This window comes from Patescibacteria group bacterium (assembly GCA_020148145.1).
Lineage (GTDB): Bacteria > Patescibacteriota > Minisyncoccia > Minisyncoccales > JAHCRE01 > JAHCRE01.
Genome location: JAHCRE010000016.1, coordinates 115,344 through 281,340, shown reverse-complemented (window position 1 = coordinate 281,340; position 165,997 = coordinate 115,344). Strand labels below are relative to the sequence as shown.

The window sequence follows — 165,997 nt, the reverse complement described above, 5'->3', positions numbered from 1 at the left end:
GGCGACCCTACGGCAAACCGAAGTTAAAAATTTTCTATCGCCGGAAAGGCGATTTCTTGGTAGAATAAGAAAGTATGAAAATTGCAATCTGTGTCAGTTTAGATTTCACCAATCAAATAAGAGATATAGCAAATAATCTTACCGAGCAGGGTCACGAGGTAATTCTACCCCAAACTGTTGAAATGATTCTGAATGGTGAAGTAGCCTTTGAGCAGATTATGAAAGAGAAAGAAAACGGTGAAATCTCAAAGAGAGCAATAAAACAAAACTCTCTTAAATATTACTTTGAAAGAATTAAAGGAGTCGATGCTATTTTAGTTTTAAATTTCGAGAAAAATGGAATTAGGGGTTATATCGGTGGTAATGTCTTTCTTGAAATGGGATTTGCCTATGTTTTTGGCAAGAAAATCTTTTTGCTAAACGAAATTCCCGATATGCTTTATGAAGATGAAATTAAAGCAATGCAACCGATAATTCTTAATGGTGATTTGGCTAAAATTAGATAAAATTTTTAAAATCTATGAAAATATACTTTTCCGCTCACGCAACAAGTAAGGATAACGAAGAGGGATTATCTTCTGGTTGGAAAGATGTAGAGCTTTCTGGGTTAGGAGTTGAACAATCCAAAGAATTAGGAGAGAGATTCAAAGATATAAAAATAGATTTAATTTGTTGCTCTGATTTAAAAAGAGCAGTTGATACAGTTAAAATAGCATTTGGAGATAAAATACCCACCATCGTTGATAAAAGATTAAGAGAGGTAAATTACGGAGATTACAATGGTAAACCAAGCAATATAGTAAGTCCAATGGAAAAAGAGCATATTAAAGAACCTTTTCCGAATGGTGAGAGTTATGAACAGGCAATGGCGAGAGTTCACGATTTTTACAAAGAATTAAAAGAAAAATATCCAACCAAAATAGTTTTAGTTGTTGGTCATCGTGCTACTCAATATGGTTTGGATACACTTGTCGGTGGCAAAACTCTTGAAGAATGTTTAAGCGAACCTTTTAAGTGGCAACCCTATTGGGAATATAATTTTTGAAATTTAAACAAAAATTTAGGCCGTCCTTCGCTAAAGCTCCGGACGGCGAGCCGAAATTGAGGGAAATTTAATTTGAGTTGATTTATACGAAAATTTTACATGAAGATAATAGATGTCTCTACTTTAGAATTAATAAAAGGAATTTGGACTTATACCATAAAACCGCTTTGGTGGTTATGGACTATAGTCTTAATTGTTGGATTGCTTCCGGTTGGATTCAATTATTTATTTAAATGGTTAAAGAAGAAAATATCTAAAAAATAAACTGTCCATCGCTGGACAATTTTTTATCGCCGGAAAGGCGATTTTTTGGTAGAATGAGGTAATATGGAAAATATTTCACCGACAATTGCTGGTTGGATTGGAATGGCGTTTATTCTTATTGCTTATTATCTTGTTTCAACAAAAAAAGTCACTGGCGAGTCTCAGTCTTATCAACTTCTAAATTTGTTTGGAGCCATTGGTATTGTTTGGAATACTTTTGTTCAAAAAGCTTGGCCAGCAATGGCTTTAAATATAGTTTGGGCGATAATCGCTCTTAAGACTCTCTTATTAACGAGAAAAAACGGGCCCTAATATCCTTCACTAATCCCGAAGTAGAGCGCTTCGCGCTCACTACGGGACAAAAATTTAGACCGAATTTGAAAATTTTCTATCGCCGGAAAGGCGATTTCTTGATAGGATTAAAGTATGAAGAAAATACGCCTAAAAGGTTCATGGATTATTAAAGCGCCGCGTGAAGAAATTTACAAAATAATGACTGATTTTGAAAACATGCCAAAGAATTTTCCGGCTGTTGCCCAATCGCTCCGTATAGTTAAAAGAGAAGGCAATAATCTTACAATAGAAGCTAAAGCTAAAACATTCGGTCGGGTTATTCCAGTGCATATGGAAACGCAGCTTCGTCCGCCAGCTGGCTATGTGTCAGATAATAAAAGTGCTATCGGCACTGCCGGGCATGAAGAGTTTCTGATGGAAGAAGTACCAGAGGGCACAAAAATTAACTATACTTATGATGTTGAATTAAAAAATCCATTTTTTCGCATTTTCGGTAGGGTTCTGATAGAATGGTATGCGATGCGTTTCTGGAAGCGTGCTGTTATAGATAAGTTAAAAGAGATGCTAGAGAAATGATATTATAACCAAGCCAACTTCTAAAATTGCCCACGGTTCAGAGCCAAGAGAAATCGCCCTTTGGGCGATTTCTATTCTTAGGATTTTGACAATTATTGGAATCTGTGATAGTTTGATTTTGGAGGTAAAACACTGCATGAGGATATTTACATGGAGCGAAAGACAGATCTTTGTAAAATGGCTGAAAGTATGGCTTTCGTTGATAGCGTGTATGGTAACAATTGAATACTTTGTCTTTTCATGCCCTAACGAAAAAATAGGGGCAATACTAATCTTTACAGTAATCCCAAGCGTCACAATAGCACTACTAGGCTCTTTCACTGTTGCAAAGTTATGGGAAGATTTGTGCACCAAGGGCTCAATAATCACAATCCTAGTGGCTGTTGCCTTGTTCGGTCTTTTCACTTTTATAACCGGTGTAATTTTTGGAACAAATATCTATCCCCTCTCATAACGTAGCTACAAAAAAATAACGGGTCACGCATCCGTTTTTTTATTTTTCTCTACCCCGCCGAGAATTTTTCTTTGGAGGTTACCAAGAAATCGCCTGAAAGGCGATTTCTTGGTAGAATGAAAGAATGAATAAAGAAAAATTATTAAAAACTGTTCAATCTTGGAATATAAACCAAAAGCCAGAATATAGAGGTTTTCACTGTGCTAACTGCCAAAGATATATGCGTAAAGCTTGGCACATCTGGTTTGATTATAAGGGATTTAAATGTGAAATTCATTTATGTAAAAAGTGTTTTAAAGAATATAGGAGAGACTAATACTCTCTTTTTTATTTCCGCCCGCCCCGCCGCATCGCCAAGAGGGCGGTTTTTTGGTAAAATAAAAATATGAAGAATAAAAACATACTTGTGATTGGTATTTCTGGCTCAGGAAAAACATACATTGTAAAAAAACTAAAAAATAAATATCCATTTATCTATGATTCTGATGAAATTCAAGATCTTTCTGATTGGTTCGGCTGGGATAAAAAGCCTGTTGAATTTCCAAAGAACGCTGATAAGAAATGGTTGGACGAACATGAGTTTCTTTGGGATCGAGAGGTGTTGCAAAAATTCATTAAAGAAAATGAACCAGCTATAATCTTTGGGTTTTCAGGAAATTGTTTTAGTATGCTAGATTTATTCGACGAGGTTTATTATTTAGATATTAGCCCCGCAGAGATAAAAAAGCGTCTCAAAAACCAAAGCAGATTAAACCCAATGGGAAAAACAAAAGAACAAACAGATTTAGTGATTAAATACATGGAAACTATACGTCGGCAGGCAGCAGAGTTGAAAATGCCTTTTATTGGCGCAAACCAATCACCAGAGCAAATAATAAACCAAATTATGGGATAAAACGGGTCCTAACATCGTCAAAAAAATCACCAAAATTTAGGGCGAAGTTGAGAGAAATTTAATTGAAAAAAGATAAAAATTGCATGGCAAAAGTAAAAATATGTTAAAATAACTATATGATTGAATTTCTTTGGATTTTATTTTCTTATCTTTTTGCCTCCATTCCCAATGGTTATTTGATTACAAAGTGGATGAGTGGAAAGGATATTCGAAAATTGGGTTATCAAAAGCTTAGCGGTTCAAATATTATCCAGAATGTGGGAATGCTGCCGGGATTACTTTCGGGAGTGCTTGATGTTTTTAAAGGAGTGCTGGCTGTTTTTGGAGCCCAGACACTGGGCCTTTCAATAGCTTTTCAGGCTTTAGCTGGTGTCTTTGCTCTTTGTGGTCAGATGTGGCCACTTTTTTTGAATTTTTGGGGAGGAAGAGGAGGATCAGTGTTGATTGGAGTGCTTTCAATATTATCTTGGAAAATTCTTCTCATTTCAGCTGCTTTGTGGCTCCTTTGCAAAATTATCTCCCGGGACAAAGGATCATCAATAGGAATGCTTCTTTTTCCAATCTCGGCAATAATATTAGGATTTTATTTTGAAATTGAATCGGTTTATATATTTTCTATTCCAGCTCTATTCTTAGTCCTCTTGCAACGGGTTTTGGGAAAGCCAGGAAGCCTATGGAAGATAAAAGATAAAAAAATAATTTTATATCGATTCTTTCTAGATAGAGACACCCTAAAAAGACGAGGCCATTTATTAAAAAACAGAGGACGGACCTCTGACGGTTAATCGACAAAATTTAGGCCGTCCTTCGCTAAAGCTCCGGACGGCGAGCCGAAGTTGAGCCCTTCGACAAGCTCAGGGCAAGGGAAATTTAAACCAAAAGCCCGTCGCTGGGCAATTTTTATTTTTTACCCTCGCCGTGCTATGCGCGGCGGGGTTCTTATCGAAGCTTTAATTTGGTATAATCCGTTAAAGGTTAAAGACAAAAAATATGAAAGCTAATCATCGAAGAAGTATTATAAAATCAATAAGCTGGAGATTTCTCGCAACGTTGACAACGATGATAATAGTATTTATTTTTACAGGAGAGATTCTGCTTTCTTTTGGAGTTGGTTTCTTTGAAGTAATTTTAAAACTAATTCTTTACTATATTCACGAGCGGTTATGGAATAGGACTAGTTGGGGACGACTCCGAGTTTAAAATACTGACATTTTCCAACTAAAGAAAGATATTTAGGGCGGAGTTAAAGGGAATTTAAAAAAGCCCGTCGCTGGGGCCCCGCACCGTACGGTGCGGGGCTGGGCAATTTTTATTTTTCGCCCTCGCCGCGCATAGCGCGGCGAGGGTTTTTCTCGGGGGTTTTGATTGACCAACGCTTGACAAGTCTTAAATTAAACCCTATACTGCTACTAGTACAAAGGAGGTAAAGAGAGTGGACCCTCAGTATTGCGTCCCAGCCCTGATAGAGGTTATTTATGAAACAAAAGGTACAAGTAGTACAGAGAGAGATTTTCTTGGTTTGGTACTCCTCAGAACAGTACCCAACCCCCGAGGACTTTAAAGAGCGACTCGACGAAAAACTTAGTAAATTTGTAGTAAGAAGTGGGCTTAATCCAAGAAGATTCACAGTTGCTATTAAGACTAAAGATGTCGTAGGACACTTTCTAGCTTCGGCTGGATTCCCAGGTTTAGGTTTAATAGCTGGGGCCAAGAACTTTATCATAAAATTTGTCTCTCGAGAATAGAGGTTGTAAAAACAAAATAACCTACAACCTATGCCGGGTTTTTAACGCCTGGCTTTTTTATTTCCGCCCGCCCCGCCGCCAATCGCCCTTCGGGCGATTTTTTGGTAGAATAATAAAAAGCGAAACTAATGGAAATAAAATATGGAACTACAACTATACGGTTTAATTATTGATTTTTCAGGGGTGGTAACTCTACTATTATTTTCAGATCCGGCAATGATGAATGAAAAAATTCATGACAAGAAAGGAACTTCAAGAGCAAAGATTATTAGAAGCTACCGGATAAAAAGATATTTTGCTTTAATTCTTATTGCTTTTGGTTTTATTATCCAAGTTATATCCCTATTGCGTTAGCTCTATTTTTAATTAACTCTTAGTCGGAGGTGAAACAAAAAATATGGAAAAAGAGATTCTTACAGAAGAAATTGCTAAAAAGTTAATGGAGATTAAGGGCGAAACAAGGGGGGTAGTTTTTGAAATTGACCGGGAATATATTTTAAAAGAGGAGGGTGAGGAGGGGCTAAAAAAATTGGAAGATGAACTAGAAAGATTAGGTTATCCTATAAAATACAAAGAAATGAAGGCTATGGGCTTTCATCCAATAGGTCTAAGAGCCATCTCTCTATTAGCTATTAAGAAAGTTTTCAATTTTGATGACGAAAAGATTAAGGAATTAGGGACTTTCGGATCTAAGGTTTCCTTTATTCTTAAACTTTTTATAAGATATTTTCTTTCTGCTCAAAGAGTTTTTTTTGAAGAAGCCCCAAAAATCTGGAAAAAGCACTACGCTATAGGCGAACTGGTTCCAGTTGAACTTAGCGAAGAGAAAAAATATGCCATTTTAAGATTGGAAAATTTCAATCTCCATCCTATTTTCTGTTGTTTTTTGGGAGGTTATTTTTGTGGAGTTGTGCAAATGTTAGTAAGGTCTTCTCAAATAACTTTTGAAGAAACTAAATGTACTTTCCGAGGAGATGAATATCACGAATATTTATTAAAATGGGAGTAAAGGAAGCTCCAATTTAAAAATGTGAAAAAGGCGACTTTGTGTTTATTAGTTAAAGAAAATCAAGGGAGCAAGGAAATACTTTTAGCTATGAAAAAGAAGGGTTTTGGGGCTGGGAAATGGAATGGGGTTGGAGGAAAATTAAACCCCAAAAAAGGAGATGAAAATATCTTTGATGCTGCTATTCGAGAAACTAAAGAAGAAATTGGGGTCAAAATAAAGGAATTAGAAAAAGTAGCTATTTTAAATTTTTATTTCCCCAATATTGCCAAAGAGCAAAGGTGGGATCAAGAAGTCCATGTGTTCTTAGTTAAAAATTGGGAAGGAAAACCTGTCGAGACTAAAGAAATGACCCCAAAATGGTTTAAAGAATCAGAAATTCCATTTAACGAGATGTGGTCAGATGATAAATTCTGGCTCCTCCATATTTTGAAGGGTAAGAAATTAAAAGCAGACTTTATTTTTGACAGAGAAGAAGTTGTAGAAAAACACAATATTAAATTCGTGAAAAATATTTAAAAAGTTATTTTCACCCTTGCCGCGCATAGCGCGGCGAGGGTTTTTCTCGGGGTTGACTTTTTTAGAGAGTTTGATAGAATAGTAATAGTTCTTTGAGGAGTGATGGAAAATGAAAGAAAAATTTGGCGAGATGGCAGTATGGACGGTTCCTGAACTCAAAAAGACAGTCGTATTTGTCTGTGAAAGCAAAGTTGGCGAAGTAGAGTCAAATGTATTTTTGAGAAGCATCTTAAAACGATTTTTCAATTCTGCTGGCATTGAACCGCAACCTCGTGTCATTTATGACACGGTAATAGTGAGAAGAATGGCAGTAGACACGGTTTCTTCAGAGCTATCTGGTGCAGATGTAGTCTGTTTCGAAAGAAATGGAAAGATACTTTTCGTAAGCCAAGGTGAACGTCCCGAGCTGGTGAAGGCTGGTCTAAAGGATTTAGTACTGGGTTAGAGATACTCCGTATATTCAATAACTCCAGAAATCTTTTTAGGGCATATTCAAATGCCCTTTTTTTATTTCCGCCCGCCCGAGAGTTTAGGGGCCCGCCGAAGGCGGGAGGGTGGTGGGTGGGTTGTAGTCTCGTGGGTTTAATTTTTAGAATATTTTTGCTAAAATAGTAATATAGTATTTTTATTAGGAAAAATTATGGAACAAATAGTTTCAAAAGAAGAAATTAATGAATTGATGAAGATAAAAGGAGAGATAAGTGGGAGAATAATTAAGGCTGCAAGAGAATATCTTGTCAAAGAAAAGGGGGAAGAGGGAATGAAAAAAGTAAGAGATGCAATGACAAAGCTTGGTTACCCAATCAATTATAGAAAAATAAAATCAACGGATTATTATCCTTTGCACCTTACTACTCTTACTCTATTAATTAGTAAAAGACTTTTTAACTTTGATGATAAAAAGTTTCAGGAAATGGGAGAATTTGAATCTAAGTCTTCTATAATTATTAGAATCTTTCTGAAATATTTTGTTTCTCTGGAGAAATTACTTAAAGAAGCTCCAAAGATGTGGCGGAAGTATTTTTCTATCGGAGATCTTAAAATAGTAGAGCGCAATCAAGAAAAAAATCTGTGACTTTAAGGATTGAAAATTTTAAGACTTATCCAATTATATGTCACACTATCATAGGATTTCTTTCTAGCACTTTCTAGGTGGCAATAGGAAAGCCAGTAATCTGTGAAGAGATAAAATGTGTTCACCGAGACAACGAATATCATGAATTTTTGGTAAAGTGGTAATTCAAATAGTGATTATCCTAAAAAGCAGCATCCAATCGTCGTATAAGGGGAGTCCCCATCCTGAGAGTTTTTCCCGAGACTCGGTTGCTTAAAAAATTTTTTGGTGATAATATAAAAATGACAGGTCGTTAAGGAAAAAATAACAAATATAGATTATGAATTTTAAATACGTCTTAAGTTTAGTGATTTTAATTCTCCTTATTGTTGGAGGGATTTTATTTTTGCAGTGGTGGATGGCGAATAGAAGAACTCCTTATATCCCGCCTCCAGTAGCCGGAGAAATTAATGGAATTCCTGTTTATCAAGTATCGGAACCAGGTGTCCAGATTTATCCAACACAATTCATGGATATCCCGGCCACATATTTAATCTCACTAGAAGAGAATGAAACTATGTGGGTAGAAGGCGCTTATTGGGGTAAAAGCATTAGGTGGCCACAGAATAGTATTTGTTTTAAAGAAAAAATAGATGTTCCTGAAGATTCAGTAATTGAGGCAAAAGCTAAAATAATCAAGGTAAAAGAAGATACTTGTAGTGACGCAGAAATACTTGGACATGAAATTATATATGAAGGAAAAGAAATAAAAGATATTGCAGGCCAGCTTTCTTCTGTTTGTCCAAAAATAGAGGATTTTATTAATAAAGAAAGAGAAGGAGAACCAATCAAATTAACAGCGTGTTTAGGTTTTTATGGAGAAAAATTCACCAGATTTAGCTATGAGTGGATTCCTTTTAGACCTAAACTTGTAGTAGCGATACATGGGAGCGGGGTTGAAAGCTGGGAGAAGCTTGGTTCAATATGCCTTAATATCTTTCAAGGAGCTATAATCATTGATCCAATTAAAAATAAAATAGATGGAATTTTTTTAGATGAGATAGAGGAGTCCTGTGCTGGATAGGAAGGTTAATTTTATGAAATTTTCAACTAAATCCTTTTTGATTTTTGATTTCTGGAGTAAGTAATTCTATTAAACTAGCTCTAACATTATCCACTAGGGCGAGTTATTCCCGCCTGAGAGTTTTTCTCGGGTTTTTTATTTCGCAATTATGGAGTATAATTAAATAAAGGCTTCATCTAATCATCTTTAGTTTTTAGAATTCTAATATCAAATATCTAAATATTTAGAAAAATATTCTTATGGATAAAAAAATAGATCAATTAAATAAAAAGATAAAAGAACTTGAAGAACAACTTGCCAAACAAAAAGATATAGAGAAAAAGCTCAAGGAATCACAGGAGCTACTTAAGATATTATTTGAAAACGCACCAGACGGCTATTTTCTGAACGATCTAAAGGGAAACTTTATTGACAGTAATAAAGCCGCAGAAAAAATAATTGGCTACAAAAAGGAAGAATTAATTGGAAAGAATATGTTGAGGGCAAAAATTCTACCTAAGGATCAGATCCCGAAAGTAGCTAAGCGTTTAGTTCAACATGCCTTGGGTAAATCTGTGGGAGCTGAGGAGATAGAACTAATTAGGAAAGACGGCAGTCGAGTTCTAACAGAGGTCACTGGAAATATAGTAAGATTTAAGGGCCGAATTTTAGTTTTAGGAAGTGCCCGTGACATCACCGAGCGCAAGAGGGTCGAAGAAGAATTAAGAAAGAAAAACGAAGAACTTGAAAGATTTCATAAATTAGCGGTGGGGAGGGAACTGAAGATGATTGAATTAAAAAAGAAGATTGAGGAACTAGAAAAAAAATCAGAGAAAGGCTAAATAGGTTCTCTTCCTTCATTAAGATTACGGAGGACAGGTAATATCATCCACGCCGCCCCGAGGGTTTTTCTCGGGGTTTTGTTTTAGCGGTAAATAAGTTAAAATAAATATTAAAGATCGATAAAGTTTTTTTAATATTAAAAAAGAAATTAAAAACGGTGGCAAAAGATATTGTAATAGTTATTTTAATTCTGGTATTGATTATTTTGGCAGTTTTCACTTATAATTTATACTCTGGTGCAATGGAATGCAAGGCAACAGCAACAGATTTAGGAGCTAAATTGAAAGAGTGCGGAGCGGGATTAGATCAGTATAAGGCTGGATTAGATGAGTGCACGGCTGTAGCTCAAGCATGCCAAGATGCGTTAACCGCCCTTAGCCAAGTGCCAGCTTGCGCGCCTTATATTCCTACACAGTAATTAAATTAAAGAAAGATTCTACTAAAGAGAGATTCTAATATCCTCCAGCCCCCAGATCTACTACCCGAGAGTTTAGGGATCCACCTACGGGAAAGAGGTGGGTGGATTGTAGTCTCGGGCTTTTTATATTATAGATACCACTTTACCGATTTGCTGAAATTTGAGATTAAACAAGGGTTTAGTATAATTAACCAATATGAGATTTTCAATTAGCACAAAAGGATTTAATGATATTATTGATATTACTGACCAGGTTTCTGAAATTCTGGAAAAGTCTAAGGTAAAAGATGGGGCTTGTCTGATTTCTTGTCCTGGTTCGACTTGTGGTTTAACAACGATTGAATATGAAAGTGGTTTAATCAAAGATTTAAAAAAAGTTTTAGAAAGAATAGCTCCGATGAAAGATAGTTATGAGCATTGTAAAAAATGGGGAGATTGCAATGCTTACGCTCATATTAGATCGGCTTTATTAAAACCATTTTTAGCAGTTCCGGTTGAAGGAGGAAAATTAGCTTTAGGAACCTGGCAGCAGATTGTTTTTTTAGATTTTGATAATAGACCAAGAAATAGAGAAATTATTGTGAAATGTATATCTGCTCAATAGAGGAATAATTTATGTCTAAACCTGTTAACAAAGTTATAAAAATTTTAATAGCCAGTGATCTTGCCTTGAATAGCGCCTGGGGCTTGCTTGGGCCTATTTTTGCCATATTTATTGTTCAGAAAATTGCGGCTGGAAACGCTGTCGAAGGTGCTAAAATAGCTGGTTTTGCTTCACTGATTTATTGGATTGTAAAATCTAGTCTTCAAATCCCGATTGGTAGATACCTTGATAAAAATCACGGGGAGAAAGATGATTTCTGGTCTATGGTTTTAGGGACATTTTTGGCTGGGCTCGCTCCGTTTGGATACCTAATTGCTTCTCAGCCCCTGCACATTTATGGTTTCCAAATCATACATGCTATTGGTATGGCAATGGTTATTCCTTCCTGGTCAGCTATTTTTACGAGACATATTGATAAAGGAAAAGAAGCTTTTGAATGGGGACTTGATAGTACTTTTTTAGGATTTGGTGCTGGAATTGCCGGAGCTATTGGCGGAATTTTTGTTGCTGTTTTCGGTTTCAAGGTTATTTTTATTTTAGTGGGAATTTTCACAATAATTTCAGCCGGCCTTCTTCTGTTGATTCACAAAGAAATTGCTCCTAGAGATCACCTTTTCCCCCGGTTCCCTCCATTTAGAACGCCATTCTAATTTTATGAAAAATAGGGAAATTGCAAAAATCTTTTATGAAATTGCTGATTATCTTGAAATGGAAAGGATATCTTTTAAACCTTATGCCTATCAGAAGGCAGCCATTGCCTTGGAAACTTTAGAAGAAGATGTTGGGGAAATTTATAAAAAAGGAGGAATTAAGGCTCTTAAAAAAATTCCAGGAATAGGAGTAAGCATTGCTTTGAAAATTGAAGAATACTTAAAGACCGGAAAAATTAAATATTACGAAAAATTCAAAAAGAAAATTCCAATTGATTTAAGTGAAATAATTTCTATTGAAGGAATGGGGCCAAGGAAAGCAAAAGTTCTTTATGAGAAGCTGAGAATTAAAACCTTAAAAGATTTAGAAAAAAAAGCTAAGGGTGGAAAGATTGCCCCCCTTTTTGGTTTTGGAGAGAAAACCGAAAAAAATATTTTAGAGGGAATCAAATTTTTTAAAAGATCAAGGGGGAGATTTCTATTGGGAGAGATAATACCGGTAGTAAAAGAAGTTTATCAAAAATTAAAAGGCTTAAAAGAAGTTAAGAAAATTAATGTAGCCGGCTCGGTCAGAAGAATGAAAGAAACGATTGGGGATGTTGACTTTTTAGTTATTAGCAAAGAATCCAAAAAGTCTGCCTCCGCTAAAGCTTCGGCGGATAAAATAATGGATTTTTTTGTTTCTTTACCCGGAGTTGTAAAAATCTGGGGAAAGGGAACAACTAAGTCTTCAGTTAGAATGAATCAGGGCTTTGATATGGATTTGAGAGTTTTACCAAAAAAATCATATGGTTCAGCCTTACAATATTTTACTGGCTCAAAAGAGCATAATATTAATTTAAGAAAAATTGCTATTAATAAAGGGTTAAAACTTTCAGAATATGGCTTATTTAAGGGCTCAAGAATGATTGCTGGAAAAACTGAAAAAGAAATTTACAAAACTCTTGGGATGCAATGGGTTCCACCTGAATTGAGAGAAAACCAAGGAGAGATTGAGGTTGCCCTTGTTAAAAAATTGCCAAAATTGATTGATTACAATGACATTAAAGGTGATTTACATTGTCATTCAAAGTGGAATGGGGGAGTAAACACAATCGAAGAAATGGCTCAAGCGGCAATTAAAATGGGATATGAATATTTAGGGATTTCTGATCATACAAAATTTTTAAGAATCGAGCATGGGTTAAATGAAAAGCAATTGGTTTTACAAAGAAAAGAAATAGATAAATTAAATGAAAAATTTAAAAGAAAAAAAATAAAATTTAGACTTTTACAAGGAGCAGAAACTAATATTTTAAACGATGGCTCAATTGATATAAATGACGAGGCTCTGAAAAAATTAGATTATGCCATTGCTGGGATTCATTCTAGTTTTAAAATGCCAAAAGAAAAAATGACCCAAAGAATAATTAAAGCAATGAAAAATCCTTATATTAAAATTATTTCTCACCCAACAGGAAGAATTTTGAAAAGAAGGGATGAATATCAAATTGATTTTGACAGAATTTTAAGAGCGGCAAAAGAATTCCAAGTGATTTTAGAAATTAATTCTTATCCTGAAAGATTAGATTTAAATGATCAAAATATCAGGAGGGCAAAGGGAGCTGGAGTAAAAATGGCAATTAATACAGATTCCCATCGCAAAGACCAACTGAGATTTATTGAATTTGGAATTGCTCAAGCGCGGAGGGGTTGGGCCGAGAAAAAAGATATAATCAATACGCATTCTCTCAAGAGGTTATTAAAATTTTTTAAGTAAATTATGCCATTTGAGAAATCAGCCGGAGCAGTAATTTTCCGCCAAGAAAGAAATAAAACCTATTATCTTTTATTAGAATCTCAAGCTGGGTGGAGTTTCCCCAAAGGGGTTATTAACAGAGATGAAAAACCCCAAGATACAGCTAGGCGTGAGATTAAAGAAGAAACTGGAATTGAAGATATCGAATTTACTCCTGGATTTAAAGAAAATATAAAATATTTTTTTAAATTAAAAGACAAAACAATTTTTAAGATTGTTACATTTTATTTAGCAGAAACAAAAACAAAAGAGGTTAGAACATCTTTTGAGCATATTGGATACAAGTGGCTACCTTATGAGGAAGCTTTAGAGCAGCTTACTTTTAAAAATGCAAAAGAAGTTTTAGAAAAAGCAAATAATTTTTTAAAAAATTTATGAAAAAATGCCTTTTGCTTTTTTCTGGAGGATTGGATTCTATTTTAGCTGCAAAAATTTTATTGGAGCAGAAAATTAAAGTTACCCCAATTTGTTTTAGAAGTTATTTTTTTGATTGTAGTTTAGCTAAAAAATCGGCTAAAAAATTAAAATTGAAATTAAAAATTATCGATTTCAGTAAAGAGCATTTGAAAATTTTAAAAAATCCCGGCTTCGGTTATGGAAAAGGCTTTAATCCCTGTATTGATTGTCATTTATTAATGATTAAAGAAGCAAAAAAAATAATGAAAAAAGGGAAATTTGATATTTTGGCAACTGGTGAAGTTTTAGGGGAAAGACCTTTTTCCCAAAATAAAAGCACATTTAAATTAATTGAAAAAGAGGCCAATCTCATAAATCAAATTTTAAGACCACTTTCTACTAAATTATTGCCAGAAACAATTTATGAAAAAAAAGATTTTGTAAATAGAGAAAAGTTATTTTCAATTCGAGGAAAATCAAGAAAACCTCAAATTAAATTAGCCAAAAAATTTAAAATTAAAAAATTCCCTAGTCCGGCTGGGGGTTGTATTTTAACAGACCCACAATATTCAAAAAGATTAAAAATTCTTTTTAAAGAATTTCCAGATTTTGATGGAAATGATGCCCAGATTTTGAGAAAAGGAAGGGTTTTTTGGCTCGTCCGCCGAAGCCTTGCCGAAGGCGGAGAAAATAAATTTTTAATTTTAGTAGGAAGAAATGAAAAAGAAAATAAAGAATTAAGAAAATCTGAGAAAAGAGGAGATTTAATATTAGAACCTGAAAATTTTCCAGGGCCAACAGTTTTGATTAGAGACTTTGGGACTCCAACCCACCCACCACCCTCCCGCCTTCGGCGGGCCCCTAAAATAAAAAAAGAAATAATTATTAGGGCCACTGAGCTTTTATTAAATTATTCCAAAAAGATACCCGAGGAAATAATAATTGAGGTAAAATGAGGTTTGAGAAAAAAGTTTTCAAAGTTGTTAAGAAGATTCCAAAAGGAAAAGTTATGACCTATGCCGAAGTTGCTAAAACAGCAGGTTCGCCAAGGGCCTGGAGAGCGGTCGGAAACATTTTAAATAAAAACAAAAATCTTAAAATTCCCTGCCACCGAGTAATAAAATCGAATGGAAAGGTAGGTGGCTATAATCTTGGTAAAAGGAAAAAGATAATTTTACTTAAAAGAGAAGGAATTAAAATAAAAAAGGGTAAAATTTTACCCCTTTGATGTAATTTTAATATAAAATTTTAAAATTAACTTTTAACTTCTTCTACAATTTTTTCAAAAATTTTGGGATGATTTTTTCCCAATTCAGCTAAGATTTTTCGGTCGAGTTCGACCTTTTTTTGTTTTAGGCCATGGATAAATTTATTATAAGATAGGCCATGCTGGCGGCAGGCGGCATTAATTTGAATTTGCCAGAGCGCTCGTCTTTCTCTCTTTTTTCTTTTTCTATCTTGATAAGCGTGTGTCCAGGCATGATATATTGCTACCTTTGCTGCTCGGTATTTTGACTTTCTTCCCCAACGAAAACCTTTCGTATATTTCAATAAATGCTTTCTTCTTTTATGGGCAATTTTTCCTCTTTTCACTCTAACCATACAATAGTTTTTTTATTTTTTTAGCTTCGGCCTTTGAAAGTTTAATCCATTTTCGACTTTTTCTTATTTTTTTTCCTGATTTCTTTGCTCGATAATGATCAAGGCCGGTCGACCTTCTTAAAATTTTTCCAGTTCTGGTAATTTTGAATCTTTTTAAGATAGATTTCCTTGTTTTCATTTTTTTGAAATAATTATTGTAAAGCCTCTTGGCGCTCTTTTTAATTCCCTCTCAATCTTTATCGGAACTGATTCTCTTAACATTTCAAGAAATTTACCTATTTTTTCTTTAGCAAAATTTGGAAGGGCTTTTTCTCTTCCTCTTAATTTCATCTCTACTCTAACTTTATTTCCTTTTTTTAAGAATTTCTCTGCTAAATGAACTCTAGTCTCCATATCATGTAAAGAGATTTTAAAAGAGAGTCTTATTCCTTTGATTTGGCCGGTTCTCTTCGCTTTGGTTTGTTTTTCTTTCTTTTGAAGCGAGTAGAGATATTTGCCATAATCCATTATTTTACAAACTGGTGGTTCAATCCTCTTAGTAACCTGAATTAAATCTAAATTGCGCTCCCTGGTTATCTGGAGCGCTTCTTTTAAAGTCATAACTCCCAACTGCTTTCCGGTTTCATCAATTACCCTAACCTGAGAAGCCCTTATTCTGTTGTTGACTAATGGTTTTCTGAGGATATTTTTAAAAATTTCTTAGTGGAGGTGGCGAGAATTGGACTCGCATCCAGAAATTCTTCTAAAGATAGATCTACAGGCTTAGCCCAATTTGAAGAAAAGTAGAAAGTTAAAATTGAGCAAAATCTCTCTACCTTTGACCCTTTTTGATTCAATAGCCTTTTCGGATCTAAAAAGAGCTACCTATCTCAATAATATGACACCAACTTTAGTTATCGAGAATGGCTAAAGTTAGCGCTGCTTTAAACGTAAACTAAAGCAGGTTTTCTGAATAAATTGGCGTTTATTCTTTTTCTGAAAGTTTAACGAGTTTTCAGAATACTCGGCTTGCCTACCTTAGTTAAATTTCTGTCGATTCCTTTCACCCCCTTAGTTGCCTCGCTCACTGCGTTCGCTCGTTTCGCTCTTTTGATTCCTTAATATTTTTTTAAGGCCTTTCTTATTTCTCTTTCTACTTCTCTTTTTTTGATTAATTCTCTTTTATCAACTTTTCTTCTTCCTTTAGCAATAGCAAACTCAATCTTTATTTTACCTCTTCTAGTATAAACTTTTAAAGGTATTAATGTCAAGCCTTTTTGTTTCGCTTTCCCGATCAAATATTTGATTTCTGATTTTTTTAAAAGAAGCTTTCGAGAACGTTCTGGATTGTAATCAGGAGAAATATTTTTTGGCTGGTAGGGAGGAATATGACAGCCAATTAAATAAACTTCTTTATCTTTTAAAACGACATAAGACCCGGCTAAATTTATTCTTCCTGACTTTATTGATTTTACCTCCTGGCCTATTAAAATCATTCCTGCCTCAAATTTTTCCAGGATTTGGTAAATAAAGAAAGCTTTTTTGTTTTCAGCTAAGACTTTCATCACTTTTAGTTTAACATTAAATCCTTTAATTTTTAAGCGAAATAAGATAAACTAAAAGTAATGATAAGACAAGAAATAGCTAATTTAATAAAAGACTCAATAAAAGAACTTCAAAAGGAAAAAGTTTTTCCTAAATTTAAAATTCCTGAAATTCAAATTGAGCATTCAGAAGAAAAAATACACGGTGACTATTCAACCAATATCGCTTTCCAGATTGCAAAAGAAGTAAAAAAGAAACCAGTGGAAATAGCAAAGATAATAAGATTAAAGCTCAAAGATCAAAAATCAAAAATGTTTGAAAAGGTTGAAATTGCCAAGCCGGGATTTGTTAATTTTTTTCTTTCAAAGGAATATTTACAAAAAGAGCTTTTAGAGATTTTAAAGAGCGGAGAAAAATTTGGAGAATTAAATCTTGGCAAAGGTAAAAAAATTCAAGTTGAATTTATCTCAGCCAATCCAACAGGGCCCTTAACTGTTGGTAATGCCAGAGGAGGTCCACTTGGTGATGTTTTAGGTAACATTCTTAAAAGGGCCGGTTTTAAAGTGGAAAAAGCTTATTATATTAATGACTATGGGATGCAGGTTTTAACCTTAGGCCATTCTGTTTTAAAAGATAGTGAGGCAAAATACAAAGGTAAATACATCGATTATTTAAATAAAAAAATTAAAGAAAAAGATCCCTACAAGGCAGGTGAGCGGGCGGCCCAAGTTATTGTTAAAGAGATGATTAAGAAAACGACCGATAGAATAGGTATTAAATATGATGAATGGATTTCAGAAACAAGCCTCCATCGATCTGGTGCCGTCGATCAAGCTTTAGAATTATTAAAAAAAGAAGGCTTAATCTGCCAAAAAGAAGGTGCTTTGTGGTTTAAGTCCTCAAAATTTGGCGATGAGCGAGACAGGGTGGTTGTTAAAAAAGATGACTGGAAAACTTATTTAGCTGGAGATATCGCGCTTCACAGATATAAATTTGAGAAGAAAAAATTTGATAAAGTGATTGATATCTGGGGAGCTGATCATGCAGGAGATGTTGCTGGGTTACAGGCTGGAGTTCAGGCTCTCGGTCATAAGGGTAAACTTGACATTATTCTTCTGCAATTTGTTACTATTTTTGAAAAAGGAGAAAAACTAAAGATGTCAAAAAGAGCAGGTATTTATGTGGCTATGGATGAGTTACTTGATAAAGTAGGTTCTGATGTTACTAGATTCTTTTTCTTACAAAAATCAACTAATACTCACCTGAATTTTAATCTTTCTTTAGCCAGAGAGCAGTCTGAGAAGAACCCTGTTTATTATGTCCAATATGCCCATGCTAGAATTTGTAGTATTTTTAAAAAGGCAAAAATCAAGAGTAAGAAGGTGAAAAATTTAGAATTGCTTACTCATCCCAGCGAATTAACTTTAATTAAACAACTTATTAGATTTCCAGAGATTATTGAGGATACTACTAAGGATTATCAGGTTCAGAGAATTCCCCAATATGCAATAGATTTAGCTACTGCATTTCATCAATTTTATCGAGACTGTAAAGTCCTGAGCGAAGTCAAAGGATTGCGTGAGGCCCGTTTAGGATTAATTCTGGCCACCAAAACAGTAATTAAAAATACTTTAAATTTAATGGGAATTTCAGCTCCCGAAAGAATGTAGTTAACGTTTCTCAAAAAATATGTTAAGAAGAAAAATAAGGTGAAAGAATGAGCCCGGATATTGGTGAAAGAATACCTGAATTAACTCTCAAAGAAAAACAATCAGAAGAAAAACAATTTATAGCTCTTTTAAAAGACGAAAAAATACTTAAACTTCCCCTAAGAGAACAATTAATAGTCCTTTTAAAAGGAGTGGGTATAAAAGTGACGATATTCAGCGCAGAAAAAGAAAAAAGCAATATGGCAGAAAATCAAAACTCTGCCTTTTTATTTGAAAAAAACCGGCTAAAATGATATTTTAAATAATATGGAGATAGGTTTTCCAAAAATTGAAGAAAAGATTTTGAGGTTTTGGAAAAAGAATAAGATTTTCGAAAAATCAATTTTGCAGCGAAAAAAGGCCAAGAATTTCGTATTTTACGATGGTCCAATCACAGTTAACGCTCTCCCCGGAATCCACCATGCTTTATCCCGGATTTTCAAAGATATAATTCCCCGATTTAAAACCATGCGGGGATTTCGTGTTGAAAGGAAAAATGGTTGGGATACCCATGGACTCCCGGTTGAATTGGAGGTAGAGAAAGAATTGGGTTTTAAAACCAAAAAGGATATTAAAAAATACGGAATAGCTGGCTTTAACCGGGCTTGCAAAAAGAATGTTCAAAAATATATTCCTTTGTTCAAGGATTTTACCGAGAAAATCGGTTATTGGGTTGATATGGAAGACCCCTATATCACTTACGAGACAGATTATATCGAAACCATCTGGTGGATTATAAAACAAATTTACAAAAAAGGATTATTATACAAAGATTACAAAGTTGTTCCTTATTGCCCAAGATGTGGAACAAGTTTATCTAGCCATGAGGTAGCTTTGGGATATAAGAAAATTAAAGAACCAGCCCTGTATGTAAAACTCCCCGTTAAAAATCAAAAAAATACTTATTTACTGATTTGGACAACTACTCCCTGGACATTACCAGGTAATGTGGCAATAGCTGTGAACCCAAATTTCACTTATATTAAAGCAAGGGTAGGTAGAGAAGATTTAATTTTAGCTAAAGGAAGATTAAAGGTTTTGGGCCGAGATTACAAAATTCTTAGGAAAATTAAAGGCAAAGAACTACTTAATTTGCAATACAAACCTCTCTTTAGATTTATAAAACCAGAGAAAAAGGCCTACTTTGTTATTGCCGGTGGTTTCGTTTCATTAGAAGAAGGGACCGGTTTGGTCCATATTGCTCCGGCTTTTGGAGTAGAGGATATGATTGTAGGAAAAGAAAATAACTTACCAATTTTATTAACCGTTGATGAAGAAGGAAAGTTTAAACCGGAGGTAAAAAAATGGGCAGGAATGTTTGTTAAGGACGCTGATCCTGAAATTTCTGAAGATCTTAAAAAAAGAAATCTCGTTTTTAAGGAAGAACAATATGAGCATGATTATCCTTTTTGCTGGCGATGTAAATCTCCCCTTCTGTATTACGCCAAAGAGAGCTGGTTTATAAATATGCAGAAGATTAAAAAAGATTTGATTAAAAACAATCAGAAAATAAATTGGATTCCAGCTCATATAAAAAAAGGGAGATTTGGCGAATGGTTAAAAGAAGTTAAAGATTGGGCACTCTCTCGGGAAAGGTATTGGGGTACTCCTTTGCCCATTTGGCAATGCAAAAGATGTGGAAATTTAGAAGTCATTAGTTCAAAAAAAGATTTGATTTCTCAAAAATTTAGTGAAAATAAATATTTTATTTTAAGACACGGCGAAACGTTTCATCAAACAAAAAAGAAAGGGATAATATATGATTGGCCAGGATTTTCTTCTTATCCTCTGACTAAAAAAGGAAAAAAAGAGATAGAATCTTTAGCTAAAAAATTAAGGAAAGGAGAAATCGATCTAATTTATTCTTCAGATTCTTTAAGAGCTCGTCAAACCGCTAAAATTGTGGCTAAAGAACTCGGCCTTAAAATAAATTTTAGCTCAAAGCTTAGGGATATGAACTTCGGAATTTATCAAGGATGTAAAATAGAAGAATTTTATAAAATTTTTATAGATATAAAAGAGAGGTTTTACAAAAGACCGAAAAATGGAGAGAGTTGGTCAGATTGTAGAAAAAGGATGATTAGTCTTATAAAAAAGATTGATAGAAGACACAAAGGGAAAACTATTTTAATTATTAGCCACGGAGATCCTTTGTGGCTTTTGGAAGGAATATTAAAAGGGTTATCTAATGAAAATTTGATAAGGCAAAAACTTCAGGGAAAAATAATAGAAACAGGGGAATTGAGAAAAATAAAATTCAGTTCAGTGCCTTTAAATGAGAAAGGAGAATTAGATTTCCACCGACCTTATATTGATGAGGTTAAATTTTTCTGCCCCAAATGCCGGGGTTTAATGAAAAGAGTTCTAGAAGTTATTGATTGTTGGTTTGATGCCGGGTCAATGCCTCTTGCTCAATATCATTATCCTTTTGAAAATAAAAAATTAATCGATCAAAAAAAACAGTTCCCAGCAGATTATATTGCCGAAGCCATCGATCAAACCAGAGGGTGGTTTTATACTTTGTTGGCAATTTCAACTTTACTTGGGCTTGGCCCTTCTTATAAAAATGTTATATCTTTGGGCCTTGTTTTAGATGAAAAAGGGGAGAAAATGTCAAAATCAAAAGGGAATATGGTTGATCCTTGGCAAATTTTTAAAAAGTACGGTTCAGATACTCTCCGTTGGTACTTTTTCACTGTTAATCAACCAGGGGAAGCAAAATGTTTTTCTGAAAGAGAAATCCAAGATTCTCTAAAAAGATTTATTATGACTTTTTGGAACTGCTCTGTTTTTTTCAACACTTATGGTGGGCTGCGATTCTCACGATCGTGGGAATTGTGGTCCAGGAGAAGTAGAAATGTTTTAGATAGATGGGCTATTTTAAGATTAAATGAATTAATTCAAGTAGTTACCAAGAATTTAGAAGATTTTGACGTAACCTCAGCTGCCAGAAATATAGAAAAGTTTGTTATTGAAGATTTTTCTCAGTGGTATATCAGAAGGTCGCGAAAAAGATTTCATCATCCAGAAAAAAAAGAGGAACTAAAAGAAGCTTCAGCCACCCTGGGTTATTTACTCTTAACCTTAACTAAATTAACCGCTCCCTTTATTCCTTTTTTAAGTGAAGAAATTTATCAAAAGATTAAAAGCATGCCCCGTACCGAAACAAAGTTTCTGGTACGGGATCAAAAGTCCTCGAAGGAAAGCCTCCGGCTTCCTATGGGGCAGGCAAAACTCCAAAGCGTTCATCTTTCCGACTGGCCAAAAGGAGATAAAAGATTGATTGATAAAACTTTAAATAAAAAAATGGATCAGGTCCGAAAAATTGTTAGTCTAGGGCTCAGATCCCGGATGAGGGCTAAAATAAAAGTAAGACAGCCTTTAACAAAGTTGAAGATTCAAAAACCAAAATTAAAAATTGATAAAAAATTACTAAACTTGATAAAGGAAGAATTGAATATTAGAGAAATTAAAATTGTAAGGAATATTAAAAAAGAGAAAAATTGGATTTTAGAAAGCGAAGGTAAAATAAAAATTGCTTTAAATATTAAAATTTCACCAAAACTTAGAGAAAAGGGGATGGTCAGAGAAGTTATTCGAAACTTACAGGAAATGAGAAAAAAGGCTGGCTTAAAACCAAAAGACAGGATCTTAGTTTATTTTTTAGGATATCCTAATTTAAATAAAATTTTGGTTGAAAATAAAGATTTTATTTTGAAAAAAACTAAGGCAAAAGGACTTCAATTTGGCAAAAAGTCTAAATTAACTTTTGATATTGAAGAAAATCCCAAAATCAATCGAGAAAAATTATGGTTGGCAATTAAAAAATTAAAATAAATTAAATTTATATGCCATTATTTAAAAAAGAACAACAAATTTCAAGAAAAGAATTTAGAGAGATTTTAAGAAAATCTAATCCTATTGTCCCTGGTACTAGTCGCAAGATGTTTGGCCTACCAGAAAGAGTTGAAATGGAAAAGAAATTATTCGGGAAAAAACTTGATGCGTTTACTTCTAAAGAAAAATATAAAAAACTCATTCGGGAAATTGGAAAGGCTAAATATAAAAAACATCCTGGCCCAGAGAGGGAAGTAATAAGTAAAAAAATGAGATTTTTAAAAAAATTAGGAGGAATATAAAAGTTAACAATATTTTATGAAGAAAAAACCAAAAGAAAATTTTTTTGGGAAAAGAGGATATCTTAGTAGAAGAAAATTTAGAGAAAGATTGAGAAGAGCTTCGCCTTTTATTCCCGGTTCTGGTGGCAAGCTATTTAGAAAAAAAGAAAGAGTGGCGATGGAAAAAGAAATTTTTAGGAAATACGGTCACTACATTGAGAAAAAAGAATACAAAAAAGCCCTTAAGGACTTAAAAGAGGCAAAGCAAAAGACAAAAACCTTTAATGAAAAGTTAAAGATTGATCGAAAAATTAGATTTTTGAAGAAACTAGGAGAAATTTAAAATGGCAATTCACTATCGGACCCAAGGTATTATTCTAAAAAAAGAAGATTTAAGAGAAGCTGATCGTGTTTTTACTTTCTTCACAAGGGATTTTGGTAAATTAGAACTTTTAGCTAGGGGAGAAAGGAAGATTAAATCAAAACTAAGAGCTGGTCTTGAACTTTTTTATTTAACAGATATTGAGTTTATTCAAGGGAAAACTTACAAAACCTTAACCGATACTTCCTTAATTGATAATTTTAAAAATATAAGAAAGAATTTAGAAAGATTAAAAATTGCTAACCTGATTGCTGAAATTCTAAACGATTTTTTAAAAGGTGAGGAAAAAGATGAAAATTTGTGGGAATTATTAAATGATATTTTTTTGAAGTTAAATAATCTGGTAAGTAAAAATCTTTTGTCACTGCTATATTATTATTTCTTTTGGAATTTTTTTTCTATTTTAGGATACGAACCCCAACTTTATAATTGCACTCTTTGTCAAAAAAAAATAAAGCCAGAAACTCTCTATTTTAGCCCAGAAGAAGGAGGAATAATTTGCCCCCATTGTTTTAAAAAGGAAAAAAAAATTAAAAAAATTGACTTAAATATTGTTAAAATTTTAAGACTAATTTTAAAAAAAGACTGGAATACTCTAAAAAGAATTAAAATTGAAAGACCTTTTAAAAAGGAATTAAAAGATGTTTCTGAAAATTACCTCTCTCTTATAAAATCGTCTTTTTAGTATTTTTCAATCTATTTGATATAATAAAATTGTAATTAAAATGAAAAGGAGATTCACTTTTTTTGTTGTAATTTTGGCTCTGGCTATTGGAATTGCCGGTTTTTGGTATTACCAAAAACAAATTTTCTCAAAAGAGGTTTTAAAATTGGAAATTTTGGGGCCAACAGAAATAGAATTAACTGATGAAGTTGAATATTTGGTGAAATATAAAAACAATGGTGATGTCAGATTAGAGGAAGCAAAACTTATTTTTGAATATCCAGAACATTCAATAGTGCCAGAAAACGGATTGAGGCAGGAAATATCCCTGGGTGATATTTATCCGGGAGAAGAAAAAATCCTCAATTTTAAAACCAGATTATTTGGAAGAGAAGATGAGGCTAAAATAGCTAAGGCCTGGTTGAGTTATCGGCCAAAGAATTTAAAAGCTCGTTATGAGTCAGAGACTTCCCTAACTACTTTAATAAAGGAGGTTCCTTTGACTTTCGAATTCGATCTTCCTTCAAAAATTTTGCCGGGAAAAGAAATTCGATTTAGGTTAAATTATTTTTCCAATCTAAATTATCCTCTTTCCGATTTATGGATAAAAATTGAATATCCTTTTGGTTTTGAATTTTTGGAATCCAAACCTCAGGGCTTAGAAAAAACCGAATGGGAAATTGGTCTTTTAAATAGAGCTGAGGGAGGAAGAATTGAAATTTTGGGTAAAATACAGGGAGAAATTGGAGAATTAAAAGTTTTTCGGGCTGAAATTGGTAGCTGGCGAGATGGAGAATTTGTTTTATTAAAAGAAGTTTTACGAGGAATAGAGATTGTTAAACCCTCTTTATATATTTTCCAGCAGATTAATAAAAACCCTCAATATATTGCTAATCCCGGAGACCTCTTGGATTATGAAATCTCTTTTAAAAATATTGGGGAGAGAACTTCCGAAAATTTATTACTAGTTGTTAAATTAGAAAGCGAAGCCTTAGATTACGATACCCTTAAGGTTGGATTTGGCCGATTTGAAAAAGAAGAAAAAACTATTGTTTGGGATTATACCAAAATTTCTGAACTCAAAAAATTATTACCAATGGAAGAAGGAAGAATTGAATTTTGGGTAAAAGTGAAAGATGACTTCCCTTTTATTCAAAATCCGGAAATTAAAAACTCGATTAGTTTAGACGGAATAGAGGAAAAGTTTGTGACTAAGATCAATTCGAAATTGGAGATTCTACAAAAAGGATATTTTCAAGATGAAATTTTTGGAAATTCAGGCCCTCTTCCTCCCAGAGTTGGAGAGACTACAACCTATACAATAATGTGGCAGGTTAAAAATTTTTACAATGGTTTAAAAAATGTCAAGGTCAGAGCAATTTTGCCAGATTGGGTAAGATTAACCGGGGAGATTTTTCCTGAAGAGACAAAAATTACCTTTGATTCTGAGTCAGGGGAAATGGTTTGGGAAGTTGGAGATTTGGAGGCTGGTCAGGGAGTTTCAGGCCCTGGACCAAATGTTGCCTTCCAGGTTGCCTTTACTCCAATTTCTGATCAAAAGGGTCAAATAGTAACTTTAATTAATGAAGCGAAAATTTCAGGCGAAGACCAGTGGACAGAATCAACATTAGAAACGAGAGCCGGAGCAGTGGATACCACTTTGCCAGATGATCCAACGGTAAGCGAGGAAAATGGTAAAGTGCAATAACATAAATTTGAAAATATGCAAGATTTAACGGCAAAAATTGTATCTTTAGCTAAAAGAAGAGGATTTATTTTTCCCTCTTCAGAAATTTACGGTGGCTTTGAATCAGGTTATGATTTTGGACCCTTAGGGGTTGAGATGAAGCAAAATCTTAAGCGAGCCTGGTGGTTGGAGATGATAAAAAATCATGAGAATGTTGTTGGCTTAGATGCAGCGATTTTGATGTCGCCTAAAGTCTGGCAGGCATCGGGGCACTTAACTGCTGGCTTTGCTGATACATTGATGGAATGTAAGAAGTGTCATAAAAGATTTAAAAAAGATGAGATAAAAAAGAGTGGTTGTCCAGAATGTGGGGGAGAATTAACCAAACCTAAAAAATTTAATTTAATGATGAAAGCCTTTGTTGGTCCGGTAGAAGAAGAAGCCGCAGCTACTTATTTAAGAGCTGAGACATGTCAGGGAATCTATATGAATTTCGAAAATGTCTTAAAATCAATGAGACTCAAGCTTCCTTTTGGTATTGCTCAGATTGGTAAAGCTTTTCGTAATGAAATTAATCCCAAAAATTTTATTTTTCGAACCCGGGAATTTGAACAAATGGAAATGCAATGGTTTTGTCATCCTAAAGAAGCTGATAGATGGTTTGAATTCTGGAAAAAGGAAAGAATAAAATGGTACAAAAACCTCGGGATTAAAAAAGAAAATTTGAGAGCTGAAGAGATTCCGGCTAAAGAAAGGGCTCATTATGCAAGAAGGCAGGTAGACCTTGAATATCGCTTTCCTTTTGGTTGGGGGGAGATTGAGGGAATTCACAACCGGGGAGATTGGGATTTATCAAATCACGCAAAATATTCAGGGGAAGATTTAAGATATTATGATGAGGAAACTAAAGAAAAATATTTCCCCCATATTGTTGAGACCTCGGTAGGGGTAGAGAGATCCCTCTTTGCTTTTTTATGCGATGCTTATCAAGAAATAAAAGGAGGAAGGACAAAAACAACAGAATCAACAAAGGAAATAGAAGTCTTATTAAAATTAGATAAAAAATTAGCTCCAATTAAAGTAGCAGTTTTACCTTTAGTTAGAAATAAACCAGAAATTGTTAAAAAAGCTAAAGAAGTTTATCAATTGTTAAAACCTCATTTTATTTGCCAATATGACGAACTTAACTCAATTGGCCGGCGTTATCGCCGCCAGGATGAGATAGGTACGCCTTTTGCCTTAACTATTGACTTTGAGACCTTAAAAAAACAAGATGTAACAATTAGAGATCGCGACACAATGAAACAAGAAAGAGTGAAAATTAAAGATTTAATTGAGGTCTTAAAAGAAAAATTGTCTCTTTAAAATGGAAAATAAAAACTGGATAATTTTTTCTTTAGGAGGTTCATTGGTTTTCCCTGATGAAATTGATGTAGTTTTTTTAAAAAGATTTAGAAAGTTTATTTTAAAATGGCTAAAGAGAGGAAAAAAATTTGTAATTTTTGTTGGGGGAGGAAAATTGGCAAGAAATTTTCAAAAAACTGCTAAAAAATTAAAGATTAAAAATAAAGATATTTTAGATTGGCTCGGAATTTATGCAACTTATTTAAATGCTTTTTTAATTAAATCTCTCTTTGATAAATTAGTTTCAGAAGACATTATCAAAGATCCGACTAAAAAAATAAGGAAAAATAAGAAAATAATTGTTGGGGGTGGTTGGAGGCCTGGCCGGTCTACAGATTATGACTCTGTAATTTTTGCCAAAAAAAACAAAATAAAAGAGATTATCAATTTGACAAATGTAGATTATGTTTACGATAAAGATCCGAAGAAATTCAAGGATGCAAAAGTTTTCTTTAATATTTCTTTTTCTGATTTCTCGAAAATAGGAAAGCAGAAATGGGAAGCTGGTTTAAATTTCCCCTTTGACCCTTTAGCCACAAGATTGGCTCAAAAAGAAAAAATGAGAGTAATTGTTGTTAATGGGAAAAATTTTAAAAATCTTGATAATTTACTGAGAGGAAAAAAGTTTAAGGGAACAATTATATTTTAATAAGTAGTCTGAGAACAACTTTTGAACTATTCAATCTCGTTTATTTTGACGAGATTTTTTATGTGCCGCGTCTGACGTGGCGCTTTTTATTCTAAAGATTTTAAACTATAATTAAATTAATCATGTTCAAAAAAGCTACATTTAAAAATGGCTTAAGGATTATTACTTTTCCAATGAAAAACACCCAGGCATTGACCCTTTTGGTTTTGGTCGGTACTGGCTCAAAATATGAAAAAAAAGAAATCAATGGAATTTCTCATTTATTAGAGCACATGGCCTTTAAGGGAACAAAAAAGAGGCCTAAAACCCAAGATATAGCCAAAGAGCTAGACATGGTCGGTGGTATCTTCAATGCCTTCACTGATAAAGAATTGATAGGATTTTGGGTAAAGGTTAATGCAACACATTTTAATTTAGCCACCGATGTCCTATCAGATATGATTTTTAACTCTTTATTTAAAGAAGGAGAAATTAAAAAGGGAAAAAGGGTAATCCTTGAAGAAATCAATATGATGAAAGATAATCCTTCAGGATATATTTTAGAACTGTGGGAAAAACTATTATATGGTGACCAGCCGGCTGGCTGGATGATTGCTGGGGAAAAAGAAACTCTAAAAAAAATTTCCAGAAAAGATATTTTAAGTTATTTTAAAAATCAATTTGCGCCAACTAATGTTGTTATTTCTTTGGCTGGAGATTTCAGAGAAAAAGAGGCTGTCTCAAAAATTAAACATTTTTTTGGAAAGTTTAAAAAAACAAAACCTTTTTCTAAAAAAACGACAATTGAACGCCAAAAAATACCTCAAGTTTTACTTAATTTTAAAAAAACTGACCAGACCCACCTTTGTCTAGGAGTGAGAACATATAATCTTTTTAGACCAGAAAGATATCTTCTGGCAGTAATTGCGGTTTTGTTAGGGGGGATTATGAGCTCTCGGCTTTTTATTCAGGTCCGGGAAAAAAGAGGTCTGGCCTATTATATTAGAACTTCCTCCAAACATTATACTGACACCGGTTATTTAGTAACCCATGCCGGAATAGATAACAAAAAAGTTAAAGACGCTATAAAAATTATTTTAAAAGAATATAAAAATCTTAAAACAAAAAAAATTTCTAAAGAAGAACTTAAAAAAGCTAAAGATAATATTAAGGGTCGTCTTTATTTAGGACTGGAAACTTCTGATGCCTGGGCCAGTTACCTTGGAGGGCAGGAAATTTTAAGAAGAAAAATTTTAACTCCTGAAAAAGAATGCGCTAAGATTGATAAAATTTCCCAAAATGATATTTTAAAAGTAGCAAAAGAAATCTTTCAACCTCAAAAATTAAATTTAGCTTTAATAGGGCCATTTAAGGAAAAAGAAAAATTTAAAAAAATACTAAAATTATGAATCAAGAAAAAATCTTAGATGTTTCCTGGGAAACAATTTTTAAAATCTCTCTTGCCATTATCTGCCTTTACCTTCTCTATTTGCTCAAAAATATTTTAGTTTGGTTTCTTTTCGCTATAATAATTTCAGTTTTATTTGAACCTCTGATTGATTTTTTACAAAAACGAAGAATTCCTAGATTAATTTCGGTTGTCCTTATCTATTTTATTGTCTTTGGCCTGATTTCCCTTTTAATTTATTTAACCTTTCCTTTATTTGCTTCTGAAATTCAAGAATTCTCAAAAAACTTACCTCAATATTTTGAAAAAATTTCTCCGCCCCTGAAAGCACTTGGCCTTCAGGCCTTTGAGAGTATCGAAGAGTTTATGAGTTTATTAAGCAAAAGTTTGGAGCAAATGGCAGCCACTATTTTTAATGCCATAGCTGCCATTTTTGGAGGAATTCTGGCCACCTTTTCCATTTTTTCTATTTCCCTTTTTCTTTCTTTAGAAGAAAAACCAATTGAGAGAACTTTAAGTCTCGTTTTTCCAAAAAAATATGAAGCTTTCTTATTAGATCTCTGGTCAAGATGTAGAATTAGAGTTTCAGGTTGGTTTTTATCAAGGGTTTTGGGTTGTCTTTTTGTTGGCCTTCTTTCTTATTTTTCTTTTTTGCTCTTTAATACAAAATATCCCTTTTCGTTGGCGCTCCTATCTGGCACTCTTAACTTCCTCCCAATAATAGGCCCGGTTATAACTGGAATTATTATTTTTATAATAGTTGTCTTAGAGAATTTTTGGCGAGCAGTTTTTGTCTTAATTACTTTTATTTTAATCCAGCAGATTGAAAACAATATTCTCTTGCCAGTTTTGACAAAAAAAATTGTGGGCTTACCACCTGTTGTAGTCTTATTAGCCTTAACAGTCGGAGGGATTTTATGGGGATTTTGGGGGGCAATTTTAGCCATTCCTTTTTTCGGGATTTTATTTGAATTTTTAAAAGAGTTTTTAGAAAAAAGAAGAACCTCAATCCTTTAGGATTTTTAAATGGCTATTTTATATGTCGTTGCGACCCCAATTGGGAATTTAGAGGATTTTTCATTTCGTGCCCTCCGAATTTTAAAGGAGGTCGATTTAATTTTGGCTGAAGATACAAGAGTGACTAAGAAATTATTAGATTATTACAATGTAAAAACTAAAACTCTAAGTTATCATGAGCATAGCCGTTTAAAAAAAGTAAATTATATTTTAGAACTTTTAAAAAAGGGCAAAATTTTAGCCTTGGTTACAGATAGCGGAACTCCGGGAATTTCTGACCCAGGAAATAAATTGATAGAAAAAGTGGTGGATGAGTTGAATGATCAAGTAAAAATAGTTCCTATACCTGGCCCTTCAGCAGTTATTTCTGCAGCCTCAGCTTCTGGATTTCCGATGGGTAAGTTTTTATTTTTTGGTTTTCCTCCAAAAAAGAGGAAAAGAAAAAAGTTTTTTAAAGAAGTGATAGAATCAAAATACCCAGTAGTTTTTTATGAATCACCTTATCGGATTTTGAAAACTTTAAATGAATTGAAAGGCATGAATCATGAATTAAGAATAGTTGTAGCTAGAGAATTAACAAAAAAATTTGAGACAATTTATAGAGGAAAAATTAATGAGGTAATAAAAGAAATTGAGAAAGGTAAAATCAAAGGTGAGTTTGTTATAGCTGTAAATAGGTCAATAAAATAAGATATATCAATGGAAAAATTTTATTTTTCGAAGAAAAACAAAGTTCTTGAGTCAAAGACGAAAGGTTTTTATATTACAACTAGTATAGTTTATACTAATACTCCTCCCCATATAGGGTTTGCCTTAGAGTCTATTCAGGCCGATGTTTTGGCCAGATACCATCGACTTTTGGGCAAAGACGTTTATTTTTTAACTGGAACAGATGAGCATGGGGCAAAGGTTGCCAGGGCCGCAGAGGAAGAAAGGAAAAATCCAAAAGAATTTGTAGATGAAATTTCAAAAAAAGTTAGAGCCTTAAAAGAAATTTTAAATTTATCTAATAATGATTTTATAAGGACTACTGATAAAAGAAGACATTGGCCGGCAGTTGAAAAAGTTTGGCTAAAACTAAAAGAGAATGGTGATATTTATAAAAAGAAATATAGAGGACTCTATTGTTTAGGTTGTGAGGCATTTATAACAAAAAAAGATTCAAGGAATGGAAAATGTGTTATCCACCAGAAAAAGCCGGAGATAATCGAAGAGGAGAATTATTTTTTTAGACTTTCAAAATATTCAAAAGAAATTAAAAAACTAATTGAAAAAAACAAAATTAAAATAATCCCGAAAAGCCGAAAAAATGAAATTTTAAATTTCATTAAACAGGGGTTAGGAGATATTAGTTTTTCTCGATTAAGAAAGAATTTAAAATGGGGAATTCCAGTTCCAGATGACGAAAACCAGACTATATATGTCTGGAGCGATGCTCTGGCAAATTATATTTCTGCCCTTGGTTATGCTAAAAACGGGAAGAAAATGAAAAAATATTGGCCCACTGACATCCATTTTATCGGGAAAGATATTTTAAAATTCCATTGTGTAATTTGGCCAGGAATGCTTTTATCTTTAAAATTACCATTGCCTAAAACTATTTTTGTGCACGGCTTTATTACTTCTGGTGGTCAAAAAATGTCAAAGAGTTTAAGAAATGTTATTGACCCTTTTGAATTAGTTAAAAAATATGGAACAGATGCTGTTCGTTATTTTCTTTTAAGGGAAATTCCTCCTACTGAGGACGGAGATTTTACCTACGAAAAATTTAAAAAGAGATATAACTCAGATTTAGCGGCTGGGCTTGGGAATTTGGTGGCTAGAGTAATAACTTTGGCGAAAAAGCAAAAATTAAAAGTAAAAAATGGAATTCAAAACCAAGAATTTAAAAAAATTATTGATGTCACTTGGAAAAAATATAGAAAAGATTTAAATGACTTTAAATTTAATGAAGTCCTAATTTCAATTTGGAATTTAATTAGTTTTTGCGATAAATATATCGAGAAAAAGCGCCCCTGGGAGTTGTTAAAAAGTCAAAAAATAAAGCCTATACTAAATAATTTATTATTTACCCTATCCAATATTGCTCAAATGCTTCAGCCTTTTTTACCAGAAACATCAGGAAAAATATTTAAACAAATTAAAGAAAAAGAGGCCGAAACTTTATTTCCGAAAATAAAAAATGTTAATTGATACCCATGCCCATTTAAATTTCACCGCTTTTGATAAAGACAGAGAAGGAGTTATAAAAAGATGCTTGAAACACAATTCCTGGATAATAAACATTGGGACAAATTATCAAACAAGTAAAAAAGCCCTGGAGATTGCCGAGAGATATAAAAAAGGAATCTATGCTGCTATTGGGCTTCATCCAATAAATTTAGATACTGGCCTAATAAAATTAAAAGTTGACCCCGCAGAATTTTCAGAGAAAACTCACGGGGCAAGTGAAAGAGAGGGGGTTCATTTTGAAAAAGAATTTGATTATGAAAAATACAAGGAATTAGTAAAGTCACCTAAAGTAATTGCCATTGGCGAAATTGGCTTGGATTATTATTGGAAACCCAAAACTACTAGAAAAAAAGAGTTATTTTTTCAAAAACAAAAAGACTTACTTTTAAAACAATTGCAGCTAGCAAAAGAATTTAACTTGCCAGTAATTTTTCATTGCCGAATGGCCCACCATGATTTAATAGAAATCTTAATCAATCAGGACCGCGATTTCTACGATCGTAGAAATCGCGGTCAGGTCTCGGGAGTGGTTCATTGTTTTACCGGAAATTGGAAACAGGCTCAAAAATTTTTAGAAATAGGACTTTACCTTGGTTTTAATGGAATAATTTTTAAATTAGATCTCGATGAAATAATTAAAAAAACTCCTTTAGAGAAAATTTTGATTGAAACCGACTGTCCTTATCTTTCGCCTCCTCAATTTAAAGATCAAAGAAATGAACCTTTATATGTGAAATATATTGCCCAAGAAATTGCCAAAATAAAAAATATAAATTTTAAAAAAGTAGCTAAGATAACAACCAAAAATGCTAAAGAATTATTTAAAATAAATTAAAGTGAGCCTTTTAATCAAAAATATTATTTTAAAAGGAAAAAAACAGGATATTTATATTGAGGGAAAAAAAATCAAAAAGATTGGCAAAAATTTGAATTTTAAGGCAAAAGACTACAACCCACCCACCGCATCCTCCCGTTCCTCGCTTTGCTCGGAACGGGCCTCTATAATTGATGGAAAAGGAGAAAAGGCGGTAATTCCTGGTTTAATTAATTGTCATACTCATGCTGCTATGACTCTTTTTCGGGGATATGGTGATGATTTGCCTTTAAAAGATTGGTTGGAAAAGAAAATCTGGCCTTTGGAAAAAAAACTGAATGAAGAAGACATTTATTGGGGAACAAAATTAGCCTGCCTCGAGATGATAAAAACCGGAACAACTTTTTTTAATGATATGTATTGGTATTCAGAAGTAGTAATTGAGGCCACAAAAGAAATAGGTATAAGAGCAGTGGTTGGTCCCTTAATTATCGATTTTGATGAAAGAGGAAGTTTGAAAAACTTTGAAAGAATATATCGAAATTTTAAGTCAGAAAAATCAGATTTAATTAAATTGGCTGTTACCCCCCATTCAATTTATACTGTTTCTAAAGAAAATTTAATTTGGGTAAAAAATTTTGCTAAAAAAAATAATCTAATTTTACATATCCATCTTTCAGAAACTGAAAAAGAAATAAAAGATTGTTTGAAAAAATATCATCTAAGGCCAGTTGAATATTTGGAAAAAATTGGCTTTTTAGGAAAAAATTGTGTTTTAGTCCATTCAGTTTGGTTAAACGATAAAGAGATTGAAATTTTAAAAAAGAGAAAATGTAGTGTCGTTTATAACCCTTGTTCTAATTTAAAATTGGCAGTAGGTCAAATTTTCCCTTATAAAAAATTTAAAGAAAATAAAGTCAATGTTTGTTTGGGAACAGATGGACCAGCCTCAAATAATAGTTTGGATATGTTTTTAGAAATGAAAACTGCTAGTCTTTTGCAGAAGCACCAAGAAAAAAATCCGACAGTTTTGCCGGCAAAAGAGGTAATAAAAATAGCGACTCAAAATGGAGCAAAAGCTTTAAAAATAAATACTGGAAAAATTAAAGAAGGGAAGTTAGCTGACCTTATTTTAATTGATTTGAATCAAGTTAGTTTGAAGCCAGGTCACAATTTTATTTCAGATATTGTTTATTCCGCCTCTGGAAATTGTGTCTCTGATATGATTTGCAATGGAAAAGCAATTATGAGGGAAAGAAAAATCGAAAGAGAAAAAGAAATTATTAAAAAAGCAACCAAAAGGGCCAAAGAATTGATAGAACGTTGACAAAATTTTTAAAATTTGATAAAGAAAAATATAAGGAGGAACTACAAAATGGGTAAGGGAGAACGCGATCATTATTGGGTGCTTGCAGGACCTCAGGCTGTAGGACATCAAACTCAGATTAAGGTCCGATGCATAAAATGCAGGCAGAAGGGATTAGCACACCTTATATAGCTCTTTAAATGTCTATTTTTAAAAAAGCCAGCTTAGCTGGCATTTTTTATTGAAAACACTTCCAATATTTTTTAAGAATTTCTTTTAATTCCTTAACTACTTCTTTCGTTTCCTCTAGTTTTGAATCTTTTAGTGGAACTAATTTTTCTTTTGGCTCTTTTAATTTAATATCTATATCCAATAGACCGGTAATTATTGCTGTCCAGGCCAATGGCAAAATTTCTTGATTGTAGCCAGAGGCAATAAGATCAATTTCTTTTCCTTGGCAGACTGTATCAGCTAATTTTCTAACATTTTCTCCAATCATTTTAAATCCGGCTAAAGTTAAACCAAGATTTGTTAGTCCATCGTCAAAATAAGGATCAGAGCCACCATTTCTGATTATTATCTCTGGCTTAAATTCTTCAGTTATTGGGAAAACTATTTTTTCAAAAACATATTGATAGGCAGAATCTCCAGCCTCAGGGGGTAGAGGAATATTTATTGTAAGACCTTCTCCTTTTTCTTGACCTGTTTCATGTATAAAACCTGTTCCAGGATATAAAGTTCTTGGATCTTGGTGTAAATCAATAAATAAAACCTGATTTTCTTCATAAAAGGCCTCTGAGGTTCCGTTGCCAGCATGGGCATCAGTATCTAAGATTAAAATTTTCTTTAAACCCTGATTAAGTAAATTTTTGGCACAAATGGCAATGTCGTTATAAATACAAAATCCTTCTCCTCTTTCTCTTTTGGCATGATGTAAACCACCGCCAATAGCTATTGCCTTTTTAAATTTTCCTTGAAGAACCAATTCTCCAGCCAATAAAGAAGTGCCGACAATAATTCTGGCTGCCCCTTCAATTCCTCTTGGTAAATAACCAGTTAGAGGGTCTAAATTATCAATAGTGGCATACTGAAAAATATTTGGAAAAATAACTCCCTTTGAAGCCTTAATCATTACTTCAATATATTTTTGGCCATGGAATAGTTTTAAGCCTTTTTCAGTAGCTGAATTTGGCTTAATTTCTTCAAAATAATCTCTAAACCTTGGTAGTTTCTTTTTTAGAAAATTGACAAAAATCTCAAATCTTTCCCCCAAAAAAGGGTGAGCTTTGCCAAAATTATAATCTTTAACTTTTGGATTATAAACTAAGGCAGTTTTCATTCATTTATTATAACGCCTTAAGCGCGATATATCGAGCGAAGCTCGCTATAACATTATTTTGAAACTGATTTTTATGTTAAAATATTAATATGCCAAGAGAAAAAGTAATTCTTGTTGATGAAAAAGACAGAGAGATTGGGTTTGAGGAAAAATTGAAGGCCCATCAGAAAGGGGGAAAATTGCACAGATGCGTTTCCATATTTATTTTTAACTCAAAAGGAGAATTATTAATTCAAAAAAGAGCTGAAAAAAAATATCATTCCGGTGATCTTTGGACTAATACTTGCTGTGGTCATCCCAAACCAGGGGAAATATTAAAAGAAGCTGCCCAGAGAAGATTAAAAGAAGAGATGGGCCTTGATTCTAATTTAAAAGAAAAGTTTAGTTTTATTTATAAGGCTGAATTTGAAAATGGGCTTTGTGAATGGGAATTTGACCACATATTTTTTGGAAAATCTGACCAAAAGCCAAAGCCGGCAGAAGAAGAGGTAAGTGAATGGAAATGGATTGATATTGAAAAATTAAAAAAAGATATAAAAGAAAATCCAAAAAAATATACATTCTGGTTTAAAATTGCTCTAAAAAGAGTTTCAAAATATACTTAGAAAATGGCATATAATTCGCACAAAATTGAAAAGAAATGGCGGAGAATCTGGAAAAAATTTGGAATTTTTAAGGCCATTGATTTTTCAAAAAAATCAAAATTTTATTGTCTTGATATGTTTCCTTACCCTTCGGCTGAAGGTTTGCATGTTGGCCACCCCCGAGGTTATGTTGCTACTGACATTATCTCTCATTTGATGAGAAGAAAAGGCTTTAATGTTTTGCATCCGATGGGTTGGGATGCTTTTGGTTTGCCAACCGAAAACTATGCCATAAAAACTGGAGTTCACCCGGTAATTTCAACTGAAAGGAATATCAAAAAGATTAAAAAACAAATCCAGTTAATTGACCTTTCTTATGATTGGTCAAGAGAGATAAATACAACTGATCCTCAATATTACAAATGGACTCAATGGATTTTTCTTTTACTTTATAAAATGGGTTTAGCTTATGAGGCAGTTTTACCAATCAACTGGTGTCCTTCCTGTAAGACAGGTTTGGCCAATGAAGAAGTTATTGAAGGGAGATGTGAAAGGTGTGGCGCTGAGGTAACAAAAAAAGAACTCAGGCAATGGGTTTTAAAAATTACTGCCTATGCCGAAAGGTTATTGGAAGATTTAGATTTACTTGATTGGCCAGAAGAGATAAAGGAAATGCAAAGAAATTGGATAGGAAAATCAGAAGGCTGGGAGATCGAATTTAAAATAGTAACAAGCGCCAAGCAACCAGTAACAAACATTAAGGTTTTTACAACTCGGACTGATACTCTTTCGGGTTGTACTTATTTGGTATTGGCACCAGAGCACCCAATAATTTCAAACCTCAAAGATCAAATTTTAAATTTCCAATCAATTAAAAAATATATTGAAAAAGCAAGGAAAAAAACCGAAAGAGAGAGAATTTCAGAAATAAAAGCAAAAACCGGAATAGAAATTTTGGGAATAAAAGCAATTAATCCGGTAAATGGAAGGGAAATTTCTATTTTTGTAGCCGACTATGCTCTAATCCATTACGGAACCGGTGCCATTATGGCTGTTCCTGCTCATGATCAAAGAGATTTTGACTTTGCCAGAAAATACAATTTACCAGTAATTGAGGTGATTAAACCTTCTTTTAAAAAGAAAGAATTACCAAAAAGAGCGCCAATAGTTGTTTCTGATGGAAGATTTGAAAAGGCTTTTGAGGGAGAAGGAATTTTAATTAATTCTGGTCGTTTTAATGGAATGAAATCTGAGATAGCCAAAGAAAGAATTGGTCAATTTTTAGCTAAAAAAGATTTAGCTAAAAAAGCTATCCATTATAAACTTAGAGATTGGATTTTTTCCCGTCAGAGATATTGGGGAGAGCCCATCCCAATAGTTAATTGTAAATCATGCGGAATTGTTCCTTTAAAAGAAAAAGATTTACCCTTGAAACTCCCGAAAGTTAAAAAATATCAACCAACTGGAACTGGAGAGTCGCCTTTAGCTGCCATTAAAAAATGGGTTAATACCAAATGTCCAAAATGCAAAGGTCCAGCCAAAAGAGAAACAAATACCATGCCTCAATGGGCCGGTTCTTGTTGGTATTTTTTAAGATATGTTGATTCAGAAAATAAAAAGAAGATTTTTGATAGAAAAAAAGTGAATTATTGGTTGCCAGTAGATTTATATGTTGGGGGAGCTGAGCATGCTGTTTTGCATTTACTTTATGCCAGATTCTGGACAAAAGTTTTATATGATGCTGGTTTAATAAAATTTAAAGAGCCCTTTTTAAAATTAAGAAATCAGGGTTTGATTTTGGCTCCTGATGGTCAAAAAATGTCAAAATCAAGAGGTAATGTAATTTCCCCTGATGAATTTTTAGAGAAATATGGTGCCGACACTTTTAGATTATATGAAATGTTTATGGGGCCTTTTAAAGAAGCAATTAGCTGGAATATTAAAGGGATAATTGGGATAAGAAGATTTTTAGAAAGAGTTTGGAAATTAGTTGAAAACCAAAAATCAATTGTCTTGGCTAAAGAGGATAAAGAATTGGAAAAATTAATTCACAAAACAATCAAGAAAGTAACCGAGGACATTGAGAATTTCAGATTTAATACAGCAATTTCTAGCTTAATGATTTTGGTAAATAATCTCCAAGGGAAAAATTATGGCATTTGGCATTTAAAATCTTTGTTTTTACTTTTAGCCCCTTTTGCTCCTCACATAACTGAGGAAATTTGGCAGAAACTTAACCCTAAACCCTATACCCTAAACGTTAGCATTCATAACCAACCCTGGCCAAAGTATGATCCAAAATTAGTTAAAGAAAAGATTGTCACCTTAGTTATCCAGGTTAATGGTAAAGTTAGAGATAAAGTCAAAGTTGGAGCCGATATATCTGAAAAAAAAGCAAAGAAATTAGCAATTTCCCGTGAAAAAATCAAAAAATGGATAAAAGGCAAAAAAATTAAAAAGGTCGTATTTGTCCCCGGAAAATTAATTAACATAGTAGTTTAAAGAGGAAAAATGAAAAATGTTTAAAATTGGATTTTAAAACACAAAACAACTAGAGGCGGTGGCCTTGCCACCGCCTCTTTTCTTTTTTTGAAACAAATGATAGTATAAAAAGTAATTTTGTTAAATGAAAGATAATATAATTTTATGAAAATAATTATTAAAAAAACTTACGAAGATTTAAGTAAAGAAGCTGCTAAGATAATTAGCGAAGGGATACGAAAAAAGCCAAACCTTGTTTTAGGATTAGCTACTGGAAGCACTCCGCTCGGTACTTATCAGGAACTAATTCGGATGCATAAAGAAGAGGGGTTAGATTTCTCAAAGATAATTACTTTTAACTTAGACGAATATCTTGGTTTATCAAGAGATCATAAGCAAAGCTATAGTTTTTATTTATATGAAAATCTTCTTAATCACATTAATATTAATCCTCAAAATATATATCCTGTAGAGGGAAAACCAAAAGATGTTAAGATTTTCTGTCAAGAATATGAACAGAAAATTCAGAAGATGGGAGGAATTGACCTTCAAATTTTAGGTATAGGTTCAGATGGCCATATTGGTTTTAATGAACCCGGAACTTTGCTTACCTCGAGAACTCATTTGGCCAAGCTGGCAGAATCGACTATTAAAGATAACTCTAGATTTTTTGAGCGAGAAGAAGATGTACCAAGGTTTGCTATGACTATGGGGTTAGGCACGATTTTTGAAACAAAGATGATTCTTCTTTTGGCTTCAGGTCCAAAGAAAGCTGAAGCCTGCGCAAGATTTATTGAAGAGCCAATCACTCCTCAAGTCCCTGCTTCAATTTTGCAAAGACATCCAAATACTGTTATCATTTTAGATATAGAAGCTGCTTCAAAATTAAAAACAAAATATTAATTTTATGATTGATCTTCTTTCAAAAAAAATCGGTAAAAAAATAATTGTTTTGGGTAACGAAGGAATTATTAGGGGAGCCCTGGAATCAGGGGTTAATTTTGTTTCTACTTACCCAGGCACACCAGCCTCAGAAATCGGAAACGTCTTTTCCAAAATTGCCAAAAAAGCTGGGGTCTACTTTGAATTTTCAACTAATGAAAAAGTGGCTTTGGAGGCAGGAACTGGAGCCAGCTTTTCTGGTTTAAAAACCCTGGTTTCTATGAAGCATTTTGGATTAAATGTTGCTTCAGATGCTCTAATGCCTCTTTGTTATATTGGAACTAAAGGAGAAATGGTTATTTCAGTTGCCGATGATCCAAATTGTTGGAGCTCTGCTCAGTCAGAAGAAAGTTCAAGGGCTTACTCCTATTTAGCTCATATTCCGACCCTGGAGCCTTCTGATGCCCAAGAATGTAAAGACTTTACAAAGCTGGCCTTTAAAATCTCAAAGAAATTTAAAATTCCAGTGATGATTAGAACAACTACCAGAGCAAGTCATCAGAAATCTCCGATTTTATTAGGAAAAATTCCCAAAATTAAAAAAATCAAAGGAAAATTCATTAAAAATCCAAAAAGATTTTCAACCATGCCTCCAAGAGTTTTGGAAATGAAAAAGGAACTTTTGGCAAAAATTAAAAAAATAAAAGAATTTTCCGAGAAATCCAAAATAAACTTTATTATGCGAGGCTTAGCCTCGCACAATTTTGCTGGCATTGTTACTTCAGGAGTTTCTTATTTATATGTAAGGGAGGCCCTAGAAGAACTAAATTTAAATTTACCAGTTTTGAAATTAGGATTTTTTTATCCTTTACCAGAAAGAAAAATTAAAAAATTTATTAAAAATTTAAAAAAGGTTTTAATTGTTGAAGAATTAGAAGGATATTTGGAAAAAGAAATTTTAGCCTTGGCCAAAGATACAAATCCAAAACTTAGGGTTTTTGGCAAGAATTTAATTTCTGAGGTAGGGGAGTTGCATCCTGAAGATGTAATTTTAGCCCTGGCAAAATTTACTGGCAGAAAAACTAAGGCTTTAAAAACCCCTTTGGTTTCTAAAAAGAGATTGCCTCGGCTCTGCCCAGGTTGTCCTTATTGGTTAGTTCTCTCAGCTGTTAAAAAAGTGGTCAATCCCAAAAAAGTAATTTTTGGGGGTGGTATTGGCTGTTATATGCTCTTTCGCCATCCGCCAATTAAAATGCAAGATTATTTATCTTGTATGGGATCTTCTATAGGAATTGCTCATGGGATTAAAAAGGCAACCAATCAAAAATTGATTGCTTTTGTCGGCGATTCTAGTTTTTTCCATGCTGGAATTCCAGCTTTGATTAATACAGTCTTTAATAAATCTAACCCCCTGATTATAATTTTAGATAATCGAACAACAGCAATGACTGGTCATCAACCTCATCCCGGAGTTGGTAAGACTGGAATGGGCGAGAAAACTCGGGCAATAAAGATTGAGGAAATCGTTCAAGCCTGTGGAGTTAAAAATTTTAAAGTTATTGATCCAATAAATCAGAAAGAATTCGAAAAAACAGTTAAAGATTTCTTAAATAAAAAAGAGGCCTCAGTAATTATTGCTAAAAGGCCTTGTAAATTTTTTAAAGAATAAACTCAATATGAAAAAACAATTTAATCTTGTCATTGTTGGAGTAGGTGGTCAGGGAGTGCTTACTCTTTTGGAGACTATTGCCCAGGCCTCTCTAATGGAAGGTCATGATATTAAAACTTCTGAACTTCATGGGCTTTCCCAAAGAGGGGGTTCGGTGGAAGTCCATGCTAGATTTGGTAAAAAGATTTTTTCTCCCTTGGTCAGACAGGGAAATGCTGATTTAATAATTTCCTTGGAAGCTCAAGAGGCCTTAAGGGCTTGTTCTTTCGCTTCAAAAGAAAGTATTTTTTTAGTTAATGATTTTTTAGTATCGATTCCTGGTCAAGTTTCTCCCAAAATTAAGGAAATTTCAAAAATTCTTAAAAAATTTTCAAAAAAAATAATTTTAATCCCTGCCTCAGATATCTGCCAAAAAGAAATTGGGAAGGCTGTTACTGCTGGAATTTTTCTTTTAAGCTATGCCAGTTTCAAAAATTTAATACCGCTAAAATCTGATTCACTTTTAAAGGCCATCAAAAAAGTAATTCCCAAAAAATATTTAGATTTAAATATAAGAACTTTTCGCCTCGCTCAAGAACCTTGATTTCTCGCTTCACTCGAAATTAAAAACCTTTAATTTAGCTAAGTTATTTAAGGTATGAAAAAAATTGTTTGTCTTGGTGGAGGAAATGCCATGCCAAAGGCAGTCTTACAATGGCTTAAAAAATGTCCGGTTAAAATATCGGCAATTTGTGCAATGTTAGATTCTGGAGGTTCATCCGGTAGATTGAGAAAAGATTATAAGATTTTATCTCCAGGTGATATCCGGAGGTCATTTTTCGCCCTTGCTAATACTTCTCCAATAATCCAAAACCTTTTTAATTACCGTTTTCAAGTAGGTGAATTAAAAGGTCATAATTTTGCCAATCTCTTAATTACTGCCTTAGAACTTACCACCAAAGATTATGAAAAAACCATTAAAGAGATAAAAAAGCTTTTAAGAATTCCCCACCAGGTTTTGCCTGTCACCCTCGATAAGGCAAACCTTTATGCTGTTTTAGAAAATGGAAAAATAATTTCAGGTGAGACAAATATTGATAGACCCAAACATAATGGAAATTTAAAAATTAAAAAAGTTTATTTAAAACCAAAAGTTAAAGCCTACCCTAAGGCTAAAGAGGCAATAGATAAAGCTGATTTAATAGTTATAGGGCCAGGTGATTTATATTCTACCCTTTCTCAAATTTTATTAACTCAGGGAATACCAGGAGCCATCAAAAAAAGTAAAGCCAAAAAAGTTTATCTCTGCAATTTGATGACAAAGCATGGTGAAACTAATAACTTTACTGTTTTAGATTTTACAAATAAAATCGAAAAATATATTGGATGTGAATTAAATTATGTAATTTATAATAATTTTTTTCCTCCCAAAAGAAAAGTAGAAAATTACAAAAAAAAGCACCCTGAATTATTAGAATTAGTTAGAATTAATAAAAATCTCCCAAAAGGGAAATTCATTGGCAAAAATTTATTATTAAAAAAGGGGCCGATTGAACACGATTCTAAAAAAGTAGTCAAAATATTAATAAATCTATGAAGGCTATAATTTTAGCTGCCGGCTTATCTTCAAGACTCTGGCCATTAAATTATTGTCACAAAAGCCTTATTAAAATAATGGGAAAGCCTTTGATTTGGTACACTTTAGATAGTTTAAAAAAGACAGGAATTAAAGAGGTAATAATTGTTCAAAATTTAAGAAAAGACGTGGAAAAGGAATTGGGAAATCAGAAATTTCCAGGATTGAAAATAAAATATCTAATCCAAAAAAAACCAAGAGGAATGGGAAATGCGGTATTTCAGGCAAGAAAATTTCTCAAAGGCCCATTTTTTGTTTTGAATGCAGAAAGAATTGATGCCGGAGAATTAATTAAATTGGCTATTAAAAAAAAGCAAAAGACAAGATGTCAAGGTGTGTTGATTGGTCAAAAAACTGAAATCCCAGAGCTTTATGGAATAATGAAACTTAAAGGAGATAAAGTTTTAAAAATTGTTGAGAAGCCGAAAAAAGGGAAAGAACCTTCTAACATTAAAGTAATTGGTATTTATTTATTAACGCCTAAATTTTTTGAAATTTATCAGAAAGTAAAAAAGGAACACTATGATTTCGAAAAAGCCCTCTCTGTTTACATGAAAAAAAATGATGTCAGAGCTACCCTGTTTAAAAAAGAAAAAAAGGATACTCCCTCTTTAAAATATCCTTGGCATTTGTTTGAAATCTGTAAATACTTATTCAAAAAACATTTAAATTCAAAAATAAGCAAAACCGCCAAGATTTCAAAAAAAGCAACTATTCAAGGTAAAGTTTTTATTGGAGGTTATACAAAAATTTTTGAGGGAGTAACAATTAAAGGACCCTGTTATATTGGCAGAAATTGTATTATTGGAAATAATACTTTAATTCGAGAATATACTAATGTAGAAGATAATGTCTTAATTGGGGCAATGGCTGAGATTACCAGATCTGTTTTTCAAGAAGATTGTCATGCTCATTCAGGTTATTTTGGCGATTCAATTTTTGGTAGAGATTGTAAGATTGGAGCAGGAACAATTTGTGCCAATATTAGGATTGATAGGGGTGAGATAATGGTAAAAGTTAAAAGAAAAAAGATTCCTACTGGACTTAATTCTTTGGGGGTAATTGTTGGGAAAAATACAAAAATGGGAATAAATGTTTCTTTAATGCCTGGAGTTTTAATAGGATCTGATTGCCAAATCGGTCCTGTTTCTTTAGTATCTGAGAACATCAAAGACAATACCATTTTTTTCACATAAGATGTAAAAAGGATAAAAAATTAATATTTTATCCAAAATCTTCTCCCTAGGGGAGAATTTATTTTTGGAAAATTGACTTTTCCACTTGACTCAATAATTTAATTTGCTAAAATTAAAGTATCGGTGGAGAATTCACCGACTATAGCTATGCATGGATGCATGCGCTGAAGCGAAGGAAGAAGGGAAAAGACGACTTGACTGAAAAAAAGATGAGGAATGATGGACGACTGAAGATAGCGTTGACAAAAGAAGGGGCAAAAGAGAACTTTGATTTATTTACACCAGAACTCAAGAGACAAGTGTTAGCAGAGCTAACTGAGTCCGACAGGATTGAACTACTCTCACGGCATTAAGAGAGACAAAAGAACAAACCAACCCCCCCCTTTTTTCTCTTTCAAAAAAATAGTTCTTTTCAAATTCATCTTTATTAGAGATAAGGCGTTAAATGAATTGGTTTAACGCCTATTTTTTTGCTAAAATTAATCTAATGAAAGACAAAAGCAAAAATTATGTAATTGGCATAGATGGGGGAGGGACAAAAACAGAAGCTGCTTTAGCCGATTTAACTGGAAAAATTTTAAGATTAGCAAAAACTGGTCCTTCTAGTTTTATAAAGGTAGGGGTTAAAGAGACTGTTTTTAATATTACTAAGGCGATTGAGAAACTTCTGAGAAAAAATAAAAGAGATAAAATTTTCTCAACCTTCATTGGCTTAGCGGCTATGGAAGAAAATAAAGAAATGAGAGGAGTTATAATGAAGAGTCTTTTAAGGCAGCCGCAGATTTCCAGAATTTTTCAAGGCAAAGTCACAATCGGAAGCGACCAACTCAGTGGCTTCAGAAGCGGAACTGATAAAAAAGATGGGGTTGTTTTAATCTCTGGTACGGGTTCTGCCGCTCACGGATGGCGAAAAGAAAAAGAAGCTCACGCAGGTGGCTGGGGGTGGTTAAATGATGAAGGTTCAGCTTTTTGGGTAGGCCAGAAAGCTTATCAGGCAGTTCTAAAAGACTTGGATGGTCGTGGACCAAAAACCTTGATGAGCCATTTATTTTTAAAAAAATTTAAGGCTAAAAAAGCTGGGGATTTAAAAAGAAAAATTTTTCTTAGGAGTAATCTTATAGAAACAGTTGCCTCTTTAGCTTTACTAGTTGATAAAATTGTTCAAAAAAAGGATAAAACTGCTCAAAGTTTATTTATTGAGGCTGGTGATGAATTGTTTTTAGCAGCTAAAACAGTTATTCAAGATCTCAACTTTCAGAAAAAGCGATTCCCTCTGGTTTTAATCGGAGGCATGTTTAAATCAGAACTTATTTTAGAAACGGTTACGTCTCGAATTAAAAAATTTGCTCCTGAAGTAAAATTTATTCGCCCAAAAGTTGAACCAGTAATAGGGGCAATAAAATTGGCTATTGAAAATTTACCCAGTAGAGCAACTTCGACTTTCTCCTCCCAATAATCCTTGAATTCTTAGTAATACTTTGTGTTTTTCTTTCAGAAAAACACCTGTCGAAGTTGTCGTCCTGGGTTTAAAATAAAAAATGGAAATACTAAAAGTCTCTCCAAAGAATTCTAAAGCGGTAGCAAGAATAGTAATAAAATTGATTAAAGAGGGTAAGGTTTTAGTTTTTCCAACAGATACAGTTTATGGGTTATTAACTGATGCTAGAAATGAGAGGGCAGTAAAGAGAATTTTTGAAATTAAAAAACGGTCAAAGAGAAAACCAATTCCAATTTTTGTCAGAGATATAAAAATGGCAAAAAATTTGGCTTTTATTAATAAACCTCAAGAGAAATTTTTGCAAAAAATTTGGCCAGGAAAAGTTACCGCAGTTTTAAAACGTCGAGGAAATTGTGGCCTTCCGGCAACCCTTTTTGGCAGAATCCAAACAGTCGGTTTAAGAATTCCTAATTACAAATTACTCAATGATTTACTTGAGAAATTAAATTCTCCTTTAACTGGAACTTCAGCTAATATCTCAGGTCAACCTCCTTCAACCAAAATTAAGAAAGTAATAAATCAATTTAACCCCCCACCAAAGAATGTTGGGGGGCAACCTGATTTAATCTTAGACACTGGCAATTTAAACCCCTCTTTGCCTTCAACAGTAATTGATTTAACTAACAAGAAACCTAAAATTTTGAGAGAAGGAGCAGGGAAAATAAGAGTTAAAAAACTGATTAGATTAGAAAACCTCTAAATTTTTTAGATGAAAAACTGGCCTTGATTTTTAGCCAGTTTTTTCTTGATGCCGCGGGTGGGAGTTGAACCCACATGAGGTTGCCCTCATGCGATTTTGAGTCGCACGCGTAATCCATTCCGCCACCGCGGCTCAATTTTAATTTATCGAAAAATATTTATTTTGTCAATTTAAAATCGCAGTCTTTATTTGAACACTTTATTTGACCTCTTTTTGTTTTGACTAAAAGGGCTTTGCATTCCGGACATTTTTCACCGGTTGGTTTGTTCCATAAAGCAAAATCACATTCTGGCCATTTGTTACAGCCATAAAATATTTTTTTCTTTCTAGTCCGTTTTTCGATTATTTCCCCTTCCTTACATTTTGGACACTTAATTCCCAAAGTTTTTTCTTCAAGGGGTTCAGTATATTTGCACTTAGGGAACTTGGGGCAGGCATAGAATCTTCCAAATTTTCCAAGTCTTATTATCAATCGTGAGCCGCACTTAGGACAGATTTTTTCAGTTTTTTCAATTAAGTCTTTTTTTGAAACCTCTTTATCCTTTTGTTTTAGATTTTCTTCAAAAGGATTATAAAATTCTCTTAAGACCTTGACCCATTTTTCTTTTCCCCGGGCAATTTTATCTAAATTTTCTTCCATCCCAGCGGTGAAGCCAATATCGACAATTGTTGGAAAGTGCTTAACTAAAAGATCATTTACTACTGTTCCGATTTCAGTCGGTCTAAATTTCTTTTTTTCATTTTTTTCAATGTAATTTCTTTCTTGAATTGTAGATAGTATTGGGGCATAGGTTGAGGGGCGGCCAATTCCATTTTCTTCCAAAGCCTTAATTAAACTAGCTTCGGTATATCTTGGGGGAGGTTGGGTAAAATGCTGGGAAGGTATTAGTTTTTTAAGTTTCAAAATTTCACTAATCTCTAAAGGGGGAAGCTCGGCCTCCTCGATTCTCAGAGGATAAACCTTTAAAAAGCCGTCAAATTTTAGAATTTGACCTTTAGCCCGAAAAGTATAGTTTTTAGCTGAAATATCAACAGTTGTTGAATCAAAAATGGCCTGGCTCATTTGGCAGGCAATAAATCTTCGCCAGATAAGATCGTAAAGTTTAACCGTCGAAGCCTTGGTGAAGGCGGTCTCGTCCTCCTTCGTTAAAGCTACGGAGGACGGATCCTTGAAGGGATCCGTTGGTCTTATTGCTTCGTGAGCTTCTTGAACCCTGCCTTTGGATTTGTACTTTCTCAAAAATCCTGCCCAATAATTTTTGCCATAATTTTTGGTAATAAATTTTTTGGTAGCAAATAAAGATTGATCTGAAAGATTTAAGGAATCTGTTCGGTGATAAGTAATTAATCCTTTTTCATATAAGTTTTGGGCAATTCGCATTGTGAATTTAGCAGGAAATCTAAATCTTCGCCAGGCTTCTTGTTGCAAGGTAGAGGTGGTGAAAGGAGGCAGGGGATTTCTTTTTGTTTCTTTTTTCTCAACGTTTTTTACTTTATATAAAGCCCCTTTTAAGTCTTTAATAATTTTATCTGCCTCCTTTTTTGTTTTAATTCCTAATTTTGGAATAGTTTTTCCCGCTTTTTTAATTAAAACCGCTTCGAATTCATTTTCTTTTTTCTTTTTCCCCACCTCCTTTTTCTTAAGTAAAGCGACGATTGCCCAATATTCTTGAGGAACAAAATTTTCAATTTCGTTTTCCCTTTCCACCACCAATCTGACTGCTATCGATTGAACCCTTCCGGCTGATAATCCCCGAGCCACCTTTTTCCACAAAAAGGGGGATAATTTGTAGCCAACAACTCTATCCAAAACTCTTCTTGCCTGCTGGGCATTAACCAAATTCAGATCGATTTTTCTTGGATTTAAAAGAGCTTCTTTGATTGCTGATTTTGTAATCTCGTGAAAGACAATCCTTTGATAAGGATTTTTTCCATTCAAATTTAAAATCTGAATTAGATGCCAGGCGATAGCCTCTCCTTCTCTATCTTCATCTGTTGCTAAAATTATTAATTTAGCTTTTTTAGCCTCTTTTTTCAAAAATTGAATGGTTTTTTTTGCCTTGGGAATGATGATATATTTTGGTTTAAAATCACGCTCAGTATCCACACTAAGCTTATTCTTAGGCAAATCCCTAACATGACCATAACAAGAAAAAACCCTGTATTTTTGGCCTAAAAATTTTTGGATAGTTTTTGATTTAGTAGGAGATTCAACGAGAACTAATTGCATATATGTTTCCTCCTAAATTTCTTACTTTACCCTTTATTTCCAAAATAGCAAGGGTGCTTGCCACTGTAGCTGTTGATAATTTTGTTTTTTGAGTAATTTTATCTATATATAAAGACTCCTTTTTTAAAACTTCTAAAATTAGATTTTCTTCCGGGGTTTCACCTTTCAATTCTTCACCTTTTTTCTTTAAAGGTAAATTCAATTCTTTCAGAATATCGTTAGCTGATTCAACTAATTTCGCCCCCTTTTTGATTAAAAAATGACAACCTTTTGAATTTGAGGAATGAATTGGTCCGGGAATGGCAAAGATCTTTCTCCCTTGCATCATTGCCCAATTGGCCGTAATTAAAGCCCCACTTCTCTTTTTGGCCTCAACTACTAATATTCCTAAAGAAATTCCAGAAATTATTCGATTTCTTTGAGGGAAAGTGAACTCAGAACCATGAGTCCCTGGCGGGTACTCAGAAATTAAGGTTCCCCCTAGTTCTAAAATTTTTTTAACTAATTTTAAATTTGATTTGGGATAAATACTTTTTTCATCAAGGCCGGTACCCAAAATAGCAATTGTCCTTTTTCTTCTTTCTACCACTGCCTGATGGGCAAAGGTATCAATACCTGGAGCAAATCCAGAAACAATTGTCAATCCGGCTTCAGCTAAATCCCCAGCAATTTCCAAGGCAACCCGCTTTCCATAAATAGAACATCTCCTTGTTCCAACAATTGCAAAACAAGACTCATCTCGCTCTTCTGAGCGAGGTTCGCCCGAATGGGCGACAGCTTTCATCTCACCTAAATAATAGAGGATTTTTGGCGGGTCTTTAATTTCTTTAAGGAGTTTGGAATAATTTTTATCCTCAATTGAAATAGTTTTTATCTCTAGCATTGAAATAAGTTTACCCCGCTAGACAGACTTTGTCTAACGGGGTTTACCACCAAATTTCAAATTTACAAATTTTTAAAAACTTGACTTTTTATTTAAAAATATTATTTTAGAAATAGTATCTTTTAAAAACAGGAGAGAAAAAATTGGAAAGATTAAAAAAATGGTTGATTGGTTCAGTGAGTCTCTATATATCTTTAGGGATCTTCGACGTTCTTTTTAGAGGGTGCTCTTTAATCAAAATGGCAAGACTAACAGGAATAGGCGTAGCAGTGATGTTCGGGATGGATATTCTCGGTATAATCAGTGTAATTCTTAATAGAAATTTATTGAAATCAAAACCTTCGACTGCTGTCGAAAAAGGAGATCGCCTTGGTGAAATGCTAAAAAGTAAAGAATGGGCCTTAAAGCTATCACAGCAACATTAATGGAAGAACTACTATTCCGAGGGCCTCTATATATTATGGTGTTTCTGAGATTCCCTTGGCTAATTTTGATTCTTGCAACAATTGTCGATGGAGTACTCTTTGGATACACACATTTTCGTGAAACACTCTCTCTTCGTGACTTTTGTTTCAAGTTAGGAGTTGGAGTTTTTCTAAGCTGGTTAGTGATAGAAAGCGGCTCGCTTATTCCCTCAATTTCTTGTCATCTTTTTCCGAACCTAATTTGGATGACCCTGTTTCGCTGGGCTGATAAAAATAGCTCCTGAAAACGATAATAATTTTCAGGGGTTTTTTATTTTGATTTTAATTTTTCGATGGCTTCGCTTAACATTTGACAATAGAGATTCAGCCCTACCTGATTTATATTTCCAGATTGTTCTTTGCCCAGAATATTTCCTGCTCCTCGGATTTCCAAATCTTTTAAGGCAATCTTATATCCTGACCCCAAAGCCTCTGCCTCTTTTAAAGAAGTTAGCCTCATTTTCGCCCGATCTCTTAAATTTTGACCATAGAGAAAATAGGCAAAGGCCTGTTGATGAGACCTCCCAACTCTACCTCTTATTTGATAAGCCTCAGCTAAACCTAATCTCGTTCCATCAGCAACAATTAAAGTATTAACATTGGGAAAATCTAAACCATTTTCAATTATAGTTGTTGCTATTAAAACATCAATGATTTTATTTTGAAATTCAGTCATTACTTTCACTAAATCTTTTTCTTTTAACCTCCCATGGGCAATACCAATTTTTGCTTCAGGAACAAGTTTTTCCAAAAGATTTTTGACTGCCCTAATTGTTTCAATTCTATTGTGTAAATAATATACCTGACCTCCCCTTGAAATTTCCTTTTTTATTGCTTCTTTAATAGTTTTCTCTGACCATGGCAAAATAAAGGTTTTAACTGGTAACCTTCCAACCGGGGGAGTCTGAATTAGACTGATTGATTTTAGAGTGGATAAAGCTAAATATAAGGTTCTGGGAATAGGGGTGGCAGAAAGAGATAAGATATCTAAAGAAGCTCTCAGTTTTTTCAATTTTTCCTTTTGCAAAACTCCAAATCTCTGCTCGTCATCAATAATTAATAATCCAAGGTTTTTTCCGCCGTAGCCTTCGGCGGAGGTGGAAAATTCAACGTCTTTTGAAAGAAGCCTATGAGTACCAATTACAATATCAATCTTACCTTCTTTTAAACCTTTAATTACTTCTTTCTGTTCTTTCTTGGATTGCAGCCGAGACAGTGAGCCAATTTTAATCGGAAGATTTTTCAATCTTTTTTTGAAATTTTGAAAATGTTGGTTGGCTAAAATTGTGGTTGGACAAATCATTGCCACCTGATAGCCAGAATTTACTGCGGAAACAGCCGTTCTTAAAGCTACCTCAGTTTTTCCAAAACCAACATCACCACAGATTAATTTGTCCATTGGCTTTTCCTTTTCTAAATCTTTTTTTATTTCTTCAATTGCCTGAATTTGATCTGGAGTCTCAATATATTGGAAACCGGAGGCTAACTGGAAATCTATTTCATCAACTGGCAGATAAGGAGGCCGAGTGGCGATTTTTCTCTTAGCATAAATTTCCAGGAGCTCTTTAGCTAGTTTAATTGCCTCCTCTCTTACTTTTCTTTTTGTCCTTTGCCAGAGGGGGCTACCCAATCTTGAAATTTTTGGCTGCAAAAACCCAATATACCTAGAAAGTTTTCTCTCTAGGCCGAAGGGCACATATAATCTGTCACCAGCTGCATATTCAAGGAGATAATATTTTCTCTTATCATAAATTATTTTTTGTTTGTAAATTCCTATTCCGTGATCGAGATGGACTAAAAAATCACCTGGTTTTAAGTGGCTCAATTGAGAATAGATTTTTTGATATTTGAGTTTTCTTTTTAATCTTTTTTTAACCTCTTTTTCATCACTGATTTCAACTGGTAATTTTTCAATATTTTCAATTTGATTCCCATAGAAATCAATTCTTAAAGCGGAATTTAAATTTATAGGAAAAATATCGATTATTCCTCCTTGCTGGGAAAATTCTCCTGGTTCTGAAATTTTTTGGACTTTCTCATAGCCCATTTCATCCAATTTTCTTAAAAATTGAGAAAAATTATAAATTTGGTTTTTTTGAAAATACAAGGTATTGTCTTCAAAAAAAGACTGAGTTTTCTTGGCCTCTAAAATTTTTTTTAAATTTTTCTCAAACCAAAAATTTGGCTTATCAATAAAATAAGGCAAAATACTAACGATTAAAATTTTATCAATTTTATCTTGAATAAGAGTTTTTCCCATAATTTAATAAGCCAAATTTTCAGAAAAGGGGTCGGGAAAACTGGGCGAGGGGCCCGCTTGCGGGAGGGCGGCGGGCGAAGGTGGGGGCCCGTGTAGGAAAACAGGAAGCGAAGCGGCCGCCAGAAACCGAGAGGTGTCTGGGGAGCGGAGCGAAGCTCCGAAGGAGCGCTCGAGCTGAAGGCGAGAGGAAGCGGAGCGACAAATTATCCCTTTCCAAAAAGTAGGGGATAACACTGACAATCAGGGCCGAGTTTAGATTTTCTTCTTTTTTTCTTTTGGCATCTTGACCTACCTTGGCCTACTTTGACCTACTTACTATCAGATAAATTAAGCGTAGAACTTGACAAATTAATTTTAATAAACTATAATATAAAGTTGCAGAGAGTTTTTAAATTTTTGGGAAACAAAAATTCAGAAAGAGCGATGGGGAAACTGGGTATTTCCCCAGGGTGGAAAGATTAAAACCGCAAGGTTTTAAGGAGCGAGGCGAAGCAAAGCCGAAGGCTGAGCGCTCGAGCCGAAGGCGAGACTACAACCCTCCCGCCACCCTCCCGCAGGCGGGCCCCTCGAGAGCGGAGCGACCTTCCAGCCTATCTGCGAGTGGCTCCACCTATTAAAATTTTCTTAAAATTTTAATAGGTGAAAACTAGGTAATCCCTCCTTAAACCTAATGAGCCAAAAGTTCTATGGTTGTGAAGTAATCTTTATTAATCATAGTGCTCGCAGATAGACTGGAGGGCAAAACGCTCTCTTAAAATCGAAAAAGGAGTGATGGAAAATGCCTGAGGAAAAAAGATCAATACATAGAGTTGCAATTGAATTATTAAAAGAGGACCCTAAACGTCATTTAGAGACTTTGGCAGAATTATGCAGTAGAGCGGATGTTCCGAGAGAATGGAATTTAAGATTAAGACAAGCATTTTATGAAGCAGGAATAGTAGTGACTGAAGAAGCGAAGAAAAAAAGCCAAGAGGTTATAAATAATCTTAAACGAAATGCATAGGGGATCAAAATGCGATAAAACCTCCATTTCTCCCATTTTTTTGTCGAGTGAGAAAAATCTTACTCGACTTTTTTATTTACCCCGTCAGACGGGGTTTATTAAATTCATTCATTGCTTTTCCTACTCCTTCTTTCAAGGCTACTTCAATTGCTTCAACTGTTTTTTTAATAACTTTTCTTAAAATTCTTTCCTCTTTTTTATTAAATTTTTTAAGAACAAAACTCTCTAGGGTTTTAGGGGTTAGGGTATAGGGTTTAGGTTTTATTCCGATTCGGAAACGAACAAAATTTTTACTACCTAATTCGTCAATTATCGACTGAACTCCTTTATGGCCGGCTGAGCCTCGGCCAATTGAAATTTTAGTTTCTCCTAAGGGCAAATCGATGTCATCGTGCACTACAAAAAGATTTCTAGTTTTCAATTTTAAATTTTTAATTAAAAATTTTACTGCTTTTCCTGATTTATTCATGAAAGTCTGGGGTTTAACCAAAATAATTTTTTTCTTATTAAATTTACCCCTTGAAATTAGAGAATTAATTTTTTTTGAAAATTTAAAACTGGAAAATTTTTTTCTCATTCTAAATTTATCAACAATTCGAAAACCAAGACTATGTCGAGTCTTAGCGTATTTCTCCCCGGGGTTACCGAGGCCGATAATTAAAGTCATTCCTTAATTATATAAAAAGATTGCCAAAATAAAAAATTTTGCTATAATTAATGCTATAATTAAAAAATATGAAAAAGTTGAAAAATTTTCTTATTTTTCTTTGGGAAATTGTCAAAATTGTTATTATCGCCTTGTTAATCGTTGTTCCTATTCGTTATTTTTTATTTCAACCCTTTTTAGTTAAAGGACAATCAATGGAACCAAATTTTGAAAATGGCGATTACTTAATTATTGATGAAATTTCTTATCGATTTAGAACACCTGAAAGAGGAGAGGTGATAGTTTTTAAATCTCCTAATAGTCCCTCCCAGCGCTTTATCAAAAGAGTCATTGGGCTTCCCGGAGAGACGGTAGAGATAAAAGAGGGAAAGGTTAAAATATCGAAAAATGGTATAACCGAGATATTAGATGAATCGAGTTATCTTCCCAAATTTTTAAAAACTAAAGGAAATGCTCAAATTTCTTTAGCCAAAGGAGAATTCTTTGTTTTAGGGGATAATCGAGATGTTTCTTCTGATTCAAGGAGTTGGGGGGCCTTACCAAAGAAAAATATTGTTGGTCTAGTATTCTTTCGGGCCTGGCCATTTACTGCCTTGGCTAAGATTGAAACGCCAGTCTATGAAACCCCCTAAATTTAATTATGGAAAAAAATCCAAAAAAACCTAGAAAACCAAAATTTAAGGCTCCAACCGGAATGCATGACATTTTATTAACTGAGCAGAGATATTTTCGAAAGATTTATAGTGTAGTTGAAAATATTGCTAATTTCTATAGATTTGAAAAAATAGATACTCCAATTCTTGAAGAGAGAGAACTTTTTTCAAAAGGAGTAGGCATCTCCACTGATATTGTCCAGAAGCAAATGTATACTTTGAGAACTAGAGGGGGAGACTATTTGGCTTTGAGACCAGAAGGAACAGCCCCGGTAGTCCGAGCCTATATTGAACAGGGAATGCAAAATCTTCCCCAACCAGTGAAGCTCTGGTATTTTGGTCCCTTTTTTCGCTATGAAAAACCACAAGCTGGGAGGCTTCGGCAGTTTCATTCATTTGGCTTTGAGGTTTTGGGTGAAGAAAATCCAGTAATTGATGCCCAGATTATTCAAATTTTCTATAATATTTTAAAAAATCTTAAATTCAAAAATTTAATAGTTGAAGTAAATAGTATTGGAGATTCTCAATGTCGACCTTATTATAAAAAACTTTTGGTAAGCTATCTGAGATCAAGAGAAGTCAGTTTATGTTCTAACTGCCGACGCCGTCTCAGGGAGAGTCCTCTGAGAATTTTAGATTGTAAGGAAGAAAAGTGTCAGCCAATTAAATCTCAAGCCCCTCAAATAATCGATCATCTCTGTAATGAATGCCATTCCCATTTTAGAGAAGTTTTGGAGTTTTTAGATGAGTTGGGATTACCTTATCAATTAAACCCTTATTTAGTTCGAGGCCTTGATTATTATACTAAAACTGTTTTTGAAATTTCTGAAAATAGTGAAGAAGGCAGAATCCAAGGAGCATTAATTGGGGGTGGGAGATATGATGCTTTAGTTAAGATTTTGGGCGGAAAGGAGGCTCCTGCCTGTGGGGGAGCGGCTGGAGTTGAAAGAATTATAAATTTAATGAAGATAAAAAAGACGAAACTTCCTTTATCTTCTAAACCTAAAATCTTTTTGGCCCAATTAGGCCTTTTAGCCAAAAGAAAGAGTTTAAAGATTTTTGAAGATTTTAGAAAGGCTAAAGTTGAAGTTACTGAATCTTTTGGTAGAGATTCTTTAAAAGCCCAACTATCCAGGGCTGATAAAATGGGAGTAAAATACACTTTGATTCTTGGCCAAAAAGAGGCTCTGGAAGGAACAATTATTATAAGAACAATGGAAACAGGTAGGCAAGAATTAGTAAAATTAGAAAAAGTGGTGGAAAAAATGAAAAAGAAACTCAAAAAGTAGTATGGAGTGTCTTTTTTGTAAAATTATTAATAAAAAAGTACCGTCTGAGATTCTCTATGAAAATGAGAAAGTTATAGCCCTTAAAGACATTCATCCAAAGGCTCCTTTTCATCTTTTGATTTTGCCAAAAAAACATATTCCTTCAGTAGATCACTTGAAATTTGGAGATAAAGAATTAATTGGAGAAATTTTTTTAGTTGCTCGAAAAATAGCCAAGGAGAAAAATTTAGATGGATATAAATTAATAATTAATGTTGGCAAAAAAGGGGGACAATTAATAGATCATCTTCATTTACACTTACTAGCTGGATGGAAAACTGCTAAAGAGAGGGATATCCCAGGAATGCCATAAAATAATATAACAACCCAAATCGGAGAGGGGTCGGTCAAGACGCGAGGCTTCTCCGCGAAACCTGCGAAGCGGGTTGAGTCGGAAAGCCCCGTCTGGAGAACCTTCCGGTTTCCCCGTGTAGGAAAATATTAAAAACCGAAGGGACGCGAGAGTTCTTAGCTCTGCGGAAACTCCCGTCCCAGGGTTTTTAAAAAGCGGAACGACTTCGCTTTGCATCACCACTATGCCTTTAGAAGCAAGAAAAAAAAAGAGAGAAACTTCTATCAGTTTAATTCGCCGCTTTTCGAGAAGAGTGAAAAAAAGCGGGATTTTGCGTCAGGCAAGAAAAGTAAGATTTAAGAAAAGGGAAAAATCTGAGCAGGCTAAAAAAAGAGCAGCCTTAAGAAAAGAGGAATTAAAAAAAGAATATAAAAGATTAAAAAAGCTGGGTAAATTAAAAAAGTAAACTGTATGAATTTGAGAGAAAAAATTCAAATTGATTTAAAAAAGACTCTAAAAGAGAAAAGAAATATAACGGTTGGGACATTGAGAATGTTAAATGCGGCGATAATTAATAGAGAAAAAGAAAAGAGATATAAGCTGACAAAAGAAGAAAAAGAATTAACTGAAGAAGAATTGATTGAAGAAAGCAAATTAACCAATGAGGAGATAATTGAGGTGATTTCTTCTGAAATCAAAAAAAGAAAAGAAGCGATTTTTGAATTTGAAAAAGGAAAAAGGTCAGATTTGGTAGAGAAAGAAAAAAAAGAGATTGGGGTTTTGCAAAAATATTTACCAGAACAACTATCAGAGAAAGAGATTAAAAATATGGCAGGGAAGATTATTGCCGCCCTACAGGCGAGCCTCTCGCCTCGCTCAACGCAAGGCGAAGCGGGCGCTCCTTCGGAGCGGGAAAAAGTTGGCATTAGAGATATGGGAAAAGTGATGGGAGTTTTAATGCCAAAGATTAAAGGAAGAGCAGAGGGAAGCAAAGTTTCTAAAATTGTTAAAGAATTGTTAGAAAAATGGAAAGAGACTTGACAAGAGTTTTTGGTAAGTTATTATTAACTTAGAGGAAGAATTGAATAAAGAATTTTGGAAAATGATAAAGAAAATAAAGAAAATCGATCTTCTAAACTATTTAACCAGCTGGATCTCAGGTGGGAGGATTTTTTCCATTACCACTACAAAAAAAGAATTGGCTGGGAGGTTTAGTAGTAAAAAAAGAAGAGATTAAAGATTAAAAAAATATTAGCAAACCACTGAACCTCCCGACCCGGGAGGTTCTTGCCTTAAATAGAATATGGAAGAAAAAAATTTCTATCTAACTAAAGAGGGATTGAAAAAATTAGAAAAAGAATATCGAGACTTGAAAAAACTTAGACTTTTAAAAATTAAAGGGGAATCTCCGAAATTTTTAAAATCTGAGGATTTTAACCCTGAATATTTTTCTTTTTGGGAAAATTTAAGTTTTTTAGAGTCCAGAATAGTTGAATTAGAAAACATTTTCAAAAATTTTAAGTTAATTAAAACTCCTCCAAAAGGAAAGCAAGGCGTTGTTAATTTAGGGGCAACGGTTTTAGTTGAAGTAGATGGCCGGACCGATAAATTCAAAATTGTTGGCCCCCTAGAAGCCAATCCTTCTCTTGGAAAAATTAGCAATGAGTCTCCAGTTGGTAGGACACTTTTGGGTCATAGAGTGGGGGAGGAGGTTATTGTTTCTTCACCAATAAAGATAGTTTATAAAATTAAAAAAATAACATACCTTTCTTAAAACGAATTGAAGTTTTTTAAAGATTTCGTTACTAAAAACCAGGCTTTAGCCTGGTTTTTAGTTTTTTGTCGGTTTAATATTAAATCATTTCAAAATAAGCCCAAAAAGCAGAAAAGAATTTACCAATCCTGAAAAATGTGCTAAATTAAATAAATTGAGACATGATTGAGATTAATAATTTAACTTTAACTCCGATTAACAAAAATTTTTTAAAGAAAGTCACCAAAAAAGTTTTAGAAACTGAAGGTCAGAAAAATTATTATTTATCGATTGCCTTAGTTGGTCAGGGAAGAATAAAAAAAATAAATCAGGAATATCGAGGGGAAAATCGAACAACAGATGTCCTATCTTTTCCTGAGAAAAAATTAAAAAAGAAATTCATTCAACCAATTGCAAATCCGTTAGGAGAGATAATTATTTGTCTTAAAGAAGTTAAAAAAAATGCTAAAAGATTTGGCTCAAATTTTAAAAAGGAATTATCTACCTGTTTAATCCATGGAATTTTACATCTTTTAGGGTATAATCATGAAAAGAGTAAAAAAGAAGCTGAGAAAACGGAAAAGAAGCAAAAGTACTATCTTAAACTTTTGAAAATTTATTAAATTTTAATTTAATTGAGCCACGCCTGACGCGGCGAAGGAATATGCCAAAGACATATCTTCTAACTGGCTTAGATATTGGGACAGGAAAAATAAAAACCTTAGTTGCCCAAAAGAAATCTGGAGAAGAAAATCTTGAGGTTTTAGGAAAGGCCGAGGAAATTTCGGCTGGAGTTAGAAAAGGAGTGGTGATTGGTATTGAAAAGGTGGCGAGAATTATCCCTTTGGTTTTTAAAAAAGTTGAGGAGATTTCTAATAAAAAAATAAATTCAGTCTATGCCAATATTGGGGGAAGCCATATTTCTCTTACTTCTTCCCATGGTCTTGTTTCTGTCTCTCGGGCTGATCAAAAAATTTCCCAAGAGGACATTGAAAGAGTAATTCAAGCTGCCCAGACCCTTTCCTTGCCTTCGAATCGAGAAATTTTAGACGTTTTTCCTAAAGGATTTATTATTAATGGAGAAAAAGGAATAAAAGAACCTTTGGGAATGGAAGGGGTAAGACTGGAGACCGAGGTTTTAGTTCTTTGTGGCTTCTCTCCTTATCTAAAAAATTTAACCAAGGCAGTTTTAAATTCTGGTTTTCAAATCGATGATTTAGTTTTGTCTCCCTTAGCTAGCGCCAGAGCAGTCCTGACTTCTCGAGAAAAAGAATTAGGGGTGGCTCTTTTGGATATTGGAGCGGGAACAACTGGGCTGGCTGTATTTGAAGAAGGAGATTTAATTCATACCACCATTCTTCCAATTGGATCTGCTCATATTACCAATGATATTGCTATTGGTTTAAAAACCGATATCGATACAGCCGAAGGAATAAAGTTAGAATTTGGCTCCTGTCTTTTAAAAAAAACTACTAAAAAAACCTTTCCTCGGAGAAAAGAAAAGATTGAAGTAATATCAGAAAAGGAGCCGTTAATCTTTTCCAAAAAAATGCTTGTAGGAATTATTGAAGCTAGAGTTTCTGAAATTTTTGGAGAAATTAACAAAGAATTAAAGAAAATTGCTCGTAAAGAACTTCTTCCCGGAGGGGTGGTTTTAACCGGTGGAGGGGCGAAATTGCCAAAAATTGTTGATTTGGCCAAAAAAGAATTAAAATTACCTGCTCGGATTGGGACACCCCAGGGATTTTTTCCTTCCCAAGAGGACCCCGCATTATCTGTTGTCTGTGGTTTAGTTCTTCTGGGAGCTGATCTGGAAAGCGAAGGGCCTTCTTTTAGTTTCGGAAAAGGTATCATTTCTAAATTAAAGAAAATATTTAAAATTTTTATACCATGAAAAAAAGTCTTACAAAAATAAAAGTTATAGGGGTAGGTGGCTCAGGCTCAAATGCCATATCCCGAATGATGAAGTGTAAAATTCGGGGAGTAGATTTAATTGCTATAAATACTGATGCCCAGGATCTTAGAAAAACTCGAGCCCACTTTAAACTTCGAATTGGTAAAGATTTGACCAGAGGGCTAGGTGCAGGGATGAATCCAGAGATTGGTAGAGCGGCGGCTGAGGAACAAAAAGAGGAGATTTCTAAAATTTTAAAAGATTCAGACATGGTTTTTGTTACCGGGGGTCTGGGCGGTGGAACTTGTACAGGCGCTTCCCCGATTGTTGCCAAAATAGCAAAGGATCTTGGAGCCTTGACAGTGGCCATAGTGACCAAACCATTTTCTTTTGAAGGGAAAGTGAGACAGAAGATTGCCGAGCAAGGAGTTCTGATACTAAAAGAAAAAGTCGATAGCTTAATTTCCATTTCTAATGATAAACTACTTTCAATTTTAGACCCCGAAATACCTCTAGTCTCAGCTTTTTGGACTTGCGATGAGATTTTAAGACAAGCTGTTCAGGCAATTTCTGATTTAATTTTACTTCCCGGAATTATTAATGTTGATTTCGCCGATGTTAAAGAAATCATGGAAAATTCTGGCTCCGCCCTCTTCGGAATAGGAAGGGCTCGGGGGAAAAAACGGGCTCAAGAGGCAGTTTTGAGAGCCATTAATTCTCCTTTACTTGATAAATCTTGTAAAGGAGCAAAGGGAATTTTATTTAATGTCTCAGGGGGTCGAGATATTAGCCTTTCTGAGATAGACGAAGTGGCCAAGATCATTACCCAGGAAATTTCCCCTGGGGCTAAAGTAATTTTTGGAGCAGTTCAGAATGAAAAACTAAGAAAAGGAGAAGTAAAAGTAACAGTTATTGCTACTGGGTTCTAAAAAATACCCAGTTATCCGACTGGGCATCGGGTCATTCGACCCGATGAGTTTTCCACAGATTTTAGCCTTAGCTTTTGATTGACGAGCTTTTTTTATTAGCATAAAATGAAATAATCTTTTAAAACAAAGATTTTTTATCATATAAATGTACTGAAAAATAAGAACCTTGCCTCTAGCAAGAACCTTGATTTCTCACCATGTTCGGAAATAAGATTACAAAAGTTCAAAGGAGGGATGGGACAACTGTTGATTTTAATGAGACACGGATTATTGATGTCCTTTTCAAGGCTTTAACGGCTACCGGTAAAGGCGATGGAAAAAGAGCAAAAAAACTTTCCAATAAAGTAGTTAAAATTTTAAATCGGAGATTTAAAAAAGAGGAAATTCCTCATGTTGAGCAAATCCAGGATATTGTTGAAGAGGTTTTAATTTTAGAAGGCCTGGTAGAAACTGCCAAGGCCTTTATTTTATATCGAGAGCAAAGAAGAAGGATAAGAGAGGCAGTGACGATAACTGAGGAGACAGTAGAAAGACTCGATCAATATATTGGGGAAATAGATTGGCAGGTTCATGAAAACGCTAATATGGCCTATTCTTTGCAAGGCCTGAATCATTATGGGGTTTCGATGATTATTAAAAAATATTGGCTAAACAAAATTTATCCAGAAGAAATCAGGAAGGCATTAGAGTCGGGCGATTTTCATATTCATAACTTAGATACTTTGGCAACCTACTGCAACGGTTGGGATCTTTATGATTTATTATTAAAAGGTTTTAGTGGAGTACCAACTAAAGTAGAAGCAAGGCCTCCCAAACATTTTGGAACAGCCTTAGGGCAGCTGGTAAATTTCTTTTATACTTTACAAGGCGAATCAGCAGGTGCCCAAGCTGTAAGTGAATTCTCTACATTGCTTGCTCCTTTTATCCGATATGATAGATTAAACTACCGTCAGGTGAAGCAAAAGCTTCAGGAGTTTTTATATAACTGTGCCATTCCCACCCGGGTGGGTTTTCAATGTCCTTTTACTAATATAACTGTTGACGTTAAGCCTTCAGCAAATTTTGCTAAACAGCCGGTCATTATTGGTGGAAAACCTCAGGAAGAAACTTACGGTGAATTTCAAGAAGAAATAGATATGCTAAATCAGGCCCTTTACGAATGTATGATGGAGGGTGATGCTAAGGGAAGACCCTTCCATTTCCCAATTCCAACTGTCAATATCACCAGAGATTTCGATTGGGATAATCCGGCCTTGGATTCTCTTTTTGAAGCCTCGGCGAAATATGGAATAAATTATTTCGCAAATTATATTAATTCTGAAATGAAACCAGAGGACACTCGCTCAATGTGTTGCCGACTTCGTCTCGACAAACGTGAACTTTATAACCGGGGCGGAGGAGGACTATTTGGAAGTGGGGCTTTAACCGGCAGTATTGGGGTAGTGACTATTAATCTTTCTAGAATAGGTTATTTATCCAAGACCAAAAAGGAATTTTTTGAGAGATTAACAAAAATTATGGATTTAGCCAAAGAAAGTTTGGAAATCAAAAGAAAGACCTTGGAAAACTTTATGGAAAAAGGTCTTTATCCTTACTCCCGTTATTACCTGCAATCTACTAAAAAAATGAGGAATCAATATTATGGAAACCACTTTTCAACTATCGGCTTAGTTGGAATGAATGAGGCTCTTTTGAATTTTATTGGGGAAAATACTGGTTCTCGCCGAGGAAGAAGATTTGCAATTGAAGTTTTAGATTTTATGAGAAAAAGACTGGTTAAATATCAAAAAGAAACTGAAAATTTATATAACTTAGAGGCTACTCCGGCAGAATCAACTGCCTATCGTTTAGCCTTAAAAGATAAAGAAAAATATCCAGATATAATTACTGCTGGAGTAAAAAAAACTCCATATTATACTAATAGTTCCCAGTTACCAGTTAACTACACCAATGACATTTTCGAGGCTTTGAAACTTCAAAATGAATTACAATGTAAGTACAGTGGGGGCACGGTTTTACACCTCTTTTTGGGTGAAAGGGTCTCTGACATTCAAACGGTTAAAAACTTGATTAAAAAAATATTTGAAAAATTTCAATTACCCTATATTACTTTAACTCCTACTTTTTCCATTTGTCCTGTCCATGGCTATTTAGAAGGAGAGAAATTTTTCTGTCCAAGGTGTACAATTAAGCAACCCTGTGAGGTTTATTCAAGAGTCGTTGGTTATTTAAGGCCAGTCCAGCAATGGAACCTTGGCAAAAAACAAGAATTTAAACAAAGAAAGAAATTTAAATTATCAAAAGCAGTAGTAGTAAAATAATTTTATGGAAATAGGTGGTCTTCAAAAGCTAACTTTGATAGACTATCCGGGCAAAATTTCTTGCACCGTTTTTTTAACCGGATGTGATTTTAAATGTCCCTGGTGCTATTCCTCGGAATTGGTTTTGCCAGAGAAAATTAAAAAACAACCGGGAATTTCTCAAAAAGAATTTTTTAAATTTTTGAAAGAGAGAAAAAGCTTACTTGAAGGGGTTGTTATTTGTGGTGGTGAGCCGACCATTAATAAAGAATTACCAAACTTTATAAAAAAAATAAAAAAGTTAGGTTATCTTGTTAAACTTGATACTAATGGTTCAAATCCCAGAATATTGAAAAACCTAATAAATAAAGGGTTGATTGATTATGTGGCTATGGATGTTAAGGCCCCAAAAGAAAAGTACAATAAAGTTGCTGGAGGGAAAGTGAATATTAAAAATATTGAAAAAAGCATTGAGATTTTAAAAGAAGGAAAAGTAGATTATGAATTTAGAACAACAGTAGTTCCTGCTCTCCATAAAAAAGAAGATATCTTAAAAATTTTTAAATGGATTAAACCAGCCAGAAAATATTTTTTGCAAAATTTTAGACCAGAAAAGACCATCGACCCGAAATTCGAGAAAATAAAGCCCTACTCTCAAGAAAAAATAATTAAGATTTGCAATACCATAGCCCCCTTTTTTGAAGTTTGCCAAGTAAGGTAAGATTTTGTTATGACAAAATCTAAGATACTTCTTTATTTTTGTTTATCTTCTATTGGGGGGATTTTTCTTAATTCAATCTTATTTATACCTCAGCTAATTTTGCTGAGCCTTTTAATTTTGGGAATTTTATTAATTTCAGTCTTTTGGAAATATAAAAGACTGGTAGTTTTAGGCTTTTGTATTTTATTCTTTGTTTTTGGAATTTGGCGACACCAAGGAGTTTTATCAAAAATTGAGAATTCACCAATTAAAAATTTTATTGGGAAAGAAGTTACCTTAATTGGTTTAATTGAAAAAGAACCTGATACAAGAGAAAAAAGCACAAAATTAACAATCAAAATAGAAAAAACAATAGCGGAGAACAGTTCTCCGCCAGATATAGGTAAGGTCTTAGTAACTGCTGGAAAATATCCAGAATATCAATACGGAGACAAAATTAAAATTAGAGGTTTATTAAAAGCCCCGGCAGTATTTGAAAGTTTTAACTACAGAGACTATTTAGCCAAAGATGGTATTTTGGCAGTAATTTATTTCCCAGAAATTGAATTAATTGCCAAAAATCAGGGAAATTTTTTACAAAAGTCTTTAATTTCTTTCAAAAATAAATTGAAAGAGAGTTTAAATAAAGTAATGCCGGAGCCTCAATCTGCAATTTTTGAGGCCTTATTTTTTGGCGACGAAGGAAACATTTCTGAAGATTGGAAAGAAAAATTAAATTCAACTGGTACTCGCCACATTACAGCAGTTTCAGGAATGAACATTACGATAATTTCAGCTATTTTATTAAATTTTCTTTTAGTAATCGGCCTTTGGAGATCGCAGGCTTTTTATTTTTCAATAATTTTAATAATTCTTTATATTTTAATGATTGGTGCTCCTTCTTCAGTAGTTAGGGCAGGAATTATGGCCGGTCTTTTATTAATAGCCCAACATTTTGGAAGATTATCTTCAGCTTCTCGGGCAATAGTGATAGCAGCAACAATTATGTTAGTTCAAAACCCCCTGCTTTTAAGGTTAGACGTTGGATTTCAGTTATCTTTTTTGGCAATAATGGGCTTAATTTATCTTCAACCAATTTTCTTAGATTTTTTTAAAAAAATTCCGAATTTCCTCCAATTAAGAAATAATTTAGCTGCAACCCTATCCGCCCAACTTTTTACCTTACCAATTTTGATTTACAGTTTTGGTAAAATTCCAATAACTTCCCCCTTATCAAATATTTTAATTTTACCTTTAATACCTCAAATTACTGTTTTGGGATTTATTTTTTCTTTTTTTGGGATCTTCTGGCAGAAATTTGCTCAAGTTCTTTCCTGGCCAGCCTGGCTTCTGGTAACTTACATTTTAAAAATAATAGATTGGTTTTCCAAAATTCCTTGGACCTCTTTGACTTTAGAAAATGTCCACTGGATTTTTGTTCTTATTTCTTATTTGATTTTAGGCTATTTTGCCTTCAGATTGAATCAGAAACAAAAACTAAAGTTTTTAAATTATTGAATGTGGTATTATAGATACAATGACAGAGATTCTAAAATTCCCCCAAAATTTTCTCTGGGCAACAGCCACTTCTGCCTATCAAGTTGAAGGTGGAATTGAAAATAGTGATTGGTCAAAAGATTTTCCGGCAGGCCGAGCCTGCGATCATTATAATCTTTACGAAAAAGATTTTGATTTGATAAAAAAATTAAATCAGAATGCCTATCGTTTTTCAATTGAGTGGTCAAGAGTTGAACCGAGAGAAGGGAAATTTAATAAAAAAGAAATTGAACATTACAAAAAAGTTTTGTTCGCCTTGAGAGAAAGGAATATCAAGACAATGGTAACTTTACATCATTTTACCAATCCCCTGTGGCTTGCAAGGATTGGAGGCTGGACTAACTCAAAAATCATTTTTCATTTCTCAAGATTTGCCAAAAGAGTCTTTGATGAGTACCGTGATTTAGTTGATTTTTGGATAACAATTAATGAACCCTTAGTTTATACTTCTCTTTCTTATTGGGAGGGAAGGTGGCCACCTTTTGGCTTACTGCCAAAAGGCGAGCCTCGCCCTAAGGGCGGGCCCCCGAAGAAAAAAAATCCAATATTGTTTTTAAAAGTAGTGAGGAATCAAATTGCCTGCCATAAGAAAGTTTATGAAGTTTTTCATAAATCAAAAAGGAATATTCGGATGGGGATAGCTAAAAATAATAATTATTTCCAACCATTTAATCCTAAATCTCCTTTAGACATATTCAACGCTATAATTTATCGTTATTTTTGGAGTTATTTTTTCTTGAATAGAATCAAAAACCATTTAGATTTTATTGGTTTAAATTATTATTCTCGGGAAAGAGTCGGAATTTCATTTCCAAACAAGTCTAGAGGTGAAATAAAACTGAGTGACATTGGTTGGCAGATTTATCCTCAAGGAATTTATCATGTTCTAAAAGAATTGAAAAAATACAATCTCCCGATTTATATTACTGAAAATGGCTTAGCCGATGCTGAAGATAGATTAAGGAAAGATTTTATTAGGGATCATTTATATTGGATTCATAGAGCGATTTCTGAAGGGATTGATGTTCGGGGCTATTTTCACTGGTCTTTAATGGATAATTTTGAGTGGGAAAAAGGTTTTGAACCAAAATTTGGCTTAATTGAAATCGATTACAGGACCCTGGAACGTAAGCCTCGTCCCTCAGCTTTCTATTACGCCCAAATCTGTAAACAAAACACCTTAATCCTTAATAATTAATTTTATGTTGTGGATTTTTATTGCTATTTTAGGTTATCTTTTTTCGGCCATCGCTACTGTAATGGATAAGTATCTTTTAGCAGGGCCTATTCCAAATCCCAAAGTTTATTCATTTTATACAGGAGTTTTAGGAATTCTGGCCTTATTGTTTTTTCCTTTGGGTTTCTTAGTTCCTAATTTCTCGCAAATCCTAGTAAGCCTTTTAGCGGGGGCAATTTTTATTTGGGCTCTTCTTTGGTTTTGTAAAGCCCTGACTCTTTTTGAGGCATCCCGGGTAGTACCAGCAATTGGTGGGTTGAGCCCCTTGTTTGTTTTTGTTTTAAACTATCTTTTTTCTGGAAAAGGATTTCCAGGTTTTTGGGAACTTCTGTCTTTTATCCTGCTCATTTTAGGAAGCGTAATTATCACTCGGGAAAAGAGAAAAACTGCTTCTTTGGAAAGTTTTAAAATTTCTGCTGTGTCTGCCTTTTTATTTTCTTTAGCCTTTGTTCTAACTAAACGCGTTTATCTACAACAACCATTTTGGTCAGGATTTATCTGGATGAGGATTGGAGGGTTTTTGGCGGCCTTAGTTTTTCTTTTCTCAAAGGACGTAAGGGAGGAACTGTTTCAGAAGCAAACTAGTTTTAAACTAAAGACTGCTGAGATTTTTCTTACTAGCCAGGGCGCTGGAGCTTTAGCTTTTGCTTTACAAAATTGGGCGATTGCTTTAGTTCCCGTAGGGCTCCTTGCTTTTATTAATGCCTTAGAAGGAACAAAATATATATTTTTGTTAATATTTACTATTTTAATCTCCTTAAAATTCCCTCAGATCTTGAAAGAAGAGGTCTCAAGAAAAATTCTTTTCCAAAAAATCCTAGCAATTTTATTTATTGGAATTGGTCTGGCAATTTTAGCTAAATTCTGAAGGGACCGCGATTTCTACGATCGTAGAAATCGCGGTCCATAGGTAATATGGGGCTAGATTTTAAAAAAGTTTTAAAAAGAATTTTATTAATTTTACTATTTTTACTTTTGATTTTTTTTGGCTATTTTTTTATTGGTACAGCCCCGGTGGCAGAAGAAATAACCTGGGGAGTTAATTTTTCCCAAAAGCACGCTAAAAATTTAGGTTTAGATTGGAAAGAAACTTATTCAGCCCTAATTGATGATTTGGGCACTAAAGACTTGAAAGTGGCTGCTCACTGGGATTTAATTGAACCAGAAGATGGGAAATTTTATTTCGAAGATTTAGATTGGCAAATTAAAGAGGCAGAAAAAAGAGAAGTTAGAATTCTTTTAGTAATTGGTATGAAAACCCCTCGCTGGCCAGAATGTCATATCCCTGAATGGGCAGTAAATTTAGGTAAAGAAAAGCAACAAGAGAAGATTTTGAGAATGCTTAAAAAAGCTGTTTTGAGATACAAAGATTCAGAGGCAATTTGGGCTTGGCAGATAGAAAATGAACCTTTTTTTCCCTTTGGAAACTGCCCCTGGGTTGATAAAAAATTTTTGAAAAAAGAAATAAATCTGGTAAAATCAATTGATTCAAAAAATCGACCAATTGTTATTACAGATAGTGGTGAAGGCTCTTTTTGGATTCAGGCAGCCATATTTGGCGATATTGTTGGTACAACCATGTATGAAAAAGTCTGGTTTCGCCAAGTTGGTATCTATATTCGCTATCCCTTCCCACCAGTTTTTTATTGGAGAAAGGCTCAGATTATTAAAAAATTATTCAAAAAAGATGTAATTTGTATTGAACTTCAGGCTGAACCCTGGGGGCCAGCTTTACTTTATGACTCACCAATTTCAGAGCAAGAAAAGACAATGAATTTAGAACAATTTAAAAAGAATATTGAATTTGCTAAAAAAACCGGTTTAAAAAAGTTTTATTTATGGGGAGGAGAATGGTGGCACTGGATGAAAGTAAAACAAAGCCGACCAGAGATTTGGAACGAAGCCAAAAAATTATTTATTCAATAAAATATGCTTTCAATTATCATTCCAACTTTAAATGAAGAAAAATTTCTTCCCTTGTTGCTTGAGTCTATTAAAGACCAAAATTTTAAAAACCTAGAGATAATCATTGCCGATGCTCAATCTAAAGATAAAACAGTAGAGATTGCTAAAGCTTATGGTTGTAAAATTATTAAAGGTGGACTGTCCGCTATTGGAAGAAATAAAGGAGCAAAAATTGCCCGGGGAGATTTACTTTTATTTTTAGATGCCGATGTTGTTTTACCGAAAAAGTTTATTGAAAGGGTATTAAAAGAATTCAGAGAAAGAAATTTAGACATAGCCTCCCTCTGTTTAGACTCTCAATCTAAAAGAAAGACTCAGAAATTTTTATTTAATATTTTTTATAACTGGCCAATCTTAATTTTTGAAAAGAATCTAGCTCACGCCAGTCAAGCAATCTTAGTCAAAAAAGATGTTTACCAGAAATTAGGAGGATTTGATGAAAAAATAAAGTTTGCTGAAGACCACAATTTCGTCAGAAGGGCAAAAAAAATTGGAAAATTTGGAATTTTAAGATCGACAAAAATTTTTAGTTCTTTGCGGAGATTTGAAGAAGATGGCTGGGTAAAAACTTATTTAAAATATGTTTTAGCCGAGCTCTATATGATAATTTTTGGTGATATAAAAAAAGATATTTTTAAATATGAGTTCGGGCATTATGAAAATTTTAGATTTCAAAAAATTATTAAATAGCCTAGAAACAGCTTTTTTGGGATTGAAATTAGCTCTCAAGGAACAAACCTTTAAAATGATGGTTTTTATTGCTTCTTTTATCATATTCTTAATGTTTTATTTTAAAGTCACTTTGATTGAAAAAGAAATTTTAATTTCTCTGATTGCTTTAGTTTTAGCCTTAGAACTTATTAATACTCAGATAGAAAAAGTTTTAAATATTTTAATGCCTCATTACAATCCAAAAATAAAAGAAATTAAAGATATTTCAGCTGGCGCCGTTTTATTGGCTTGTCTAGGAGCTTTAATAATTGGGATTTTAATTTTTTTACCATATTTTTGAGATTCTTTACCTTTTTTTAAATAAATTATATTAAAAAAGCGAGAGAAACAATTCACATTAAATGTTAAATTCTGAATCTTCAAAATTTTTAGGCCCTAAGGAGGAGAAAAAAACCCTGAGTGAACCTCAGCCAAAGGCCTTGGGAGCGAAGCGAATTTTCTGGCTCTTGATTTTGATTATTTTTATCTCCTCCCTTTTTGGTTTTTTGGCCGGTATCTTCTCTCTTGGCCATTTTTACCTTGAGATAAAGAATTTTTTCCAAAAATTAAACGTTGAATTACCTGAACCAAAAATAATCGAAAGGGAAATTGTTAAAGAAAAGGAATATCTTCCTCAGACAAACCAAGAACAGGCTATTATCGGGGTGGTAAAAGAGGTTTCCTCGGCAGTAGTCAGTATAGTTATTACTAAGAATCTTCCCGTAATTGAAAAATATTATATTAAACCTTTTGAAGAAGAACCCTTTCAGATTCCTCAGTATCGTCAAAGAATTGAGAAAAAAGAAATCGGCGGAGGGAGCGGTTTTATTGTTTCTGAAGAGGGAATGATTTTGACAAACCGACATGTGGTTGAAGATAAAGAAGCAGAATATACTGTTTTGACTAATGATGGAAGGTCTTTTGAAGCTAAGGTTTTAGCCAGAGATCCTGGACAGGATTTGGCTATAATTAAAATTGAGGGAGGAGATTTCTCGACGGTTGGCCTTGATGATTCTTCAAATTTACAAATTGGCCAAACGGTCATTGCTATTGGTAATGCCTTAGGAGAATTTAAAAATACTGTTTCAGTAGGAGTAATCTCTGGATTAGGAAGAACAGTTACGGCTTCGGGTGGGGGATTGGTTGAGATTTTAGAAGATGTAATTCAGACTGATGCCGCTATTAATAAAGGAAATTCAGGGGGACCACTCTTGAATTTAAAAGGAGAGGTAATTGGAATAAATACGGCTATGGCCTTAGGAGCAGAAAATATTGGCTTTGCCGTTCCAATAAATAAGGCAAAAAGGGCAATTGAACAGGTAAAAACTTTGGGAAAAATTGTCTATCCATTTTTGGGAATAAGATACATTTTAATTACCGATGGAATCCAGAGAGAAAATGATTTACCAGTAAATTATGGAGTTTGGATTAAAAAAGGGGAAAGGGGAGAGCCAGCTATTTTCCCTGGTTCAGCAGCTGAAGAAGTTGGCTTAAAAGAAAATGATATTCTTTTAGAATTCAACAATGAAAAAATTACTCCTGAAAATTCTCTAGCCAAAATCATTATGAAATATAATCCTGGAGATAAAGTGATTTTGAAGATTTTAAGGAATGGTGAAGAAAAAACCATTGAGGCAACTTTGGGTGAGAGAAGCGAATAGAACATCGTTCGGTAGACTGCTTCCAAGGCACGCAGTCAGTCGTCCCACCGAGACGACTGCTGCTCGTCTCTTGGCCTCGCTCTCTGCCTTCGGCAGAACCATGGCCGCTTGGCCTCCGAGGCGTCCTTGTCAGCAGCTACCTCACTTAATTTTATCCTAAAAATTACTTTTCTCGCTTAAGGATTTTTCCGAGGTGAAGCCTCGGTTTTTTTTGTCGTACTTGACAAAGATAAATTTGTTTGCTATACTTAAGATAGAAAGAAAAAAGGAGGTGAATTTCTTGGATGAGAAAAGAAAAGGCGAGATTGCCTTAATTCTCCTGAAGTACCGGATGGCTCGCTCAAATCTCCGACTGGGCCCGGACTTTAAGAGAGAACTGGGTAATGTAGCCAAAGCTACCGGAATTTCTCTTGATGAGTTGAAGGAATTCGGAAGAATCATCATTGAAGAGCTTCTTGACGAAACCTTCGGCAAGTAAGAGGAAAACAGGGAAAAAGGCAAGGTCGAGACTGAGTCTCCTAAAGAGGTAATTGTACCTCCTTTACAAAAATTAAAGATAAGGAAAGTAAGGGCAGAACAAGAACTCTTACCTCCCTTTTCCCTCCATCTCCCCTTTTTTCTGATCTTAAGTTAAATCGTGGCTTAACTTCGAGCAAAAGCCCGAAGTAGCTCGATCCTTCATGGAGAGTGAGGAAAAATCTATTGAAAGATTTCTTCCTTCCTCTCCTTTTTTATTTAGCTTGACACTTGTTTTTTTTAAAATCTTATAGTAAAAAGAAATTGACAAATAATATGATTACAGGCGGTAATTTTACTCACAAAGCTCAAGGAGCAATACTTCAGGCCCAAAGGATTGCTCAGGAAAAAGGACAGCAACAAATTGATGCCTTGCATCTTCTTTACGCCTTACTTTCTCAGGAAGGAAGCGTGGTTTTAACTATGTTGGAGAAATTGGGGGCAGATATTGAAAGTCTGAAGCGGAAAACAAAGTTAGCTTTAGATAAAATTCCGGCAATAATCTCTCCTCAGGTTCTTGGTCAGTTTTATTTAACCCAGGATATGGCCAGAGTCTTGGAAAGAGCAAGAAAAGAATCAATGAAAATGGGTGATGAGTTTATTTCAGTTGAGCATTTATTTTTAGCTCTTCTTAATATTGAAACTAAGGCAAAAGAGATTTTAGATAAAGCCACCTTTTTACGACCTAGTGGAGGCCCGTCCACTTTGGAATTTGGTAAATTAAATTACGAGACTGTCTTAAAAACTTTGGCTAAAATCCGGGGAGGCCAGAGGATTACTGACCCTCATCCTGAATCAAAATATCAGGTAATTGAAAAATATGCCCGCAATTTGACTTCTCTAGCCAGGCAGGGGAAATTAGATCCGGTTATTGGTCGGGAAAATGAAATTAGAAGATTGATGCAGGTCTTATCTCGCAGGACAAAAAATAATCCTGTTTTGATTGGTGAGGCTGGGGTTGGTAAAACAGCTATTGTTGAAGGTCTGGCCCAGAGAATCGTCAGAGGAGATGTTCCCGAAAGCATAAAAGAAAAAGAAATTATTGGTTTAGATTTGGGAGCCCTAGTAGCGGGGACAAAATATCGAGGAGAATTTGAAAACAGAGTTAAAGCCCTGCTTAAAGAAATCAATCGGGCAGCTGGTAAATATATTGTATTTATCGATGAACTCCATACTTTAGTAGGGGCAGGAGCAGCTGAAGGAGCAATTGATGCCTCAAATTTATTGAAACCAGCTTTAGCTAGAGGAGAATTAAAGGCAATTGGAGCAACAACTTTGAAAGAATATCAAAAATATATTGAAAGAGATCCCGCTCTAGAGAGAAGATTTCAGCCAATTTATGTTCAAGAACCGACAATCGAGGATACAATTGCTATTTTGCGCGGAATTAAAGAAAAATACGAACTTCATCACGGGGTAAAAATTAGAGATTCAGCCTTGGTGGCAGCAGCTGAGTTGGCTGCTCGTTATATTACCGATAGATTTTTACCTGATAAGGCAGTTGATTTAATGGATGAAGCTATGTCGGCTTTGAGATTAGAAATTGAGTCAGAGCCTAGCCAACTCGATGATTTAAAAAGGGAAATTCAAAAATTAGAGATTGAAAGAGAGGCCCTTAAAAAAGAAGGAGTAAAGGGTTCTCAAAAGAGGTTAAGAGTAATTTCTCGTCAACTGGCTGATTTAAAAGAAAAAGCCCAGGCCCTCGAAGCCAGATGGAAGTCAGAAAAGGAAATTATTACCAAAATTAAAAATCTCAAAAAAAAGATTGAGGAGTTGAAATACCAGGCAGAAAAGGCTGGTCAGGAAGCTAATTTACAAAAAGTGGCCGAGATAAAATATGGAGAAATACCCCGTCTTTTAAAAGAACTTAAAACAACCGAGAAAAAATTAGCCAGATTCCAAAAAACTCGGCCAATTCTAAAAGAAGAAGTATTAGAAGAAGATGTTGCTCAGGTTGTCTCCCGTTGGACAGGAATTCCAATAACCCGGCTTTTAGAAGAGGAAGTTAAAAAATTGAAAAAAATGGAAGAGATTCTTTCAAAAAGAGTTATAGGCCAGAGAGAAGCAATTTCAGCAATTTCCAATGCTATTCGAAGATCAAGAGTTGGTATCTCTGAAGAAAAAAGGCCTCTGGGTTCATTCATGTTTTTGGGGCCAACCGGAGTAGGAAAAACTGAGACAGCTAGGGCTTTAGCTGAATTTTTATTCAATGATGAAAATGCCTTGGTTAGATTAGATATGTCAGAATATATGGAAAAGCATACAGTTTCTAAAATGATTGGATCGCCTCCCGGCTATATTGGTTATGAAGAGGGAGGGCAACTAACTGAAAAAATTCGAAGAAGACCTTATAGCGTAATCTTACTCGATGAGATTGAAAAAGCCCATCCCGAAGTTTTTAATATTTTACTTCAGATTTTCGAGGATGGTAGGTTAACTGATGCCAAGGGTAGGATAGCCTCTTTTAAAAATGCAATTTTGATTATGACTTCAAATATTGGATCTGAACACATTGCTAAGATGGGATCTCTTGGATTTTTGGGAGAAAAAGAGGAAGAGGCAAAACTTTCTTTAAAGGAAAAAGTAATGGAAGCCCTAAAGGATAATTTTAGGCCAGAATTTTTAAATAGGGTTGATGAAATTATTATCTTTAATTATCTTGGTAAATCGGAAATTAAAAAAATTGTTGAGTTAGAGTTAGAAAAAGTTAGAAAAAGATTAGAAAATAAAAAAATCAAAATTAAATTTGAAAATTCAGCTAAAGAATTTTTAGCCAAAAAAGGTTTTGACCCAAATTTGGGAGCCAGACCTTTAAAAAGAGTCATTCAGAGATTAATTTTAGATCCCCTTTCTTTAAAAATTGTCTCAGGTTTAGTTAAAAAAGGAGAGAAAGTTATTGTTGACGTAGAGGAGGAAAAGATTGTTTTTAGAACACCTAGTGACTTAGTTAAAATCTCAAAACAAAGAAAATTAGAAAAAGCTCAGGTGTGATAATGGTCAAAAATATTCTTAAAATATTAGCCATTTTTATAATTGGAACAGTCGGAGGAATCTTTGCTGATCAAATTTTATGGCCTTATTTTATCGAAAGGCCACTTTTTTATCAATATCGACTTGAGCAATCACCAGTTTATGTCACCGAAAGAAAAGAAATCATAATTCAGGAAAATGTTGCCTTAATTAATGCTATTGAAAAAGTAGAAAAGGTGGTGGCCGGAGTAAAAACAAAGACAAAGGCAGGAGAAATTTTAGAAGGCTCTGGCCTAATTGTTACTTCTGATGGTCTCTTGGTTACTTTAGCTAATTTAGTTCCCAGTAGTTCTACTTTTAGTTTTTTTGTTGATGGAGAAATAGTCCATTTTCAAGTTTTAAAAAGAGACTTAAAGGAGAATTTAGCTTTAGTAAAAATTGAGAAAACTAATTTACCCACTGTGGGCTTTGCCGATTTAGAAAAAATAAAGTTAGGAGAGAGAATTTTTTTGTTAGGTGTAATCTTTGAACAAGGAATCCCAAAAAAAATAGTAAACGAGGGTATTATTAAAACCTTTGATGAAAATTCCGTTCGAACTAATATTTCTGAAAAAAAGATTCTTGAAGGAAGTCCATTATTCAATATTGAAGGTCAGGTAGTTGGATTAAATCAAATTGACAGAGAGGGAAAAGTTTCAGCCATTTCCATCAAAAAAATCAGGGAATTCCTCGGCTTCTAAGATTTTTGTTGTTTGGGTTCGAGTCCTGCCGCCGGAGCCAGCTTGAGCTCGGTTCGAGAGACCGATTCCCACTTAATTTTGGAAAAAATTCGAGAAACAATCGCCGTACCCTGACTGGACATCGAACTTTCACGAACAAAAAAATCGCTTTCGTCCACTAAGGGAAAAGCGTTTTTTGTTTTTTATCTTGAACTTTCTCAAAAAAGAGGTTATTTTGAAAGTAGATAAATCTTATCCATAAAAAGACTAATTAAATGTTTTGGCATAAACTTACAGCTTATATAAGGGCATTTCCCTATAAATTTAAGAAAACGAAGGTAAAGGCAGTTCATGAGAGTGACTTATTAAAACTATTAAGTTCTCTGGGAGTTTTAGAACAACTTAAAGATGGCGACTACCGGTGTTTAAATTGTAGTACGGTTATTGATCTTGATAATCTCGGAGCAATTTTAGTTAAGGATGGAAAAATTAAAATAATTTGTTCGAATCCGAACTGTATCACGGGAATATGAGCTTTCCATTAATAGAAAAATTTTCAATAAAAGATATTTTAGCCATAATTGGAGGCTTAACAGTTATTTTTGGATTTTTTGATTTACTCCTCAAAGTCGATAGGAGAATAAGCCCTCAAAGATATAAATCAAAGAAGAAAAAGATTTAGTTAAATTAATAAATTGAAATTAACATGGCGAAAAAACAATCAAAGAAAGAAGAATTTAATTTAAAACAGAGAGGATTTTTATATTTCTACAAATCTAAACAATATCTTAATAATAAATGGCATTTTTTGGGAGAGAAAATAAAAAAATTTATTGACTCTATCTTTTTTTATTTTATATTTTTTGGTGTTTTCGTATTTTTTTTACACAAGATTTTAATTTACTTAAATTTAACTATCTCAGAGGGTAATTTATATAGTTTTGCATTTGCTACTGCCGGAATTATTGGAGCGTCAATTGCTATTATATTTTCTTTTTCAACCTTTATTTTACAGAGCACGGCTGATTTATTTTCTACTCAGTATTTAAATAAATTCATTAAGGACCCTAAGGAAAAAATATTCTTTTGGTCGTTGGTGTTTTTGACGATAGTGTCTTTTTTTACACCTATTTTGCTTAAAAAATATGTATTAGAAATATTGGTCATTACTTTATTTGTCGCGTTTTACTTTATTTATAGTCTCTATAAAGAATTAAGAAAAAGAATAAATCCAGAAACAACTTTAACAAAAATTAAAACAGACGCCATAAAGCAATTAGAAAGAATAAATAAAGAATTAAAAAAACATGCGTATATTCAAAATAAAATTTTTGAATACAAAAAAGAAAATAAAGATTTTTCTTTAGATGTGCAATATAAAATAAATCGTAATTGGCATTTAATTACATTAGAAAACGTCAAATATCTATTTGAGATAGGCCTAAGATTATTAGCAAAAAATGAGATAAATTCTTTTAATTTAACTGTAAAATACATTCACGACATATATTTAAAGCATTTAAACTTGAGAAACGGATATTTTATTAGAATGCCCGCATCTTTTTGGGGAACTTATTCTTTTGATGACGAGGGATTTACAGCCAAAATACTTGAATACTTGCAATCAATGGGCAATAGGATTATTCAGGAAAAAAGAAAAGAAAACATTTATTTTTTACTAGAAGCTTACGAAAGCATTTTAAGTTATTCATTAAATATAAAATATGCCGATAAAAATTTAGGCGCTTATAAAGAAAATCCATTATTAAATTTAATATCAGCATATTATATAGGATTTATTGAAAAGTTATTGGAGTCAAAAGAGAACGACTGGGTTTGGGAATCTATCAAATCTGTATCTAATGTATCAAATTTTATATTACAGAAAACCGACAATTATTTTATATATAGTCAAATAAATCAAGTGATAAATAAAATTTCTATATTTTGTCTTGCAGACAATAAAGAAACATTTTTAAAAGAACTCATAAATATTTACCTCAATCAGATCCGGATTGCTTGGAATAGGTATGAACACAATGATATTTTTTGGGAAAATTTGTTTAAAGAATTAAAGAAAAAAATTTTATTATTATCTATGACAAGCAGACTTAGTTTGTCAATTAGTGATTTATTCATTAATTTTCATACGTGGCAAGTAAATATTATAAATTGGCTCATTAAAATAAAGGAGAAAAAAGAAAAGAAAGAAAATTTAGATAAATTTATACAATTATTAAAAAGATGGAGTGATTTCCTTCTTGATTTTGCAAGGGATATAGGGTTGGAAAATAAACAAATTGGGTTATCAATTATTCAATCGGTAGATAATAATTTAAGGATTATTTATGGAATTAGAAGTAAATTTAGCGATACAGATTTGGAAAAAATATACAAAACCCAGTTTCATACGCTGAGTTGGTATTTTCAAAAAACAGATAAAATAAAAAGTAGTTTCTTATTTAATCTTGAGCAAGTTTTAGAAATTTTATTAAGAGAGATTAGTTATAATTTTAAGAATAAGATTTTTGACGTAGAGCATTTGATAGATTTATATATTAGGTTAATAGAACAACATTTTGAGAAGGTGGACCTTGGATATGGATATAATCATCCCAGGGTAATAGAGAAGTTAGTTTATTTAGGGTTATTTTTACACAAATACAAAAGAACCGACCAGGAAAAAGGTATTGTTGCTAAAATAGATAAACTAAATAAAAAATATCTGGAACTTAACAAAGAATATTTTAAATTAAAGCGAAAAGTAAAAAATTTAATGGGGCCCGATAAATTTCAATTATGCAAAGAAATTCATGATTTAGAAAATGATTTATTTTCATATAATAATAGTCCTTTAATGGATATAAAACATATTTTGAAAAAAGAAATAACAAAAGATGAATGGAGTAGTTTTTTAAAGAAAATAAAACATTGCAAAAATATTAAATACGAGACCAAGCGCATATTTTGATTCTTAACCCACCTATCGTCTAGCATTTAGCCCCACTAAAAATTGGTTGGTCCCAAGCAAAGTATAGTGAGAAAATCATTCAAAACGAGACACTAAAAATACCCTAAAGTAGTGTCTCATTTGTCTCATTTTAGCTTTAAAACACCCCGACCGAGACGCATTGTGGGACACCCTCAAAAAGCCCTAATTTTCCCCTTAAACCGTAGGTTCGAGACCAACTAGGGGAGCATGAGACCGAGGGGCCCTAGGCGTCAGGGCGACCGAGTGGCCACATGCAAAAATCGCCTCAGAGGCGGTTTTTTGGTAGAATAAAAGATATGAAACTATGTAGTGCTTGTTTATTAGGGATAGAGTGTCGATATGATAGCAAGAGTAAGCCAAACGATAAAGTTATTGAATTATCAAAGAAAGAAACCTTAATTCCTATTTGTCCAGAGCAATTGGGTGGTTTACCAACTCCAAGAGAGCCCTCAGAACAGAAAGGAGATAAGGTTGTAACGAAATCCGGAAAGGATGTCACCGAGAATTTTACAAGAGGAGCAGAACAAGTTTTACACTTGGCGAGACTACTTAATATAAAAGAAGCAATCCTTAAACAAAAAAGTCCATCTTGCGGATGCGGGAAAATTTATGACGGGACTTTTTCCGATAGATTGATTGAGGGGGATGGAGTGACAGTTGCTTTATTGAAAAAAAATGGAATAAAAGTAATTACTGAAGAAGATTTGTAATTTATTTCTTTATACTCTTTCCTTCGTCTCATTTTTCGAAAAAACGCCCCGACCGAGGGGCGTTATTTGGAACTCTCAAAATCGCCTAATTTCCCCTTTAAATCTGGGTTCCAGACCGACCTGGGGAGCCGCCCGCCCCGAGAGTTTTTCTCGGGGCTTGACTTTTTGAATGAAATGATATAATTTTAGAAGTAGCGCATTAACAACTTGTAGAAAGGTGACGAATAGAATGTTTCCTATTACCCTAATTGGTTCCTTGCCCCACAAGGATATAAAAGAAGCTGTTAAATACAGCGTAGAAAGCGATATTATTCCATTTTTGCCAGAGCTTCCAGCATTAGGAGATGCTATGTTAGATTACATCAAAAAACCAGGCAAATTAAGTTGTTTGAAGGAATTTACGAAACACGACTTTACGATAGTAAAAATCCAGTGCGTTGGTCCCGCAACATTAGTTTACAATGGATACGATGAGAAAGAAGCTATCCAAAGAGCCCATACCCATCTTCTTGGCATTACAAAGGGTCTGCACGCAGAAGAAATTATACTTTTCTTAGATGAGCCAGTGTTAGAGATGGTCAGCTTTGACAAGAGTAGATTCAGGCTAAGTGAATCTGCTTTGAGAAAACGGGGGCTATTGAGCGTGGATTACAGAAAATTATGGAAGAGATTGTTCACAGCTCTTGAGGCAAAACCAGGCCTACATAATGTCACACTCGGCATTCATACTTGCGGGAATATGGACTGGAATCAATTGTTCGCCTTGGATATCATTAAGATTATAAGTTTTGATGCCTCTAAATATGGTCGTCGTTTCATTCAATCTAGCGGATATCGTAGTGACAAAAGAATTGCGTGGGGCATAGATGAAAGGAGTGATGTGATAGATTTTCAAGAAGGAGATTTGTTAACTCCACCGTGCGGGATGAATCCTCCAGGATACTCTGTCAAAGATTGTGAGATTAAGCTCAGACAATTGAAAGAAACCTTCAGGGCACTATAAAGAGGCGTGTTCAAATGCGTCTCTTTTTTATTTAAATTCCTACCAAAATAGGCTCTAATTTTCTAAGATTCTTTTTAATTTCTCTCCAATCAATAGTTCTGAACGCGTCCAATAGGGGGAGCAGGCTAGTGCTCGGTTCGAGTGACCGAGCCCCATCTTATTTTCAGAAAAAGTTCGAGACAATATCGTCCTACCCCGCTAGGAAATCGAACTTTTCCGAACAAAGAAAAAATCGTCATCGCGACGATTTTTTGATAAAATAGAGAAAAATGTATTTAGTAGATTATCACGTTCATACAAATTGCACTCGAGATGCTACTGGCACCGTAGATGATTATTGTAAAAGAGCCCAAGAATTGGGATTGAAAGAGATTGCTTTCACCAACCATTTAATTCTTCCAAAATTTGAAAGCATACCTGGATTTGAAAAATCAGAAATACCCAACATATCTATTAAGTTAGATGAAATATCAGAATATTACCAAAAGATAGGAAAAGCCAGAAAACAATTTGATATTCAAATAAAGTTTGGAATGGAGATTGATTATTTTGAGGATTACGAAAAAGAAATTGAGAAGATAATAAATAGTTATCCTTTTGATTTTATTCTGGGCTCAGCTCATTTCATAGAAGGATATGTTATAGGAGACCCAAATGGCGCCCATGAATTTTTTAAAGGAAGAGATATTTTCCAGACATATAGACAATACTTTTTAAAATTAAAAAGAGCCATAGAAAGTCGTTTGTTTGATGTAATGGCTCATCCTGATATTATTAGAAAATATGCGGTTCAGTATGCCGATATTCCTTTCAAGAGATATAGGGACCAAGTGGAAGAGGTGGTTAAGGCGTTAGTAAAAAACAAAGTCGGGATAGAGCTAAATACATATGGTTATATTCATCCTGTTCACGATTCCTACCCAAGTATAGAATTCCTTAAGATTTGTAAAGATTTTGGAGTAAAAATGGTAACTATTGGCTCGGATGCCCATTCTCCTTCTAACCTAGGCTTAGAGTTAGAGAAAGGGATTAAAAAACTAAAAAGTGCTGGATATGACAAGATTACCTTATTTAATCAGCGAGAAGCAAGAGAATTATCAATAATATAATTGAGAACTATAAAAATATGAAAAAGAAAGTTTCTCTCCCAATTTCTTTTTTTGGAGTTAAGAGTCCTTGGGATATAAGGTGGGCGCATGCGGTAAATAATCTCGAAAGATTAGAACAATATTGTAAATCTCCAAAGACCATGATGATCGAAGGAGATATTTCTTCAAGAGGAGAAAATATTGTAATGGCGCATGATCCGAATCAGAAAGCTGATATAACTTTCGATATTTGGATCGAAAAAATAGCCACTTCAAAGAAAGGAGCAAAACTAGATTTTAAAGACCCATTAGCTATTTCATATTGCCTTAAAAAATTACAGAAACTAGGTTTAGAAAATCCCATTTTTCTCAATGCAGATATTTTGCAAGGTCCTGGTGGGCGAATTCCTAAATTTGAACCAATTGAATTTATTGAGCTTTGCAAAAAATATTATCCGAAAGGAATCCTTTCTATTGGTTGGACAACCGGATATTTGCCAAACGCAAAATATACAAAACATATGATTCATGAAATGTTTGAAATTGTTAAAGATTTTGATTATCTAATTACCTTTCCAATCAGAGCATGCTACACCAGATCTTCTTATTCGGAATTACAAATGCTTCTTCAAAAACTAAATCACACACTTACTATTTGGAATAGTGAGCCAGTTTCCGATGACTTAAAAAGGTGGATAAAGGATAATTTCGACCATTGCAGGGCCTTTTACGATCTAATAGATGAAAAAGGCAATCCTATATATTTATAAAATGACGAATTATTTCTGTTTCGTTATCACTACATAAAAATAAATTTAAGAGATCGAGACGCCTATCCTGACAGGGCGACCGAGAGGGGTTCGAGTCCTGCCCCCGGAGCAGGCTAGTGAGACCTTTCGGGAGACCGAAAGGCCTCATATTTTTGAAAGGTTCGAGAAAAAATATCCCCATACCCCGCTAGGATATCGAACCATGTTCGGGGCTGAGTTACCATAATTAATCGCCATTTCGGCGGTTTTTTAGTAGAATGGAAGTGATGAAAACTAAAATCTTAATTGCTTTAATAATTTTAATTGGTTTCGGTATAGGAGGGTTTTTTGTTTGGAAAAATATTTCCCTCCCCGAAGCTGAAAAAGAAAAAATCGAGGAGGAAAAAGAAGCTCCGGAAGAGCAAGTGGAAGAGCAGGCGGTTTTACCTGAAGAAGAGGAGGAAGAAGAGGTAGCTTTTGAAGAAGAAGTGTCTAAAGAAAAATTAGAGTGTCCTTTTGGGTGTTGTTTTGATGAGCAATATAAGAGTAAGAGTTGTCCTTCAGGTTACGAGTGTAAAGAAAATAAATGCGTTGAAGTTGTAGAAGTAGAAAAAGAAAAACTCCCTTCTGTCTGGACAATAGAGGGAGTGGTGATCCCTGGTGGTTACTGCGATGCGGAAGTTGTAAAATTACCTGATGGTAGATATAGGATGTATTACGGTTTAGACCCACGAACCTATCCTGAAAACATAAATATCGTTAGTGCTATTTCCTCGGATGGACTAAATTGGACTTCTGAGCCAGGAACTCGCCTACCTGAAGGATTCAACTATGCTATGCCTTCAGTAATTGAGTTGCCGGATGGTCGCTTTCGAATGTATTATAATTCAGGTGGCATACAGTCCGCTATTTCTAATGATGGACTCAATTTTCAAGTCGAGGGTCTTCGGCTAGTAACTGATCTTGTGGGTCCTACTGTAATTAGGCTAGATGATGGGAGATATAGAATGTATTTGCAGGATTGTGATGAACCTGCTCCTCCTACTCCGCCCGTGTGTCGAATAAAAAGCGCAATATCATCTGACGGATTGAGCTGGGGAATAGAACCAGGAATCAGAATAGATGGTACAAAACCATTATTTTATGGCATGTTTGCTAATATGATTGGTACTTCAGATATAGTAAAACTTTCTGATGGTAGTTTCCGGCTTTATTTTTTGGCAGGAAGCCAAGAAATGGATGAAGAGGGGATGGAGGGGATTTACAGCGCCGATTCAGCCGATGGCCTAAGTTTTTCAAACATAACTTTTCTTTTTGGAAAATACATTGATGAAGAAGGAAGGGAGGTAGGTACCGCCGATCCTTGTGTGGTCGAAATAGAAGAAGGGTGGAGAGTGTATTTTGCTTCTGATTGTGGGCCCTTTAGCACTGGGATTTCTAGCGCAATAATTGCTGACTTACTACCTTAAATGAAAACTAAAATTTTAATTATTTTAAAATTGCCGAAGGGGTGTGAATAACTAAGCTTGGACTTCCGGGAAATATTCGATATAATAAATATGATGACGGTTAATAAAAAAATATTATTGATTGTTGTGATTTTGGCCTTGGTGGTTGGAGGCGCTTTTTATTTTTTAAAAAAGGGCCCCCCAGAAAAAGAAGAGGCAAAAACTTTTGGTGAAAAAATTTATGAAATGGTTCAGAACCCGGCAGAAAAAATTCCCCAGACCAATCCTTTTAAGAAAATTAATCCTTTTGAAGGATTGAGAATCAATCCCTTTGAGTAATTTATGCAAAAAACATTTTTATTAGTTATTTTTATTCTCGGACTATTAGCAGGAGTTTTTGTTTTTGCTCAAATTAGTTTTCCGGTCAAAGAATTGGGAAATTGTCAGAATGAAGAAGAATGTAAGGCTTATTGTGATAATTGGGAAAACATTGAAGAGTGCGTATCTTTTGCTGAAGCCCACAACTTATTGTCGCCGGAAGAATTAGCAGAAGCTAAAAAAATGATGAAAGCCTTGGCTGAGGGGGCAGTGCCGCCCGGCGGATGCTCAAACCCGACTCAATGTGAGGCTTATTGCGAAGAGCCGACCAAAATAGAAGAATGTATAGATTTTGCTGAGAAAGCCGGACTTATACCTCCATTCGAAGCAGCAGAAGCGAGGCTGGTAAGAAAGGCTATGCTGGCTGGAATTCCTTTTCCGGGAGACTGTAGAACCAAAAAAAAGTGTGATGCCTACTGCTCACAGCCGGATCATATGGGAGAATGCTTCTCCTATGCTTGTAAGATAGGAATACTATCTTCAGCAGAGTGCAGCCGGGGAAAGAAAACAGTGTCTTTAATGGCAAAAGGAGAAAGTCCCGGCGGCTGTCAGACTAAAGAGGAATGCGAGGCTTACTGTGCTCAAAAGATTCATTTTCAAGAATGTGCTGATTTTGCCTCTAAAGCTGGATTAATGACGCCAGAGGAGAAAGAAATGTTTTTAAAAACCGGTGGCCAAGGACCAGGTGGTTGTCAGAGTAAAGAAGAATGTGAGGCTTTTTGCAACAACCCGGCTAATCAAGAAGTTTGTTTTAATTTTGCCAAGGAGCACGATTTAATTCCTGAGGAAGAAATTCAGAAAACGAAAGAAGGCATACAGCAATTACAGGAGGGATTAAAGCAAGCGCCACCAGAAGTTTTAGAATGTATAAAGTCAACCGTAGGAGAAGAAGTTTTGGAGAAAATTCAAACTGGTACCTTTATGCCTAGTCCTGAGGTTGGTGAGAAAATAAAGAATTGTTTTGAAAAATATATGCCAAAGCCTTCAGAAGGTGAGATGGGACTACCTCCAGAGGGCATGCCTCCAGAAGGAAAGCCTCCAGAAATGGTAATACCTCCAGAATTAGAAGGGAAATGCACTAGCCCTGAGGAATGCAAACAATATTGCACTCAAAATCCTCAGGAACCAGCTTGTAAACAATTACTAGAAGAGAAACCGCCTGAAGGCGAATATAAACCTCCAGAAGGAAAGCCTCCAGAAATGGTAATACCTCCAGAATTAGAAGGGAAATGCACTAGTCCTGAGGAATGCAAACAATATTGCACTCAAAATCCTCAGGAACCAGCTTGTAAACAATTACTAGAAGAGAAACCGCCTGAAGGCGAGTAAATGCCTGAAGATGAAATACCTAAATAGAGCAAGATTTTTAGTATTTCTTGCTTTGGGTTTAATAATTCTGGATAGATTGACCAAATGGTTAGCTTTGGATTCAGAGCTATTGTTTAAAAATCCAAAATTGTATTTTATTCCTCTAAATTCGAGTTTACTTTATTTTTTAATCGGAGCAGTAACATTACTGCTTCTTTTTTTGTTTTTCAGGAGTTGGCAGAAAAAGGATTTTCTTTTAATAACCGGGTTTTCTTTGATTATTTTGGGTGGCTTGAGCAATCTTTTTGACAGAATTTATTTTGGCTATGTGATTGACTGGATTAAAGTTTTCTTTCTGCCTATTTCTATTTTTAATATCGCTGATTTAATGATTATTGGGGGAATCATATGCCTTATTTTTCGTTTAGCGAAATCGCGATAGGGCCGATAACGCTTCAGGTTTGGGGAATTTTTGTGGCTATTGGGACTTTAATGGCTTATCTTTTTGTGTTGAGACAGGCCCCCAAAAAAGGAATTGATACTAAGATCATTCACAATTTATTTATTTGGGTGTTTCTGGGTGGAGCCGCAGGAAGTATGTTGTTGGGTCAAGGGGGGTTGAGTTTGCTTGGAGGAGTATTCGGAGTTTTAATTGCTGGATTTTTGTATTTGAAATTAAGCAAAAATCTTCATTTGTTTTTTCCGATCGCAGATATGGCAGTTTTGGTTGCTCCTATTTCTATTGCCATAGGCAGAATAGGTTGTGCTTTAATTAATGACCATCAGGGAGCTGAAACTTCTTTGCCCTGGGGGATCATTTGGCCGGATGGCGCAATTCGGCATCCGGTAGCTGAATACTTGATAATCAGCGCTCTAATTTTGTTCTTTATTCTTAAATATTTGAAGCCCCGTCTGCAAAAGCCTGGTCAATTATTTTTCGCTTTTTTGTTTTTATATTCTCTTTCCCGATTTTTCTTAGATTTTACCCGCTCCGCAGGCACTTCTTTATCTGATCCTCGCTATTTTGGTTTATTCACAACCCAATGGTTATCTTTGATTATACTTTTTGTTATAATAGTAATAGAAGGTCGATTTTACAAAAAAGGTCGAATCTGTTAATTAATCTAATAAAAACATTATGCGCAAAATAGCATTTTTTGTTCTGTTTTTACTTTTAGTTGTCTTAGTTTTGGTAGGTGCTGGATGTGGGGAGAAAAAAGTAGAAGAAGAAGGCGCGGTTCCATCGAACGGAAAAGTTGAAGAAGAGGCTGAATCATTAACTGATATTTTGGACAAGGCGAAAGATGTTGTCTCCCTTAAGTATGATGTGGTAGTAACTGCTCCTGACCAAGCAGCAATAACAACAAAGGTATGGTATAAAGGAACAAATATGAGAGTAGAGGGAACTTTTGAAGGATATACTGGAGTCTACCTACTAGATGCGGGAGAGCAGTTGGCGTATCTCTATGTTCCAGCTCAGAATATAGCTATGAAAATGGATTGGAGTAAAGCCAGGGGAACGGCTGGAGAATCTCCGACCGAACAATCTGAGTCGGTGATGGATTATAATCCGGTGACTGTTGGCACTGAAGTCCTGGATGGGAAAACCTGTCTGGTTGTTGAATACAGTACTGAGACAGAAGAGGTAAAAATGTGGATATGGACAAGGTACGGAATTCCTATTAGGACAGAAGGGACTACAGCTAAAGGCACAACTGTGGTAGAGATAAAGAATATAGATTTTGGTGATATCTCTAATAGCATATTTGAATTACCAGCCGGTGTCCAGATAATGGAAATACCATTTTTTTAAAAGCAACAAGGTCGAATTTTATTAATTAGATTTAATTAATATGAAAAACAAGTTAAAATTTTTTGTTCTGTTTTTACTTTTAGTTGTCTTAGTTTTGGTAGGTGCTGGATGTGGGGAGAAAAAAGTAGAAGAAGAAGGCGCGGTTCCATCGAACGGAAAAGTTGAAGAAGAGGCTGAGAAAAAGACTGAAAAAGAGCCGTTGTGGTGGTATTTTACAGAGGATTGGATTGCCTATGGGGGCCTGAATGAGGGTGGTATCTCAATGTCTTTAGATGGAAATTATATAGTAGCTGGAGCTTCCGACGCCTATGGGCCAGACAATGTTCTTTTCTTCGAAAAAGACAGTTCTATCCCTCTGTGGAATTATCAAGTTGATGACCTTGAAGTCCAATCAGTCTCCATTTCTCCGGATGGCAATTATATCGCAGTGGGCACTTTTGCTGTTACCGATGGCAAGCTTTACTTCTTTCAGAAAGATAATCCTACTCCTTTATGGATTAAGGGCCTTCGTCCTTTTGACCTCGAGGAAGATGAGTGGGTTCCCCTTCGTTCTGTTTCCATTTCGGCTGATGGAGATTACATAGCAGTAGGTATGGAGAATTATGGTGAGCTTTTTTTGGTTTCAAAAGATGGCCAGATATTATGGAGCCGTGAACTTGCTGATTTTAACCTGTCTCGAGTCGAGACATCAATATCCTCAGATGGCAATTATGTGGCAGCAGTTTGTCCGAGTTTGGCGGATCAGCAAAGGATATATTTGTTCGAAAGAGATGCCGAAATCATAGGTCAGAGACCCGTTGGTCTAATTGCTGCGCCTTTATGGAGCTATAAAACGGGTGGAGCGAAAAATTTTGACCTCTATTCCATTTCCATATCTTCAGACGGTAATTATGTAGCAGCAGGAAGCTCAAATAAGTTGTACTTTTTTAGCAAAGATTCTGGCACGCCGCTTTGGACTTATCCATTAGAATGTGATTACTGTTCTGTATCCCTATCTTCAGATGGCAAATATTTAGCAGTATCTGCTTTCAGATACGGAGATGAGGCTAACAGCAGCACCGTTTATTTGTTCAAGAAAGACAGTAGTGTTCCTCTCTGGAGTTATGCCTCTGATTCTAACACTGGAGCTACCGTTAGTTCCGTTGCTATTTCTGCTGATGGTAAGCATATAGCGGCAGTAGGTGAGTTTGGTTGTTATTTTTTTCAGAGAGACAGCAGTGTTCCTTTGTGGGAATATTCAACTTTGCTAATGTCCCACGAGGATTTTCCCATTCCTACCCCTATGAGTATGGGACACGCTTGTATTTCTTCAGATGGAAACTATATGGTGGCCGGTGGGACAGGTGGTGGCGGCGTACTATTTTTCGATAAAACCGTACCGGGAGAGTAGGAGAGTAGTATCCTAGAAAAATAATTAAAAACAGCCCTGATTTAATATTGAGGCTGTTTTTATTTTACAGAACTTAAAATTGGCAATTTTATCGATTCTAAACAAGGAAATCTCTCCCAAAACCAAGTTCTGATTACGTCCCACCCTCGGAGCCAGTGAGCTCGTTCTGGAGACCGAGACGCCTATAGCGCTAGGGCGACCGAGAGGGGTTCGAGTCCTACCGCCGGAGCCGCTGCCCAAGAGTTTTTCTCGGGTAGACCCACCGTCTCTAATTGCCAAGAAGGCGGTTTTTTGGTAGAATAGAAACGAAAGGTCGGAATGTAAGTTTAATAATAAAATTATATGCCCAAGACAATAATTACAATCGTTATTGCAATAATAATTGTTGTGGGAACAGGCTATTGGCTTTATCAGAATTTAGGTCTCCCGCCAGCACCCTTACCACCCGAAGATGAGATTTTAAATCTTCTGGAGGACCTCAAGCAAGAGACTGGGATAATTTTTTCAGAGATACAAGCAATTGAAATTAAATGGAATGTTAAAAAATATGAAGAGATAGAAGAAGTGACTGTAGAGGGAAAAGGATTTGAGGCTGAGAGCATATCAAGTGAGCAGTATGATAGTGTTGGACCTTTTTTCATAGATAGAGGTTTTAGTGTAGACCTTTACAATATAGCTTCAGGCACTATTTCAGGATTAACAGGATATAAAAAAGATCATATTGTCTGTACTGTTGCAGGGGGCGTTAGTGGATACAAAGAAGCAACCGGCCAGTGGATTCCACTAGAAACTGATAAGAAAGATGTAGAAGTAAAATGTGGAAAGGGAGATAGTTCAATTGACCCTTTAGTTTCTAAAGAGGAATTAATACAAAAACTTTTTGCTGAAAAGTACAATAAGAAAATGGCAGAAATAACCATAAATATTAATCAAGAGACAGAAGGTCATCTCAGGGGTGGAGTTGTATTTCAACCAGGTGGCCCTGAAAATTCAGGCATGTTTTTAGCAGCAAAAGTAGATGGTGATTGGGAGTTAGTACATGATGGTCAAGGGGCGATTCTTTGTTCAGCTATTGAACCTTATAATTTCCCAGTAGATATGGTTATTGAATGTTTTGATGAAGAGGCTGGAAAAGTAAAAGATAGAGCAGGAGAGGCATGTGTTAATTCTGGAGGTGAGATAACAACTTCTCTATGCTGTAAAGCAACTAGTGATTATCCAAACCTCTGTCTTGTTGGTCCTTGTGGTTGTTCACCAGATAATAGTCATCAAGTTAAAGTTTGTGACTGTGGCGAGGGCAAATGCTTTGATGGAGAACAGTGTATTGATGCTTCTTCAAAATAAATAATTGAAATAGCTTTTATTTTGTTAAACAGGTTTGAATGACGTGCAGTTGGGGGGGAGCCACGAAAAATGGCTTCGCCATCTCGTGGCAAGCCGTTTTGAGTGAGTCCCGCGATGACGCAGTCATCTTGCGGGACCCCCCGAGAGTTTAGGGGCCCGCCGAAGGCGGGAGGATGTGGTGGGTGGGTTGTAGTCTTGGGGTTTTCGTTTTGCGGGCAATTAAGGTATAATAGAATAAAAGGTCGAAGACCTCGATTTTTAACTCTAAAATTTATGGAAACAAAAAAAATCTTTCTAATAATTATTTTCTTCTGTTTTGGGTTAGCAATTAGTGGAGGAATTGGATATTTTTTAGGCGTTGAAAAAGAAAAGAGCCAAATCGAGAGACTAGTTAAAATTCCAGAAGAAATTTTTATGAGAGCTGGCGAGGTAGTGGAAATAGAGGGCAATATAATTCACCTCAAAGCAAATGTTTTAGAAGGGAAAATCGATCCGAAAACTGGAGAAACCGAGACTGAGATTTTAAAGATTACTGTTGATGAAAATACAAAAATTAATCTTCCTGAAGAGCCCCAATGGGGTTATCCTTTGGAAGGTGAATTTGAAGACATTTTGGAAGCTAAATTTGAAGACATTAAGGTAGGGGACTTACTTTATGTTCTTTCTTCAGAAAATATTAAGGGAAAGCAAGAATTTAAGGCAGAAGAAATCACTATTTTAAAATAAATGATGAAAAAGTTTAATCTTTTAATTTTATTTCTTTTGATATTCTTTTTTCTTTTAGTTGCTCGTGGAGTTTCAGCTAAGCAGGAGGCTTATATGACACTTATTGAATATTCAATTGATGATCCTGAGTTCGGTAATTATGACCCAGCAACTGGCAAGGGAGTAATCGCTTGGATTGAAGATACCAACGGTCCAACCTATGGCGGAAAGGTTTATAAAGTTGCTCCTGGTGCTCCAACCAAATGGTATGGTGGCAGTCTACCCAGTAGATTCAACTATGAAGGGGATAAGATTGCCAAGGTTGATACCACTGCTCACTCTGAACTTTATGCTCGTTATACTGTCAAAAATACTGGAGATGACCCAATCGAAGCACTTAGAGCCACTCTTGGTTACGAGGGGCGATGGGGAAGAGCAGCTTCTTTTACTAATTGGGTTATTCGTGGCAGGTCCATCCAACGCCTTGGTTATTTATTTCCAAACGAGACAAAATATGAAATCTCCAAAGGCATAATTCAAGACTTACCAGAAGGTTATCTCTGGAAACCGATCAGATTAGGTTGGTCTGATAGTAATATGATGCCTAATGAAGATTATTACTATAAAGCGATTATTTATGCCGATGGTCCGGATTTTTCCCCTCCGGGAATTAGTTGTGAATATACTAGCCAGAAAATAGTATACAACGGCACTTACAGCAATACTTGTACCTATCGGAATTTTTCTTCAAATACTGTTTATTTAAAATTAGAAGACGCCGATTTTTACTCTCATCTGGCTGGAACTTGGCATGCCCGTTACCGCGAAGCTGTCTTTCGTCATGATTTCGATTCAGAAATTATTACTCTTAATCCTTACCAAACTTTAAGACAAGACAAAACCGCTACTATTAATGAGATTGATTCTCCTGATACAAGAAATGTTAACTTAAGCCTACTTGATGCCAGTTATCGTTATAGTCTTTGCCTTGATTCAAGTTGCAGCCAAATACTAGAGAATTTATCTTATAGCGATGTCTTAGTAACAATAGGGTATGGTACTGGTAAATATCTCGGGGTTCAAGATCCGGGTGCTTTTTCTACCACGAGTACAGAATTAGGCGCCAGTCCAGCCTATAATGCCTATTTTAATTTACGGAATCCTAATACTCGATACAATGAAACTGTTGACGGAGATGATTACGATATTGATATTCAGATTATTAAAGATGGAGATAAATGGTATCAAGATGCTTCAACAGCAGTTAGGCATTATAAATTCTTGGTTAAAGATTTAAACCAAGAACCAGGAGTTCGCCCTGTTCCCCGTGATGGACGCGGTGATCCTATTTTTCGTGACGACAATGGTCGGGCTTATTCTTTTTTCTATAAAATACCTGATATTGATCAAATCCCCTCTAATCAACTTTATAAACTTTATATTACCACCATTTGGAAGAATCATCCCCGGACAGGTTTAGATGAACCAATAGATCAGGTTAAAAGAAGTTTTGCTCCTGGCCTTGACCTTGAATTAGAAGATGTTTATTTACCAGCTGGTCAGAACACTGTTTCAACCTTTAATAACTCTATCTGGAACTTTGGTTCTTTTCCCGTTGACATTGAAATTAAATTATTACAGAATGTGGAGAATTTTTCGATTAGTACTTCCTTGCCCATAAAGTTTACTTTAGGTGCTGGCGACAAGATAAATTTTCAGATTGATTTTGAATATTCCGGCAGCAAACCATCAACCGATGTCACCGGCAACTTGACGGGAAGCTCTTTGATGGAAATTGTTGAAGAATTTGTTTCTTCTGACTTTGATTCAGCTACAATCACTATTGAAAAATCTGGCCCGCCCAGCCCGCCCACAGCTCACAATTTATTCGTCACTCCTCCTAACTCTACAGATTACTGTCCTCCCTATATAGGTTATCCAGATCATCCTCCAGTCAGGGTTAATTGGGAATTTTATGATCCCGGAGATAGTCAGTCAGCCTTTAAAATTGAGGTCGATGACGATCCTGACTTTAGATCTTTAGCAGCAGAGACGGGAAGGATATTCAGTAGTGCTTCATCATATGTTTTCCAGAAATCAGGGGAAAGACTTTCCTGGGGTAAAACATATTATTGGAGCCTAAAAGTCTGGGACAGGGACAATAAGCCTTCTGATTGGATTTATCCTCCCAATCCTCCTGGTGAAACTACTCTTCGACCAGGAACCCCTTTTCAGACGACTCACCCCTTTCCTGAGCCCGATTTCGACTGGTTACCAGAAGATCCAACCGCTAAAGAGGTAATTCAATTTACGGATCTGAGTCAATTTCATGATTCTTCAAAAAGTTGGTTCTGGAATTTTGGAGATGGTCAAAGCTCAACCGATCAAAACCCAACTCATTCCTATTCTTCCCTCGGAAATTACAATATAATCTTAACAGTTACTGATAGTGATGATTATGGTTGTAGTCTAGCCAGGACCCTGGGCATTGGGATGCAGCTTCCTGAGTGGAGGGAGATTCCACCTTTTTAAAATGACTAAAAAATGAGAGCAAATTAGAACACTCGTTTGCTTACGGAAGAGTTTAAAACAAGCACCCCGCAGCCCGTCCCTCGCCACGCCTGACGTGGCGAGAGTTTTTCTCGGGGTTTATTTTTAGACTTGATCTTTTTTTTACAGTATGGTAAGATAAGATTACAAAGAAAAAAGGAGGGAAATAAGACCAAAGGCAAGAAAATCAGCAGGAAAGAGCTAGAAGAGCAAGGCTGGGAATATGTCTTTGTCTATGGAGAAGACCTTTGGGTCTTTAAAAAAGGCAACAAGCGAATAATGTGGAATTTCAAAACGCAGATTGTCGAACAAGAGGTAAGCTTGGCAATTAGCCCAGCTGAAAAATGAAAAAGGGTGGTATTAAAAAATCTACCCTCTTTTTTATTTCCGCCGTCCGCCCGAGAGTTTAGGGGCCCGCCGAAGGCGGGAGGATGTGGTCGGGACGCGAGGCGCTTTCGCAGAGCGAAACGCCCCGTCCTTGGGTGGGTTGTAGTCTCGGGGTTTTTGTTTTTTGGGGAAACCTTTGCTAAAATAAAAATATAGTATTTTAATAAAGAAAAATTATGGAGCAAATAATTTCAAAAGAAGAATTTAACGAATTAATGAAAATTGAAGGAGAAGTAAAAGAGGAGCCACTCAAAACTACATTAGAATTCGTTCTCAAAGAAAAAGGAAAAGAAGGATTAAAGAAATTAGAAGATACGATGGCAAAACTTGGTTATCCAATAAAATACCAAGAAATAAGGTCAAGGGATCTTTACCCAATAGGATTAATGGCTATTACCCTTTTAGTCATTAAGAGACTTTTTAATTTCAACGAAGAAAAGTTTAGAGAAATGGGGAGGTTTGAAGCTAAAATTTCTTCTCTAATTATCAGAGTTTTTATGAAGTTTTTCGTTTCGCTCGAGAGAATGGCTAAAGCAACTCCAAAAATGTGGAAAAGACATTTTACGGTTGGTGATCTTAAAACAATAGAACTCAATAAAGAAAAAAGATATGCAATTCTAAGGCTTAAAAATTTCCGTCTTCATCCACTTCATTGTCAAGCTCTTATTGGGTATTTCTCTAGTGTAGTTGAGATGATAGTTAGAAGTAAGGCAACCTGTGAAGAAACAAAATGTCCTTTTCGAGGAGACGAATATCATGAATTTTTAGTAAAGTGGCAGTAAATGTAATTCTTAAATAGTAAATATTTCTACTAAATAGATTCTAATATCCCTCCTTCGCTTCCACCTTCGTTAAAACTTCGATGGACAAGAGAACTACGGACGGGCGCGTCCAGCTAGGGGAGCCATCCTTCGCCAAGGCTTCGGATGGCAAGCCCGCCGCCCGAGAGTTTTTCTTGGGGTTTTGTTTTGTGATATAATTTCATAATATGAATAAAAAATCATTTTTAATCCTTATTATTCCACCCCTGGTTTTTTTCTTTTCTGGCTGGATTTATTCTGCACTTGTATGCTACGGGGATCCAACAACTGAATTTTTTTGTTTTGCCTCCTCCTTTATTTTATCGGTTGCTCTTTATGTAATAGAAATTATTGCTTTCGTTCTTACTAAAAAATTTTTAGCGAAAAAAATAAATAATTATCAATTACTTTTTATAATATGCGGGATTGCTTTTGTTTTGCTTTTTGTCGGTGGTGGATTTAGTGGATTTATATTAAAGGCGGCTTATTCAACGAAAAATATAAGTTTTTGTAATATACTTATTGGTATTCGTGCCAATTGGAATAAAAACTTATGTATTACACATATCGCAAGAGAGACGGAGCAGGAGTTCTCATGCGAAAAAGTTTCTTTAGAAGAAAGAGCCTCATGTTATAACACTTTAGCTATTAAGAAGGGAGATCCGACCATTTGTGGAAAAATAAGACTAGACTTTGGTGGTTCTGGTGGCCTTCCTGGAGGAATGATCCGAGAAATGTGCTATAGATATCTAGCTGAAAGAAAAAAAGACACAACTATTTGTGAGAAAGCTAAGGAAGCATCTGAAGAATGGTGTATAAAAGACGAGCATGGGTATTCCATTGTTGTTTCTAATTACCCGCTTTTTAATTGTCACAAAATTGCAAGAGAGGAATGTTGTAAAAAATACGGGGAATATATAAAGGAGGATTGTTATAAACAAGTAGCAAAATAGAAATTGTTAAAAAACACAAAGTTTTAAAGGAGTAGTTTGGGCGCCTATTTAAATGGGGTGGTAGTAGGTAATTTTACTATCTCTGGAGTTGGAAACCTCTCCCAAAACCAAGTTCTGATTACGTCCACCCTGGGGAGCCGCCAGCCCCCGAGAGTTTTTCTTTGGATTTGACTTGACAAGGTACCTTCTCTGATATAACATCTAAAATTAGTAATATGAGAAACTTCTCAGACAATTTACAAATGATGTCAGTTAATTTACTAGCAGAACTTAGTCTGGGGAGTTTGTATTTAGAAAAATTAGAATACTAACTTAATCAATAATAAAATCAAACTAGATCCTCAGACTGAGGAGCTAGTTTTTTATTTTGTGGAGGTCTCAAGTTGAGATTAATCAAGGTGCAATTCCTTGAACCTCCAAACCGTTCTTTAAAAATAAAAGGAGGTGAAAGAACTTAGAGAAGAAAAAGAAGATAAATATGCAGGGTTCCGTGCTAAGGCTCAGAGGCAAGTCGAAAACGTGAAGAAGTTATTACAAGAGAAAGGTGAAATAAAACTAGTTGTCATTAGCACGAAGGGAGACATTGTACACATAGATAGGAATGGAAAAATAGAGGTAGCAAGCGAGAGAAACCATGTTATTCATGATATCTCGTTAGAGGAAAAAGAGGATTGCGAAGAGTTACAAGAGATCTGGCGTCGCGGTGTTTGGCACCACAGATTTGGACGGAAAGACCCCTTTACTGGCGAATACTACTGAGAACCACGGCTAGCCTGTGACTTAAAGAGGCAAATCCCCATTTTTTGTCTCTTTTTTATTTCCGCCCGCCCCTTCTTGGGGAGCCGCCGATTTGACAAGGCATTAATTTTTTATTATCTTGAAGAAAGAGGGATGAATAGAAATGAGTGATACATGGGAAGAAGCTCTTTTTAAGAATATGCTTAATCTGATTTTCTTTGCAGTGTGCTGTGCGATAGGATGGCTTGTCTTGTCTCTTCTCTCGTTGGCTTTATGGGCTAATGTTGCAGCGATGATAACAGCAATTTCTCTAATTGGGGCTCTCGGTTGCTATCTTGGAATAGTGGCTATCCAGAAATGGGAATATTCCTATCATTGGAGATACTGGAGATTTCTATCAATAATAAGAAAGTTGCGTAGTTCTTTAAAATTTAGGAAATAGACAATAGAGGCAACTCTCTTATTTTTGCCTCTTTTTTTTATTTCCGCCCCGAGTGTTTTTCTCGGGGTTTTGGTTGACTTGACAAGTTTTTTAATTTTGCTAATATTTCTATATTGTTCTTTTAAAAGGAGGTGATAGAAATCGAAACAGAAAAATTGATTGGGACAGTTAGTCATTATTATTCCAAGATAGGAGTAGCAGTGCTTGAACTTGTTGATACTCTAAGGCTGGGAGATAGTATTCGAATCGTCGGAGGGATAGATACTGACTTTATCCAAACAGTTGAATCGATGGAAATCGAACATGAGAAAATAGAAGAGGCTAAGACTGGTGATTCGATTGGCCTTAAGGTTAATCATAGAGCTCGAAAGGGCTACAGAGTTTACAAAGAATAATCACCGATGACATTTTATCTAATTATTTTTTATAGACGCAGAAATGCGTCTTTTTTATTTCCGCCGCCCCCGCCCCGAGAGCGAAGCCGTGAACCGAATTTATTCTGGTTCGTAGTTTTTCTCGGGGTTGATTGACAAACGCAATTTAATTTTCTATAATATAGGATATTAAAGGAGGGATGAGAATGGAAGTTTGGATATATAGGATGACCCGCATTGATGATAAAAAGAAGTTCTTTGGGATGCGAGAGGAACCTGGAGAAGAAATCTTCTGTTTAGAGCTACTTATGAGCACAGCAAGAAGAATCCGTGGCAAATGGGCCGAGATGAAACGGGAAGGGAAAGACCAATCTAAAATGATTATAGCGGTCCATTTTGATCCACCTTGTAGGCTTGAGGTTAGGCCACACGGTATCTACATTTGCGACTCTCTTGAGGAAGACGAAATCGCAAAATTTACTGAGGAGCTTGCAACCTTTCTAATAAAACTATCCAGCCCCACTCTTTTAAAAACCCATTAAGGGCATATTCAAATGCCCTTCTTTTTTTATTTGAACCCTCTCCTAAAAGGTAGGACATAGGTAGGACATTTGCCCAAAATGGTATTAAGTTGGCTTAAACTTATCAAATACATAAAATAAGCTAGAGCCAAATCGATTTAACCCATTGATTTCGTAAACCAATAGATTAAGTTTTCCACATACTTGGCGGTTGTTTTTTTATTTTTGAACTTGTAGAATTAAAAAATATGAACAAAAAAATTGTTATCTCAATCATTATTTTATTACTCCTCGTTGCTGGAGGAGTTTTTTGGTGGCGCCTCTACTCATAGAAATATTCACTTTTATGATCTTTTACGTTCTATTCAAAATATTGCCAGGCGAAATCCCATCGGTTTCGCCCTTTTATTTTACCTTGAACTTTTCAAAAAATCGGGCTATCTTAAAAGTAGATAGAAAGTAGATAAAACTAAATTTCGACTATAAAAAATGGCTATACAAAAGGAACAAAATAAACTCTGGCAAGTTAATAAGCTTATTTGTGGTGATAATTTAGAGGAGGTAGCTAAATTCCCAAAAGAGAGCGTGGATTTAATTTATATCGACCCTCCATTTTTTACTCACAAACAGTACGAAATTGTCTGGGGCGACGAGGCTGAAGTTAGAAGTTATAAAGATAGGTGGGAAGGAGGAATAGAACACTATATTGGTTGGTTAAAACCAAGGGTCCAAGTAATGTATGAAGCCTTAAAACCTACAGGTTCTTTTTATTTACATTGCGACTGGCACGCTAACGCTCATATAAGGATTATGTTAGATGAAATATTTGATAAAAAGAATTTTAGGAATGAGATTATTTGGTGGTATAAAAGATGGAGCAATGTTTCTAAAAGTTATCAAAGAATGCACGATACAATTTTATTCTATTCGAAGTCAAAAGATTATACATTTAATATTCAGTATCAGCCTTACTCTAAACCTGAAGTAATTGAGGATACTATTAGGGCTGTTATTAATGGCAAACTTCAGAGATTGAAGGATGAGAAGGGAAATTACATAAAAAGGGGGAAAGAAAATGTAGGGGTTCCTTTGCATGATGTATGGGAAATACAGCATATACAACCAACTTCTAAAGAACGAGAAGGTTATCCTACCCAAAAGCCAGAAGCTCTTTTGGAAAGAATAATAAAAATATCCTCAAGTAAGGGCGATGTAGTTTTAGATGCTTTCTGTGGCTGTGGCACAACTGTAGCGGTAGCTCAACGATTAGGAAGAAAGTGGATAGGAATAGATATCTCACCAACTGCAATTAAAATAATGCAGAGACGATTAAAACGAACTTTAGGAACTACGGAGGGCGTTAATTATATTGTTGTTGGTATGCCGACTACTGTAAAGGAAGTAAAGAAGTTAGAGCCATTTGAATTTCAAAACTGGGTGATAATAGATAAGATGAGAGCAAAATCAAGTAGAAAGAAAGTTGGAGATATGGGATTAGATGGGTATTATATTAAAGGAAATATTTTTATTCCCGAAGGAGCAGGGATACAAGTAAAACAATCTGATAAGGCGGGACGTAATGTTGTAGATAATTTTGAAACCGCACTTAAAAGAGCGGGCTATAAAAAGGGTTATATTGTAGCTTTTAGTTTTACTAAAGGTGCTTATGAGGAAGCAGCGCGGATTAAAAATAAAGAAGGGTTAGAGATAAAATTAATAACGATTAAAGATTTACTGGAAAAGAAAAAGCCGATAATGTAGTAAAGATAAGTATATAGCAAAAACAGAAAAGCCCATCGCTGGGCAATTTTTATTTTAAACCAGCTTGTTTTTCGGATAAAAAATGATAAACTGAAAAAAGTTAGAGAGTATTTATGAATGATCATTTGGAACAAATTATATACAACATCATTGGCGGTGCCGCGGTTTTAGTTTTTGGTTGGATTTATTCAGAAATTAAAAAAAGATATTATAAATGTAGTTTTAAAGGTGTATTTGGGAAAGATTCAATAGATAATTTTATCCTAACTTACGGCCAAATGAGGCTTTTACCTTGTTACGATGAAAAGGGCGATATTAGAAAATGGCCTTATTATCATAAATCTGGCAGTGGTTTTAGAGTATCTTCGGTTGTTTCTTTTGCAGAAACAAGGTCTGTGAAATATCTTTCCGAAACCTTCGGGAAAATTGTTCATATTTCGCCGAAGTTGATTTCTGACGAAGAAATAGAGGATAAGTTAGATATATCATTTTGTTCAATTGGCGGTTTAAACAATTTAAAAACAAAAGATGTTTTACAAAACGAAGAGAATGTGTTTTATGATTTTGATGCAAGTGGCCCCGAGATGGCTATTATTACTAAAAAAAATGAAGAAAAGAAATTCTCAATAGATGGCACTTATGATTATGCTTTCATTATAAAGATTATACCGAAGAATTTTCCAAATAGGGTATGGATTGCTGTTGCTGGTCTTGGAGAGTGGGGAACAAGCGGAGCGGCTTGGTTTTTGGCTAAAAACTGGATAAAAATGCCTAAAAATAAATCATTCGGGATGATTATAAAAGTTAAAGGAGGGCAAGATGAATCTGCTGAGATGGTTGACCGATTATTTTAAGTATGACTCGGTATCTTAATTAACCTTTTTTTGGCCATAAAATAGGTTCTAATGTCGTCCGTCCCTCGGAACCGCTAAATTTTTATAAGAAACTAAGAAATTTATGACTGCTAATAATCTCCAAACAATCTTTAATGGATTAATAATTCTTGGGATAATTCTTTCAGCAATTGGAACAATTGGTCAGATTTATATTAATAAAAAGATAGAAAAAGAATTTCAACAAGAACTAAAAAAAGTTCAACCAAGACATTTATCAATTAGTCAAAAAAATCAGCTTACCGTTACCTTATCAAAAAAGAAAGGTAAAGTAGGTCTGGTAAGTCGTCTTTTGGACGGAGAGAGTTTAGATTTTGCAGAGGAGATTGCTTCGGTGTTTAAAGATGCTGGATGGAATGTCCTTCCAACAAATCAAACTTCTTTAAATGACTATACAGGTTTTCTTAAGATTTTTGTAACAGGAAAAAATATGGATTCAGTTGTAAATTTAATTAGTCAAACCTTTAACGAAGTTGGTATAGACTTGCGTTCTGGTGAGGTTAAACCAAGTTCAATCGGAGGATCACTACAAGCAGACACGGTTTATATAGTTGTGGGACGGAAAGATTAAAACTTTTACCGAACCAAACAGGTTCTAACATCGTCCGTCCCTCACCTCACTAACTATAATTTGGTATAGAAACAACCTCTTTCGCAATCATCCAATAGGTTCTAATGTCGTCCACGATTCGGCGGAAGGATTGCGATTTATTACCAATCCAGCGATTTTCAAGGAATCATCCAGGCTCAGGGAGGAGTAGGACACCAAGATGGGGAAGAAGGAACAATATTTCTCGGTGATTAGTTGCCACTGACTAGGTGACTGTCACCCTGTTAAAATTTGAAGCTAATTTGATCAAAATCGTGCCAAATCCAATTTTGCTATTAAACTGAAAGGTGACTGTTACCTTGTTGAAAAAGGTGTTTTGACCTCTTTTTTATTTTTTGGTAAAATTTATTTTAGCAAAAAGCACAGAGGGGGTCGGGGAGATTGGGTATCGCTCTGTGTAGGAAAACAGGTCGTCCTAGGCGACCATTAGAAACCGAGAGGTGTCTAAAGAGCGGAGCGAACCCCGCCCTTTCTTCAAAAGGGCGGGGGCCAGCCCTCTGGCGAGTATATCTTCACAACAAGTAAAAATTATGAAAAAAAACACTCAAAAATCAAATATATTTAGGCAATGAAAAGCACCTAACTTCTTATTCAGAAGGGAATTCGTCAGGGCTGGAAAGTTTGCCTAAATCTCTTGGAACTTTTACACCTTCAAAGAATGCCCGATTTTCTTTAGAAAACTTCAGAAACATACTGATAAAGGAGATAAAGAGTTGAGGTGAGAGCGAGATACCGCCTATACATTTTGATTTAAAAGGGTTTTTACCATCAAAAAATCTTACATCAACCATCTTCTGATTTGTGGGTTTTATAATAGTGAATTGACGTAGAGTAAAACTTTTAGCTATAGGGGGGATTTTTCTATTCATATTACTTTTAAAGATTATTATTTATAATTCGACCTTTATATTTGCACCTTAACAACTTTTTTGATATTTGTTAAGATGTAGGTATAATAGACTAAAATAAAAACAAAGCCATTATGATTTCAGATACTTTGGTAATAATAATAATTTTTATAATAAATTTAATTATCGCGGCAGTTATAGGAGCAATCACCGCCTCTATTACTATAGGAAGATATAAAGAAAAGGTGGATAATTTGATTCAAGAAAAAGATAAAGCTTGCACTAAAATTGAAAAATTAAGAAGTGATGTAGATAAATTATTAGAGTTTAAGGTTAATGCTCAGAAATTTATAGATAGTAAAATTTATAAAACAGGTAGCCGATTGACCCTTACAGAGTTCGGTAAAACTTTATTAAGAGAAAGTGGTTTTGATGATATTTTTGAAAGAGAAAAAGATAATCTTGCAAGAAAATTATCAGTGTATCCTAATAAAACAAAATATGATATTCAAGAAAATGCGAGAAGCTTAATGGATAGTTTAGTAGATTATGAACCATTTGCCTCGATAAAAACTTATGCCTTCAATAAAGGAATAGATTTTGGACAAATTTTAAGAGCGGGTGCTATACCCCTAAGAGATTATTATTTAGGCACGCATCCTGAAATAAAAGAGTAATTATTTATGAAACAGGAACACCCACAAAAGAAGGAATTTTTTGACCTCCTTCACCGTGCAATTCGCAAAGACGAGAAAGTAAGCCGTGGAACAAAGAAACATAAGAGGCGCGGTGGTTGTAGTGATTTTAGGGTGACTACTACCATACTTGTAGAGTATTTTGACCTCTTTTTTTAATTTCGAGCGAAGTGAGAAATTAAAGTTCTGTTGCAAAGTTCTGTTGCAACAGGTTTTTATTTTTGGTAAAATTTATTTTAGCAAAAAGCACAGAGGGGGTCGGGGAGATTGGGTATCGCTCTGTGTAGGAAAACAGGTCGTCCTAGGCGACCGTTAGAAACCGAGAGGTGTCTAAAGAGCGGAGCGAACCCCGCCCTTTCTTCTAAAGGGCGGGGGCCAGCCCTCTGGGCTGGAAAAGCGGAGCGACTTTTGGTATAGTATTTTAAACTGTTAATTGTGGATTATGGATAAAGAATATTTTATCCAACTTACATCAAATCTTTATCGGCTAACTTTACTCTTTCCTAAAAAAGAAGCTTTGAGGTATAAAGTAAGAGGATTGGCTGATGAAATTTTAGCCAATTTAATTTCAATTCTTAGGGGTGATTCTCATAGTCCTAAAAATTTAATCGCTGAAACCGGAAGAAATCTCGAAATTTTAGATAGTTTTCTTGAAGTAGCTAAGGCCCAAAATTGGGTCAGCCCCTATGACATCTTGGAGGTTCAGGAAGAATATAGTAAGATAGGGGGTGAAATAGAAAAGTTGAAAGAAGCAGAAAAAAAAGAAACATTTAAAGAAGAAAAAGTTAGTCCAGAAATAAGCCTTCCTCCGGAGGTTTCTGGTAGACATCAAAAAATCTTGGCGATTCTAAAAGAAAGGGGAAAAGTGCAGGTTGGGGAGTTGGTTCAAGTTTTTCCTGATGTAAGCAAGAGAACTTTAAGAAGAGATTTCCGTTCTCTTTTAGAGCAAGGCTTAATTGAAAGAATAGGGGAGAGAAACTATACTTTTTATCGACTAAAAGGGGAGGATAGATATATGTATGAGTTCGGACAATGATAGGACATTATGTCCTAACCTAATGTTATGGCAAATTCACGGAAAATTTTCAGTAAGATATATGACGAGTATATAAATAAAATATATCGTTTTATTTTTTTGAAGGTGAGTTCTCAGGAAATCGCCGAAGATTTATGTTCGGAGACCTTTTTACGGGGCTGGAGGGCCTTTAAAAATCAAAGGGAAATTGAAAACCCACCAGCCTTCTTATATCAAATTGCCCGGAATTTGATAGTTGATTTTTATCGAGAAAGAGACAAAGCCCGGATAGTTTCGACTGAAAATATCCGAATAATTGATCCTCGGGTAAATCTGGAAGAAGAAGCTTACTTAAACTCGGATCTTAAACAGATCAGGCTGGTTCTTGCTAACCTAAAAGAGGACTACCAAGATGTGATTATTTATCGGTATTTAGATGATTTATCTATCCCAGAGATTGCTAAAATCCTAGATAAATCGGAAGGAGCGGTGAGAGTGATGCTCCACCGGGCCTTAAAAGCCCTAAAAAATAAGTTAAACCCAGTATGACAACTTCGACAGGTGTTTTTCTAAAAGAAAAACACAAAGTATGACTGAGAATTCAAGAATTATTGGGAAGGGAAAGTCGAAGTTGCTCTACCGGGTAAATTTACTGTAACCCCGTTAGAAAAATTTTCTAACGGGGTGTAATAAAAGGGCTATTTTTTCCGTCATACTTATTAGGATGACTGAAAAAGAACTCATTGGCAAAATTCGAAAACTTCGCCAGATTCGACCCAGAAAAGACTGGGTTGTTTTGACTAAAAAGGAAATTTTAGGCGAACAGCCAAGTTACAGAGAACTGTTCTCTGTTTTTCTAAGGTGGGGGGCTCAATACAAACCTGCCTTGGCTACTTTGGTTGTTCTGGGAGTTTTAATTGGAACTTTTGTTTTTGCCAAAAATTCTTTGCCCGGTGACTTTATTTTCCCTCTAAAAAAGATTGCTGAAAAAACCCGGGCAATTTTTGTTTCCCGAGAGGAAAAACCAAGAGTTCAACTTGAATTTGCCAACAAAAGATTAGAGGAATTAATCAGAATTACTGAAACAAACCAGATTAAAAAATTGGCTCCAGCCATTGAAGAGTATCAGGCCAATGTCTCCGAGGCGGCTAAAAATTTAGCTAAAATAAGAGAACCCGAAGAGGCTCGGAAAATAGTTCCTGAGATTAAAAAATTAGAAGGAAATATTCAAAATTTAAAATCTCATGGAATAGTAATTGGTGAAGATAGAGAGCCAGAAGATCTATATGAACCAATAGCTGAACTTCTTATTAAGGATTTGGAAAATCAGACTTTAACCGATGAACAGCTAAAACTTTTTGAAGAAGCGAAAGAAGATTCTGAAGTCGGAGATTTTGGGCAGGCCCTTGAAAAAATCCTGTTCTTGAGTTATCCACAGGAATAAAGTTGCTTAACTATCAATTATCATTTATATTAAAAAATTAGAAAGTCGTGACCCCACACCATCCCCCAGCCAAAATTTGGTGGAGGAGGTACGGGATAAACTCGTGACTAATACGTAAGGTCGCGAGATCAAGGTCGACGCGACAAAAATTAAATAAAAATTAAAAAAGAGAAAAATGAGTTTATTAAAAAAGATTGTATCGATTGCCACGGTTTTAACTGTTTTAGTTTGGGCTGTAAGTCCGGTTATGGCTGTAACCATTGAGGAATTAGAGGCTCAAATTGCTGCTCTGTTGGCGCAATTATCATCTTTGCAGTCCCAATTAGCAGACCTTAAAGGAGAAGCTCCACCTGGTGTTTGTCCTTGTACCTTTACTCGGAATCTCTATCCTGAGATGAGTGGAGATGATGTAAAGTGTTTGCAGGAATACTTGAACGACACGGGTTACACCTTGGCTGACTCCGGTCCTGGTTCACCTGGTTCAGAGACCACATACTTTGGTCCTCTTACCCGGGCAGCCGTTAAGGCCTGGCAAGATGCCAATGGTGTAGAATACGGAGATTGGTGGGGCTACTTTGGTCCTAAATCTCAGGCTGCCTATGATGATTTGTGTGCTATTCCAGTAGAATGTACCACTGATGCTGATTGCCCAACAGGTTATGTCTGTACAGCAGAAGAATGTGTTAAAGAGGAAGTTCCTCCAGTTGCTGCTGGTTTGGGTGTTGCTTTAGCTGCTGACACTTCAGCTGCAGCCAGTGTGGCTAATAACGCCAATGCCAACTTCACTAAGTTTACTCTGACAGCTGGTTCTGAAGGGGATGTTTCTATCTCCAAGATCTATGTAACTCGCTCAGGTTTATCATCTAATTCTGCCATAGAGAACATTAAAATTGTTGATGTTAGTACCGGGGTTTATCACGGTAGTCTTGGCAGCTTGAATGTTGATAACCGAGCAATGATTACTTTTGTTCCGAATTTAGTAATTTCAGCCGGAACAAGTAGGAGTTTTTACATTAGAGCTGGAGTCGTTGAGTCTACTACTACTGCTCCTGCTGGTAACACAGCAGCTTTGGGTATTGGTTCAGCTGACGACATAACTTCTGATGCTTCAGAGATTACTGGTAGTTTCCCAGTAACTGGGAATACAATGACTTTTGTAAGCATAACTATTGGTTCAGCCGATGTAGATGAAGAGACTACTGTTGATTCCACACCAGATATTGGAGATACCGATGTTAAGGTACTTGCCTTTAAAGTAAGTGCAGGTTCAACGGAAGCCATCACTATTGAGCAAATTACCGTGATGGAAGCTGGAACTGCTGCTTTGGATGATACCACTGACATTGAACTCTACAGTGTCACCGACAGCAAGAGCTTAGGTACCGTTGCTAGCTGGAATTCAGAAGGTAAAGCCAGTTGGCCCGATTTAGACATTGTGGTTGACAAAGGAGAAACCCATAGGTTCAAGGTGATGTTAGATATAGTTGGTGGTTCTGGTCTAACTATTAATGCTGACTTAGTTGATGGCAGTGATGTTTTAATGACCGTGAAGGGTAACACCTACGGCTTTTATATCACTCCTTCCAGCGGTACTTGGCTAGGTACAGGAACTGGTAAAGGAACTGACCAAAACATCCAGGAAGGATCCTTGACTATTTCCATATCAGCAGACACTCCAGCTACAGGTAATATTGCTCCATCTAGTGATCAGGAATTGACTGTTTTTGACTTTTATGCTCGGGGTGAGGAAGTTAAGATTTCAGCCCTTCATATTGACTTTGATTTTGGTAGTATGACTTATGACGAGTTGACCAATATAAAAGTTTATGATGAAGATGGAGGCATTGTTTGTGGACCCAAAGACGCTGCTGATACTAATGATGTAGACTTCACTGACACCTTTATTGTTCCAGTTGGTACTCACCAATATACAGTAAAGGCAAAGATTGCCTCTGCCTGCGAAACTGATGACTATGTAGAAACTGGTATTGACACTCCTGACTCTGACATTACGGCTAAGGGAATGACCACTAATGAGTCAATAACCCCATCACCTACTACTGCGATTGAGGGAAATCGTCAGACAGTAGCTGCCGGAGCCTTGCTAGCTACCACTTTGACCGAGCCACAAGCTAGAAATGTGGCCAAAGGTATCCATGATTTTGTTTGGATGACTGGTTCTCTCAGTGCTGGTACCTCTGGTGAAGATGTCAATGTTACTTCCATAACAGTTACTGACACCAGAACAGGGACTGGCACAGGAGGATTTGTTGATATTGATAACTGCGAAATCTGGGCTGATTTAACTACAGAGAATAGTGCAAGAGGCGACATCTATGAAACCAAAGTTAGTGACACAGAGTTCCCAACAGCCGCTGGTAGTGGTTCCCAAGCTTTCAGTTTAACTCAGACCATTACTGTTCCAAAAGGAACCTATATAAAGATTGCCTTTGTTGGTGATCTTTCTACTGGGGCAACCACTGATGATATTCACACGATTGACATTTCTGCTGTAACAGCTACAGGTGCTGACACTGGAGCGAGTATTACTGTTACTCCATCTGGTCCTGGTCAGGGAATGACCGTAAAAGCCAGTGGTGAATTAACCGTTACTAAGGATGCTTCTTCGCCTACTTCTGACATAATCATTGGTCAAAAGACATCTACTTTGGCTGTCTTTAGGTTAGCTGCTACCGAGATAGAAGACCTAGATTTGGATAGTATATATATCAGTGTTACAGGTGGTAATTATGTAAATACTTACTACTTCTACAGCAGTGCTCGTTCTGATGGAGTTTCAGCTGATACTCCAATTCAGACAGCTCAGGGAGGCACAACTAATTATGTAGCTATTAGTGATGGTACAGTAACTGTTCCAGCTAACGGCCATGTTGAACTTACGGTGAAAGGTTTGCTGAACCAAGTTGGTTATGGTTTAACCTTGACTGACGACGGTGACGTTCAAGTAGGTTTTGATGGAAGCACTTATATCATTGAATCCACTGGTTTAGCCTCAGGTGCAGAAGCCAATTCAGATGATAGTGTTGCTGGTAATACGATGTATGCCTTCGAAAGCAGGCCATACTTTGCTGTTAACTCTGCTTCACCTTCCGGTAACTTGATACCTAGCTCACAGACCTTATTGGCTACCTTTGACGTAACTGCTGAAGATACTGAGGATATTACCTTTGAAGATACTGATTCAAATCAGCTAATCGTACAGATTAATGCTTATGCATCCAATAGTGATGGAAGCTCTAGTACTTGGTATTTGAAGGATGGAGATGGTACTCAGCTTTCTTCAGTTACTGTAGAGGATGACCAGTTGAATACTAGTGGTAGTGTAACTTTCCTCTTTGAGGATAATACTGGTTCCACTAATGCTTTTACTGTTCCTGCTGGTCTAACCAAGCAACTGAAAGTTTACGGTGATACCACTGACTTTGAAGCCAATGGTGATACTCTTCAACTCTGGTTAGATGATGGTAATAACGCTAATTGTAAGTTTGGTATTGATGGTGAAGGAAATCTTTCTGAAGGTGTAATCGTCTTCCGTGGCGATATTTTCGCAGGTTCATTCGTCAATCCTGAGTAAATCTTAGTTGAAATCCAAAGTTTTGTTCTTGAAATGGACTCGCCCAAATTTTACCTTCGGTAAAACTTAGGCGGGCAAGCCGGCTATCCTTGGGCGGCTTGAGTAAAAAATCCACCCCCCACCAGATTCTGGTGGGGGGTTTAGGTTTTGAAGAAAATTAATTAATTAACTTTATCTCAGGCTTCTCAAGAACTCTTCCACATTTTCTTTTGATTCAGGTGAAAGTTTAAGCACTATTTCTGCTTCCTGGCGAGCTTTTTCATAATCGCCTAACATTTTATAAATATAAGCCAAAGATGCATGATATTGAAAATTTTTAGGTTCAATATTTATTAATTTTTGGTAAGTATCAGATAAAATCTGATAATATTTAAGATCCCCAGAACTTTCAACCATTTTTCCATATACTGTAGCCAATTGTAAAAGAGAAGATTTTGAATTGATATCGTATCCTTTTTCCACCGCTTTTTCTATATTTTCCCTGGCCTCTTTTTCTTCACCGGCGTAACGATGAGCCAAACCTTTTAACCACCAACACTTAGCCATTTCAGGGTTTAAGTCAATGCATTGTTGAGCTTTTTCTTTTGCCTTTTGATATTCATCAGTTAAAAGGTCAGTCTTTATCCATTCAGAAAAAATTTCTTGTCGTTTTGGACTTAACTGGTGAGCCTTTTTTAAATAATAATTTGCCTCATCTTTTAATCTTTCAATAGCCCCAGGATTAAGAGCTCGACTTTTCTCAATCAAGATGTTTGTATAACTTGCCAGAAAAATCCAATCTCTGGTATAATAAGGCCTTATTTTCACAGCTTCTTTTAGAATTGGAATTATTTTTTGGGCGAGCTCTAATTTTCTTTCTGGTTCTTCTTTTATGCCCTTGGCAATTATATCACTATATTGCAGTTTTAGATAATGGTCTAAGAAACTATGAGAGGGTAAGACTTTTTCTATTTTTGCCGAAGCTTTATTAAAGCCTTTATATGTATGTTCTGAATAATGACCAGCCCAGTTTATTTCTTTATTAATTTGAACTGGCCTTATATTGTAAAAATAAATAAACCACACCAAGCCCACAAAGAGAAGAAATATTATAATTCCTCGCCACTTAGAAATTCTATAAGGCAGTTTAAACAAAGGCGCATCATCTCTTGGTGTAGTCTTTAACGCTTCTTCAGTTGTATTTAACGAAGTTAAGTGTAAAGAATAGCCGATGAGTAAAAATGAAATAAGATAAGTTGAAAAAGTGTCAAAACTAAAAAAGTTAGCCGTAAGATAAGCTAAAAAAGTGGCTTGGACGCCATGACAAATTAGGGATTCTTTGTCGGGCCTCTTTTTTTTAACCTTTTGTAATCCCAAAAATAAAGCAGCAAAAATAGAAAGATAAATTATTAAGGCTGGAATTCCGGCCGAGATACTTATGTCAAAAATGAAACTATGGGCTCTATCCCACCAGCCACCCCCGAAAGAGGAAACTATTTCGGGGAGAGAAGGGTCATAGTATTTATCAAAACCTATTGAGAAATTTTCTGGTCCCCAGCCAAGAATTGGTCTTTCTTTTATCGCTTTAAGAGAAACTTTCCAGCCAGAAATTCTACCCTCGCCGGCACTTATAGAGATACTCGAAATTCTGTCAATAATTCTTTGGAGAACATAATTTTGAGTTGCAAAAATATCGGGATTAGTTTTTAAAAAATAGAACCCAAGAATCCCTAAAACAAAAAGAATAAAAAAAGAAATTTTTAGCCAGAATAACCTTCTTGGATAAAAGAGAATAAAATATAGAATCCCAACCGCCAAGCCAAGATAGGTAGCTCTAGTTTCAGTTATTAAAATTGCATAGAGCATTAAGGCCAGGACAGAAAAATAAAAAAACCGTTTTTTAAAACTTTTTTCCTGAATCCCAAAGGTCAAAGCTAAGAAACTAAGAAGCAATAGATAAATTGCTAAGAAGATTGGATTTCCGAGGGTGGAAACAGGACGGTAGGTATAAGGAATTAAAATTTTACTAAATAGTTCAAATTGTTGTAAAATGGCAATAATTGAAACTAAAACACCAATAATTAAGGCGAAATTCCAGATTTTTTGCCAGTCCTTTTTGTGAACAGTTAAAAAAGCTAAGACTCCAAAGATTAAATAAAAAGCAAAATTTAGAAAACCACCTGCCCTATAAGGAGATCCCCAAAAGCTAAAATGCCGGTCTAAAGAAAAAATAGTAGCTAGAAGAAAAATTAAAAATAGGGCAATTAAAAGATAAAAAGTGAGTCTTGATTTACCCCGCAGAAAATAAAGATTTGAGAACAGTTTTCGTTCTTCTGAAAAGAAAAAATTCCACAAAAATAGAAAAATAATTAAAGACAGGATGATTCTAAATATAACAGTTTTCCCAAAGGCAGGTGGAGAAAGCCAGGGCGGAATATTAAATAAAGGTAAAATCAAAATCAAGAAAAAACCAATCAAATAGATCCATCTTAATTTAGAGCCCTTGATTTTCATACAATTTTATATTATAAAGAAAAAGTAAAAAAGACAAATGAAAAAAACTAGATTATCTAATTATGACCTACACTCTACCAGAGTAGAGCTCCGGTCGATGAAAGCAGTAATCTTGGCCGGAGGGGCGGGATCTCGACTTTATCCAATAACTAAAGAGTTACCAAAACCCCTTTTGCCAATAAAAAGAAAACCCATTTTAAATCATTTGGTTGACCTCTTTCATTCTTACGGAATAAAAAAAATAGCTATTTTAATTAATAGAGATTTCCGGGAAGATTTTGATTGGTGGAAAAAAAGATATTATCCTAAAGAAAAAATTAAGATATTTGAAGAAAAAAAGCCTCTGGGAACTTTTGGAGGCCTTTTTTATTTAAAAGATTGGCTTTCTAAAGGGTCACCTAGTGGTGAGCCCGCCGAACCATTCTTTTTTACTAATGGTGATGAGTTAAAAAAGATAAAATTATTTGAAATGAAAAATTTCCATCAAAAAAAGAAAACCCCGGCAACCATAGCTTTAGTGAAAGTTCCAAATCCTCAAGATTATGGAGTTGTTATTTGCAAAAATGGTTTAGTTCAAGAGTTTTTAGAAAAACCTTCACCCGCCCAAATTTTAAAGAAAACTTGGGCGGGCAAGAAATCCACGACTCAATATATTTCTTCTGGTCTTTATTTACTTTCCCCTGAAATTTTCAATTATCATCCTGGCCCCAAGTTTTCAATGATTGAAAAAGACCTTTTCCCAAAATTAGCCAAAGAAAAAAAATTAACAGGTTTTAAATTTAATGGTAAATGGATGGACACAGGAACTTTCGAGCGTTATGAAACTGCAATTCGTAAATGGAAATAAAAATAATATGCCAACTGGAGTATACATAAGAACTAACGAATACAAAAGAAAAATGAGTTTAGCTCAGAAAGAAAGATATAAAGATGAGAAAGAACGAGAGAAAACAAGTTTGGCAATGAAAGGTAGAAAATTTTCAGAAGAACATAGAAGGAATATTAGTGAAGCCATGAAAAGGCAATGGAGAGAAGGGAAAAGAAAACCATTAATGTTGGGCAAGCATCATTCCGAAGAAACAAGAAAAAAAATTAGTCAAGCTCAAAAAGGAAAAAGACTCTTAGGGGAGACAAAACGAAAGATAAGTGAAGCAATTAGAGGACCGAAACACCCTAATTGGGGAAAGCAGCTCTCAGAAGCTATAAAAAACAAAATAAGAGAGACAAAGCTAAAGCAATATAGAGATAATCTGGAAATAAGAAATAAAATAAGCAATATTATTAAAAAACTTTGGCAAAATAAAGAATATATTGAAAAACACCTAGGTTCCAAGAATCCAAATTGGAAAGGAGGTTTAACCAAAAGAGAAGAGACATTAGCACATAGACTAAGAGTAGAATTAAAGAATTGGGCCAAGAAAATTTTAGAACGTGATAATTACACCTGCCAAAAATGTGGCATAAGATTTAGGGAAAAAAGAGTTATGGAAGTACATCACATTAAACCAGTATCAAGATATCCTTCTTTAGTTTTGGATATTTCGAATGGAATAACCCTTTGCAGAAATTGTCATTACAAAACAGAAAGCTATGGAAGAAAATTAAAAAAGTAATTGGGGAATTCCCAAGTGCTAGGGACAACTGCAAAAATGGCCATGAATTGACCTCTATTGATACCTCTTGACACCCCTTTTGGGGTGTCTTATTATGGAAATATGGAAGAAATAAAACCAAATGAGGTTTACACAACTAAAGAAGCCCGAGATTTTTTGAAAATAAGTAGCAGCACTATTAAGCGTTTCCTAAAAAACGGAATAATCCGGGCAAACAAAGTTGGGGGAAGATATAGAATCTGGGGGAAAGAAATTTTAAGATTAGTTTCTCCAAAGGTCGAGAGAAAGGCGGTAAATTTTTATCAGCGCCTCAAACGAAAAACCAAAAAAACCATTGAGAAATGGTAGCCCCGTTAGAAACCGTTTATGTGCCCCGTTAGAGACTTGTTTTCTCTGTGTTTTCTCTTTATCTTTGTAATCTCTAACGGGGTGTGGTATATTTATGTTTTACAAAGTAATAAAGGAGATTGGTATATTGGTTCAACCAAAGATTTGCGAAAAAGAATTTTAACACATAATTCGGGCAAGAATAGGTCTACTAAATATGGAATCCCATGGAAACTCATCTATTATGAGGCCGGTTTAAATAGAAAGGATGCCCAAGCAAGAGAAAAATACCTTAAATCAGGAATGGGTAGAAGATATCTAAAAAATAGATTAAAATCCTTTTTCGCTAAAGGTTTCTAACGGGGTGGTAATTTCTATGCCTATGACTAAAAAAAATAAATCAAAAATTGGCATACTGGGTTATGGTGAAATGGGTCGAGCTTTAGCTAAATTCTACAAGAGTCCCCACCTTCGCAAACGCTTCGGCGGGCAAGTAAAAATAAAGGATTTGAAGAGGGACGATGGATTAAAGGGGGTAGAGGTCTTACATATCTGTATCCCTTGGATTCCTAATTTTATAAAAATAGTTAAAAAAGAAATAAAAGAAGTTAAGCCAAAGTTGACTATTATTCATTCTTCTATTGCCCCTTTCACCACAAAAAAATTGGTTTCAGCCTTACCTAAAGAACTGAAGATGATAGTTTACAGCCCGGTAAGGGGAGTTCATCCTTATCTTTACGAAGGAATTAAAACATTCGTAAAATATATTGGTACCGAGAATAAAAAAGCAGGTCAATTAGCCAAAAAACATTTAGAAAGCCTGGGAATAAAAACAAGGATATTTCAGCCATCGGTAATCGTTGAAATAGGAAAACTCTTTAGTACTTCTTATTATGGTCTTTGTATTGCCTGGCACGGAGAAATGAAAAAAATTTGTGATAAGGCCGGGGTTGATTTTGAAAAAGCGGTAACTGAGTTTAACAGAACCTATAATGAAGGATATAAAAAGTTGGGTAAGAAGAATGTTGTTCGGCCAGTTCTTTATCCTCCAAAAGGCGGCATTGGTGGACACTGTATTTGCGAAAACGCCACAATACTTAAGAAATATTGCAAGAATAAAGCCCTGAATTTAATTTTGAAATATGCAAAAAAACAAAAATAAAAAAACATTTTTAGTTACCGGTGGAGCAGGATTTATTGGATCTCATTTATGTGAAAAGCTAATAAAAATAGGACACAAGGTTGTCTGTTTTGACAATTTAAGTACCGGGACCTTAAAAAATATTTTAACAATTAAAAAAAATCCGAATTTCGTTTTTATTAAAGGAGATATAAACCAAATTAAAGATATTTCCCTTATTTTTAGAAAATATAAATTTAATGGAGTATTTCATTATGCAGCTACAGTTGGAGTAAAAAGAACTCTTGAGAATCCTTTGATGGTATTGAAAGATGCAGAAGGAATTAAAAATATCCTAGAACTATCACTAAAATATGGTAGACCCAAAGTTGTTTTTGCCTCCAGCTCCGAGGTTTACGGAGAGTCTAGAGAGCTGCCAGAAAAAGAAGAGGGAGCAATAAATCCACAGATACCTTACGCTGCCGTTAAACTAATAGGAGAAAAATTTTTAGAGGCTTATTATTATAAACATAACCTAAAAACTTGTTCTTTGAGATTCTTCAATGTTTACGGTCCTAGGCAGGACGGAAGTGATTATGGTTTTGTGGTGGGGATATTTATAAGGCAGGTTTTATCTGGTCAGTCTCCAACAGTATTTGGCGATGGGCGTCAGACAAGAGATTTTACTTTTATTGATGATAATGTAGAGGCATCTTGGCGAGCAATGAAATTAGAGAAAACCAGTGGTCAGATAATAAATATTGGTAGCGGTAGGCCTTTAACAATTTTTGATTTAGCGACCGAAATAATTAATTTAGTCGGTCTTGAAGGAAAAATTAAACCCAGATTGGTAAAGAATAGAAAAATAGATATAGACGTAAGACATCGTTTTCCAGAGGTAGGAAAAATGATTAAACTTCTTAATTTTTATCCGAAGGTATCTCTGGAGGAGGGTCTTAAAAAAATGATTGATTGGTACAAAAATGGTTAAAGAATCTTTTTTTACTTTTATTACCGAAGTTTTTGCAGCTTTTTGCGGTTTAATTACAGCCATTCTTACGGCTAGAATTTTAGGGGCTGAGGGAAGAGGAATTTTCGCATTTTTGCAGAGCCTTATTGCTGTTTCTATTCTTCTGGGCGGTTTAGGACTCAGCTTTGCTAATATCTATTTTATTAGTTCTAAAAAATATTCTTTATCTGTTCTTTTCGGGAATTCTTTATTTGTAGGTGTAATATTGGGTATTTTATTAATTGCTGGAATAGTCCTTTTAAATTTTTCTTTGCCAAATCTGTTTCAAGAAATAGCCCCCTCCTTTATTTTACTTGTTAGTTTATCTCTTCCTTTTTACTTAATTGGTAATCTTTTTCGTAGTTTGCTATTAGGCCTTCAAAGGATTTTTAGCTACAATTTAACTTTTATAATCACTCGCGTCATTACTATTGGAGCTTTTTTAGTCTTTCTTTTAATTTTTCCAGAAGTAAAAACCGCAGTCTTTATTTTGATTTTCATTGGAGTAATTGGTTTTTTGGTTGCTCTTTTTTTTCTTTTCAAAAATACCCCCTTATTAAAACCAAGAATTGATCTCTTAGTTATAAAAGATAGTATTAAATTTGGCTTGAAGGGGCAATTAGGGGATATTGCCCAGACAATGGATTTAAAATTAGGGATATTTTTAATAAACTTCTTTCTCAATCCAACAGCGGTGGGTATTTATTCAATAGCTTTATTTTTAGGGACGGCCTTAAAATTTGTTCCGGTCAGTTTAGGGACTGTTCTCTTCCCTAAAGTTTCAGCAGAGACTAAGGCCTTCGAGGCCGAAAGATTAACTAAAAAGTGTTGCCGGATTAGTCTCTTTTTTACATTTTTAATAGGAATTATTCTGGCTATTTTCGCTCCTTGGATAATAAAAATATTTTTTGGCCAAGTCTTTATGCAAGGATTATTGGCTTTAAGAATTTTAATTATCGGAATGATTGTTTCTTCTATTGCTAAGGTTCTGGGAAGTTATATTGTAGGAAAGGGTTTCCCTCAATATTATGCTATAGCCGCTTTCGTCGCCTTATTTTTTAGCTTCGGATTTAGCCTAATTTTAATTCCTAGTTTAGGAATTAATGGTTCAGCAATAGCTGCTTTAATTTCTTATTTAGTGATGGCTTTGATGTTTATCTTTTTCTATAAAAAAATTTCTATTTCCCCTTTTCGTTTGGAAAATTTGTTAATTCCTAAAAAAGAAGATTTTAGGAGTTTAAAGGAATTAATTAAACAAATTAGATATTGGAGAAAGAACCTCCATTGATTAAAGAGATAATAAAATGCCTCAAAATATCAAAATTTTAATTGTTGCCGGGGCCAGGCCAAATTTTATAAAAATCGCCCCTTTGATAGAAGAATTTAAAAAGCATCGGAATATTAAAACAGTTTTAGTCCATACTGGTCAGCATTATGATTTCGAAATGTCAAAAGTTTTTTTTCAAGAATTAAAAATCCCCAAACCTAATTATAATCTTGGAGTAGGGTCTGGCACTCATGCTTATCAAATAGGGGAAATAATGATTAGATTTGAAAAAGTTATTTTAAAGGAAAAACCGGATTTAGTAATCGTGGTTGGCGATGTAAATTCAACCTTAGCCGGAGCCTTAACAGCAGTAAAACTTCATATTCCGGTAGCCCACGTTGAAGCGGGGTTACGCAGTTTTGATCTCAAAATGCCAGAAGAAGTTAATCGACTTTTAACTGATCAAATTTCAGATTATCTTTTTGTCACTGAACCATCAGCAATCAAGAATCTTTTAAGAGAGGGCTTAGAAAGAAAAAAAATCTTTTTTGTCGGTAATATAATGATTGATACCCTTTTGAGATATAAAAATATTTTTTTGAAACGTAAAACTCTCCAGAAATTTGGATTTCGAAGAAGGCAATATGCCCTACTTACCTTACATAGACCAAAAAATGTTGATTATAAGGAAGTTTTTAGAGGGATTTTAGAGGCATTAACAGAGATTCAAAAAAGAATTAAAATAATTTACCCAATTCACCCTAGGACTAAAAAAAGAATTAAAGAGTTTGGTTTTAAAGATAAGATTAAAAGAATGAAAAATTTAATTTTAGTAAAACCAGTCGGTTATTTGAATATGCTAAATTTAATGGGAAATGCTAAATTAGTTCTAACTGACAGTGGCGGGATTCAAGAAGAAACAACGGTCTTGAGCATTCCTTGTTTAACTATAAGAAAAGTAACCGAAAGACCTATTACTTGCGAAATTGGGACAAATAAAGTAATCGGGCTTCAAAAAGAAAACATTATTAAGGAAAGTTTGAAGATTTTAAACGGCAAAACCAAAAAAGGAAAAATCCCCAAATATTGGGATGGCAAAACAGCCAAGAGAATTGTAAACATTATAAGGAAAAAATATGAAGGATAATCAAGAATATAATTACAGAAAAAGGATTTATAATGTTTATGTAAGTCAATTTTTAGAAGAGAAAAAAAGAGTTTTCCATAAAGACTTAGAAGAGAAGTTTGTAGTTCATAAAGGTTATTTTAAGAGACACTTACCCAAAGACAAAAATGCCAAGATTTTAGATGCAGGCTGTGGATGTGGTGGATTTCTCTATTTTCTACAAAAAGAAGGCTATCAGAACAGTTATGGAATAGATATTTCCCAGGAACAGATCGATACTGCCAGGGAATTGGGTATTAGAAATCTTGAGAGAGCAGACATTCTCGAATATCTTAAAAATCGTCAGAATACACTTGATTTAATTACTTTGAGAGATGTTCTAGAGCATTTTAAGAAAGATGAAATCATCCTACTTTTAGATGAAATTTATAGAGCGCTTAAGAAAGAAGGGAAAATCATTATTCTTACTTTAAACAGTGAAGGTCCCTTCTGGGGGAAGAGAAGATATGGAGATTTTACCCATGAGACAGCTTTTACTACTAAAAGTTTGGGTCAGGTTCTTAAGACCTGCGGTTTTAAAAAAATTTCTTTTTATCCTGTGGAACCTATAATTCACGGCGTAAAAAGCTTGGTAAGATTTTTGCTTTGGCGCGTTATAAGAGTATTTTTAAGGACTTATCTTCTAATAGAAACTGGGAGTCCTGGGAGTGGGATTCTAACTCAAAATCTTATTGTGGTTGGAGAAAAAAAGGAATAAATCTACTTATGAAATATTTATTAGTCTTCTCGGAAGTTTTCAGTAAAGGAGGAGGTATTCCTACCCTTAATCGACAGTTCCTTAAGGCTCTTTTCCAAATTAAAGAAGATAATCAGTACATTGCTTTGCTTTTAAATGATAAAAAAGCCCCTTCTTTATTTAAATCGAATTCAAAGATAAAATTTATTTGTTGTGGGAAGACCCCCTTAAGAGTTATAAATAAGATTATTCTGTGTATAAATTTTATTTGGTTAAACTTAGTTCAAGATCCCAGAGTAAATTTCATAGGCCATGTTAATATTGCTCCTCTTGCTCTTTTCGCTAAATATTTATTGGGTAAACAGTATATTATTATTACTCATGGGATTGAAGTCTGGGATATTAAAAGCAAGATAAAGAAAAAAGCATTTAAAAAAGCCTTTCTTATTGTCTCGGTGAGTCATTTCACTCAGTCTAAAATAAAACAACAAGTCATTTTAAAAGATAATAAATTTTTTCTTTTGCCCAACACCGTTGATGTTAATCGTCTTCAACCCAAACCGAAAAACTTAAGTTTAATAAAAAAATATAAGTTAGAGGGAAATAAAATTATCCTTACTGTCGCGCGGTTGGCTACTACAGAGAAGAATAAAGGTTATGATAAAGTCATTAAAGCTTTACCTTATATTTTAAAACAAATTCCTAATGTCAAATATCTTATTGTTGGTAGAGGTGATGATATTCCAAGAGTAAAGAATTTAGCTGTTAAACTGGAAGTGAGGGAGAAAGTGATTTTTACTGGTTTTGTGTCAGAGAAAGAATTACCAGATTATTATAATCTTTGCGATGTTTTTGTAATGCCCAGTAAGAAAGAAGGTTTCGGAATCGTTTTTTTAGAGGCCTTAGCTTGCGGAAAACCAGTAATTGCTGGAAAAAAAGATGCTTCCCGAGAACCTCTTTTAGATGGTGAACTAGGGATTTTAGTTGACCCAGATAATGTAGACGAAATTACCAATGCAATTATCAGAGTATTAAAAAAAGAAGTGCCAGAAAGATTGTTAGATAGCCGATATTTAAGAAAAAGAGCCTGTGAAGTTTATGGATTTGATAAATTTAAAAACAGAGTGAGAAATCTTATTCTTTCTTTAAAGTGAAAAACCAATATGCAAAATAAACCTTTAGTGTCCATAATTATTCTTACTCACAATAGAAAGAAAGCATGCAAAATGTGTCTTGATTCTGTATATTCCCAGGATTACCATCATAAAGAAATCATCGTAGCTGACAATGGCTCTTTTGATAGCACAGTTAATTTTCTTAAATTTCAGGCGAAAAAAAGAAAAATTAAACTGATTTTAAATAGGAAAAATAAAGGAGCTTGTATAGGAAGAAATCAAGGATTTTTGGAAAGCAAGGGTGAATACATTCTTTTTTTAGATTCAGATGTTGTTTTAGTAGATAAAAGTATAATTTCAAATGCAGTAGGGGAAATTAGTCAACACGAAAAATTAGGAGAACTTGGGGGCATTGGATTTCTTGATGAAAAATTATCCAGAACCCAACATGGATTACTAAAATTTGACAAAGGGCTTGAGATAAACCTTACTTATTTAAATCAAATCCCTCGGAAAATAAATTTTGATGTTGATTATATTCAATCCGACTTTGCTTTATTAAGGCGAGAAGTTTTTGAGAAAGTTGGAGGATTCGACCCTTTTTATTTTTACTATCCTGAGGATGTTGATTTATCTTTTCGGATAAAAAAAATTGGTTTCCAAGTCGCAATAACGCCAAAAGTGAAATTTTGGCATCAATATTTTCCCCGAAGAACAGAAATAAACCATAGTCGTTTTCATAAAAAAGTTTATTTATTCTTTAAAAATTTTTCAATATTTAAAGGTTTAGATTTTTATCTCAACTTTTTAAGAAATGGAGTAAAAAGAATTAAAAACACTTCCAACAAAATAAAGTTTTGCTTTTTAATATTGCAGTATTTTACAAGCTTTTTCTTTTGGATTTGGCTTTTTCTTTTTCTTCCTGTAATTAAAATGAGAAACCGAATAAATTTTCTTTCTGAAAACCAAAGCCTTTTTTCTCAGTTCTCTGAAAAAATTCTGCGTCTCCCTATATTATTAGAGAACAAAATTATTGCTTTTATGGGAAGTGTTTTATTTTGGATTAAAAGAAAACGTGGGAAAAGAGGACTTTATTTGTTTATCACTAATCAATGTAATTATTCTTGTGTTCATTGTTTTTTAGGTGACAGTCCTAAAATCAAAAAAAAAGAACTAACAATTCCCGAAATTGAAAAAACTTACCATTCTTTAAGAAAAAATATTGGTGGAGTATCTATTACCGGTGGAGAGCCTTTTCTAAGAAGGGATATTGTAGAGATTTGTAAAATATTTCAAGAACCTCCTTTTGTTTCAAGTATTGGCATGAATACAAATGGTTTTGCTCCAGAATTAATAAAAAATAAAGTAAATAAAATTTTAACAAATAAACCCAAGGGACAAAAATTAGTTATCACTGTTTCATTAGATGGGCTAGAAGAAACGCATGATAAAATTAGAAGACAGAAAGGTGCGTTCAAGAATGCAGTAAAAACAATTCTTTTGTTAAAAGAATTAAAACAGGATAGTCCGAATTTCAGAGTAAGGGCTCAAATTACTTTAATGGAGATGAATTATAAAGATTTTTATGATTTATTTAATTTTGTTTCTATAGATTTAGGCGTAGATTTTAGCTTTAATTGGTTCCGAGATGGAAGAGTTTATGGAGTAGACCAACATTTAATTTTTGAACCAATGTCTATTGAAAATGATCGCTTAGTTAAATTACCATCTATGGAAAAATGCGAAGAAATATGCGAATTTTTATTAGAGAATCAATGGCAGAACTTAAATATGAACTTACTTAATAAATACACTTTAGAAATTCTTAGAGATAAAAAATTTTTATTTCCCTGTGTCGCACCTGAATTAAATTTAGTTATCTATGCTAATGGGGACATTTCTTTTTGCGAATTAGTTAAGCCAATCCATAATATAAGAGAATTCAATTACGATGTAAAAAAAATATTAAAGTCAGAGAAGTGGGAGAAAATTTCTGCAGCGGTTAAAAAATGCTTTTGTATTCATCCCTGTATTCTTTCAGTAAATTTAAAAAGAAAACATTTAATAGATATTAAATTGGAGAATATACGGGAGTTTAAAAAAAATGAAAAGAAATAAATATAAATTAGCAATTTTAACCTCTCATCCCATTCCTTATCAAACCCCCCTTTTCCAGAAATTGGCCGAGCATCCTAAAATAGATCTTATGGTTTATTTTTGTTCTGACTTCGGCGTAAATAAAAAATTAGATCCTAAATTTGGAATTCCTGTTAAATGGGATAAGCCTCTTTTGGAAGGTTATTTCTATAAATTCCTTAAGAATCACTCTCCAAATCCATCTACTGAGTTTTGGGGATTGATAAATCCCGGGATTATAAAGGAGCTTTGGAGAGAGCGCTACAACGCTATTTTGGTTCATGGTTATACTTTATTCACCAGTTGGTTAGCTTTTTTTGGAGCTTGGATAACCCGAACTCCAATTATATTTCGAGGAGAAACTCTTCTTCTATCCCATCAGCCTGAATGGCGGCGAATAATAAAGAATGTCGTTCTTAGACCATTATTTCGGAGAATAAAAGCTTTTCTACCTATTGGTACTCGCAGCTCTGAGTTTTATTCATATTACGGAGTTTCTAAGCATAAGTTATTTTTAGGACCCTACTCAGTTGATAATGATTATTTTTTTGAGCAGAGAAGAAAATGGCAGCCCAAAAAAGAAAAAATTAAAAAAGAGCTTAACATTCCATTTAAGCTTCCAATAATTCTTTACGTAGGGAAAATTTATAAAATCAAGGCCCCTTTTGACCTTTTAAAGGCTTTTGAAAAAATTCAAGAAAAAGCTGCTCTAATTTTTGTAGGAGAAGGAGAGGATAGAGAAAGACTAGAAAGCTATAAAAAAGAAAGAAATATTAAAAATGTTTACTTTTTGGGATTTAAAAATCAATCAGAGCTGGGCAAGTATTACGTTGTTGCTGATATCTTTGTTTTACCATCAATAAGAGAAAAGTGGGGATTAGTGATTAATGAGGCTATGTGTTTTAGCCTCCCTATTATTACTACCGATGGAGTAACAGCCGCAGTTGACCTTGTCCGTCGGGAAGAAAATGGATTTATTTATCTCAAAGGTAATATAGAAATGCTTATTAAATATCTTAAAGAGTTGATTTCCGATTTAGAGAAGTGCAAGAAAATGGGGGAGAAGTCGTTGAAAATTATCTCTGATTGGAATTACGATGTTTGCGAAAAAGCAATTTTAAAAGCATTAGAGTTTATTTCAACCCCAAGTTTATGAAGAAAAAAATCGCTTCAGTCAAAAAGATAGAGCAGAGTCAAGATTTTTACGATATTGAACGCATGCCAGAAGCAGCATATCCCGGAACGCACAATAGTATTTTGAAAATTCTGGAAAAATGCAGCCCTGGTCAACTTTTAGATATCGGGGGTGGCACAGGACATTTTGCTAAAGCTGTTTCAAAAATGTGGAGAAGAAAAGTTTATGTAACTGAATTAAAACGAGATTACATTACTGAATCTGGTCTTGTAGTTTCAGAAGTTAATTCAGATTGTGACCCCCTACCATATCCGGATAACTTTTTTGATTATGTAACATTTATTGAGGTGATAGAACATTTAAAAAATCCTTGGTTTGCCATTGAAGAGATATCTAGAGTATTAAAACCAAAGGGAAAATTAATTCTTACAACACCTAATATCCACAATTTAAGAAGTAAAAGGCATTTTATTTTTAAAAATAAATTTCCACAATTTGAATTAGAGACTCACCCCAATCCTTACAAACACCTCCACCCTTTCACGCTTACGGAACTAAAATTGATATTAAATGAGAATAATTTTTTCATCGAAAATATTAGTTATGGTGAAGGATATAGGCAGAGAGTGCCTTGGTCTTTCTATAAGAAATTTAGAAAATCAAGGCCTGTCTGGAGAAATTTGGCAGGTTATGTCATACGTAATCTTCTTTATCTGATAAGCAAGTTGGTTTCTTTTTTATTTTATGGCTCCTTTTCAACCAAAAATATTTTTTTTGCAGTAACTACTATTTTAATAGCTAGCAAAAAGTATGCCAAGTAGTGATAAAAAACTAAAAATTTTATTTACTCAACGTTTTAGTTTTGGAGGCGGTCTTATTAGTACTCACTATATGTGTAATCATCTTGTTGGCTTGGGGCATGAAGTTGTCTGTATTTATATCAAAAATAAATTAGCTCAGGAAGAACCTCCTGCTTTAAATAACCCAAAGTATAGGGTTATCTGGTTGAAGTCCTTGTCCCTGGTATATATCTGGACTTTAATTAGATTTTTAAGGTCATATCTTAAAAATAATAAAATCGACGTAATTATTTCAACCGGACCAGAAGGAAGTTATCTCAAAAGTCTTTGTTCAAAGAATTCTATATTTCATATAGCTTCATATCATCATCCAAATCCTACTTATGTAGATGAAAAAATTTTTACACCTAAGTTAAAATACCTTAATCCCAAGAATATAGGTAAGTGGTTGCACAGATGCGATTCATATTTTGAAAGACTCTCTTTATTAAGGGCAGATGTGGTTCACTGTCTTAGTCAATATCAGAAGAAAATAACTCATAAAATTTTAGGTATTCCTAAGGACAAAATAGTGGTTATTTATTGTGGCGTTGACACAAAAAAATTTTCTTTGAATCAGAGTAAGAAAAAACCTCGGATTCTTTATTGCAGCGGATTTGTTCCCAGTAAAGGAATTGATACTCTACTTAGAGCACTTTCCATAGTAGTCAAAAAGTATAATAATGTAGTGCTTGATATTTTAGGGGGCGGGAAACGTGAACCATACATACAGACAATAGCGGATTTAGGGATAGCTGAGAATATCCGATATTACGGTCACATTCCTTATGATGAAATAAATAAATATTACCGAAATGCTTATCTTTTTGTTGCTCCCACCAAACATGAGAGTTTTGGGTTAACTATTGGGGAAGCTATGGCTTCTGGTTTGCCGGTTGTGTCTACCTCAGCAACAGCGATTCCAGAGATAGTTCAAGATAAAATTACTGGATTTCTTGTTCCTTGGAAAGATTCAAGGGCATTAGCTGAAGCTATAATCACTTTACTTAGCAATCCAGAAATGGCTAAATCCATGGGAAAAGCGGGCAGAAAAAGGGTTGAAGAAATGTTTACATGGCAAAAAACTGCTCTTCAACTAGAAAAACTAATTATTAAGCATTTATCCTTGGAAAATAACTAATTTTTATGAATATTCCTTTTAATCTAATTATTGAGAACCCACTTTTTTTATTGATTGTCCCTTCCCTGGTTATTCTATTTTTGGCCATAATTCGTCAATGGCGTATTGGTATTATCTCAATTTTTATTTGGCTTTATCTCGAAGATATTATTCGGAGACTCTTCCCGGGCCAACCTCCTCAAATAATGCTTTTGAAAGAAGTTCTCATTCTCCTTACCTATTTTGCCTTTTTTGCTACTTTTATAATTAAACAGAAAAAAATCTGGAAACCGCCTTTCTTTGCAGGGCTTTTTATTTTTGGTGGATGGTGTGTTGTGGAAGCACTGAATCCAAATTTGCCAAACATGTGGTTCGCAGCGATTGGATTCAGAAGTTATCTTTGGTACTTACCTATACTTTTTCTTGGGTATTATATGTTTTCAGAAAAAGAAAGTTTGATAAAGTTTTGTCGGATTTTGGTTTACACTAGTATTCTTTTGGCTTTAATTGCTGTTTTTCAATATATATTTTTTTATGACCTACCTTCTAGTTTTGTTCAGCCACTAGAAGCGGCTCATGAGATACACTATTTTAAAGCAGGAAAGATAAAATTAGTTCCTTCTATTTTTGGTACTGCTGAGCGCTACGCTCGATTTAGCCTTTTTTTATTTCTATTGGGATTAGGGCTTTTGTTTTATTCTGAAACCTCATTAAAACAGAGATTCCTATTATTTACCTCGACTATACTTGCCTTGCTGGGAATATTTGTTAGTGGTCGGAGAGCACCAATGTATTTATCTATAATAGGAATTCTATTTTGGATATTTATTTATTATAGATATCAATTATTAAAATTGTTTAAATTCCGGCTTAGTAGCTCCTTGATGGTTGTTTTCCTGATTTTGGTAATTGCAGGAAGTATGGTCTATTTGGGTTTTAAGGATATTAGTGAATATTTTTGGAATTCTATATCTTCAATCAAGGATCGTATTTCCCTAGCTAAAACAGAAATTGCTTTTGCTGCAGAGTTTTCTGGATTTTTTGGATTGGGGCTAGGGGTAAGGTCTCAGGGTTTACACTATATACCAGGGGGTCAAGAATGGTATGAAAAAGAGATTGCCAGCAAGAGATTGGGAATTGAGAGCGGCCTTGGTAAGGTATTATATGAATTAGGCTTTATAGGACTTTTACTTTTTATTTTCTTTTATGACCAACTATTCTTTAGTTGGTTAAGGCGACTTAAGAGATTGAGAAAGACAGCTTTATATAGTTTGGGTCTTTCCATTTGTCTATTTTCAATTCTTATGCTCCTTTGGTTCTTTAAGGGACACCAGATCTTTGGTGACGCCACAACTTTAATATTTTTCTGGTTTTTTATGGGAATATTGTTTAGGCTTAAGAATCTTTCTAAAGACTAATCTTTAAAATATGAGTGATTCTAATAAAAAAATCCTGATTAATGCTGTTTCCTCAAAAATGGGGGGAGCTTTAACCTATTTGAAAAACTTGATTCAAGAATTGGAAAAAACCGATTTTAATAATCAATACATAATTTGTTTACCATCTCGAACGGCTAAGGAAGTTAATCCGAAAAGAATTAAAATCTTACCTGTTCTCTACAGTGAGGGATCTTATTTAAAAAGAGTTTGGTGGGATCAAGTAGCTATAAGAAAAATAATAAAAAAAGAAAAGATAGATATTTTGTTTTCTATCGCCAACTTCGCCACCTTATTTTGTCCAGTTAAACAATTACTTTTAGTCAGGGGATATCTTCTCCCCATGCCTTATTTTAAAGAAATTATTTTCGCTAAGTATTCTTTTAAGAGAAAAGTTATATTTTATTTGAAACAATTTCTTGTTTATCTTTCGGCTAGATCTTCAAATTTGGTAATGTTTCCTACAGCAAGCATGGTCGAAGATTTTAAGAAATTATATAAAATTCCAGAAAAAAAAATAGTTATAAATCACTACGGTACATATTTAGAGAAATTTAAAAAAGGCATCAATATTAAAAAAAAGGATTTTCAAAATAAAAAAGTATATAAATTTCTTTATTCCACTATGTATACTGAGCGTAAAAATTTTTCAACTCTTTTTTATGCTCTTAATCTTTTAAAAAAACATGGTTTGAAGTTTCAACTTATTACTCCAGCAGATTTTAATGATAATCTTGCCAGGGCTACCTCGACTTATGAAGAAGATAAGGAACTATTAGACAATCTCCAAATTAAAGATAATATTATCTTTACCGGTAAAATCCCCTATGAAAAAATTGATAGTTTGTATAAAAAAGCTGATATATTTTTATGGCCAACTCTTACTGAGTCATTTGGTCACCCTTTAATTGAAGCTATGGCCTCTGGGCTTCCTATCATTGCTTCTGATATCCCAGTTAATAGAGAAGTATGCGCTGACTCAGCCCTGTATTTTGAACCTTTGAATCCTGAAGATTTAGTGGATAAAATAAAATTAGTTATCGCTAATACTAAACTGCGTGAAAAATTAATAGAAAAGAGTCGAGAACGGTCAAAATTATTTCGCTGGGAAGCCCATGTTAAAAGATTATTATCAATTTTTCAGCGATTAAGTAAAGCCAATAGCTAAAAGGCTTTAGGAAAAAACTGGCAATAATTAAAACTATGAACAATATATCCAAAAATCATGGTAAGTCAATTCATTAAGAGTATTTATTTTGGCACTTTTGCTAAATTATCAATTTTCTCTTTGTGGTGGCACAAATTATTTTCTTGTAATAAATACCGTAATACCTGGTTGCATCTTGGTTCTGGTCAAAAGTATATTGAGGGAATGGTCAATATAGATGGAAATATTTTTCGAAAGAAGGATATTTGGCTTGATCTTACTCTTGGCCTGCCTTTTTCAGATAATAGTATTGAGGGTATTTATACTTCCCACACCTTAGAACATTTCAAAATTAAACAGTTAGGTAGGCTTTTGACTGAATGTTATCGGGTGTTAAAACCAGGTGGCTGCCTGAGAATAGTGGTTCCCTCTCTCGAATATGCAATTGAAGCTTGGAATAACAAGGCAATTGACAAATTAAGTGAATGGCCGCATAAATTTAATTCCATAGGTGGCAGATTCAACAATTTCACGCTCTGCGATAATCAACATTTTCTTATGTTTGATTTCTCATTTCTTCAAGAGCTACTATCTGAAGCAGGGTTTGTTAATATTGTACGTTCTCCTGCCCATAAAAGTAAAAAGTTTTCTCTCGCTCATATGGAATATGAATATAATAATGATGACTCGTTGGATTCCTCGTTATATGTAGAATGTAGTAAGCCAAGGTAAAGAGACCAATTATGAAACAAGTTAATTTATCAATTTTAATTCCCACTTTTAATGAGAAAAAAAACATTAAATATGCCTTAGAAAGTGTAAGATGGGCTAATGAGATTTTTATAGTCGATTCTTTTAGCACTGATGAAACTTTGGAAATCGCCAAAACCTATCCCAACATAAAGATCTTTCAGCACCCTTTTGAGAACTATTCAAAACAAAAAAATTGGGCCCTGGATAATTTACCTTTTTCTAACGACTGGATTTTCATTTTAGACGCTGACGAACAAATTACCTCTCAACTCAAACAAGAAATAATTGAGAAAGTTTCCAAAAAGAATAATAATATTCGAGGTTATTATGTTAACCGAAGATTTATATTTTTAGGAAAATGGATTCGGCACTGTGGCTGGTATCCATCTTGGAATATAAGACTGTTTAAAAAAGGTAAAGCAAGATATGAGGAAAGAACTGTTAATGAACATATGATAGTTCAAGGAGTCGTTGGTTATCTTAAAAATGATATGATTCACGAGAATCATAAAGATTTAGCAGATTGGCTACGAAAACATAATAGGTATTCCACTTTAGAAGCAGAGGAATTTTTTAAGACAAAAAAGACTAGTTTAAAACCTTCGTTTCTTGGTGAACCGGTGGAAAGAAAAAGAGCATTTAAAGAAAAATTCTGGTATAAAATTCCTTTCAGGCCTTTTGTATTATTTATTTATTTGTATTTTATAAAATTGGGTTTTCTTGATGGTAGAGTAGGTTTTATTTTCTCTTGCCTTAGAGCTATCCAACAGTTTCACATTGATCTTAAAATAAAAGAACTAAAAATTAAAAAGGAAAATGAAAAAATTTAAAAATTCATATATCCTAGCTACATTAGTCCTTTTAGTTGTCTTAGGAGTAATTATTTTTCGGATTAAAGAAGCTTCTAGAAAATACTTTGAATTATCTGTTGACCCCAAAATCCATGATGACTATGGATTGGCTTTTCCAATAACTTATGAATTTTCAATTCCACCAGAATCTTCAAATTTAAGTGTTTATAAAAGACATACAGAAAGTCAAGAGTGGCAACAAATTTCCGAAAAAAAGAGCACTGATTTTTTTAATGGTATTGAAGTAGTAAGATTTGATTATCCCCAAAATAAAGTCCGCCTTTCAGTAGCCTTTGATGATTCAAGTGACAAAATTCAGTTAAAAATTACTGACAATTCAGATCAAATAGTAAATTCAAAATATTTGGGAATTCCAAAATATTATGACAACCGAAAAGCAGCAGTAGTTGTTGTAGGGGATGATTGGGGGCTTTGGGGCGCGAAGGATAAAGAAAAAGATCCAATTGATTTTAAGGCCGCCTTTGATGTTTTCGCTGCTGATGGTATTTGGTTCACTCCAGCAGCCACAACTCAAAAAGGGGTTTTGCAATCTGATTGGCAGAGTTTACAACGCAAGATTGATCAAGGATATGTTGAAGTGGCTGCCCATTCAAGAACTCATCCTTCCTTGCCTTACGATGATTATGATTCCGAAATAAGAGGTTGTAAAAGCGATATAATTGACAATCTCGATCTATCTTATAAAAATGGAGATAAAGAATATGTTTATGCCTGGGTGAGGCCTTATGGCCAAGGAAATGATATAGTAAGAGCAAAACTTGGAGAAAATAAATTTCTTATTGATAAATTATCCTGTTGTTTTATTACAGATACTTTCACGAAATGGGATTTTAAAAACGGACTCTATAAACCAACTGGTTATTCTATTTATTTAGAAAAAAGTAGTTTAAAGGAGGCTAATAAAAAATTTGATGAAATAATTAAACAGGGAGGAATTTATTCTATTTATATGCATCCTTATAACATTAATTGGGAAAAAAATTCTTGGGAGCGACAACACTTTGATTATATTAAAAATAAAGCCGATCTTTGGTATACAGGGCTTGGGTATTTATATATGTATCATTTCGCTCGAGAAAGAAATATTATTTCTGTTTCAGTAATTAATTGATTTTATCTTTAATATGAAACAAATATTCCAAAATTTTAAAACTGGTGAAATAGAATTAATTGAGGTTCCCGCCCCCATTGTTAAAGAAGGATGTGTTTTGATAAAAAATCACTACTCTTTGCTTAGTTTAGGCACAGAAAAATCAGCTATCAGAATGGGTAAAAAGAGTTTAATAGAAAAAGCCAGGGCTCGCCCCGATTTAGTTAGGGAAGTTTTAAATAAAATGAAACAAGAAGGACTTTTTTCTACTTATCATAAGACAATACAAAAATTAGATGAACTGCTTCCTTTGGGTTATAGTTCAGCAGGAGAAGTTATAGCAGTAGGGGAGGGGGTGGAAGATTTTAGTGTAAGAGATAGGGTAGCTTGTGGAGGTCAAGGTTATGCCTGCCACGCTGAAATAATTAATGTCCCTAAAAATCTTTGTGTTAAAATTCCCAAAAATGTTTCTTTTAAAGAGGCAGCTTTTACTACCTTGGGGGCAATTGCCATTCAGGGTGTTAGAAGAGCAAATCTTACCCCAGGCGAGAAAGTAGCTGTAATTGGTTTGGGTTTTATTGGTCAACTCACTGTTCAGATTCTAAAAGGCTATGGTTTTCCAGTGATAGGCTTTGATATTAAGCCCGAAAAAGTAAAACGAGCTCAGAGTTTGGGAATGGAAAAAGGAGGAGTTATCGATCAAGAAGATATTGAAAATTTAGTCAAGGGTTTTACTAAAGGTCAAGGCCTGGATGCAGTTATTATTACTGCTGCTACTAGAAGCAACCAACCTATTGAATTAGCTGGTAAAATTCTAAGAGAAAAGGGTCGGGTTTCAGTGGTAGGAGATATTGGATTAGATATTCCCCGCCGCCTTTATTATAAAAAAGAAATTGATCTTTTAATCTCTAGGTCTTATGGTCCTGGCAGATATGATAAAGAATACGAAGAAAAAGGTCACGATTATCCAATAGGATATGTTCGCTGGACAGAAAAAAGAAATATGGAGGAATTTTTGAGATTAGCAAGCGAGAAGAAAATTCAACCTGAAAATCTTATTACTCATACTTTTGATATTGAGCAAGTTAAACAAGCTTACAAACTTATTTTAGAGAATCCAAAACAAGAAGAGATTATCGGAGTACTTTTTTCTTATGATGTAAAAAAACGGCAAGAAGATACTATTTTCTTAAAAGAGAGCAAAGAATACAAAGGGAAAAAACAGATTAATATTGGCCTCATTGGAGTTGGAAACTTTGCTCAAAATATAGTCTTGCCTATTATTCAGGAAATAAAAACAGCTAAGATTTACGGAATAGCCGATACTGAAGGAGGAAAGGCAGAAAGAGTTGCTAAAAAGTATAAAGGGGAATATGCTACCTGTAATTATCGAAAAATTATTGCAGATCCAAACATTGATTTAGTTATTATTGCCACTCGTCATAATCTTCACGCGAAAATTACAATAGAAGCTCTCAAAAATAATAAAAATGTCCATGTTGAAAAACCTCTCGCCTTGAATGAACAGAAACTAAAAGAAGTTATTAAAGCAGCTAAATCTTCCCGAGGGCGTTTAATGGTTGGATTCAATCGTCGTTTTGCTCCTCTTATATTAGAAGCTAAAAAAATATTCACTGCTAAACATTATCCTCTAATGATGCTTTATCGAGTTAATGCTGGTTTCATTTCTAAAGAACATTGGGTTCACGATCCAGTTGAGGGTGGAGGGAGAATTTTAGGTGAAGTTTGTCACTTTGTTGATTTATTACAATTTTTAGCTAATTCTCCTCCCCAAAGAATTTACGCTAGCCTTATTCCCTTAGCCAGAGCAATTACTACCCAGGATAATCTTATCGTTACTATTGACTTTGAAAATGGATCAAGGGGAGTTATTATTTATACTTCTCTTGGCGATAAGGGTTTTCCGAAAGAATATATAGAAATATATGGCCCTGAGAAAGTAATGACTATTGATGACTTTAAAGGAGCTACAATTTTTGCCAAAAAAGGAAAGAAAAGTTTAAAAGGGTTTGGGCAGGATAAGGGGCATAGAGATGAATTTAAAAAATTTATTGAAGCAATTCAACAAGGAAAGCCTTCATTAATTTCTCTTAAAGAACTTTTTTATTCTACTCAAGCTACCTTTGCAATTTTGAAATCAATTAAAGGAAAGAAAGTAATTGATGTTTCAATCAATTTATGAGGTTAAAAGACCGTTTTTCTTATTGGCAACGTATTTTTCTTACTTATCTTGGAAAAAACCAGAGTCAGTTAACTTTTTGGCACGGTACTCCTCAGGTAAATGAAGATACTCCAATAAAAGAAATAGATCAGTATTATATGCTCTTTTTATATAAAGCTAATTATCCTGGGCCTTTTGATAAAAATAAGGTGCCGTTACTTAATTATCGAGGTTTAATTGGTAAACAATATAATCCTGTTGCTATTGCTCAATATGGATTAGGGCATTATAACTTTTATAAAAAGACAGGCAATGAAAAACATCTTAAGATTTTTCTAAGACAAGCAGACTGGTTGGTTAATAACTTAGAGACTAATAGACATGGTTTAAGGGTCTGGATGCATCACTTTGATTGGGAATATAAAGTAAAACTTAAAGCTCCTTGGTATTCTGCCCTTTCTCAAGGCCAGGGTATTTCTGTTTTAGCCCGGGCTTATCTTCTAACTCGAGATGAAAAATATCTTAGTTCAGCTCGCTTAGTCTTTAAATCATTCTTAAAAGAAACTAAACGAGGCGGTGTAAAATATCAAGATGAAGATGGATATGTTTGGCTTGAAGAATATATCGTAGAGCCACCAACTCATATTCTTAACGGATTCATTTGGGCGCTCTGGGGAGTTTACGATTATTACTTACTGACCCGAGAAAGTTTAGCAAAAAGATTATACGATGATTGTCTCGAGACCCTAAAGAATAATTTAAAAAGATACGATATTGGCTTTTGGTCTTTATATGACTTATCCCAAACTAAATTGAGGACATTAGCTAGCCCCTTTTATCAAAAACTCCATATTATCCAGTTAAAAACTTTATTTAAATTGACTAAAGAACCCGTGTTTAAGAAATACGCAGTCAAATGGGAGAATTATCAAAAAAACCTATTTTTTAAAATATTAGCTTTAATTTATAAAATAATATTTAAAATTTTCTATTATTGAATGAATATTTTAATTATCCACCAATTTTATCTCCGTAAGGGTGAAGCTGGAATTTCACGTTTTAATCAATTTGCAAAATATTGGAGTCAAAATAACCACAAAATAACTGTTATTACCGGAACATCTCACCATATGACAGGCGAAGTTGGTAGAGAAGTCTATAAAGGGAAAATTTTTATTAAAGAAAAAATTGGTGAGAATATCAAGGTTATTAGGACCTATGTTTCGCCAAACTATAATAAAAATTTCTTCACTCGCCTAACGGCCTATTTTACTTTTCTGATTTCTTCAACTTTCAGTTCACTATACTCTGGGAAACAAGATGTTGTTATTGCAACTTCCCCTCCGCTTTTTGTCGGAATTACAGGATATATTACTTCTCGTCTCAAAAGAATTCCTTTCATTTTCGAAGTTAGGGATCTCTGGCCTGATTTTGCTATTTTAGCCGGGGTCTTGAAGAATAGATTTATCATCAAGCTTTCTTATTTCCTTGAAAGTTTCATTTACAAGAAAGCCGATTTGATTAATGTTTTGACTCCGGCTTTTGCTCAAGTTTTAAAAAAAAAGAAAAAAGTTCCCGAAAGAAAAATAGTTTATGTACCCAATGGAGCAGATCTTGATTTAATGTCCCCCGGGTCCAAGAATAATTGGGTTCGCAATAAGTATAATTGGCAGAATAAATTTATTGTTCTTTATGTTGGCGCCCATGGCTTAGCTAATTATTTAGATTTAATTTTAGATACAGCCAAGATAATGCGAGATTATAAAGATATTATTTTTGTTTTAATTGGAGATGGAATGTTAAAACCAAAATTGATGGTAAGGGCCAAAACCGAGAATTTAAAAAATGTATTTTTTCTTGATCCGGTGCCAAAAGAAAAAATTGCAGATTTCATAAATGCCTCTGATGCCTGCACAGCCATTTTAAAAAAAATTTACAATACTACTTATCCTAATAAGGTTTTTGATTATATGTCTTGTGCTAAACCGATTGTCCTTCCTATAGATGGTGCTGCGCGAGAACTGGTGATTGATAAAGCAAAGGCAGGGATATATGTGGAGCCTGAAAATTCTCAAGAATTTAAGAAAGCAATCTTGAAATTATATCATGACGCCAATCTCCGCGATTCTTATGGAATGAACGGTTACCACTTCGTTAAAGAAAATTTTCCTCGCCAAAAATTAGCTAAAAAATATGAGGAAATTATTAGAGGGATAGTTGATAAAAATAAATAGAAGGTTTATAATAAACAAAGGGTTAAAATAATTTTGTTTTCAAAAATATGGAAGAGGAAATAAATTTAATGGAATATATTAGGGTGTTTTCAAGAAGAAAGGGGTTGATTTTGGGTTTATTTTTACTCGGGGTGATAATAGCTGGAGTTTTAACTATTTTACAACCAAAGACTTATAAAATTGAGACGACTATTGAAATCGGAAAAATCGACAAAGACCTATTGGAAGACCCTTCTCAGATAATGGAAAAAATAAAGATTGGTGTTTACGGAGATTATCCGGATATAGAAGTTAATAATCCAAAAAATACAAATTTAGTAAAAATTGAGACTGTTTCAACAGATCCAGAAGATACTAAAAAGATTTTAGGAAGTATAAATAAGTCAGTTTTAATCGATCATACTGAGAAAATAGATTCCCAGAGAGATATTTTAGAAAAAACCATTGGAAAATTGCAGAAAGATATTCCCTTTTTAATCTCCAAAGATCAAGAAATAGCAGGTCTTCAGTTAGAGATTTATAATCTTCAAAAGCAAATTGGCGATCTGCGATCAACCAAAATAATAGCAGAACCCATTGTTTCACCACTAAAACCGAACCTAATTTTGAATTTGATTTTCGGTGGAGCCTTAGGAATTTTCCTTGGGATATTTTCAGTTTTTGGAAAAGAGTGGTGGGAGAAAAATAAATACCAACTAAAAGAATAAATTTATGCGAGGGAGAAGAAGTTTCCTTGAAGTTTGTTTAATATTGGGCGACATTTTACTAATGTATTTCGCCCTTTTTTTGACATTAGCTCTAAGGTATAAAGACTTTTCTTTTTGGCCTGGCACCCAAACCAAAATTTTCGTTTTTCATTTTTCGATTTTCTATTTTTTTTGGCTTTTATTTCTTTTCATTTTAGATTTTTATAAAATCTCTTTTCTGAAAAGAATTTATTCTTTCTTTAGAAATTTAATAATTTTTATCTTTTTTGCTGGAGCTACAGGAACAATTTATTTTTATCTCCAACCTCAATTAGCCATTACACCAAAAACAATTTTATTTTTAGATGTTCTATTTTTCTCCTGTCTTTTTTTGATCTGGCGATTTGTTTTTATTTGGATTTTAAAACTCCTTAGTTTTAAAGAAAAAATAGTGATTATTGAATTTAATCCGAAGTTTTCTGAACTATTAACAAATTCTCTTCGAGAAGGAGACCATGAAGTGTCTCTTATTTATAATACTGTTTCTTCGAAAGAATCGGCGATAATTTCTAACTTAGCAAAGTATGGAGTTACTTCCGATATATCTCAACTAAAAAAAATTATAGAGAAAGAGAGAGTTGAAACAGTAGTTTTTACTCCAAGTTTTTACAAAAACGAAAAATTAGTAAAGGAAATTTTCTCAAATATTCCTTTAAAATTAAACTTTATTAATTTCGCTGATTTTTATGAGAATCTGAGTAAAAAAGTTTTAATTGAAACTGCAGATGAGCTTTGGTTTTTAGAAAATGTTTCCCAAGTAGAAAGAAAAATCGATGAAATCCTAAAAAGAAGCCTTGATATAGTTTTTTCTTTTTTAGGAATTCTAATTACCATAGTTTTTTTACCTTTTATTGCTTTAGCTATAAAACTTGATTCTCCAGGTCCCATTTTTTTCCTTCAAAAAAGAGTAGGAAAAGACAGAAAAATTTTTACTTTATACAAATTTCGAACAATGAAAGTTTCTTTAAATCAAGATAAAGAGCTCTGGCGAGAAAGAGACCCCAATCAAATTATCAGGGTGGGTAAAATTTTGAGAAAATTTTATTTGGACGAACTCCCTCAATTTCTTAATATTTTAAAAGGAGACATAAGTTTTGTTGGGCCGCGGCCTGAATGGATAAGATTAGCCAAAATTTTTGAAAGGGAAATTCCTTTTTACTCTTTGCGTTATATAATCAGGCCGGGCTTCACTGGCTGGGCCCAACTAAATTTTCCTCCCTCAACTTCAGTCGAAGAAGCTAAAGAAAAATTTCAGTACGATCTTTATTATATTAAAAATCGCTCTTTCTTTTTAGATTTAGAAATTATTTTGAAGACAATCAAGCTTATTTTTAAATAGGATATTTCCCAGGGGATTCATACCTAGAATCCATAATAAAACACTAAAAACCCGGCTGGGCTTTTTTAGTATTTATTCAAATAAAATTTTATGGTAGAATTTAATAATTAAAAATGTTTAAGAAAACCAAATTCAAAATTTTTGTTGGGGTTCTATTGATATCTTTGGTAATACCTCTTTATTTTCAGGCGGCTCAAATAGGGGAGAGTCAGGAATTTTATGTTGAATCTTCTTATGATTTATCAGAGAGGTCGCAACTTTCTACCACCTTAGTAAAAATTACTCCTGAACTTTATTTTTACATTGACGAAAAATGGTGGAGTTTTAGTCCTCAAAATGAAGTTTATCAAACTTTGAGTTCTTTAGGTGAGGAATTTAAAAATAAAATTTATCCCTTTTTAACTTCTACTTTTGGCCAGGAATGGAAACCAGGAATCGATGGAGAGGAAAGAATTACTATCTTAATCCATCCAATGAGGGAAGAGGTTGGCGGATATTTTAAAAGTGGCGATGAATACTCTCGTTTACAGGTTTCAAATTCAAATGAAAGAGAGATGGTTTATTTAAATGCTAATTATATTACCAACCTCTTGGCTAAAAGCTTTCTTGCCCACGAATTTCAACATTTAATTACTTTCAATCAACAAGAAAGAGAACAAGGAATAGTGGAGGAAGTCTGGTTAAATGAGGCTCGATCAGAAACAGCTATTACTTTACTCGGTTACGATGATATTTATGAAGGAAGTAATCTTCAAAAAAGAGTGGAAAGGTTTTTAAAAAATCCTTCAGATTCCATTACCGAATGGCAGAATAAACCCCAAGATTACGGAGTCCTAAATCTTTTTTTCCAATATTTAGTGGATCATTACGGGAAAGAAATTTTAATTGATTCTTTACATTCAAAAAAAGTTGGCATCCCTTCTTTAAATGAAGCCTTAAGTAAAAATGGTTCAGATATTGAGTTTTCTCAGATTTTCACTGATTGGACAATCGCTGTTTTAGTAAATGACTGTACTCTCGGGGAAAAGTATTGTTATTTAAATCAAAATTTAAAGGATTTACATATTGTTCCTTTAATTAATTTTTTGCCCCTCACTGGAGAAAGTGCTTTAACTCTTATCGATACTACTAAAAATTGGTCTGGAAATTGGTATAAATTTGTTGGCGGAAAAGGAGATTTAAAATTTGAATTTGAAGGAAATCCTTCAGTTGAATTTAAAATTCCTTATGTTATAAGAGATTCTTTCGGTGATTCAACTATTGAATTTCTTTTAGTTGATAAAAATCAAAAAGGGGAAATTTTTATTTCAGATTTTGGTACTCAAAATGTTTCTTTAGTAATTATCCCTTCTATCCAAAACGAAGTTACAGGCTTTGATGGTTTTGAACCTTCTTATCAATTTTCCTGGTCAGCTTCCATTGTTAAGACCCAAGAAGAGGCAGAGTTAATAAAAAAACTTCTAGCTCAAATTGAAGAATTAAAAAGAGAAATTAATAAAGTTCTGGCCGAAATAAATGCTATTTTAGCCACTCAAGGAGAGAAACCTTTCTGTCAAAAACTTGAAAACAATTTATATTACGGATTAATGAATAACCAAGAAGTTCGTTGTCTTCAAGAATTTTTGAAATCCCAAGGATCTGAAATTTATCCAGAGGGTTTGGTAACTGGTAATTTTCTTTCTTTAACCAAAACTGCTGCTATTAGATTCCAGGAAAAATATGCTAAAGATATTTTAGCTCCCTGGGAATTGACTGAAGGAACAGGTTTTGTTGGAAGAACAACCAGAGCTAAGATTAACGAGATTTTAGGAAGATAATAAGTCTTGACAAGGGACCCTGATTTTGCTAATATTAAATAGTGAGTGTTTCCAAAAGGAGACTCCGCTAAGTCGACAGCAACCCTCCCTCGAGCGAGGGTTGTTGCTTTAGGAATAAAAAAAGGGCCGGGAGAGTTAACTCCTATTCTAAGTCTTTAGTGAGTGCTATCCTCCCGACCCGATTACATTTTAGCATAGTTTTTGCTAAAATAAAATAATGGAATTAAAGAAATTATTACCTAGGGTTAAAAAAAGCGTTTTATTAAAAAACTATACCACTTTTAAGATTGGTGGTAAGGCTAAATATTTTTTTGTAGCAAAAAATAGAAAAGAGATAATCCAAGCAGTTTCAACGGTAAAGGAAAATAATTTGCCGTTTTTTATTTTGGGAGGGGGAAGTAATGTTTTAGTGGCAGATAAAGGATACAGAGGCTTGATAATAAAAATCAAAAATCAAAATTTAAAATTCAAAAAAAATACTATTTTTGCTGAAGCAGGAGTACCATTAAGCAAGCTTATAAAAGTGGCTTTGGAAAATAGTTTAAGCGGCTTCGAGTGGGCAGCAGGAATTCCGGGAACAGTGGGGGGAACAATTTGTGGTAACTCAGGTGCTTTTGGAAAATCAATTTCAGATATTGTTAAAGAAGTTGAGGTTTTTGATTTGGAAAAAGGAAAAATAAAAATTCTTAAAAATAAAGATTGTCAATTTAATTATCGTGATAGTACTTTTAAAAGAAATAAGAATTTAATAATACTCTCTGCAGAATTCAAATTAAGAACAAGAATCAAAAAAGAAATCAAAAAGAAAATAAAAGAATATTTAGATTATAGAAAAAGAACTCAACCCTTGGATTTACCTTCAGCCGGGTCTATTTTTAAAAATCCCCGTTTTCGCCAAGGGTCCGGCGGGCGGGCAAAAAGAATTCCGGCTGGAGAATTAATTGAGAAATGTGGTTTGAAGGGAAAAAAGATTGGAAATGCTAAAATTTCAAAAAAACATGCCAATTTTATTTTAAATTTGGGCAAAGCAAAGGCAAAAGAAATAAAAAAATTGATAGATTTAGCAAAAAAGAAAGTAAAAAATAAATTTAAAATAAATTTGGAAGAAGAAATTTGTTATTTAGGCCCTTAAAATATAAAAATTTTAAAGTTTAAATCAAAAATTTTACAATTTTTAGTTTTCCACACTTGACAAACTTTCTTGAAGTGAAAAAATAAAGTAATCAAAAGATTTTTAAGAATTTTAGCAAATAGAGGTCGACTATTTGCCCAAAATTTTTTAAAATAATTTGCTCAAATATATAAAACTCCAAAATTGTTCCACAATTTCCGGAGACCATCCGAATATGGCAAAGAAAAAGGCGAAAAAGAAAAAAGCAAAAAGGAGAAGACGCTGCAGATAAAATAGATTTCGTTATTTGAGCACCAATTTAAATGCCTAAAAGAAGAAAAGCAAAGAAAAAGAAAGCAAAGAAGAAAAGAAAACCAGTGAAGAGAAAGAAAGCAAAGAGAAAGAGAAGGAGATAAGACTTCTTTAACCCCGCTATCTTTAATCTAAAATATAAAACTCTATTCCTAGAATAGGGTATTAGGGTTTGAATCAAAATAATTTTAGAAAAAAAATAGTGGGGTCTTGTTTTTTTTGGAGAATTTTGTTAGCATTCATTACTAGAAATGAAAATTATTATAAAAACGAAAAATATAAAATTAAACCGGGCTCTTAAAAATTATATCCAAGAGAAATTAAATTCACTTGAAAAATTTGCTAAAATTTTTCAAAGTAAAAAAGAATATTTCAATCATTTTTTTGGAAAAGGAAGACCAAGAGTTGAAGCTTGGGTGGAAATTGGGAAAGAAACTTTACACCACCAAAAAGGACCTTATTTTTGGGCAGAATGCCAAATGAGATTTCCTAACAGGAGTTTAAGGTCAACTGCTCGAGCAAAAAATTTAAAAATGGCAATTACTAGGGTCAAAGATGAATTGCAAAGAGAACTTAAACAATACAAAGGAAAAATTATTTCTAAAAGCAAAAAAAAACAAAGAGTTTTAAAAAAAGAATTAAAGATTTCTCCCTCGGCAAGATTTTATCGAAAGGGGAGGGTTAAAGAAGAAGGAATATAAACAAAATTCAAAATGCAAAACTCAAAGTTCAAAAATAAAAAAATTTATGGGAAAGAATTGATTCTGGATCTTTTTGATTGTGACCCAAAGATTATTCGTTCTAAGAAAAAGATTTTGGAATATTCAAAGCGACTTTGTAACTTGATAAAAGTTAAAAAATATGGTAAAGCAATTATAGAAAGATTCGGATTTGGAAAAGATTCTGCTATAGGTTTTTCCTTGGTCCAACTAATAGAATCAAGTTTAATCTCCGGTCACTTTTCTGAACTCTGGAACAGGGCTTTCATTAATATTTTTTCTTGTAAGTTATTTGATGATAAAAAAGTAACCGATTTCACAAAAAAATTTTTCAAAGCAAAAAAGATTAAAAATAGAGTATTAATTCGTTAATCACTTTTTGTTTCTCTCTTTGTTTTTAGTCCGCTAAGTTTTATTTATAAAAATTTGGTGGGCAGGCAGCTCTGGAAAAGTAATTCATAATTCTTTTTCAGGGTAAGTGATTAACTAAAAATTATGGTTCAGAAAACAAAGAGATCCATTAAATGGGTCAATGAAAAGAAAAATTTAAATTATGCCGGTATTCATTTGATTGCCGAATTTTGGAATGGAAAAATTATTGAATCTGAAAACGAGATTGAAAGAATCTTAATTGGAGTAGTAAAAGAATCAAAAAACACTCCTTTGGAAGTAGCAATCCATAAATTTTCGCCCCAGGGAATAACTGGGGTTGTTTTGCTGGCTGAATCTCACATTGCCTTACATTCCTGGCCAGAAATAAATTATCTGGCAATTGATATTTTTACCTGTGGCGAGAAAGCCTTCCCTTATCGAGCCATCGAATATTTAGAAAAGAAATTTGAACCAAAAAAAGTTCAGATTCAAGAGATAAAAAGAGGATTAATGAATTATCCAAAATTGCTTTAGCGATTTTGGATTAGAGAAATTTTTATGAAGAAAAGATTTCTTTTTGGAAAAAATTGGTTTTTTGAGGATTTTAAAATAGTAGAAGAGCCTAAAACCTCCACCTGGGGGGTAATTATTGAAAAAGAGATTTATTCAGGGAAAAGTAAATATCAAAAAATTGAAATTTTTAAAACAGAAGAATTTGGCAAAATTTTAGCCTTAGATGGATTAATTCAGCTTTCAACAAAAGACGAATTTGTTTATCACGAAATGCTGGTTCACCCGGCTATGTTTTATCATCAGAATCCAAAGAGGGTTTTAATAATTGGAGGAGGAGATGGAGGAGTGCTACGTGAGGTTGCTAAGTATCCAGTGAAAGAAATATTTTTAGTAGATCTTGATAAAAAAGTAATTGAGGTTTCAAAAAAATATTTACCTTCTCTATCGACAGGAGCTTTCAAAGATAAGAGACTGAAAATATTTAATGAAAACGCTTTAAAATTTATTAAAAACTATAAAAATTTCTTTGACATAATAATTGATGATTTAACAGACCCAACCGGTCCCTCGCTTGATCTCTGGAAGATTGGATTTTACAGAGATATCTCCCGGGCTTTAAAAAAGAAAGGAGTTTCAGCTTTTCAGACTGCCTATGTAGAAGAAAAATTTGCTGAAAAGGCAAGAAAAAAACTTAAAAAAGTTTTTCCTTTCTTTAAGGTTCACAAAGCTTTTGTTGGTTGTTTTCCTTTCGATGAACACACCTTTTCTTTAGGTTCAAAAACAATTGATTTTGATAAGGTCAGTTTTAAAAAAATAAAAGAAAAATACAAAAGACTAAATCTTAAAACAAAATACTATTCTCCGAAAATTCATTTTGCTTCGGCTGTTTGGCCAAAATATTTAGAAAAAAAGATTTAAAATAATATCTTCCTTGATTTTTTTCAAAAAATTGCTAAAATAAAAATACTTTAAAAAATTAATAAGGGATGATGGGATGAAAATCAGGAAGATGAAAGAGACAGAGATCGAAGAAGTGATGAAGATTGAGCAGCAAGAGATATATCCTGAACTAACACTTGAAAAGATAAAAGACTGGATGAAAGAGGAAGGATTATTTACTCCCCAGTGTTTTGTGGCTGAAGAAGGTGGAGCAATTGTTGGCTTTATTGTTTTGAGCCCTTATGATATCAGAGGCGATGAACTTTTACTTGAACTTTCGGCGATTGCTGTTAAACAAAAAACTCAGAGGCAAGGGATTGGGAAAAATCTCCTTAATACTTCTCTAGTGGAAGTCAGAAAACACTGGCTCAATGCAGGCTTTAAAGTAACCGGCCTTTTAATTGAGACCTGTACTGACGATAAGGAGGCAATAGCTTTTTATGAAAAAGTATTGCCTTTCTTCCAGAAAGAGGTCTTTGAAAAAACTTGGAGCGATGAGGAAGGAATAGTTTTTTATTTTACTTCTTTCCTTGTAAGGAGCTAAACCCAATTGTTTACCCAAGGGGAGCTAAAAGCTCTCTTTTTTTTTGATTTTTAATGTTAAAATAAAAATATGTCATTTCTTACTAAAATCTTTGGCGATGCCAACCATGTTTAGATAGTCTCAAAATCTTGACAAGATTGAAAAAATATTTATAATATATAGTGGAGATATAAAAAATGAATGAGTTATTTGAAACGTATGTGAGACAGGTTAAAACATTGCCTAGCGAAGACCACAGTGAATCCGAAATTAGCGGAAGCGTAACCCACAAGCACAAAGCGGTAAACAGGTTAGATTATTCAGGAAGTGAAGGTGGAAAAGGCAGTAAACTTACAGTGGAAGTCCAATTTGCTAACCTGATTGACCTCTCTAATGTAGAGATAGAAGAAGTGAAAATCATTGGAAAAGCGAATATAGTAGATCTCAGCGGATCAGAAATACAGAGGCTGGATACAAGCCAGTTGGAAGCAGTACATGTGGACAAAAGTGATAGTGAGATCGACGAAGAAACAGCTCTTTAACATCATAAATAGTTTTTTAATAAAGATTCAAGCCCATCTACGGGCTTTATTTTTTTTTGAGAAGGGATTAAAATAAAAATATGTCATTTCTTACTAAAATTTTTGGCGATGCCAATGAAAAATATTTAAAAAAATTAAAGCCTCTGATTGAAAAAATAAATTCTCTCGAATTAAAATTTGAGAGTTTTTCTAATGAAAAATTAAAGGAAAAAACTGTTGAATTTAAAGAGAGACTAAAGAAAGGAGAGATATTAGATGATTTATTGCCTGAAGCCTTTGCCTTAGTCAGAGAATCAGCCAAAAGGACTCTTCGTCAACGTCATTACGATTGCCAGCTAATCGGAGGAATTGTTTTACATCAGGGAAAAATCGCTGAAATGAAAACAGGTGAAGGAAAGACCTTAGCTGCTACTTTACCTCTATATTTAAATGCTTTGGAAGAAAAAGGATGCCATCTGGTTACTGTTAATGATTATCTGGCCAGACGTGATACTGTCTGGATGGGACAAATTTATTATCTATTGGGTTTGTCAGTGGGATGCCTGAATCATGAACAGGCATTTTTGTATGATCCAAATTATAAAAAGCCAGATGAAGAAGAAGAAAAAATTCGAGATACATTAGGTGGCTTTAAGGTAGTTGAGGATTTTTTAAGACCCTGTAAAAGATCGGAGGCCTATTTGGCTGATATTACCTATGGAACCAATAATGAATTTGGCTTTGATTATTTAAGAGATAACATGGTTTATACAATAACCGATCAAGTTCAGAGAAAATTCCATTATGCTATTGTTGACGAAGTTGATTTTATTTTAATTGATGAAGCTAGAACTCCCTTAATTATTTCAGCGCCCGATACAGAATCTTCAAAATGGTATGAAGAGTTTGCTAGAATAATTCCCAGACTAGATCAAAAAACTGATTATCAAATTGATGAAAAAATGAGAGTGGTGACTCTAACCGAAGAGGGGATTTCAAAAATTGAAAAAATCCTGGGAATGGAAAATATTTATACTGAAAAAGGAATTAGATATTTACATCATTTAGAACAGGCCTTGAGAGCCCAAGCAATTAATCCTGCTGATGGCAAGCCATTTTTTGCCAAGGATAGAGATTATATTGTTAAAGATGGCTGGGTTATTATTGTTGATGAATTTACCGGCAGGTTGATGCCAGGCAGAAGATGGTCAGGAGGGCTCCACCAGGCAATTGAGGCAAAAGAGGGAGTTGTGGTCCGGCCGGAATCTCTGACTTTAGCCACCATTACTTTTCAAAATTACTTCCGTCTTTATGAAAAATTAGCTGGAATGACTGGTACCGCTGTTACTTCGGCTGAAGAACTTTATAAGGTTTATGGATTGGAAGTGATTGTTGTTCCGACCAATAAACCAATGATAAGAGTTGCTCTGCCTGACCGGATTTATAAAACTGAAAAGGGGAAATTTAAGGCGGTAATAAGAGAAATTAAAGAAAGACACGAACTGGGTCAACCAGTTTTGGCTGGAACTAGATCAGTGGAAAAAAATGAATATTTAGGAAAATTATTAGAAAAAGAGGGAATTCCCCACCAAATCTTAAATGCTAAGTATCATGAAAAAGAAGGTCAGATTATTGCCCAGGCTGGAAAAATAGGGGCGGTGACAGTAGCAACAAATATGGCAGGTCGTGGTGTTGATATAATTTTGGGAGGAAATCCTCAAAACACAGAAGAGGCAAAAAAGGTTATAGAATTTAGGGGACTGCATGTTATTGGCACTGAAAGACATGAAGCCAGAAGAATTGATAACCAGCTTCGAGGAAGGGCTGGTCGCCAGGGAGATCCGGGATCTTCCCAATTTTTTGTTTCTTTGGAAGACGATTTATTAAGGATTTTTGGTGGAGATAGAATAAAATCTTTAATGGAAATTTTAAAAATTCCTGAAGATCAGTCAATTGAAACTAAACTCATTTCCGGGGCTATTGAACAGGCCCAGGCAAAAATTGAGGGTATTCATTTTGATGCAAGAAAACATGTTTTGGAATATGATGATGTGATGAATAAACACCGAGAAGCAATTTATAGAAAAAGAAAGGAAATCCTCAAGGCTTCTTCTCAAGAACTCCGGGAAAAAATTTTAAAAATGATAGAAAAAACTAGTTTCTCAATTAAAGATTATGAGGAAAAAGAAAAGGAGGTAGGTGAAGAACGCCTTCGCCAAACTGAAAAAAATATCAGTCTTCGAATTTTGGATATGCTGTGGATAGAACACTTAAAAAATATGGAGCATTTAAGAGATTCAGTAAGACTTAGAGCCTACGGTCGTCGAGACCCCTTAGTTGAATATAAAAATGAGGGACACAAAATGTTCAAAAGACTTTTAGAGACAATTGAATTAAGTATTGTCCATACCATTTTAAAAATTAGCACTACTCCGGGGGCAGTTAGGGCTAGGGCTCCAATTTCCCGACCAGTTGTTAGTTCTTCTGTTTTGTCACATTCAAAACCCAAAAAAGTTGGTCGTAACGATCCTTGCCCTTGCGGAGCGAGAAAACCTGATGGTCGTCCGGTAAAATACAAACATTGCCATGGTAAGTAAAAAACGAGCGAAGCGAAGCCCCGTAGTGAAGCACAGCTTCTACTACTGGGGTATAAAAAATGTTGTTGGCCAAAATATGGCTAAAATTGAGCCTACTCAATTTATAGGAAACGATTAAATCTATGAAAATTCTTAATAAAAAAGAAGTTTATAAGGGAAAATACATAAAAGTAATAAAAAAACAATATCTAACTAAAAGCGGGAGAAAAGGGGCCTGGGAATATATAAAAAAGAAAATCTACAAAAGGATAGTAATGATTTTTGCTTTGACTAAGAAAAAAGAAGTAATTTTGGAAAGGATTTTTAGAGTGCCTGTAAATTCTTGGGTGATTGAACTCCCGGCCGGTTTAACTGATAAAAGGCAAGAATCAGAAAAAGAGGCTGCTAAAAGAGAATTATTAGAAGAAACTGGTTTTAGAGCCAAGAAGCTTATCCCTATTTTTTCTGTGCCAATAAATCCCGCATCGATTGCCGATGAAGTTATTTTCTTTTTTGCTCCAGATGTTGAATTCGTTGGTAAAAAAGAAAGTAAAGAAACCGCAGAAGAAGAAATAGAGGTGATAAAAGTTCCTCTTAAAAAATTGGTTAATTTCTTAATGAAACCGCCAAAAAATACAAAGGTAGATATAAAAATTTTGAGCCTCCTTCCTGCCCTGAAAAAGGAAAAGTTAATTTGAAATAGATTCCTACTTGACAGACTAAATCTTTAATGTTATATTAAGGTGTAATAGTTCTTTGACATAGGTGATAAAAGATGAGAGGTAAGGAAAGATTAATAAAAGTCTTGAAGAGGTTTTTCCGGAAAAAAGAAGAGGTGATACCAGAAAAAGTCGTTATCCTGACTGATGGCGAGAATCTCTATTTTTCTTTAAGAGAACTTGGAGGATTGGAAATAAGTGATTTCGAAGAATTCAAAAAACGCTTAGCAAGGGGAAAAGAATTAGCTAGACCGCCAATTTATTACAGAAGTGTGGATATTACGAAACCAAAATATCCTGAGGAGACTTTAAAAACTTTAAAATTTCTCAGTCATTTAAAGGAAAAGGGATTCGAAATAAAAAAAAGGCCACTTTTGAAAGGGCAAAGACCTCAAAGCGAGATTGATCCTTGGATTAGCGACGGTATTTATCGCTGTGCTATAGATGATAACATTTCAACTATTATCCTTGTATCCGGAGACCATCACTTTCTGCCGGCCCTTCTTTTTGCTAAAGAAAAAGGAAAGAAAGTAAAAGTGGTGAGTACGGCAGCCTCGCTTTCTGCAGAACTGAAAAAAGTGAGCGATGAATGGATAGATCTCGAGAAGATAACAAAAGGAATAACTAAGAAACCAGAAATAGAAGAAAAGCGAGAACAAGCCCTTGGGAAACTTGAAAAAGGGGAAAAAATAAACTTATCCGACCTCAAAGCAACTCCATAAGAGATGAAAGCTTTCATCTCTTATTTTTATTTAAAATTTTGACATTTTTTAAAAATATGATATTTCTAAAATAGAGATCTGGTCTTTAAAAATTTTATCGGGAGGCAAATAAGTTGGAGTTAAAAAAGAATAGTCAGGCCCCACATTCTCATACTTATATTAAAAACGATTATGTATCTCAACTCTTTGGAAAAGTGCTCTATGCTATTAAGAATTTAATCAGAAGGTCAATTTTGAAAGCTTTCAATGGACACAAAATATTGAGCGATAGCAATATCCACCAACGCCTAATAGAAAAGGGTCTTGTGAAGAATACTAGAACCTACAGCAAAAGCAAGATAAGGGATAATCATTTAATCCTTTTAATAGAGACCGGGTTGCTTGAAAAACAAAAAGACGGCCGACTCAAAAGAACTTCATTTGGAAATGATATCAATGAAATAATTAGTGGAGTCGAAGAATTTGATGCATTACCTATACCCACACATCGAGCACATCAAGAGTTAAATCCGGAACGTATTCTTCTAGAGTTCCGAGAAGGAAGAAAAACATACGAAGAAATAAGGTCGAAATTAAATCTTCCGGTCCTCAAGGGATTTATAAAAAGATTGAAAGATAAAGGCCTCATAAAGGTGAATCATCCAGAGAACTTAATCCGCCTTTCTTACTTATTTCGTTTCAGTGTCTCTTCCTATTATCATTTCATCAAAGGTACCAAAAATTGTCTAAAAGAAACCGGCAGATCTGAATTTTCGGTATATTGGATAATCACCCATTTAAATCGAAAATGGCAGGCTATATTTAAGAGATCTATGGAGATAAATGAGGCGCAGGAGCTGTTAAAGAAGGGGATAGAAACTGGTAGCATTAAAAAAACTAATGGAGGCTATAAAGCATCGATTGAAGACCTTACAGCACCAATCAGAGATTTGACACCCAATGAGAAGAAAATTTTGGACCTAATAAAAGCAGGTTATACTCGCTCTTCAACAATAACTAAAAAGAGCGGGTTTCATCGGACAACTGTTCATAAAATTCTGAGAAAACTAGAAAAGAAGAGACTGGTAGAAAAATACATAGAGCATGTCACAATTGAGTTAACAGAGAGAGGGAAAAGACTTGCTGATTCTTTGTTCAAAATAAAAGAATGTGTGGCTCGAGAAGTTGGCTGGGTATGAGAATAAGACAAAAAATTTGAACACCCACTAAACCTTTGGTTTAGTGGGATTTTTTATTTTAAATTGACAACTTCAAAAAATATGATAGAACTAAAAACAGGAGATGTTCCTTAAAAATTTAGGAGGATTGAGATTATGGAAAAGAAAATAAGTATAGAAGAGGTTGCTTTGATGATCTTGAAGGCAAAAGCAGTGGAAATTAGAGATGTCGATGCTGGCGAGGAGCCTTTCTTATACGCTTCCGGAAACTGGGGCCCTGGCTATATCTCTATTAAAGGTCTAGTGGGCCGAAAGAGAATAATGAAAACTCTTACCCACCAATTAGCTCTTCGAGTTGCAGAGAGAGTTCCTCGGGTAGATTTCATTTTATCTTCCATAGACATAGATTTCGTTGCTGGCAATGTTACCGGGGGAATGATTCCTGGATGGTTGCTTAGTGAAGAACTAGAAAAAATTTCAGGAAAAACAATGCCTTTTGTATATATTCGGGGGCTCAGAAAAAAAGGTGGCCAAAAAGAACTAATTACTGGAATTGCTAATAATCCAGAGATTAGACCTGGTGCCAATGGATTAGTAATAGAAGAATTGGTTAATTTCGCCGAGACAACCCGTAATGGTGTCATTGCATTAAGAGGAAAAGGCTATAAAGCCACCCATGCTGCAACTATTCTTTTCTATGACAACCCAGTGGCGATTAAGGCCCTGGAAGAACATGAGATTGAAATGATATATCTTTTAACTTTGCCAGAACTTTTAGAAGTGGCAGAGAAACACCATACAGGCCCTCAGAAAGCCATCGATGGCTATCGAGAGTTCCTAGCAGATCCATTAGGTTGGCAGGTAAAAAGAGGACTAAAACCAGTCAAAGAAGGGGGAACAAGATGAAACCCCTCCTTTTCGTCGCTTTAGATGGTTTAACTAAACGAGAAAGAGAAACTTTAGAGATAGCTGAGCAGCTCTCGGAGATAAAAGGGAACTTCGGCTTTAAAGTCAATCTGGATTATCTACTAAAGAGAGGCGTAGAAGATGCACTCGAAAATGTGCAACAATTCGGAAGGCCGGTCTTTACCGATTTAAAAATGTGGAACGGTAGAAGAACAATGACTTCAGTTATAGAGAATTTAGTAAATATGGGCGTAGATTATCTAAATGTCTATGCCCTGGCCGATGATCTACTTCCAGAAGCTATCCAAATAGTTGAAGGGAGTAAAACCAAAGTCCTTGCTCTTACAGTGTTAACTCACTATACCGAGGGTTATTGCCAGGAACACTTTTACCGCTCTTTTGGAGGAACAGTAAGACACTTTGCCGAAGTCGCTATTAAAGTTGGTTGTCATGGAATAATCCTGCCTGGTACTACTTTAGAGATAGTTCGGGATCTTGAAATAATAAAGACAGTACCGGGAATTCGACCCGAATGGTACGAGGATACAAGACACAAGCAAATAGTCACTCCAGGGGAAGCCATTCGTAACGGCGCAGATATAATAGTGGTTGGAATTCCCATTACAAAGACAAAGAACCCTTCCGAGTCTCTTGAAAAGATATTAGTAGAGATGGAATAGCAATATCTCACTAAAGTAACGGTCTAGAAAGCTCCATAGCCCACTTTTTTGTGGGTTTTTTATTTAAAATATTGACAATTTTTTTAAAATCTGGTAGAAAAAAAGTTAGGAGATTTGGCTCTTTAAAAGGTGAATAAAAAGATGAGTTCCTCTCAGCGCAAACGTCGTAGTAAACTCAGGATTAGATTTGACATACTGATAGTATGTAAGAGACCTACTCGTAAAACTCATATTATGCATAACGCAAATCTGCCCTTTGACCTGCTAAATAGCTACCTTGATTTTCTCAAAGAAAGAGGACTGATAGTTGAAAAAAAAGAGCATTGGAAAACTACTAGAAAAGGACTAAAATTCATAGAAGCCTTTGAGCAGATTCAAAATTTACTTAAATAAACACAATTTCCACTAGGCCCACTTAATTTTTGTGGGTTTTTTTATTGCAAAATGATAAAAAATAAGTTAAAATAGAATATATGAAGAGACTAATTCCTCTTAAAAAAGAGGTTAAAAAAGAGATAAAAAAGGCTAAAGATTTAAGAAAATTAGACCAAATTTTTAGAAAATATTTAGGTAAACGAGGAGAAATCAGTCTTTTATTAAAGGGTTTAAAAGACTTGCCAAAAGAAAAAAGAAAAACCATTGGGAAAAGGGCAAATTTATTGAAAAAATTCATTGAAAAGGAATTAAAAGAAAAGGCCGGAAAATTAAAAGAAAAAGCTAGAATCGAGATTTTCAAGAGAGAAAGGATTGATGTAACTGCCCCTGGCAAAAAAGTCCTCCTTGGTCATTTACATCCTTTAACTCAAGTCCAGAGGAAGATTGAAGAAATTTTTCAATCAATGGGATTTTCAGTTATTGAAGGACCAGAAATCGAAAATGAGTGGTATAATTTTGATGCCTTAAATGTTCCTAAGGACCATCCAGCTAGGGATTTCTGGGATACTCTTTGGCTAAAGCCAAAAAGTCAAAAATCAAAAACCAAAAATCAAAAATTATTACTGCGTACCCACACCTCACCAGTTCAGGTACGTTTCATGGAGAAAAATAGTCCTCCTTTAAGGATTATTGTTCCTGGTCGAATTTTTCGTCACGAAGCCACTGATGCCTCTCATGAAATTAATTTTTATCACGTCGAGGGGTTAATGGTTGATAAAACTGTTTCGGCAGCTAATTTCAAAGCAATTATTCAGGAGTTTTTCAGAAGATTTTTCAAAAAGCCAGTTAAAATCAGATTAAGGCCAAGTTATTTTCCATTTACCGAACCTTCTTTTGAAGTCGATATGGTTTGTTTAGTTTGTGGAGGAAAGGGCTGTTCAACATGTCAAAAAACCGGCTGGTTAGAAATGATGGGGGCAGGAATGGTTCACCCCAATGTTTTAAAAAATTCGGGTTTGAATCCCAAAAATTGGCAAGGATTTGCCTTTGGAATGGGGATGGACAGATTAGCGATGATGAAATACAAAATTAAAGATATAAGGCTTTTTTATTCGGGGGACTTAAGATTTTTGCAACAGTTTTAAATTAACGTTCGGAAATGTGACTTTTAGGATACGCTCGTAAGTCCCAGCGAGACTTACTCGCTCAGATCCTCGCCTCGCTCGTCGCCCTCGGCGACACCATGCTTGCTCGGCTGCGGATGCTCCTAAAAGTCAATTTCCTCACTTATGATATTTTCATATAATTGGTTACAATCTTTTTTTGAGAAACGATTACCAAAACCAGAAAAATTGGCTGAGCTTTTAACTATGCATTCTTTTGAAGTTTCAGAATTAAAGAAAGTAGGAAAAGATTTTACTTTAGATATTGATGTTTTGCCGAATAGGGGACCAGATTGTTTCTCTCATATTGGAGTAGCTCGTGAGTGCTCTGTACTCTTAAATTCTAAATTAAAAATGGGGCCCGCAAAGGCGGGAGGGTGGTCGGGACGCGAGGCGCTTTCGCGAAGCGAAACGCCCCGTCCTTGGAAGGGTTGGAGTCCAAATTTCAAATTTAAGGAAAATAAACAACATAAAGCTAAAGATTTTGTTAGAGTAGAAGTTAAGAATAAAATGGCCTGTCCTCGTTATACTGCCAGAGTAGTCAGTGGTGTTAAAGTGGCTTCTTCTCCAAAATGGTTAAGGCAAAGATTAAAAGTTTGTGGGATTAAACCAATTAACAATATTGTCGATATTGCCAATTTTGTGATGTTAGAAACTGGCCAGCCCCTTCACGCCTTTGATGGTGAGAAACTGGAAGGCAAAAAAATTATTGTTAGGTTTGCAAAAAAAAGAGAGAGAATTGTTACTTTAGATGAAGAAAGATACGATTTAAATCCAGATATTCTGGTAATCGCCGATGCCAGAAAACCAATAGCTATTGCTGGAATTAAGGGAGGAATAATGCCTGAAATCGATAAAAAAACAAAAATTGTGGTTCTTGAATCGGCTAATTTTAACCCTCGAGTTATCCGCAAGGGTTCAAAAAAATTAAGCCTGAAAACTGATGCCTCCTGGCGCTTTGAGCATGGAATTGATCCAAATTTGACTGAAATGGCAATTAATCGAGCCGCTTTTTTAATTCAAAAAATTGCTGGCGGCATAGTTTCTCAAGGTCTAATTGATAAATATCCCCGAAAAATTTTACCAAAAATAATAAAATTGAATTTGAATTATTTAAAAAGTCTACTGGGGATAGAGATTCCGAAAAATAAAATTTTAAAAATTTTGAAAAATCTAGAATTCAAAGTTCTGGACTCAAAACATCAGGTTTTAAAAGTCAAAATTCCTACTTTTCGTTTGGATATTTCGATAAGCGAAGATTTAATTGAAGAAATTGCCAGAGTTTATGGATATCAAGAAGTTCCTGCCACTTTTCCAATCGGAGTTTTAGTTCCTCCAAAAAGAAATATTGAGATTTTTTGGGAGAGCCTGACAAAAAATATTTTGAAGGAATTTGGCTTTTCAGAGGTTTATAATTATTCTTTTGTTAGCGAAAGAGACAGAGAAGCTTTTGGCTACAAAATCAGAGATTTAATAGAAATAGAAAATCCAGTGAGTATTGAGCAGAGATATTTACGGCCGAGCTTAATTCCTAATTTTCTAAAAAATCTTCAAAAAAATTTTAAATACCAAAAAAAAATTAGAATTTTTGAGTTAGGAAAAATATTTCAAAGGTCAAAAGTAGAAAAAAAAATGTTAACTGCACTGCTAGCCAAAAAGGAGGTTAGTTCAGGAGCTGATGAATTTTACTATCTAAAAGGAATTTTAGATTTATTATTAAATAAACTTGGGATTTCAAATATTTGGTACGATTCTTATCGGCCTACTCCCGAAGAAAGTAAATTAGCTATTTGGCAACCTAAAAAATGTGCTGAAATTAAAGTAGATGGAGAAGAAATAGGATTTTTAGGCGAGATTTCTCCTAAGATTTTAGAAGATTTTAAAATTAATACAAGGGTAGTTGTTTTTGATCTTGATTTTGAGAAATTACAAACGATTTCTTCAGAAGAACAAGAGTATCGACCAATTTCTCCTTATCCAGCAGCGGTTAGAGATATATCTGTTTTAGTTCCCCAGGGTATTTTAGTTGAGGAAGTTTTAAATAAAATTGAATCAACTGGTGGTCCTTTAATTAGAGATATTGACCTTTTCGATATTTATGAAGGAGAGGAGATTCCCTCGGGTAAAAAGAATTTAGCTTTCCATATAATTTATCAGGCCTCAGATCGGACTTTAGACTCCAAAGAAATTGATGAAATTCAAAAAAGAATAATTGGGGCCTTAGAAAAAGAGTCAGGGTGGGAAGTTAGAAAATAGATAAAACCAAAAACTATGGTACGAAAATCAAAAAAAACTAAAAAAAGCAAAAGTTACAAGGCCAAAGATATTTATGTTTTGAGAGGTTTAGAGCCGGTCCGAAAAAGACCAGCAATGTATATTGGTACAACTGGACTGGAAGGGCTGCACCATTTGATTTATGAGGTGGTTGGAAATTCAATTGATGAAGCAATAATGGGTTATTGTAATGAAATTAAAATTTCTCTCTTACCTAAAAATCGAGTTCGAGTTGATGATGATGGGCGGGGAATTCCGGTGGAAATTCATCCCCAGACAAAGAAATCAGCCTTGGAAACAGTAATGACTTTTTTGCATGCCGGGGCTAAGTTTGGTGGAAAGATTTATGCTTCTACCGGTGGTTTACATGGAGTTGGAGTCTCGGCAGTTTGCGCCCTATCTAAATTTATGAGAGTTGAGGTTTGTCGGGATGGAAAAAAATATTTCCAGGAATACTTAAAAGGGAAACCTAAAACTAAAGTAAAAAAAATAGGTAAATGCCGTCAGGCTGGTACCAGTGTAGTTTTTGAACCAGATCCAGAAATTTTTAGAGAAATAAAGTTTAATCGAGAAAAAATTTTAAATTATCTCCGCCAACAATCCTATTTAAATAAGGGAGTAAAAATAATCTTCTCCGATTTAAGAAATGGCGATAAAAAGATATATGCTTTTTATTTTGAAGGAGGCCTTGTTTCCTATATCAAGCACTTAATTCGAGGAGCAATTCCCCGGCATCCTAATATTTTTTATGGCCAAGGGGAACGAAATGGAATAATAGTTGAAGTGGCTCTCCAGTATACTAAGGAATACGAATGTTATGAAGAAAGTTTTGCCAATAATGTCTTCACAAAAGAAGGGGGTACCCATCTAACAGGTTTTAGAACTGCCTTAACTAGAACTTTTAATGACTATGCAAGGAAGGTTGGATTTTTGAAAGAAACTGATGAAAATTTATCAGGTCAAGATATGAGAGAAGGATTAACTGGAGTGGTTTCAATCAAAATAAAAGAACCCCAATTTGAAGGTCAGACCAAGAGGAAATTAGGAAACCAAGAAGCAAAAGTCGCTGTAGAGCAGGTTATTTCTGAAACTTTGGCTGATTTTCTAGAAAGAAATCCTTCAGATACTAGAGCTATTATTGAAAATTGTATTTTGGCTCAAAAAGCCAGAAAGGCAGCCAAAGCGGCTAGAGAAACGGTTTTTAAAAAAGGGATTTTAGAAGGATTAGCCTTGCCAGGGAAATTAGCCGATTGTGCTTCAAGAAAGCCTGAGGAATCAGAACTCTATATTGTAGAAGGGACATCAGCTGGAGGTAGTTGTAAATCGGCTCGAGACCGAAGATTTCAGGCGATTTTACCCCTCCGAGGCAAAATTCTGAATGTTGAGCGGGCGAGGCTAGATAAAATCTTAGCCTCAAAAGAAATTAAATCTTTGATTATTGCTTTGGGGACAGCCATTGCTGAAGATTTTAATTTGGATAAATTAAGATATCATCGTGTTATCATAGCCTGTGATGCTGATACAGATGGGAACCATATTAGAACTTTGCTTTTGACTCTTTTTTATCGTTATTTTAAACCAATAATTGAAAATGATTATCTCTATATTGCCCAACCACCACTTTATCGAATCCAATCGGGAAAAAGGATTGAGTATGCTTATACCGAATCTGACAAAGCGGAAATTTTAGATTCTCTGAAAAAGAAAAAAGAGAAAAATATTTCTATTCAGCGTTATAAAGGCTTAGGAGAGATGAATCCTGATCAACTTTGGGAAACAACTATGAATCCAGAAAATCGGGTTCTATTAAAAATTGATATCGAAAATGCTAAAAAAGCAGATCAAATTTTCGATACTCTAATGGGAAAGGAAGTATTGCCAAGAAAGAGATTTATTCAAACCCACGCTAAGAAGGTAAAGAATCTTGACATCTAAATTCTCTTTGGCTAAGATAAAATAATGGCCTAGAGGCCATTTTAAAAAACCAAAATTTTAAATGAAAATTAATAAATTTCCTAAAAAAATTATTACTTTCCTAAAAGAAGTTAGGTTGGAGATGAAGAAAATTAACTGGCCAACCAGACGAGAGACCATAAGGAACACCTTAATTGTTATTGGGGTTTCTATAGTGGTGGCTATATTTTTAGGAAGTTTGGATTTTATATTCACCAGACTGCTAAATAAATTTTTTTTATAAACCCATATCAGAAGGGGGTTTGTAATACCACTATGCCAAAACGTCGCGGCACGCGACGATTGCCTTCGGCAATCGCGCTAACACCGCTCCTTAAAACCCCTCGGTTTTAATCTTTCCGCTACGGGACTCCACCCACCCGCCACCCTCCCGCTTCGCGAGCCCCTACACCCAGTTTTCCCGCCCCCTTTCTGATTTTGCCATATAAATATGCCAAAACAAAGATTACCACAAAAAAGAAATTGGTATGTTTTACATACCTACTCTGGCTATGAAGATGCAGTTGCTAAAAATCTGAAACAAAGGATTGAGTCTCTTGGCATGGAAGATAAAATTTTTAGTGTTCTGGTTCCGAAGGAAAAAAAGATTAAAATAAAAGATGGGAAAAGAAGGATAACAGAAGAGAAAATTTATCCAGGCTATGTTTTAGTTGAAATGATTGTTACTGATGATTCTTGGTATGTGGTTAGAAATACCCCAAATGTTACCGGCTTTGTTGGTGCCGGAACTACTCCCGTTCCAATATCGAATACTGAGGTTGAGATTTTGAAAAAAAGAATGGGAGTGGAAGTTCCTCAATATAAAATTGATGTTAAGATTGGGGATTCGGTAAAGATTATTGATGGTCCATTTAAGGATTTCGATGGTAAGATTTCTGAAATTGACAAAGAACGCGGTAAAGTCAAGGTTCTGGTTAATATGTTTGGTAGAGATACCCCAGTCGAATTAGACTCCTTGCAGATTAAGAAGATATAAGTTATGAAAAAGATAAAGGCTACAATTAAACTCCAAATTCCAGCTGGCCAGGCCACACCAGCCCCACCAGTTGGTCCAACCTTAGCCCCCCACGGCTTAAATATTGGTGAATTTTGTTCGAAATTTAATGAAGCAACTAAAAATCAAACAGGCTTTACAATACCTGTTGAAATCAAGGTTTTTAAAGACAAGACTTATGATTTTAAATTAAAAACTCCACCAACCTCTGAGCTTTTAAAAAAAGCGGCTGGAATTGAAAAAGGATCTGGCGAGCCAAATAGAACCAAGGTAGGCAAAATTACCAAGGCCCAAATCAGAGAGATTGCCCAAAAGAAAATGGAAGATTTAAATACTTCTGACATTGAAAAAGCTGTGAAAATAATAGAGGGAACCGCAAAAAATATGGGAATTACGATCGAGTAATTTCTATATTTTTCAAAGGAGGGGTCGGGACTCCAACCCTCCCTCCACCCTCCCGCTTTCAGCGAGCCCCTCGGATTGGGTATCCTCCCGTCGTGGAAAAATAGGAGCGAATGAAATGAGCGACGTAAGAAACCGAAGGTTTCTTAGGAGCGGAGCGAAACGAGCCCTCACCAAATTTTGGTGGGGGAGAGTGCTCGAACGGAGTGAGAGGAAGCGGAGCGACAAAATATGGGAATTACGATCGAATGATAACGCCCCATATCGGAAAGGGGTCGGTCAAGATGCGAGGCTTCTCCGCGAAACCTGCGAAGCGGGTTGAGTCGGAAAGCCCCATCTGGGAAACCATTCGGTTTCCCCGTATAGGAAAATATTAAAAACCGAAGGGACGCGAGAGTTCTCCGCGAAGCGGAAACTCCCGTCCTAGGGTTTTTAAAGAGCGGTGTTAGCGCAATTGCCGAAGGCAATTGTCGCGTGCCGCGACCTCGCTTTGTATTACCACTATGGTTCTTTCAGATAAAGAAATAAAAAAATATATTAAAGAAGGGAAAATTAAGATTAAACCTAAGCCAAATTTTAAAGAACAATTAGGGCCTTGCTCGCTAGATTTACATTTAGGAAATACTTTTAAAGCTTTTAAACCTTCTCAATATCCTTATTTAGATCTCAAAAGAAATATCAATTTCGAGGACTTAATGGAAAAAATAAGGGTAGAGGATGGAGCTCCCTTTATTTTACAGCCAAAAGAATTTATTTTAGCAACAACCAAGGAAGAATTCACCTTACCTGATGATATAATGGCCCGACTTGATGGAAGAAGTTCTTTGGGGAGGCTGGGAGTAGTAGTTCATTCCACTGCCGCCAGATTTGATCCGGGTTGGCAGGGAAGAGCAGTAATGGAATTGGGAAATATGGGAATTATGCCGGTTGTTTTATATTCTGGGATGCGAATTTGTGCTTTAACTTTTGAAAAACTGTCCAGCCCCTGTGAGGTTCCCTATCTGAAAAAGAAAGGCCAAAAATATGGAAAACAGAAATTTCCTCAGGCCAGCAAGATAACTCAAGAATTTAATAAGAAGAAAAGTTAAAATAGATGGAAATTAATCTTGAAAATTGGCCACCAGTAGGAGGGAGGTATAAAAATGGGAATAAAAAATCTCCAGTAGCTGTTTGCACTAATGCCACGGTTGAAGGAATTGAGTTAGATATGGAAAAAATAGCAATTTGTGGAAAGTGCGTAACTGAAAATATTGGCATTGAAAAGATTATTCAAAACATTATCTCAAATCCAAATATCCGATTTTTAATTCTTTGTGGAAAGGTTTCTAAAGGTCATTTTGTCGATCAGGCAATTATTTCCTTAAAAAAAAACGGGATAGATAAAGAAAAAAGAATTATTGGAGCAAAAGGGAATACCCCGTTTTTGAAGGGAATTGATGAGGGCCAAATCGAAAGATTTCGCCAACAAATAGAAATAATAGATTTAAGTGGTGAAGAAAATCCTAAAAAAATAATGAGAGTCGTTGAGAATTGTTTAAGAAAAAACCCTGGCATTTTTACTGGAAAGGCAATGAAGATTGAGGAAATAGAAGAAATAGAGGCCAAAACTTTTCCTAAATGGATACCTGACCCTAAAGGATTTTTTGTCATCTCAATCAATCCCCATAGAAATAAAATAATAGTTGAGTATTTCCAAAATAATAAATTAACAAAAAAAATAATCGGGAATTCAGCTGAAGAGATTTCAAAAACTATCGCCAAACTCAATTTAATTGGTGATTTTGAGCAGACCTTGGAACATTCAATGTATTTGGCTCGGGAACTGCAAAAAGCCGAATTTGCCCTGAAAAATAGATTAGATTATGAACAAGACAGCGAGTTAAATCTGAAAAAAGACGAAAAAAAAGAATCAATCGATGAAAATGACTGGTTCGACTAGTGAGTAATAAAAATGGAGATTGAAATAAGAGCAAAAATTGAAAATTTAACAAATCTCAAGAAAAAACTTATTAATTTAGGAGCTACATTAGGAACTCAAAGAAGGCAATTCGATGTTATATATAAAAAGAAAGGAGAAGAGGGGACTGATCAGGGACCGGGTTCCTATATTTTAAGGATAAGGGATTCTGACAAAGGAAAATTCCTGACCTTTAAAGCTTTAACTGAAAGACGAGGCGTTTGGGAAGAATACGAATTAAAGATTGATAATGTTAAAGAAGCAAAAAAAATTCTTGAAAAAATAGGTTTTATAAAAGCGCTGACTTTAACAAAAGAAAGAACGCCTGGAAAATTAGACGAATTTAATTTCAATCTTGATAATATAAAAGAACTGGGTTCATATATTGAAGTAGAACTAATTGACGATGATGGAAGAAAAGCTCAGGAAAAAATTAAACAATTACTTTTTAAATTAGGCATCTCTGAAAATCAATTAGAGCGCCGGGGATATCCAGAGATTATCTTTGAGGCTCAAGGTATGAGATTTAACGGTCAAAAATAAAATATCATTAAATCGTTTTCTAATCCATGTACGAGACAAGAGCAGTTACAGCTAAAACTTTAGGCGAGGCCTGGGAAAAGGCCTGTATTTTAATGATGAAAGAAGGTCACAGGCGTTTCGTTCAGGCGCCCGAATATCAAATAGAGACAAAAGACCTTCCTTTAATAATTAAAGTTTCTAATCCATTTTTGGAACCAAGATTGAGCCCTAAGGCAAATACTACCCGAGAATTAGCTGATGATTATGTTAAAAAGTTCCTCCATGGCTCAGGCAAAGAAAAAGAAAATAGCTTTGATTATACTTATTATTCAAGGCTCCGCTGTTATCCAGATTGTAAAGTAAGAGCTTGGTTGCCAAGCGTAACTGATTCTGAAAAAGAATTATTAGGGGCCGTTAAGAAAATTTCCCCTGAAGGAAAATGTGTGGTTCGGAGAATTGATCAGGTAGAAAAAGCAATTAAAATTTTAAAGAAAGATCCTACTCGGCGAACAGTGGTGATGCACACCTGGATTCCTTTTAGGGATTTAATGAAATTTGGACCAAAAAGAGAAGCTTCTTCGTCTCCCTGCGTACTTTTATTTTATCCTCAATTAGTGGATGGAAAATTACATATGTTTGTTGTTATGAAAACCAATGATTTATATAATGCCTGGCCAGAGAATGCCTATGCCTTTACTGCTCTCCAAAAATATATAGCAGATGAACTTGGTGTTGAGACAGGGACTTATACTCATTTTTCTGTTAGCATGCACATTTACAAAGATATGTATGATGAAGTAAAGAAAAAGTTTAATTTGTAACTTTCCAATTTTTAGTATTTGAAAAAGCCCTTAAATTTCGGGCTTTTTCTTTTTTTAAAAATTAGATATAATTAAAACATGATAAAAAATCCTTATCCAGGAAAGTTCATTGCCTTTGAAGGGGTTGATGGGGCAGGAGGTGAAACCCAAAGCAAATTATTATTTAATTTTTTCAAAAAACAAAAAAAGCAAGTTGAAAAATTATTTTATCCTGATTATAAAGGACCAATTGGAAAATTAATTCATCAGTTTTTGCACAAAAAACATAATTTTTCTCCAAGAATTCAGTTTCTACTCTATTTTACTGATTTTCTAAAAGATAAAGATAGAATCGAAAAATGGCAAAGAAAGGGGAGGATTGTAATTTCTGATAGATATTTTACTTCAGCCTTGGCCTATCAATGTCCCCAAGGTTTTCCTTTAAAAGAGGCCTTGAGGATTGCTAAAATTTTCGAACTTCCCAGGCCTGATTTAATAATTTATCTTAAAATTTCGGTTAAAACTTCAATCCAAAGGAAATTAAAAGAAAAGAAAAATTTAGACAGACACGAATCCGATAAAAAATTTCTATCAAAATTAACTAATTTTTATGATAAATTAATAAAAAATCAAGTCTTTAGTGAGTGGGTTGTTATTGATGGCGAAAAATCAATTAAGGAGGTTTCCCAGCAGATAGTCGAATTATTAAAAAAATATAGATTCTAAATTAAATATGGAAATTGCAAAAATAATTGACCATACCAACATAAAACACAATGCTACGGCAAAAAAAATAAAAAAGACCTGCCAAGAGGCTAAAAAATATGGTTTTAGAGGAGTTTGTGTGAATCCAAAATTTGTGAAATTGGTAAAAAAAGAATTAAAGAACACTGATATCAAGGTTATTGTTTTGATTGATCCACCAATGGGAATTTCTCCTCATTCAAAAAGAGTTAAGTTTTGTGGAAAAGCAAAAAAAGATGGAGCCGATGAATTAGATGTGGTGATGAATGTTGTTGATTTAAAATATGGAAAATATAATAAAGTTTTAAAAGACTTAAAAGAAATTTCAAAAATTTTACCAACAAAAGTAATTATCGGCTCCGGTTTCCTGACCGATGATGAAATTAAAAAAGCCTCCAAAATAGTTAAAGAATCTGGCGCCGTTTGTGTTAAAACAGCAACCGAAAAAGACCCCTTAGATAGGTTTGAATTAAAAGAAAAAGCCAAGCATTTAAGGATTATGAGAAAATCGGCTCCTGGACTAGAAATTAAAGCAGCCGGTAGTATTAGAACCCTAAGAGATCTAAAGATGATGGTTAAGGCTGGAGCTGATATAATTGGCACCTCTTCAGGTGTTGAAATAGTAAAAGAAGTCAAAAAATAAAAACAATAACACAATTCCCACGGTCGTGAGAAATGCGTTATGTACTATTTCTTATTGGAAAGCATGGCATATCAACCTACAATTGGCTTGGAAATTCATGTAGAGCTCAATACAAAGAGTAAAATGTTTTGTTCTTGCCCAAATGATCCAGAGGAAAGAAATCCCAACGTTAATATCTGTCCTATTTGTTTGGGACATCCTGGGACGCTACCTACAATAAATCAAGAAGCAGTAAAAAAGGTAATAAAAACTGGACTAGCTCTAAACTGTCAGATTCCTGAATATTCAAAATTTGATCGAAAAAATTATTTTTATCCTGATTTACCAAAAGGATATCAGATTTCTCAGTACGATATGCCATTTTGTAAAAATGGATTTTTAGAAATTAATAAAAAAAAAGTTAAAATTAGAAGAGTTCATTTAGAAGAAGATACTGGTAAGTTAATTCATGAAAAAGATTATTCCTTAGTGGATTTCAATCGAGCGGGCATTCCTTTAATGGAGTTGGTAACTGAACCTGATTTGAAATCAGCCAAAGAGGCAAGGAAATTTGCTGAAGAATTAAAGTTGATTTTACGTTATTTAAATGTTTCTAATGCTGATATGGAAAAAGGCCAACTCCGCGTCGAAGCGAATATCTCACTTCTCCGCCAAATTCCAAATTCCAAATTCCAAATTCCAAAAAAACTTGGGACAAAGGTGGAGATTAAAAATTTAAACTCTTTTCGGGCGGTGGAAAAGGCGATTGATTATGAGATTGAAAGACAGGCAAAAGTTTTAAAGGCAGGTAAAAAAGTTATTCAGGAAACCAGGGGCTGGAATGAGGTTTCAGGGGCAACTGTTGGTCAAAGAGAAAAAGAAGAGGCTCATGATTATCGATATTTTCCTGAACCAGATTTACCGCCTCTTTATTCTAAAAAAGAAGAGATTGAGAAAATAAAAGCTGAAATTCCCGAACTTCCAGAGCTGAGGAGAGAAAGGTTTAAAGAAGAATACAAACTTAAAGACTTGGAAATTGAGTTTTTTGTTCAAAACAAAGACTTAGGAGAATATTTTGAAAAAGTGGTAAGTGAATTTGGGCCAAGACTTCCAGCGGAAAAAATTTCAAAATTAATAAAATTAGCCGCAAATTATCTAATTACTGATTTACAAGGACTATTAAAGGGGGCCTCAGTTTCTGGTGAAGGTTTTTTGATTACCCCGGAGAATTTTGCCGAGTTTATTGCTTTGATTGCTGATGGAAAAATTTCAAGTAAAATTGCTAAAATAGTGCTTGAGGAAATGTTTAAGACTGGAGCTGATCCTTCCCATATCATTGAAGAAAAGAGACTTTTATTGATTACAGATGAAGTTGAAATTGAAAAAATTGTCAAAAAAGTTATTTCAAAAAACGAGAGGGCAGTAAAAGATTTCAAAAAAGGAAAAGAAACGGCCCTCCAATTTTTAATTGGCCAGGCAATAAAAGAAACTAAAGGAAGAGCCAATCCAAAAATAGTTAAAGAGATATTAGTTAAAACCCTTGACAAGCTTTTTTGACCAGATTATCATATAAGCAGTACCCTAAGGAAGGTTCCCCTTTTTCTTTCAGAAAAGGAGTTTTCCCGTCTTCTTTCAGCTTTGGGGGGGGGAATTGAAAACTTATCTTTAGGAGAATAAGGATTCTCTCCTTTCTCCTATCTCTGAAAAAAGAAGAAGGATTTTAACCTTCCTTTTTTATTTTGAATAAAACCCCTATTTACCCTTGACAAGTTAAATGTGTTTGCTATAATAGTAGCACCCAAAAAAAGGAGGTGAGTTCTACCATGAGCGACGTGGGATCTTTCCTGCAGTTCCTGCAAGGGTGGGGTATTATGATTGCAGCAACAGTCATAGTAGTTGTCACTGTTGGAGGAGCTGTGTGGATTGTCAAGTACTGGAAGTCTTGACAGTCTAATCTAAGAGTTCGACAAAGAGAAAGGAAAGCCCGTCTTTGTTGGTATGCACTCGGGAGATATCTATCTTCTAAGTGCATCCTCCTCACATTTACCATTGAAGGAGTTTTAGCACATTAAATAAAAAAAGACTATCACCTTTTCATAGAGAGGAAAAATCAATTCCTCTCTTTTTAAGTCTCTTGACAAGTCTTTTTGGTAAGATTATCCTGAAGACAGAAATAGTTCTTTTACGTATTTCAATCTAAAGAAAGGAAGGTAAAACCTCCTTTTGCAGATAGGGAGTTTTTTTTGGGAAAAAGGGAGAGGTGGCCTACCCTCATAGCTGAGATGGAGGAGGGAGACGTTGTCGTTTCCTCGGCGCACACCGCTTTGGCTGCAAAGAGAAAGGAGAAAAAGAAAGAAAGCCTTGCTTCGATGGCCTAAGTTTGTCCCCACCCCTGCAAAAAAGAGAGGAATATTTTACCTTCCCTTTTTATTTTCTAAGAAATTTTTTTATTAATTTTTCTGCCTTTCGATAATTTCTTACCCAATGAATTCTTTTGCTTGCCCCGCACCGAACTTGTTCTGGTGCGGGGTGTTTTTTGAACCAGGTCATCTGGCGCTTGGCAAATTGGATTGTGTGGCACGAGATTAGTTTTTTCACTTCTTCTTTTTCATTTTTTGTGAGAGAAAAAAAAGTTCTTCTTTTTTTATCCTCCGAAGCTTTAGCGAAGGAGAACCATTCCTGATAGCCAATTGCCTGAAGGGATGGAAGGCCCCGACCATATTTTTTAACTAAATTTTTTACTTCTTTTTCAAGACCCAGCTTGAACATCTTTTCTACTCTTTTTTCAACCCTCTTTTTTAATTCAGTTTTTGGCAGTTTTATCCCAATTTTTAAAATATCAAAAAAAGGTTTTCCTTTCTTTCTCTGTTTCCAAAAAGATTTTCCTGTAACTTCGCAAACCTCAATCGCCCGAATTAGCCTTCTTTTATTTTCTTTATCAATAATTTCTGCTCCCTCAGGATCTAGTTTTTTATAAGTTTTAAATAATTCTTTTTTGGTTTTTTTCTCCAATTTTTTTCTCAATTTTGCTTGGGGAGGAATTTCTGGAAATTCAATATTATCAACAATTGCCTGAATATAAAGACCTGTACCTCCCACTAAAAGTGGTAATTTCTTTCTTTTTTGAATATTTTTGATGGCTTTTATTGCCATCTTTTTATAAATTGCCACATTGAATTCCTGGTCTGGCCAGACTATATCAATTAAATGATGAGGAATTTTTTTAATTTCTTTTCTTGATGGCTTTGCCGTGCCAATATCCATTTCTTTATAAATCTGCCTTGAGTCAGCCGAGATAATTTCACCATTAAGTTTCTTAGCAAGGCGGATAGATAGCTTTGTTTTCCCTGAGGCAGTTGGACCTAAAATGACAATTAGTTTGGGTAAATTTTGAGTTGACATATTATTTTTTTATGATATTATAAAAAGAGGGGAAATAATTGAGCCAAAAAAAGAGTAGAGGAGAGTCTATCGGGGTATGTGAAATGAAGCGACTAGCGGCCATTTATAATTTCCTTCGACGGAGACACAAAAGAGGGATAAAAAGGAGGTTAAGTTTCAAAGAGCTTTAGTTTCAACGCTAAGGCTTCTTTTTTTATTTCAATACTCCCCTTTAGCCCCCATGGCAAAGCATCAATAATCTTTATTTTTACAAATTGGCCAACCAGATTAGTTTGTAGTTTGTAGTTTGTAGTTTGTAGCTTTACTGTTTTGTAAGTTTTTGTTTTTCCAAAACAAATATTGTCTTTTGAGCTATTTATTAGAACCTCAATCTCTTTTTCAATGTATTTTTTATTTTTTTCTAAAGCAGTTTTTTTCAAAATTTCAGTCAAAATTTTATGCCTTCTTTCTTTTTCCTGATAGGAGACGTCATCTTCTAATAAAAAAGCTTTTGCTTGCGGTCTTTTGGAATATTTGGCAATATAAGCCATATTATATTTTATTTTTTTAAAAAGTTTCACCGTATTTTCAAACTGTTCCCTTGTCTCTCCGGGGAAACCAACAATGACATCGGTGGATAAAGAAATTTCAGGGATTTTCTCTCTGATTTTTTTAACTAAATTTTTGTAATGCTCAATTGTATAGGGCCGGTTCATCCGTTTTAAAACTTCATTATCGCCTGATTGGACAGGCAAATTTAAATACTCAGTTACTTTTTCGCATTTTGCCATCGCGTCAATTAATTCATCAGAAAAATCTTTAGGATGAGAAGAGGTAAATCTTATCCAAAAATCACCTTTGATTTCGTTTATCGTTTTTAAAAGTTTGGGGAAGTTAATTTTTCCGTCTTTGTAACTATTGACATTCTGGCCCAAGAGCCAAATCTCTTTATAATTCTGACTAATTAAATTTTTTACCTCAAACAGAATTTCTTCAGCCGACCGGGAAATTTCTTGCCCTCTTAGATAGGGAACAACACAAAATGTGCAAAAATTATTACAGCCTGTCATTATTGGCACATAAGCTGAAAAAAGGGTTTGATATTTCGGTTTAATTTTTAAGTAATCGTTATTCTGTTCCTTGTATCTGTATATGTTTGAACAGGGGACATTTAGTTTTTGCGACCATTTTGATAAATCTTTAATATCTAAAATTAAGTCAAATAATTTAGCAAACTTTCTTTTGTCTTCTTTTAATACACAACCAGTTAAGATGGTTTTGAGATTTTTATTTCCACTTTTTAATTTTTTGAATTTAGAATAAAGTCCATAAACTCTATCAACCGCTGATTGTCTAACCGAACACATATTGACCACAATTAAATCAGCACCATTAGCATTCGAAGCCTTTTCATATCCGATATCTTCTAAAATTGTAGCAATTCGTTCACTGTCTGAACGATTCATCTGGCACCCAAAAGTGATAATGTAGTATTTTTCCATGCTTTAATTTTGCTTTATGCCTCGTTCAAATTATAAAACAAGACAATTCTCACTTCGTTTAAATTATAACAAGATAATTCTCACCTCGTTCAAATTATAAAACAAAACCTTGGCTTTCTCAAGCTAAGGTTTTCAATTTCATAAATTCAACAGATTATGGCTTCAGCAATTCTATTGGTGCTGGCGATACTAGTACCGGCACTATTTGACATATAGACAGTTAGTTATTTTTTCTGATTTATTTCTTTTTCAACTTTTTCTAAAAATTTACTTAATTTCATTACCCCTATATCTCCTTTTTCTCGCTTTCTTACCCTTACTGACTTTGTTTTCATTTCTTTGTCACCAACTACTAACATATAGGGAATTTTTTGGACCTCACCGTCTCTGATTTTTTTTGAGACAGTTTTCGCCGTATCTTTTAATTCGACTCTTAAATTTTCTTTTTTTAATTTTTCAGCAACTTCTTTAGCATATTTTTTATGCCGAGAACCAACTGGAATTATCCAGACTTGTTCGGGAGAAAGCCATAAGGG

The 165,997-nt window shown here is 34.4% G+C and carries 172 protein-coding genes, 1 tRNA gene and 1 other RNA gene (1 of these 174 running past the window's edge); 158 read left to right on the top strand and 16 right to left on the bottom strand.

Going from position 1 to position 165,997, the window contains the following annotated elements:
* Positions 1-74: 74 nt before the first annotated feature.
* From KJA15_03505 to KJA15_03385, 25 genes are all read left to right on the top strand, one after another.
* The gene (locus KJA15_03505; GenBank protein MBZ9572370.1) at positions 75-506 is read left to right on the top strand and encodes a hypothetical protein; all 432 of its coding nucleotides are present in this window, start codon (positions 75-77) and stop codon (positions 504-506) included.
* A 14-nt stretch (positions 507-520) separates the two neighbouring features.
* Positions 521-1,045 carry a histidine phosphatase family protein gene (locus KJA15_03500; protein MBZ9572369.1) on the top strand — a complete coding sequence of 175 codons (525 nt, stop codon included), beginning with the start codon at positions 521-523 and terminating at the stop codon, positions 1,043-1,045.
* A 99-nt stretch (positions 1,046-1,144) separates the two neighbouring features.
* Positions 1,145-1,309, top strand: a complete 165-nt coding sequence (locus tag KJA15_03495) for a hypothetical protein (protein MBZ9572368.1) — start codon at positions 1,145-1,147, stop codon at positions 1,307-1,309.
* Positions 1,310-1,372: 63 nt separating this feature from the next.
* Positions 1,373-1,621 (top strand): hypothetical protein, encoded by a 249-nt coding sequence (locus KJA15_03490; GenBank protein ID MBZ9572367.1) that lies wholly within the window; start codon positions 1,373-1,375, stop codon positions 1,619-1,621.
* A gap of 114 nt (positions 1,622-1,735) precedes the next feature.
* Entirely contained in the window at positions 1,736-2,179 is a 444-nt protein-coding gene (locus KJA15_03485; GenBank protein ID MBZ9572366.1) for an SRPBCC family protein, read from the top strand.
* A gap of 85 nt (positions 2,180-2,264) precedes the next feature.
* Positions 2,265-2,633, top strand: coding sequence for a hypothetical protein (locus tag KJA15_03480; protein MBZ9572365.1), 369 nt, complete (start codon positions 2,265-2,267; stop codon positions 2,631-2,633).
* 124 nt (positions 2,634-2,757) lie between these two features.
* Entirely contained in the window at positions 2,758-2,949 is a 192-nt protein-coding gene (locus KJA15_03475) for a hypothetical protein (protein ID MBZ9572364.1), read from the top strand.
* Positions 2,950-3,018: 69 nt separating this feature from the next.
* Positions 3,019-3,528: an AAA family ATPase gene (locus KJA15_03470; GenBank protein MBZ9572363.1), complete on the top strand. Its 510-nt coding sequence runs from the start codon at positions 3,019-3,021 to the stop codon at positions 3,526-3,528.
* 116 nt (positions 3,529-3,644) lie between these two features.
* Positions 3,645-4,313 (top strand): glycerol-3-phosphate acyltransferase, encoded by a 669-nt coding sequence (locus KJA15_03465; protein MBZ9572362.1) that lies wholly within the window; start codon positions 3,645-3,647, stop codon positions 4,311-4,313.
* 205 nt (positions 4,314-4,518) lie between these two features.
* On the top strand, positions 4,519-4,728 hold the full coding sequence (locus KJA15_03460) for a DUF2061 domain-containing protein (protein MBZ9572361.1): 210 nt from the start codon (positions 4,519-4,521) through the stop codon (positions 4,726-4,728).
* Positions 4,729-5,003: 275 nt separating this feature from the next.
* Positions 5,004-5,273 carry a hypothetical protein gene (locus KJA15_03455; GenBank protein ID MBZ9572360.1) on the top strand — a complete coding sequence of 90 codons (270 nt, stop codon included), beginning with the start codon at positions 5,004-5,006 and terminating at the stop codon, positions 5,271-5,273.
* A gap of 141 nt (positions 5,274-5,414) precedes the next feature.
* A complete protein-coding gene (locus KJA15_03450) occupies positions 5,415-5,627 on the top strand; it encodes a hypothetical protein (GenBank protein ID MBZ9572359.1) in 213 nt (70 codons plus the stop codon).
* 43 nt (positions 5,628-5,670) lie between these two features.
* Positions 5,671-6,282 carry a hypothetical protein gene (locus tag KJA15_03445; GenBank protein ID MBZ9572358.1) on the top strand — a complete coding sequence of 204 codons (612 nt, stop codon included), beginning with the start codon at positions 5,671-5,673 and terminating at the stop codon, positions 6,280-6,282.
* Positions 6,283-6,303: 21 nt separating this feature from the next.
* Positions 6,304-6,798 carry an 8-oxo-dGTP diphosphatase gene (locus KJA15_03440; GenBank protein ID MBZ9572357.1) on the top strand — a complete coding sequence of 165 codons (495 nt, stop codon included), beginning with the start codon at positions 6,304-6,306 and terminating at the stop codon, positions 6,796-6,798.
* A gap of 130 nt (positions 6,799-6,928) precedes the next feature.
* The gene (locus KJA15_03435; protein MBZ9572356.1) at positions 6,929-7,243 is read left to right on the top strand and encodes a hypothetical protein; all 315 of its coding nucleotides are present in this window, start codon (positions 6,929-6,931) and stop codon (positions 7,241-7,243) included.
* A gap of 195 nt (positions 7,244-7,438) precedes the next feature.
* On the top strand, positions 7,439-7,873 hold the full coding sequence (locus tag KJA15_03430; GenBank protein ID MBZ9572355.1) for a hypothetical protein: 435 nt from the start codon (positions 7,439-7,441) through the stop codon (positions 7,871-7,873).
* Between the two features lie 319 nt (positions 7,874-8,192).
* Complete coding sequence (locus KJA15_03425; protein MBZ9572354.1) at positions 8,193-8,936, top strand: hypothetical protein; 744 nt, start codon at positions 8,193-8,195, stop codon at positions 8,934-8,936.
* 239 nt (positions 8,937-9,175) lie between these two features.
* Positions 9,176-9,757 (top strand): PAS domain S-box protein, encoded by a 582-nt coding sequence (locus tag KJA15_03420; protein MBZ9572353.1) that lies wholly within the window; start codon positions 9,176-9,178, stop codon positions 9,755-9,757.
* Positions 9,758-9,915: 158 nt separating this feature from the next.
* Complete coding sequence (locus KJA15_03415; GenBank protein ID MBZ9572352.1) at positions 9,916-10,176, top strand: hypothetical protein; 261 nt, start codon at positions 9,916-9,918, stop codon at positions 10,174-10,176.
* Positions 10,177-10,372: 196 nt separating this feature from the next.
* Complete coding sequence (locus KJA15_03410; protein ID MBZ9572351.1) at positions 10,373-10,780, top strand: secondary thiamine-phosphate synthase enzyme YjbQ; 408 nt, start codon at positions 10,373-10,375, stop codon at positions 10,778-10,780.
* Positions 10,781-10,791: 11 nt separating this feature from the next.
* Complete coding sequence (locus KJA15_03405; GenBank protein MBZ9572350.1) at positions 10,792-11,430, top strand: MFS transporter; 639 nt, start codon at positions 10,792-10,794, stop codon at positions 11,428-11,430.
* A gap of 4 nt (positions 11,431-11,434) precedes the next feature.
* Positions 11,435-13,189, top strand: coding sequence for a DNA polymerase/3'-5' exonuclease PolX (gene polX / locus KJA15_03400; GenBank protein ID MBZ9572349.1), 1,755 nt, complete (start codon positions 11,435-11,437; stop codon positions 13,187-13,189).
* Positions 13,190-13,192: 3 nt separating this feature from the next.
* The gene (locus tag KJA15_03395; protein ID MBZ9572348.1) at positions 13,193-13,606 is read left to right on the top strand and encodes an NUDIX domain-containing protein; all 414 of its coding nucleotides are present in this window, start codon (positions 13,193-13,195) and stop codon (positions 13,604-13,606) included.
* A complete protein-coding gene (locus tag KJA15_03390) occupies positions 13,603-14,580 on the top strand; it encodes a tRNA 4-thiouridine(8) synthase ThiI (protein ID MBZ9572347.1) in 978 nt (325 codons plus the stop codon). Before KJA15_03395 ends, KJA15_03390 begins: the two co-directional genes overlap by 4 nt.
* Entirely contained in the window at positions 14,577-14,852 is a 276-nt protein-coding gene (locus tag KJA15_03385) for an MGMT family protein (protein ID MBZ9572346.1), read from the top strand. Before KJA15_03390 ends, KJA15_03385 begins: the two co-directional genes overlap by 4 nt.
* A 26-nt stretch (positions 14,853-14,878) precedes the next feature.
* On the opposite strand, the gene rplT is transcribed toward KJA15_03385, so the two are convergent.
* The 5 genes from rplT to smpB all read right to left on the bottom strand — a co-directional run bounded on the left by rplT (position 14,879) and on the right by smpB (position 16,770).
* On the bottom strand, positions 14,879-15,226 hold the full coding sequence (gene rplT / locus KJA15_03380) for a 50S ribosomal protein L20 (protein MBZ9572345.1): 348 nt from the start codon (positions 15,224-15,226) through the stop codon (positions 14,879-14,881).
* Positions 15,219-15,404: a 50S ribosomal protein L35 gene (rpmI, locus tag KJA15_03375; protein MBZ9572344.1), complete on the bottom strand. Its 186-nt coding sequence runs from the start codon at positions 15,402-15,404 to the stop codon at positions 15,219-15,221. Before rpmI ends, rplT begins: the two co-directional genes overlap by 8 nt.
* On the bottom strand, positions 15,401-15,922 hold the full coding sequence (infC, locus tag KJA15_03370; protein MBZ9572343.1) for a translation initiation factor IF-3: 522 nt from the start codon (positions 15,920-15,922) through the stop codon (positions 15,401-15,403). Before infC ends, rpmI begins: the two co-directional genes overlap by 4 nt.
* 4 nt (positions 15,923-15,926) lie before the next feature.
* Positions 15,927-16,276, bottom strand: a transfer-messenger RNA (tmRNA) gene (ssrA, locus tag KJA15_03365).
* 47 nt (positions 16,277-16,323) lie between these two features.
* Positions 16,324-16,770 (bottom strand): SsrA-binding protein SmpB, encoded by a 447-nt coding sequence (smpB, locus tag KJA15_03360; GenBank protein ID MBZ9572342.1) that lies wholly within the window; start codon positions 16,768-16,770, stop codon positions 16,324-16,326.
* A 60-nt stretch (positions 16,771-16,830) separates the two neighbouring features.
* Between smpB and KJA15_03355 the strand changes: the two genes are divergently transcribed.
* The 15 genes from KJA15_03355 to KJA15_03285 all read left to right on the top strand — a co-directional run bounded on the left by KJA15_03355 (position 16,831) and on the right by KJA15_03285 (position 34,140).
* Positions 16,831-18,420, top strand: coding sequence for an arginine--tRNA ligase (locus tag KJA15_03355; GenBank protein ID MBZ9572341.1), 1,590 nt, complete (start codon positions 16,831-16,833; stop codon positions 18,418-18,420).
* Positions 18,421-18,467: 47 nt separating this feature from the next.
* Complete coding sequence (locus KJA15_03350; GenBank protein MBZ9572340.1) at positions 18,468-18,713, top strand: hypothetical protein; 246 nt, start codon at positions 18,468-18,470, stop codon at positions 18,711-18,713.
* Positions 18,714-18,726: 13 nt separating this feature from the next.
* A complete protein-coding gene (locus KJA15_03345; GenBank protein MBZ9572339.1) occupies positions 18,727-22,296 on the top strand; it encodes a class I tRNA ligase family protein in 3,570 nt (1,189 codons plus the stop codon).
* Between the two features lie 11 nt (positions 22,297-22,307).
* Entirely contained in the window at positions 22,308-22,598 is a 291-nt protein-coding gene (locus tag KJA15_03340) for a hypothetical protein (GenBank protein MBZ9572338.1), read from the top strand.
* Between the two features lie 16 nt (positions 22,599-22,614).
* On the top strand, positions 22,615-22,920 hold the full coding sequence (locus KJA15_03335) for a hypothetical protein (protein ID MBZ9572337.1): 306 nt from the start codon (positions 22,615-22,617) through the stop codon (positions 22,918-22,920).
* A 1-nt stretch (position 22,921) separates the two neighbouring features.
* Entirely contained in the window at positions 22,922-23,644 is a 723-nt protein-coding gene (recO, locus tag KJA15_03330; protein ID MBZ9572336.1) for a DNA repair protein RecO, read from the top strand.
* A gap of 40 nt (positions 23,645-23,684) precedes the next feature.
* Positions 23,685-25,331 carry a hypothetical protein gene (locus KJA15_03325; GenBank protein ID MBZ9572335.1) on the top strand — a complete coding sequence of 549 codons (1,647 nt, stop codon included), beginning with the start codon at positions 23,685-23,687 and terminating at the stop codon, positions 25,329-25,331.
* Positions 25,332-25,346: 15 nt separating this feature from the next.
* The gene (locus tag KJA15_03320; protein ID MBZ9572334.1) at positions 25,347-26,675 is read left to right on the top strand and encodes a glycine--tRNA ligase; all 1,329 of its coding nucleotides are present in this window, start codon (positions 25,347-25,349) and stop codon (positions 26,673-26,675) included.
* Position 26,676: 1 nt separating this feature from the next.
* Entirely contained in the window at positions 26,677-27,363 is a 687-nt protein-coding gene (gene pyrH, locus KJA15_03315; GenBank protein ID MBZ9572333.1) for a UMP kinase, read from the top strand.
* A gap of 122 nt (positions 27,364-27,485) precedes the next feature.
* Positions 27,486-28,751: an insulinase family protein gene (locus tag KJA15_03310; GenBank protein ID MBZ9572332.1), complete on the top strand. Its 1,266-nt coding sequence runs from the start codon at positions 27,486-27,488 to the stop codon at positions 28,749-28,751.
* Positions 28,748-29,767, top strand: coding sequence for an AI-2E family transporter (locus tag KJA15_03305; protein ID MBZ9572331.1), 1,020 nt, complete (start codon positions 28,748-28,750; stop codon positions 29,765-29,767). Before KJA15_03310 ends, KJA15_03305 begins: the two co-directional genes overlap by 4 nt.
* A 15-nt stretch (positions 29,768-29,782) precedes the next feature.
* Positions 29,783-30,457: a 16S rRNA (cytidine(1402)-2'-O)-methyltransferase gene (gene rsmI, locus KJA15_03300; protein ID MBZ9572330.1), complete on the top strand. Its 675-nt coding sequence runs from the start codon at positions 29,783-29,785 to the stop codon at positions 30,455-30,457.
* A 9-nt stretch (positions 30,458-30,466) separates the two neighbouring features.
* On the top strand, positions 30,467-31,960 hold the full coding sequence (metG, locus tag KJA15_03295) for a methionine--tRNA ligase (protein ID MBZ9572329.1): 1,494 nt from the start codon (positions 30,467-30,469) through the stop codon (positions 31,958-31,960).
* Entirely contained in the window at positions 31,950-32,834 is an 885-nt protein-coding gene (locus KJA15_03290; protein MBZ9572328.1) for a TatD family hydrolase, read from the top strand. The genes metG and KJA15_03290 overlap by 11 nt, the downstream gene beginning before the upstream one ends.
* Position 32,835: 1 nt before the next feature.
* Positions 32,836-34,140 carry an amidohydrolase gene (locus KJA15_03285; GenBank protein ID MBZ9572327.1) on the top strand — a complete coding sequence of 435 codons (1,305 nt, stop codon included), beginning with the start codon at positions 32,836-32,838 and terminating at the stop codon, positions 34,138-34,140.
* Positions 34,141-34,357: 217 nt separating this feature from the next.
* On the opposite strand, the gene KJA15_03280 is transcribed toward KJA15_03285, so the two are convergent.
* Complete coding sequence (locus tag KJA15_03280) at positions 34,358-35,458, bottom strand: hypothetical protein (protein ID MBZ9572326.1); 1,101 nt, start codon at positions 35,456-35,458, stop codon at positions 34,358-34,360.
* 89 nt (positions 35,459-35,547) lie between these two features.
* Here KJA15_03280 and idi point away from each other — a divergent pair, with 89 nt between their 5' ends.
* The 9 genes from idi to KJA15_03235 all read left to right on the top strand — a co-directional run bounded on the left by idi (position 35,548) and on the right by KJA15_03235 (position 46,083).
* A complete protein-coding gene (idi, locus tag KJA15_03275) occupies positions 35,548-36,063 on the top strand; it encodes an isopentenyl-diphosphate Delta-isomerase (protein ID MBZ9572325.1) in 516 nt (171 codons plus the stop codon).
* Between the two features lie 3 nt (positions 36,064-36,066).
* The gene (gene leuS, locus KJA15_03270; protein MBZ9572324.1) at positions 36,067-38,544 is read left to right on the top strand and encodes a leucine--tRNA ligase; all 2,478 of its coding nucleotides are present in this window, start codon (positions 36,067-36,069) and stop codon (positions 38,542-38,544) included.
* A gap of 144 nt (positions 38,545-38,688) precedes the next feature.
* Positions 38,689-39,426: a glucosamine-6-phosphate deaminase gene (nagB, locus tag KJA15_03265; GenBank protein MBZ9572323.1), complete on the top strand. Its 738-nt coding sequence runs from the start codon at positions 38,689-38,691 to the stop codon at positions 39,424-39,426.
* Positions 39,427-39,430: 4 nt separating this feature from the next.
* A complete protein-coding gene (locus KJA15_03260) occupies positions 39,431-41,074 on the top strand; it encodes an indolepyruvate ferredoxin oxidoreductase subunit alpha (protein ID MBZ9572322.1) in 1,644 nt (547 codons plus the stop codon).
* A 7-nt stretch (positions 41,075-41,081) separates the two neighbouring features.
* The gene (locus tag KJA15_03255; GenBank protein ID MBZ9572321.1) at positions 41,082-41,657 is read left to right on the top strand and encodes a 2-oxoacid:acceptor oxidoreductase family protein; all 576 of its coding nucleotides are present in this window, start codon (positions 41,082-41,084) and stop codon (positions 41,655-41,657) included.
* Positions 41,658-41,711: 54 nt separating this feature from the next.
* Positions 41,712-42,650, top strand: coding sequence for a YvcK family protein (locus KJA15_03250; GenBank protein ID MBZ9572320.1), 939 nt, complete (start codon positions 41,712-41,714; stop codon positions 42,648-42,650).
* Positions 42,647-43,885, top strand: a complete 1,239-nt coding sequence (locus KJA15_03245; protein ID MBZ9572319.1) for an NTP transferase domain-containing protein — start codon at positions 42,647-42,649, stop codon at positions 43,883-43,885. Before KJA15_03250 ends, KJA15_03245 begins: the two co-directional genes overlap by 4 nt.
* A 445-nt stretch (positions 43,886-44,330) precedes the next feature.
* Positions 44,331-45,341 carry a hypothetical protein gene (locus KJA15_03240; GenBank protein MBZ9572318.1) on the top strand — a complete coding sequence of 337 codons (1,011 nt, stop codon included), beginning with the start codon at positions 44,331-44,333 and terminating at the stop codon, positions 45,339-45,341.
* 82 nt (positions 45,342-45,423) lie between these two features.
* The gene (locus tag KJA15_03235) at positions 45,424-46,083 is read left to right on the top strand and encodes a threonylcarbamoyl-AMP synthase (protein ID MBZ9572317.1); all 660 of its coding nucleotides are present in this window, start codon (positions 45,424-45,426) and stop codon (positions 46,081-46,083) included.
* 49 nt (positions 46,084-46,132) lie between these two features.
* Here the strand turns inward: KJA15_03235 and KJA15_03230 are convergent.
* The 3 genes from KJA15_03230 to dprA form a co-directional block, all read right to left on the bottom strand.
* Positions 46,133-46,215, bottom strand: a tRNA-Leu gene (locus KJA15_03230).
* Between the two features lie 25 nt (positions 46,216-46,240).
* Positions 46,241-48,313, bottom strand: coding sequence for a type I DNA topoisomerase (gene topA / locus KJA15_03225; protein MBZ9572316.1), 2,073 nt, complete (start codon positions 48,311-48,313; stop codon positions 46,241-46,243).
* The gene (gene dprA, locus KJA15_03220; GenBank protein MBZ9572315.1) at positions 48,294-49,196 is read right to left on the bottom strand and encodes a DNA-processing protein DprA; all 903 of its coding nucleotides are present in this window, start codon (positions 49,194-49,196) and stop codon (positions 48,294-48,296) included. The genes topA and dprA overlap by 20 nt, the downstream gene beginning before the upstream one ends.
* A gap of 239 nt (positions 49,197-49,435) precedes the next feature.
* On the opposite strand from dprA, the gene KJA15_03215 reads away from it, so the two are divergent.
* Both KJA15_03215 and KJA15_03210 read left to right on the top strand, forming a co-directional pair.
* Positions 49,436-49,621 (top strand): hypothetical protein, encoded by a 186-nt coding sequence (locus tag KJA15_03215; protein ID MBZ9572314.1) that lies wholly within the window; start codon positions 49,436-49,438, stop codon positions 49,619-49,621.
* On the top strand, positions 49,591-49,905 hold the full coding sequence (locus KJA15_03210; protein ID MBZ9572313.1) for a CPBP family intramembrane metalloprotease: 315 nt from the start codon (positions 49,591-49,593) through the stop codon (positions 49,903-49,905). The genes KJA15_03215 and KJA15_03210 overlap by 31 nt, the downstream gene beginning before the upstream one ends.
* 26 nt (positions 49,906-49,931) lie before the next feature.
* Here the strand turns inward: KJA15_03210 and KJA15_03205 are convergent, their stop codons facing one another.
* Positions 49,932-51,920, bottom strand: coding sequence for a DEAD/DEAH box helicase (locus tag KJA15_03205; protein MBZ9572312.1), 1,989 nt, complete (start codon positions 51,918-51,920; stop codon positions 49,932-49,934).
* A gap of 778 nt (positions 51,921-52,698) precedes the next feature.
* Here KJA15_03205 and KJA15_03200 point away from each other — a divergent pair.
* Complete coding sequence (locus tag KJA15_03200; protein ID MBZ9572311.1) at positions 52,699-52,923, top strand: hypothetical protein; 225 nt, start codon at positions 52,699-52,701, stop codon at positions 52,921-52,923.
* Between the two features lie 76 nt (positions 52,924-52,999).
* Here KJA15_03200 and pth read toward each other — a convergent pair whose 3' ends face one another.
* Positions 53,000-53,590, bottom strand: coding sequence for an aminoacyl-tRNA hydrolase (gene pth / locus KJA15_03195; protein ID MBZ9572310.1), 591 nt, complete (start codon positions 53,588-53,590; stop codon positions 53,000-53,002).
* A gap of 68 nt (positions 53,591-53,658) precedes the next feature.
* Between pth and lepB the strand changes: the two genes are divergently transcribed.
* From lepB to KJA15_02950, 49 genes are all read left to right on the top strand, one after another.
* The gene (lepB, locus tag KJA15_03190; protein ID MBZ9572309.1) at positions 53,659-54,222 is read left to right on the top strand and encodes a signal peptidase I; all 564 of its coding nucleotides are present in this window, start codon (positions 53,659-53,661) and stop codon (positions 54,220-54,222) included.
* A gap of 8 nt (positions 54,223-54,230) precedes the next feature.
* The gene (gene hisS, locus KJA15_03185) at positions 54,231-55,532 is read left to right on the top strand and encodes a histidine--tRNA ligase (GenBank protein MBZ9572308.1); all 1,302 of its coding nucleotides are present in this window, start codon (positions 54,231-54,233) and stop codon (positions 55,530-55,532) included.
* Position 55,533: 1 nt separating this feature from the next.
* Positions 55,534-55,884 (top strand): HIT domain-containing protein, encoded by a 351-nt coding sequence (locus KJA15_03180; GenBank protein ID MBZ9572307.1) that lies wholly within the window; start codon positions 55,534-55,536, stop codon positions 55,882-55,884.
* 223 nt (positions 55,885-56,107) lie between these two features.
* Complete coding sequence (locus KJA15_03175; GenBank protein ID MBZ9572306.1) at positions 56,108-56,329, top strand: 30S ribosomal protein S21; 222 nt, start codon at positions 56,108-56,110, stop codon at positions 56,327-56,329.
* A gap of 5 nt (positions 56,330-56,334) precedes the next feature.
* Complete coding sequence (locus tag KJA15_03170) at positions 56,335-56,904, top strand: GatB/YqeY domain-containing protein (GenBank protein MBZ9572305.1); 570 nt, start codon at positions 56,335-56,337, stop codon at positions 56,902-56,904.
* 40 nt (positions 56,905-56,944) lie between these two features.
* The gene (locus tag KJA15_03165; protein MBZ9572304.1) at positions 56,945-57,100 is read left to right on the top strand and encodes a hypothetical protein; all 156 of its coding nucleotides are present in this window, start codon (positions 56,945-56,947) and stop codon (positions 57,098-57,100) included.
* A 66-nt stretch (positions 57,101-57,166) separates the two neighbouring features.
* Complete coding sequence (locus tag KJA15_03160; GenBank protein ID MBZ9572303.1) at positions 57,167-57,637, top strand: GreA/GreB family elongation factor; 471 nt, start codon at positions 57,167-57,169, stop codon at positions 57,635-57,637.
* A gap of 161 nt (positions 57,638-57,798) precedes the next feature.
* Positions 57,799-58,239 carry an rRNA maturation RNase YbeY gene (ybeY, locus tag KJA15_03155; protein ID MBZ9572302.1) on the top strand — a complete coding sequence of 147 codons (441 nt, stop codon included), beginning with the start codon at positions 57,799-57,801 and terminating at the stop codon, positions 58,237-58,239.
* A gap of 41 nt (positions 58,240-58,280) precedes the next feature.
* Entirely contained in the window at positions 58,281-59,510 is a 1,230-nt protein-coding gene (ftsA, locus tag KJA15_03150) for a cell division protein FtsA (GenBank protein MBZ9572301.1), read from the top strand.
* A complete protein-coding gene (gene ftsZ / locus KJA15_03145; GenBank protein ID MBZ9572300.1) occupies positions 59,507-60,439 on the top strand; it encodes a cell division protein FtsZ in 933 nt (310 codons plus the stop codon). The genes ftsA and ftsZ overlap by 4 nt, the downstream gene beginning before the upstream one ends.
* Positions 60,440-60,636: 197 nt before the next feature.
* Positions 60,637-62,760 carry a ribonucleoside triphosphate reductase gene (locus tag KJA15_03140; GenBank protein ID MBZ9572299.1) on the top strand — a complete coding sequence of 708 codons (2,124 nt, stop codon included), beginning with the start codon at positions 60,637-60,639 and terminating at the stop codon, positions 62,758-62,760.
* 4 nt (positions 62,761-62,764) lie between these two features.
* Positions 62,765-63,460 carry an anaerobic ribonucleoside-triphosphate reductase activating protein gene (locus tag KJA15_03135; protein MBZ9572298.1) on the top strand — a complete coding sequence of 232 codons (696 nt, stop codon included), beginning with the start codon at positions 62,765-62,767 and terminating at the stop codon, positions 63,458-63,460.
* A 9-nt stretch (positions 63,461-63,469) separates the two neighbouring features.
* A complete protein-coding gene (locus KJA15_03130; protein MBZ9572297.1) occupies positions 63,470-64,957 on the top strand; it encodes a ComEC family competence protein in 1,488 nt (495 codons plus the stop codon).
* A gap of 19 nt (positions 64,958-64,976) precedes the next feature.
* Positions 64,977-66,194, top strand: coding sequence for a glycoside hydrolase family 1 protein (locus KJA15_03125; protein ID MBZ9572296.1), 1,218 nt, complete (start codon positions 64,977-64,979; stop codon positions 66,192-66,194).
* A gap of 4 nt (positions 66,195-66,198) precedes the next feature.
* Entirely contained in the window at positions 66,199-67,101 is a 903-nt protein-coding gene (locus tag KJA15_03120; GenBank protein MBZ9572295.1) for a DMT family transporter, read from the top strand.
* Between the two features lie 47 nt (positions 67,102-67,148).
* Complete coding sequence (locus tag KJA15_03115; GenBank protein MBZ9572294.1) at positions 67,149-68,159, top strand: beta-galactosidase; 1,011 nt, start codon at positions 67,149-67,151, stop codon at positions 68,157-68,159.
* Positions 68,160-68,162: 3 nt separating this feature from the next.
* Positions 68,163-68,888: a glycosyltransferase gene (locus tag KJA15_03110; GenBank protein MBZ9572293.1), complete on the top strand. Its 726-nt coding sequence runs from the start codon at positions 68,163-68,165 to the stop codon at positions 68,886-68,888.
* Positions 68,854-69,210, top strand: a complete 357-nt coding sequence (locus KJA15_03105) for a diacylglycerol kinase family protein (GenBank protein ID MBZ9572292.1) — start codon at positions 68,854-68,856, stop codon at positions 69,208-69,210. Before KJA15_03110 ends, KJA15_03105 begins: the two co-directional genes overlap by 35 nt.
* Positions 69,211-69,271: 61 nt before the next feature.
* A complete protein-coding gene (locus tag KJA15_03100) occupies positions 69,272-70,570 on the top strand; it encodes a trypsin-like peptidase domain-containing protein (GenBank protein ID MBZ9572291.1) in 1,299 nt (432 codons plus the stop codon).
* Between the two features lie 220 nt (positions 70,571-70,790).
* Positions 70,791-71,048, top strand: a complete 258-nt coding sequence (locus tag KJA15_03095) for a hypothetical protein (protein MBZ9572290.1) — start codon at positions 70,791-70,793, stop codon at positions 71,046-71,048.
* A gap of 314 nt (positions 71,049-71,362) precedes the next feature.
* Positions 71,363-74,077, top strand: coding sequence for an ATP-dependent chaperone ClpB (clpB, locus tag KJA15_03090; GenBank protein ID MBZ9572289.1), 2,715 nt, complete (start codon positions 71,363-71,365; stop codon positions 74,075-74,077).
* A 2-nt stretch (positions 74,078-74,079) separates the two neighbouring features.
* Positions 74,080-74,796 (top strand): trypsin-like peptidase domain-containing protein, encoded by a 717-nt coding sequence (locus KJA15_03085; GenBank protein ID MBZ9572288.1) that lies wholly within the window; start codon positions 74,080-74,082, stop codon positions 74,794-74,796.
* 254 nt (positions 74,797-75,050) lie between these two features.
* The gene (locus KJA15_03080; protein MBZ9572287.1) at positions 75,051-75,308 is read left to right on the top strand and encodes a hypothetical protein; all 258 of its coding nucleotides are present in this window, start codon (positions 75,051-75,053) and stop codon (positions 75,306-75,308) included.
* Complete coding sequence (locus KJA15_03075; protein ID MBZ9572286.1) at positions 75,305-75,457, top strand: hypothetical protein; 153 nt, start codon at positions 75,305-75,307, stop codon at positions 75,455-75,457. Before KJA15_03080 ends, KJA15_03075 begins: the two co-directional genes overlap by 4 nt.
* Before the next feature lie 24 nt (positions 75,458-75,481).
* Positions 75,482-77,746, top strand: a complete 2,265-nt coding sequence (locus tag KJA15_03070) for a hypothetical protein (GenBank protein ID MBZ9572285.1) — start codon at positions 75,482-75,484, stop codon at positions 77,744-77,746.
* Positions 77,747-78,063: 317 nt separating this feature from the next.
* Positions 78,064-78,477 carry a DUF523 domain-containing protein gene (locus KJA15_03065; protein ID MBZ9572284.1) on the top strand — a complete coding sequence of 138 codons (414 nt, stop codon included), beginning with the start codon at positions 78,064-78,066 and terminating at the stop codon, positions 78,475-78,477.
* 229 nt (positions 78,478-78,706) lie between these two features.
* The gene (locus KJA15_03060; GenBank protein MBZ9572283.1) at positions 78,707-79,480 is read left to right on the top strand and encodes a hypothetical protein; all 774 of its coding nucleotides are present in this window, start codon (positions 78,707-78,709) and stop codon (positions 79,478-79,480) included.
* A gap of 269 nt (positions 79,481-79,749) precedes the next feature.
* Entirely contained in the window at positions 79,750-80,589 is an 840-nt protein-coding gene (locus tag KJA15_03055) for a histidinol-phosphatase HisJ family protein (protein MBZ9572282.1), read from the top strand.
* A gap of 17 nt (positions 80,590-80,606) precedes the next feature.
* Positions 80,607-81,338: a DUF2181 domain-containing protein gene (locus KJA15_03050; protein ID MBZ9572281.1), complete on the top strand. Its 732-nt coding sequence runs from the start codon at positions 80,607-80,609 to the stop codon at positions 81,336-81,338.
* Between the two features lie 266 nt (positions 81,339-81,604).
* The gene (locus KJA15_03045; GenBank protein MBZ9572280.1) at positions 81,605-82,786 is read left to right on the top strand and encodes a hypothetical protein; all 1,182 of its coding nucleotides are present in this window, start codon (positions 81,605-81,607) and stop codon (positions 82,784-82,786) included.
* A gap of 90 nt (positions 82,787-82,876) precedes the next feature.
* Positions 82,877-83,104 (top strand): hypothetical protein, encoded by a 228-nt coding sequence (locus tag KJA15_03040; protein ID MBZ9572279.1) that lies wholly within the window; start codon positions 82,877-82,879, stop codon positions 83,102-83,104.
* Between the two features lie 3 nt (positions 83,105-83,107).
* Entirely contained in the window at positions 83,108-84,472 is a 1,365-nt protein-coding gene (locus KJA15_03035; GenBank protein ID MBZ9572278.1) for a hypothetical protein, read from the top strand.
* A 10-nt stretch (positions 84,473-84,482) separates the two neighbouring features.
* Entirely contained in the window at positions 84,483-84,893 is a 411-nt protein-coding gene (locus tag KJA15_03030) for a signal peptidase II (protein MBZ9572277.1), read from the top strand.
* Positions 84,860-85,570, top strand: a complete 711-nt coding sequence (locus tag KJA15_03025; GenBank protein ID MBZ9572276.1) for a prolipoprotein diacylglyceryl transferase — start codon at positions 84,860-84,862, stop codon at positions 85,568-85,570. Before KJA15_03030 ends, KJA15_03025 begins: the two co-directional genes overlap by 34 nt.
* 19 nt (positions 85,571-85,589) lie before the next feature.
* Positions 85,590-86,264 carry a hypothetical protein gene (locus KJA15_03020; protein ID MBZ9572275.1) on the top strand — a complete coding sequence of 225 codons (675 nt, stop codon included), beginning with the start codon at positions 85,590-85,592 and terminating at the stop codon, positions 86,262-86,264.
* 40 nt (positions 86,265-86,304) lie between these two features.
* Positions 86,305-87,654, top strand: coding sequence for a WD40 repeat domain-containing protein (locus KJA15_03015; protein MBZ9572274.1), 1,350 nt, complete (start codon positions 86,305-86,307; stop codon positions 87,652-87,654).
* Between the two features lie 342 nt (positions 87,655-87,996).
* Complete coding sequence (locus KJA15_03010; protein ID MBZ9572273.1) at positions 87,997-88,998, top strand: hypothetical protein; 1,002 nt, start codon at positions 87,997-87,999, stop codon at positions 88,996-88,998.
* 273 nt (positions 88,999-89,271) lie between these two features.
* Complete coding sequence (locus KJA15_03005) at positions 89,272-89,724, top strand: hypothetical protein (GenBank protein MBZ9572272.1); 453 nt, start codon at positions 89,272-89,274, stop codon at positions 89,722-89,724.
* Positions 89,725-90,300: 576 nt separating this feature from the next.
* A complete protein-coding gene (locus KJA15_03000; GenBank protein ID MBZ9572271.1) occupies positions 90,301-92,235 on the top strand; it encodes a PKD domain-containing protein in 1,935 nt (644 codons plus the stop codon).
* A gap of 129 nt (positions 92,236-92,364) precedes the next feature.
* On the top strand, positions 92,365-92,601 hold the full coding sequence (locus tag KJA15_02995) for a hypothetical protein (GenBank protein ID MBZ9572270.1): 237 nt from the start codon (positions 92,365-92,367) through the stop codon (positions 92,599-92,601).
* Between the two features lie 215 nt (positions 92,602-92,816).
* Positions 92,817-93,422, top strand: a complete 606-nt coding sequence (locus KJA15_02990; protein MBZ9572269.1) for a hypothetical protein — start codon at positions 92,817-92,819, stop codon at positions 93,420-93,422.
* 206 nt (positions 93,423-93,628) lie between these two features.
* Positions 93,629-94,393, top strand: coding sequence for a hypothetical protein (locus tag KJA15_02985; protein ID MBZ9572268.1), 765 nt, complete (start codon positions 93,629-93,631; stop codon positions 94,391-94,393).
* 444 nt (positions 94,394-94,837) lie between these two features.
* A complete protein-coding gene (locus tag KJA15_02980) occupies positions 94,838-95,152 on the top strand; it encodes a hypothetical protein (GenBank protein ID MBZ9572267.1) in 315 nt (104 codons plus the stop codon).
* Between the two features lie 142 nt (positions 95,153-95,294).
* On the top strand, positions 95,295-95,573 hold the full coding sequence (locus KJA15_02975; GenBank protein MBZ9572266.1) for a hypothetical protein: 279 nt from the start codon (positions 95,295-95,297) through the stop codon (positions 95,571-95,573).
* Between the two features lie 140 nt (positions 95,574-95,713).
* Complete coding sequence (locus KJA15_02970; GenBank protein MBZ9572265.1) at positions 95,714-95,968, top strand: hypothetical protein; 255 nt, start codon at positions 95,714-95,716, stop codon at positions 95,966-95,968.
* 179 nt (positions 95,969-96,147) lie between these two features.
* Positions 96,148-96,489, top strand: coding sequence for a hypothetical protein (locus KJA15_02965; protein MBZ9572264.1), 342 nt, complete (start codon positions 96,148-96,150; stop codon positions 96,487-96,489).
* Between the two features lie 468 nt (positions 96,490-96,957).
* Positions 96,958-98,229: a restriction endonuclease gene (locus KJA15_02960; GenBank protein ID MBZ9572263.1), complete on the top strand. Its 1,272-nt coding sequence runs from the start codon at positions 96,958-96,960 to the stop codon at positions 98,227-98,229.
* 113 nt (positions 98,230-98,342) lie between these two features.
* The gene (locus KJA15_02955; GenBank protein MBZ9572262.1) at positions 98,343-99,083 is read left to right on the top strand and encodes a hypothetical protein; all 741 of its coding nucleotides are present in this window, start codon (positions 98,343-98,345) and stop codon (positions 99,081-99,083) included.
* A gap of 103 nt (positions 99,084-99,186) precedes the next feature.
* Positions 99,187-99,693, top strand: a complete 507-nt coding sequence (locus tag KJA15_02950; protein ID MBZ9572261.1) for a hypothetical protein — start codon at positions 99,187-99,189, stop codon at positions 99,691-99,693.
* A gap of 626 nt (positions 99,694-100,319) precedes the next feature.
* On the opposite strand, the gene KJA15_02945 is transcribed toward KJA15_02950, so the two are convergent.
* Positions 100,320-100,601, bottom strand: coding sequence for a hypothetical protein (locus KJA15_02945; GenBank protein MBZ9572260.1), 282 nt, complete (start codon positions 100,599-100,601; stop codon positions 100,320-100,322).
* Between the two features lie 113 nt (positions 100,602-100,714).
* On the opposite strand from KJA15_02945, the gene KJA15_02940 reads away from it, so the two are divergent.
* The 5 genes from KJA15_02940 (at position 100,715) to KJA15_02920 (ending at position 107,329) form a co-directional block, all read left to right on the top strand.
* Positions 100,715-101,257 carry a hypothetical protein gene (locus KJA15_02940; protein ID MBZ9572259.1) on the top strand — a complete coding sequence of 181 codons (543 nt, stop codon included), beginning with the start codon at positions 100,715-100,717 and terminating at the stop codon, positions 101,255-101,257.
* Positions 101,258-101,717: 460 nt separating this feature from the next.
* Complete coding sequence (locus KJA15_02935; protein MBZ9572258.1) at positions 101,718-102,311, top strand: DeoR/GlpR transcriptional regulator; 594 nt, start codon at positions 101,718-101,720, stop codon at positions 102,309-102,311.
* A gap of 27 nt (positions 102,312-102,338) precedes the next feature.
* Positions 102,339-102,839: an RNA polymerase sigma factor gene (locus KJA15_02930; protein ID MBZ9572257.1), complete on the top strand. Its 501-nt coding sequence runs from the start codon at positions 102,339-102,341 to the stop codon at positions 102,837-102,839.
* A gap of 175 nt (positions 102,840-103,014) precedes the next feature.
* Positions 103,015-103,734 carry a hypothetical protein gene (locus KJA15_02925; protein ID MBZ9572256.1) on the top strand — a complete coding sequence of 240 codons (720 nt, stop codon included), beginning with the start codon at positions 103,015-103,017 and terminating at the stop codon, positions 103,732-103,734.
* Between the two features lie 175 nt (positions 103,735-103,909).
* Positions 103,910-107,329, top strand: a complete 3,420-nt coding sequence (locus KJA15_02920) for a peptidoglycan-binding protein (GenBank protein ID MBZ9572255.1) — start codon at positions 103,910-103,912, stop codon at positions 107,327-107,329.
* Positions 107,330-107,500: 171 nt separating this feature from the next.
* Here the strand turns inward: KJA15_02920 and KJA15_02915 are convergent, their stop codons facing one another.
* Positions 107,501-109,822: an O-antigen ligase family protein gene (locus KJA15_02915; GenBank protein ID MBZ9572254.1), complete on the bottom strand. Its 2,322-nt coding sequence runs from the start codon at positions 109,820-109,822 to the stop codon at positions 107,501-107,503.
* Between the two features lie 37 nt (positions 109,823-109,859).
* Here KJA15_02915 and KJA15_02910 point away from each other — a divergent pair, with 37 nt between their 5' ends.
* The 52 genes from KJA15_02910 to gatB all read left to right on the top strand — a co-directional run bounded on the left by KJA15_02910 (position 109,860) and on the right by gatB (position 162,135).
* On the top strand, positions 109,860-110,669 hold the full coding sequence (locus KJA15_02910) for a nucleotidyltransferase family protein (GenBank protein MBZ9572253.1): 810 nt from the start codon (positions 109,860-109,862) through the stop codon (positions 110,667-110,669).
* The gene (locus KJA15_02905) at positions 110,641-111,435 is read left to right on the top strand and encodes an HNH endonuclease (GenBank protein ID MBZ9572252.1); all 795 of its coding nucleotides are present in this window, start codon (positions 110,641-110,643) and stop codon (positions 111,433-111,435) included. The genes KJA15_02910 and KJA15_02905 overlap by 29 nt, the downstream gene beginning before the upstream one ends.
* A gap of 102 nt (positions 111,436-111,537) precedes the next feature.
* Positions 111,538-111,783 (top strand): helix-turn-helix domain-containing protein, encoded by a 246-nt coding sequence (locus KJA15_02900; protein MBZ9572251.1) that lies wholly within the window; start codon positions 111,538-111,540, stop codon positions 111,781-111,783.
* 81 nt (positions 111,784-111,864) lie between these two features.
* A complete protein-coding gene (locus KJA15_02895) occupies positions 111,865-112,122 on the top strand; it encodes a GIY-YIG nuclease family protein (protein ID MBZ9572250.1) in 258 nt (85 codons plus the stop codon).
* A gap of 16 nt (positions 112,123-112,138) precedes the next feature.
* Positions 112,139-112,924 (top strand): hypothetical protein, encoded by a 786-nt coding sequence (locus KJA15_02890; GenBank protein ID MBZ9572249.1) that lies wholly within the window; start codon positions 112,139-112,141, stop codon positions 112,922-112,924.
* Positions 112,905-113,873, top strand: coding sequence for a GDP-mannose 4,6-dehydratase (locus KJA15_02885; protein MBZ9572248.1), 969 nt, complete (start codon positions 112,905-112,907; stop codon positions 113,871-113,873). The genes KJA15_02890 and KJA15_02885 overlap by 20 nt, the downstream gene beginning before the upstream one ends.
* Positions 113,866-115,179, top strand: coding sequence for a flippase (locus KJA15_02880; protein MBZ9572247.1), 1,314 nt, complete (start codon positions 113,866-113,868; stop codon positions 115,177-115,179). The genes KJA15_02885 and KJA15_02880 overlap by 8 nt, the downstream gene beginning before the upstream one ends.
* A 16-nt stretch (positions 115,180-115,195) precedes the next feature.
* The gene (wecB, locus tag KJA15_02875) at positions 115,196-116,305 is read left to right on the top strand and encodes a UDP-N-acetylglucosamine 2-epimerase (non-hydrolyzing) (protein ID MBZ9572246.1); all 1,110 of its coding nucleotides are present in this window, start codon (positions 115,196-115,198) and stop codon (positions 116,303-116,305) included.
* On the top strand, positions 116,295-117,041 hold the full coding sequence (locus tag KJA15_02870; GenBank protein MBZ9572245.1) for a class I SAM-dependent methyltransferase: 747 nt from the start codon (positions 116,295-116,297) through the stop codon (positions 117,039-117,041). Before wecB ends, KJA15_02870 begins: the two co-directional genes overlap by 11 nt.
* An 8-nt stretch (positions 117,042-117,049) precedes the next feature.
* The gene (locus tag KJA15_02865; protein ID MBZ9572244.1) at positions 117,050-118,174 is read left to right on the top strand and encodes a glycosyltransferase family 4 protein; all 1,125 of its coding nucleotides are present in this window, start codon (positions 117,050-117,052) and stop codon (positions 118,172-118,174) included.
* A 9-nt stretch (positions 118,175-118,183) separates the two neighbouring features.
* On the top strand, positions 118,184-120,253 hold the full coding sequence (locus KJA15_02860; GenBank protein MBZ9572243.1) for a glycosyltransferase: 2,070 nt from the start codon (positions 118,184-118,186) through the stop codon (positions 120,251-120,253).
* Positions 120,240-121,427, top strand: coding sequence for a glycosyltransferase family 4 protein (locus tag KJA15_02855; GenBank protein ID MBZ9572242.1), 1,188 nt, complete (start codon positions 120,240-120,242; stop codon positions 121,425-121,427). The genes KJA15_02860 and KJA15_02855 overlap by 14 nt, the downstream gene beginning before the upstream one ends.
* Positions 121,424-122,227 carry a class I SAM-dependent methyltransferase gene (locus tag KJA15_02850; protein MBZ9572241.1) on the top strand — a complete coding sequence of 268 codons (804 nt, stop codon included), beginning with the start codon at positions 121,424-121,426 and terminating at the stop codon, positions 122,225-122,227. Before KJA15_02855 ends, KJA15_02850 begins: the two co-directional genes overlap by 4 nt.
* A complete protein-coding gene (locus tag KJA15_02845; protein MBZ9572240.1) occupies positions 122,217-123,386 on the top strand; it encodes a glycosyltransferase family 4 protein in 1,170 nt (389 codons plus the stop codon). Before KJA15_02850 ends, KJA15_02845 begins: the two co-directional genes overlap by 11 nt.
* Positions 123,387-123,391: 5 nt before the next feature.
* Complete coding sequence (locus KJA15_02840; GenBank protein ID MBZ9572239.1) at positions 123,392-124,783, top strand: hypothetical protein; 1,392 nt, start codon at positions 123,392-123,394, stop codon at positions 124,781-124,783.
* A 10-nt stretch (positions 124,784-124,793) separates the two neighbouring features.
* Positions 124,794-125,969 carry a glycosyltransferase family 4 protein gene (locus KJA15_02835; GenBank protein MBZ9572238.1) on the top strand — a complete coding sequence of 392 codons (1,176 nt, stop codon included), beginning with the start codon at positions 124,794-124,796 and terminating at the stop codon, positions 125,967-125,969.
* Positions 125,970-126,026: 57 nt separating this feature from the next.
* Complete coding sequence (locus KJA15_02830) at positions 126,027-126,680, top strand: methyltransferase domain-containing protein (protein ID MBZ9572237.1); 654 nt, start codon at positions 126,027-126,029, stop codon at positions 126,678-126,680.
* 11 nt (positions 126,681-126,691) lie between these two features.
* A complete protein-coding gene (locus KJA15_02825) occupies positions 126,692-127,531 on the top strand; it encodes a glycosyltransferase family 2 protein (GenBank protein MBZ9572236.1) in 840 nt (279 codons plus the stop codon).
* On the top strand, positions 127,518-128,684 hold the full coding sequence (locus KJA15_02820) for a hypothetical protein (protein MBZ9572235.1): 1,167 nt from the start codon (positions 127,518-127,520) through the stop codon (positions 128,682-128,684). The genes KJA15_02825 and KJA15_02820 overlap by 14 nt, the downstream gene beginning before the upstream one ends.
* A gap of 13 nt (positions 128,685-128,697) precedes the next feature.
* Positions 128,698-130,866, top strand: coding sequence for a bi-domain-containing oxidoreductase (locus KJA15_02815; GenBank protein ID MBZ9572234.1), 2,169 nt, complete (start codon positions 128,698-128,700; stop codon positions 130,864-130,866).
* On the top strand, positions 130,863-131,843 hold the full coding sequence (locus tag KJA15_02810; protein ID MBZ9572233.1) for a hypothetical protein: 981 nt from the start codon (positions 130,863-130,865) through the stop codon (positions 131,841-131,843). The genes KJA15_02815 and KJA15_02810 overlap by 4 nt, the downstream gene beginning before the upstream one ends.
* A complete protein-coding gene (locus KJA15_02805; protein ID MBZ9572232.1) occupies positions 131,844-133,079 on the top strand; it encodes a glycosyltransferase family 4 protein in 1,236 nt (411 codons plus the stop codon).
* Between the two features lie 47 nt (positions 133,080-133,126).
* Positions 133,127-133,786, top strand: a complete 660-nt coding sequence (locus KJA15_02800) for a hypothetical protein (protein MBZ9572231.1) — start codon at positions 133,127-133,129, stop codon at positions 133,784-133,786.
* 79 nt (positions 133,787-133,865) lie between these two features.
* Positions 133,866-135,164 carry an exopolysaccharide biosynthesis polyprenyl glycosylphosphotransferase gene (locus KJA15_02795; GenBank protein ID MBZ9572230.1) on the top strand — a complete coding sequence of 433 codons (1,299 nt, stop codon included), beginning with the start codon at positions 133,866-133,868 and terminating at the stop codon, positions 135,162-135,164.
* 113 nt (positions 135,165-135,277) lie between these two features.
* The gene (locus KJA15_02790) at positions 135,278-136,981 is read left to right on the top strand and encodes a hypothetical protein (GenBank protein MBZ9572229.1); all 1,704 of its coding nucleotides are present in this window, start codon (positions 135,278-135,280) and stop codon (positions 136,979-136,981) included.
* Positions 136,982-137,198: 217 nt separating this feature from the next.
* Positions 137,199-138,113: a UDP-N-acetylmuramate dehydrogenase gene (murB, locus tag KJA15_02785; GenBank protein MBZ9572228.1), complete on the top strand. Its 915-nt coding sequence runs from the start codon at positions 137,199-137,201 to the stop codon at positions 138,111-138,113.
* A gap of 542 nt (positions 138,114-138,655) precedes the next feature.
* Positions 138,656-139,105, top strand: a complete 450-nt coding sequence (locus KJA15_02780; protein MBZ9572227.1) for an HPF/RaiA family ribosome-associated protein — start codon at positions 138,656-138,658, stop codon at positions 139,103-139,105.
* Between the two features lie 12 nt (positions 139,106-139,117).
* Positions 139,118-139,495: an S-adenosylmethionine decarboxylase gene (locus tag KJA15_02775; protein ID MBZ9572226.1), complete on the top strand. Its 378-nt coding sequence runs from the start codon at positions 139,118-139,120 to the stop codon at positions 139,493-139,495.
* 123 nt (positions 139,496-139,618) lie between these two features.
* On the top strand, positions 139,619-140,029 hold the full coding sequence (gene speD / locus KJA15_02770; GenBank protein MBZ9572225.1) for an adenosylmethionine decarboxylase: 411 nt from the start codon (positions 139,619-139,621) through the stop codon (positions 140,027-140,029).
* Between the two features lie 24 nt (positions 140,030-140,053).
* Positions 140,054-140,926 (top strand): polyamine aminopropyltransferase, encoded by an 873-nt coding sequence (gene speE / locus KJA15_02765; GenBank protein MBZ9572224.1) that lies wholly within the window; start codon positions 140,054-140,056, stop codon positions 140,924-140,926.
* A 76-nt stretch (positions 140,927-141,002) separates the two neighbouring features.
* Entirely contained in the window at positions 141,003-141,491 is a 489-nt protein-coding gene (locus KJA15_02760; protein MBZ9572223.1) for a GNAT family N-acetyltransferase, read from the top strand.
* A gap of 176 nt (positions 141,492-141,667) precedes the next feature.
* Complete coding sequence (locus KJA15_02755; protein ID MBZ9572222.1) at positions 141,668-142,012, top strand: hypothetical protein; 345 nt, start codon at positions 141,668-141,670, stop codon at positions 142,010-142,012.
* 80 nt (positions 142,013-142,092) lie between these two features.
* Positions 142,093-144,588: a preprotein translocase subunit SecA gene (gene secA / locus KJA15_02750; GenBank protein MBZ9572221.1), complete on the top strand. Its 2,496-nt coding sequence runs from the start codon at positions 142,093-142,095 to the stop codon at positions 144,586-144,588.
* Between the two features lie 122 nt (positions 144,589-144,710).
* Positions 144,711-145,265: an NUDIX hydrolase gene (locus KJA15_02745; protein MBZ9572220.1), complete on the top strand. Its 555-nt coding sequence runs from the start codon at positions 144,711-144,713 to the stop codon at positions 145,263-145,265.
* A 77-nt stretch (positions 145,266-145,342) separates the two neighbouring features.
* The gene (locus KJA15_02740; protein MBZ9572219.1) at positions 145,343-146,008 is read left to right on the top strand and encodes an NYN domain-containing protein; all 666 of its coding nucleotides are present in this window, start codon (positions 145,343-145,345) and stop codon (positions 146,006-146,008) included.
* A gap of 113 nt (positions 146,009-146,121) precedes the next feature.
* Entirely contained in the window at positions 146,122-147,186 is a 1,065-nt protein-coding gene (locus KJA15_02735; GenBank protein MBZ9572218.1) for a hypothetical protein, read from the top strand.
* Positions 147,187-147,321: 135 nt separating this feature from the next.
* Positions 147,322-148,071: a hypothetical protein gene (locus tag KJA15_02730; protein MBZ9572217.1), complete on the top strand. Its 750-nt coding sequence runs from the start codon at positions 147,322-147,324 to the stop codon at positions 148,069-148,071.
* Positions 148,068-148,751: an orotidine 5'-phosphate decarboxylase gene (locus tag KJA15_02725; GenBank protein ID MBZ9572216.1), complete on the top strand. Its 684-nt coding sequence runs from the start codon at positions 148,068-148,070 to the stop codon at positions 148,749-148,751. The genes KJA15_02730 and KJA15_02725 overlap by 4 nt, the downstream gene beginning before the upstream one ends.
* A gap of 141 nt (positions 148,752-148,892) precedes the next feature.
* The gene (locus KJA15_02720) at positions 148,893-149,144 is read left to right on the top strand and encodes a hypothetical protein (protein MBZ9572215.1); all 252 of its coding nucleotides are present in this window, start codon (positions 148,893-148,895) and stop codon (positions 149,142-149,144) included.
* Positions 149,145-149,224: 80 nt separating this feature from the next.
* Positions 149,225-150,271 (top strand): phenylalanine--tRNA ligase subunit alpha, encoded by a 1,047-nt coding sequence (gene pheS, locus KJA15_02715; protein MBZ9572214.1) that lies wholly within the window; start codon positions 149,225-149,227, stop codon positions 150,269-150,271.
* Between the two features lie 144 nt (positions 150,272-150,415).
* Positions 150,416-152,545 carry a phenylalanine--tRNA ligase subunit beta gene (gene pheT, locus KJA15_02710; protein MBZ9572213.1) on the top strand — a complete coding sequence of 710 codons (2,130 nt, stop codon included), beginning with the start codon at positions 150,416-150,418 and terminating at the stop codon, positions 152,543-152,545.
* A gap of 15 nt (positions 152,546-152,560) precedes the next feature.
* Positions 152,561-154,498 carry a DNA topoisomerase (ATP-hydrolyzing) subunit B gene (gene gyrB, locus KJA15_02705; GenBank protein MBZ9572212.1) on the top strand — a complete coding sequence of 646 codons (1,938 nt, stop codon included), beginning with the start codon at positions 152,561-152,563 and terminating at the stop codon, positions 154,496-154,498.
* Between the two features lie 61 nt (positions 154,499-154,559).
* The gene (gene secE / locus KJA15_02700) at positions 154,560-154,760 is read left to right on the top strand and encodes a preprotein translocase subunit SecE (GenBank protein MBZ9572211.1); all 201 of its coding nucleotides are present in this window, start codon (positions 154,560-154,562) and stop codon (positions 154,758-154,760) included.
* 207 nt (positions 154,761-154,967) lie between these two features.
* On the top strand, positions 154,968-155,513 hold the full coding sequence (gene nusG, locus KJA15_02695) for a transcription termination/antitermination protein NusG (GenBank protein MBZ9572210.1): 546 nt from the start codon (positions 154,968-154,970) through the stop codon (positions 155,511-155,513).
* A gap of 3 nt (positions 155,514-155,516) precedes the next feature.
* Entirely contained in the window at positions 155,517-155,936 is a 420-nt protein-coding gene (gene rplK, locus KJA15_02690) for a 50S ribosomal protein L11 (protein MBZ9572209.1), read from the top strand.
* A 500-nt stretch (positions 155,937-156,436) separates the two neighbouring features.
* Positions 156,437-157,021: a dCTP deaminase gene (locus KJA15_02685; GenBank protein ID MBZ9572208.1), complete on the top strand. Its 585-nt coding sequence runs from the start codon at positions 156,437-156,439 to the stop codon at positions 157,019-157,021.
* A 5-nt stretch (positions 157,022-157,026) separates the two neighbouring features.
* A complete protein-coding gene (locus KJA15_02680) occupies positions 157,027-157,872 on the top strand; it encodes a tetrahydromethanopterin S-methyltransferase subunit A (GenBank protein MBZ9572207.1) in 846 nt (281 codons plus the stop codon).
* 12 nt (positions 157,873-157,884) lie between these two features.
* The gene (cyaB, locus tag KJA15_02675; GenBank protein ID MBZ9572206.1) at positions 157,885-158,433 is read left to right on the top strand and encodes a class IV adenylate cyclase; all 549 of its coding nucleotides are present in this window, start codon (positions 157,885-157,887) and stop codon (positions 158,431-158,433) included.
* Between the two features lie 26 nt (positions 158,434-158,459).
* Positions 158,460-159,233 (top strand): hypothetical protein, encoded by a 774-nt coding sequence (locus KJA15_02670; protein ID MBZ9572205.1) that lies wholly within the window; start codon positions 158,460-158,462, stop codon positions 159,231-159,233.
* 78 nt (positions 159,234-159,311) lie between these two features.
* Complete coding sequence (gene tmk, locus KJA15_02665) at positions 159,312-159,938, top strand: dTMP kinase (GenBank protein MBZ9572204.1); 627 nt, start codon at positions 159,312-159,314, stop codon at positions 159,936-159,938.
* Between the two features lie 7 nt (positions 159,939-159,945).
* A complete protein-coding gene (gene deoC / locus KJA15_02660; protein ID MBZ9572203.1) occupies positions 159,946-160,599 on the top strand; it encodes a deoxyribose-phosphate aldolase in 654 nt (217 codons plus the stop codon).
* A gap of 63 nt (positions 160,600-160,662) precedes the next feature.
* Entirely contained in the window at positions 160,663-162,135 is a 1,473-nt protein-coding gene (gatB, locus tag KJA15_02655; protein MBZ9572202.1) for an Asp-tRNA(Asn)/Glu-tRNA(Gln) amidotransferase subunit GatB, read from the top strand.
* A gap of 870 nt (positions 162,136-163,005) precedes the next feature.
* Here the strand turns inward: gatB and miaA are convergent.
* The 3 genes from miaA to thrS form a co-directional block, all read right to left on the bottom strand.
* Positions 163,006-163,980 (bottom strand): tRNA (adenosine(37)-N6)-dimethylallyltransferase MiaA, encoded by a 975-nt coding sequence (miaA, locus tag KJA15_02650; protein ID MBZ9572201.1) that lies wholly within the window; start codon positions 163,978-163,980, stop codon positions 163,006-163,008.
* Between the two features lie 149 nt (positions 163,981-164,129).
* Positions 164,130-165,461: a tRNA (N6-isopentenyl adenosine(37)-C2)-methylthiotransferase MiaB gene (miaB, locus tag KJA15_02645; protein MBZ9572200.1), complete on the bottom strand. Its 1,332-nt coding sequence runs from the start codon at positions 165,459-165,461 to the stop codon at positions 164,130-164,132.
* Between the two features lie 224 nt (positions 165,462-165,685).
* Positions 165,686-165,997 carry the final stretch of a threonine--tRNA ligase gene (gene thrS, locus KJA15_02640; GenBank protein MBZ9572199.1) on the bottom strand. 1,404 nt of this gene lie beyond the right edge of the window, so only the last 312 of its 1,716 coding nucleotides appear in the window; its start codon lies off the right edge, out of view; the stop codon is at positions 165,686-165,688.

What these genes read in the sequence shown, in the direction of transcription:
- KJA15_03505 (MBZ9572370.1), top strand. Translation starts at nt 75, where the DNA reads ATGAAAATTGCAATCTGTGTCAGTTTAGATTTCACCAATCAAATAAGA.
- KJA15_03500 (MBZ9572369.1), top strand. Translation starts at nt 521, where the DNA reads ATGAAAATATACTTTTCCGCTCACGCAACAAGTAAGGATAACGAAGAG.
- KJA15_03495 (MBZ9572368.1), top strand. Translation starts at nt 1,145, where the DNA reads ATGAAGATAATAGATGTCTCTACTTTAGAATTAATAAAAGGAATTTGG.
- KJA15_03490 (MBZ9572367.1), top strand. Translation starts at nt 1,373, where the DNA reads ATGGAAAATATTTCACCGACAATTGCTGGTTGGATTGGAATGGCGTTT.
- KJA15_03485 (MBZ9572366.1), top strand. Translation starts at nt 1,736, where the DNA reads ATGAAGAAAATACGCCTAAAAGGTTCATGGATTATTAAAGCGCCGCGT.
- KJA15_03475 (MBZ9572364.1), top strand. Translation starts at nt 2,758, where the DNA reads ATGAATAAAGAAAAATTATTAAAAACTGTTCAATCTTGGAATATAAAC.
- KJA15_03470 (MBZ9572363.1), top strand. Translation starts at nt 3,019, where the DNA reads ATGAAGAATAAAAACATACTTGTGATTGGTATTTCTGGCTCAGGAAAA.
- KJA15_03465 (MBZ9572362.1), top strand. Translation starts at nt 3,645, where the DNA reads ATGATTGAATTTCTTTGGATTTTATTTTCTTATCTTTTTGCCTCCATT.
- KJA15_03460 (MBZ9572361.1), top strand. Translation starts at nt 4,519, where the DNA reads ATGAAAGCTAATCATCGAAGAAGTATTATAAAATCAATAAGCTGGAGA.
- KJA15_03455 (MBZ9572360.1), top strand. Translation starts at nt 5,004, where the DNA reads ATGAAACAAAAGGTACAAGTAGTACAGAGAGAGATTTTCTTGGTTTGG.
- KJA15_03450 (MBZ9572359.1), top strand. Translation starts at nt 5,415, where the DNA reads ATGGAACTACAACTATACGGTTTAATTATTGATTTTTCAGGGGTGGTA.
- KJA15_03445 (MBZ9572358.1), top strand. Translation starts at nt 5,671, where the DNA reads ATGGAAAAAGAGATTCTTACAGAAGAAATTGCTAAAAAGTTAATGGAG.
- KJA15_03435 (MBZ9572356.1), top strand. Translation starts at nt 6,929, where the DNA reads ATGGCAGTATGGACGGTTCCTGAACTCAAAAAGACAGTCGTATTTGTC.
- KJA15_03430 (MBZ9572355.1), top strand. Translation starts at nt 7,439, where the DNA reads ATGGAACAAATAGTTTCAAAAGAAGAAATTAATGAATTGATGAAGATA.
- KJA15_03425 (MBZ9572354.1), top strand. Translation starts at nt 8,193, where the DNA reads ATGAATTTTAAATACGTCTTAAGTTTAGTGATTTTAATTCTCCTTATT.
- KJA15_03420 (MBZ9572353.1), top strand. Translation starts at nt 9,176, where the DNA reads ATGGATAAAAAAATAGATCAATTAAATAAAAAGATAAAAGAACTTGAA.
- KJA15_03410 (MBZ9572351.1), top strand. Translation starts at nt 10,373, where the DNA reads ATGAGATTTTCAATTAGCACAAAAGGATTTAATGATATTATTGATATT.
- KJA15_03405 (MBZ9572350.1), top strand. Translation starts at nt 10,792, where the DNA reads ATGTCTAAACCTGTTAACAAAGTTATAAAAATTTTAATAGCCAGTGAT.
- polX (MBZ9572349.1), top strand. Translation starts at nt 11,435, where the DNA reads ATGAAAAATAGGGAAATTGCAAAAATCTTTTATGAAATTGCTGATTAT.
- KJA15_03395 (MBZ9572348.1), top strand. Translation starts at nt 13,193, where the DNA reads ATGCCATTTGAGAAATCAGCCGGAGCAGTAATTTTCCGCCAAGAAAGA.
- KJA15_03390 (MBZ9572347.1), top strand. Translation starts at nt 13,603, where the DNA reads ATGAAAAAATGCCTTTTGCTTTTTTCTGGAGGATTGGATTCTATTTTA.
- KJA15_03385 (MBZ9572346.1), top strand. Translation starts at nt 14,577, where the DNA reads ATGAGGTTTGAGAAAAAAGTTTTCAAAGTTGTTAAGAAGATTCCAAAA.
- rplT (MBZ9572345.1), bottom strand. Translation starts at nt 15,226, where the DNA reads ATGGTTAGAGTGAAAAGAGGAAAAATTGCCCATAAAAGAAGAAAGCAT.
- rpmI (MBZ9572344.1), bottom strand. Translation starts at nt 15,404, where the DNA reads ATGAAAACAAGGAAATCTATCTTAAAAAGATTCAAAATTACCAGAACT.
- smpB (MBZ9572342.1), bottom strand. Translation starts at nt 16,770, where the DNA reads ATGAAAGTCTTAGCTGAAAACAAAAAAGCTTTCTTTATTTACCAAATC.
- KJA15_03355 (MBZ9572341.1), top strand. Translation starts at nt 16,831, where the DNA reads ATGATAAGACAAGAAATAGCTAATTTAATAAAAGACTCAATAAAAGAA.
- KJA15_03350 (MBZ9572340.1), top strand. Translation starts at nt 18,468, where the DNA reads ATGAGCCCGGATATTGGTGAAAGAATACCTGAATTAACTCTCAAAGAA.
- KJA15_03345 (MBZ9572339.1), top strand. Translation starts at nt 18,727, where the DNA reads ATGGAGATAGGTTTTCCAAAAATTGAAGAAAAGATTTTGAGGTTTTGG.
- KJA15_03340 (MBZ9572338.1), top strand. Translation starts at nt 22,308, where the DNA reads ATGCCATTATTTAAAAAAGAACAACAAATTTCAAGAAAAGAATTTAGA.
- KJA15_03335 (MBZ9572337.1), top strand. Translation starts at nt 22,615, where the DNA reads ATGAAGAAAAAACCAAAAGAAAATTTTTTTGGGAAAAGAGGATATCTT.
- recO (MBZ9572336.1), top strand. Translation starts at nt 22,922, where the DNA reads ATGGCAATTCACTATCGGACCCAAGGTATTATTCTAAAAAAAGAAGAT.
- KJA15_03325 (MBZ9572335.1), top strand. Translation starts at nt 23,685, where the DNA reads ATGAAAAGGAGATTCACTTTTTTTGTTGTAATTTTGGCTCTGGCTATT.
- KJA15_03320 (MBZ9572334.1), top strand. Translation starts at nt 25,347, where the DNA reads ATGCAAGATTTAACGGCAAAAATTGTATCTTTAGCTAAAAGAAGAGGA.
- pyrH (MBZ9572333.1), top strand. Translation starts at nt 26,677, where the DNA reads ATGGAAAATAAAAACTGGATAATTTTTTCTTTAGGAGGTTCATTGGTT.
- KJA15_03310 (MBZ9572332.1), top strand. Translation starts at nt 27,486, where the DNA reads ATGTTCAAAAAAGCTACATTTAAAAATGGCTTAAGGATTATTACTTTT.
- KJA15_03305 (MBZ9572331.1), top strand. Translation starts at nt 28,748, where the DNA reads ATGAATCAAGAAAAAATCTTAGATGTTTCCTGGGAAACAATTTTTAAA.
- metG (MBZ9572329.1), top strand. Translation starts at nt 30,467, where the DNA reads ATGGAAAAATTTTATTTTTCGAAGAAAAACAAAGTTCTTGAGTCAAAG.
- KJA15_03290 (MBZ9572328.1), top strand. Translation starts at nt 31,950, where the DNA reads ATGTTAATTGATACCCATGCCCATTTAAATTTCACCGCTTTTGATAAA.
- KJA15_03280 (MBZ9572326.1), bottom strand. Translation starts at nt 35,458, where the DNA reads ATGAAAACTGCCTTAGTTTATAATCCAAAAGTTAAAGATTATAATTTT.
- idi (MBZ9572325.1), top strand. Translation starts at nt 35,548, where the DNA reads ATGCCAAGAGAAAAAGTAATTCTTGTTGATGAAAAAGACAGAGAGATT.
- leuS (MBZ9572324.1), top strand. Translation starts at nt 36,067, where the DNA reads ATGGCATATAATTCGCACAAAATTGAAAAGAAATGGCGGAGAATCTGG.
- nagB (MBZ9572323.1), top strand. Translation starts at nt 38,689, where the DNA reads ATGAAAATAATTATTAAAAAAACTTACGAAGATTTAAGTAAAGAAGCT.
- KJA15_03260 (MBZ9572322.1), top strand. Translation starts at nt 39,431, where the DNA reads ATGATTGATCTTCTTTCAAAAAAAATCGGTAAAAAAATAATTGTTTTG.
- KJA15_03255 (MBZ9572321.1), top strand. Translation starts at nt 41,082, where the DNA reads ATGAAAAAACAATTTAATCTTGTCATTGTTGGAGTAGGTGGTCAGGGA.
- KJA15_03250 (MBZ9572320.1), top strand. Translation starts at nt 41,712, where the DNA reads ATGAAAAAAATTGTTTGTCTTGGTGGAGGAAATGCCATGCCAAAGGCA.
- KJA15_03245 (MBZ9572319.1), top strand. Translation starts at nt 42,647, where the DNA reads ATGAAGGCTATAATTTTAGCTGCCGGCTTATCTTCAAGACTCTGGCCA.
- KJA15_03240 (MBZ9572318.1), top strand. Translation starts at nt 44,331, where the DNA reads ATGAATTGGTTTAACGCCTATTTTTTTGCTAAAATTAATCTAATGAAA.
- KJA15_03235 (MBZ9572317.1), top strand. Translation starts at nt 45,424, where the DNA reads ATGGAAATACTAAAAGTCTCTCCAAAGAATTCTAAAGCGGTAGCAAGA.
- topA (MBZ9572316.1), bottom strand. Translation starts at nt 48,313, where the DNA reads ATGCAATTAGTTCTCGTTGAATCTCCTACTAAATCAAAAACTATCCAA.
- dprA (MBZ9572315.1), bottom strand. Translation starts at nt 49,196, where the DNA reads ATGCTAGAGATAAAAACTATTTCAATTGAGGATAAAAATTATTCCAAA.
- KJA15_03215 (MBZ9572314.1), top strand. Translation starts at nt 49,436, where the DNA reads ATGGCAAGACTAACAGGAATAGGCGTAGCAGTGATGTTCGGGATGGAT.
- KJA15_03210 (MBZ9572313.1), top strand. Translation starts at nt 49,591, where the DNA reads ATGGGCCTTAAAGCTATCACAGCAACATTAATGGAAGAACTACTATTC.
- KJA15_03205 (MBZ9572312.1), bottom strand. Translation starts at nt 51,920, where the DNA reads ATGGGAAAAACTCTTATTCAAGATAAAATTGATAAAATTTTAATCGTT.
- KJA15_03200 (MBZ9572311.1), top strand. Translation starts at nt 52,699, where the DNA reads ATGCCTGAGGAAAAAAGATCAATACATAGAGTTGCAATTGAATTATTA.
- pth (MBZ9572310.1), bottom strand. Translation starts at nt 53,590, where the DNA reads ATGACTTTAATTATCGGCCTCGGTAACCCCGGGGAGAAATACGCTAAG.
- lepB (MBZ9572309.1), top strand. Translation starts at nt 53,659, where the DNA reads ATGAAAAAGTTGAAAAATTTTCTTATTTTTCTTTGGGAAATTGTCAAA.
- hisS (MBZ9572308.1), top strand. Translation starts at nt 54,231, where the DNA reads ATGGAAAAAAATCCAAAAAAACCTAGAAAACCAAAATTTAAGGCTCCA.
- KJA15_03180 (MBZ9572307.1), top strand. Translation starts at nt 55,534, where the DNA reads ATGGAGTGTCTTTTTTGTAAAATTATTAATAAAAAAGTACCGTCTGAG.
- KJA15_03175 (MBZ9572306.1), top strand. Translation starts at nt 56,108, where the DNA reads ATGCCTTTAGAAGCAAGAAAAAAAAAGAGAGAAACTTCTATCAGTTTA.
- KJA15_03170 (MBZ9572305.1), top strand. Translation starts at nt 56,335, where the DNA reads ATGAATTTGAGAGAAAAAATTCAAATTGATTTAAAAAAGACTCTAAAA.
- KJA15_03160 (MBZ9572303.1), top strand. Translation starts at nt 57,167, where the DNA reads ATGGAAGAAAAAAATTTCTATCTAACTAAAGAGGGATTGAAAAAATTA.
- ybeY (MBZ9572302.1), top strand. Translation starts at nt 57,799, where the DNA reads ATGATTGAGATTAATAATTTAACTTTAACTCCGATTAACAAAAATTTT.
- ftsA (MBZ9572301.1), top strand. Translation starts at nt 58,281, where the DNA reads ATGCCAAAGACATATCTTCTAACTGGCTTAGATATTGGGACAGGAAAA.
- ftsZ (MBZ9572300.1), top strand. Translation starts at nt 59,507, where the DNA reads ATGAAAAAAAGTCTTACAAAAATAAAAGTTATAGGGGTAGGTGGCTCA.
- KJA15_03140 (MBZ9572299.1), top strand. Translation starts at nt 60,637, where the DNA reads ATGTTCGGAAATAAGATTACAAAAGTTCAAAGGAGGGATGGGACAACT.
- KJA15_03135 (MBZ9572298.1), top strand. Translation starts at nt 62,765, where the DNA reads ATGGAAATAGGTGGTCTTCAAAAGCTAACTTTGATAGACTATCCGGGC.
- KJA15_03130 (MBZ9572297.1), top strand. Translation starts at nt 63,470, where the DNA reads ATGACAAAATCTAAGATACTTCTTTATTTTTGTTTATCTTCTATTGGG.
- KJA15_03125 (MBZ9572296.1), top strand. Translation starts at nt 64,977, where the DNA reads ATGACAGAGATTCTAAAATTCCCCCAAAATTTTCTCTGGGCAACAGCC.
- KJA15_03120 (MBZ9572295.1), top strand. Translation starts at nt 66,199, where the DNA reads ATGTTGTGGATTTTTATTGCTATTTTAGGTTATCTTTTTTCGGCCATC.
- KJA15_03115 (MBZ9572294.1), top strand. Translation starts at nt 67,149, where the DNA reads ATGGGGCTAGATTTTAAAAAAGTTTTAAAAAGAATTTTATTAATTTTA.
- KJA15_03110 (MBZ9572293.1), top strand. Translation starts at nt 68,163, where the DNA reads ATGCTTTCAATTATCATTCCAACTTTAAATGAAGAAAAATTTCTTCCC.
- KJA15_03105 (MBZ9572292.1), top strand. Translation starts at nt 68,854, where the DNA reads ATGAAAATTTTAGATTTCAAAAAATTATTAAATAGCCTAGAAACAGCT.
- KJA15_03100 (MBZ9572291.1), top strand. Translation starts at nt 69,272, where the DNA reads ATGTTAAATTCTGAATCTTCAAAATTTTTAGGCCCTAAGGAGGAGAAA.
- clpB (MBZ9572289.1), top strand. Translation starts at nt 71,363, where the DNA reads ATGATTACAGGCGGTAATTTTACTCACAAAGCTCAAGGAGCAATACTT.
- KJA15_03085 (MBZ9572288.1), top strand. Translation starts at nt 74,080, where the DNA reads ATGGTCAAAAATATTCTTAAAATATTAGCCATTTTTATAATTGGAACA.
- KJA15_03080 (MBZ9572287.1), top strand. Translation starts at nt 75,051, where the DNA reads ATGTTTTGGCATAAACTTACAGCTTATATAAGGGCATTTCCCTATAAA.
- KJA15_03075 (MBZ9572286.1), top strand. Translation starts at nt 75,305, where the DNA reads ATGAGCTTTCCATTAATAGAAAAATTTTCAATAAAAGATATTTTAGCC.
- KJA15_03070 (MBZ9572285.1), top strand. Translation starts at nt 75,482, where the DNA reads ATGGCGAAAAAACAATCAAAGAAAGAAGAATTTAATTTAAAACAGAGA.
- KJA15_03065 (MBZ9572284.1), top strand. Translation starts at nt 78,064, where the DNA reads ATGAAACTATGTAGTGCTTGTTTATTAGGGATAGAGTGTCGATATGAT.
- KJA15_03060 (MBZ9572283.1), top strand. Translation starts at nt 78,707, where the DNA reads ATGTTTCCTATTACCCTAATTGGTTCCTTGCCCCACAAGGATATAAAA.
- KJA15_03055 (MBZ9572282.1), top strand. Translation starts at nt 79,750, where the DNA reads ATGTATTTAGTAGATTATCACGTTCATACAAATTGCACTCGAGATGCT.
- KJA15_03050 (MBZ9572281.1), top strand. Translation starts at nt 80,607, where the DNA reads ATGAAAAAGAAAGTTTCTCTCCCAATTTCTTTTTTTGGAGTTAAGAGT.
- KJA15_03045 (MBZ9572280.1), top strand. Translation starts at nt 81,605, where the DNA reads ATGAAAACTAAAATCTTAATTGCTTTAATAATTTTAATTGGTTTCGGT.
- KJA15_03040 (MBZ9572279.1), top strand. Translation starts at nt 82,877, where the DNA reads ATGATGACGGTTAATAAAAAAATATTATTGATTGTTGTGATTTTGGCC.
- KJA15_03035 (MBZ9572278.1), top strand. Translation starts at nt 83,108, where the DNA reads ATGCAAAAAACATTTTTATTAGTTATTTTTATTCTCGGACTATTAGCA.
- KJA15_03030 (MBZ9572277.1), top strand. Translation starts at nt 84,483, where the DNA reads ATGAAATACCTAAATAGAGCAAGATTTTTAGTATTTCTTGCTTTGGGT.
- KJA15_03025 (MBZ9572276.1), top strand. Translation starts at nt 84,860, where the DNA reads ATGCCTTATTTTTCGTTTAGCGAAATCGCGATAGGGCCGATAACGCTT.
- KJA15_03020 (MBZ9572275.1), top strand. Translation starts at nt 85,590, where the DNA reads ATGCGCAAAATAGCATTTTTTGTTCTGTTTTTACTTTTAGTTGTCTTA.
- KJA15_03015 (MBZ9572274.1), top strand. Translation starts at nt 86,305, where the DNA reads ATGAAAAACAAGTTAAAATTTTTTGTTCTGTTTTTACTTTTAGTTGTC.
- KJA15_03010 (MBZ9572273.1), top strand. Translation starts at nt 87,997, where the DNA reads ATGCCCAAGACAATAATTACAATCGTTATTGCAATAATAATTGTTGTG.
- KJA15_03005 (MBZ9572272.1), top strand. Translation starts at nt 89,272, where the DNA reads ATGGAAACAAAAAAAATCTTTCTAATAATTATTTTCTTCTGTTTTGGG.
- KJA15_03000 (MBZ9572271.1), top strand. Translation starts at nt 90,301, where the DNA reads ATGATGCCTAATGAAGATTATTACTATAAAGCGATTATTTATGCCGAT.
- KJA15_02990 (MBZ9572269.1), top strand. Translation starts at nt 92,817, where the DNA reads ATGGAGCAAATAATTTCAAAAGAAGAATTTAACGAATTAATGAAAATT.
- KJA15_02985 (MBZ9572268.1), top strand. Translation starts at nt 93,629, where the DNA reads ATGAATAAAAAATCATTTTTAATCCTTATTATTCCACCCCTGGTTTTT.
- KJA15_02975 (MBZ9572266.1), top strand. Translation starts at nt 95,295, where the DNA reads ATGAGTGATACATGGGAAGAAGCTCTTTTTAAGAATATGCTTAATCTG.
- KJA15_02965 (MBZ9572264.1), top strand. Translation starts at nt 96,148, where the DNA reads ATGAGAATGGAAGTTTGGATATATAGGATGACCCGCATTGATGATAAA.
- KJA15_02960 (MBZ9572263.1), top strand. Translation starts at nt 96,958, where the DNA reads ATGGCTATACAAAAGGAACAAAATAAACTCTGGCAAGTTAATAAGCTT.
- KJA15_02955 (MBZ9572262.1), top strand. Translation starts at nt 98,343, where the DNA reads ATGAATGATCATTTGGAACAAATTATATACAACATCATTGGCGGTGCC.
- KJA15_02950 (MBZ9572261.1), top strand. Translation starts at nt 99,187, where the DNA reads ATGACTGCTAATAATCTCCAAACAATCTTTAATGGATTAATAATTCTT.
- KJA15_02945 (MBZ9572260.1), bottom strand. Translation starts at nt 100,601, where the DNA reads ATGAATAGAAAAATCCCCCCTATAGCTAAAAGTTTTACTCTACGTCAA.
- KJA15_02940 (MBZ9572259.1), top strand. Translation starts at nt 100,715, where the DNA reads ATGATTTCAGATACTTTGGTAATAATAATAATTTTTATAATAAATTTA.
- KJA15_02935 (MBZ9572258.1), top strand. Translation starts at nt 101,718, where the DNA reads ATGGATAAAGAATATTTTATCCAACTTACATCAAATCTTTATCGGCTA.
- KJA15_02930 (MBZ9572257.1), top strand. Translation starts at nt 102,339, where the DNA reads ATGGCAAATTCACGGAAAATTTTCAGTAAGATATATGACGAGTATATA.
- KJA15_02925 (MBZ9572256.1), top strand. Translation starts at nt 103,015, where the DNA reads ATGACTGAAAAAGAACTCATTGGCAAAATTCGAAAACTTCGCCAGATT.
- KJA15_02920 (MBZ9572255.1), top strand. Translation starts at nt 103,910, where the DNA reads ATGAGTTTATTAAAAAAGATTGTATCGATTGCCACGGTTTTAACTGTT.
- KJA15_02915 (MBZ9572254.1), bottom strand. Translation starts at nt 109,822, where the DNA reads ATGAAAATCAAGGGCTCTAAATTAAGATGGATCTATTTGATTGGTTTT.
- KJA15_02910 (MBZ9572253.1), top strand. Translation starts at nt 109,860, where the DNA reads ATGAAAAAAACTAGATTATCTAATTATGACCTACACTCTACCAGAGTA.
- KJA15_02905 (MBZ9572252.1), top strand. Translation starts at nt 110,641, where the DNA reads ATGAAACTGCAATTCGTAAATGGAAATAAAAATAATATGCCAACTGGA.
- KJA15_02900 (MBZ9572251.1), top strand. Translation starts at nt 111,538, where the DNA reads ATGGAAGAAATAAAACCAAATGAGGTTTACACAACTAAAGAAGCCCGA.
- KJA15_02890 (MBZ9572249.1), top strand. Translation starts at nt 112,139, where the DNA reads ATGCCTATGACTAAAAAAAATAAATCAAAAATTGGCATACTGGGTTAT.
- KJA15_02885 (MBZ9572248.1), top strand. Translation starts at nt 112,905, where the DNA reads ATGCAAAAAAACAAAAATAAAAAAACATTTTTAGTTACCGGTGGAGCA.
- KJA15_02880 (MBZ9572247.1), top strand. Translation starts at nt 113,866, where the DNA reads ATGGTTAAAGAATCTTTTTTTACTTTTATTACCGAAGTTTTTGCAGCT.
- wecB (MBZ9572246.1), top strand. Translation starts at nt 115,196, where the DNA reads ATGCCTCAAAATATCAAAATTTTAATTGTTGCCGGGGCCAGGCCAAAT.
- KJA15_02870 (MBZ9572245.1), top strand. Translation starts at nt 116,295, where the DNA reads ATGAAGGATAATCAAGAATATAATTACAGAAAAAGGATTTATAATGTT.
- KJA15_02865 (MBZ9572244.1), top strand. Translation starts at nt 117,050, where the DNA reads ATGAAATATTTATTAGTCTTCTCGGAAGTTTTCAGTAAAGGAGGAGGT.
- KJA15_02860 (MBZ9572243.1), top strand. Translation starts at nt 118,184, where the DNA reads ATGCAAAATAAACCTTTAGTGTCCATAATTATTCTTACTCACAATAGA.
- KJA15_02855 (MBZ9572242.1), top strand. Translation starts at nt 120,240, where the DNA reads ATGAAAAGAAATAAATATAAATTAGCAATTTTAACCTCTCATCCCATT.
- KJA15_02850 (MBZ9572241.1), top strand. Translation starts at nt 121,424, where the DNA reads ATGAAGAAAAAAATCGCTTCAGTCAAAAAGATAGAGCAGAGTCAAGAT.
- KJA15_02845 (MBZ9572240.1), top strand. Translation starts at nt 122,217, where the DNA reads ATGCCAAGTAGTGATAAAAAACTAAAAATTTTATTTACTCAACGTTTT.
- KJA15_02840 (MBZ9572239.1), top strand. Translation starts at nt 123,392, where the DNA reads ATGAATATTCCTTTTAATCTAATTATTGAGAACCCACTTTTTTTATTG.
- KJA15_02835 (MBZ9572238.1), top strand. Translation starts at nt 124,794, where the DNA reads ATGAGTGATTCTAATAAAAAAATCCTGATTAATGCTGTTTCCTCAAAA.
- KJA15_02830 (MBZ9572237.1), top strand. Translation starts at nt 126,027, where the DNA reads ATGGTAAGTCAATTCATTAAGAGTATTTATTTTGGCACTTTTGCTAAA.
- KJA15_02825 (MBZ9572236.1), top strand. Translation starts at nt 126,692, where the DNA reads ATGAAACAAGTTAATTTATCAATTTTAATTCCCACTTTTAATGAGAAA.
- KJA15_02820 (MBZ9572235.1), top strand. Translation starts at nt 127,518, where the DNA reads ATGAAAAAATTTAAAAATTCATATATCCTAGCTACATTAGTCCTTTTA.
- KJA15_02815 (MBZ9572234.1), top strand. Translation starts at nt 128,698, where the DNA reads ATGAAACAAATATTCCAAAATTTTAAAACTGGTGAAATAGAATTAATT.
- KJA15_02810 (MBZ9572233.1), top strand. Translation starts at nt 130,863, where the DNA reads ATGAGGTTAAAAGACCGTTTTTCTTATTGGCAACGTATTTTTCTTACT.
- KJA15_02805 (MBZ9572232.1), top strand. Translation starts at nt 131,844, where the DNA reads ATGAATATTTTAATTATCCACCAATTTTATCTCCGTAAGGGTGAAGCT.
- KJA15_02800 (MBZ9572231.1), top strand. Translation starts at nt 133,127, where the DNA reads ATGGAAGAGGAAATAAATTTAATGGAATATATTAGGGTGTTTTCAAGA.
- KJA15_02790 (MBZ9572229.1), top strand. Translation starts at nt 135,278, where the DNA reads ATGTTTAAGAAAACCAAATTCAAAATTTTTGTTGGGGTTCTATTGATA.
- murB (MBZ9572228.1), top strand. Translation starts at nt 137,199, where the DNA reads ATGGAATTAAAGAAATTATTACCTAGGGTTAAAAAAAGCGTTTTATTA.
- KJA15_02780 (MBZ9572227.1), top strand. Translation starts at nt 138,656, where the DNA reads ATGAAAATTATTATAAAAACGAAAAATATAAAATTAAACCGGGCTCTT.
- KJA15_02775 (MBZ9572226.1), top strand. Translation starts at nt 139,118, where the DNA reads ATGCAAAACTCAAAGTTCAAAAATAAAAAAATTTATGGGAAAGAATTG.
- speD (MBZ9572225.1), top strand. Translation starts at nt 139,619, where the DNA reads ATGGTTCAGAAAACAAAGAGATCCATTAAATGGGTCAATGAAAAGAAA.
- speE (MBZ9572224.1), top strand. Translation starts at nt 140,054, where the DNA reads ATGAAGAAAAGATTTCTTTTTGGAAAAAATTGGTTTTTTGAGGATTTT.
- KJA15_02760 (MBZ9572223.1), top strand. Translation starts at nt 141,003, where the DNA reads ATGAAAATCAGGAAGATGAAAGAGACAGAGATCGAAGAAGTGATGAAG.
- KJA15_02755 (MBZ9572222.1), top strand. Translation starts at nt 141,668, where the DNA reads ATGAATGAGTTATTTGAAACGTATGTGAGACAGGTTAAAACATTGCCT.
- secA (MBZ9572221.1), top strand. Translation starts at nt 142,093, where the DNA reads ATGTCATTTCTTACTAAAATTTTTGGCGATGCCAATGAAAAATATTTA.
- KJA15_02745 (MBZ9572220.1), top strand. Translation starts at nt 144,711, where the DNA reads ATGAAAATTCTTAATAAAAAAGAAGTTTATAAGGGAAAATACATAAAA.
- KJA15_02740 (MBZ9572219.1), top strand. Translation starts at nt 145,343, where the DNA reads ATGAGAGGTAAGGAAAGATTAATAAAAGTCTTGAAGAGGTTTTTCCGG.
- KJA15_02730 (MBZ9572217.1), top strand. Translation starts at nt 147,322, where the DNA reads ATGGAAAAGAAAATAAGTATAGAAGAGGTTGCTTTGATGATCTTGAAG.
- KJA15_02725 (MBZ9572216.1), top strand. Translation starts at nt 148,068, where the DNA reads ATGAAACCCCTCCTTTTCGTCGCTTTAGATGGTTTAACTAAACGAGAA.
- KJA15_02720 (MBZ9572215.1), top strand. Translation starts at nt 148,893, where the DNA reads ATGAGTTCCTCTCAGCGCAAACGTCGTAGTAAACTCAGGATTAGATTT.
- pheS (MBZ9572214.1), top strand. Translation starts at nt 149,225, where the DNA reads ATGAAGAGACTAATTCCTCTTAAAAAAGAGGTTAAAAAAGAGATAAAA.
- pheT (MBZ9572213.1), top strand. Translation starts at nt 150,416, where the DNA reads ATGATATTTTCATATAATTGGTTACAATCTTTTTTTGAGAAACGATTA.
- gyrB (MBZ9572212.1), top strand. Translation starts at nt 152,561, where the DNA reads ATGGTACGAAAATCAAAAAAAACTAAAAAAAGCAAAAGTTACAAGGCC.
- secE (MBZ9572211.1), top strand. Translation starts at nt 154,560, where the DNA reads ATGAAAATTAATAAATTTCCTAAAAAAATTATTACTTTCCTAAAAGAA.
- nusG (MBZ9572210.1), top strand. Translation starts at nt 154,968, where the DNA reads ATGCCAAAACAAAGATTACCACAAAAAAGAAATTGGTATGTTTTACAT.
- rplK (MBZ9572209.1), top strand. Translation starts at nt 155,517, where the DNA reads ATGAAAAAGATAAAGGCTACAATTAAACTCCAAATTCCAGCTGGCCAG.
- KJA15_02685 (MBZ9572208.1), top strand. Translation starts at nt 156,437, where the DNA reads ATGGTTCTTTCAGATAAAGAAATAAAAAAATATATTAAAGAAGGGAAA.
- KJA15_02680 (MBZ9572207.1), top strand. Translation starts at nt 157,027, where the DNA reads ATGGAAATTAATCTTGAAAATTGGCCACCAGTAGGAGGGAGGTATAAA.
- cyaB (MBZ9572206.1), top strand. Translation starts at nt 157,885, where the DNA reads ATGGAGATTGAAATAAGAGCAAAAATTGAAAATTTAACAAATCTCAAG.
- KJA15_02670 (MBZ9572205.1), top strand. Translation starts at nt 158,460, where the DNA reads ATGTACGAGACAAGAGCAGTTACAGCTAAAACTTTAGGCGAGGCCTGG.
- tmk (MBZ9572204.1), top strand. Translation starts at nt 159,312, where the DNA reads ATGATAAAAAATCCTTATCCAGGAAAGTTCATTGCCTTTGAAGGGGTT.
- deoC (MBZ9572203.1), top strand. Translation starts at nt 159,946, where the DNA reads ATGGAAATTGCAAAAATAATTGACCATACCAACATAAAACACAATGCT.
- gatB (MBZ9572202.1), top strand. Translation starts at nt 160,663, where the DNA reads ATGGCATATCAACCTACAATTGGCTTGGAAATTCATGTAGAGCTCAAT.
- miaA (MBZ9572201.1), bottom strand. Translation starts at nt 163,980, where the DNA reads ATGTCAACTCAAAATTTACCCAAACTAATTGTCATTTTAGGTCCAACT.
- miaB (MBZ9572200.1), bottom strand. Translation starts at nt 165,461, where the DNA reads ATGGAAAAATACTACATTATCACTTTTGGGTGCCAGATGAATCGTTCA.